General features: G+C 40.2%; 230 protein-coding genes, 2 tRNA genes, 3 rRNA genes, 13 pseudogenes and 1 other annotated feature (2 of these 249 only partly in view). Of the genes and pseudogenes, 116 read left to right on the top strand and 132 right to left on the bottom strand.

The genetic code is table 11. From position 1 onward, the window contains the following. From K1T76_RS07545 to K1T76_RS07530, 4 genes are all read left to right on the top strand, one after another. A protein-coding gene (locus K1T76_RS07545) for a phosphoglycerate kinase (RefSeq protein WP_230245058.1) crosses the window boundary here: on the top strand, window positions 1-604 show its 3' portion. 584 nt of this gene lie to the left of the window's left edge; 604 of the gene's 1,188 nt are visible here — the last part of the coding sequence; its start codon lies beyond the left edge, outside the window; it ends in the stop codon at window positions 602-604. A gap of 152 nt (window positions 605-756) precedes the next feature. After that, window positions 757-1,029 carry a hypothetical protein gene (locus K1T76_RS07540; protein ID WP_180158982.1) on the top strand — a complete coding sequence of 91 codons (273 nt, stop codon included), beginning with the start codon at window positions 757-759 and terminating at the stop codon, window positions 1,027-1,029. Between the two features lie 138 nt (window positions 1,030-1,167). Continuing rightward, window positions 1,168-2,205, top strand: a complete 1,038-nt coding sequence (gene fba / locus K1T76_RS07535; RefSeq protein WP_004973298.1) for a class II fructose-bisphosphate aldolase — start codon at window positions 1,168-1,170, stop codon at window positions 2,203-2,205. A 118-nt stretch (window positions 2,206-2,323) separates the two neighbouring features. Next, complete coding sequence (locus K1T76_RS07530; protein WP_230245057.1) at window positions 2,324-3,184, top strand: DMT family transporter; 861 nt, start codon at window positions 2,324-2,326, stop codon at window positions 3,182-3,184. 306 nt (window positions 3,185-3,490) lie between these two features. On the opposite strand, the gene nfsB is transcribed toward K1T76_RS07530, so the two are convergent. Continuing rightward, window positions 3,491-4,144 (bottom strand): oxygen-insensitive NAD(P)H nitroreductase, encoded by a 654-nt coding sequence (nfsB, locus tag K1T76_RS07525; RefSeq protein ID WP_230245056.1) that lies wholly within the window; start codon window positions 4,142-4,144, stop codon window positions 3,491-3,493. A gap of 111 nt (window positions 4,145-4,255) precedes the next feature. Here nfsB and K1T76_RS07520 point away from each other — a divergent pair, with 111 nt between their 5' ends. Further along, window positions 4,256-4,453 carry a hypothetical protein gene (locus K1T76_RS07520; protein ID WP_230245055.1) on the top strand — a complete coding sequence of 66 codons (198 nt, stop codon included), beginning with the start codon at window positions 4,256-4,258 and terminating at the stop codon, window positions 4,451-4,453. 73 nt (window positions 4,454-4,526) lie between these two features. On the opposite strand, the gene K1T76_RS07515 is transcribed toward K1T76_RS07520, so the two are convergent. Then, the gene (locus K1T76_RS07515; RefSeq protein ID WP_230245054.1) at window positions 4,527-5,249 is read right to left on the bottom strand and encodes a UDP-2,3-diacylglucosamine diphosphatase; all 723 of its coding nucleotides are present in this window, start codon (window positions 5,247-5,249) and stop codon (window positions 4,527-4,529) included. 117 nt (window positions 5,250-5,366) lie between these two features. Beyond that, window positions 5,367-5,876 carry a peptidylprolyl isomerase gene (locus K1T76_RS07510; protein WP_019837255.1) on the bottom strand — a complete coding sequence of 170 codons (510 nt, stop codon included), beginning with the start codon at window positions 5,874-5,876 and terminating at the stop codon, window positions 5,367-5,369. Window positions 5,877-6,082: 206 nt separating this feature from the next. Here K1T76_RS07510 and K1T76_RS07505 point away from each other — a divergent pair, with 206 nt between their 5' ends. Continuing rightward, window positions 6,083-7,807: a glutamine--tRNA ligase/YqeY domain fusion protein gene (locus K1T76_RS07505; RefSeq protein WP_230245053.1), complete on the top strand. Its 1,725-nt coding sequence runs from the start codon at window positions 6,083-6,085 to the stop codon at window positions 7,805-7,807. 119 nt (window positions 7,808-7,926) lie between these two features. Here the strand turns inward: K1T76_RS07505 and K1T76_RS07500 are convergent, their stop codons facing one another. Continuing rightward, window positions 7,927-8,460, bottom strand: a complete 534-nt coding sequence (locus K1T76_RS07500) for a lecithin retinol acyltransferase family protein (RefSeq protein WP_096900868.1) — start codon at window positions 8,458-8,460, stop codon at window positions 7,927-7,929. Between the two features lie 135 nt (window positions 8,461-8,595). On the opposite strand from K1T76_RS07500, the gene K1T76_RS07495 reads away from it, so the two are divergent. Continuing rightward, on the top strand, window positions 8,596-9,348 hold the full coding sequence (locus K1T76_RS07495; protein WP_230245052.1) for a phosphodiester glycosidase family protein: 753 nt from the start codon (window positions 8,596-8,598) through the stop codon (window positions 9,346-9,348). A 28-nt stretch (window positions 9,349-9,376) separates the two neighbouring features. On the opposite strand, the gene K1T76_RS07490 is transcribed toward K1T76_RS07495, so the two are convergent. The 6 genes from K1T76_RS07490 to K1T76_RS07465 all read right to left on the bottom strand — a co-directional run bounded on the left by K1T76_RS07490 (window position 9,377) and on the right by K1T76_RS07465 (window position 14,125). Continuing rightward, on the bottom strand, window positions 9,377-9,625 hold the full coding sequence (locus K1T76_RS07490; RefSeq protein WP_230245051.1) for a hypothetical protein: 249 nt from the start codon (window positions 9,623-9,625) through the stop codon (window positions 9,377-9,379). Window positions 9,626-9,846: 221 nt separating this feature from the next. Next, window positions 9,847-10,071 carry a hypothetical protein gene (locus K1T76_RS07485; protein WP_004973321.1) on the bottom strand — a complete coding sequence of 75 codons (225 nt, stop codon included), beginning with the start codon at window positions 10,069-10,071 and terminating at the stop codon, window positions 9,847-9,849. A gap of 241 nt (window positions 10,072-10,312) precedes the next feature. Continuing rightward, complete coding sequence (gene trmA, locus K1T76_RS07480; RefSeq protein ID WP_230245050.1) at window positions 10,313-11,395, bottom strand: tRNA (uridine(54)-C5)-methyltransferase TrmA; 1,083 nt, start codon at window positions 11,393-11,395, stop codon at window positions 10,313-10,315. A 162-nt stretch (window positions 11,396-11,557) separates the two neighbouring features. Next, window positions 11,558-12,259 (bottom strand): SIR2 family NAD-dependent protein deacylase, encoded by a 702-nt coding sequence (locus K1T76_RS07475; RefSeq protein WP_230245049.1) that lies wholly within the window; start codon window positions 12,257-12,259, stop codon window positions 11,558-11,560. Between the two features lie 262 nt (window positions 12,260-12,521). Then, window positions 12,522-13,430: an alpha/beta fold hydrolase gene (locus K1T76_RS07470; RefSeq protein ID WP_230245048.1), complete on the bottom strand. Its 909-nt coding sequence runs from the start codon at window positions 13,428-13,430 to the stop codon at window positions 12,522-12,524. Between the two features lie 143 nt (window positions 13,431-13,573). Then, window positions 13,574-14,125, bottom strand: a complete 552-nt coding sequence (locus K1T76_RS07465) for a PadR family transcriptional regulator (protein WP_230245047.1) — start codon at window positions 14,123-14,125, stop codon at window positions 13,574-13,576. Between the two features lie 132 nt (window positions 14,126-14,257). Here K1T76_RS07465 and K1T76_RS07460 point away from each other — a divergent pair, with 132 nt between their 5' ends. The 3 genes from K1T76_RS07460 to K1T76_RS07450 all read left to right on the top strand — a co-directional run bounded on the left by K1T76_RS07460 (window position 14,258) and on the right by K1T76_RS07450 (window position 18,098). Next, entirely contained in the window at window positions 14,258-16,282 is a 2,025-nt protein-coding gene (locus tag K1T76_RS07460; protein ID WP_230245046.1) for an NADPH-dependent 2,4-dienoyl-CoA reductase, read from the top strand. A 206-nt stretch (window positions 16,283-16,488) separates the two neighbouring features. Beyond that, window positions 16,489-16,902, top strand: coding sequence for a nuclear transport factor 2 family protein (locus K1T76_RS07455; protein WP_230245045.1), 414 nt, complete (start codon window positions 16,489-16,491; stop codon window positions 16,900-16,902). 89 nt (window positions 16,903-16,991) lie between these two features. Then, window positions 16,992-18,098, top strand: a complete 1,107-nt coding sequence (locus K1T76_RS07450) for a YheT family hydrolase (RefSeq protein WP_230245044.1) — start codon at window positions 16,992-16,994, stop codon at window positions 18,096-18,098. Between the two features lie 197 nt (window positions 18,099-18,295). Here the strand turns inward: K1T76_RS07450 and K1T76_RS07445 are convergent, their stop codons facing one another. After that, on the bottom strand, window positions 18,296-18,709 hold the full coding sequence (locus tag K1T76_RS07445; protein ID WP_230245043.1) for an internalin: 414 nt from the start codon (window positions 18,707-18,709) through the stop codon (window positions 18,296-18,298). Between the two features lie 226 nt (window positions 18,710-18,935). Between K1T76_RS07445 and K1T76_RS07440 the strand changes: the two genes are divergently transcribed. From K1T76_RS07440 to K1T76_RS07410, 7 genes are all read left to right on the top strand, one after another. Beyond that, a complete protein-coding gene (locus tag K1T76_RS07440) occupies window positions 18,936-20,576 on the top strand; it encodes a CTP synthase (RefSeq protein ID WP_230245042.1) in 1,641 nt (546 codons plus the stop codon). Window positions 20,577-20,607: 31 nt separating this feature from the next. Continuing rightward, window positions 20,608-21,465, top strand: coding sequence for a 3-deoxy-8-phosphooctulonate synthase (kdsA, locus tag K1T76_RS07435; RefSeq protein WP_230245041.1), 858 nt, complete (start codon window positions 20,608-20,610; stop codon window positions 21,463-21,465). Between the two features lie 74 nt (window positions 21,466-21,539). After that, the gene (gene eno, locus K1T76_RS07430; RefSeq protein ID WP_019837270.1) at window positions 21,540-22,829 is read left to right on the top strand and encodes a phosphopyruvate hydratase; all 1,290 of its coding nucleotides are present in this window, start codon (window positions 21,540-21,542) and stop codon (window positions 22,827-22,829) included. Window positions 22,830-22,842: 13 nt separating this feature from the next. Continuing rightward, window positions 22,843-23,250: a septum formation initiator family protein gene (locus K1T76_RS07425; RefSeq protein WP_019837271.1), complete on the top strand. Its 408-nt coding sequence runs from the start codon at window positions 22,843-22,845 to the stop codon at window positions 23,248-23,250. Further along, window positions 23,204-23,938, top strand: a complete 735-nt coding sequence (gene ispD / locus K1T76_RS07420) for a 2-C-methyl-D-erythritol 4-phosphate cytidylyltransferase (RefSeq protein ID WP_230245040.1) — start codon at window positions 23,204-23,206, stop codon at window positions 23,936-23,938. Before K1T76_RS07425 ends, ispD begins: the two co-directional genes overlap by 47 nt. Before the next feature lie 127 nt (window positions 23,939-24,065). Further along, the gene (gene rodA, locus K1T76_RS07415; protein ID WP_154320713.1) at window positions 24,066-25,202 is read left to right on the top strand and encodes a rod shape-determining protein RodA; all 1,137 of its coding nucleotides are present in this window, start codon (window positions 24,066-24,068) and stop codon (window positions 25,200-25,202) included. A gap of 187 nt (window positions 25,203-25,389) precedes the next feature. After that, window positions 25,390-26,298, top strand: a complete 909-nt coding sequence (locus K1T76_RS07410) for an AEC family transporter (protein WP_154320714.1) — start codon at window positions 25,390-25,392, stop codon at window positions 26,296-26,298. A gap of 28 nt (window positions 26,299-26,326) precedes the next feature. Here the strand turns inward: K1T76_RS07410 and K1T76_RS07405 are convergent, their stop codons facing one another. Beyond that, the gene (locus tag K1T76_RS07405) at window positions 26,327-26,977 is read right to left on the bottom strand and encodes an A1S_1983 family putative colistin resistance protein (protein ID WP_004973366.1); all 651 of its coding nucleotides are present in this window, start codon (window positions 26,975-26,977) and stop codon (window positions 26,327-26,329) included. Window positions 26,978-27,075: 98 nt separating this feature from the next. On the opposite strand from K1T76_RS07405, the gene ispF reads away from it, so the two are divergent. Beyond that, complete coding sequence (gene ispF, locus K1T76_RS07400; protein ID WP_004973369.1) at window positions 27,076-27,564, top strand: 2-C-methyl-D-erythritol 2,4-cyclodiphosphate synthase; 489 nt, start codon at window positions 27,076-27,078, stop codon at window positions 27,562-27,564. A 34-nt stretch (window positions 27,565-27,598) separates the two neighbouring features. Here ispF and K1T76_RS07395 read toward each other — a convergent pair. The 6 genes and pseudogenes from K1T76_RS07395 to K1T76_RS07370 form a co-directional block, all read right to left on the bottom strand. Continuing rightward, window positions 27,599-27,838, bottom strand: a pseudogene (locus tag K1T76_RS07395) (hypothetical protein); the annotation flags it as partial. Window positions 27,839-27,912: 74 nt separating this feature from the next. Beyond that, window positions 27,913-28,686: an IS21-like element ISAba8 family helper ATPase IstB gene (gene istB / locus K1T76_RS07390; protein WP_001053379.1), complete on the bottom strand. Its 774-nt coding sequence runs from the start codon at window positions 28,684-28,686 to the stop codon at window positions 27,913-27,915. Then, window positions 28,686-29,705, bottom strand: coding sequence for an IS21-like element ISAba8 family transposase (gene istA / locus K1T76_RS07385; protein ID WP_230245039.1), 1,020 nt, complete (start codon window positions 29,703-29,705; stop codon window positions 28,686-28,688). The genes istB and istA overlap by 1 nt, the downstream gene beginning before the upstream one ends. A gap of 89 nt (window positions 29,706-29,794) precedes the next feature. Then, a pseudogene (locus tag K1T76_RS07380) lies at window positions 29,795-30,079 on the bottom strand (hypothetical protein); the annotation flags it as partial. Between the two features lie 61 nt (window positions 30,080-30,140). Further along, entirely contained in the window at window positions 30,141-31,232 is a 1,092-nt protein-coding gene (locus K1T76_RS07375) for a 3-deoxy-7-phosphoheptulonate synthase (RefSeq protein ID WP_230245038.1), read from the bottom strand. 168 nt (window positions 31,233-31,400) lie between these two features. Next, window positions 31,401-32,288, bottom strand: coding sequence for a sulfite exporter TauE/SafE family protein (locus tag K1T76_RS07370; RefSeq protein WP_230245036.1), 888 nt, complete (start codon window positions 32,286-32,288; stop codon window positions 31,401-31,403). 225 nt (window positions 32,289-32,513) lie between these two features. On the opposite strand from K1T76_RS07370, the gene lpxB reads away from it, so the two are divergent. Both lpxB and K1T76_RS07360 read left to right on the top strand, forming a co-directional pair. Continuing rightward, window positions 32,514-33,689, top strand: a complete 1,176-nt coding sequence (lpxB, locus tag K1T76_RS07365; RefSeq protein ID WP_230245034.1) for a lipid-A-disaccharide synthase — start codon at window positions 32,514-32,516, stop codon at window positions 33,687-33,689. A 31-nt stretch (window positions 33,690-33,720) separates the two neighbouring features. Further along, window positions 33,721-33,960, top strand: a pseudogene (locus tag K1T76_RS07360) (integrase core domain-containing protein); the annotation flags it as partial. A gap of 179 nt (window positions 33,961-34,139) precedes the next feature. On the opposite strand, the gene K1T76_RS07355 reads toward K1T76_RS07360, so the two are convergent. Together K1T76_RS07355 and K1T76_RS07350 are read right to left on the bottom strand one after the other, a co-directional pair. Next, window positions 34,140-35,513: an ABC1 kinase family protein gene (locus K1T76_RS07355; RefSeq protein ID WP_230245032.1), complete on the bottom strand. Its 1,374-nt coding sequence runs from the start codon at window positions 35,511-35,513 to the stop codon at window positions 34,140-34,142. A 143-nt stretch (window positions 35,514-35,656) separates the two neighbouring features. Then, window positions 35,657-35,962 carry a hypothetical protein gene (locus tag K1T76_RS07350; protein WP_179994403.1) on the bottom strand — a complete coding sequence of 102 codons (306 nt, stop codon included), beginning with the start codon at window positions 35,960-35,962 and terminating at the stop codon, window positions 35,657-35,659. A 230-nt stretch (window positions 35,963-36,192) separates the two neighbouring features. On the opposite strand from K1T76_RS07350, the gene K1T76_RS07345 reads away from it, so the two are divergent. The 3 genes from K1T76_RS07345 to aroC all read left to right on the top strand — a co-directional run bounded on the left by K1T76_RS07345 (window position 36,193) and on the right by aroC (window position 38,797). Beyond that, on the top strand, window positions 36,193-36,573 hold the full coding sequence (locus K1T76_RS07345; protein WP_230245030.1) for a lysozyme inhibitor LprI family protein: 381 nt from the start codon (window positions 36,193-36,195) through the stop codon (window positions 36,571-36,573). A gap of 105 nt (window positions 36,574-36,678) precedes the next feature. Then, window positions 36,679-37,689 carry a 50S ribosomal protein L3 N(5)-glutamine methyltransferase gene (gene prmB / locus K1T76_RS07340; RefSeq protein WP_230245029.1) on the top strand — a complete coding sequence of 337 codons (1,011 nt, stop codon included), beginning with the start codon at window positions 36,679-36,681 and terminating at the stop codon, window positions 37,687-37,689. Between the two features lie 13 nt (window positions 37,690-37,702). Further along, window positions 37,703-38,797, top strand: a complete 1,095-nt coding sequence (aroC, locus tag K1T76_RS07335) for a chorismate synthase (RefSeq protein WP_230245027.1) — start codon at window positions 37,703-37,705, stop codon at window positions 38,795-38,797. 252 nt (window positions 38,798-39,049) lie between these two features. Here the strand turns inward: aroC and K1T76_RS07330 are convergent, their stop codons facing one another. The 8 genes from K1T76_RS07330 to K1T76_RS07290 form a co-directional block, all read right to left on the bottom strand. Then, window positions 39,050-39,349, bottom strand: coding sequence for a cyd operon YbgE family protein (locus K1T76_RS07330; protein WP_004973403.1), 300 nt, complete (start codon window positions 39,347-39,349; stop codon window positions 39,050-39,052). Between the two features lie 4 nt (window positions 39,350-39,353). Next, the gene (gene cydX / locus K1T76_RS07325; RefSeq protein ID WP_004860610.1) at window positions 39,354-39,455 is read right to left on the bottom strand and encodes a cytochrome bd-I oxidase subunit CydX; all 102 of its coding nucleotides are present in this window, start codon (window positions 39,453-39,455) and stop codon (window positions 39,354-39,356) included. 24 nt (window positions 39,456-39,479) lie between these two features. Beyond that, window positions 39,480-40,625 (bottom strand): cytochrome d ubiquinol oxidase subunit II, encoded by a 1,146-nt coding sequence (cydB, locus tag K1T76_RS07320; RefSeq protein ID WP_168417375.1) that lies wholly within the window; start codon window positions 40,623-40,625, stop codon window positions 39,480-39,482. 2 nt (window positions 40,626-40,627) lie between these two features. Continuing rightward, window positions 40,628-42,208 (bottom strand): cytochrome ubiquinol oxidase subunit I, encoded by a 1,581-nt coding sequence (locus K1T76_RS07315; protein ID WP_019837290.1) that lies wholly within the window; start codon window positions 42,206-42,208, stop codon window positions 40,628-40,630. After that, on the bottom strand, window positions 42,208-42,399 hold the full coding sequence (gene cydP, locus K1T76_RS07310; RefSeq protein WP_230245025.1) for a cytochrome oxidase putative small subunit CydP: 192 nt from the start codon (window positions 42,397-42,399) through the stop codon (window positions 42,208-42,210). Before cydP ends, K1T76_RS07315 begins: the two co-directional genes overlap by 1 nt. A 1,210-nt stretch (window positions 42,400-43,609) precedes the next feature. Then, a complete protein-coding gene (locus tag K1T76_RS07300) occupies window positions 43,610-44,218 on the bottom strand; it encodes an OB-fold-containig protein (protein ID WP_019837294.1) in 609 nt (202 codons plus the stop codon). 157 nt (window positions 44,219-44,375) lie between these two features. After that, a complete protein-coding gene (locus K1T76_RS07295) occupies window positions 44,376-44,702 on the bottom strand; it encodes a Rieske (2Fe-2S) protein (RefSeq protein ID WP_230245023.1) in 327 nt (108 codons plus the stop codon). Next, window positions 44,702-45,706, bottom strand: a complete 1,005-nt coding sequence (locus tag K1T76_RS07290; protein ID WP_230245016.1) for an adenosine kinase — start codon at window positions 45,704-45,706, stop codon at window positions 44,702-44,704. The genes K1T76_RS07295 and K1T76_RS07290 overlap by 1 nt, the downstream gene beginning before the upstream one ends. 139 nt (window positions 45,707-45,845) lie before the next feature. Here K1T76_RS07290 and K1T76_RS07285 point away from each other — a divergent pair, with 139 nt between their 5' ends. From K1T76_RS07285 to K1T76_RS07275, 3 genes are all read left to right on the top strand, one after another. Further along, complete coding sequence (locus tag K1T76_RS07285) at window positions 45,846-46,295, top strand: GNAT family N-acetyltransferase (RefSeq protein WP_004973417.1); 450 nt, start codon at window positions 45,846-45,848, stop codon at window positions 46,293-46,295. A 149-nt stretch (window positions 46,296-46,444) separates the two neighbouring features. Beyond that, window positions 46,445-49,384 carry an insulinase family protein gene (locus K1T76_RS07280; protein ID WP_230245008.1) on the top strand — a complete coding sequence of 980 codons (2,940 nt, stop codon included), beginning with the start codon at window positions 46,445-46,447 and terminating at the stop codon, window positions 49,382-49,384. Between the two features lie 34 nt (window positions 49,385-49,418). Next, entirely contained in the window at window positions 49,419-50,567 is a 1,149-nt protein-coding gene (locus K1T76_RS07275) for a phospholipase A (RefSeq protein ID WP_230245006.1), read from the top strand. Window positions 50,568-50,663: 96 nt separating this feature from the next. Here the strand turns inward: K1T76_RS07275 and K1T76_RS07270 are convergent, their stop codons facing one another. The 3 genes from K1T76_RS07270 to ilvA all read right to left on the bottom strand — a co-directional run bounded on the left by K1T76_RS07270 (window position 50,664) and on the right by ilvA (window position 54,325). Continuing rightward, the gene (locus K1T76_RS07270; protein ID WP_230245004.1) at window positions 50,664-52,004 is read right to left on the bottom strand and encodes a TrkH family potassium uptake protein; all 1,341 of its coding nucleotides are present in this window, start codon (window positions 52,002-52,004) and stop codon (window positions 50,664-50,666) included. Further along, window positions 52,001-52,657: a potassium channel family protein gene (locus tag K1T76_RS07265; protein WP_230245002.1), complete on the bottom strand. Its 657-nt coding sequence runs from the start codon at window positions 52,655-52,657 to the stop codon at window positions 52,001-52,003. Before K1T76_RS07265 ends, K1T76_RS07270 begins: the two co-directional genes overlap by 4 nt. Before the next feature lie 129 nt (window positions 52,658-52,786). Continuing rightward, complete coding sequence (ilvA, locus tag K1T76_RS07260) at window positions 52,787-54,325, bottom strand: threonine ammonia-lyase, biosynthetic (RefSeq protein WP_230245001.1); 1,539 nt, start codon at window positions 54,323-54,325, stop codon at window positions 52,787-52,789. 105 nt (window positions 54,326-54,430) lie between these two features. Between ilvA and rpiA the strand changes: the two genes are divergently transcribed. The 7 genes from rpiA to K1T76_RS07225 all read left to right on the top strand — a co-directional run bounded on the left by rpiA (window position 54,431) and on the right by K1T76_RS07225 (window position 61,164). After that, window positions 54,431-55,102, top strand: a complete 672-nt coding sequence (gene rpiA / locus K1T76_RS07255) for a ribose-5-phosphate isomerase RpiA (RefSeq protein ID WP_019837303.1) — start codon at window positions 54,431-54,433, stop codon at window positions 55,100-55,102. 111 nt (window positions 55,103-55,213) lie between these two features. Beyond that, window positions 55,214-55,897, top strand: coding sequence for a M48 family metallopeptidase (locus tag K1T76_RS07250; RefSeq protein ID WP_230244999.1), 684 nt, complete (start codon window positions 55,214-55,216; stop codon window positions 55,895-55,897). Window positions 55,898-56,092: 195 nt separating this feature from the next. Continuing rightward, window positions 56,093-57,148 carry an N-acetyl-gamma-glutamyl-phosphate reductase gene (gene argC / locus K1T76_RS07245; protein ID WP_230244997.1) on the top strand — a complete coding sequence of 352 codons (1,056 nt, stop codon included), beginning with the start codon at window positions 56,093-56,095 and terminating at the stop codon, window positions 57,146-57,148. A gap of 79 nt (window positions 57,149-57,227) precedes the next feature. Beyond that, a complete protein-coding gene (locus K1T76_RS07240; protein ID WP_230244995.1) occupies window positions 57,228-58,001 on the top strand; it encodes a DUF6776 family protein in 774 nt (257 codons plus the stop codon). Between the two features lie 19 nt (window positions 58,002-58,020). Beyond that, a complete protein-coding gene (gene clpS, locus K1T76_RS07235) occupies window positions 58,021-58,437 on the top strand; it encodes an ATP-dependent Clp protease adapter ClpS (protein ID WP_230244993.1) in 417 nt (138 codons plus the stop codon). Window positions 58,438-58,446: 9 nt separating this feature from the next. Further along, a complete protein-coding gene (clpA, locus tag K1T76_RS07230; RefSeq protein ID WP_230244991.1) occupies window positions 58,447-60,723 on the top strand; it encodes an ATP-dependent Clp protease ATP-binding subunit ClpA in 2,277 nt (758 codons plus the stop codon). Between the two features lie 87 nt (window positions 60,724-60,810). Next, window positions 60,811-61,164 (top strand): YnfA family protein, encoded by a 354-nt coding sequence (locus tag K1T76_RS07225; protein WP_230244989.1) that lies wholly within the window; start codon window positions 60,811-60,813, stop codon window positions 61,162-61,164. Between the two features lie 59 nt (window positions 61,165-61,223). Here the strand turns inward: K1T76_RS07225 and K1T76_RS07220 are convergent, their stop codons facing one another. The 3 genes from K1T76_RS07220 to K1T76_RS07210 form a co-directional block, all read right to left on the bottom strand. After that, complete coding sequence (locus K1T76_RS07220) at window positions 61,224-61,712, bottom strand: hypothetical protein (protein ID WP_230244987.1); 489 nt, start codon at window positions 61,710-61,712, stop codon at window positions 61,224-61,226. A gap of 148 nt (window positions 61,713-61,860) precedes the next feature. Continuing rightward, the gene (gene argF / locus K1T76_RS07215; RefSeq protein ID WP_004973455.1) at window positions 61,861-62,781 is read right to left on the bottom strand and encodes an ornithine carbamoyltransferase; all 921 of its coding nucleotides are present in this window, start codon (window positions 62,779-62,781) and stop codon (window positions 61,861-61,863) included. Window positions 62,782-62,891: 110 nt separating this feature from the next. Then, window positions 62,892-63,542 carry a TetR/AcrR family transcriptional regulator gene (locus tag K1T76_RS07210; RefSeq protein ID WP_096901590.1) on the bottom strand — a complete coding sequence of 217 codons (651 nt, stop codon included), beginning with the start codon at window positions 63,540-63,542 and terminating at the stop codon, window positions 62,892-62,894. A 338-nt stretch (window positions 63,543-63,880) separates the two neighbouring features. Between K1T76_RS07210 and prpB the strand changes: the two genes are divergently transcribed. Both prpB and prpC read left to right on the top strand, forming a co-directional pair. Next, window positions 63,881-64,765, top strand: coding sequence for a methylisocitrate lyase (gene prpB, locus K1T76_RS07205; protein WP_230244985.1), 885 nt, complete (start codon window positions 63,881-63,883; stop codon window positions 64,763-64,765). A gap of 4 nt (window positions 64,766-64,769) precedes the next feature. Further along, complete coding sequence (gene prpC, locus K1T76_RS07200; protein WP_230244982.1) at window positions 64,770-65,906, top strand: bifunctional 2-methylcitrate synthase/citrate synthase; 1,137 nt, start codon at window positions 64,770-64,772, stop codon at window positions 65,904-65,906. Between the two features lie 120 nt (window positions 65,907-66,026). Here the strand turns inward: prpC and K1T76_RS07195 are convergent, their stop codons facing one another. Beyond that, window positions 66,027-66,647 carry an aminotransferase gene (locus K1T76_RS07195; protein WP_230244980.1) on the bottom strand — a complete coding sequence of 207 codons (621 nt, stop codon included), beginning with the start codon at window positions 66,645-66,647 and terminating at the stop codon, window positions 66,027-66,029. Window positions 66,648-66,740: 93 nt separating this feature from the next. After that, complete coding sequence (locus tag K1T76_RS07190) at window positions 66,741-67,238, bottom strand: CinA family protein (RefSeq protein WP_230244979.1); 498 nt, start codon at window positions 67,236-67,238, stop codon at window positions 66,741-66,743. Window positions 67,239-67,446: 208 nt separating this feature from the next. On the opposite strand from K1T76_RS07190, the gene K1T76_RS07185 reads away from it, so the two are divergent. From K1T76_RS07185 to K1T76_RS07170, 4 genes and pseudogenes are all read left to right on the top strand, one after another. Next, window positions 67,447-67,677: a hypothetical protein gene (locus tag K1T76_RS07185; RefSeq protein WP_230244971.1), complete on the top strand. Its 231-nt coding sequence runs from the start codon at window positions 67,447-67,449 to the stop codon at window positions 67,675-67,677. Window positions 67,678-68,313: 636 nt separating this feature from the next. After that, window positions 68,314-68,409: pseudogene (locus tag K1T76_RS07180) on the top strand (IS5/IS1182 family transposase); the annotation flags it as partial. A gap of 178 nt (window positions 68,410-68,587) precedes the next feature. Next, window positions 68,588-68,788 (top strand): annotated as a pseudogene (locus K1T76_RS07175) (I78 family peptidase inhibitor); the annotation flags it as partial. Window positions 68,789-68,976: 188 nt separating this feature from the next. After that, window positions 68,977-70,131, top strand: a complete 1,155-nt coding sequence (locus tag K1T76_RS07170) for an MFS transporter (RefSeq protein ID WP_230244969.1) — start codon at window positions 68,977-68,979, stop codon at window positions 70,129-70,131. 112 nt (window positions 70,132-70,243) lie between these two features. Here the strand turns inward: K1T76_RS07170 and K1T76_RS07165 are convergent, their stop codons facing one another. From K1T76_RS07165 to K1T76_RS07155, 4 genes are all read right to left on the bottom strand, one after another. Beyond that, entirely contained in the window at window positions 70,244-71,734 is a 1,491-nt protein-coding gene (locus K1T76_RS07165; RefSeq protein ID WP_230244967.1) for an amidase, read from the bottom strand. Window positions 71,735-71,785: 51 nt separating this feature from the next. Continuing rightward, window positions 71,786-71,908, bottom strand: a complete 123-nt coding sequence (locus K1T76_RS14945; RefSeq protein ID WP_268259893.1) for a hypothetical protein — start codon at window positions 71,906-71,908, stop codon at window positions 71,786-71,788. A gap of 52 nt (window positions 71,909-71,960) precedes the next feature. After that, complete coding sequence (locus K1T76_RS14940) at window positions 71,961-72,596, bottom strand: GGDEF domain-containing protein (protein WP_268259892.1); 636 nt, start codon at window positions 72,594-72,596, stop codon at window positions 71,961-71,963. A gap of 153 nt (window positions 72,597-72,749) precedes the next feature. Further along, window positions 72,750-73,145 carry a hypothetical protein gene (locus K1T76_RS07155; protein ID WP_230244965.1) on the bottom strand — a complete coding sequence of 132 codons (396 nt, stop codon included), beginning with the start codon at window positions 73,143-73,145 and terminating at the stop codon, window positions 72,750-72,752. Between the two features lie 305 nt (window positions 73,146-73,450). Here K1T76_RS07155 and K1T76_RS07150 point away from each other — a divergent pair, with 305 nt between their 5' ends. Continuing rightward, window positions 73,451-73,933 carry a hypothetical protein gene (locus tag K1T76_RS07150; protein ID WP_070155647.1) on the top strand — a complete coding sequence of 161 codons (483 nt, stop codon included), beginning with the start codon at window positions 73,451-73,453 and terminating at the stop codon, window positions 73,931-73,933. Between the two features lie 484 nt (window positions 73,934-74,417). On the opposite strand, the gene K1T76_RS07145 is transcribed toward K1T76_RS07150, so the two are convergent. The 7 genes from K1T76_RS07145 to plsB form a co-directional block, all read right to left on the bottom strand. Continuing rightward, on the bottom strand, window positions 74,418-75,704 hold the full coding sequence (locus tag K1T76_RS07145; RefSeq protein ID WP_070155645.1) for a mechanosensitive ion channel family protein: 1,287 nt from the start codon (window positions 75,702-75,704) through the stop codon (window positions 74,418-74,420). A gap of 276 nt (window positions 75,705-75,980) precedes the next feature. Continuing rightward, window positions 75,981-76,514 carry a DUF2058 domain-containing protein gene (locus tag K1T76_RS07140; protein ID WP_230244963.1) on the bottom strand — a complete coding sequence of 178 codons (534 nt, stop codon included), beginning with the start codon at window positions 76,512-76,514 and terminating at the stop codon, window positions 75,981-75,983. Between the two features lie 15 nt (window positions 76,515-76,529). Then, window positions 76,530-77,204 (bottom strand): YoaK family protein, encoded by a 675-nt coding sequence (locus K1T76_RS07135; RefSeq protein WP_070155643.1) that lies wholly within the window; start codon window positions 77,202-77,204, stop codon window positions 76,530-76,532. A gap of 37 nt (window positions 77,205-77,241) precedes the next feature. Continuing rightward, window positions 77,242-78,438: a serine/threonine transporter SstT gene (sstT, locus tag K1T76_RS07130; protein ID WP_070155641.1), complete on the bottom strand. Its 1,197-nt coding sequence runs from the start codon at window positions 78,436-78,438 to the stop codon at window positions 77,242-77,244. A gap of 212 nt (window positions 78,439-78,650) precedes the next feature. Continuing rightward, window positions 78,651-80,375, bottom strand: coding sequence for a SulP family inorganic anion transporter (locus K1T76_RS07125; protein ID WP_230244961.1), 1,725 nt, complete (start codon window positions 80,373-80,375; stop codon window positions 78,651-78,653). A 114-nt stretch (window positions 80,376-80,489) separates the two neighbouring features. Then, window positions 80,490-80,801 (bottom strand): ArsR/SmtB family transcription factor, encoded by a 312-nt coding sequence (locus tag K1T76_RS07120; RefSeq protein WP_230244959.1) that lies wholly within the window; start codon window positions 80,799-80,801, stop codon window positions 80,490-80,492. A 188-nt stretch (window positions 80,802-80,989) separates the two neighbouring features. Continuing rightward, on the bottom strand, window positions 80,990-83,494 hold the full coding sequence (gene plsB, locus K1T76_RS07115; protein WP_230244957.1) for a glycerol-3-phosphate 1-O-acyltransferase PlsB: 2,505 nt from the start codon (window positions 83,492-83,494) through the stop codon (window positions 80,990-80,992). 241 nt (window positions 83,495-83,735) lie between these two features. On the opposite strand from plsB, the gene cysK reads away from it, so the two are divergent. Beyond that, window positions 83,736-84,734: a cysteine synthase A gene (gene cysK / locus K1T76_RS07110; protein ID WP_230244955.1), complete on the top strand. Its 999-nt coding sequence runs from the start codon at window positions 83,736-83,738 to the stop codon at window positions 84,732-84,734. A gap of 180 nt (window positions 84,735-84,914) precedes the next feature. Here the strand turns inward: cysK and K1T76_RS07105 are convergent, their stop codons facing one another. Beyond that, window positions 84,915-85,523 carry a TetR/AcrR family transcriptional regulator gene (locus tag K1T76_RS07105; protein WP_004973506.1) on the bottom strand — a complete coding sequence of 203 codons (609 nt, stop codon included), beginning with the start codon at window positions 85,521-85,523 and terminating at the stop codon, window positions 84,915-84,917. Window positions 85,524-85,961: 438 nt separating this feature from the next. Here K1T76_RS07105 and K1T76_RS07100 point away from each other — a divergent pair, with 438 nt between their 5' ends. After that, window positions 85,962-87,131: a thiolase family protein gene (locus K1T76_RS07100; RefSeq protein WP_096901606.1), complete on the top strand. Its 1,170-nt coding sequence runs from the start codon at window positions 85,962-85,964 to the stop codon at window positions 87,129-87,131. Between the two features lie 99 nt (window positions 87,132-87,230). Here the strand turns inward: K1T76_RS07100 and pcaD are convergent, their stop codons facing one another. The 12 genes from pcaD to K1T76_RS07040 all read right to left on the bottom strand — a co-directional run bounded on the left by pcaD (window position 87,231) and on the right by K1T76_RS07040 (window position 98,481). Further along, on the bottom strand, window positions 87,231-88,010 hold the full coding sequence (gene pcaD / locus K1T76_RS07095) for a 3-oxoadipate enol-lactonase (RefSeq protein ID WP_230244954.1): 780 nt from the start codon (window positions 88,008-88,010) through the stop codon (window positions 87,231-87,233). A gap of 71 nt (window positions 88,011-88,081) precedes the next feature. Next, window positions 88,082-89,287, bottom strand: coding sequence for a 3-oxoadipyl-CoA thiolase (gene pcaF, locus K1T76_RS07090; protein ID WP_230244952.1), 1,206 nt, complete (start codon window positions 89,285-89,287; stop codon window positions 88,082-88,084). Window positions 89,288-89,424: 137 nt separating this feature from the next. Next, window positions 89,425-90,078, bottom strand: a complete 654-nt coding sequence (locus K1T76_RS07085; RefSeq protein WP_230244950.1) for a 3-oxoacid CoA-transferase subunit B — start codon at window positions 90,076-90,078, stop codon at window positions 89,425-89,427. Between the two features lie 22 nt (window positions 90,079-90,100). After that, a complete protein-coding gene (locus tag K1T76_RS07080; protein ID WP_019837575.1) occupies window positions 90,101-90,787 on the bottom strand; it encodes a 3-oxoacid CoA-transferase subunit A in 687 nt (228 codons plus the stop codon). Window positions 90,788-90,814: 27 nt separating this feature from the next. Beyond that, complete coding sequence (benE, locus tag K1T76_RS07075; RefSeq protein WP_230244948.1) at window positions 90,815-92,035, bottom strand: benzoate/H(+) symporter BenE; 1,221 nt, start codon at window positions 92,033-92,035, stop codon at window positions 90,815-90,817. Window positions 92,036-92,094: 59 nt separating this feature from the next. After that, the gene (gene benD, locus K1T76_RS07070) at window positions 92,095-92,880 is read right to left on the bottom strand and encodes a benzoate diol dehydrogenase BenD (protein ID WP_230244946.1); all 786 of its coding nucleotides are present in this window, start codon (window positions 92,878-92,880) and stop codon (window positions 92,095-92,097) included. Between the two features lie 38 nt (window positions 92,881-92,918). Further along, window positions 92,919-93,935, bottom strand: a complete 1,017-nt coding sequence (benC, locus tag K1T76_RS07065; protein ID WP_230244944.1) for a benzoate 1,2-dioxygenase electron transfer component BenC — start codon at window positions 93,933-93,935, stop codon at window positions 92,919-92,921. Window positions 93,936-94,030: 95 nt separating this feature from the next. Then, on the bottom strand, window positions 94,031-94,522 hold the full coding sequence (gene benB, locus K1T76_RS07060; RefSeq protein ID WP_230244942.1) for a benzoate 1,2-dioxygenase small subunit: 492 nt from the start codon (window positions 94,520-94,522) through the stop codon (window positions 94,031-94,033). Next, window positions 94,519-95,907 (bottom strand): benzoate 1,2-dioxygenase large subunit, encoded by a 1,389-nt coding sequence (gene benA / locus K1T76_RS07055; protein WP_230244940.1) that lies wholly within the window; start codon window positions 95,905-95,907, stop codon window positions 94,519-94,521. Before benA ends, benB begins: the two co-directional genes overlap by 4 nt. 87 nt (window positions 95,908-95,994) lie before the next feature. Next, on the bottom strand, window positions 95,995-96,915 hold the full coding sequence (gene catA, locus K1T76_RS07050) for a catechol 1,2-dioxygenase (RefSeq protein ID WP_070155137.1): 921 nt from the start codon (window positions 96,913-96,915) through the stop codon (window positions 95,995-95,997). 152 nt (window positions 96,916-97,067) lie between these two features. Beyond that, a complete protein-coding gene (gene catC, locus K1T76_RS07045) occupies window positions 97,068-97,358 on the bottom strand; it encodes a muconolactone Delta-isomerase (RefSeq protein WP_230244938.1) in 291 nt (96 codons plus the stop codon). Between the two features lie 13 nt (window positions 97,359-97,371). Next, the gene (locus tag K1T76_RS07040) at window positions 97,372-98,481 is read right to left on the bottom strand and encodes a muconate/chloromuconate family cycloisomerase (protein ID WP_230244936.1); all 1,110 of its coding nucleotides are present in this window, start codon (window positions 98,479-98,481) and stop codon (window positions 97,372-97,374) included. 115 nt (window positions 98,482-98,596) lie between these two features. Between K1T76_RS07040 and K1T76_RS07035 the strand changes: the two genes are divergently transcribed. From K1T76_RS07035 to K1T76_RS07025, 3 genes are all read left to right on the top strand, one after another. Beyond that, window positions 98,597-99,511, top strand: coding sequence for a LysR family transcriptional regulator (locus K1T76_RS07035; RefSeq protein ID WP_230244918.1), 915 nt, complete (start codon window positions 98,597-98,599; stop codon window positions 99,509-99,511). Window positions 99,512-99,798: 287 nt separating this feature from the next. Beyond that, complete coding sequence (locus tag K1T76_RS07030; RefSeq protein WP_230244916.1) at window positions 99,799-101,172, top strand: MFS transporter; 1,374 nt, start codon at window positions 99,799-99,801, stop codon at window positions 101,170-101,172. Between the two features lie 107 nt (window positions 101,173-101,279). Then, the gene (locus K1T76_RS07025; protein ID WP_230244914.1) at window positions 101,280-102,608 is read left to right on the top strand and encodes a DcaP family trimeric outer membrane transporter; all 1,329 of its coding nucleotides are present in this window, start codon (window positions 101,280-101,282) and stop codon (window positions 102,606-102,608) included. 76 nt (window positions 102,609-102,684) lie between these two features. Here K1T76_RS07025 and K1T76_RS07020 read toward each other — a convergent pair whose 3' ends face one another. Beyond that, a complete protein-coding gene (locus tag K1T76_RS07020) occupies window positions 102,685-104,109 on the bottom strand; it encodes an aminotransferase-like domain-containing protein (protein WP_230244912.1) in 1,425 nt (474 codons plus the stop codon). A gap of 209 nt (window positions 104,110-104,318) precedes the next feature. On the opposite strand from K1T76_RS07020, the gene K1T76_RS07015 reads away from it, so the two are divergent. The 5 genes from K1T76_RS07015 (at window position 104,319) to K1T76_RS06995 (ending at window position 107,181) form a co-directional block, all read left to right on the top strand. Beyond that, window positions 104,319-104,468: a hypothetical protein gene (locus K1T76_RS07015; protein ID WP_019837564.1), complete on the top strand. Its 150-nt coding sequence runs from the start codon at window positions 104,319-104,321 to the stop codon at window positions 104,466-104,468. Window positions 104,469-104,651: 183 nt separating this feature from the next. Then, entirely contained in the window at window positions 104,652-105,539 is an 888-nt protein-coding gene (locus K1T76_RS07010) for a DMT family transporter (RefSeq protein ID WP_230244910.1), read from the top strand. A gap of 141 nt (window positions 105,540-105,680) precedes the next feature. Next, entirely contained in the window at window positions 105,681-106,058 is a 378-nt protein-coding gene (locus tag K1T76_RS07005; protein ID WP_019837562.1) for an immunity protein Imm33 domain-containing protein, read from the top strand. Then, window positions 106,048-106,506, top strand: a complete 459-nt coding sequence (locus K1T76_RS07000) for a hypothetical protein (protein WP_230244908.1) — start codon at window positions 106,048-106,050, stop codon at window positions 106,504-106,506. Before K1T76_RS07005 ends, K1T76_RS07000 begins: the two co-directional genes overlap by 11 nt. Before the next feature lie 186 nt (window positions 106,507-106,692). Continuing rightward, window positions 106,693-107,181, top strand: coding sequence for a winged helix-turn-helix transcriptional regulator (locus K1T76_RS06995; protein ID WP_019837560.1), 489 nt, complete (start codon window positions 106,693-106,695; stop codon window positions 107,179-107,181). Between the two features lie 30 nt (window positions 107,182-107,211). On the opposite strand, the gene K1T76_RS06990 is transcribed toward K1T76_RS06995, so the two are convergent. The 4 genes from K1T76_RS06990 to tusD form a co-directional block, all read right to left on the bottom strand. After that, window positions 107,212-107,523 (bottom strand): TusE/DsrC/DsvC family sulfur relay protein, encoded by a 312-nt coding sequence (locus tag K1T76_RS06990; protein ID WP_026438171.1) that lies wholly within the window; start codon window positions 107,521-107,523, stop codon window positions 107,212-107,214. A gap of 54 nt (window positions 107,524-107,577) precedes the next feature. After that, window positions 107,578-107,862 carry a DsrH/TusB family sulfur metabolism protein gene (locus K1T76_RS06985; RefSeq protein ID WP_230244899.1) on the bottom strand — a complete coding sequence of 95 codons (285 nt, stop codon included), beginning with the start codon at window positions 107,860-107,862 and terminating at the stop codon, window positions 107,578-107,580. Between the two features lie 65 nt (window positions 107,863-107,927). Beyond that, on the bottom strand, window positions 107,928-108,278 hold the full coding sequence (locus K1T76_RS06980) for a hypothetical protein (protein WP_230244897.1): 351 nt from the start codon (window positions 108,276-108,278) through the stop codon (window positions 107,928-107,930). Between the two features lie 43 nt (window positions 108,279-108,321). Continuing rightward, the gene (tusD, locus tag K1T76_RS06975; protein WP_230244895.1) at window positions 108,322-108,690 is read right to left on the bottom strand and encodes a sulfurtransferase complex subunit TusD; all 369 of its coding nucleotides are present in this window, start codon (window positions 108,688-108,690) and stop codon (window positions 108,322-108,324) included. 60 nt (window positions 108,691-108,750) lie between these two features. On the opposite strand from tusD, the gene K1T76_RS06970 reads away from it, so the two are divergent. The 4 genes from K1T76_RS06970 to K1T76_RS06955 all read left to right on the top strand — a co-directional run bounded on the left by K1T76_RS06970 (window position 108,751) and on the right by K1T76_RS06955 (window position 112,345). Further along, window positions 108,751-109,755, top strand: a complete 1,005-nt coding sequence (locus tag K1T76_RS06970) for an SDR family NAD(P)-dependent oxidoreductase (protein ID WP_230244893.1) — start codon at window positions 108,751-108,753, stop codon at window positions 109,753-109,755. 174 nt (window positions 109,756-109,929) lie between these two features. After that, on the top strand, window positions 109,930-111,324 hold the full coding sequence (gene fumC, locus K1T76_RS06965) for a class II fumarate hydratase (RefSeq protein WP_230244892.1): 1,395 nt from the start codon (window positions 109,930-109,932) through the stop codon (window positions 111,322-111,324). A gap of 179 nt (window positions 111,325-111,503) precedes the next feature. Then, a complete protein-coding gene (locus tag K1T76_RS06960) occupies window positions 111,504-111,650 on the top strand; it encodes a hypothetical protein (RefSeq protein WP_230244890.1) in 147 nt (48 codons plus the stop codon). 203 nt (window positions 111,651-111,853) lie between these two features. Further along, the gene (locus K1T76_RS06955) at window positions 111,854-112,345 is read left to right on the top strand and encodes a hypothetical protein (RefSeq protein ID WP_230244888.1); all 492 of its coding nucleotides are present in this window, start codon (window positions 111,854-111,856) and stop codon (window positions 112,343-112,345) included. Between the two features lie 105 nt (window positions 112,346-112,450). Here the strand turns inward: K1T76_RS06955 and K1T76_RS06950 are convergent, their stop codons facing one another. After that, on the bottom strand, window positions 112,451-113,368 hold the full coding sequence (locus K1T76_RS06950) for a LysR family transcriptional regulator (protein ID WP_178866655.1): 918 nt from the start codon (window positions 113,366-113,368) through the stop codon (window positions 112,451-112,453). A gap of 93 nt (window positions 113,369-113,461) precedes the next feature. On the opposite strand from K1T76_RS06950, the gene K1T76_RS06945 reads away from it, so the two are divergent. The 6 genes and pseudogenes from K1T76_RS06945 to K1T76_RS06920 all read left to right on the top strand — a co-directional run bounded on the left by K1T76_RS06945 (window position 113,462) and on the right by K1T76_RS06920 (window position 119,415). Next, window positions 113,462-114,703, top strand: coding sequence for an acyl-CoA dehydrogenase family protein (locus tag K1T76_RS06945; protein WP_230244886.1), 1,242 nt, complete (start codon window positions 113,462-113,464; stop codon window positions 114,701-114,703). Window positions 114,704-114,831: 128 nt separating this feature from the next. Then, entirely contained in the window at window positions 114,832-115,953 is a 1,122-nt protein-coding gene (locus K1T76_RS06940; protein WP_125280109.1) for a phosphotransferase family protein, read from the top strand. Next, entirely contained in the window at window positions 115,950-116,648 is a 699-nt protein-coding gene (locus K1T76_RS06935) for a histidine phosphatase family protein (protein ID WP_125280108.1), read from the top strand. The genes K1T76_RS06940 and K1T76_RS06935 overlap by 4 nt, the downstream gene beginning before the upstream one ends. A 10-nt stretch (window positions 116,649-116,658) precedes the next feature. After that, complete coding sequence (locus K1T76_RS06930) at window positions 116,659-117,402, top strand: SDR family oxidoreductase (protein ID WP_230244884.1); 744 nt, start codon at window positions 116,659-116,661, stop codon at window positions 117,400-117,402. 160 nt (window positions 117,403-117,562) lie between these two features. Continuing rightward, window positions 117,563-118,272, top strand: a pseudogene (locus K1T76_RS06925) (SGNH/GDSL hydrolase family protein). A 552-nt stretch (window positions 118,273-118,824) separates the two neighbouring features. Further along, entirely contained in the window at window positions 118,825-119,415 is a 591-nt protein-coding gene (locus K1T76_RS06920; protein WP_230244882.1) for a uracil-DNA glycosylase family protein, read from the top strand. Between the two features lie 64 nt (window positions 119,416-119,479). Here K1T76_RS06920 and K1T76_RS06915 read toward each other — a convergent pair whose 3' ends face one another. Beyond that, window positions 119,480-121,003 (bottom strand): phospholipase D family protein, encoded by a 1,524-nt coding sequence (locus tag K1T76_RS06915; RefSeq protein ID WP_230244880.1) that lies wholly within the window; start codon window positions 121,001-121,003, stop codon window positions 119,480-119,482. A 193-nt stretch (window positions 121,004-121,196) separates the two neighbouring features. Between K1T76_RS06915 and K1T76_RS15125 the strand changes: the two are divergent. Both K1T76_RS15125 and K1T76_RS15120 read left to right on the top strand, forming a co-directional pair. Continuing rightward, a pseudogene (locus K1T76_RS15125) lies at window positions 121,197-121,373 on the top strand (alcohol dehydrogenase catalytic domain-containing protein); the annotation flags it as partial. Then, window positions 121,371-121,584, top strand: a pseudogene (locus K1T76_RS15120) (S-(hydroxymethyl)glutathione dehydrogenase); the annotation flags it as partial. The pseudogenes K1T76_RS15125 and K1T76_RS15120, both read left to right, overlap by 3 nt. 115 nt (window positions 121,585-121,699) lie before the next feature. On the opposite strand, the gene K1T76_RS06905 reads toward K1T76_RS15120, so the two are convergent. After that, window positions 121,700-122,790 (bottom strand): IS4-like element ISAba1 family transposase gene (locus K1T76_RS06905; protein ID WP_085940413.1). Its coding sequence is split into 2 segments (ribosomal slippage): window positions 121,700-122,250 and window positions 122,250-122,790, totalling 1,092 coding nucleotides; the frame shifts between segments, so codons are not numbered across the junction. 510 nt (window positions 122,791-123,300) lie between these two features. On the opposite strand from K1T76_RS06905, the gene K1T76_RS06900 reads away from it, so the two are divergent. Continuing rightward, window positions 123,301-124,359: a 3-deoxy-7-phosphoheptulonate synthase gene (locus K1T76_RS06900; RefSeq protein WP_230244878.1), complete on the top strand. Its 1,059-nt coding sequence runs from the start codon at window positions 123,301-123,303 to the stop codon at window positions 124,357-124,359. Window positions 124,360-124,452: 93 nt separating this feature from the next. Here K1T76_RS06900 and K1T76_RS06895 read toward each other — a convergent pair whose 3' ends face one another. From K1T76_RS06895 to K1T76_RS06875, 5 genes are all read right to left on the bottom strand, one after another. Continuing rightward, window positions 124,453-125,649 carry an MFS transporter gene (locus tag K1T76_RS06895; protein WP_230244877.1) on the bottom strand — a complete coding sequence of 399 codons (1,197 nt, stop codon included), beginning with the start codon at window positions 125,647-125,649 and terminating at the stop codon, window positions 124,453-124,455. Between the two features lie 291 nt (window positions 125,650-125,940). Further along, window positions 125,941-126,315: a glycine cleavage system protein GcvH gene (gene gcvH, locus K1T76_RS06890; RefSeq protein ID WP_230244875.1), complete on the bottom strand. Its 375-nt coding sequence runs from the start codon at window positions 126,313-126,315 to the stop codon at window positions 125,941-125,943. A gap of 71 nt (window positions 126,316-126,386) precedes the next feature. Further along, window positions 126,387-127,415, bottom strand: a complete 1,029-nt coding sequence (locus K1T76_RS06885) for a helix-turn-helix transcriptional regulator (RefSeq protein WP_230244873.1) — start codon at window positions 127,413-127,415, stop codon at window positions 126,387-126,389. Between the two features lie 227 nt (window positions 127,416-127,642). Beyond that, window positions 127,643-129,502: an ABC transporter ATP-binding protein gene (locus K1T76_RS06880; RefSeq protein ID WP_230244871.1), complete on the bottom strand. Its 1,860-nt coding sequence runs from the start codon at window positions 129,500-129,502 to the stop codon at window positions 127,643-127,645. 241 nt (window positions 129,503-129,743) lie between these two features. Then, window positions 129,744-129,980: a VF530 family DNA-binding protein gene (locus K1T76_RS06875; protein WP_002058193.1), complete on the bottom strand. Its 237-nt coding sequence runs from the start codon at window positions 129,978-129,980 to the stop codon at window positions 129,744-129,746. Between the two features lie 119 nt (window positions 129,981-130,099). Here K1T76_RS06875 and K1T76_RS06870 point away from each other — a divergent pair. Beyond that, window positions 130,100-130,260, top strand: a pseudogene (locus K1T76_RS06870) (IS3 family transposase); the annotation flags it as partial. Window positions 130,261-130,365: 105 nt separating this feature from the next. On the opposite strand, the pseudogene K1T76_RS06865 reads toward K1T76_RS06870, so the two are convergent. Both K1T76_RS06865 and K1T76_RS06860 read right to left on the bottom strand, forming a co-directional pair. Further along, window positions 130,366-130,751: pseudogene (locus tag K1T76_RS06865) on the bottom strand (ISNCY family transposase); the annotation flags it as partial. A gap of 441 nt (window positions 130,752-131,192) precedes the next feature. After that, a complete protein-coding gene (locus K1T76_RS06860; RefSeq protein ID WP_317098220.1) occupies window positions 131,193-131,405 on the bottom strand; it encodes a hypothetical protein in 213 nt (70 codons plus the stop codon). 96 nt (window positions 131,406-131,501) lie between these two features. Here K1T76_RS06860 and K1T76_RS06855 point away from each other — a divergent pair, with 96 nt between their 5' ends. The 4 genes from K1T76_RS06855 to K1T76_RS14935 all read left to right on the top strand — a co-directional run bounded on the left by K1T76_RS06855 (window position 131,502) and on the right by K1T76_RS14935 (window position 133,463). Then, a complete protein-coding gene (locus K1T76_RS06855; RefSeq protein WP_230244869.1) occupies window positions 131,502-131,699 on the top strand; it encodes a hypothetical protein in 198 nt (65 codons plus the stop codon). 12 nt (window positions 131,700-131,711) lie between these two features. Further along, window positions 131,712-132,931, top strand: a protein-coding gene (locus K1T76_RS06850) for an IS3 family transposase (RefSeq protein WP_180106673.1) whose coding sequence is annotated in 2 segments (ribosomal slippage) — window positions 131,712-131,988 and window positions 131,988-132,931 — 1,221 coding nt in all. Because the reading frame shifts where the segments join, the coding sequence is not laid out codon by codon here. Further along, window positions 131,987-132,103: a sequence feature (AL1L pseudoknot), on the top strand. (Overlaps the previous gene by 117 nt.) 97 nt (window positions 132,932-133,028) lie before the next feature. Further along, window positions 133,029-133,244, top strand: a complete 216-nt coding sequence (locus tag K1T76_RS06845) for a hypothetical protein (RefSeq protein ID WP_179994542.1) — start codon at window positions 133,029-133,031, stop codon at window positions 133,242-133,244. A gap of 93 nt (window positions 133,245-133,337) precedes the next feature. After that, entirely contained in the window at window positions 133,338-133,463 is a 126-nt protein-coding gene (locus K1T76_RS14935; protein ID WP_257222353.1) for a hypothetical protein, read from the top strand. A 326-nt stretch (window positions 133,464-133,789) separates the two neighbouring features. Here K1T76_RS14935 and K1T76_RS06840 read toward each other — a convergent pair whose 3' ends face one another. After that, window positions 133,790-134,002: a hypothetical protein gene (locus tag K1T76_RS06840; RefSeq protein WP_317098220.1), complete on the bottom strand. Its 213-nt coding sequence runs from the start codon at window positions 134,000-134,002 to the stop codon at window positions 133,790-133,792. A 96-nt stretch (window positions 134,003-134,098) separates the two neighbouring features. On the opposite strand from K1T76_RS06840, the gene K1T76_RS06835 reads away from it, so the two are divergent. The 11 genes from K1T76_RS06835 (at window position 134,099) to K1T76_RS14930 (ending at window position 140,132) form a co-directional block, all read left to right on the top strand. After that, window positions 134,099-134,302 carry a hypothetical protein gene (locus K1T76_RS06835; RefSeq protein ID WP_230244865.1) on the top strand — a complete coding sequence of 68 codons (204 nt, stop codon included), beginning with the start codon at window positions 134,099-134,101 and terminating at the stop codon, window positions 134,300-134,302. A gap of 11 nt (window positions 134,303-134,313) precedes the next feature. After that, entirely contained in the window at window positions 134,314-134,529 is a 216-nt protein-coding gene (locus K1T76_RS06830) for a hypothetical protein (RefSeq protein WP_179994542.1), read from the top strand. A gap of 2 nt (window positions 134,530-134,531) precedes the next feature. Then, a complete protein-coding gene (locus tag K1T76_RS06825) occupies window positions 134,532-135,671 on the top strand; it encodes a replication initiation factor domain-containing protein (protein ID WP_230244863.1) in 1,140 nt (379 codons plus the stop codon). Window positions 135,672-135,675: 4 nt separating this feature from the next. Next, window positions 135,676-135,978 carry a hypothetical protein gene (locus tag K1T76_RS06820; protein WP_179994433.1) on the top strand — a complete coding sequence of 101 codons (303 nt, stop codon included), beginning with the start codon at window positions 135,676-135,678 and terminating at the stop codon, window positions 135,976-135,978. A gap of 116 nt (window positions 135,979-136,094) precedes the next feature. Then, window positions 136,095-136,283: a hypothetical protein gene (locus K1T76_RS06815; protein WP_179994434.1), complete on the top strand. Its 189-nt coding sequence runs from the start codon at window positions 136,095-136,097 to the stop codon at window positions 136,281-136,283. A gap of 18 nt (window positions 136,284-136,301) precedes the next feature. Continuing rightward, window positions 136,302-136,547 (top strand): major capsid protein, encoded by a 246-nt coding sequence (locus K1T76_RS06810; protein WP_230244861.1) that lies wholly within the window; start codon window positions 136,302-136,304, stop codon window positions 136,545-136,547. Between the two features lie 181 nt (window positions 136,548-136,728). Beyond that, window positions 136,729-138,195 (top strand): virulence factor TspB C-terminal domain-related protein, encoded by a 1,467-nt coding sequence (locus K1T76_RS06805; RefSeq protein WP_230244859.1) that lies wholly within the window; start codon window positions 136,729-136,731, stop codon window positions 138,193-138,195. Between the two features lie 3 nt (window positions 138,196-138,198). Then, window positions 138,199-138,483 carry a DUF2523 family protein gene (locus K1T76_RS06800; RefSeq protein ID WP_179994437.1) on the top strand — a complete coding sequence of 95 codons (285 nt, stop codon included), beginning with the start codon at window positions 138,199-138,201 and terminating at the stop codon, window positions 138,481-138,483. Continuing rightward, complete coding sequence (locus K1T76_RS06795; protein ID WP_230244857.1) at window positions 138,480-139,694, top strand: zonular occludens toxin domain-containing protein; 1,215 nt, start codon at window positions 138,480-138,482, stop codon at window positions 139,692-139,694. Before K1T76_RS06800 ends, K1T76_RS06795 begins: the two co-directional genes overlap by 4 nt. A gap of 72 nt (window positions 139,695-139,766) precedes the next feature. Further along, window positions 139,767-139,973, top strand: coding sequence for a hypothetical protein (locus K1T76_RS06790; RefSeq protein ID WP_230244855.1), 207 nt, complete (start codon window positions 139,767-139,769; stop codon window positions 139,971-139,973). A 33-nt stretch (window positions 139,974-140,006) separates the two neighbouring features. Beyond that, window positions 140,007-140,132, top strand: a complete 126-nt coding sequence (locus K1T76_RS14930) for a hypothetical protein (RefSeq protein WP_257222353.1) — start codon at window positions 140,007-140,009, stop codon at window positions 140,130-140,132. A 564-nt stretch (window positions 140,133-140,696) separates the two neighbouring features. On the opposite strand, the pseudogene K1T76_RS06785 reads toward K1T76_RS14930, so the two are convergent. The 8 genes and pseudogenes from K1T76_RS06785 to nirB all read right to left on the bottom strand — a co-directional run. Further along, window positions 140,697-140,822, bottom strand: a pseudogene (locus K1T76_RS06785) (cyclic pyranopterin monophosphate synthase MoaC); the annotation flags it as partial. A 70-nt stretch (window positions 140,823-140,892) separates the two neighbouring features. Then, complete coding sequence (locus K1T76_RS06780) at window positions 140,893-141,435, bottom strand: molybdenum cofactor biosynthesis protein MoaE (protein WP_114541241.1); 543 nt, start codon at window positions 141,433-141,435, stop codon at window positions 140,893-140,895. 1 nt (window position 141,436) lies between these two features. Next, a complete protein-coding gene (locus K1T76_RS06775) occupies window positions 141,437-141,703 on the bottom strand; it encodes a MoaD/ThiS family protein (RefSeq protein ID WP_070154234.1) in 267 nt (88 codons plus the stop codon). Between the two features lie 2 nt (window positions 141,704-141,705). Next, a complete protein-coding gene (gene moaA, locus K1T76_RS06770) occupies window positions 141,706-142,731 on the bottom strand; it encodes a GTP 3',8-cyclase MoaA (RefSeq protein WP_230244853.1) in 1,026 nt (341 codons plus the stop codon). A 231-nt stretch (window positions 142,732-142,962) separates the two neighbouring features. Beyond that, window positions 142,963-143,589, bottom strand: a complete 627-nt coding sequence (mobA, locus tag K1T76_RS06765; RefSeq protein ID WP_230244852.1) for a molybdenum cofactor guanylyltransferase — start codon at window positions 143,587-143,589, stop codon at window positions 142,963-142,965. Next, the gene (locus tag K1T76_RS06760; protein ID WP_230244850.1) at window positions 143,586-146,363 is read right to left on the bottom strand and encodes a nitrate reductase; all 2,778 of its coding nucleotides are present in this window, start codon (window positions 146,361-146,363) and stop codon (window positions 143,586-143,588) included. Before K1T76_RS06760 ends, mobA begins: the two co-directional genes overlap by 4 nt. A gap of 180 nt (window positions 146,364-146,543) precedes the next feature. After that, the gene (gene nirD, locus K1T76_RS06755; RefSeq protein WP_230244848.1) at window positions 146,544-148,154 is read right to left on the bottom strand and encodes a nitrite reductase small subunit NirD; all 1,611 of its coding nucleotides are present in this window, start codon (window positions 148,152-148,154) and stop codon (window positions 146,544-146,546) included. A 24-nt stretch (window positions 148,155-148,178) separates the two neighbouring features. Further along, window positions 148,179-150,725 carry a nitrite reductase large subunit NirB gene (gene nirB / locus K1T76_RS06750; RefSeq protein WP_230244846.1) on the bottom strand — a complete coding sequence of 849 codons (2,547 nt, stop codon included), beginning with the start codon at window positions 150,723-150,725 and terminating at the stop codon, window positions 148,179-148,181. A gap of 503 nt (window positions 150,726-151,228) precedes the next feature. On the opposite strand from nirB, the gene K1T76_RS06745 reads away from it, so the two are divergent. Both K1T76_RS06745 and K1T76_RS06740 read left to right on the top strand, forming a co-directional pair. After that, window positions 151,229-151,807 carry an ANTAR domain-containing response regulator gene (locus K1T76_RS06745; RefSeq protein WP_004280362.1) on the top strand — a complete coding sequence of 193 codons (579 nt, stop codon included), beginning with the start codon at window positions 151,229-151,231 and terminating at the stop codon, window positions 151,805-151,807. 10 nt (window positions 151,808-151,817) lie between these two features. Beyond that, the gene (locus K1T76_RS06740; RefSeq protein ID WP_070154218.1) at window positions 151,818-152,822 is read left to right on the top strand and encodes a CmpA/NrtA family ABC transporter substrate-binding protein; all 1,005 of its coding nucleotides are present in this window, start codon (window positions 151,818-151,820) and stop codon (window positions 152,820-152,822) included. A 43-nt stretch (window positions 152,823-152,865) separates the two neighbouring features. Here the strand turns inward: K1T76_RS06740 and K1T76_RS06735 are convergent, their stop codons facing one another. The 4 genes from K1T76_RS06735 to K1T76_RS06720 form a co-directional block, all read right to left on the bottom strand. Then, complete coding sequence (locus tag K1T76_RS06735; protein ID WP_020753573.1) at window positions 152,866-154,071, bottom strand: ISL3 family transposase; 1,206 nt, start codon at window positions 154,069-154,071, stop codon at window positions 152,866-152,868. After that, window positions 154,064-155,329 carry a CmlA/FloR family chloramphenicol efflux MFS transporter gene (gene cml / locus K1T76_RS06730; protein WP_020753574.1) on the bottom strand — a complete coding sequence of 422 codons (1,266 nt, stop codon included), beginning with the start codon at window positions 155,327-155,329 and terminating at the stop codon, window positions 154,064-154,066. Before cml ends, K1T76_RS06735 begins: the two co-directional genes overlap by 8 nt. 864 nt (window positions 155,330-156,193) lie before the next feature. Further along, complete coding sequence (locus tag K1T76_RS06725; RefSeq protein WP_230244844.1) at window positions 156,194-157,381, bottom strand: phosphotransferase enzyme family protein; 1,188 nt, start codon at window positions 157,379-157,381, stop codon at window positions 156,194-156,196. A 452-nt stretch (window positions 157,382-157,833) separates the two neighbouring features. Then, a complete protein-coding gene (locus K1T76_RS06720) occupies window positions 157,834-158,019 on the bottom strand; it encodes a hypothetical protein (protein ID WP_230244842.1) in 186 nt (61 codons plus the stop codon). Window positions 158,020-158,217: 198 nt separating this feature from the next. Here K1T76_RS06720 and K1T76_RS06715 point away from each other — a divergent pair, with 198 nt between their 5' ends. Beyond that, window positions 158,218-158,832, top strand: coding sequence for a LexA family protein (locus K1T76_RS06715; RefSeq protein WP_230244834.1), 615 nt, complete (start codon window positions 158,218-158,220; stop codon window positions 158,830-158,832). Window positions 158,833-158,872: 40 nt separating this feature from the next. Beyond that, window positions 158,873-160,168, top strand: coding sequence for a Y-family DNA polymerase (locus K1T76_RS06710; RefSeq protein ID WP_230244832.1), 1,296 nt, complete (start codon window positions 158,873-158,875; stop codon window positions 160,166-160,168). 148 nt (window positions 160,169-160,316) lie between these two features. Here K1T76_RS06710 and K1T76_RS06705 read toward each other — a convergent pair whose 3' ends face one another. After that, complete coding sequence (locus K1T76_RS06705) at window positions 160,317-162,524, bottom strand: OsmC domain/YcaO domain-containing protein (protein ID WP_230244830.1); 2,208 nt, start codon at window positions 162,522-162,524, stop codon at window positions 160,317-160,319. Window positions 162,525-162,815: 291 nt separating this feature from the next. Between K1T76_RS06705 and K1T76_RS06700 the strand changes: the two genes are divergently transcribed. The 4 genes from K1T76_RS06700 to accC all read left to right on the top strand — a co-directional run bounded on the left by K1T76_RS06700 (window position 162,816) and on the right by accC (window position 166,202). Then, complete coding sequence (locus tag K1T76_RS06700; protein ID WP_230244828.1) at window positions 162,816-162,956, top strand: hypothetical protein; 141 nt, start codon at window positions 162,816-162,818, stop codon at window positions 162,954-162,956. 966 nt (window positions 162,957-163,922) lie between these two features. After that, complete coding sequence (aroQ, locus tag K1T76_RS06695; protein WP_019836989.1) at window positions 163,923-164,378, top strand: type II 3-dehydroquinate dehydratase; 456 nt, start codon at window positions 163,923-163,925, stop codon at window positions 164,376-164,378. A gap of 16 nt (window positions 164,379-164,394) precedes the next feature. Next, on the top strand, window positions 164,395-164,817 hold the full coding sequence (gene accB / locus K1T76_RS06690) for an acetyl-CoA carboxylase biotin carboxyl carrier protein (protein WP_230244826.1): 423 nt from the start codon (window positions 164,395-164,397) through the stop codon (window positions 164,815-164,817). 17 nt (window positions 164,818-164,834) lie between these two features. Next, window positions 164,835-166,202, top strand: a complete 1,368-nt coding sequence (gene accC, locus K1T76_RS06685; protein ID WP_230244824.1) for an acetyl-CoA carboxylase biotin carboxylase subunit — start codon at window positions 164,835-164,837, stop codon at window positions 166,200-166,202. A gap of 206 nt (window positions 166,203-166,408) precedes the next feature. Here accC and K1T76_RS06680 read toward each other — a convergent pair whose 3' ends face one another. The 7 genes and pseudogenes from K1T76_RS06680 to K1T76_RS06650 form a co-directional block, all read right to left on the bottom strand. Next, the gene (locus tag K1T76_RS06680) at window positions 166,409-167,170 is read right to left on the bottom strand and encodes an alpha/beta fold hydrolase (RefSeq protein ID WP_230244816.1); all 762 of its coding nucleotides are present in this window, start codon (window positions 167,168-167,170) and stop codon (window positions 166,409-166,411) included. 163 nt (window positions 167,171-167,333) lie between these two features. Continuing rightward, window positions 167,334-168,200 carry an MBL fold metallo-hydrolase gene (locus tag K1T76_RS06675; RefSeq protein ID WP_230244814.1) on the bottom strand — a complete coding sequence of 289 codons (867 nt, stop codon included), beginning with the start codon at window positions 168,198-168,200 and terminating at the stop codon, window positions 167,334-167,336. A 1-nt stretch (window position 168,201) separates the two neighbouring features. After that, on the bottom strand, window positions 168,202-168,618 hold the full coding sequence (locus tag K1T76_RS06670) for a DUF6691 family protein (protein WP_230244812.1): 417 nt from the start codon (window positions 168,616-168,618) through the stop codon (window positions 168,202-168,204). Beyond that, window positions 168,619-169,035 carry a YeeE/YedE family protein gene (locus tag K1T76_RS06665; protein ID WP_230244810.1) on the bottom strand — a complete coding sequence of 139 codons (417 nt, stop codon included), beginning with the start codon at window positions 169,033-169,035 and terminating at the stop codon, window positions 168,619-168,621. Window positions 169,036-169,081: 46 nt separating this feature from the next. After that, a pseudogene (locus tag K1T76_RS06660) lies at window positions 169,082-170,171 on the bottom strand (IS4-like element ISAba1 family transposase). Between the two features lie 467 nt (window positions 170,172-170,638). Next, on the bottom strand, window positions 170,639-171,106 hold the full coding sequence (ybaK, locus tag K1T76_RS06655; protein ID WP_230244808.1) for a Cys-tRNA(Pro) deacylase: 468 nt from the start codon (window positions 171,104-171,106) through the stop codon (window positions 170,639-170,641). Window positions 171,107-171,223: 117 nt separating this feature from the next. Then, the gene (locus K1T76_RS06650) at window positions 171,224-172,816 is read right to left on the bottom strand and encodes a Na/Pi cotransporter family protein (protein ID WP_230244806.1); all 1,593 of its coding nucleotides are present in this window, start codon (window positions 172,814-172,816) and stop codon (window positions 171,224-171,226) included. A gap of 328 nt (window positions 172,817-173,144) precedes the next feature. On the opposite strand from K1T76_RS06650, the gene K1T76_RS06645 reads away from it, so the two are divergent. Further along, the gene (locus tag K1T76_RS06645) at window positions 173,145-173,696 is read left to right on the top strand and encodes a lytic transglycosylase domain-containing protein (RefSeq protein ID WP_230245636.1); all 552 of its coding nucleotides are present in this window, start codon (window positions 173,145-173,147) and stop codon (window positions 173,694-173,696) included. A gap of 151 nt (window positions 173,697-173,847) precedes the next feature. On the opposite strand, the gene rrf is transcribed toward K1T76_RS06645, so the two are convergent. From rrf to K1T76_RS06610, 7 genes are all read right to left on the bottom strand, one after another. Then, a 5S ribosomal RNA gene (rrf, locus tag K1T76_RS06640) occupies window positions 173,848-173,962 on the bottom strand. Between the two features lie 212 nt (window positions 173,963-174,174). Further along, window positions 174,175-177,068 (bottom strand): 23S ribosomal RNA (locus K1T76_RS06635). Between the two features lie 484 nt (window positions 177,069-177,552). Continuing rightward, window positions 177,553-177,628: transfer RNA gene (locus tag K1T76_RS06630), tRNA-Ala, on the bottom strand. Between the two features lie 70 nt (window positions 177,629-177,698). Next, window positions 177,699-177,775, bottom strand: a tRNA-Ile gene (locus K1T76_RS06625). Between the two features lie 59 nt (window positions 177,776-177,834). Beyond that, window positions 177,835-179,373 (bottom strand): 16S ribosomal RNA (locus K1T76_RS06620). Together the 16S, 23S and 5S rRNA genes with 2 tRNA genes alongside form the textbook arrangement of a ribosomal RNA operon. A gap of 448 nt (window positions 179,374-179,821) precedes the next feature. After that, window positions 179,822-180,487, bottom strand: a complete 666-nt coding sequence (locus K1T76_RS06615; RefSeq protein WP_230244804.1) for a DUF2057 domain-containing protein — start codon at window positions 180,485-180,487, stop codon at window positions 179,822-179,824. Between the two features lie 204 nt (window positions 180,488-180,691). Continuing rightward, window positions 180,692-181,285, bottom strand: coding sequence for a nitroreductase family protein (locus K1T76_RS06610; protein WP_019837901.1), 594 nt, complete (start codon window positions 181,283-181,285; stop codon window positions 180,692-180,694). Window positions 181,286-181,531: 246 nt separating this feature from the next. Between K1T76_RS06610 and K1T76_RS06605 the strand changes: the two genes are divergently transcribed. Beyond that, the gene (locus tag K1T76_RS06605; protein ID WP_230244802.1) at window positions 181,532-181,927 is read left to right on the top strand and encodes a transposase family protein; all 396 of its coding nucleotides are present in this window, start codon (window positions 181,532-181,534) and stop codon (window positions 181,925-181,927) included. Then, a complete protein-coding gene (locus K1T76_RS06600) occupies window positions 181,875-182,345 on the top strand; it encodes a transposase (RefSeq protein ID WP_230244800.1) in 471 nt (156 codons plus the stop codon). The genes K1T76_RS06605 and K1T76_RS06600 overlap by 53 nt, the downstream gene beginning before the upstream one ends. Before the next feature lie 130 nt (window positions 182,346-182,475). On the opposite strand, the pseudogene K1T76_RS06595 reads toward K1T76_RS06600, so the two are convergent. Together K1T76_RS06595 and ftsY are read right to left on the bottom strand one after the other, a co-directional pair. Then, window positions 182,476-183,133 (bottom strand): annotated as a pseudogene (locus K1T76_RS06595) (nitroreductase family protein). Window positions 183,134-183,318: 185 nt separating this feature from the next. Continuing rightward, on the bottom strand, window positions 183,319-184,425 hold the full coding sequence (ftsY, locus tag K1T76_RS06590; protein ID WP_230244798.1) for a signal recognition particle-docking protein FtsY: 1,107 nt from the start codon (window positions 184,423-184,425) through the stop codon (window positions 183,319-183,321). 171 nt (window positions 184,426-184,596) lie between these two features. On the opposite strand from ftsY, the gene K1T76_RS06585 reads away from it, so the two are divergent. Continuing rightward, entirely contained in the window at window positions 184,597-185,946 is a 1,350-nt protein-coding gene (locus tag K1T76_RS06585; protein WP_230244796.1) for a M16 family metallopeptidase, read from the top strand. 12 nt (window positions 185,947-185,958) lie between these two features. Further along, window positions 185,959-187,599, top strand: a complete 1,641-nt coding sequence (locus K1T76_RS06580) for a M16 family metallopeptidase (protein ID WP_442780673.1) — start codon at window positions 185,959-185,961, stop codon at window positions 187,597-187,599. On the opposite strand, the gene K1T76_RS06575 is transcribed toward K1T76_RS06580, so the two are convergent. Both K1T76_RS06575 and K1T76_RS06570 read right to left on the bottom strand, forming a co-directional pair. Beyond that, window positions 187,496-187,813 (bottom strand): hypothetical protein, encoded by a 318-nt coding sequence (locus tag K1T76_RS06575; RefSeq protein ID WP_180064704.1) that lies wholly within the window; start codon window positions 187,811-187,813, stop codon window positions 187,496-187,498. The genes K1T76_RS06580 and K1T76_RS06575 overlap by 104 nt on opposite strands. A 127-nt stretch (window positions 187,814-187,940) precedes the next feature. After that, complete coding sequence (locus K1T76_RS06570; RefSeq protein ID WP_230244795.1) at window positions 187,941-188,300, bottom strand: hypothetical protein; 360 nt, start codon at window positions 188,298-188,300, stop codon at window positions 187,941-187,943. Window positions 188,301-188,519: 219 nt separating this feature from the next. Here K1T76_RS06570 and K1T76_RS06565 point away from each other — a divergent pair, with 219 nt between their 5' ends. From K1T76_RS06565 to K1T76_RS06555, 3 genes are all read left to right on the top strand, one after another. Continuing rightward, window positions 188,520-188,753, top strand: coding sequence for a hypothetical protein (locus tag K1T76_RS06565; RefSeq protein WP_230244793.1), 234 nt, complete (start codon window positions 188,520-188,522; stop codon window positions 188,751-188,753). 150 nt (window positions 188,754-188,903) lie between these two features. Further along, a complete protein-coding gene (locus K1T76_RS06560; RefSeq protein WP_230244791.1) occupies window positions 188,904-189,278 on the top strand; it encodes a DUF2750 domain-containing protein in 375 nt (124 codons plus the stop codon). A gap of 117 nt (window positions 189,279-189,395) precedes the next feature. Next, the gene (locus tag K1T76_RS06555) at window positions 189,396-189,830 is read left to right on the top strand and encodes a CBS domain-containing protein (protein WP_230244789.1); all 435 of its coding nucleotides are present in this window, start codon (window positions 189,396-189,398) and stop codon (window positions 189,828-189,830) included. Between the two features lie 93 nt (window positions 189,831-189,923). On the opposite strand, the gene trpB is transcribed toward K1T76_RS06555, so the two are convergent. The 9 genes from trpB to K1T76_RS06510 form a co-directional block, all read right to left on the bottom strand. Continuing rightward, on the bottom strand, window positions 189,924-191,132 hold the full coding sequence (gene trpB, locus K1T76_RS06550) for a tryptophan synthase subunit beta (protein ID WP_230244787.1): 1,209 nt from the start codon (window positions 191,130-191,132) through the stop codon (window positions 189,924-189,926). Between the two features lie 109 nt (window positions 191,133-191,241). Beyond that, entirely contained in the window at window positions 191,242-192,429 is a 1,188-nt protein-coding gene (locus tag K1T76_RS06545; protein ID WP_230244785.1) for a vWA domain-containing protein, read from the bottom strand. A gap of 14 nt (window positions 192,430-192,443) precedes the next feature. Further along, window positions 192,444-193,295, bottom strand: a complete 852-nt coding sequence (locus tag K1T76_RS06540) for an AAA family ATPase (protein ID WP_230244783.1) — start codon at window positions 193,293-193,295, stop codon at window positions 192,444-192,446. 22 nt (window positions 193,296-193,317) lie between these two features. After that, window positions 193,318-193,701, bottom strand: a complete 384-nt coding sequence (locus K1T76_RS06535; protein ID WP_230244781.1) for a hypothetical protein — start codon at window positions 193,699-193,701, stop codon at window positions 193,318-193,320. Between the two features lie 21 nt (window positions 193,702-193,722). Then, on the bottom strand, window positions 193,723-194,031 hold the full coding sequence (locus tag K1T76_RS06530; protein WP_004976615.1) for a YcgL domain-containing protein: 309 nt from the start codon (window positions 194,029-194,031) through the stop codon (window positions 193,723-193,725). 169 nt (window positions 194,032-194,200) lie between these two features. Continuing rightward, the gene (locus tag K1T76_RS06525; RefSeq protein ID WP_230244779.1) at window positions 194,201-195,343 is read right to left on the bottom strand and encodes a ribonuclease D; all 1,143 of its coding nucleotides are present in this window, start codon (window positions 195,341-195,343) and stop codon (window positions 194,201-194,203) included. Window positions 195,344-195,600: 257 nt separating this feature from the next. Next, the gene (gene recR / locus K1T76_RS06520) at window positions 195,601-196,197 is read right to left on the bottom strand and encodes a recombination mediator RecR (RefSeq protein WP_230244777.1); all 597 of its coding nucleotides are present in this window, start codon (window positions 196,195-196,197) and stop codon (window positions 195,601-195,603) included. 10 nt (window positions 196,198-196,207) lie between these two features. Beyond that, window positions 196,208-196,537 carry a YbaB/EbfC family nucleoid-associated protein gene (locus tag K1T76_RS06515; protein WP_230244774.1) on the bottom strand — a complete coding sequence of 110 codons (330 nt, stop codon included), beginning with the start codon at window positions 196,535-196,537 and terminating at the stop codon, window positions 196,208-196,210. Window positions 196,538-196,569: 32 nt separating this feature from the next. Then, window positions 196,570-197,757, bottom strand: coding sequence for an O-succinylhomoserine sulfhydrylase (locus K1T76_RS06510; protein WP_230244772.1), 1,188 nt, complete (start codon window positions 197,755-197,757; stop codon window positions 196,570-196,572). Between the two features lie 151 nt (window positions 197,758-197,908). Here K1T76_RS06510 and K1T76_RS06505 point away from each other — a divergent pair, with 151 nt between their 5' ends. The 5 genes from K1T76_RS06505 (at window position 197,909) to K1T76_RS06485 (ending at window position 202,199) form a co-directional block, all read left to right on the top strand. Then, the gene (locus K1T76_RS06505; protein ID WP_230244770.1) at window positions 197,909-199,003 is read left to right on the top strand and encodes an alpha/beta fold hydrolase; all 1,095 of its coding nucleotides are present in this window, start codon (window positions 197,909-197,911) and stop codon (window positions 199,001-199,003) included. Between the two features lie 13 nt (window positions 199,004-199,016). Continuing rightward, window positions 199,017-199,889, top strand: a complete 873-nt coding sequence (locus K1T76_RS06500) for an NAD(P)-dependent oxidoreductase (protein ID WP_230244768.1) — start codon at window positions 199,017-199,019, stop codon at window positions 199,887-199,889. Between the two features lie 85 nt (window positions 199,890-199,974). Next, window positions 199,975-200,244 carry a YARHG domain-containing protein gene (locus tag K1T76_RS06495; protein WP_070154496.1) on the top strand — a complete coding sequence of 90 codons (270 nt, stop codon included), beginning with the start codon at window positions 199,975-199,977 and terminating at the stop codon, window positions 200,242-200,244. A 40-nt stretch (window positions 200,245-200,284) separates the two neighbouring features. Then, window positions 200,285-200,698 carry an HIT family protein gene (locus tag K1T76_RS06490; protein WP_230244766.1) on the top strand — a complete coding sequence of 138 codons (414 nt, stop codon included), beginning with the start codon at window positions 200,285-200,287 and terminating at the stop codon, window positions 200,696-200,698. Between the two features lie 349 nt (window positions 200,699-201,047). Next, entirely contained in the window at window positions 201,048-202,199 is a 1,152-nt protein-coding gene (locus tag K1T76_RS06485; RefSeq protein ID WP_230244764.1) for a porin, read from the top strand. A 136-nt stretch (window positions 202,200-202,335) separates the two neighbouring features. On the opposite strand, the gene K1T76_RS06480 is transcribed toward K1T76_RS06485, so the two are convergent. Both K1T76_RS06480 and K1T76_RS06475 read right to left on the bottom strand, forming a co-directional pair. Next, on the bottom strand, window positions 202,336-202,938 hold the full coding sequence (locus K1T76_RS06480) for a YidB family protein (protein ID WP_230244762.1): 603 nt from the start codon (window positions 202,936-202,938) through the stop codon (window positions 202,336-202,338). 139 nt (window positions 202,939-203,077) lie between these two features. After that, a complete protein-coding gene (locus K1T76_RS06475; RefSeq protein WP_230244760.1) occupies window positions 203,078-203,572 on the bottom strand; it encodes a DUF6231 family protein in 495 nt (164 codons plus the stop codon). Window positions 203,573-203,607: 35 nt separating this feature from the next. On the opposite strand from K1T76_RS06475, the gene K1T76_RS06470 reads away from it, so the two are divergent. Continuing rightward, window positions 203,608-204,480 carry a DUF2797 domain-containing protein gene (locus K1T76_RS06470; RefSeq protein ID WP_230244758.1) on the top strand — a complete coding sequence of 291 codons (873 nt, stop codon included), beginning with the start codon at window positions 203,608-203,610 and terminating at the stop codon, window positions 204,478-204,480. An 81-nt stretch (window positions 204,481-204,561) separates the two neighbouring features. Here the strand turns inward: K1T76_RS06470 and K1T76_RS06465 are convergent, their stop codons facing one another. The 3 genes from K1T76_RS06465 to K1T76_RS06455 all read right to left on the bottom strand — a co-directional run bounded on the left by K1T76_RS06465 (window position 204,562) and on the right by K1T76_RS06455 (window position 207,528). Further along, a complete protein-coding gene (locus K1T76_RS06465; protein WP_230244756.1) occupies window positions 204,562-206,433 on the bottom strand; it encodes a SurA N-terminal domain-containing protein in 1,872 nt (623 codons plus the stop codon). A gap of 131 nt (window positions 206,434-206,564) precedes the next feature. Next, window positions 206,565-206,837 (bottom strand): HU family DNA-binding protein, encoded by a 273-nt coding sequence (locus K1T76_RS06460; RefSeq protein WP_004976639.1) that lies wholly within the window; start codon window positions 206,835-206,837, stop codon window positions 206,565-206,567. Window positions 206,838-207,051: 214 nt separating this feature from the next. After that, window positions 207,052-207,528: a phasin family protein gene (locus K1T76_RS06455; RefSeq protein ID WP_230244754.1), complete on the bottom strand. Its 477-nt coding sequence runs from the start codon at window positions 207,526-207,528 to the stop codon at window positions 207,052-207,054. A 197-nt stretch (window positions 207,529-207,725) separates the two neighbouring features. On the opposite strand from K1T76_RS06455, the gene K1T76_RS06450 reads away from it, so the two are divergent. The 11 genes from K1T76_RS06450 (at window position 207,726) to tnpC (ending at window position 216,506) form a co-directional block, all read left to right on the top strand. Beyond that, the gene (locus K1T76_RS06450; protein ID WP_230244753.1) at window positions 207,726-208,373 is read left to right on the top strand and encodes a hypothetical protein; all 648 of its coding nucleotides are present in this window, start codon (window positions 207,726-207,728) and stop codon (window positions 208,371-208,373) included. A gap of 123 nt (window positions 208,374-208,496) precedes the next feature. Next, entirely contained in the window at window positions 208,497-208,970 is a 474-nt protein-coding gene (locus tag K1T76_RS06445) for an Rrf2 family transcriptional regulator (RefSeq protein ID WP_004976645.1), read from the top strand. 1 nt (window position 208,971) lies between these two features. Further along, entirely contained in the window at window positions 208,972-210,189 is a 1,218-nt protein-coding gene (locus K1T76_RS06440) for an IscS subfamily cysteine desulfurase (RefSeq protein ID WP_207973565.1), read from the top strand. A 104-nt stretch (window positions 210,190-210,293) separates the two neighbouring features. Beyond that, the gene (gene iscU / locus K1T76_RS06435) at window positions 210,294-210,680 is read left to right on the top strand and encodes a Fe-S cluster assembly scaffold IscU (protein WP_004976649.1); all 387 of its coding nucleotides are present in this window, start codon (window positions 210,294-210,296) and stop codon (window positions 210,678-210,680) included. Between the two features lie 36 nt (window positions 210,681-210,716). After that, entirely contained in the window at window positions 210,717-211,037 is a 321-nt protein-coding gene (gene iscA, locus K1T76_RS06430; protein ID WP_004976650.1) for an iron-sulfur cluster assembly protein IscA, read from the top strand. 99 nt (window positions 211,038-211,136) lie between these two features. Beyond that, window positions 211,137-211,652 carry a Fe-S protein assembly co-chaperone HscB gene (gene hscB / locus K1T76_RS06425; RefSeq protein WP_230244751.1) on the top strand — a complete coding sequence of 172 codons (516 nt, stop codon included), beginning with the start codon at window positions 211,137-211,139 and terminating at the stop codon, window positions 211,650-211,652. Window positions 211,653-211,697: 45 nt separating this feature from the next. Then, window positions 211,698-213,557, top strand: a complete 1,860-nt coding sequence (gene hscA, locus K1T76_RS06420; RefSeq protein ID WP_230244748.1) for a Fe-S protein assembly chaperone HscA — start codon at window positions 211,698-211,700, stop codon at window positions 213,555-213,557. A gap of 15 nt (window positions 213,558-213,572) precedes the next feature. Continuing rightward, window positions 213,573-213,911: an ISC system 2Fe-2S type ferredoxin gene (gene fdx / locus K1T76_RS06415; protein WP_004976656.1), complete on the top strand. Its 339-nt coding sequence runs from the start codon at window positions 213,573-213,575 to the stop codon at window positions 213,909-213,911. 179 nt (window positions 213,912-214,090) lie between these two features. Continuing rightward, window positions 214,091-214,474, top strand: a complete 384-nt coding sequence (locus K1T76_RS06410) for a transposase (RefSeq protein ID WP_130122116.1) — start codon at window positions 214,091-214,093, stop codon at window positions 214,472-214,474. Next, on the top strand, window positions 214,471-214,806 hold the full coding sequence (tnpB, locus tag K1T76_RS06405) for an IS66 family insertion sequence element accessory protein TnpB (protein WP_165382150.1): 336 nt from the start codon (window positions 214,471-214,473) through the stop codon (window positions 214,804-214,806). The genes K1T76_RS06410 and tnpB overlap by 4 nt, the downstream gene beginning before the upstream one ends. Window positions 214,807-214,880: 74 nt before the next feature. Then, window positions 214,881-216,506: an IS66 family transposase gene (gene tnpC, locus K1T76_RS06400; protein ID WP_230243835.1), complete on the top strand. Its 1,626-nt coding sequence runs from the start codon at window positions 214,881-214,883 to the stop codon at window positions 216,504-216,506. Window positions 216,507-216,570: 64 nt separating this feature from the next. Here tnpC and K1T76_RS06395 read toward each other — a convergent pair whose 3' ends face one another. The 7 genes from K1T76_RS06395 to K1T76_RS06365 all read right to left on the bottom strand — a co-directional run bounded on the left by K1T76_RS06395 (window position 216,571) and on the right by K1T76_RS06365 (window position 224,977). Further along, window positions 216,571-218,052, bottom strand: a complete 1,482-nt coding sequence (locus tag K1T76_RS06395) for an adenylate/guanylate cyclase domain-containing protein (protein WP_230244747.1) — start codon at window positions 218,050-218,052, stop codon at window positions 216,571-216,573. Between the two features lie 65 nt (window positions 218,053-218,117). Continuing rightward, window positions 218,118-218,552, bottom strand: a complete 435-nt coding sequence (locus K1T76_RS06390) for an HIT domain-containing protein (RefSeq protein WP_004976660.1) — start codon at window positions 218,550-218,552, stop codon at window positions 218,118-218,120. Window positions 218,553-218,757: 205 nt separating this feature from the next. Next, window positions 218,758-222,219, bottom strand: a complete 3,462-nt coding sequence (mfd, locus tag K1T76_RS06385; protein WP_230244745.1) for a transcription-repair coupling factor — start codon at window positions 222,217-222,219, stop codon at window positions 218,758-218,760. 148 nt (window positions 222,220-222,367) lie between these two features. Beyond that, window positions 222,368-222,727: a hypothetical protein gene (locus tag K1T76_RS06380; protein WP_230244743.1), complete on the bottom strand. Its 360-nt coding sequence runs from the start codon at window positions 222,725-222,727 to the stop codon at window positions 222,368-222,370. Between the two features lie 226 nt (window positions 222,728-222,953). Further along, on the bottom strand, window positions 222,954-223,733 hold the full coding sequence (locus tag K1T76_RS06375; protein WP_230244742.1) for a glutathione S-transferase N-terminal domain-containing protein: 780 nt from the start codon (window positions 223,731-223,733) through the stop codon (window positions 222,954-222,956). Between the two features lie 53 nt (window positions 223,734-223,786). Beyond that, window positions 223,787-224,299 (bottom strand): ribonuclease E activity regulator RraA, encoded by a 513-nt coding sequence (gene rraA / locus K1T76_RS06370; protein WP_019836481.1) that lies wholly within the window; start codon window positions 224,297-224,299, stop codon window positions 223,787-223,789. Between the two features lie 12 nt (window positions 224,300-224,311). Then, window positions 224,312-224,977 carry an NAD(P)H-binding protein gene (locus K1T76_RS06365; RefSeq protein ID WP_230244740.1) on the bottom strand — a complete coding sequence of 222 codons (666 nt, stop codon included), beginning with the start codon at window positions 224,975-224,977 and terminating at the stop codon, window positions 224,312-224,314. A 215-nt stretch (window positions 224,978-225,192) separates the two neighbouring features. Between K1T76_RS06365 and rpsT the strand changes: the two genes are divergently transcribed. Continuing rightward, entirely contained in the window at window positions 225,193-225,462 is a 270-nt protein-coding gene (gene rpsT / locus K1T76_RS06360; protein WP_019836483.1) for a 30S ribosomal protein S20, read from the top strand. A 220-nt stretch (window positions 225,463-225,682) separates the two neighbouring features. Here the strand turns inward: rpsT and K1T76_RS06355 are convergent, their stop codons facing one another. From K1T76_RS06355 to K1T76_RS06340, 4 genes are all read right to left on the bottom strand, one after another. Beyond that, window positions 225,683-226,417, bottom strand: a complete 735-nt coding sequence (locus K1T76_RS06355; RefSeq protein WP_230244738.1) for a histidine phosphatase family protein — start codon at window positions 226,415-226,417, stop codon at window positions 225,683-225,685. A gap of 58 nt (window positions 226,418-226,475) precedes the next feature. Then, on the bottom strand, window positions 226,476-227,333 hold the full coding sequence (locus tag K1T76_RS06350; protein WP_230244736.1) for a 3'(2'),5'-bisphosphate nucleotidase CysQ family protein: 858 nt from the start codon (window positions 227,331-227,333) through the stop codon (window positions 226,476-226,478). Between the two features lie 182 nt (window positions 227,334-227,515). Then, window positions 227,516-227,695, bottom strand: coding sequence for a hypothetical protein (locus tag K1T76_RS06345; RefSeq protein ID WP_019836486.1), 180 nt, complete (start codon window positions 227,693-227,695; stop codon window positions 227,516-227,518). Window positions 227,696-228,236: 541 nt separating this feature from the next. Beyond that, window positions 228,237-228,482: a hypothetical protein gene (locus tag K1T76_RS06340; protein ID WP_004976684.1), complete on the bottom strand. Its 246-nt coding sequence runs from the start codon at window positions 228,480-228,482 to the stop codon at window positions 228,237-228,239. A gap of 284 nt (window positions 228,483-228,766) precedes the next feature. Between K1T76_RS06340 and K1T76_RS06335 the strand changes: the two genes are divergently transcribed. From K1T76_RS06335 to recA, 3 genes are all read left to right on the top strand, one after another. Next, entirely contained in the window at window positions 228,767-229,441 is a 675-nt protein-coding gene (locus K1T76_RS06335) for an HAD-IA family hydrolase (protein WP_230244734.1), read from the top strand. Further along, complete coding sequence (locus K1T76_RS06330; protein ID WP_019836488.1) at window positions 229,434-229,874, top strand: RNA-binding S4 domain-containing protein; 441 nt, start codon at window positions 229,434-229,436, stop codon at window positions 229,872-229,874. The genes K1T76_RS06335 and K1T76_RS06330 overlap by 8 nt, the downstream gene beginning before the upstream one ends. Window positions 229,875-230,018: 144 nt before the next feature. Further along, a protein-coding gene (gene recA / locus K1T76_RS06325; RefSeq protein WP_230244732.1) for a recombinase RecA crosses the window boundary here: on the top strand, window positions 230,019-230,686 show its 5' portion. It continues 379 nt past the right edge of the window; the window shows 668 of its 1,047 coding nt (coding positions 1-668); the start codon lies at window positions 230,019-230,021; its stop codon lies off the right edge, out of view.

Below are 230,686 nucleotides of genomic sequence, written 5' to 3'. Positions count from 1 at the left end.
GACCAAGTTAGATGTATTGACTTCATTGTCTGATATTTGTGATCAACTCATTGTAGGCGGTGGTATTGCCAATACTTTCCTTGCTGCAGCAGGCTATAACGTAGGCAAATCATTATGTGAAAATGATTTGATTGAAACTGCTAAAGCAATTGCTGCAAAAGTTTTTGTACCATTACCAACTGATGTTGTGGTTGCAGATGCGGCTGAAATTAACTTTGAAGATTTCTTGGGTTCATTGGCGGCAGCGAAAGCAACTGTGAAAAAAGTTGAAGATGTTGCAGATAACGACATGATTTTAGATGTAGGTCCAGAAACTGCAAAAGCATTTGCAGAAATTCTAAAAACTTCAAAAACAATTCTTTGGAATGGCCCAGTGGGTGTATTTGAAGTTGATCAATTTGGTGAAGGCACCAAAGCACTTTCATTGGCAATTGCAGAATCTGCAGGTTTCTCTATTGCAGGTGGTGGTGACACTTTAGCTGCAATTGACAAATATGACGTTGCAAACAAAATCGGTTATATTTCTACAGGTGGTGGTGCATTCCTTGAATTTGTCGAAGGTAAAACCTTACCTGCAGTTGCAGTGCTATTAGAACGTGCTTAATTGCTAAAAAAACTTTCATTTAGAAATTCAAGAATATGTAAAAGGTTGGCTTCGGCCAGCCTTTTTTCATTTGCGTCACAATCTAGTCATAAAAATGTCATAAATGTGCAATAAACTAAACATAACGAATGACCTAACTGTAGGAAATGGCGATGATTCAAAAACTAACACTTGCTGCTTTAATTGCTGCATCTTTAGCCTTGACTGCTTGTGCCAAAAAAGAAAGCGCACCTGCGACTGAAACTGATGCATCTTCTGCAGTTGTAGATAACGCTCAAGTTTCACCAGAACAACAAGCTGCAATCGATGCAATTGACCAACCAATCATGGATGAAGGCAACACTGATATTCCTGAAGACGTTGCAAATGCACCTGCTGATGTTGCGACAGCAGACACAGAAGTTGCTGCTTCTGAAGCGCAATAAGTGCTGAAAAACGACAGATTGTAGTAATTTGTTTAAAAGTCCCTGCCTTTGCAGGGACTTTTTTTTTAAAAGGGTGATTTGTTGCTGAATTGAAACAAATCACAGGGTAGAATAGGCAACATTATTTGGGAGGAAATTATGGCTCTTATTTCATTGCGCCAGCTCTTGGATCATGCCGGTGAACATGCTTACGGCGTTCCAGCGTTTAACGTCAACAACTTAGAACAAATGCGCGCAATTATGTTAGCCGCAGATGCAACCAATTCACCTGTAATTGTTCAAGCTTCGGCAGGTGCGCGTAAATATGCAGGTGCGCCATTCTTGCGCCACCTGATTTTGGCTGCAATTGAAGAGTGGCCGCATATTCCAGTGGTTATGCACCAAGATCATGGTACAAGCCCTGACGTATGTCAGCGTTCTATTCAACTTGGCTTTTCATCAGTAATGATGGATGGTTCTTTAGGAGAAGACGGTAAAACACCAACTTCGTATGAATACAACGTCGAAGTGACTCGTCGTACTGTGCAAATGGCGCATGCGTGTGGTGTGTCAGTTGAAGGTGAGATTGGCTGTTTAGGTAGTCTTGAAACAGGTATGGCAGGTGAAGAAGATGGCGTGGGCGCAGAAGGCGTACTTGACCATTCTCAACTGTTAACTTCAGTCGAAGAAGCACGTAGCTTCGTTGCAGATACCAATGTTGATGCTTTAGCGATTGCTGTGGGTACTTCGCACGGTGCATACAAGTTTACTCGTCCACCTACAGGCGATATTCTTGCAATTGACCGCATTAAAGAAATTCATGCTGCATTGCCAAATACACACCTTGTAATGCACGGCTCTAGCTCAGTACCACAAGAATGGTTGGCTGTGATTAACCAATACGGCGGCGACATCAAAGAAACTTATGGTGTACCTGTTGAGCAATTGGTTGAAGCAATTAAGCATGGTGTGCGTAAAATCAACATCGACACAGATTTACGTTTAGCTTCTACAGGTGCAATGCGCCGTATGATGGCAGAACAGCCAAGCGAATTTGACCCACGTAAATTCTTCGCAAAAACTGTAGATGCAATGAAACAAATTTGTATCGATCGTTATGAAGCATTTGGTACTGCTGGGAATGCAGACAAAATTCGTCCAATTTCTTTAGAGAAAATGGTTGAACGTTACAAATAATTCTTAATTTTGATTAAGAACTAGAAAGCCCACAGTCCTTGTGGGCTTTTTACTGATGAATCCACAACTCCCAATCAAGAACAAAAATAATGATTGAAAAGCAATCTTCGAGCGTATCATGGAACTGATTGTAGCCGCAGCCTTTTGTAGTGTACTGGTCTCTATTTTATTAAAAGTCTGCAAGATGCAGGGTTTTAACCCTATGCAGATGATCACCTGGAACTATGTCAGTGCCAGTGTATTGTGTTTTTATTGGTTTAAACCCAATTTGGGCACGATCTCACTACAACACACGCCGTGGTGGCTTATTCTTAGTTTAGGTGTGTTGTTGCCCAGTGTCTTTTTAGCGTTAGCAAAATCGTTAGACAGCGCAGGTATTTTAAAAACTGAAATTGCACAGCGTTTGTCAGTGGTCTTGTCTTTGGCTGCTGCTTATTTTATTTTTCAGGAAAATTTTAGCCAACTAAAAATTGTGGGAATCTCACTTGGCATTGTCGCGGTCTTATTTATTTTATATTCGCATCGTGCTGCAGGGCAGTCTGCTAAAGCGCAACAAGGCATCTTATATTTGAGCTGTGTTTGGCTAGGTTATGCACTGATAGATGTTTTACTTAAATACACCACAGGTTTAGGACTGCAATTTGCGGTTGCGCTGAATTTGATGTTTGTATGTGCTTTTGTTTTAGCGATGGTATATATCTTAATCCGCGATAAAAGCATGGGCAGTATGCAAAATATTAGTGCAGGTTTAATTTTGGGTGCACTGAATTTTGCCAATATTGCCTTGTATGTTAAAGCTCACATGCTGCTTAAAGACAGTCCTGCAGTGGTATTTGCAGGGATGAATATTTTAGTGGTTCTATTTGGTGTGATCAGCGGTGTATTGTTCTTTAAAGAAAAACTGAAAAGAACGACCATAATTGGGCTTGGCTTGGCATTGCTTAGTGTGCTTTGCCTCGCTTATGCCATGACGGTTTAAGATAACTCAATACAAAGCGCAAAGGATGTCGCAATACATCTGCAGTTTCTGCAAGACCATGCAGTATTGTGATTCTATCACAAATCGGGCAGCGCACGTTCGGATAAGTTGGTTTAGCTTGATATAAATACAGCTTTTTACAACGTCGGCATTCTAGTTTTAATGGCATAGTAATTAAATTGAGCATCATACACCTCATTTTTATTTTTGATAGAGATTGAGTAAAGATTACAAATATAGATAAAGCAAAATTTAGACCAAAAAAATAGGGACAAATTTTGTCCCTAGTGTTATCGCATGTTTGTTTTACAGTTGCGTGAAAATCTCGCGTTTATCAAGGCGTGATTTTGGCAGTTTGGCATTAAAATCTTGTTCGCTACGATAGCCTAAACACAATAAAACCGAAGGAATTAGACCTTGCTCAGTGAGTTGCAGTTCTTGGGTTAAAATTGCTTCATCAAAACCGCCCATTGGCGTTGCATCAATTCCTTCAATGCCAGCAGCCAACAGCATTTGCCCAAGCGCAATAAAAGTTTGATTTTCAGCCCAGCGCTGAATATCGCCTTTTTCATTGCGGTAGTAGTCGACATAACCTGTGCGACTGTCTTTTAGACCTTGCTTGGCGGCTTCATCTTTAAAGCGTCCACTGGCAGCGTCCTGATTAAGTAGGTTTTTTAAATGCAATTCGCTGATGTCAGTTTTGGTGCAAAATAAAATAGTATGCGAAGCATCTAAAACTTTAGGTGCGTTATAGGCGTACTTTCCTACTAGAGCTTTAGCAATACGTTGTTTGGCTTCAGGGTGATCTGCAATAAAAAAATGCCACGGTTGAATATTTATGGAAGATGGTGCTAAACGCAGAATTTCTAATAAACGCTCAAATTGTGCGGTAGGAATAGTGCGACTCGCATCATAGGCTTTGGTCGTATAACGAGTTTGTGCAACGTTAAGCAAATCCATAAATCATCTCCATTTAAAGGCTATATTTGGGGCAAGTGTGCGCTAAAAGCTTAACATGCCTTGATATGCTAGCGAAATGAACCCTTATGCTATTTACGCGTTTAAGACGAGATGCCCGCCAGGCAAAGCAGCGGAAATTTTATCGCCCCAGCACGAAGTGATGCAAAAGTATTTGGATTTAGGCATAGTATTTGTCGCAGTTGGGTAAATACCAGTGTGTTGATGACTTCGTTACGCGAGTTTTTGACGAAATATAAAGCAGATGCCGAAGTGATTAACAAGGAAGGTGGTTATTCATCTGGTAGTTAAAGAGGTTTTAGTTTGCTGTGCCTGACAAAGTACCTTTAGCATCATAGCCATTTTTTATGCCTAGGTGTTGTACTTAATATTTCCAGCAACTTAGTTGCCAAGTTGCTAAAGCTTGATTCGGTTCAATCACTAAAATTTGCGCAGCATCCGTGCGCCAATCGCCTAATACAATTCTTGGCTTACCGTGTTCATTGTGAATATTTGGACGATGCGTATGCCCATGAATTAACACATCGGCGCCTTGCAAGGCTTGTGCAACTGCATTTGCATTCACGTCCATGACGTCATAACTTTTAACTTGATTGGCTTGTTGGCTTTTTTTTCGGAAACCTTCTGCAAGTTTTTGTCGAAAAGCCAATGGTGTTTTCTTTAAGATAGCTAAAATGATGGGGTTTCGAATGATTTTACGGAATTTCTGATAAGACACATCATCGGTGCACAGGGCATCGCCATGTTCTAAACGTACTCGTTGCGAGCCAATGTGCAGAGTGTACACATCGGGTAGGAGTTGCCCTGAAAACTGATCTAGAAATTTCTGACCTAAAGCAAAATCTCGATTGCCGACAATAAAGTAAATATGATTACCAGCAGCTTGGCTAAACTGCTTTAAATGTGCAACAACTTCATCGAGCCATGGTGCTGTGTAATCATCGCCAATCCATGCGTTAAACCAGTCGCCTAAAATATACAGTTGAGTGTGTTTATTTTGATAAGCGTCTAGCAAATCTAAAAACCCCCGTACAAGTCGAGGGTGATTTGTTGACAAGTGTAAATCTGCGATAAACAGATAGGTCACGGATTATTCCCTTGAATCTCCCTAAATCCCTCTTTTAAAAGAGGGATTTCTCCTCCCTGAATGAATTTTATAGCACTGCTTTAAAATGATGTGTGTAAGGGAGGTCGGGTGGGATTCTTATTCAGAAATGATTTTTGCAGATTCAATGACCACATTTTCTAGTGGAACATCTGCGTGATAACCACGGTTGCCAGTACGCACGCCTTTAATAGCGTCTACAACGTCCATACCTTCAACAACTTTACCAAACACGGCATAACCCCAACCTTGTGCAGTTTTACCAGTGTGGTTCAAGAAAGAGTTATTTTTTACGTTAATGAAGAACTGAGCCGAAGCTGAGTGAGGTGCTTGGGTACGCGCCATTGCAATCGTACCAACATCGTTGCTTAAGCCGTTGTCTGCTTCGTTTTCAATCGCATCACGTGTTGCTTTTTCTTTGAAGTTTTCATCCATGCCACCGCCTTGGATCATGAAACCATCAATAACACGGTGGAAAATTACGCCGTCATAAAAACCATCACGAACGTATTCTAAGAAGTTAGCAACTGTAATTGGTGCTTTTTCAGCGTTCAATTCTAAAACAATACGACCTTTATTGGTGTTTAATTCGACTTGAGGAAAACTCATTGTGTAATCTCCTAAACATGGACACGAATGCCATGGGTTTTTTGGTTGAGAGAAGCATAAGCAAACTGTAAACTACAAGGCAAGTAAAAACGTTATTTTCTTTGTTAAAAACAAGGAAAAGCGTTCTAATGGGTGATGTATGCTTCACTATTGAAGTTTCTGTAACCCAGTTTATCCAATTTTATTTTAGAAGTGATTGTATTGCTATGAAGCCAAATGATGTTGTTGCATCTCTGCCAAACACCCCGACACAAAGTTCAAATGCCTCTGTCGATGCTGTGCAGCAAGAACAACAGCCGGGCTTGGACTTTATACGTCAAGTCATTACCGAGGATATTGCGGCAGGCCGTATTAAGCAGGTGGTGACACGTTTTCCACCTGAGCCGAATGGTTATTTGCATATTGGTCACGTGAAAGCAATTTGCTTGAATTTTGGCATCGCACAAGAATATCAAGGGGTGTGTAATTTACGTTTTGATGACACCAACCCAGATGCAGAAGAACAAGAATATGTCGATGGTATTGCCAATGACGTGAAATGGCTGGGTTTTGAGTGGAATGGAGAACCGCGCTATGCTTCAAGCTATTTTGATCAATTATATGCATGGGCCGTACAGCTGATCGAACAAGGCGATGCTTATGTCGATTTGCAAACCCCTGAAGAGATTAAGCTCAATCGTGGTTCTTTTGTAGAGCCGGGCAAAAATTCGCCATATCGCAATACGCCAGTGGCAGAAAACTTGGCTTTATTTGAAAAAATGCGCAATGGCGAATTAGGCGAAGGTCAGGCAGTTTTACGCGCTAAAATTGATATGGCATCGCCAAACGTACACATGCGTGACCCGATTTTGTATCGCGTGCTACATTCATCGCATCACCAAACGGGCGATAAATGGAAAATGTACCCAATGTATGATTATGCGCATCCATTATCAGATGCCATTGAAGGCATTACTCATTCACTATGTACTTTAGAATTCCAAGACCATCGTCCATTCTATGACTGGGTGGTGGAAAAGGTGAAATCTGAGGCTGTGCCGCGTCAGTATGAATCTAGCCGTTTGAATATTGATTACACCATCACATCTAAGCGTAAATTGCGTAAATTGGTTGAAGGCGGTTTTGTGAATGGTTGGGATGACCCACGTATGCCAACCGTTGTGGGTATGCGTCGTCGTGGTTTTACCCCAGAAGGCCTACGTGATTTCTGTAAGCGTGTAGGTGTGTCTAAGTCAGACGGTATTGTAGATGTGGCAATGCTTGAATATTGCATCCGTCAATCATTGGAAAATACTGCAGCACGTGGTATGGCGGTGTTAAATCCACTTAAAGTGACTTTGACTAACTTGCCAGAAGCATTAGATTTGGTCCATGCACGTCATCCAAATGTAGATATGGGTGAACGTATCATTCCGCTGACTTCTGAAATTTACATTGACCGTAAAGACTTTGAAGAAGTGCCGCCTAAAGGCTTTAAGCGTTTAGTACCTGAAGGAGAAGTACGTTTACGTCATGCTTATGTAATCAAGTGTGATGAGGTGATTAAAGATGCTAACGGCGAAGTCATTGAGCTCAAATGTTCAATTGACCCTGAAACTTTGGGCAAAAACCCAGAAGGTCGTAAAGTAAAAGGCGTGATTCACTGGGTCTCTGCAAGTAAAGGCGTTGCGGCAGAAGTTCGCTTATATGATCCCTTATTTACCGAATCTGACCCTGAAGTGGGCGATGATTTCTTGGCGAATCTAAACCCTGAATCATTGACGGTGGTACAAGCCATTGTTGAACCTGCATTGGCAAAAGCACAACCTGAAGATCGTTTCCAATTTGAACGTGAAGGTTATTTTGTTGCAGATCAGTATGATCACAGTGCGGAAAAACCAGTGTTTAACCGTATTTTAGACTTAAAAGACAGCTTTAAGCCGGGTAAGTAAAATCTTATTTAGGTCTTAGCTTGCAATTTAAAAGCCCAACTTGATCAATTCAGGTTGGGCTTTTGATTTTTTCTTTAAAATATTTTGTGAGATATACAGTGTCGCTAAAATGGCAGCAATTAGCGGTTTTTATGTTGTTCCTGCTTCATCAGGATTTGCGGTAACTGCATTTTGGCTTTATCACGTAGTTTCTTCTTAATATAGAGTACCAAAGCAAAGCAAGTGGTAGTTAGGGTCAGCATCATACTATTCATATAACTCATCAATGAGCTGACATAACCAATGGTGGTCAAACGGTCCATCATCTTAAATACTTGCGGACTGCTTTCTACACCTGTAATTGCCCAAGTGCATAAATGTTCACAGTTATTCATAATCAGATGATAATTATTTTCGTGCATTCTAGAACGCATACGACGCACCACTTTGCGTCCTTTATACTTGGGCGCATGATATGACTGCACAATAATATTTTTGCCGTGACTAAACTTTTCAATACTGGTCATTTCAATCGGGTGTTTTTTGAAAAGATGTGCAAAACCTGAATAGTGAATCACCCGACCACGCCCAGCATAGATGCCATGATGGCTATAGCCGAAGTGTTTCACAATTAAATGTGCCCCTAAAGGAAATCGTGTTTTCTGCTTGAGCATCGTACGCTTGACCAATAAAGTAACATGAGTAGAGAAAAGAAATCAGGTTTTATAGTGTACTGGGTCTGACACAAATATGCGATAACCCATTCAGTTATATGCACAATTTGTAACATGACGGGTAGGGAGATGATAATGTTTCGTTCTCGGTGGAAGTGCTTATTGCTCAGTTATTTATTCTGCACGTCTACTGCACAGGCAGAAATTCGTGCATGGACGGTCAATAACAGTAAAATCAATGTAGATGTGGTGGAAGTGACACAATTGTCTCAATTAGGTTTATATCTGCAAGATCAGCAAGGGAAACCTTATCTGCAAATTTCTCAACTACAAAAAAATCTGCAGCCTTGTGAAAACGTGCAATTTGCCATGAATGCAGGCATGTTTCATCCAGATTATTCGCCTGTGGGTTTGTATGTGGAACGAGGAAGGCAACTTAAAAACCTAAACCGACAGCAACAAGGATGGGGTAATTTTTTAATTCAGCCCAATGGTGTACTGGCGTGGAATCATCAGCAGGTGTTTTTAGGCACAACCCAACATTTTGCCAATCAAGCGTTCAAAGCACAGTATGCGACACAGTCTGGCCCAATGTTGGTTATTAATCACCAGTTAAATTCACGTTTTTTGGCAGAAAGTACTTCTTATAAAATTAGAAACGGAGTTGGGTTAAAAGATCAAAGCCTTTACTTTGTGATTAGTAACACACCTGTGACTTTTCATCAATTTGCCACCTTTTTTAAAGATGAGCTTAAAACACCAAATGCCTTGTATTTAGATGGTTCAATTTCTACAGCATACATTCCGCAATTGCAACGTCATACTCTTACCCATCGCAATTTAGGACCAATTTTAGCTTATATAGATGATCAAGGCTGTAAACCCTAACATTAGAACAGTTTAGGGTTGGCTAAATTTATTGTCCGATAAAACCTAAAGCTGTGCCTTGCATCGTGCAGATTTTGACTGCTTCTTCGCTTTTCATTTGTTTGACTTCATTTTCAAATTGCTTTTTTTGCTGTTTGAGTTGTTCGTCTGAAATGCCCATGCTTTTAGCCAAAGTTTCCATTTTTTCCCAAGTATCGGCACATTCTTTTGGCATTGGGCTACACGCTGTGAAACTCAGGCTGAGTAGAGCAAGACAGCTAAGGCTGGTTTTTTTCATTCTCATTTTCTCGGTTTGAATAATTAAAATATGGCAGTGATATGATTGTTTTAAAAATATTAGCGCATGATTGTGAAGATATGATTGACTTCGTTTGAAAAGATTAGCGTTTTTGTGCAAGCTCAAACATGTCGCGATTTATAAAATTTATTGTTCTAATATAAATGCAGCTATTAAAAAAGGCACTTAGTTCAACTAAATGCCTTTTTTATCATATTCCATTACTGGAATGGTAGATGCTGGAGTTCATTTAACTCTTTGCGGCTATAACCTCGCGAAGCGAGAACCTTCTTAATCCCGATAATGACATCTTCATCTGTGGCTTTGGTTAAAGCTTCGAGAAGTTGTTCATTTGTCTTGCAAGAGCAATCATTTTCAACACAAGCAATTTGATTTTTATGCTCGTTTTGCTGTTCTGTAGAGAACAACTTTTGCCAAAAACTCATAGAGCCTTCATTCACAACCTAACATAGATCGAAATATAGCCAATATAAAAAATAAATCAAGTCGACCTAAGTGATAAAAGCAGCAATCGAGTTGCAGAAATTTCGATGATATTGCATTGTTTTAACGAAATTATGACAGTTAAAGGGCTTGTAATGCGATAACTGATTAATTTACATCATAATATTTACGAGCGATCAAAAGCAGAACTTGTAAATATTGAAGAATAATGCAACAAATTGTTTAAATCTTTTCCAGTAAAACACCTGACTCAACATGATGGGTGTACGGAAATTGATCAAACAGTGCAAATTGCGTCACTTTATGGCTTTGACACAAGGTTTTTAAATTGTCATGCAAGGTATCAGGGTTACACGAAATGTAAATAATACGCTCAAAACGCTGTAGGAGTTTTAAGGTGTCATCGTCAATTCCTGCACGTGGCGGATCGACAAAGACCGTATCAAAATCATAACTTGAAAGATCAATGTTCGCTTCTTGCAAACGGCGGAATTCACGTTCACCGTTATAGGCTTGAGTAAATTCTTCAGCCGATAAACGTGCGACTTGAATATTCTCAATCTGGTTTTGTTCAATATTCCATTGCGCTGCATATACCGAAGATTTAGCCAGTTCAGTGGCAAGTACGCGACGAAAACGGGTCGATAGCGGCAGGGTAAAGTTACCGTTGCCACAATAAAGTTCTAATAAATCTTGCTCAGAATGTTCGGCAACCGTACACGCCCATTCCAACATTTTTTGGCAAACTTGCGCATTTGGCTGGGTAAAGCTACTTTCAATTTGCTTATAGGTATAAGTGCGATCAAAAACTTGTAATTGTTCAACTACATACTCATCGGATAGCACAAACTTTTGCCCACGACTTCGTCCAATCAATTTAATGTTTAATGCTTTGCTCAATGCTTGGGCTGCAGACTCCCAATCAGACTCAAGTTTGCGATGATAAAGCAGTGAAACTAACATTTCGCCACTTAATGTTGCTAAAAAATGCACTTCAAATAAACGAGCCGATAATACGGGATCGGCTTTCAGGGCGGCTAACAGCTTTGGCATTAATAAGTTAATGCTACGGTCTGCAATCGGAAACTCATCTACACGAATAACTTTTTTCTGCTTATCTTCACTGCGTTCAAACATGGCATAAAACAGATCATCTTCAATATGCCAAATTCGGAACTCTGCCCGCATACGGTAGTTGTGTTCTGGTGAGGCAAATACTTGCAAGGCAGGCGGGTTATATTCGGCAAATTGGGCAAAAATACGGGCAACTTTTGCATCAAGTTGTTGCTGATAAGATGAGGTCATATGCAGTAAACATCACAAACACAGAGAAAGAGCGATGGTAACAAAGTTTTAAAGAGATACCTAAAACTATTATGAAAATGATGCAATCCTGCAAGATGTCAAAATAGCCTAAGCATGTTGATGACATCTTACAAGTGGAAAAATTTAGATACTGTAATTACTTTAAACTTGATGTAATTGATCGAACAATTGCTGCATGCCCTCAGTGGCAGTTTTGGAAATCCGTTGAAATTGAGCAGGAAGTTGGGCTTGCATGGCTTTTGGGTCAATATAATAAGCCTGACAATTTGCAGGAATTTCGTGTACTAATCCAGCAACAGGGTAAACCTCCAAACTTGTACCAATCACAATAAAAATATCGGCATCTTGAATCAAATCCAGTGCTTCTTCATAGGCAGGAACTGCTTCGCCAAACCAGACCACATGCGGACGTAAAGGATAGCCTTGTGGGCAAAGATCCTGTTGCAAGTTCAGCGAGTCACCTTCAATTGGAAAAAATTCTGTCGTGTATTGTGCATGAGGCCCTGAGCTTTTGGCTAAACGAATATTGCCGTGTAAATGCAAAACTTCTGAACTGCCTGCACGTTCATGCAAATCATCAATATTTTGGGTGATCACTTGTACATCAAAATCATCTTCAAGTTCAGCAATTAAGCAATGCGCTAAGTTAGGCTGCGCATTAAGAATGTTTTTTCGACGTTCATTATAAAAGCGCTGTACTAATTCAGGATTTCTTGCCCATGCTTCAGGACTTGCGACATCTTCTACACGATGCTTTTCCCATAAGCCATCACTATCTCTAAAGGTGTTGATTCCGCTTTCTGCGCTCATACCTGCACCCGAAAAAACCACTAATTTACGCATGTATTATCCTCTTGATGGATGGTCGGATTTGAGTATAAGTGTCGAAAAGTGAAAAACAAATCTGCAGCAATTTTTTCAGAGTTTTAAGTTTTTAAATATGTAAACCTTCAAGGCTTTTTGCTTGAACAGCAATTGACTGAAACTGAGTCTATGATTCGCGATAGCGCCTATTTAAACCATGCACGTTAGGTAACATATTTTCGTCTGGCTCAAAAACATTGCCTAGCAGTGTCGAAGACTTCCACCATTTTGTTTTAGCAATTTAGCTGTTTAATTTTAAAAACCGCCCAATTTCCTGACTAAACTTCAGGGGTTCGGTCAGTAACGGAGTATGCCCAGATTGGTGAAATATCACTTGTTTCGCATTTGGCATAGCTGCTACTACTTGACGTTGTCCTTCTGCCGCATACAGGGTCGATTGTGCACCTGTAAAAAAGACTGTCGGGCAACTGAGTTGGGTTAAAGTTTCACGATAATCTTCCTGATGGTGCAAATAATTGTCGATATACCAGCGAAAATAATCTAGGCGCTGCGTAGGTAAAATATAGCGTTGTAAAACAGGACGTTTAACGGCGAGTTTAAATAAAAACGGACTGATTTTATTGCTGGCTTGTAGCTCGATTAATTTCAGCCAAAGTTCGATTAAATTTTTACGCTGCAATATATCCATTTGATGAATATCAGTATATTGCGCGTGATCATGCAAAAACTCGGACAGATGAATCAATAACTTTTTAAATTGTTGGTGTTGATTGCCAAATAGGCCATAAGGCCAGTTTTCATCTACTCCAATTTTAGGGGATTGGTCAATTTGTAAATAACTGCTTAAATGGGCAGTCAGTTGCCCATACCGCATACCATGCATAGCAGTGGTTGCACCCATGGAATAGCCTATCAGTTTAAATTGCTGCAGGTTCTGCTGTTGAAGTAGACTGTTTAAATCTTGCCAATGGCTAGAAATGGCATCCAATTCTGGAACGGCACACAGGTTAGAACCTCCAAAGCCACGCCAATCTGGAATAATAAAACGATACTGTTTTTTATGTTGATATAGAAACGGCAACCATTGCCAACTGTGCATGCCTAAACCTGAAAGTACAACCACAGGCTCACCTTGACCAAATTCACGTACAAATAGGGCTTCGCCATCGAGCATGCGGTAAAAAGGCATCAGCATTTCCTTGCATGGTTGTGATTAAAGATGCGTTATTCTTTATAGCATAGCCTGATTCTTTATAGCATAGCTTGATCATATCTATATGGTGAGTAATCCTGATTTAGTTTTGATGGGGGCTTTTATTTAAAAATATACTTTTAAGATGAAGCTTCGGCATCAAATTTTTTTAGTTCAGGAATCACGTTTTCTAGCCATGCAATCCAGCCAATTTCCTGATCTATTCCCAACTGTAAAATCATTTTATGAATATACAGGGTGCGGTTATTCGCTGGTGCTTGGCTAAAGTCTTTGGCAAAAATCTGTTGATAGGTGTGCAACTTGGCTTTATGGAGCAACAAATGACGTTCCAGTTCTGGCAAGACACTGTTGCCGCCAAGTTGGGCTTCTGCACGTAAACGTACCATAAGTTCTTCGCGTAATTGCGCAGGAGGGCTTTGCTCAATCATCCAGCTTGCCAGTTCATGCCGTCCCAACGCTTCTACCTGATAGGTTTTGCTGCGACTGCTAGAATCTTCATCTTCTAAGGTTGAAATCCAACCTTTTTTTAGCATGCTATTTAGTTCACGGTAAATTTGTTGATGGGTCGCATTCCAGAAAAAACCCATAGAACGGTCAAAACGGCGTGCCAATTCAATACCATTACTGGGTTTTTCAATCAGACTGGTCAATAAAACGTGAGCGAGCGACATAAACAGAGCAACATTATTTTTCAGCTTTTATTATGCAACATGTTGCATAAAAATCAAATCTAGAATATAAAAGTATGCAACAAGTTGCATTAAGCATAAAACAGCCAGCATTTTTGCCAGCAGGGAGATTCTATGTCTGACTATCCACATTTACTTGCACCTCTAGATTTAGGCTTTACCACTTTAAAAAATCGGGTCTTAATGGGCTCAATGCACGTTGGACTAGAAGAAGCACCAGGTGGATACGAACGCATGGCGGCTTTTTATGCAGAGCGTGCCAAAGGTGGTGTGGGTCTGATTGTTACAGGTGGAATTTCACCGAATGATGCAGGCTTAACATTTGCAGGTGGTAATAAGCTTGATACTCTTCAAGAGGCAGAAAAACATAAAGTTGTGACTCAGGCTGTGCATGATGCAGGTGGCAAAATTGCCTTACAGATTTTACATACGGGGCGTTATTCTTATCAGCCTGATATTGTCGCGCCTTCAGCAATTCAGGCACCCATTAACCCAAGTAAACCACATGCACTGACTTCGGCAGAAGTGCAGCAAACCATTGCCGACTTTGTGAACTGTGCCAAATTAGCGCAATACGCAGGCTATGATGGTGTGGAAATTATGGGTTCAGAAGGTTATTTAATTAATGAATTTATTGCTGCGCGTACTAACCATCGTGATGATGAATGGGGCGGCAGTTATGAAAACCGTATTCGCTTCCCAATTGAAATTGTTAAACGTACCCGTGCAGAAGTCGGTGAAAACTTTATTATTATTTACCGCTTATCAATGCTCGATTTAGTCGAAGGCGGTTCAAGCTTTGAAGAAGTTGTGCAGTTGGCACAAGCGATTGAAAAAGCAGGGGCAACCATTATCAATACGGGGATAGGCTGGCATGAAGCGCGTATCCCGACCATTGCAACCAAAGTACCTCGCGCAGCTTTTACATGGGTGACAGAAAAATTAAAAGGTTTGGTCAAAGTACCTTTAATTACCTCAAACCGTATTAATACCCCTGAAATGGCAGAGCATGTTTTGGCTGCGGGGCATGCCGATATGGTGTCGATGGCACGTCCAATGTTGGCAGATGCATTCTTTGTACAAAAAGCAGAGCAAGGTCGTAGTGATGAAATCAATACGTGTATTGGTTGTAACCAAGCCTGTTTAGACCATATTTTCTCGATGAAAATTGCTTCATGTTTGGTTAATCCACGTGCTTGTCATGAAACAGAACTCATTTTTAAAGAAGCAGCACAGGCTAAAAATATTGCGGTAATTGGTGCAGGGCCTGCAGGTTTAAGCTTTGCAACCTATGCTGCAGAACGTGGGCATCAGGTGACGATTTTTGAAGCATCGAATCAAATTGGTGGGCAGTTTAATATCGCTAAAACCATTCCTGGTAAAGAAGAGTTTTACGAAACTTTACGCTATTTTAAGCGTCAAATTGAGTTGCAGCCGAATATTAAATTGGTGCTGAATCATACGGCTAGTTTTGAACAATTGCTCAATGCTGACTTTGATGATGTGGTTGTGGCAACAGGTGTAACCCCGCGTAAACTGGATATCGCAGGTATTAATCATCCTAAAGTGCTGAGTTATATTGAAGTTTTAAAAGAGCGTAAGCCTGTTGGACAACGTGTGGCGATTATTGGGGCAGGCGGTATTGGGTTTGATACTGCAGAATATTTAAGCCATGAAGGTGAAAGTGGCAGCCTAAATCCTGAAAAATTCTACGATGAATGGGGCATTGATACCAATTATGCGCATGTTGGTGGTTTAAAAGCTGCCAAAGTTGAAGAATCACCACGTGAAATTTATTTGTTACAACGTAAAGCATCGTCCGTGGGTGCAGGCTTGGGTAAAACAACAGGCTGGATTCATCGAACAGGTTTAAAAAACCGTGACGTTAAAATGATTGCAGGGGCAAGTTATGACCTGATTGATGATCAAGGCTTGCACATTACCGTCAATGGTCAAAGCACAGTGCTAGAGGTTGATCATGTAGTGATTTGTGCGGGGCAGGAATCTTACACAGCCATGTATGAGCAATTACAGGCAGCAGGTAAGAATGTACATTTGATTGGAGGGGCGAAAGAAGCAGGTGAGTTAGATGCCAAACGTGCAATCCGTCAGGGTGCTGAATTGGCTGCGAAAATTTAATGCAACTCCTTCTCCCTTTCCTTATGAGAAAAGGTTAGGGAGAGGGTTAATAATCGTCTCTGTCCTTTGAAAAATGGAGCTCGAGAGCATTCTTATACAAAATTTCTCTAATCTACCTTTCCTGCGCTTCGACTTAAAGCAGTGCCTTAGTCTCGCTCAGGCACTTTATATAGTAAGGAAATATCAAAATAAAAAAGGAACTTAACATGATCTTAGAAACAACAAAATCAGCCGTACAGCGTTGGCATACAATGCTGCAAAACCGCGATATGTCTATTCTGAGTGAATTACTGGCAGATGATGTGGTGTTTCGCTCACCTGTGGCGTATCAACCGTATACGGGCAAACAAGTGGTGTTTTTTATTTTAACCAATGTAATTCAGGTTTTTGAAAACTTTTCTTATCACCGTGAGTTTTATACGGAAGATGGTTGCAATGTTGTACTTGAATTTTCCGCCAATGTCGGAGATAAAAAACTTAAAGGAATTGATATGATTCAATTCAATACACAAGGACAAATTGTGGACTTTGAAGTGATGATTCGCCCGAAGAGTGGTTTAGAAGCATTAGCTGTACAAATGGGACAACGTATGACTGCCTTTATGCCAACTGAAAAATAAAATAAAGCGTGTGTATGGCGATGTTGTTGTTTTATTGAAATCGTTTTTAGGTCGCCGTGATATGAAGTAAATGGATTGCTGGGAGTAAAATGATGTCTACATTACAAAAAATAGCGCAAATTACACAAGCGGTTTTAGATCAGATCACAGGCGCAGATATACCGACACTATATTATCATCCGCATGGGGAAATCCGTCGGGTATTGGATTATTTACCCCAGCTCAAAGAAAAATACCGACCAACGCCGTGGTTGTCAAATACGCACGTGCATCTTTTGTATTTTGATTTAATTAAAAAGAAAACCATTCGTCAGCAGTATGATCAGGTTGATCAACTCACTATGCAAGATGGCGGTATCACCGCAGTTGCTTGGGTGGGGTACGACTTGCCTGCAGATACTCCCACGATTGTTTTAATGCACACCATTACAGGTTCTTTGGAGAGTATGCGTGAGTTGGTGCGTGATTTACATCAACAGACACAGTGGCGCATTGCCTTATGTTTACGTCGGGGACATGGTGATTTACCTATGCCTGTACCACAAATAAATATCTTCGGTTCGACACATGATTTGCGTGAGCAAATAGCGTTTATTCAGCAGCAATTCCCTCATTCTGAATTATATGGAGTCGGTTCTTCGGCAGGGTCAGGATTATTAGTGCGCTATTTGGGTGAAGAAGGTGAGCAAACCCCAATTAAAGCAGCATTTGCACTGTGCCCAGGATATAACACCGAATTAGGCTTTCAATACGTGCATCCTTTTTACAGTAAAGTGATGACCAAAAAATTATTCCAGTTTTTTATTCACCCCCATCAGGACATTTGGAAAAATCTTAAATCTTTATCACAAGTATTGAGTGCGACCAGTCTAGCCGAGTTTGAAAAGGCATATTTTGAAATGGCGGGTTTTGAAGACTATGACAGCTACACAAAAGCCATTAACCCTATTTATGTGTTTGAGCATGTCAAAATTCCACTTATGGTTTTAAATGCAGAAGATGATCCTGTGTGTCACATCAAAAACTTTGACCCTTATAAAGAAATCATCCGAAAAATGCCAAATATTATGGTGGTGACGACCCGTAAAGGCAGTCATTGTGGTTTTTATGAAGGTGTCGGTTTTACTAAATCTTGGGCTTCACGTTTGATTTCGAATTATTTTAAAGTACATTCGCAGTTGCAGCAGGCAAGTTAAAGTGAATCGCACAATTGCATATAGAAGTATGTATTTGCATTTAAAGTATATTCACGAATTATCCCGGTGACGACTCATTCAAGTTAATAAAAACCCAGTACGAAATGACTGGGTTTTTTTACGTTAATTCAAATCCAAGATGAGAACTGACTTGTTAAAACTGACTTTGACTAAAGCTAAGTTTTAAGTGAGAGCGCTTAGTTCTCAAGTGCTGGGGTTGCAGCAGCAATTGCAGCGGCAACAGCATCATCTTCAGATTGAGCACCTGCGTTATTGCTTGGACGTGCTTGAGTTGGTTTGTCTTCTGCAACAGGAGCTGCCGCTTTAGGTGCAGGTGCAGCAGCAGGTTGTGAAGGTGTTTCACGACGGATTTCAGTCGTGGTGTTCGCTGTTTCAGTACGTTCCACTTCTACCTGTGCAGGCGATTCTGGTTCAGCATCTTGAATGTTTTCAACAGGTTCTAGTGGTTCAAATTGAGTAGTTTCAGTAGTTTGTTCAGTTTGAACCTCTACTTGTTCTTGCTCATCTTGCTTTGGCTGTTCTTTTTTTACACATGCAGTCACTAACAACGCCGTTGCAATTGCACCACAAATTAAAAGTTTCTTATTCATAATTGCACAAAATTAAAGATCGGATAGACGGACGTATTATAGCAATAAAATGACAGATGAAAATCCTCTCAAGAAGTTCTAATTTTTTACAGGAAATGCTGATAAAATAGCCAATTGTTTATTGTTCTATGAATTGATGCGGAATGACTTTGCTTTATTGGTGCAGAGTAAAGTAAAATTGCGCAACATTGCAGGCCTGTTTAGGCTCGATTGTACGAGAAACCCAATGACCCATTTTATTTTCGTAACTGGTGGTGTAGTTTCATCACTAGGTAAAGGTATTTCAGCTGCTTCAGTTGCTGCACTTTTAGAAGCCCGTGGTTTAAAAGTAACCATGGTCAAAATGGATCCATACATTAATGTCGATCCAGGGACAATGAGTCCTTTCCAACATGGTGAAGTTTTTGTCACAGAGGATGGTGCCGAAACTGACTTAGATTTGGGTTATTACGAACGTTTCTTGCGTCGTGCGAAAATGACCAAGTTAAATAATTTTACCTCTGGTCGTGTGTATCAAGACGTTCTAAATAAAGAGCGCCGTGGTGATTACTTGGGCGGTACCGTTCAGGTGATTCCACACATTACCGACAATATTAAAGAACGTGTACTTCGCGCTGGCGAAGGCTACGATGTCGCAATCGTAGAAATTGGCGGTACAGTAGGTGACATTGAATCTCTCCCATTCATGGAATCTGTACGCCAATTGATGGTGGAATTAGGGCATAAGCGCACCATGCTCATGCATTTAACTTTATTGCCATATATCAAATCTGCAGCAGAGCTTAAAACCAAGCCAACTCAACACTCAGTCAAAGAATTATTATCTATCGGTATTCAGCCAGATATTCTCATTTGCCGTACTGAGCACGATGTTGATGCAGACACAACCCGTAAAATTGCGTTATTTACTAACGTAGAAGCACGTGCGGTTGTGGTATGTAAAGATGCAAAAACTATCTACCAAATTCCACGTACATTTTATGAACAAGACGTAGATGATTTAATCTGTGAGCGTTTTGGCTTCATTGATTTTCCAGAAGCAGATTTATCTGATTGGGATAACGTAGTCGATGCATTATTAAACCCAGAATACAGCGTTCGTGTGGCGATGGTGGGTAAATATGTTGAATTACCGGATGCCTATAAATCTGTAAACGAAGCATTGTTACATGCGGGCATTCAAAACCGCGTCAAAGTTGAAATTGACTATGTCAATGCAGAAGAGCTTGAAAGCCAAGACGTTAATAGCGTACTTAAAGAGGCTGATGCAATTTTAGTCCCAGGCGGCTTTGGTGAACGCGGTACTGAAGGCAAAATGCAAGCCATCAAATATGCACGTGAAAACGGTGTACCATTCTTGGGAATCTGTTTGGGTATGCAGTTGGCTGTGATTGAATATGCGCGCAATGTTGCAGGTATTACCGATGCAAGTTCAACAGAGTTTAACCGTTCGACTAAGTCGCCACTTATTGGTTTGATTACTGAGTGGTTAGATGAGCGAGGTGAAGTTCAACAGCGTTCTGTCGATTCTGACTTGGGTGGCACTATGCGTTTAGGTGCACAAAAATCTGAATTGGTTGAAGGTACTAAAACTCGTGAAGTGTATGGTTCTGCAGAAATTGTAGAGCGCCATCGCCATCGCTATGAAATGAATAACCGTTATATCCCTGTGCTTGAAGAAGCAGGTCTTAAAATTTCGGGTTATTCACCTATTCAGCACTTGGTTGAAACTGTTGAAATTCCGCAACATCCTTGGTTTATTGCGGTACAATTCCACCCAGAATTTACCAGCTCGCCACGTGATGGACATCCATTGTTTGCTGGCTTTATTGGTGCAGCAAAACAACAGCATCAAAAAACCAAATAAGATGGCTTTAGGGATAAACTAGGAAGTTGAAATGTCACAATTAAAACCACAAGAAATTGTACGTTTGGGTGATATACAAATGGCGAATCATTTGCCATTTGTATTGTTTGGCGGCATGAATGTACTTGAGTCTAAAGACCTTGCATTTGAAATTGCTGAAACTTATGTGGATATTTGCACACGATTAAATATTCCGTATGTATTCAAAGCCAGTTTTGACAAAGCCAACCGTTCTAGCCTGAACTCATTTCGTGGTCCGGGTTTAGAAAAAGGCATTGAATGGCTAGCTGACATTAAAAAGCATTTTAATGTGCCAATCATTACCGATGTGCATGAGCCGTATCAGGCTGCGCCTGTGGCAGAAGTGGCAGACATTATTCAGCTTCCTGCGTTTTTAAGTCGTCAAACCGATTTGGTTGAAGCGATGGCGAAAACTCAAGCCATTATCAACATCAAAAAAGCACAATTTCTTGCACCGCACGAAATGCGTCATATCCTGCATAAGTGTTTAGAAGCAGGGAATGACAAGTTGATTCTTTGTGAGCGTGGTTCAGCATTTGGTTACAACAACTTGGTTGTCGATATGCTGGGCTTTGACATCATGAAAGAAATGAATGTACCTGTGTTCTTTGATGTGACCCATGCTTTGCAAACTCCGGGTGGTCGTGCAGACTCAGCTGGTGGTCGTCGTGCACAAATTACCACATTGGCACGTGCTGGTATGGCAACTGGCTTGGCAGGTTTATTTTTAGAAGCACATCCTGAACCAGAGCAGGCAAAGTGTGATGGCCCATGTGCGTTGCGTTTATCACAACTTGAGCCGTTCTTGTCACAGCTTAAAGAGTTGGATACTTTGGTAAAAGGTTTCCAAAAGCTAGATACACACTAAATTAGACCCATTATTAAATTATAGAATCATTGATGCCTAAAGCATCACGTTATTAATCAACTGAGGAATTGTTCATGAGCCAAATCGTTGACATTCGTGCACGTGAAATTTTGGACTCTCGTGGTAACCCAACCATCGAAGCAGACGTAATCTTAGCATCTGGCGTAGTTGGCCGTGCATGTGCACCATCAGGTGCTTCAACTGGTTCTCGTGAAGCTCTAGAACTTCGTGATGGCGATAAAGCACGTTATTTAGGTAAAGGCGTTAAAACTGCGGTAAACAACGTAAATACTTTGATTCGTGATGCTTTACTTGGTAAGTCGGTGTTTGAACAAAAAGACATCGACAACACTATGATTGCACTTGATGGTACTGAAAACAAAGAAAAATTAGGTGCAAACGCAACTTTAGCCGTGTCTTTGGCTGCTGCGCGCGCTGCTGCTGACGAAAAGAAAATTCCTCTTTTCCAATACATCGCTGACCTTCGTAACAACAGCATTTTAACTATGCCTGTACCAATGATGAACATCTTAAATGGAGGTTCACATGCGGACAACAACGTTGATATTCAAGAATTTATGATTGAGCCAGTAGGCTTCACTTCATTCTCTGAAGCATTACGTGCTGGTGCAGAAATTTTCCACTCATTAAAATCTGTATTGAACCAAAAAGGTTTGAATACAGCAGTGGGTGATGAAGGTGGTTTTGCGCCAAACTTACGTTCTAACGAAGAAGCCATCACAGTTATTCTTGAAGCTATTGAGAAGACTGGATACAAAGCTGGTTCTGACATCATGTTGGCGCTTGACTGCGCATCTTCAGAATTCTACAAAAATGGTCAGTACGTTCTTGCAGGTGAAGGGAACAAGGCATTCACAAGCAACCAATTCTCTGACTATTTAGCAGGTCTTGTGAATCAATATCCAATTATCTCAATTGAAGATGGTTTAGATGAATCTGATTGGGAAGGTTGGTCTTACCTGACTTCGATTTTAGGTGATAAGATTCAATTGGTCGGTGATGATTTGTTCGTGACTAACCCGAAAATCTTACAACGTGGTATCAATGAAAAAGTAGGTAACTCAATCCTGATCAAGTACAACCAAATTGGTACTTTGACTGAAACGCTTGATGCTATTTATCTTGCTAAAGCAAATGGTTACACAACTGTTATTTCACACCGTTCAGGTGAAACTGAAGACTCTACAATTGCAGATCTTGCAGTAGGTACAGCAGCAGGTCAAATCAAGACTGGTTCACTTTGCCGTTCTGACCGTGTAGCAAAATATAACCAATTACTTCGTATTGAAGAATTGACTAATGCTGCATATCGCGGTAAAGCTGAGTTCAAAGGTTTGAACTAAGCGAAATCAGTAGATGTCTCTATTAAATGTATTTGACTCCAAGGCGAGTAAAGCATTGTTGGGCCTTGCGATCTTTTTGATCGCAGGGTTTCAATATTTACACTGGTTTGGTGAGGGTGGTTATCGTGACCATGCTGCACTGACAGAAAAAATCCAACAACAAATAGAATTAAATACAGAGCTGAAAGAGCGCAATCGCGTACTTGCAGCAGAAGTTTATGATTTAAAAAATGGGGTAGAAGCGATTGAAGAGCATGCCCGTTTAGATTTAGGCTTAATTAAGCCACATGAAACCTTTGTGCAAATGAGCACCATCAGTACACAATATAAACCAATTTATATTCAACCAAATTCCTCAGTAGATTTACGCAACAATGAATCACAACAACCTGCAGCATCAACAACCGCCGCGACACCCTAAACTTTGGGCGGTTATTCCCGCAGCAGGTTCTGGTCGTCGTTTTTCTAGAACTGACCTCAAACAATATCAGTATATTCAAGATCAAACAGTTTTAGAGCACAGCATCGCACGTTTAAATCATTTACCTTTGGCGGGTTATGTTTTAGCGATTGGTCAAGCAGATGATGTAGCAGAAAGCCTAAACTTGGCGCAAAAAGCAAAAGCACATTTTTGCGCAGGTGGTGCAGAGCGAGTGGATTCAGTCTTGAATGCACTGCATTATTTATCTGAAATCGCTCATGCAGATGACTGGGTTTTGGTGCACGATGCAGCGCGTCCTTGTGTGACAGTTGCATGCCTTGAACAGTTGTATCAGACTGCACTGGCAACAGATCAAAGTGCCATTTTGGCTATTCCTGTGCGTGATACTTTAAAAAAGGTAAGCCAAGGCACAAAAATTGAAACCACGGTAAGCCGTGACCAACTTTGGCAAGCGCAAACTCCGCAAATTGCTAAACTTGATGTGCTTAAAACAGCCATTGAATCTGCATTAAAACAGCAATTGACGATTACCGATGAGGCCAGTGCTTTAGAAGCAGCAGGGCAAATTGTAAATGTTGTGCACGGTCGTTCGGATAATATTAAAATCACCTATCCCGATGATTTAGAGCTGGCACGTTTAATTTTAGCCTCACAACAACATGGATGATAAAAATCTAGTGTAATTAACACCGCGTTAAACTTGAATCTTCAACGATTAAGCTTTAATGATTCACTCTGTGCCGCTTTGCTTCTATAATTGTCCATCCTGTCTATTTTAAATACCTTTGAGTCGCATGAATCCATCGCAGCAGTATCGTTTTTTACGTCACTCATTACGTGATGGTAGAAGCATTAAAAATGATTCCTCACGCTGGACTAAATTACATTTAGATCCATGGTTGCTGTGTTTTCTGATTTTAAATGCGATTCTGGGTTTAATGGTGGTATATAGTGCCACCGCGCAAGATATGGGGATGGTGCTGCGTCAAGCAACCAGTTTTGGCATTGGTTTTATCGCCATGATTATTTTGGCGCAAATTCCGCCTAAGGTATATCAAGCTGCCAGTCCATATTTTTATATCTTTGCAGTCATCATGCTGGCTTTGGTTTTGGTCATTGGTGAAACCCGTATGGGGGCAAAACGCTGGATCAGCTTGCCGGGTATTGGCAGTATGCAACCCAGTGAATTTATGAAATTTGCCATGCCATTGATGATGGCGTGGTATTTTTCGCGTCGTGCTTTCCCGCCTAAATTGATCCATATCATTGTCGCTTTAGTGATTATGATGATTCCTTTTGTCTTGGTGGCATTGCAACCCGATTTAAACATTGGTTTGATTATTCCTGGTGTCTTTGCGCTATTTTTAAGTGGCATGTCATGGCGATTAATCTTAGGAGCAATCACTGCATTGGCGCTCGCAGCACCATTGCTTTGGATGTTCTTTTTGCAGGAGTACCAAAAGAAAAGGGTACTCACCTTATTTGACCCAGAGTCGGATGCCTTGGGGGCAGGCTGGAATATTATTCAATCTAAAATTGCCATTGGTTCAGGCGGCTTTACAGGTAAAGGTTATTTAGAAGGAACGCAATCACATTTGGGTTATCTGCCTGAACATCATACTGACTTTATTATGTCGACCTATGCCGAAGAATTTGGTTTTATTGGCGTATTTTTACTGTTCAGTTTGTTTGCTGCCATTATTTTACGTTGTTTGATGATTGGGATGAATTGTTTCCATAATTTTGGACGTTTGTATGCAGGCACGGTTGGTCTGACTTTCTTTTTCTTTGTATTTCTAAACTCAGGGATGGTGAGTGGTATTTTACCTGTAACGGGTGACCCATTGCCGCTGATGAGTTATGGTGGAACGGCTGTTATTTCCATGTTGGCGAGTATGGGGATTGTGATGTCTATCCATACTCATCGTTAATACAGAATCCATCTGAAAGATGATGTAGGTGAGTTTTGCTATTATCATCTTTTTCTCTTTTTGTGGTTTTAAAAAGCCTAAGCAATTAGGATAAACACAAAACAATCCTTATAATATCCAGTAAATTTACTTTATTTATTAAGCAATAATTTAAAAAGAACAGCATAACAGTAACACAGAGCACCCCATGACCCATTTAATTTTTATTGCACTTTTCCCTTTGATTGCCTTAATTGCAATGGGTTATCTGCTTAAGCAATCACGTATGTTGGATGAGCCATTTTGGAAGGGTGCAGAAAAGTTAAATTACTATATTTTGTTTCCTAGCATGTTGTTTTTAAACCTCGCTACAGCAAACATTGAAGCGAAATCAATCGCACAGATTTTGTCGGTCGTAGGGATTATTGTGGCTTTAGTAAGTTGTCTGTTATATGCCTTGCGCGGCTATTTCAAAACACCCGCAGTCCGTTTTGGGGTGTATATGCAAAGCATGGTACGTTTCAATACGTATATCGGTTTGGCTTTGGTCGCAGCATTGTTTCAGGTGCAAGGCATGGCGCTGTTTGCGATTATTTTGGTGTTCTGCATTCCATTGGTGAATGTTTTATCTGTGCTGGCTTTAAGCGATACTAAGACTTTACAGGCAAAGCAAATCTTATGGTCATTAATGAAAAATCCATTAATTTTAGGGTGTATTGTTGGCGGTCTATTTAATTTATCAGGTTTGAGCTTGTGGGAAGGTGCAGCGCATTTTATTCGTCAAATAGCGTTATGCAGTTTGCCTTTGGGATTAATGTGTGTGGGCGCAGCATTACAATTTAATGGCTTGCAACGAGATGTATTCGCATTGGCATTGAATGTGTTCGGGCGTTTGTTATTTATGCCTGCTTTGGCTTGGCTAATTTGTCAGAGCTTAAATGTTCCAGTGTTGGAGTCGCAAATTTTAGTCTTGTTTTTTGCTTTACCTACTGCATCGGCAGCTTATGTACTTACACAAGTTTTAGGGGGAGATAGTCGTTTAATGGCTTCAATTATTAGCTTGCAAACCGTATTCGCCGCATTAACTTTGCCAATTGTGTTGTGGTTGCTCATTTAATCTGTCTAATACAATCTATTGTTCAGCATTAATCGTATAAACGATAGATGCCCGCAAAGCGTTCACAACCTTTTTGTTTGGTTTGAATTTTTAAGATTGCTTTAGAATAATTAAACTCATAACTGCAATCGTGCTCATTGTCGATGATTTTGTTTTTTTGATCAGGTGTTGTATAAGCTAAAAAGGCAATACTTTGGCTTTCAAGGCGGTTATTTGGATTGCGATAAGCAATACCTTCAATTTTAATGCTGTTTTTATTGAGTTGATGAATTTGTAAATGTACGGGTTGTGCAGCAAATTGACCATTTTCATATTTTAAATAATGTTGAGTCATGCTTTGATTCATTGAAGTGAAAAAATTCAGTTGATCAATTCTAAAATCAAATTGCTGAGTATAACAATTTAAGCTTTTGCATTGCTGTAAGCGTTGGATCCACAATTGCTGAGTATCTTCTAACAAGCGAATAGGCGCATCACTCATCAAATAAGCTGTTAAATGTTGATCACTTAATTTTTCACGCAATTCTGAGAAATTTTCTGTGCACACCTGCGCCAACTTTTTATTGGGTGTAGATCTACAATCAATCCCTTGTGCATAAGAGAAAGATGAATATAAACAGCCAAATAACAGCAGTGTACTTAAGTTTTTGATAAGATGAATCTCAGATTTCAACAGCATGATCGCTTATACTTTCACTATGTTGCGCTAGGTCTAATATAGCGAAATCGAAAGTATGAATACAAGATTTCAATGATTTATTTCTACAGGAGTTGAACATGGTTGCACAGATTCGTATTGGACAAGGATTAGATGTTCATGCCTTTGAAGCGGGAGATTTTGTGACGCTTGCAGGTGTTCAAATTCCTCATACACAAGGTTTAAAAGCACACTCAGATGGTGATGTAGTGCTGCATGCACTATGCGATGCATTATTAGGTGCTTTGGCGCTGGGGGATATTGGGCAGCATTTTCCAGATACCGATCCAAATTATAAAGGTGCAGATAGTCGGGTATTGCTTAAACAGGTTTATCAACTCATTTTAGACCGTGGCTATAAACTGAATAACGCCGATATTACTGTGGCGTGCGAACGTCCTAAACTTGCACCGCATACGCTAGAAATGCGCCAAAGTGTCGCTGATGTATTGGATGTAGAGGTCACACAAATCAGTATCAAAGCGACAACCACTGAAAAATTAGGTTTTACTGGGCGTCAGGAAGGTATTTTAGCAACAGCGATTGTATTGATTTCTCATACAAAATAATCGCGTTAGAATTTTATCTATACAATCTGCTGAATTAAGAAAGTTCAGCAGATTCTAAAGCTTGTTGTAAATCTTGCGTGGCTTTACGACCTTGTAATTGCAAAGAAACGGCGTGAATTAAGCCTGTCCAAGTTTCATTGGGTTTCCAGATATCATGTAAAAAGTCTTGAGCCGTTGCAATATCCACATCCATAAAATATTGACGATACAAATACATTAAACTACTGACGTGGTTGTTATTGCTGCAATGTACCCACACCATTTGGCTTTCTAATGTCAACGGCATTCTAAAATTGACCCCTTTTACCTTACAAATGGCAAAGTAAAATTGACCCCTTTGATCTCGTATTAAGTTTCAACCTGGGGTTGAATCCCAATTCTTTTTTTATCCTTCAAACGATAACTCTCACCCGATATTTGTACCACATGACAGTGATGTAATAGCCGATCTAACATCGCAGCGGTCAACGTGACATCATCCGCAAATGACTTAGACCATTGGCTAAAGGGTAAGTTACTCGTCAATATCGTACTGCCTTTTTCATAACGCTTGGCAATCACGTTAAAGAACAGATTCGCTTCTTCACGTCCAAACGGTAAATAACCAATTTCATCGATAATCAGTAACTTTGGTCCCAGTACCGCACGTTGCATATAGGTTTTCAATTTACCTTGCTGATAGGCTGTACTCAGTTGCAGCATTAAATCCGCTGCGGTAATGAACTTGATCTTAATGTTGTTCATGATGGCCTTATAGCCTAATGCCATAGATAAATGCGTTTTTCCTACTCCGCTAGCCCCCAGAAACACCACATTTTCTGCTCTAGCAATAAAGCTCAGATTGAACAGTTCAATCACCTGTGATTTAGGGGCCCCTAGGGCATAATTAAAATCATAGTCTTCCAGGGTTTTGACTTGAGGCAGGCCTGAGAGTTTCATCAGTACCTGCTGACTGCGCTGTTGCCTGGCAGCATATTCATGCGTCAAGATCGCTTCAACAAAGTCGGCATAACTTCCATCCTGACCTAATGTTTGTTGTGCATGATGTGACCATTGTGATGCGATGGCAGGCAGATTGAGCTTTTGGCAAAGCTGCTCTATGCGGTCGTATTGCAGATTCATCAGGAAACTCCCAGCAACTGGTCATATACAGATAAGGGATGCTGCAAACTCTCGTAGGGCATGACATGCTGTGCTGCTGCAACAGGTACAGTGCTGGAACCTGTATCTGATTGCGGTAATGGCGTAAATTTTTGCTGCTCCTGTTGCAGTCGAACAGCCGGTTTTTCTTGCGTGGTGGCATGAATCCGCTGATTGGCGGTTTCATGCAGCCACCGGCCAATGTGGGCATTGGCGACATCAACATCTAACAGTAAACCCGAAGTCTTCAGGCTTGCTTTCAATGGCACAATAAAGCTTGATTTGAGGTATCCATTAAAGCGTTCAACTTTGCCTTTGGTCTGTGCACGGTAGGGCTTACATACGCGAGGACGAAAGCTGTATTTCTTGGCGCAGTCGAGCAGTTTGGGATTCCATTTATGCTGCCCCTCCTGATAGGCATCCCGTTCAATCATGATCGTTTTAGCGTTATCAAACAGGATTTCTTGAGGTACTCCTGCAAAGAACTGAAATGCATTTTCTAGACCATCGATCCATGCATCGGTACGTTCATGATCATAAAATTTCACGAAAGTCGCTCTGGAATACCCTAATGTTGCGACAAAGGCTTTTAAAGTCGTGTTGTTGCGTCGAATCGTGGTGAAATCCACCTGCATTTGTTGGCCAGGTTGGGTTTCAAAACGAATGATCGGTTCCGGTTTGGCAACTGGTTTTAATGTTGCAAGATATTCCCTCAATATCCTGATCTTTCCTGGATATCCCAACCTTAAAATTTCCTGGTAGAGCACAACAGCAGGAATCCATTCAGGATGAGCTGCATTTACACGTTGGAGTAAATAGGGTTTATATGGGTCAAGGATACTTATTCTAGGCTGTATACGCTGATACTGAGGTGTGGTGTTTTGCCGTAAATATTTACGTACGGTATTTCTGGACACCCCCAGTTGACGAGTAATGGCTTTAATAGATTTACCTTGTTGATGAAGTATTTGGATTGTCACTGCTTGCTCCAAAGTTAACATGTTGAGCAGTCCAAAATGACCGCTATATTAACCAAGGGGGTCAGTTTTTAAATGCCATTAGGGGGTCATTTTTACACTGCCGCTAACACTAATAAATGATTGACCAAATCGAGCAATAATAAACATTGATCAGAGGATGGTGTTTCCCATGAAATTGGCAGTTGAATATAGTTTAGTCCAACATCCAGACAAATTTTGTCTTCATGGGGAAGGGCGTGTTCCGCATCACTTTCAGCCAAATTAATGACAGTGCCAATACCATATTCTTTAATTTGTTTTAATTCTTCAGCCGTAGGCTGACCTGAAGAAAACAAACGCTCATGAATGAACTGGAAATTTTTAATTTGGCTAAGTTGGGTTTCAATGTCATTCATGCGCGCAGAATTTCCTATGCTACAAATAGAAACGCCATCATGAAGATGGCGTTTTTAAATCTTAACGATTCACTAAAACGTCTTTTAATGCTTCATGCATTTCAAGCAAGGCTTTTTCAGTGGTATCCCAGTCGATACAACCGTCAGTCACAGACTTACCATACTCTAAATCGCATAAGTTTTCAGGAATATCTTGACGACCACCTTTCAAGTGACTTTCGACCATAATCCCAACAATAGACTTATTGCCATCTAAAATTTGCTCAGTGATATTTTTTAATACCAACGGCTGTAAGTATGGGTCTTTGTTTGAGTTAGCATGACTGGTGTCAATCATGATTTTGGTGCTGACTTTGGCTTTGCTTAATGCATTTTCAGCATTTGCAACAGAACCTGCATCGTAGTTAGGCTTGCCATTCCCACCACGTAAAACCACATGTGCATATGCGTTTCCGCTAGTACGAATCACAGAAACCTGACCTTGATCATTCAGACCTAAGAAACTGTGGCCGTGTTTTACAGATTGCATAGCATTGGTTGCAACCGTTAAGCCACCATCTGTACCATTTTTAAAGCCGACTGGAGAAGAAAGACCAGATGACATTTCACGATGAGTCTGGCTTTCAGTAGTACGTGCGCCAATTGCAGACCAAGAAATTAAATCTTGATAATACTGTGGAGAGTTTGGATCAAGTGCTTCAGTTGCACATGGCAACCCTTTTTCGTTTAACTCAAGTAAAAGCTTACGACCAATACGCAAACCTTTTTCAATGTTAAAAGAGTCATTCATGTCTGGGTCGTTAATTAAGCCTTTCCAGCCCACTGTAGTACGCGGTTTTTCAAAATAAACACGCATTACAATGTAAAGAGAATCTTTTACTTTTTCGCTTAATTCTTTTAAACGATCTGCATATTCATGTGCAGCAACAGGGTCATGAATAGAACATGGACCAATCACCACAAATAGACGCTTGTCTTTACCATCTAAAATATTGCGGATTGTTTCACGACCACGAAGAACGGTTTGATAAGCATTTTCAGTTAAAGGTAACTCAGTTTTTAATTCTGCAGGAGTCACGAGTGGCTGAATACTTTCAATATTCACGTCATCGATGTCTGATTGTGTAAGAGGATTAGACTGTAAAGTATTCATTGCCGTCACTGGTTTGATGATACAAAAGATTGTTTAATAGCCTGAATATAACATGAATTTCACTATATTTTGTTATAAAAAGATGAATACTTCTTTAAAAAATAAGTGATGAATCGGGTAGATAAATTAAACGGTCTGTTTTGGCAAAATTCTGTCAGATAAAGCTCATTATTGGCTGGCTTGTGCTTCAGTGACTGCTGTTGCAGTTTCTGGCGTGCTAATCGGTTTTGTTTTCACAGGATTAACCATAAAGTTAATCCCGAGAATAAATAAGGTAATTCCTAAAACCTTACGAATCACTTTTTCAGGTAAACGTGAACTAACTAAAGTCCCCACCACAATTGCAGGAATCGAACCTACTAACAACCAACCCAATAGGTGAAAATCGACATTGCCTGAACTCATATGACCTAAACCTGCAACCAAGGTGAGTAAGACAGCATGCACGACATCTGAGCCGATAATACGAATCATGGGTAAATTGGGAAACATGAGCACCAATGCCATGATGCCAAAAGCACCAGCACCCACTGAAGAAAGTGTGACAAATACACCCAGTACAATCCCCATAATCACAATCAGGGCGCGCTTATCTGCAGCTTGTAGTTTAACCTTTTCAAGGTCCTGGGTCATATCGGGCAATTCTTGTTTACGGTGTTTATTAAAAAACGATTCAATTTGACTGCGAAACATAATTGAGATGCCAGTTAAGGTCAACATAAAGCCCAATACTACGGTCAGTACCATTTTATAATGGGTAGATTGGCTTAAATAATTCTCTAAAACCCAGTGGGTCGCAAATGAAGCAGGAATACTGCCCACTGCAAGCCAAATCACAATGGGCCATACAATATTCATTTTTTTGGCATGAACCAATGAACCGCAGAATTTTGAAATGGCAGCATAGAGTAAGTCTGTCCCAATTGCGATATGCGGTTCAATTTTAAACAAGCTGATCAGGATGGGAGTCATCAGCGAGCCGCCACCCACGCCAGTCACACCCACGCAGAAGCCGACCAATACACCTGCCAAAATAAACTCAATAGGACCAACCATGAAGATATGCCGAAGTCAAAAAAACGTGAATATATTATGACTTTTGGCAATAAGCTGTTGTCATGATTAATGATTTACTTATTCTTAAAACAGATATAGTCAATATAGAAAATCTGCGCAAAATTACAGATTCATTCCACGGCTTACTTTCTGTTTCTTACAAAATAATGTGGCTATGCTAAAATGTGAAAATTCATATCCATTAAAATTTAGAGGATAAAACGCTTGCAAAATCGGAAACTTAAAATAGGTATCGTTGTGGGAGAAGTATCTGGTGATACTTTAGGGGCACAACTTATGCGACGTTTTCGTGAGCAAGGCATTGATGCAGAATTTGAAGGCATTGGTGGCCCGCAAATGATTGCGGAAGGTTTTAAAAGTTATTATCCGATGGATATTTTATCGGTAATGGGCATTGTTGAAGTACTGAAAGATTTGAAAAAACTCTTTGCAGTTCGGGATGGTTTGGTCGAAAAGTGGAGCCAACATCCTGTTGATGTCTTTGTTGGGGTTGATGCACCCGATTTTAATTTACGTCTTGCCAAAAGTTTAAAACAGAAAAACTTGCCAATTAAAACCGTGCAATATGTTAGTCCTTCGGTATGGGCTTGGCGACAAGGTCGAGTGCATGGCATTAAAGCCAGTATAGATTTGGTACTGTGTTTATTTCCGTTTGAAAAAGCTTTTTTTAAAAAATGGGATGTGCCTGCAGCCTTTGTTGGACATCCTTTGGCGAGTCAGTTGCCGTTGGAAAATCCAATTGCTGCAGCAAAACTCGAATTGGGTCTAGACCCACAGCAACAATATATTGCACTTTTGCCCGGTAGTCGACGTGGTGAAATTGAGCGTTTAGGGCCGTTAGTTTTAGATGCGGCTTATATTTTGACGCAAAAATATCCGCAGTTTACCTTTTTAATTCCTGCTATTAATGATGCACGCAAACAACAAATTGAAGCGTTACTACAGACTTATCCGAGCGCATTACAAGACAAAGTGCAATTGATGGAAAATCGTAGCACAGAATCTAAAATTGGACGTCAGGTGATGAACGCGTCCGATATTATTGCACTGGCTTCAGGCACGGCGACGCTAGAAGCAATGCTATTACATCGTCCTATGGTTACGTTTTATAAGCTGAATCGGATCACGTATTGGATTGCGAAACTGTTGGTGAAAATTCCTTATTATTCATTGCCAAATATTATTGCAGGTAAAAAGGTGATTCAGGAGTTAATTCAGGAGGATGCAACACCTGAGCGTTTGGCAGTAGAAATTGAAAAGTTAATTGATATCGAAACAGCACAAATTCAGATGATGCAGCATATCACCATGCATAAGCAATTATTGTCCGATAACAGTGAAGACCCTGCGCAAGCAATTTTGGCAATTTTAGATCGTTAAACAGTTTAGTCAGCGATTGATTTGCTGTTTTCAAATCAGTATGGATGGTAAAGGTCGATGGGTAGATAATGTGATAGTTGAACGATTATGGCGGAGCGTTAAATATGAAGAGGTGTATCTCAAAGCTTATAGCAGTGTCACAGATTCGAAAAAGCAATTGAGTGCATATTTTGAGTTTTATAATCTGAAACGACTTCATTCGAGTCTAGACAAAATGACACCCAATGAGTTTTACTATGATCAGCTACCCCAACAAAATAAGGTGGCTTAACTAGAGCGGAATATCACTTATAAATACGCTTTTAGTTGTTCAAACAAGTGGGGCCACCTCTTATTATTTTTATAAAGATGTGCGCTTTTGAAATAAATTGACCTAAATGACAATTGTATCGGGGCACAACAATCATTTAGGTCTATAAAACAGCTTTGATTGAAGAAAAAAGTTGGGACTTAAATAAACTTTTGAATCATTTTACGGACATTGGTTTTCGCATCAATCACGGTCATAAAGGTATAGGCACCAATAAATTTACGACTAATGAACATAAATTCTTTAGGCGGCACACTAAAGTAACGTGAAGCCATCGACTTAGATGCCTGTTGCATGACACGGCTATGTAACTGACTTTTTTTCCAGTCATAGCGTGATTGTTCATCCATTACGCCAGCAGGTAAGTCACGGTTATTGTCTAGGTGGCTAAAGGCTTCTGTGGCCAGTAAAAATACTTTAGCCATATCGGGTTTAATGCTTTCAGGAATACTGTCAAAAAACTCGTAACCTGTCATGGCATTCACCATCATTTGTGGGTCATGGTAATAACCCGCCTTAATTAGATTACGCGCCACGGTCAGCAGTTGTTGGTCAAATTGACGAATAGCACCAAAGTCGAGCAGTACAATTTTATCGTGAATATCTTCACCATTACCTAAGCGAACCAAGTAGTTGCCAAAATTCGGGTCAGTCTGCATTTCGCCCCATTCAAATACTTCACGCACAGCAATTTCCAAAGAGGCTTCACCCAATTGGTTACGACGTTCTTGAGGTAATGACAGCATAACAGGGCTGTTAATCGGTACACCACGTTCAAAAGTCATACACAGTACTTGATCGCTACAGTATTCATCTACAATTCGCGGCACAATGTAGCGCGGATCATCTTTTAAACGGGCAGCAAAACGACGTGTCGTTTCCGCTTCAATTTGATAGTTGACTTCACGATGCATCATTTCACGCACTTCATCAAACCACTGATCAAATTCACGGGTTTGCGGCACCATGCGGGTCAATTTAAGCATATTTCTAAATAGACTCATATCTGAGTCAATCGCATCTGCCACGCCTGGATATTGGATTTTTAATACCAACTCCAAACCATCTGACTTGCGAGTTGCACGGTGGACTTGTGCTAAAGAGGCTGTGCCTAATGGTTCATGATCAATGGTGAGATCATCAAGTTTGGCACCTAACTGCGCCTGTAATTGCTGTTTAATTGCAGGCCATGCCAATGCGACAGTCTGGTTATTCAGAGTGTTGAGTGCTTGCGTAATTTCTTCAGGTAAAAAATGTTCGCCGTACAGCGCCATCATTTGCCCAATCTTCACGATAGAGCCTTTGAGTTTGCCAATTTCAGCCACCAAATAATCGGCTTGTTCTTTCATGGCTTTTTTGCGTTTACGTTCTTTTTCTTCTTCGCTTGAAAACATAGAGGTGGCATTCGAGGCTGCCCATCGTGTTCCTGCCAGTAAAGATGCCTTTGCGATGGATAAGCGTCGATCCATAGAGGAAGTCTTGAGTTGTTTAAGCTTATCGTTCTGATCTGACATTAAAATCAATCCTTAAATCAGCAATACGCAGGAAAATTAGATTGTAACGGATATTAGCCCGTCTTAACGTATTAAAAAAGTTCAACTTGCTGAACGACGAGTTTCCTGGTGAAAAAAGTATGAAAAACGGCTTAAAAGGACTTTTACATCCGATATTGTACTTTGGTTTCGGCTTTTTTCATCAATTGTGCTTTGTTGTCTTGGATAAATTTGAGAATCATTAACTTTACAGAATCGTGTAAAAAACCGTGTGCATAACCTTTCACAATAATCACACTGGGCAAACTAAAAAATAGATATTTGGCATCATCTAATGACGCATTTTCAAAAATGCCGTTTTCAATCAAAATTTGCTGAAAAAAATGTTTTTCAATTAAGACTGCTTCTGAGTGGTTGTCGTTCCAATAGCTTTGGCGCATGGCCATCAAATTATTGTGTTTGTAGCTCATAAGGCTGAAAGCTTTATCTATAAAATGAGTAATTCAATTATTGGGATATTGTCACATTTTTCAATGATTGTTGTGCATTTATCATCGACTCAGATATAAAAAGCAGGCGATTCACTATATGCTTTTTAAGCTGAATCTTGTAGCATCAATGCAGCAATTTGGGTTTTGTAAAATTATAAAATATTGAAAATTTACCGCGCTTTAAAAACAAACTGCGCTCAGGGGAAAATATGAAAGTTTGGACATTTACACTATTGGGGATGCTGACTTTGGGCACAGCTCAGGTTTGGGCGAATGGTGTTTCACAAGGCTATACACAATGTATGAACAATAGTTATGGCGAAATTTCTCAATCGCAAAAATGTATTAAAACTGAGCAAAAAGCACAAAACAAACGACTCAAAAAACACTATAAAGCCTATGTAAAACGCAGTGCGGGTAATGCCAGTAATATTCAACAACAGCATCAACTGTGGGAAAACCATGTAAAACAACGCTGTTATTTATCGACTCAAAGTGATTTTGCCGCATTCCAACGTGCGCAATGTGTTTTGCTACAGACAGCAGAGCGCGCAGATTATTATCAAGGTCAGTTTGTGGGAATCAAATAAGTAAAACCATCGCAAATAAATTACTTGGAAGATGCTTAAACATTATAAAACCGAGCAAAACAAGGTATCATAAGGCGTTTTAAAATTTACCTTGGAGCGCCTTAAGTGGATCGACCGACAATTAGCCCTGAACATTTGCAGGAAGCAGCTGAAAACCTATCAACCATTCGTGATTTTATTCGCTTTGGGGTTACAGCACTACGTCAATACGATGCACATTTAGGTCAAGGTACAGAAGATTATTTTGCAGAAAGTTCTGCATTGGTGCTGCAAACTTTGTCTTTGGACTGGAATGCAGACTCTGAAATTTTAGATGCCAAATTATTACCAAGTGAAGTGGCTGAATTTTTAAGCTTGCTCGAACGTCGTATCAACGAAAAAGTACCAACTTCTTATTTATTAAACCTGGCCTATTTCTTCGGAAAACCATTTTATGTTGATGAGCGTGTTTTAATTCCTCGTTCACCTATTGCCGAGTTAATTGAAAATCGCTTTGCGCCATATTGCCTAGATGAAGAAGGTCAAATGCGCGAAGCAAATAACAATTTACCAGCGAATGCTACACCTAAAACGCCACAACGTATTTTAGATATGTGCACGGGTTCGGGGTGTATTGCGATTGCTATGGCTTATGCTTTTCCAGATGCAGAAGTTGATGCAACCGACATATCAAAAGATGCTTTGGAAGTCGCACAAATCAACTGTGAACATCACAATAAACAGTATCAAGTGGCATTACTTGAATCTGATTTATTCGCCAAAATCCCAGCCGAAAATCAATATGATTTAATCGTATCTAACCCACCGTATGTTGATGCGGAAGATATGGCTGATTTACCTGAAGAATTCCACCATGAGCCAGAATTGGCATTGGCAGCAGGGCAAGACGGTTTAGATTTAGTTCGTAAGATGTTAGCTCAGGCAGCAGATTACCTGACTGAAGATGGCTTAATAGTGATTGAAGTGGGTAATTCTGAATGGGCGATGAAGCAAAACTTTAACACGGTTGATTTGCACTGGTTAAAATTTCAAAAAGGTGGTTCAGGTATTTTTGCATTGACCGCATCACAATGCCGTCAATATCGCGATTTATTTATTCAATCTGTTCAAGCATAAGGAGTCGTTGGACGTGGCAGGTAATAGTATAGGGCAACTTTTCCGTGTAACGACTTGTGGTGAATCTCATGGCGTCGGTCTAATGGCAATTGTCGATGGTGTGCCACCTGGAATTGAACTGTCTGCAGAAGATTTACAAAAAGACTTAGACCGTCGTAAACCAGGCACGTCTAAGTTTGCGACACAGCGCAAAGAACCCGATGAAGTTGAAATTATTTCAGGTGTCTTTGAAGGTAAAACGACTGGAACTTCAATTGGTTTACTCATTCGCAATACTGATCAAAAATCGAAAGACTACGGCAATATTGCACAGACTTTCCGCCCAGGGCATGCAGATTATACCTATACGCAAAAGTATGGTTTCCGCGATTACCGTGGTGGTGGACGTTCTAGCGCACGTGAAACAGCAATGCGCGTGGCAGCAGGTGCAATTGCAAAAAAATATCTGTTTGAAAAATTTGGTATTGTGATTCGTGGCCACGTCACGCAAATTGGTACAGAAAAAGCTGAAAAGCTAGATTGGAACGAAGTACCAAACAATCCATTTTTCTGTGGTGATGTCGATGCTGTACCACGTTTTGAAGCATTGGTGACTTCATTACGTGAACAGGGCACAAGCTGTGGTGCAAAACTGGAAATTGTGGCTGAAAAAGTTCCTGTGGGATGGGGTGAGCCTGTGTTTGATCGTCTAGATGCAGATATTGCCCATGCCATGATGTCAATTAACGCAGTAAAAGGCGTGGAAATTGGCGATGGTTTTGCCGTAGCAGCGCAGTTTGGGCATGAAACCCGTGATGAACTGACCACTGATGGCTTTTTAGCTAACCATGCAGGCGGTATTTTAGGTGGTATTTCTAGTGGTCAAGATATTCGTGTTGCGATTGCTTTAAAACCAACAGCCAGTATTACTACACCTGGAAAAACCATTAATTTGAACCGCGAAGATACGGATGTACTGACCAAAGGACGCCATGATCCTTGCGTGGGTGTACGTGCAACGCCAATTGCAGAAGCCATGCTTGCGATTGTGTTAATGGATCACTTTATGCGTCATCGTGCACAGAATGCCGATGTGGTGGCACCGTTTGCACCGATTGAGCCGAAGTAAGACTATGCTTTAAGCAAGGTGCATAGTCATTGCCAAGTGCGAAAATATGTTGTGAAAAAAGCCAAACTGTAGTGTTTGGCTTTTTTTTGCCTGAGTTTTGAGCTTCGTTCGTCTTTTTAGATTGGGAGTTTCAAAATTTTATACGTTATTTTCTATGGTGAAGATGCAGATGAATGATCTGCGGCTCTTAAAATTAGGCCTATAAAAAAGAGCGCATATCGCGCTCTTTTTAAGGGACTTATTTACACTTCATTAAAGAAACCAAGTGTAATAACCCCAAATCATCAATGGCCAAGCCACAAATGGGCTAAATAACCATTTCCAAAACCAGAAGCGTGGAATAAAACCAACACCGTGTACAAAGCCACCTGAAATACCAATCATAATAAACATCATGGCGCGATGGCTATATTCACCGTTAGCATCTAGCATTGCTGCTGGATGAAGAAGCAGTACAGCTGCGAGTGGGAATGCCAATAAACATGAAATAACCATCGCAATCTTGTTCGGTTTTTGAACTGTTGTTTCAGCGTTCACTGCAGTGTCTGTCATCTCACTATTCCTCGTCAAGGTCTTGATGAGATTCAATATACAGGGCACTCAAGACACCTGCAAAGCATGCCATCAGAATACCGAGAATCCATGCAAAGTACCACATAATTTATTCTCCTTAGACACAGCCTTAGTAAAGGCTGTGTGAATTCTCTTTAATGTGCTTGTTGGTGATAACGCCCCACATTTTGTAGTAACACCAAGTGGTGTACAACAAAATAATTGGTACGAAGATACATGCTGCTACAGTCATAACAGTTAGCGTATTTTGACTAGATACCGCATCCCACATAGTCAAGCTTGCAACAGGGTTAAGGCTTGAAGGCATTAAGAATGGAAACAGTGCAAAACCAGCAGTTAAAATTGCACCGATTACCGCTAAAGATGAACCAGTAAAACTCAAACCTGCCTTGCCTTTACCAGCTGCAAGAATAATCAAGATACCGCCCAAGATGCCCATTACTGGCGCAATCATGGTGATTGGGTAAGTTGAGTAGTTATTCATCCAACCAGGGTTACCATTGGTAAGCACTTCTTTAGCCAATGGATTCGCAACGCCATTTGTGTCGTATGGAGTAACAAGGGTATAACCTTCGATACCACCGAAGTATAACCATGCACCTGCACCTAAGAAACACACAAGGAACACAATGCCCATGATTTGTGTTGCTTTAGCAGAGCGTGCACGTAAGTCACCATCTGTACGAAGCATTAACCAAGCACCACCATGCGCACAAAGCATAGACAAGCTCACTAAACCACATACCAGAGCGAATGGGTTTAATAACGCAAAGAAGCTACCTGTATATGTTGAACGTACAGTTTCATCTAGGGTAAATGGCACACCGAGGAACATGTTACCAAAAGCTACACCGAATACTAATGCAGGAACTGCACCACCTACAGCTAGACCCCAGTCCCAAGATGTACGCCACTTGGTGTTTTCAAGTTTTGAACGGTAGTCAAAACCGACTGGACGCAAGAACAGGGCAAATAGGACTAAGAGTAGTGCCCAGTACATGCCTGAGAATGCAGTTGCATATACCATAGGCCATGCTGCAAATAACGCACCACCAGCAGTAATGAACCAAACTTGGTTACCATCCCAGTGCGGTGCAATCGTGTTGATTGCAGCGCGGCGTTCTTCGTCATTTTTACCTACAAATGGCATGATTGCCATTGAGCCCATGTCGAAGCCATCGGTAAGGGCAAAGCCAATTAGTAGTACACCAACTAGCACCCACCAAATGATTTTGAGTAATTCATATTCGATCATGCTTAAGCCTCCTCATTGGCTTTTTTCGCAGCTTCAAGTTTCTCGAAGTGGTATTTACCAGTATGAAGCGAGCTTGGGCCTAGACGTGAGAATTTGATCATCAAGTACATTTCAATAATCAGCAATACGGTGTAGAACGCAGCCAATGCAATGATTGAGCCCCATACGTCACCTGTGCTGAGTGAAGATGCAGAAAGGTGTGTAGGAAGTACTTCACCAATTGTCCATGGTTGACGACCAACTTCTGCTACATACCAACCTGTTTGCGCAGCAATCCAAGGTAAAGGTAATGAGAATAATGCAAATTTTAATAACCAAGGTTTACTTTCTGCATTGCGTTTAGCCACTGCAAAAGTTGCAAGTGCGAATAACAACAGCATTAAGAAACCTGAAGCGACCATGGCACGGAATGCCCAGAACAAACTTGGTACGTGTGGAATAGTATCCGCAGCAGCCATTTTAATTTGTTCGTCGGTCGCATCTACAACGTTTGGTGTGTATTTTTTCAACAATAAACCGTAACCCAAGTCTTTTTGAGTTTGCTCGAACGCCGCTTTAAGTTCAGGAGATTGGTCGCCCGCACGTAATTGCTCAAGTTGTTGATAAGCAACCATACCGTTACGAATACGAACTTCGTGGTTTGCGATCAGGTCTTTAATACCAGTCACTTCTTCGGTAACAGAACGCGTTGCAATAATTCCCATAACATAAGGAATTTTAACTGCGTAATCTGTTGTTTGCGTTTCTTTGTTTGGGATACCAAATAAAGTAAACGCTGCAGGAGCAGGGTGAGTATCCCATTCTGCTTCAATTGCTGCGAGTTTAGTTTTTTGAACATCACCTAATTCATAACCTGATTCATCACCAAGTAGAATTACAGATAAAGTAGAAGCTAAACCGAAAATTGCTGCAATTGCGAATGAACGACGTGCAAATGGTAAGTCTTGCTTTTTCAGTAAGTAATAACTTGAAATCGCTAAAACGAAAATAGCACCCGTTACATAGCCAGCGGAAACAGTATGTACGAATTTAACTTGTGCAACAGGGTTAAAAATTAACGCCCCGAAGTCAACCAATTCCATACGCATGGTTTCGTAGTTAAAGGTAGAACCCACTGGGTTTTGCATCCAGCCATTGGCGACTAAAATCCAGAGTGCGGACATATTAGAGCCAAGCGCAACTAGCCACGTTACACATAAGTGCTGCACTTTGGAGAGTCGATCCCATCCAAAGAAGAATAAACCAATGAAGGTCGATTCTAAGAAGAAGGCCATTAAACCTTCAATTGCAAGTGGTGCACCAAAGATATCACCCACGTAGTGTGAGTAATACGCCCAGTTTGTACCAAACTGGAATTCCATGGTTAAACCAGTGGTTACCCCTAAAGCAAAGTTAATACCGAAGAGTTTTCCCCAGAATTTAGTCATGTCTTTATAAATTTCTTTACCAGAAATCACATAAGTGGTTTCCATAATGGCAAGAATAAAAGCCAGACCTAAAGTCAGTGGAACAAAAATAAAGTGATACATCGCGGTCATTGCGAATTGGAACCGCGAGAGATCGACCACGCTTTCAGAAATCATCAACGTGTCTCCTTGATTGAGGAAGGACTGCCAGCAATACGCTCAGCAACTTGTGAATCAAAATTTTGAGGGATCGTAGGGGCATCAAACCAAATGTTTTTGATAACCATTAGCAACACGACCTTAATAATTAAAATGGCCGTGAGCTCACGAACAACTTTTCTATTTAAATCTTTAGGTACTAAGCTCACTTTTTATAAGCCTATTTTTTAAACTGTGTTTTATATTATTAAACAAAAACATACAAAAAAAAATAGCCAGCACAATTAAAATAAAAATATATTGTTAACTTATTATAAATCAATAGTTTGTTTTTAGGTGATGAAGAAAATAAATGGAGGAAAGTAGTTTTTTTAAACTTGACAGAAACACTTGTAATTAATTATTTAAAATCTGACTAAAATACTTATATTTTAAAAAAGCAAATCAGACTAAATTGCTATGAATAAAAATCAATCTAAAAATAGCAATAAATTATAGATATTATCAGGTAATAATTATTCTCATTGATTTGTTAAATTTTAATGACGATTCCGCCTATTTTTATTTTCCTACAATGGATCTCTTGAGAAAGTTAACTTGGGAACATGAACCGTACTAGGTTTGTCGGAGACTTCATCATTTCCGTCCTTTTCTATAGCGTTATTTTCATAGCTGAAAATGTTTAATTCTGCCGTAGTTAGGTTCAATTGTGATCCCATGCGCACTGATTTATTACCTAATCTGTTGTGCTATTTGGCTAAGGGTAAATTCTTAAATTTCTTTATTGGAATGAGTAACTTAACTCTTAATTTGATAAGATTTTTATTGCCTAAATTTGCCATTATAAAAGTATAAATATTCAAATATTTACGAGAACTCATCAGATCTCGTTTTCTGTCACACTCGACCTCTATACTTGCAATTTTCTTTAGCCCTGGGTTGAAAATGACCTGTATTTTTAACGTATGTTTCTTCTTTTTACCGCTATAGAATTGACTTGGTTTTTTTGATGCTCAATCTGTGACTCAGTGACTTGAACGATCAAATCATTCGCCTCGCTAAACTTTGGATTACTTTTTGGCATTGCGAAAATTCATGATTGAATCAGAACATTTTCAACTTTTTGAAGAATACGTTCCATACAGCTTTCAGCTAGATTCTAATCAGCAGATAGCTCAATTTGGGATTTATGAAAGCGAAAAAAATCAAATATAATAAAAATTGTTTCTCTAAACGCAACGAATGCGGTCTTGCAAATTTTTTATAGGCAAGTTAAGCGTATTCTAACACCGATATCATTTTTAGGAATAATTGACGAGAAACTCCAACTGGTCGTTTAAATTCATCATCATTGAATCGAGTTAAGATTTTGATATTTCATGGGGCCAACATAATCAAATTTTGACTTTCAAAAGAGGTTTATGGATTGCTAAATAAGTTATTTGATGCTGAAATTTTTTTGGCAAGATAGTGAGATTGTTTTTTTCGAACAATAATTACTTGAGCTTGAAATTCAAGTTCACCAAATTCAGGTTCAACCTGCACATAATGCAATTGTCCAAACTCATCACGCACACGTGCTTGTGCAGAAAAACCAGGACGGGCATTGCCACTTGAAATTGTGGCCAAACGTCCGAGCAAATCGACTTGGCGCACGCTGTATTTAGGTTTGATAACTTGGTCTAAACAGTGAATCATGAAGACTGTAAAAAAGATAGCAATAATAAACGCTGGAAAAATAATGTAATATGCAGGAACAAAATGCTGTTTTTGTGAGTAAATGAAGAACTGTAAAAAATATCCTGAAACACTGAAATTCATCAGTAAAAAAACAAAAATCAGTACTTTGGAAAATTTAACATCTAAAAGCGGCGATTCTGTAATCCGTTGTGAAAATACATTTTCAAGCAACTGACTTGGACGAAAATTAAAATAGTAACCAATCGTTTCGGCAGTGCTGATTAGCATTAAAACAACCAGGCTGAGATGAAAGGGCATTAAGTTCAAATCAGATAAAAACTCATGCATGCGCTAAACTCGCCTGTTGAAATATTTATAGTTGATGTGACTAGATGCAGATCATAGATCTAACTCTACATAGAGAGAATAGATAAATGATCTGGTTTTGTACAGAGCTAAGATTTGGAACTTTGAGTTTTTTTAGCTTAGGGAAAGCCGCTAAATGTTAGTCGTTGATTAAGTAAATCCCACCATCTGAATGAACGCTGATCTCGATTTTCTCGAGTGACTGACCTAAACATGGACCAGAAATACATTCGCCCGTTTCGACCATGAACAATGCGCCATGTGTTGAGCATTCAATATATTCTTGGTCGCGGTCTAAGAACTGGTTTTCTAAAAACTCTAGTTCCACTTGTAGATGTGGGCACACATTTTTGTAAGCGTAAAACATGCCATCGCGTTGGGTGATGAAAATCGTATCACCATTTGGCGTTTCGTAGGAGCGTGCTTCACGGTCAGGAATGTCTTCCATCATACAAATTTTATTCATTATGCAAATTCCTTTTGAATGTTATGCAAAAGTTTAGCGTAATCCTCTACAGCAAGACGAGGGCCGAATTGAGCAACCACTTCACTTGAAACAAGAATGGCGAGTTGAGCTGCTATTTGGAAACCTAAACCTGCATTGAGTGCATACAAGAATGAACCTGCAAAGGCATCTCCGGCACCATTAGCATCAACAGCAGTGACTGGACGACCTGGTACATTATAAGAGTTGTGTCCATCAAAAATTAAGGCACCCTGTGCGCTCAATGTAATGACAATGTATTTGCTTTTTTGTTTCAACTGTTCTAAAGCACTTTCTGCCGTTTCTGTACCTGTGTACATCATGGCTTCTTCTTGATTACAGAAGATCAAATCTACACCATCGTCTAGTAACTCATCCAAACCTTCACGTGCATATTGCACCATGGCAGGATCAGATAAAGTCAGTGCAATTTTTACTTGATTGGCTTTGGCAATTTCACGCGCCTGTTTTACCGCAGCGCGTGCAGTGTCACTCGTAGATAAATAGCCTTCGATATAAAGCCATTTTGCTGTTTTAAGTGGCTCAAAATCAATTTGTGTGGCAGAAAGTTCTGCGGTAATGCCCAAGTAAGTGTGCATGGTACGCTCAGAGTCATCACTCACTAGTACCATACAAGTCCCTGTAACACCATGACTGACTGATTTGGTTGTGGTGTGAATACCTGCTTCATTTAAGCCTTTGAGGTATATATCACCCAAATCATCGTTACCCACACGGCAAGCATAGAAGGCTTGACCGCCTAAAGCACTAAATGCAACGGTGGTATTTGCAGCAGAACCACCTGAAGCTTGGCCTTTATGTCTTTGCGTTTTAATTAAGTTGTTGTATAAACTTGCTTGTGTTTCACCATCGGTTAATTGCATAGTACCTTTTTGCAAGTTATGTTGAATGAGGAAGTCATCCGAGACTTGAAATTCTTGGTCAATTAATGCATTACCAATTGCAAAAAGGTCTACAGTTGCCATGTCTTTAAATCACAGTCAAAATTAAAAACACTAAGTTTACACCAATGCTCAGGATTGCTGTAGTTTCATGAATAAAATTCAGCAGATTGAAGGTTATTGATGAAAAATAGGGGTTTAGCAGAGTTATCAGGAAGGTGAGATGAACATCGAAATTAAAGAAGCACAAGAGTTACCAACGCAAATTCAGACTTTGGCCAAACATGCTGCTCAAGAAGGGTTTGATTTTGTCCATCGTTTAATTGAAGAATGGGAAAGTGGCAAAAACCGCTTTAATCAGCCTGGTGAATTTTTATTGTTTGTTTACGATGGTGATCAACTGGTTGCATGCGGTGGTTTAAATCAGCAATGGAATGAGCAGGATATTGAAAGTCGTATTGGACGGGTACGTCGTTTTTATGTTTTGCCAAATTATCGTAAACATGGCGTGGGCAAACAGCTGCTACAACATTTAGAGAAAAAAGCACGTGCCAATTTCTCGGCGTTGTGTTTAAACACTGACACTAAATCGGCAGCACATTTTTATCAAAAACAGAATTATGTGTATGTCGAAAATCATCCAAATTATAGTTATTTTAAATACCTGATCTAGTTTTGCTTATGCTTCAAGCATCGCATCAGAGCATTTTGTTGCTACTTTGCAAATTTCAATCAATTTAGTCGGGTTTTCAACGTGAATTATTTAAAGAACTAAAGCTATAATGGCTTTAGTTTTTTATTTGCTTATTTTTAGGAGATCACATGACTGTAGATGTCACTGAAACCATTTCCCAGACTGTACATCCTGCGTTTCAGTTGGTACGTCAACACCATGTTGAAGCCTTAGACATTTTAGTGTCTGAATTTAAACATAAAGTTACAGGTGCGGTGCATTATCACTTAGCGACAGAACATGATGAAAATGTTTTTTTAGTCGCATTTCGCACTCAGCCGATGGATTTCAAAGGTGAGGCGCATATTTTAGAGCATACTGTGTTGTGTGGTTCTGAAAAATTCCCTGTACGTGACCCGTTCTTTTTAATGATTCGTCGTTCTTTGAATACTTTTATGAACGCATTTACTGCGGCGGATTGGACGGCCTATCCATTTGCGACACAAAACAAAAAAGATTTCCAAAACCTGCTTGCGGTGTATATGGATGCGGCTTTTGCAGCCAATTTAAATCCTCTCGATTTTGCTCAGGAAGGTATTCGTATTGAGCTGGAAAATGGCGAGCCTGTTTATAAAGGCGTGGTATTTAATGAAATGAAAGGTGCGATGAGTTCGCCATCCGATCAGCTTTATCACCAATTGGCTTATCATTTATTCCCTGAAACAACTTACCACTACAATTCAGGTGGCGACCCGAAAGATATTCCAGATTTAACCTATCAAGAATTGGTAGATTTTTATAAGTCACATTATCACCCAAGTAATGCGGTATTTATGACTTTTGGCAATACGCCTGCATACGATTTACAAGAACAGTTTGAACAGTTGGCTTTGGCGAAATTTGAACAGGGCGAAACGTTGTATTCGAAGCCTGAGCGTCGTTTAGCTGCGCCCGTTGCAGTGACTGAAAGTTATGCAGTCGATGCAGAAGAACTGAAAGATAAAACTTATCATGTTTTGGCGTGGTTATTGCCTGAAGCAAGCGATATTAAATTACGCTTAGGTATGCGTTTGGTTGAAGGTGTTTTACTTGAAAATTCTGCATCACCACTGCGTCATTATTTGGAAACTTGGGCGCATGCACAATCTACAGGACCATTGATGGGCGTGGATGATTCCAACTTTGAAATGACCTTCTTCTGTGGTGTGCAAGGTTCTAACCCTGAACATGCAGCAGAATTTCAGGCGGGCGTTTTAAAAGTTTTACAAGATGTGGCTGCACAGCCTGTGGATACTGCATTGGTTGATGCAATTTTGCATCAAATTGAATTGCATCAGCGTGAAATTAATGGCGATGGTATGCCATACGGTTTGAGCTTGATTTTAAATGGTTTAAGCAGTGCAATTCACCACAATGACCCCATTCAGGTGTGGGATGTAGATACTGCGATTGAGCAAGTCAAAGAAGAGCTTAAAGACCCAATGTGGTTATCGCAATTAATTCAGACACATTTAATTGATAACCCGCACCGTGTGCAAATGACTTTGGTGCCAGATGCAGAAAAATCGGCCAAAGATGCTGCACTTGAAAAAGCACGTCTGGCTGAGATAGGCGCACAACTCACAGATGAGCAAAAAGCAGAAATCATTGCGCAAACGGAAGCTTTAAAAGTCCGTCAAGATACACCAGATGATTTGAATTTATTGCCAAAAGTTGGTTTGGAAGATGTGCCTGCAGCCTTGCATATTGTGCAGGGTGAGTTGCGTGAAATTATCAGCAACCGCATTGATTACCCTTTAAATTTATATCATGCAGGAACCAATGGAATTTACTATCAGCAAGTATTGATTCAAATTCCTGATGAAATTGTTCAATCGCCATATTTTAATTTGCTGTCTATTTTGATGGGCGAAGTGGGTGCAGGGGAATACGACTATTTAGAATTGCAACAGTTACAAACCGCAGTCAGCGGTGGTTTGGGCATGGGTGCATCTTTACGCTCTAAAGTCGATGACAAAAATCAGATCAGTGCATGGCTCACCTTAACCACCAAATCATTGGTGAATAATCTTGAAGCTATCCGCTTGCTGAAACTGGCATTTGAGCAATTACGTTTTGATGAAAAAGATCGCATTATTGAGTTGTTACAACAACGTAAAACCCGTTGGCAGTCACGTTTATCGGGTTCTGGGCACAGTTACGCCATGCAAATTGCGGGACGTCATCACAGTGCTTTGGCGCTGCGTGATTACAACAATACAGGTTTGGGCGCATTAAATTGGTTGTCAGATTTGGTTGCTAAAATTGAAAATGATGCAACGGAATACAATAAACTGATTGCTGAATTGCAATTGATTCACCATAAATTGCTGCAAGCACCTAAGAAGTTTTTGTTGGTATGTGAAGAACATCAATCTGATCGTTTGGTCGAAGAAGTTCAAGAAGTTTGGGATAAACTCACTGTCGCAGAGAGTTCTGCAGCTTTAACCAAAGTTCCTGTATATCATTCAGAGCAAGATCAGGCATGGTTGATTCAAGCCAATGTGCAATTCTGTGCAGCTGCATATCCTGCGGTGGAAGTGTCGCATCCTGATGCTGCACCTTTGATGGTATTGGCTGCATATTTGCGTAATGGTTTCTTACACAGCGCAATCCGTGAAAAAGGCGGTGCTTACGGTGGCGGTGCAACCTACGATGGCAATGCATGTTCATTCCGTTTTTACAGTTACCGTGATCCACGCTTGGCAGAAACTTTCGCAGACTTTGAAGCGAGTATTGATTGGTTATTTAATACAGAGCAATTGCCGCATCAACTAGAAGAAGCGATTTTAGGTTTAATTGCTAGTATGGATAAACCAGGTTCGCCTGCAGGTGAAGCGATTACTGCATGTTATGCATTATTGCACGCGCGTACACCCGCATTCCGCACAGTATTGCGAGAGCGTTTATTGGCGGTGACTTTAGACGATTTAAAACGTGTTGCGGAGCAATATTTGCGTCAGCAGCAAGCATCTAAAGCCGTAGTCGCACCTGTGTCAAAACGTGAAGCATTGCTCGAACTTGGTTTTGAAATTAAACAAGTGAACTGATACGTGAAATAACAACGAAAACTTGGGGTGATTTATGAGCGCGTTCAAACTTTTTGAATACAGAGGACTGTCGCTGAGTGTTGCTGCACTCAGCACTGTGTTTGTGGCGAAAACCTATGCACAAGACCCAGCTAGCTTAGTTGCACCTGCAACACCTGAAGCCTGTGTGGCTTTAGAGGCAAATGCTGATCGTTTGGCGTGCTATGATGCATTGTTTAAAATTCCTGAAGCAGAAAAAACATCACTTGTGAGTGAACGCCAAGCCGCTCAGGCACTTGCTCCTGCACCTGAAACCCTGAAAGAAAAAATTGCAGTGGGTGTGAGTAATTTATTTTCATTTGATGTACCAAAGCTTGATCCGAATGTATCTTTACTGGATAAGCGCTGGGAGCTTTCATCCGATAGTAAATTAGGCACATGGAATTTACGTGCTTATCAACCGGTGTATTTGATGCCTACTTTTTGGACGTCCGATAAAAATGAACGTCCACAAAGTTTGAATGGGCAAAATACCGTTCCAGTAGGTAAAGAACAAAATCTGACCTCAATGGAAACCAAATTTCAGCTGTCTTTAAAAACCAAAGCAGTAGAAAATCTGTTGGGGGATAACGGTGATGTGTGGTTAGGTTATACCCAGTCATCACGTTGGCAGGTTTATAATGGTGATGAATCACGTCCATTTCGTGAAACCAATTATGAGCCTGAAGCCAGTTTGATGTTCCGTACTAACTATACACTTTTGGGGCTGTATGGTCGTTTATTAGGTGTGACGCTGAACCATCAATCCAATGGTCGTTCTGATCCGCTATCACGCAGTTGGAATCGGGTTATGTTTAATTTGGGTTTTGAAAAAGACAATTTTGCCTTGATGTTACGTCCGTGGTATCGCATTGAAGAAGACCGCAGTGATGACAATAACCCCGAAATTAAAAATTATATCGGGCGTGGCGATATGTTGGCATTTTATCGCTGGAAAGAGCATGACTTTTCTTTGATGCTTCGTCATAGTTTAAAAGGTGGTGATGACTCACACGGCGCAGCGCAGTTTGACTGGGTTTTCCCAATCAGTGGCAAATTACGCGGTCATTTTCAACTATTTGATGGTTATGGTGAAAGCCTGATTGATTATAACCACCGCGCCACCTATGTTGGTTTAGGTGTGTCTTTAATGAATTGGTTCTAGGCGTATTGAGTTTGATTTCTTACCCTTGCTAGCTGAATATAAAACGCCAATCTTGATGATTGGCGTTTGTTTTTGAAGTCGGATCGTATCTAGCTTTTATCCAACTTGAATATCTGCGGTTGGATGTTTAATTCGGCTTTTTTGTGGTGTGGCGATTAAATAAGCCAAAGTCAGCGGCCCTAAACGACCTGCAAACATCAACAACATTAAAATAATTAGACTAGCAGGTTGTAATTCACCCGTAACACCACGTGATAAACCCACTGTACATGCTGCAGATACAGCCTCAAACATCAGGTCTAAGAAATTTAGTTTCGGTTCAAGGGCAAGCAAGCTAAACAAACCGATGCAAATTAACATGCCTGTAATGCTGATCACCGCCAAAGCTTTAAAGGTGGTACGTTCAGATACGGCATGATTAAACACACGCACCTCATCTGAACGTCTTAAAAAACTGATCACGCTTAAAATGACAATAATAAATGTACCAACTTTAATACCGCCTGCGGTACTGAGCGAGCCACCACCAATAAACATCAGAAGCATGGTGAGCAAGGTTGAGCTATTTTGCATACTTGCGACATCTAGGCTATTAAAACCTGAAGAGCGAGGAACGGTAGCGTGAAACCACGCATTGAGGGCTTGATCGCCAATACTCATGGCTGCAAGGGTGTGTGGATTATTGGCTTCAATCGCCCAAATGAGCAGAAAAGCCACAAAGTTTAAACTGGCAATGGTCGACAAAATGAGTTTGCTGTTGGGTGAGAGTTTTTTCCAGCGTTTGGCGCGCTTAATATCCATGAGCACCACAAAACCAATACCGCCAATGATATACAGCATACTAATAGTTAAGGTAATCAGGTATTGATCTGCAAAGCTCATTAAGCTATTTGGAAATAATGAAAATCCACCATTGTTAAAGGCTGAAACACTATAGAAAGCCGCATAGAAAAACGCATCGCTTAATGGATAATCCTGCATCCATGCCAAGGTTAAAATAACTGTGCCTATCCCTTCAAAAAACAATGAGTAGAGCAATACGCCTTTAATGGTCATTGACACTTTAGATAGGTTGGTTTGCCCAATGGTGTCTTGCGCCATAATTTGTTGTTTTAAACCAATTTTGGATGAAAAGCTCAAAACCGCTAAAATTGCAAAGGTCATGAAACCCAAGCCACCACATTGTAATAACAACATAATGACCAATTGTCCAAATACGGTATAAGCATCGCCAATATTCACCACCGACAATCCAGTAATGGTCACTGCGGATGTAGCAGTGAATAAGGCATTGATCCAGCTCATCTCACCATGATGGGAAATGGGTAGTTTTAGTAAGATTGTGCCAATACAAATAAAGCTTAAAAAGCCAAGCGCCAACAGACTAGGTGGGCTTAAATTGACAGTTTTAATTGGTTGTTTCGCTGTTTTTTTCATTCTGACTTAAATTGTTTAGATAAGCGCTTTAATGGTTCAAGTTGTCCCTCAACCACCAAAATATCACCTGTTTGTAACATTAAATTGGATTCAAGCGTATAGAAAATAGTTTCGGCACGTTTAAACAGTAAAAGTTTCACTTCGGGTGCATGTGACATCAGACTATGAATGCGTATGCCATGCAAGTTGTCTGTAATTATTACTTTTACAATATAGTGGTTGTCGTTTAGGCTCATATAACGACTCACCATCGGATAACTCAGCGATTGCGCGATGCGAACGCCCATATCTTCTTCAGGGTGAATAATTTTACTTACGCCCAAATGGGTCAAAATCATGGTGTGTGCTTTGCTTTTGGCTTTAACGTAAATTTTAGAAATACCTAAATTCTTTAAATTTAAGACACACAAAATACTGGCTTCAATATCTTCACCAATGGCGACCACCACTGCATCACAATTTTGAATATTCAGTTCTTCCAAAACGTGTTCATCGGTTGCATCGGCAATCACTGCATGGGTAATTTGATCGGCAATGTTTTCTACAAACTTTTTATTGCTATCAATCCCAATGACATCATGGTTGAGTTTGACCAATTGTGTCGCCACAGTTGCACCAAAACTACCTAAACCAATGACAGCAAATTGCGCCATAGCATCATCCTGAAAAAATTATATTATTCTTGCAATATACTAAAATATTTTATGGATTTATACTGTAGCGAAATGACTAAAAACCGCTGGAATTAGCGGTCTTTAGTATTTGTTGGCGTGTATAATCTTTTATTTTAAGAAACGCTGATAACCCAAGTTGTTGGTAATTTCTTGGTATGGATAAGTGATCTTTTCCAAAGTTTCGATTAAACCATCTGGGTTCTGTTTAGCATCCGAAGCTTCTAAACCCACCAATACACGACCTTCCGCTGCACCGTGGTTACGGTAATGGAACAGGGTGATGTTATGGGTTGGCCCTAAACGCTCCAAAAAGGTGAGTAATGCGCCTGGACGCTCTGGAAATTCCACACGAAATAGACGTTCATTTTCAATATCGGCATGACCGCCGACCAAATAACGAATGTGTAGTTTTGCTACTTCATCATCTGACAAATCATCAACATCGTATTGAGTTTTAAGCAACTCATAAATGTCGTGGCGCTCTTTTTCACCTGATTTTAGGCTGATGCCGACAAAGACTTGCGCGGCAGTGGCATCACTGGCGCGGTAGTTGAACTCAGTGATATTACGACCTTGCAGCGCACGGCAGAAGTTAAGGAACGCCCCTTTTTCTTCTGGAATGGTCACGGCAAAAATTGCTTCTTTATGTTCACCGAGTTCAGTACGTTCCGCGATATAGCGTAAACGGTCAAAATTCATGTTTGCGCCACAAACAATTGACACCATGTTTTTATTTTGCAGTTGGTGTTGCTCGACATATTTTTTGATACCAGCCAAAGCCATGGCACCTGAAGGTTCAACAATGCTGCGGTTTTCATCAAAGGTGTCTTTAATTGCCGCACAAATTTCATCGGTATTCACCAAAACTACATCGCGCTCAACAATTGGGCCTGATTGATCTGATTTTTGTAGTTGTAAGACTTCAAACGGCTTCTCACCAATTTGTGCGACAGCAGTACCATCGGCAAATAAACCAACTTGCGGCAAAATGACTCGCTCATTGGCTTCAAAAGCCGCTTTTAAACAAGCCGATTCATCATATTCTACAGGAATGACTTTGACATGCGGTGCGACATCGCCCAAGTAAGCTGCAACACCTGCAATTAAACCGCCACCACCAACAGCAACGAAAACGTATTCGACATCGCGCCATTGACGCAAAATTTCGTTGGCAATCGTACCTTGACCTGCCATGACTAATTCATCGTCATACGGTGGAATAAACGTCATGCCTTCATCTTGGGCACGTTGAATGGCATATTTGTTGGCAACATCGAATGAGTCACCATGTAGTACCACTTCGCCACCTAAGCGTTTTACCGCTTGGACTTTAATATCTGGCGTGGTTTTAGGCATAACGATAATGGCGCGAATGCCCAGTTTTTGCCCAGACAATGCTACACCTTGCGCATGGTTGCCTGCAGAGGCAGTAATTACACCACGTTCAAGTTGGTCTTTGGGTAATTGGCTAATACGGTTATACGCACCACGCAATTTAAAAGAGAATACAGGTTGTAAGTCTTCACGTTTAAAGCGAATGTTATTGTTCAGTTTTTCACTAATTCGTGGCGCTGCGTCGAGTGGGGTTTCGATTGCAACATCGTAGACCGTTGCTTGTAAAATTTGTCGAACCAAACGAGACAGCATGTTAATCTTCCATCTAACAGTTTAAAATAGGCGGGTATTGTAACAAACCCCTAGACATTTGCGCTGTAAAATCGGCAACAAATGTCAAAATAGTTGAGTGAAGTCATGAGTCTGTATGCTACCCAAGATGAAAAGAAGCAAGCGGCTGCCAAAGCTGCATTAAAACATTTGCCTAAAGGCGGGATTTTGGGGGTAGGTACAGGTAGTACTGTAAATTTCCTGATTGATTTATTGCCTGAATTACAATTAGAAGCAGCTGTGGCAAGTTCTGAAGCGACTGCTGAGCGATTAAAGAAGCTTGGTATTGAAGTAGTCGATATGAACTCTGTAGGCAGTTTAGATGCTTATGTTGATGGTGCCGATGAAATTGACCGTCATATGCACATGATTAAAGGTGGCGGCGCAGCGTTGACTCGTGAAAAAATTGTGGCTTCGATTGCGCGTAAGTTTATTTGTATTGTCGATGATTCTAAGTGGGTAGAGCAGTTAGGCCGTGAGTTTCCTTTGCCAATTGAAGTGATTCCAATGGCTCGTTCAGCAGTGGCACGTAAAATTGTGGCTTTAGGTGGCGATCCTGCTTACCGCGAAGGTGTGGTAACTGATAATGGCAACGTGATTTTAGATGTTTATAATTTAAATATTTTAAATGCGCTGGAATTAGAAAAAACCTTGAATGATATTCCAGGTGTTGTGACCAACGGTATTTTTGCTATCAATAAAGCTGATATTGCAATAGTAGCGACCAATAATGGCATTGAAGAACGTATTGCAATTTAAACTCCACACCTTTTAGAGTTAATCTCCCCCAAACCCCTTTTTTTAAAAGCAGGACTTTCTCTTCCTTTTTTTTTAAAGGTGGGCGGGGTGGATTCTCAAACAAGAACAATAATGATGTTATCCGACCTTCCTGAAATTCAAATCACAGCACATGCAAAAGCAACACGTTTACGATTGCGTGTTGAGCCGCATCAAATTCGTTTAACTGTACCGAAATATTGTACTCAGCGTCAAATTCAGGATTTTTTGCAGCAATCCGAGCAGTGGATGATCGAAACTTGGTATAAACAGCAGGCACAGCAAGGACTTATGCAGCGGGATCTACCTAATCAGTTGTCACTTTTTAATTTAGGTGAGCCTTTAAATATCTACTATCAAACACAAAAGCAAAATTTTAGTTTAGATTTAAAAAAGCATTGTCTTTGGGTCAGTGACCGTCAACCTGCGGCATATTTAAAAGCATTTATTATTGCTTATGCCAAAGAGTATTTACCAATTTATTTAAAGCAAGTGAGCAGTGAAATAGGCTTGAAATATGGTGATTGCTCAATTCGTCAGCCCAAAACTCGATGGGGGAGCTGTTCTGCCAAACATGACATTATGCTTAATAGTGGTTTGGTTTTTTTTCCGCAGGAAATCACACGCTACGTGGCAGTACATGAGTTAGCGCATACCAAGCATTTTGATCATAGTCCTGCATTTTGGGCTGAAGTGCAGCGGCATGATATGCACTATTTGCAGCATCGCAAACAGTTAAAAACGACGCCTTTGCCTTGGTGGTGGTATGATGAATAAAATAGCCAACACGTACACTACTTGACTGTGCAATAATGAAGAGGTCTTGGGCGTATTGTTTATCATTAAATGTATTTTTCAATATAAAATCAACAGAATAAAGAAAAGCCCTAAAACCCAAGTAAAACAGTTTAGAAAACTAAAACTTCCTGTCATACTATAGCGTTAGCTTATACATGCTTTTGAATTGAGGTAATGCACGTGATTTCAGTTGGTATTGTCGGTGGTACAGGTTATACAGGCGTTGAATTATTGCGTCTTTTGCTACGACACCCAAATGTAAAAGTAAATGTATTGACTTCACGTACAGAAGCGGGTCGTCACGTAGACGATATGTTTCCAAGTCTGCGTGGACACACAGATCTGTGCTACTCAGATTTAAACATCGAAGAATTAAAAAAATGTGATATGGTGTTCTTTGCTACACCCCACGGTGTTGCAATGCAACATGCTGCAGAGCTTGTAGCAGCCAATACCAAGGTGGTCGATTTAGCAGCAGACTTTCGTTTGCAAGACTTATCACAGTTTGAAAAGTGGTATGGTATGCAACATGCTTGTCCTGAGATTTTGAAAGACTCAGTTTATGGTTTGTCTGAACTCAACCGTGAGCAAATTAAACAAGCACAGGTGATTGGTAACCCGGGTTGTTATCCGACTACTGTGCAACTTGGTTTAGCGCCATTATTTAAACAAGCTGAAGCTTTAGTGAAACCTGAAAGTATTATTATTGATGCAAAATCGGGTGTATCTGGTGCAGGGCGTAAAGCCAGTTTGGGCATGATTTACTCTGAAAATGCCGACAACTTTAAGGCTTATGGCGTTGCGGGGCATCGTCATCATCCAGAAATTGTAGAAGCACTGGAAAATATTTCTGGGCAAAAAAATGTGTTTAATCACATATTATTTGTACCACATTTAGTGCCGATGATTCGCGGTATGCTCAGCACCATTTATGTAGATTTAACTGATGCTGGTGATGCAGCAAATTTACAAAACCTGTATGAGCAGTTTTATGCCAATGAACAGTTTGTAGATGTTATGCCTGCCAATAGTTCACCAGAAACGCGCTCGGTACGTGGCGCTAACCAGTTGCGTATTGCACTGTATAAGCCACAACCGAAAAAATTAGTAGTTTTGGTTGCTCAAGATAATTTGGTGAAAGGTGCAGCAGGGCAAGCAGTACAAAATATGAACCTGATGTTTGGTTTTGCAGAACATGCAGGACTTGAGGTAATTGGTTTATTACCATAAGAACACGTATTTCAACTTCACACACATTTAGATTTCGATTTAAATGTGTGTTTTGAATGAATCAAAACAAGAGATGACGATGCATAACACCGATACAGAAACCACGTCTCAGTCCAATTCAAGCATGACACCCTCATCTACACCGCCAGAAAAAAAGCCATTTCTTGAAAGCAATGCGCCTTTGGCAATTGGCGCTGCCATTTTAATTTTAGGCAGTGGTTTTTTGGGCTATTCAGTCGGGCATCGTCAGGGCTTAACTGTGGTTGGTTACGATGCCGATGCAGAACAACTGGTTGAAGTGGTGCAAGAACAAAAAACGCGTCTTGAAAGTCTAAATAAGAGCTTAAACGTTGCGATTCAAGAACGTGATGTTGCGGTCAGTAATTCCAATGACTTGTATCAAGCTTTCACTCAAGCGACTGAAGATAAGCAACGTACTGAAGGCATGAGCGCGATTTATCGTGAAGTCTTGCGCCAACGTGGTGGCTTAAGCCTGACTGTGCAAAATCTTGGGGTAAAACCATTACCAGACAATGCTTATGAATATCAGATCGATTTGGTGCAAGTGAGTCCTAGCAAGCGACGTGCAAGCGGTACGGTAGAACTGCGTTTAATTCAAGGCACAGAAGTGCTGGTTGTTCCGATGGAAGACAGCAATTTTAATTTTGATAATTATGAGCGTTTAACAGGGCGCTGGAGCATGCCTAAAGGCTTTAATCCAGACTTTATTGAAGTCCGTTTAAATGGCGCAACTCCTGTGATTAAACGCTTCAGTTGGAGCAAAGGTAAAGCCGTGGAAGCCGATTCAGCATTTATTTCTGAAATTCCACAAGCAGAAGCCAGTGCTCAATAATGTGTGATATATAAATCTTATGCGAAGTCCAAAACGATCAATTTGTTTGAACGAAATAAAAAATACGTTTCACCAATCTGGCTATGTCGATTGGCATGTGAGTCCACGTTTAAATGTGGATGATGCGGGGCATGAAGACGACGGCGATATTGCGTTACAAACAGCACCGCCTCAATTAAAGCGTCCACCTTTGTATGCTGTCGTTTTAATGAACGATGACTACACCCCAATGGACTTTGTAATTGAAATTTTACAACAATACTTTGCAATGAATCTTGACCAAGCGACTCAAGTAATGCTAACTGTACATTATGAAGGAAAAGGTATCGCAGGGGTCTATCCGCGGGACATTGCGGAAACGAAAGCGAACCAAGTCAATAATTACGCTCGATCACAAGGTCATCCATTGCTTTGTCAGATTGAGCCTAAAGATTAAGGGGGTTGCATGCTCAGTCGTCAATTAGAAGTATCGTTACGTTTGGCTGTTAGCATGGCTCGTCAGAAGAGACATGAGTTCTTAACGGTTGAACATTTATTATTGGCTTTATTAGATAATGACTCTGCTGTAAATGCGTTGAAAGCATGTGGTGCAGATGTAGTTGTACTGCGTAAAGAACTAGAAGAATATGTAGAACAACATACCCCTAAACTTGCTGAAAATAATGATCAAGCCCCGCATCCAACAGAAAGTTTTGACCGAATTTTGCAACGTGGCATATTTCATGTGCAATCGAGCGGCGGTGACCGTACAGTTGAAGGTGCCGATATTTTAGTGGCGATGTATTCAGAACGTGATTCTTTTGCGGTCTATTTACTTAAACGCCATCAAATCAACCGTTTAACTTTGACTCAATATTTGTCACATGGTACGCGTAAAGATGAAGCGCAGGCTGAAGACGAGGTTGAAGAGTTAGATGGGGAAGGTTCACACTCTGCCAATGCAGGCCCGCTAGAGCTTTACACGCTAAATTTGAATACCGAGGCACAAAAGGGAAAAACCGATCCATTAATTGGTCGTGAAAAAGAAATTGAGCGTGCTGCACAAATTCTGTGCCGTCGTCGTAAGAATAACCCATTGTTAGTGGGCGATCCTGGGGTGGGTAAAACCTCTATTGCCGAAGGTTTGGCATGGTTGATTGTGAATGGTAAAGCACCAAAGCCACTTGAAAATGCTGAAGTATATAGTTTAGATATTGGTGCGTTGGTCGCGGGTACCAAATACCGTGGTGACTTTGAAAAGCGTTTAAAACAACTATTAAATGCCTTAAAAAAGAAACCTGATGCAATTTTATTTATCGATGAAATCCACATGATTATTGGTGCAGGCTCGAGCATGGGCAGCACTATGGATGCGTCAAACTTAATTAAACCTGCGTTGGCAAATGGTACTTTACGCTGTATTGGCTCGACTACATTCCAAGAATATCGTCAGGTATTTGAAAAAGACCATGCGCTGTCACGCCGTTTCCAAAAAATTGATGTCAATGAACCTTCAATCTCTGAAACAGTTGATATTTTACGTGGTTTAAAATCGAAATTTGAAGAATTTCACCATGTGAAATATGACGATAAAGCCTTGGTGTCTGCGGTAGAGCTATCGGCTAAATTTATTAATGACCGTTTCTTGCCAGACAAAGCTATTGATGTGATTGATGAAGCGGGTGCACAGCGCCGTTTAAGAGCGGAGCAGGATGATACCTTAATCACAGTTGAAAACATTGAAGATATCGTGTCGAAAATTGCACGTATTCCACCTAAAACTGTATCTAAAGATGACAAGAGCGTACTTGAACATTTAGAGCGTGATTTAAAACGCTTAGTGTTTGGGCAAGATGAAGCCATTGAAGCTTTGGCATCTGCAATTAAACTGTCACGCGCTGGCTTAAAAACACCAGACAAACCAGTCGGCAGCTTTGTTTTTGCAGGCCCTACAGGTGTGGGTAAAACCGAAGTCACTAAGCAGTTGGCAAAATTGTTAGGTGTTGAATTAGTACGCTTTGATATGTCTGAGTATATGGAGCGTCATGCAGTTTCACGTTTAATTGGCGCGCCTCCGGGTTATGTCGGTTTTGATCAGGGCGGCTTACTTACCGATGCGATTCATAAAAACCCGCATTGTGTGTTGTTGCTAGATGAGATTGAAAAAGCACATCCTGACGTATTTAACTTATTGCTGCAAATTATGGATCACGGCTCATTGACCGACAATAATGGTCGTAAATCAGACTTCCGTAATGTGATTTTGGTTCTAACCACCAATATTGGTGCGGAAAGTATTTCCCGCGTGAGTATTGGTTTCATGGATCAAGACAACAGTAATGATAATCAGGAAGCAATGAAAAAAGCCTTCTCGCCAGAATTCCGTAACCGTTTAGATGGTGTGATTCAATTTAAGGCTCTACCTACTACCGTGATTGAAAATGTAGTAGATAAGTTCTTGACTGAATTACAAGCTCAATTGGATGATAAAAAAGTCATTCTTGAGGTTGATCAAGATGCGCGTGAATGGATGGCTGAGCATGGCTATGACCGATTAATGGGCGCACGTCCAATGCAACGTCTGATTCAGGAACACTTGAAAAAGCCATTGGCAGAAATGATTTTATTCGGTGAATTGGCTGAACAGGGTGGTAATGTCGCTGTTTCTGTGAAGAAAGAGAATGGTAAAGCGGTTGGTTTGAAACTTGAAGTATTTGAAGATCAAACTGCTGAACCTGCTTAACTTTTATCTTGCATCATCATGAATGAAAATAACCCATGTTGAACATGGGTTATTTTTTGTGTATTCCTCTTTTAAGTAAAGTCAGTTATGGATATTCAGATCACAAAAATTGCCAGTACCATACTTTTGTTTTTTATAACAGCAGTGATGGAAATATTGGGTTGTTATTTTCCCTATTTAATTTTGAACCAGGGAAAATCGCAGTGGCTTTGGGTGCCAACAGTTTTGGCTTTAGCGGCCTTTGTATGGCTGCTGACTTTACATCCTGCGGCATCGGGGCGAATTTATGCTGCTTATGGTGGCATTTATATTTGCACTGCCTTGATTTGGTTAAAGTATGTAGATCAGGTCAATTTAACACGTTGGGATATGTTCGGTGGAATGGTAGTGGTTTTAGGTGCATTGATCATTATTTTACAACCTCAAGGTTTAATACGGTAGATCGTATTTGACCTAAATACTAAACCTAAAGACAGAGGTTCCTTTAGTTTAAAAGCAATTCAGTCCACTTTAAATTGACATTCATTATTCGCTAAGTGCACATTAAACTGGGTTTTTTCTGCACTGAGTTTTAAGTTCAATACATAGGGATTTACCCGTTGGAACTGATGCTCAAAAATAGATTCACAATTATGAATTAAGTTTTGTTTAATCATATTTTTGACATTGTTATAACCCGTACTTTCTACAAACTGCGTGAAGTCAGGTGAAATAATCATGCCACGAATATTGATTTGTTTGTCTGTCGCCGTACTTTGTTCAATCACTGTATTTTGATCGACCTGATAAGGCATAGTACGAGAATCTTCATCACTAATGACATCTAAAATTTCATTTAAAGCGACGATATTTTGAATTTTATAATCTGCACTTAGAATCTTTTGTTGGACTAAATATTGATCTAATTCACTGGCTTTGGCATAGAGTGAAGCACTCGCGATCAGTGTAGTAGTGCACAGCGTAATTGTGGCAAGTGTTTTATCAATCATATTGTTTATCTAGGCTCTTTTAGAAATTTTAGAAAAATAGACCATAACTCAAGATTATAGCGAGCCAAATAAAAAAACAGCACCTTTTGGTGCTGTTTGTAACAAAACTCATCAAAGTTTTGCGAATATTTAAGACGGGTTTTAAAGCTTAGTCTTTTTTAAGATTTTCATTCAATAAAAACTCAACCAATGCTTTTTGAGCATGTAAGCGATTTTCTGCTTCATCCCACACTACAGCATTTTTGTGATCGAGCATATTTTCAGAAATTTCTTCACCACGGTGCGCAGGTAAGCAATGCATAAATAAACAATCAGGATGTGCTAAATCCATCAGGCGTTCATTCACTTGATAGTCTGCAAACGCTTTTTCACGAATTTTTTGTTCTTCTTCCTGTCCCATGCTTGCCCAAACATCGGTCACAATCAGATCAGCATTCACTGCTGCATCCTCAGCAGAATCGACCAATTCTACGCAGTGTGCAAATTCAGACAGGAAGCGCTGTTCTGGCTCATAACCTTTCGGTGTCGCAATTTTTAAATTAAAGCCCCACATGTGTGCTGCTTCAATATATGAGTTACACATATTGTTGCCATCACCAATCCACGCCACAGTTTTACCTTCAATTGAACCACGGTGTTCAACATAGGTTTGCATGTCTGCAAGGAGTTGGCATGGGTGATGATCGTCAGTTAAGGCATTGATCACAGGAACTTTAGAGTAAGAAGCAAAGCGTTCTACAATGTCGTGACCAAAGGTACGAATCATCACAATGTCAAGCATACTTGAAATGACGCGTGCAGAATCTTCAATTGGCTCACCGCGACCTAATTGTGTGTCACGTGATGATAAGAAGATCGCGCTACCACCAAACTGACTCATGCCAGCTTCAAACGATACACGGGTTCGGGTGCTGGATTTTTCAAAAATCATACCCATGACTTTGCCAGGAAAAGGCTGGAAAACTTCATTGTTATGCTGTTTACGCTTAAGCTCAATGGCGCGTTGCAAAATTTGATTCAGTTCTAAAGTCGATAAATCGCGTAATGTTAGAAAGTGACGTAGAGCCATTCGTTACTCCACAATAATTGCTGAATGAGAAAAAACAACAATTAGTTGTTGGTTGGTTAAGTGAAAAAAGAATCGGCTAATATACTATAGGATGCAGAAATTGCAAAAAACTAAGCTTTTTGATGAGCGTCTAGAAAGCGATCTACACAATAACTTACATAATTGGTTGTTTCTTGTTCTGTTTCTTGTTTTGGAATACCCATGATGATACGCCATTCAAAATTTCTTAAAATACCGAAATACAGTTGTGCAGAATAAATAGGCTGTTCACAGCAAATTAAACCTTGCTGACTGGCATGTTCCAATACTTTGGCAATACAAAGTTGCACATGCAAAGGACCGCGCTCATGTATGTGTAAGGCAATATCAGGATTGCGCTGACTTTGCTCTAATACCAGACGCATAAAGGCTGCATTTTCTGGTTCCAAAATATGATGATAAAAATTCAATAAGGTTTGAATCAAATAACCACGTAAATTTGAATCAATTTGTTCAAAGGGAATGTGAATATCCTGAAAAAATTTATCACGGCGATAATCACAAATAGCTTTGAATAACCCTTCTTTATTGCCAAAGTATTTATAGATCGACGCTTTAGAACCGCCTGCGTGTTGCACAATATCATCTAAGGATACGGCATCGTAACCACGCTCTAAAAATAGCTCAGTTGCACTGACTAATAACGCTACACATCGCTCATGACCACGCTTGGTTGGTGGTATATCTTTACCTAAAGGAGCGAAATGGGCGAGTTCGTGCATATTGAGTAAAAAATCATCAATTAAATAGAAGGGAGATTGTCATTATAACAAATATATGTACAGCGTGCTGTGTCGAAGTGTACTTGCACATGGCATGATTTGAGCTGAAAAAGCCATATTTTTAGAAAATAGTTTAAATTTTGCTTATTTAGTGTACTAAAAAGCTGTGTTTATCAAAAATAAAGAATAACCAACATCACGAAAATTTATTGTGCAATAAATTTGAAAATTATTTGACTAAAGTTTTAGAGTATAGATTCTAAAAAGCCATGGCGTGATCTCGCATTCTCGATATACTCGAATCTCGAAAAAATATAGTAAGAAAAGTGGAAAGGAAGATGACACAACTAACATCTGCGGGCTTAAGATTCAGACAAGCCTTGGAAGTCGAAAAGCCATTACAAATTATCGGCACGGTAAATGCTTATGCTGCCATTATGGCAAAACAAGTGGGCTATAAAGCCATTTATTTATCTGGTGCAGGTGTTGCCAATTATTCTTACGGTTTACCTGACTTGGGCATGACCAGTTTAGATAACGTCTTGGAAGATGTGCGTCGTATTACTGAGCGTGTTGATACACCATTATTGGTTGATATTGATACAGGTTGGGGCGGTGCATTCAATATTGCCCGTAGTATTAAACAAATGATTGCTGCGGGTGCTGCTGCAGTTCATATTGAAGATCAGGTTGCACAAAAACGTTGTGGACATCGTCCAAATAAAGAAATTGTAACCCAGCAAGAAATGGTTGATCGTATTAAAGCGGCTGTTGATGCGAAAACCGATTCAAACTTTGTAGTCATGGCGCGTACTGATGCCTTGCAAAAAGAAGGTTTGCAGGCAGTTATTGACCGTGCTTGCGCATGTGTGGAAGCAGGTGCAGATGCAATTTTTGCAGAAGCGATGACTGACATTACCATGTATAAAACTGTGTGTGATGCTGTAGGTGTACCTGTACTTGCAAACATTACCGAGTTTGGTGATACCCCTTATTACACCACTGAAGAACTGGCCGAGCAGGGCATTCGCATGGTGTTGTATCCACTTTCACCAACTCGTGCCATGCAAAAAGCAGCCCTTGAGGTGATGCAATCCATCCGTAAAGATGGCACCCAAGTCAATGTCTTAGACAAAATGCAGCAACGTAAAGAACTATACGAGTTCCTTGATTATCATACTTTTGAAAACACATTAGACAAGCTGTTCAAACAGGAGAATTAAAAAAATGGCTGAAGGAAAAGTTCTCACAGGCGCAGGATTGCGTGGACAAGTGGCAGGTAAAACTTCACTTTCTACTGTAGGTAAAAGTGGCGCAGGCTTAACTTACCGTGGTTATGATGTGCAGGATTTGGCTGAAAACTGTCAGTTTGAAGAAGTTGCATACCTGATTTTCTTTGGTGAATTGCCGACTTCAGAGCAATTGGCTACCTATAAAGCAAAATTGAAATCTTTACGAGCATTGCCTCAAGCATTGAAAGAAGTACTAGAGCGTATTCCTGCAGATTCACACCCAATGGATGTGATGCGTACAGGTGTTTCAATGCTAGGCAACTTAGAAACCGAACAGTCATTTGAACAGCAACAAGATGTAGCAGACCGTATTTTGGCGACTTTGCCAGCTATTATTTGCTATTGGTATCGTTATAGTCACGATGGCGTGCGTATTGAAGAAAATACCGATGATGATTCAATTGGTGCACAATTCCTGCATTTATTGCGCAGTGAAAAACCAAATGAATTGCATGAACAAGTGATGAACGTGTCATTAATTTTGTATGCAGAGCATGAGTTCAACGCATCAACATTTACAGCACGTGTTTGTGCATCAACTTTGTCTGACATGCATTCATGTATTACAGGCGCGATTGGTTCATTACGTGGCCCATTACACGGTGGCGCGAATGAAGCTGCAATGGAAATGATTGAAAACTGGACATCGCCAGAAGAAGCTGAGCGTGAAATGCTAGGCAAGCTAGAACGTAAAGAAAAGATCATGGGCTTTGGTCACGCGATCTATAAAGACAATGATCCACGTAACGGCATCATCAAAATCTGGTCTGAGCGTTTAGCGCAAGAGGTAGGTGATACAGTTCTTTATCCTGTATCAGTGCGTTGTGAAGAAGTGATGTGGCGTGAGAAGAAATTATTCTGTAATGCCGACTTCTTCCATGCTTCTGCGTATCACTTCATGGGCATTGCGACCAAACTATTTACACCAATCTTTGTGATGAGCCGTGTAACAGGTTGGGCCGCACACGTAATGGAACAGCGTGCTGATAACCGTATTATCCGTCCAAGTGCAGAGTATACTGGTCCTGAATTACGCAAAGTTGTACCAATTTCAGAGCGTTCAGCGGCTTAATTGGCGCTCTAAAAAGTTGCATAGCTAGAATTTTGGTTTAGTGATGCTGCATTTAGACTAAAAATAAGGTTTCATTGTTGAGCAATGAAACCTTATTTTTTTGAGGGATCATTGCTGAGATTAGCGTGACAGTAGAACAGGGTCTTCAATGCTATAACCTGTTTCAAACGGGATACCTAAATATTTTACGGTCATCAACACTTTATTCTGCTGTGGAATTTGATAGCGCTGAGAAATACTTAACCCTGTTTTATAATCTACCGCCTGTCGAATCGGACTTTTTAAATTGCCATAGCGTATGCGGTAGGTGTAGTTGAATTGGGGAACTTTAATTTCAGGATCATACCATGATGCGACATAAGCTGTCTTTTTTGAAAGGATTTGAATTTTGGCAGAACTGGCTCGGATTGGCGTCAAAGGTTTCAACCGTTTTCTAATTTTAGCTATTTCACGATCAAACTTTTGACTGTTCTGATCATAATCAATACGTTTGGTTTTTGGATTGATATACAGTGATTTAACTTCAATCAGTTTCGCAGGCGACTGCTTTCGGTTGAGTTGATAGTAGTACAATTGCGGTAAACGTCCGCGACCATCTAAATAGTGCCGCAATAAATAGATTTTTTGATCTGCTTGATCTAAACCTAAAACTTCAATATTTTGTGGACCACCAACAGTTGCAAACGCAAAACTAGGTAGCCATAAACTGGTAGTAACGAAAAGAATAGTGTTGTAGCGCATGGCATAGATCATCCATTTAATACATAAAAATGAGTGTACGATTGAACCATGAATAAATTATGTGAGTTATGCAGTTTATTCTTTAGGTTTATTTCAAGATGTCGTTGGCGTATTAGAATCTTGCTGGATTAAATTAATCAGGTTTTGAGCAACCAAATTGGTTAGTTGTTTTAGACGCTGTAATGGATTACCTTCTAAAAAATATTGGTAATGATAAGTCTGCTGCAGATATTGAATAGCGATAAAAAATGTCCCGACAGGTTTTTTAGGTGTGGCACTGCCACCTGGTTTGAGTAAGCCTGTGCACGCTACAACAAAGTCAGCACGGCTAAATAACTTTTGCCCCTGAATTGCCATGGCTTGAGTGACTTCGGGTGATTCTGCAGTATAAGTATCAATCAGTTCTGCGCTGACTTTCAGGATTTCACGTTTAATATTTGGATCGTAACTGACTAGTCCACCAAGTAAAATATTCGCACCGCTATTTTTATAAATAGAAAATTGGCTACATAAGTAACCTGAGCTGGCACTTTCAATAAAAGCCACAGTCTGTTGGCGTTGTTCAAGTAAAGCACAGCATTGTTTGATCATGATAAATCTACAAAAGAATAGAGTAAGCTGCTCAACTATACTGAATTTTATTGAATTGTGCGAAAACATAAAAAGTGAAATGCTAAAATAAAATATTTATGATTTAACTGCTTATAAATACAGCAAAATTTACAATTATAGGTTTAATCTTGACATGAACGGTGATACAAATAAAAGTAAAGCAAAAAACTAATTAAAGGATGCTAGTATGAAAACAACGGTGAAATACATCGTTTTAAAAAGCATGGATTATCAACTTGGCACATCATTATTTGAAGATGAATTTGATGCTGATGCACAATATTTTGATCAAATTCCGAGCATTATTGAATATCAAAACTTGCGTTTTAAAGTGGTGAGTAAAGAACAAAAGCGTTTACAACTGATTGATGAAAATGAAGAACATCAAACCATCATTGTTAGAGTTCTAGTGATTTAAAGGCATATCAATCTAAATTAGACAGAGACTCAATATAACATCAGACTAGTGGAGCGTATTGATGTTAGTGCTTTCCCATTTTAGCAAAAGAAAAAGCAAAATGAAGAATATTAGATGATCATTTCTGAAGCCAGACTGGGTTTGTTAGAGTTGGATCAGAAATAATAAACTTGCCGTAAATTCTATCATTCGATGCTTTTGAATGACTGCGTTAAAGGTGAAAAATAGACTTAAAAAGTAATTTTTTGCCACTGTTTGTTGGTGATATGACTATAAAATAATCGAACGAAACATAGCTGTAGTTTCTTAGTTTTCCCACATTCCCATGTGGGATTTTTTTGTCTTAAACTTAGACTAGGGCAGTATTTACTAAGATAAGCCATTATTTTTTATGTATAAAAGTGAAACAAATTAAAGATCAAGATAAGATGAATTGTTTAAAAAACTCTCAAAATTCGATTTGGTTCTTCAGTATTTTAGATACTTAAAAAATTTACTGATCATTAAAAAATAACACCATTTATATAAAATGTTATAACTTATCATTAATTATAGTGGGGGATTTTTAAATCCGTCTAACGCTACTCGGCTTATCTATTTTTTATACGTTGAATGGCTTTGTTGCACAAAGCCATACTCCTTGCTGAGCGTTATCGCAATCGGCGTAAACGCATGGGTTTACGCCTTAATTTGATTGCTGCAATTTACAACATGGAATTGATTAAAAAATGATTTTTGCAAGAGTTCTAGTATTAAATCAGTTATGTTATTTTAAGTTGCGTTAAAGAAAATAAACATGAGTATCAATATGAAAAAGTTATATAGTATTCTTACTGTTTTAACCGTGGTAACTTTAGCTGGGTGTACCAATCAGCCTATAAATGAACAAACTCAGGTCCCACAGACCATGCAAAATTGTGTCCCAGAATCTGCTGCGCAATTAGTCGGTAAAACAGACTTGTCTGAAACACAAATTAAAGCATTGACCCGAGCTGAAATTGTGAGAATGGTTGCACCAGGGCAGCCTGTCACCATGGATTATCGTATGAATCGCGTCACTGTGGTGGTCGATCCGAAAACTAAAATTATTCTACAAGCGTCTTGCGGCTAAACAATTGTAACAAAACTGCTCAATATCACCCTGAAAATTTAATTTGATTTTCAGGGTTTTTCGTTTTAATAAGCCAATCACTCAAAACTAAAGTACTACAGTGTTAATATATCGGATTCTTAAAATTTTAGATCAGGTCAGATAATGCACTTGTTTATGTGTTTGAAAAATCAAGGAAATATACATTTATGCAAGCCTTGAATATATCGACACGCTTAGGTGGATTCTACTTTTTCTACTATGCAATTGTTGGGACATTTTTGCCTTTTTGGAGTCTGTATTTAGAAGATCAAGGCTTTAATTATCAAGAAATTGGTGTTTTATCTTCTATTGCTATTTTAACGCGCTTTTTTGCTCCCTTTATTTGGGGGTGGATTGCTGATAAATCAGGCAAACGGATGCTTTTGGTGCGTATCGCAACTTGGATGGAAGCTAGCATTTGGTTGCTGATTTTTATTATTCCGAATAGCTTTCAGTCTGTTGCATTACTCATGCTGATTTTTAGCTTTTTCCAAAACGCAATTTTGGCACAATTTGAAGGCGTGACTTTGTTTTGGTTGGGCGAGCAGCGTGCAGAACTTTATGGCAAAGTGCGTAAATGGGGTTCTATTGGCTTCATTGTCGGGGTTTTTGGTATTGGTGCTATTTTGGAAATTATACCAATTTCCATGTTACCGATGTTGCTCCTCAGCATTTCTTTACTGGCATTTCTATGGTCGTTCAGTATTCAAGAACCAAGCGCGGCACCCATTGCACAAAAACAACTTGAACCTTTATTGCCTATTTTAAAGCGCCCAGTGGTCTATTCATTTTTTATTATTGAATTGATTTTACTGTTTTCGCATGCACCATTTTATAGTTTCTATAGTAATTTTTTAAGTCAGGCAGGCTTTAGCACAAGCCAGATTGGCTTATTGTGGTCTGTCGGGGTGATTGCTGAAATTATAATGTTTGCCTACGCAAGTTTGTTTTTAAAGCGTTGGTCTTGGCGTTCACTGGTTACCGTATGTTTAATTTTAACAGGTTTACGTTGGGTGATTGTCGGTTTATTCCCCTCAGTATTTTTTGCTCAATTTTTTGCACAAAGCATTCATGCCTTTAGCTTTGGCTTATTTCATATCATTGCCATGCGGTTGATTTTTCAAAACTTTTCAGCAGGGCAACAAGGTCGCGGGCAAGCACTTTACAGTACCATGTGGGGTTTAGGTGTCGCAGTAGGGAGTATTTTGGCAGGCTATTATTGGGATATTGTTTCAGGTGAATGGATTTTTATTTTTGCAGGATTATCTACACTCATTGGTCTGTGTTTTATTTGGGGATTGCCAAAACAGTTAGAATCGTAGTCAATGTCGAACGATACCAAACCTTAGTTGGTTGATACCGTTCTTTTATTCAGAAATAGAAGCAAGCAATGTTGGATCAGTATAGTTTGCTTGCATCATGCATATTGTCAAATCAAATACGGATTTTAGCGTATTGATTCCACCACGGTTGAGCCGCTTCTAGTTGTGCAGCCAGTTGTAAAAGTAGATCTTCACGTGCAAAAGGCGCGACAAACTGTGAACCCAATGGTAAATTATCTTTATTCCAATATAACGGAACAGACATTGCAGGCAGCCCTGTAATATTGGCAAGTTGAGTAAATGGCACCCATTTTAGGTTTTCTCTAACCATGCGATCGACCAATTTACCTTGCGCTAACCAATGTGCTTTACCCGCATGTATTAGTGTTTTTAAAATTGGTTTTTGCCATGCAGGAGTTTTCACTTCGCCATTTTTCGGTGCAACTGAAGCGGTTGCAGGGATGAGGTATAAATCATAACGCTCAAAGAATTGATTCATTTGCGCGACGTATACCCCCCAATTATTCAAATTGCGAATGTAATCTACAGATGAGGTTTTTGCGCCAAAGGCAGCCAAAGCCAAAGAATCTAGCTCAAAATTATCGGAATGATTTGGTAGGCGAGTTTGAATTTCAGCAATTAAATAAGCAAATTGGCTAAACCATGTGGTAATGAAATCTTTGGCCAATTGCATGCCATCAATAGTAGGACGGTCTTCAACAACTTCATGCCCTAAAGACTCTAGAAGCTGTACAGTTTTTTGAATGCTGTTGATAGCATCTTGTGAAACAACTGTACCAATTGGAGATTGGGTCGAATACGCGATTCTTAATTTTTTTGGCGCTTGCTGAATTACATCTAAATAACTGCGTTCAGGAGCTTGAATTTTAAACAGTGAATGACCATCTGCACCATGTGTTGCGTCGAGCATTGCTGCGCTGTCACGTACACTTTTACTTAAAATATGTTGCATCGCTGCACCATGCATAGCTTCACTGAGTTGCGGCCCCCATGGTGTGCGTCCACGACTTGGCTTTAAACCAAACAAACCACAGTAAGATGCTGGAATACGAATTGAACCACCGCCATCACTTGCCCCTGCAATTGGGACAATACCTGCTGCAACTGCAGACGCAGAGCCACCTGAAGAACCACCGCTATTATGTTTCAAATTCCAAGGGTTTTTACATGCACCCCAAGCATCTGGCTCAGTAATGCCTTTAATTCCAAATTCAGGCGTGTTAGTACGTCCAAAGGTAACAATGCCGCTATTTTCCCAACGATTTACAATTTCTGCATTTTGTTCTGCAAGATGATGCGCACGTTTTAAACCCAGACAGCCATATGAAGTCGGATAGCCTGCATATTGTTGAAATAAGTCTTTGACTAAAAAGGGCACACCTGCAAATGGACCTGTTAATTCTGTTTGTGTGCGCTGACGTGCATGTTCATGCATGGGAATAATAATGGCATTTAATTGTGGATTCGTTTGTTCGGCACGTGATAATGCAATATCTAATAATTCAGAAGCTTGAACATCCTTTTTGGCAACCAACTCTGCCAAGCCTAAAGCATCATATTGGAGGTATTCTGCAAGTTTCATTTCAATCCTGAAAATCTTTATTGTCAAATTTATGTTGTATGCTATTTTTGTTTAAGAAGCAAGAATGACCCGATTACGACCTCGCATCTTTGCCTGATATAGTGCCTGATCTGCTTGAATAATTAATTCTTGTAAAGGGAGAGTGGTTGGCAATTGAATATGTAACATCCCCATGCTTACTGTAAATCTTATAGGTTCACAGTTTTCTAAATGTAATGATTGATGTTCAATACAACAAGCGAATACGTTCCGCAATACGTTGAGTTTCATTTAAGTTAATATTGTTTAGTAAAATAATGAATTCCTCACCGCCAATACGACAAAATAAATCATGATTACGTAAATTGCCTTTGACTATATGAGATAGATGTTGTAGAGCACAGTCACCCACATAATGTCCATATTGATCATTCAATTTTTTAAAATCGTCGATATCTAACATAATTAAAGACAGTAAATGATTGTCTTTATGCTTTAAAGCTTTTTCACTTAACTGGGTAAAACTGCGGCGGTTAAGTGTTTCAGTTAAACTGTCATGATTTGCCAGATACAATACTTCTCTATACAACTGATTTCGGTTTTGGCTAATCACACATAAAATTAACGTGGCAAGACCTAAAATAATTAAACCCACACGAATAGAAATAATGTTGATTAAATAACTCGAATTCACTTGATCTATAAACAAGCCTGTGACGCTATGATACAGAGTTAAACAGACCAAGCTATTAATCAGTGCCAAATTAAAAAGTTGATAGCTGGCAGCTGCCCAAATTAATGCAGCCAATGGATAAAACAATGCACCTGGTCCATAAAAAATATGGGTGCAGGCGATAGAGATCAGTAATGCAAAAAAGGGCAAGATATCCTGAATTTTGATTTCTTTAACATATTGATTATTTATAAGTTCTTTGAATTTAGACCAGCGTGGGGCAGCCAAAATTAAAGGTAAGACAATTACCGCATTTAAAATTTCACCAGACCACCAAGTAAAAAAATCAATCCAACGATTTTCTTATAACATAAAGGTGTGCGGCAAATTTGGCAGCAGAAGAATGGCAAATAAAGCCCCAAAGAAACAGCCTAAAGTTACAGCAATAATATGTGGATATAGCTCTGACACATTATTATTGCTCGCTGGAAGTTTAGTGCGGGCATAATTAAAGAAAAACAACCCACTAAAAACAGCTACAAAGTTGGAAAGCGTTAAACCTAGCGTCATCAGGAAAGTATTGCCTGTGACCAAATCGGCGCCCATATAGCCAAAAAACGCACCCAAAATTCCACCAAAACTTTTTAAAGATGGAAAGCGAATGAGTAGCCCCAACAAGAGGGCGTTACTTGGCCAAAAAAAAGAAAAGTAGCTAAGTGGGCGAGTAAAAATACCCAATAAACTAGCAAAAAATACCACAATGGCTAGCAGCCCAAAGGCAAATATTTGCTTTTGAGTCGAAGATATAGTTTGCGGTATGCTAAAGTTTTGCAAGTACTAAACTCACTTTTGCAATGGGTTGATAATTAAGAAAAAAACTTGAATGAGTGTGAGGTTCACAACAGAAAGGCGATCATATCAAATAACCACTACCTACAAAGTCGATTAAATGTAAACTGAGTCACACTTTCGTTAAATAAAATTGTTGTGTTATGTTTATGCTTGCAGATTTGGATTAAAAGTATGCTAAGTTGTCTAAACGGTTTATATCTTTAAATAAATGTATGAAAAAAATATATCTAACCACAGTTTTAAGCTTATGTTCTGTCTGTGCGATTGCGAATGAAAATACAACAATACATTCAGCCAAGTTAACGCCAGTAGCAGCAGAAACGACCAATAAATTTCGTGTGGTGACCCGTCCAGAAATTGTGGGGCTGTGGGGCATGCAAATACCAAATAATCGTAAATGTATTGAATATTACAACTTTAAAAGTAATAGCGATGTGGTGATTAAAAGCGGTCAAGAATGGTCTGCGGGCGTATATGATTATCAACCTTCACAAGACCCTGCAAATTCGTTACCTGCTTTAATTTTGCAAGTTAAATATGACAATAATGAAGTGGATTGTTCTGGATATCAGGAAGACCAAACAGGGGACATTTCACAATATTTTGTAAAATGGAAAAATGCGCATACCATTAATTTCTGTAATAATGAAAAAGCAGAACAATGTTTTGCGACGTTGTACCGTGTCCTGCCTTAAACTTTTCATTATTTGCTCTATTAGAGATCTTTTATAAACTCATATCCCTCATCCTCTAGCGAGTGTATTGATCATCATGAGCGTTAAAGCACAAAAGTAGTGAATTTCAATATTTCATTAGACTCATTATTGATGATCATTTTTGGAATCTAGAATCAATTAACAAGAGCGACACATTTTATTGAGTTGAAAAGTTAGGTGAATTCTTAGAATCATTAGACTTTTTCAACCGGCAATGACCTTATTACATAAATTAGGAGCAAGCTGTGATTTAAAGGTTTGAGGAATTTTTATACAATTGAATCATAGTGTTAGATATTTTTTTTCAACAAAGCTCTGTTACAAATAAGACTTTATTTTCTCTTATTAATATATACAAATGTATTTTAATTTAAATGAAAAATTTTATCGTCTTGCTGAAAATAAAACGGCTACCGAGCCATGCAAGCATTTAGCGACACATGGCTCAGCAATAAATCCGTAATTATGCCTCGTCAATTTCTACAGGATTTAGACTTTGGACAGAACTTGCTTTAAATGGTGCAGCAATTTGCTTTAAATCTGAACCCGATGGGGCTTGATACACTTTTAAGCCAAACTCAGGAATAATTGCCAGCAAATGATCAAAAATATCGGATTGAATACTTTCATATTCTTTCCATGCAGTGGTTTTGGTAAAAGCATAAATTTCTAGCGGTAAACCTTCACTGCTCGGCTGTAGTTGGCGAATAATCAATGACTGAGATTGATTAATACCTGGATGTTGTTTCAGATAAAACTCAACATAGGCGCGGAAAGTCCCTAAATTGGTTAAACGGCGCTGGTTGTATTGTGATTGGTTTGCTAACTGCTGATTAAACTGTTCAATTTCTTCATTTTTACTATGCAAATATTGATCCAATAACAAGAATTCTTTCAGTTTGCTTTGTTCTTGTTCAGTCATAAAGTGCACAGAACTTTGATCAATTAAAATGGCACGTTTAATACGTCGGGCACCTGCTTCCTGCATGCCACGCCAGTTTTTAAAGGTATCGGTAATGAGTTTATTGGTTGGAATGGTGGTTAGAGTTTTATCCCAGTTTTGTACGGTAACAGTATGTAATGACATATCAATGACATCACCATCGGCATTTAATGACGGCATTTCAATCCAGTCACCAATCCGTACCATATCGTAGGAAGAAATTTGTACTGAAGCCACCAAAGATAAAATGGTATTTTGGAAAACCAACATCAAGACAGCAGCCATTGCACCAAAACCCGCGAGTAAGGTAAACACATCTTTTTTTAGGAAAGTGCCTAAAATCATGAGGGCACACACCACATAAATAATGAGTTTAACTAACTGCAAATAGCCCTTAATTGGCTTGTTGCGTGATTTAGGATTGCGTTGATAGAACAGGTTAAAAATATTTAAAAATTCAGAAATTGCCAAAGCAATGGTCAGGAATATAAAGGCTTGCGCAGCCATTTGCACAAAGCTTTCTACTTTATCTGATAAGTGCGGCACGGTGGTAATGCCATTCATAATCACGACAGCAGGGACAATATTGGCAATACGACGGATCACGCTATGCTGTGAAATAATTTCGCTATTGGTAAAGGTCATTTTAGAAATGAGTTTACGAATACCACGCACCACAATTTGTTTGGCGATAAAGTTGGCTAAAATTGCCAGTAAAATCACAATACTGAGTGAGGTCAGCATTTCTAACCAAGGGTATTGGTTGAACCATTCCTGAATATTTTGAATTAAATTTAAGTCTTGCAAAAGATCCTCGCTTTAAGGTTACTGTTTTTCGTCTGCATGGCATTGTAAATCTTAGCCTGCAATCCACCTTAATTTTTAATTGATGTCTGAAATTGCTAGATAGTGTATCGACTAAAGTTTAAATTTTAAGGCTGAGTAACTTTTTTGCTACATTTTAATTGTTTGTTTTTACAGTAAGTTTTAACTGAATGTATAGCTCTATTCAAAAAGCCAGTACAGATACTGGCTTTTTGAATAAATACTTAGCGTCAATATTTGCATAAAAATTTGCGTGGCCTACCACATCAAATCATCTGGAATCACATAGGCTGCATATGGATCTTCTTCATCTGTTGTTGCTTCATTTTTCTCGGCATTATTGACAATAATAAAGCCTTCCATTTTGCTATTAATACGTTCAGCGAAAGCTTTCGGTAGGAAGGCATAGCTGTCATTTTCCTTGGCAATCACCAAACTACCTGCCACGAGCGCATTGTAAATTTGTTGATTGATATACACTTTTTTTATTTTGCCGTCTAAAAATTGATAAGCAACTTCACCATCGGTATCACGAATTTTATGCTGATGTATCATTTGCATAATTGCAGCTTTCAATTCTTTTTCCTGTAAAGCTGCTTTCTTTTCTTGCTCAATGGCTTGGTCTTTGGCCAGTTTTTCTTGCTGTGCCTGTGCAATTTTGGCTTTCACTTCAGCATCTTTACTTTCGCCTGTGCGCTGTTCGTGTACGGCTTGTTTAGACAGTTTTTTTGCCTTTTTATTATCGACTAAACCCGCTTTGAGCAATTGTGCCTGTAGTGCATTTTTAACCATGATAATTTCCAAAACTTAATGTTGAAGATGTCGATAGCGAAAATAAATAATCCAATACACCAAACTCAAGCTTAGGCTGAGTCCAGCAGGTACCAGAAAAGAATTCAGTTTAAATGTAGGATAAATGGCTGCAGCGAGCAATCCACCCACAAAGAAACCAAGTAAAATCAGTAAGTGCAAAACAATACGTTTTTTTTCGACTTGTAAGCCTCTGACTCGATAACCGAGAGCTAAGCCTAAATCGGTCAATACCCCAGATAAATGTGTGGTACGGATGATGGTACCTTTATAGTAGCTGACCATGGCATTTTGTATGCCCATGGCGACTGACGCCCAAAGCAGGGCATAACGTGGGAAATAAGGCAATAACACCCAGCAAATTAAAATAAATAATGCCACCAAACTCATGGGTAAACCATAACGCCGCCCTAAGCGAAAATTACTATTTCCTAAAATGACGCCGCTATAAAATGAACCGATGACATAGCACAAAATCACGACAAACAAGAAAATCATCGCTTCTGGTTTCCAGTTGATTAGCGCCATCGCCAAGATACTGACGTTTCCAGTCATGTGTGAAACGGACTGATGTAATACGGTCACCAATCCGAGTACGTTAATAATTCCAGCGTTGACTGCCAGAAAAAAAGCACCAAATTGCACCCAAAGTGGTAAAGTTTGAAAAGGCATAGTCGATGATAGTGTAAGTTTCCTAACGCATTGTATCTTAACTCAAACCGCGGCCAACCGCAGTAGTAAATAGTACATCGGTAGATGAGTTGAGCGCAGTTTCGGTTGAATCTTGCAACACGCTAATGACCATACCAACCGCAACCACTTGCATGGCGATATCTGAAGAAATACCAAATAAGCCACACGCTACAGGGATGAGCAGTAATGAGCCGCCAGCAACACCTGAAGCACCGCAGGCAGACACCGTTGCAACTACAGATAAAATCAGCATGGTGCTAAAATCGACAGAAATCCCGAGGGTGTTTACTGCAGCTAAGGTTAAAACGGTGATGGTGACCGATGCGCCTGCCATGTTAACTGTTGCGCCTAAAGGAATTGCAACACTCGCCGTTGATTCCTGTACACCTAAGCGCTTGGCTAAGTCTAAGTTGACAGGAATGTTGGCTGCAGAACTACGAGTAAAGAATGCGGTAATGCCACTTTCGCGTAAGCATTGAAAAACTAAAGGATAAGGATTGCTGCGGGTCACAAATGCCACCATGATTGGGTTGATGACCAGCGCAACAAAGAACATTGTCCCTAACAAAACTGCCAATAATTGAGCGTAACTAGCTAAGGTGCTCAAGCCTGCATCGGCAAATGTCACGGCAACTAAACCAAAAATTCCGAAAGGCGCAAAGTTAATCACTAAGCGAATGACGCGATTTACTGCATTGGCAGCATCATTGAGCAGTGCTTTGGTGGTATCTGTAGCATGACGAAAAGCAATCCCTAAAGTCACAGCCCAAGCCAAAATACCAATAAAGTTGGCTTCGGCAATAGCAACTACAGGGTTGGCGACAAAACTAAGTAAAAGGTTTTTTAAAATTTCAGCAAGACTGCCTGGCGGGGTTAATTCTGTTTGTGTTGCAACATCTAAAAACAATGTGCTTGGGAAAAGTGTACTTGCAATAACTGCACTGAGTGCAGCTAAGAACATACCAATCGCATACATCAGCATAATTGGTTTGATATAAGCATTGCTGCTTCCGATTTTAAAATTAGCAATCGACGCCATCACCAAAAGAAACACTAAAACTGGCGCAACAGACTTTAGAGCTTTAATAAATAAATCACCCAAAAGACTTAAATAAGGCGCAGATTCTGGGAATAAAATTGCAACAACCACGCCGAGTACAATTGCAATCATAATTCGGGAGACCAAGCTCAAACGCAAAAAAGCTGAAAACATACTAAAACAAGGTAAAGGAAAAGCGGCTATTCTATACTGAAATTCTCATGGGCTTAAAAATAATTTTGATTTAAAAGTTAAGTCTGTATTTTTAAAAGTGATATTTATCAAACTGTTTAAATTTCAGAAAGATAAAAGTACTGATTGATTAAAAAGGATGTATATTGATTATCCGTTTCTAAAGATTAAATTAAAGACCCATTTCTTGCTCTTTAAGTCAGTTCAGGCGCAAGTTCTTGCATGGCTAAATAATGTGACAAATAAACTTTTCCATTTAAATGCTGTAAAAGTTTTGAATGCTGTAATTTGTCCATTACAGGGCCTTTAATTTCTGAAAAATGTAGACAGATATTTAATTTTTCGAGTTCAAGATTTAAATCTTCCAGCATTTCGAGTGCGCTTAAATCAATACTGCTAATACTAGAACAATTCACCACAACATGCTTTAACTCAGGGTTTTGACTGACTTGATTAATAAAAAAGCCTTTTAAAGTATTGGCATTTAAAAAAGTTAGATTTTCGTCAATTCGCATAGAAAGCACATGTGGCGCGGTACGTACTTGATGTCGCTCAATATTACGAAAATGTTGTGTGCCTTCAAGTAAACCAATTACTGCTATATGTGGTCGGCTAATACGCCACAACATTAGAATAAAGGTAGACACTATACCCATAATTAAACCTGTCGAAATATCAATTAACACAACACTAAAGAACGTTACCCACATGGCTAGACCATCGGCTTTGGAATAACGCCAAGTTTCTATAAAAGATTGGAACTCGACCAGTTTCCAAATTGAAACAATAATGGTTGCAGCCAAAACAGCCAGTGGTAAGTCTTGGAAAAATCCCGTGAAGTATAAACTGACAATAACAATCAGGAAGGAGGTGAATATACCTGCCATTGGTGTTTTTGCGCCTGCATCGGCATTGACAACGGTACGTGACAAACTACCCGTGACGGGAAAAGAGGAACTGACACCTGCACCAAGATTGGCTAATCCGAGTGCAATGAGTTCCTGATTGCTATTTAAGTGACTGCGTTGCTGTAAGGCAGTGGCTTGCGCAATAGACAATGACTCTACAAAACTAATCATCGAAATCATGGCTGCGCCTGGCAGAAGTTGGAGAACGAGTTGTGTATTCCATTTAGGGAGTTGAATAGGCGGGAATCCTGAAGGAATTTCTCCCACTGTTTTAATGCCGACCTGTTGCAAATGCAGTGAATAAACCAAAGCAATTGAACCGATCACCAATACCAATGGCAAGGCTTTTAAGAGAAAACCACTACCTCGAACACGTTCACGAATAGCATTACTGTTGATGATTTTAGGCGCATAAATTAGAAATAAAATGGCAGCAACACCCAAGAACACGCTATAAAGATGGGTTTGTCCCACATATTGCCCAAAGCTGTGTAAGAATTCAGGTAAGTTATTGGCTTTAAGGGGGATGTCTAAAACAAATTTAAGCTGCCCAATCGCAATCATTAATGCAGAGGCAATAATGAAGCTTTTAATGACAGGATGGCTAATGAGTTGAATTAAAAAACCGAAACGAAAAACACCTAAAAGTAGTGAAATAATGCCGACCATCAGGGCAAGTAAACAGGCTGCTTGAATATAAGCGGCTGAACCAACTTCAAATAATGGATTGAGCGTCGCAAAGGTCATCATGGAAATAATCGCGACTGGGCCAATGGACAAGGTTGGGCTGCCACCAAACAAGGCGTACATGATCATGGGGATCACGCTTGCATATAAACCCATGACAGGAGGTAAACCTGCAAGCATGGCATAAGCCATCCCTTGAGGTACCAACATGGCTATGACGATAAACGCAGACAACAGGTCAGTTTTAAATGTTTCTGCGTTGTATTTTCGCAGCCATTGCCAAGCAGGTAGTACACGTACCAATAGTGAATTGAAATCTGACATACTAAAATCTAAATCATAAATTCAGATATATTATGAACAAAAAATGCTAAGAAGTCTTTGAGATAGGAGGGAAATTAAATTTTATGAATTTGGCTGATTTATAGGCATCATTATTCAGTCTTGTGGACAATAAAGTGCGTATAGGGTATTAAGAATCTGCACCATTTTGTCATCTTTAATTGAATAAAAAATTTGCTTGCCATCACGACGGGTATTCACTACATCACTTTTACGCAGCATCATTAATTGTTGCGATAACGTAGGCTGATGAATTTGGGTTAACTCTTCAATTTGAGAAACATTTAATTCTTGCTGAGATAAATGACAAAGAATCAAAAGGCGGTCAGTATTCGCCAAAGATTTTAAAATTCCAACAACGGTATCCGCAGATTCGCGCATTGATGTGATTTCAAGCCCATCGTTCATTGTTTATTCTCTTTATTTACAGCTAACCCAATATATTAGGCGGGAGTGGAAGATAAATGATATAACATAAATCATTGGTTATATATGAGAACAATTATGCTTTTTTAAATCATATCAGCCCATCATAAATATAGGGCTGATATTCTAATAAAAAAGTTGATCAAAATGTGGTTGAGTTACAATTAAACCTATTTTTTTATCTGTTCAAAATTTTTTAATTCTTTCTCACTAAATTCACTAGATGCAGTTAACAATTCCTGAATTTCTGGGTTGTACCAAGCAAAACATTCTGACATTTTGGTGCTAAACGTATCATCTAGGCTTATATGTGTTGCATTGTGTTGTAAGATACCTTGTTGATCTAAACTGCTTACAAAACTTTTTAAGGTTGCACTATCAAAATAATAACCAGACTTAAATTGTGCAGAATCTGCAGCGCGTTGTAATATGGTTTTGGCCATTTTTTCCAAAACTTTTAGATTTAAAGGAATGTGTTGGCTATAATGCAGCAAAAGTCCTTGAATCAATACGAAATTATTTAAACTTGGTTTTGCCAGTTCCGCTAAGGCATAGAATTCATGCTGGGTAATTAGGTTCGGCAGTAGTTGTTGATTTGTTTCTGTCATCCAGTTTTGTTGGATAAAATACGCCACAATTTTTTCTATTTCTTGAGCAAGGTCCTGCGGTGCCCATGCCAAGAAAAACTCTTGTTTCAAATATGGATAAATCGCCTGCATTTTTTGCATTAATTCTGCGCGGGATAATACTAAGTTTTGTTCATTAAACTGCTGCACAATTAATGCGACACACGCCGGTAAAATAAAGCAATGTAAAATATTATTGCTAAAATAGCTCAATAAGATTTTTTGGCTTTCAGCGACTCGAATTCGTTCTATATCATCTTCTTTAAAATGCTGCACTTGTTTAAGTTTTAGTGCATATTCAATAATTTCTTGTGGATTTAATTCCGTAATAATCATACGGGGGTCATAACATAATTGTTTGAGCAAATAGCGATATTGTTCAATTCGTCTGAGTAGCTCATCTTGTGTCAAGGCATGCTGATCGGCATTTAATAAAATCAGAGAGATGAGTGCAATTGGATTAATCACTACAGCTTTATTGATATTTTCCAAAATTGCATGCGCAGTATGATCTACCGTATGAATTACAGAGCTCGGTAGTTCGTCATTGATATTCAGTTTTACATCGTGTGCTTGGTTGGCTACTAAAACATCATCTAAAAATACAGGTTCACCAAAGTTGACATAGACCTGACCAAAGACTTTTTCAATTTTACGGGCAGAGTTTAAAATGCCCCATAAAGATTCGGCTTCTTTGGGTTTGCCGTTCAATTCATTTAAATAAGATGTACCTTCAATCAGTTTTTCATAACCAAAATACGTCGGAATAAATGCAATAGGTTTGGTTGCTCCGCGTAAATGACTTTGAATAGTCATCGACAACATGCCTTTTTTCGGTGGTAACAATAAACCTGTGCGTGAGCGTCCACCTTCAATAAAGTATTCAAGTGGGGTGTTGCGTGACAATAAGCTGTGTAAATATTCCTTAAATACTGAGGTGTATAATTCATTGCCGCTAAAAGTACGGCGAATAAAATACGCACCTGCACCACGCATTAATTGACCCACAATTGGTAAATTTAAATTAATACCTGCTGCAATATGCGGCACCATCAAGCCACGATTAAAAATCACATAAGACAGCAGTAAATAGTCGATGTGGCTACGATGACAAGGGGTATAGACAATTTCATAATCTTTAGCGAGTTCACGTACTGTGTCAAAGTGATGCACTTCAATGCCATCATAGAGCTGTGTCCAAAGCTTGGTCAGTGCCAATTCAGCAAAACGCAAAGTCGAATAAGAAAAGTCCGATACAATTTCAGTTAAATAGTTTTTAGCGCGCTTTTCTGCCTCAACCATACTCACTTTTTGTTCGATACTTTCTTTGCGAATAGCTTGTTGTACAGCTTCAGTTTTCATCAAAGTATGAATTAGATTACGGCGGTCAGATAAGTCTGGGCCTAAAATCGCTTCTTTGTATTGATTAAAATTGTGTTCCAGATGTTGCTCAATAAAGTGCGCAGGCGATAAGTGTGGTTGTTGTTGTGTTGCTTGTTCAATAAGCTGACGTAAGGAAATTGCTTTATGAAACTCGATGTAGTTATCACGTGAATAGAGCGAAATATTAATGGTTTGTTTAAGCTTGTTTGGCGTAGACCATGCATCGGCAAATAATGCTTTAAACCAAGAGTCTTCGTATTCGGGTGAACGTCCCCAAAGTACAGTTACGGGAACTAACAACACATCATGTTCAGGATGTTGCTTTAGGGTTTCAATTAAACGAATCAATTTGGCAGAGTAGTGATAAGCACTGTGCTGTGGGTTTTTCTCATGCAAGACCAAAATGGAATCATCTTCCTGGTGCTCGGCAATGATCAAAGGTGCATATACGGAAGGTAAACCCCGAGATTGCGTCTGCTGATCAATCAAGGCGATATTGCTGAGAGAGGCATCTTGCAGCACATAACAAAATTGTGTTTTTTCAGAGCTTTGAGCAATACGATATTCTAATTCTGCAGTCGTGCCTAATACTTGCGGCGTCACAATCTTATTTAAGATTTTTTTAGTGAAATTACGATAAAGCTGACTGTAACGTTTATTAGACATTGCATTCCCTACATTTTGTTATGTGTTGCTATTGTCAAAAAATAAATAGCGAATTTCAAACCCAAGTGCCGATAAAATCGACAGTTAAACTGAGGTTGTCATTGCTTTATTCTAATTCGCGTTTTGTTGAAAGCTAATCATATTTTGTATAAAACAATTTTAACGAAACATCGGCAACAAAATTATAAAAAGGTATGATAATTTAAAATTAGTTTATATAGATATAACATAGGAAATTATCATGACCACAGATGCAGCTTTTCCAACACCAGCAAACTTAGGGATTGCCGTATATAGTAATAACGCCGAAGCGATTGGTAACACGCCATTGGTACGCATTAACCGTTTAATTTCTGGCGGTGCAACGGTTTTAGCCAAGGTGGAAAGCCGTAACCCTGCATTTTCTGTGAAATGCCGTATTGGAGCAGCTTTAATAGCAGATGCAGAAAAACGTGGCGTGTTAAAAGCGGGCATGCATATTGTCGAACCGACCAGCGGTAATACAGGAATCGCTTTGGCATTTGTAGCTGCAGCAAAAGGTTATGAAATTACACTAACTATGCCTGCAAGCATGAGTATCGAGCGCCGTAAGGTTTTGAAAGCTTTGGGTGCAAATTTAGTGCTGACTGAGCCTGCAAAAGGCATGAAAGGCGCGGTGGATGAAGCAGAGCGTTTAGTAACTGAACATCCAGAAACTTATTTTTTGCCGCAGCAGTTTAATAACCCTGCCAATCCACAAATTCATGAAGAAACCACAGGTCCCGAAATTTGGGCAGCAACAGGTGGGAAGGTAGATATTCTTGTTGCAGGTGTAGGTACAGGCGGTACCATTTCTGGTATTTCACGTTATTTCAAAAAGGTAAAAGGTCAGGCATTGCATAGTGTTGCAGTTGAGCCTGCAGAATCTCCAATTATTGGTCAAACAAAGCGTGGCGAAGCCCTTACACCTGCACCACATAAAATTCAGGGGATTGGCGCCAATTTTATTCCAAAAAATCTAGATTTAGATTTGGTGGATGAAGTGATTAGCATTGAAAGTGCTGAAGCAATTGATTGGGCGCGTAAAACAGCAACCCAAGAAGGTATTTTAGTCGGTATTTCTAGTGGTGCAGCAATGGCTGCTGCTGCAAAATTGGCGGCACGTCCTGAAAATGCAGGTAAAAATATTGTGGTGATTTTACCTGACAGTGGTGAGCGTTATTTATCTTCAGTATTATTTGAAGATATTAGTGCAGAATGATGTGTCTTTAGACAGTCAAAAGAATTTGAAAAATCCCAAAGTTTGAACTTTGGGATTTTTTATTTAGAGAATAAATTTATGAGGTGAGTTAATACGTTCTGAAAAGCAAATTTCTTTCTACTTAGACGCTAATATTTAGCGGGATCAGCAATGAATCCAACGAAGCTAACTATGTAAAAATCAAACAATCGCAGATACTTTATCTGGCGTCATCAGTGCTTGATTAATATATAGCTTGATTAAGCGTTCACGTGACCCAATAGCTTTTTGATAATGGGTAGAATTGAGTAATAACGACGCACCATAAGTTACTGTCCAAATATAAGACAGATAATCACGGATCGACATCGCGCTGTTAAAGGACTCTAAATAGGCTTGGGTGATGTCTTTAATTTCTAAAATACGCTGCTCACGAATATCGTATAACTGTTCAAACAATTCATTTAGTTTACGTTCATTATTGGTTAAGCGTTCTTCAATCGAGTGCAGCAAAATCGTACGGTTGGAATTAAGCATGTTATACAGCATGTACTGCGAAACATAAGTTTGAAAGTTATGGTGATACTGTTTGGAAATATCCAATAAACGCTGTTCATTTAAAATAATTAACTCTAAATAGAGCTGATTTTTACTTTTGAAATATTTATAAATTGTGCCTTTGGCAATATCTAACTCTGCAGCCAACTCACTTAATGTAATATCATTATGATTTTCCAGTAATAAAACCTCAGCCATTGCCAAAATTTTCTCTTTACGACGTCGGAAATTTTCTTGGCGTAGAGTCGTCATCAATCAATATTCCAATTACAACCAATTAAGCATGTTGGAGTCTAGTGCAGTTTGAGCAACTTGAAAATAGCACCAAGGTCTTGAAAAGGTAAGTTTTAACGTATGTTCATCAGTGAACCAATGAATTTAAAAAATATCATGTGAAAAATAGCACAATCCATAAGCCAAATCGGTTGTCAATAAAACTGAACCAAACAGGTCATTTTAGTGAAATAAAATTGGATTTCTAAAACTTTTATTCTATTTTTCATAAGCAAGGCCTAAAAGTCTAAGATCAATCAAGCATAGCAATTCAGCACTTTGCGAGATTGCAATGCTCATCTTTAGATTTACATTTAACGTGAATTACTTGCTAACTCACAGGGATGTTATTTGTAATTTTAAAAAGCATGGCTTTTACGGTAATCACTTTAAAAAGACGGTAATAAGGGACTAAAAATGATTGTAATTGTAGATGCTGTACGTACCGCAATGGGCGGCTTTCAAGGTTCACTGGCAAGTTGTACAGCACCCGATTTAGGCGCGGTTGCAATTCAACACGCAGTTGCACGTGCAGGTTTAAGTGGGACTGACATTGATGAAGTAATTTTTGGTTGTGTATTGCCTGCAGGTTTGAAGCAAGGCCCTGCACGTCAGGCGATGCGTCAAGCGGGTTTACCCGATAGTACAGGTGCAACCACCATCAATAAAATTTGTGGCTCTGGCATGAAAGCTGTTATGCAGGCAGCCGATGCTATTCAGGCAGGTTCAGCGCAGATTGTGGTCGCTGGCGGTATGGAATCTATGTCGAATGCGCCGTATTTGCTAGATAAAGCACGTGCAGGTTTCCGTATGGGACACGGCAAAGTCACAGACCACATGTTTCAGGAAGGTTTAGAAGATGCTGAAACAGGCTTGTCGATGGGCGTGCTGGCGCAAGACATGGCAGACAAGAAAAACTATACCCGTGAGCAGCAGGATGAATACGCAATTCGCTCTTTAAACCGCGCGGTAGAAGCCATTCAAAACGGTTATTTTAAAAATGAAATCGTGCCTGTCACTGTTCATTCACGTAAAGGTGATGTGATTGTCGATCAGGATGAACAACCGTTAAATGCCAAAGTCGATAAAATTAGCAGTTTGCGTCCCGCATTTAAAAAAGATGGCACGATTACAGCCGCCAATGCCAGCTCTATTTCAGATGGCGCATCTGCTCTGGTGATTACATCAGATGTGGTTGCGGCAGAGCGTGGCTTAAAACCGCTTGCAAAAGTTGTGGCATACGCGACACATTCACAACATCCTTCTGAGTTTACTCTTGCTCCTGTAGGGGCGATTCAAAAAGTGCTAGATAAAGCAGGGTGGTCGGTTGCCGATGTAGATTTGTGGGAAATTAATGAAGCCTTTGCCATGGTAACCATGCTTGCGATAGATGCTTTTGATTTAGACCCTGCCAAAGTGAATATTCAGGGTGGTGCATGTGCTTTGGGGCATCCTCTAGGTTCTTCAGGTTCACGTATTATTGTGACGCTCATTCATGCATTGCAACGTATAGGCGCGAAAAAAGGCGTGGCATCTTTATGTATTGGCGGTGGTGAAGCCACAGCGATTGCGGTGGAGTTAGTTTAAGTCTAGCTCGTCTAACTGCAGATTCATCTATAAAAAATAGAGTTCTCGAAAGAACTCTATTTTTTTAACTTTTAACTTATTAACAATAACAATGAAGTTTTATGCTTGGATAAACTGCTTCACTGATTGGTTAAATTCATTTGGCAATTCTACGTTAGAAATGTGCGATGCATTGATTTCAAACAATTGGCTATTGGCAATACGTTCAACCATAAATTGAGCATCGGCAACTGTTGTTATAGGGTCTTGCTGACCTGCAACCACTAAAACAGGCACAGTGATGTCTTTAAGTTGTTCACGTACATCCGCTTTAGCCAAAGCTTCGCAACAGCTCGCATAACCTTCGGCGCTGCCAGCTGCCAAGTCGTTTTGAAGATTGTTGACCACTGTCGCGTTGCTTTGGATAAAGGGTTCAGTAAACCAGCGTGATGCTGCAGTCGAAGCAATCGGCTGTAAACCTTGTTCGCGTACCAATGCGGCACGGTCATTCCAAGCCTGTTCTTGACCAATTTTTGCTGCGGTATTACATACCACCACCTGATTAAAACGTTCAGGGCGATGAATCGCTAACCATTGACCTGTTAAACCGCCCATAGAAATACCACAGAATGCCGCTTTTTCAACATTTAAGTGATCGAGTAGATTTACAACATCTTGACCCAATTGATCAATGCTATATGGGCCTTGCGGCGCCGATGATGCACCGTGACCACGTGTGTCGTAGCAAATGACAAAAAAATCTTGCTGGAAAAAATCAATCTGTGCTTGCCACATTTTGAAATTTGTACCAAGCGAGTTTGAAAAAATCAGTGCAGGTTTTGCAGTATCACCAAAAGTTTGGTAATTGATTTGCGCATCATTTGAGGTAAAAGTTGGCATTTTTTTTAAATCCTTAATCTTATAAATCCCCCTAAATCCCCCCTTTATGAAAGGGGAACTTTTAATGAGGATTAAACACGTTCAATAATCAAAGCAATACCTTGACCAACACCAATACACATTGAACATAAACCATATTTACCGCCAGTTTGTTCAAGTTGGTTCAGTGCTGTAGTGACTAAACGCGCACCAGATGCACCAAGTGGGTGACCTATAGCAATTGCACCACCGTTTGGATTGACTTTCTCTGAACCATCTTCAATGCCTAAGTCACGAGTACATGCTAATGCTTGTGCAGCAAAGGCTTCGTTCAGTTCAATCACGTCCATTTGTTCAATGGTCAAACCTGTTTGTGCCAACAATTTTTTGATTGCAGGCGCAGGACCAAAGCCCATAATACGTGGTTCAACACCAACAACAGTTGAAGCAATGATTTTGGCACGTGGTTTTAAGCCGTGTTGTTCAATAGCTTCTTCAGAAGCAATCAAGAGGGCAGCCGCACCATCGTTAATACCTGATGCATTACCTGCAGTCACTGTACCATCTGCTTTTACCACTGGCTTCAATTTTGCCAAGGCTTCTGCTGTGGTTGAGGCCCGTGGATGTTCGTCTGCAGCAACAACGACAGGCTCACCTTTACGTTGAGGAATTTCTACTGCAATAATTTCTTTGTCAAAGAAACCGCGTGCTTGTGCAGCAGCAGTACGTTGCTGGCTGGTCAAAGCAAATAAGTCCTGATCGGCACGGTTTACGTTGAACTGCTCCGCCACATTTTCAGCGGTTTGCGGCATAGTTTCTACGCCGTACATTTCTTTGAGTTTCGGGTTAATGAAACGCCAGCCCATTGTGGTGTCTTCAATTTTTTGATTACGATCATAAGCAGATTCAGATTTACCCATCACAAATGGTGCGCGGCTCATTGACTCAACACCACCAGCAATAATCAGGTTTGCTTCACCTGCTTTAATTGCACGTGCAGCTATTGCAATTGCGTCTAGCGATGAACCACATAAACGATTCACAGTGGTTGCAGGCACTTGGTACGGTAAACCTGCTAAAAGTGCAGACATGCGACCGACATTACGGTTATCTTCACCGGCTTGGTTGGCACAGCCGTATATCACATCATCCAATTGTTCCCAGTTTACAGATGGGTTGCGTTGCATAAGTGCTTTGATGGGGAGAGCGCCCAAGTCATCAGCACGCACAGGGGCTAAACCACCTGCATAACGACCAAATGGGGTACGAATAGCATCGACGATATATGCGTTTTTCATATTTTATTTTCCAAATATCTTAATCCCTCCCAACCTTCCTTTAAAAAAGGGAGGAGATTCTCACCTAAAATACTTGATGGAAGTCCGCCTTTGAAAAAGGGGGATTTAGGGGGATTAAGAATTATATTTAAAGACGATTAAGCCTGAGTCGCATCAATCAGCTTTGCACCAGTCAATGACTGTAATTCTTCAAAGCTTAAGCCTTCAACTTTCTCAATAACTTTCATGCCTTCAGGAGTGACATCAATTACACACAAGTCAGTGTAAATGCGGTCTACACACTTTAAGCCTGTAGCGGGATAAGTCAGTTCAGCTACAATTTTAGCTTCGCCTTTTTTGGTGACGTGGTCGGTTGTAATAAAGACTTTTTTTGCACCAACGGCCAAGTCCATTGCACCACCAACCGCAGGAATCGCGTCAGGAGCGCCAGTATGCCAGTTTGCCAAGTCGCCATTTTCAGCCACTTGGAAAGCACCCAATACTGCGATGTCTAAGTGACCGCCACGCATCATGGCAAATGAGTCACCATGGTGGAAGAATGAACCGCCTGTAAGCATGGTTACGAATTCTTTACCGGCATTGATTAATTCAGGGTCTTCTTCTCCTCCAGAAGGTGGTGGGCCAAAAGCCAATAAACCATTTTCAGAATGTAAGAATACGTCTTTTTCTGAAGAAAGGTAGTTAGAAATTTTAGTTGGTAAGCCTATGCCAAGGTTAACATAAGCACCGTCTGGAATGTCTTGTGCCACACGTTCAGCGATTTGATCACGTGTTAATTTGGTATAGCGCATGATGTTCTCCTTCACGTGACAGTTATGCAGATTGTTCAGGTTGTTTTGCGCCAACGGCAACAACGTGCTGAACGAAAATACCCGGAGTGATGATGTGTTCAGGATCTAACGCGCCTAACTCAACCACTTCAGAAACCTGTGCAATCGTCACATCGGCAGCCATCGCCATGATTGGTCCAAAGTTACGTGCAGATTTACGGTACACCAAGTTACCCCAACGATCACCTTGCTGTGCTTTAATTAAAGCAAAGTCTGCGCGGATTGGATTTTCAAGTACGTAGTCTTTACCTTCATACTTTAGGGTGGGTTTGCCTTCAGCAAGCAAAGTACCAAAACCTGTAGGGGTATAGATTGGACCGAGACCCATACCTGCAGCCTGAATACGGCATGCCAAGTTACCTTGTGGCACAAGTTCAAGCTCGATTTTGCCTGCGCGGTAAAGTTCATCAAATACCCAAGAGTCAGACTGACGTGGGAATGAACAGATGATTTTACGTACTGCGCCAGCTTTTAATAGCTTTGCTAAACCGTAGTCACCATTACCTGCGTTGTTGTTTACAATAATTAAATCTTTGATGCCAAGTTCAATCAAACCATCAATGAGTTCCGCTGGCTGACCTGCGGTACCAAAACCACCAATCATGATGGTTGAACCATCTTTAATTTGCGAAAGGACTTCTGTTAAAGAAGTTTGACTTTTATCAATCATAATGTGTCCTAGACAATTGCATGTCCATTAACTTTTGGAACTTTGAGTTGAAGGTAGGGGGGCGGTTGAGCTGTTACGTTTGGTTAATACCCAATGTGCGATCAAACCAATACAGATACCCCAAAATACAGAACTTAGCCCTAAAAACTGCATACCAGAGGCGGTTGCTAAAAAGGTGATGAGGGCCGGATCACGCTGTGATTCTTTACTCATTGCCACTGAAATATTGGTAGCAATTGCACCCAAAAGCGCAAGTCCAGCCAAAGCTGCAATCAGTTCTTTAGGCAATAGGCTAAATAGCATGACGATGCTACCCGCAAATAACCCACCTAAAATATAGAAAATACCGTTGGCAACACCTGCAATGTATCGCTTTTCTTTCAGTTCGTGCGCATCTTTACCTAAGCACAATGCCGCGGTAATAGAGGCTAGTACAATGGTAATGCCTCCCACACATGCAACGGCAAGAGAAGCGATACTGGTCGCACTAATAATAGGTTTAGCAGGCATGTCATAACCGCTAATTTTAATAATTGCCATACCTGGTAAAAACTGCCCAGACAAGCTGACTAAAATTAACGGTAATGCCAGGTTTAAGGTTGAACTCCACGTCCATTCAGGAGCAATAAACTGTGGAATTGCTAAACTAAAATTGGTGGTGACTGGGTTAATTTGACCGAGCATTAAGCTCAGTATAATTCCTGCAGCAAGCACCCAAATCATGGCATAACGTGGACTAAAACGCTTTGCCAATAAAAATACCGCCAACATCCCAAATACAATGTATGGCAGAGTATTGGTTGCAGTAAATAGGCCTAAACCAAATTGAACCAAGATACCTGCCATCATGCCTGCTGCGACTTCTTGCGGAATCCACGACAGGAGTTTGTCAAAATATCCTGTGATTCCAATCAAGAAAATCACCACGGCAGAGGTGATGTAAGCAGCAACGGCTTCATTTAAAGAAATATCTGGAAACAGCGTTACCAGTAAGGCTGTACCCGGTGCAGACCAAGCGGTCACCACAGGTACTTTATACTTAATTGATAAAAAGATACCTGCGACTGCAGCACCAATAGAAATTCCCCAAATCCATGAAATCATCATATCTGGGGAAACTTGGGCTTGCTGTGCCGCTTGGAAAAAGATGATCAATGGCCCTGAATAGGAGATCAGCACTGCTAAGAATCCTGCAACAGTGGCTGAAATTGACCAGTCATTTTTTAAAGTTTGGAACAGGTAACTCATTGAATATTTGCCTCCTTGCGTCAAGCAATGATCCTGTTGAAGTTGGTCATGATCTTGGCTTAACCCTGATCACCACCACCTACAGGTACAACAGTGCCTGTGATGTACGATGATTCATCAGAAGCAAGGAATAGAATCGCATTCACTTGTTCCTGAATGGTGCCGTAGCGACCCAAGAATGTACGATCAATGGTTTGATCGACCACTTGCTGCATCCACGTTTTTTCATTTTGAGACAATGGATTGGCATTGCGAGGCACTTTACGTGGTAGTGCTTCTGTACCACCTGTTGCAATGGCATTCACACGAATACCATCTTTGGCATGTTCAAAGGCGAGGGAAGCGGTTAAGCCATTCACACCACCTTTTGAAGCCGAATACGGCACACGGTTAATACCACGTGTTGCAATAGAAGATACGTTTACAATCGTACCTTTTTGATTCTTAATCATTTCTGGCAACACGGCACGGCAGCACCATAGGGTTGGGAACAATGAACGATTCACTTCCTTGATAATTTCTTCTTCAGAAAATTCTTGGAAAGGTTTCATCCAGATTGCACCACCGACGTTGTTGATGAGTACATCTACACGGCCATAGGTATCGAGTGCTTTTGCAACGACAGATTCTGCACCTGCAAAAGTTTCAAGATTGGCTTTTACAGTAACAGCATCGCCACCAAGCTCTTCAATTTCAGCCAACACTTCTTCTACATAAGGAGAAAGGTCAGCCATGACTACTTGTGCGCCTTCGCTAGCCACTTGTAAAGCCACACCGCGACCAATGCCTTGAGCGGCACCAGTCACGATTACAACTTTGTTTTCAAATCTTTTTGAGCGATTCATTGTATTCTCCGACTATGTTTCTAGACTGTCTAACAAACTTAGTTGGCAGAGAATTTTTCAAATAGGAAGCTTGCAGGTTTAACACCTTCTGCATCTAACCAGCCACGTACCGCTTCTACCATTGGCACTGGACCACATAGGTAGATGTCTACATCACCACCGTTGAGCCATTCGTTTTCGATATGGCCAGTCACGTAACCTTTACGCTCGTGTGCAGATTCTGGATTTGCCACAACAGTGCGGTACTCGAACCAAGAGAATTTTTCTTGTAGTTCGTTTAATTTTTCAATTGCAACCAAGTCAAAGTCATTGGTCACACCAAAGACTAAACGTACAGGGTGCTCAGAACCTTTTTCTTCAAGCACTTGCAGCATAGACATAAATGGTGCAATACCCGTACCACCCGCTAACATCACCACAGGGCGTGCTACATTACGTAAGTAGAAGCTACCAAATGGACCCGTAAAGGTCATTTTGTCGCCAGCTTTAGCGTTTTGGCTTAAGAATTCGCTCATTTTGCCGTTTAGTACGTTACGTACCACAAAGCCAGTTAAGCGGTTGCCAGGCTTAGAGCTGAAAGAATACGAACGAGTTTCTGTTGTGCCTGGAATACCCACATTCACATATTGACCTGCAAGGAAGTGAATATCTGGTTGACCTTCATCTAACTGAATATCAAAGGTAATAGTCGAGTCAGATAAGTTTTCAACACGTGCCAATGTACCTTCAAATGCATGAATTTCAGTTTTACATACATCAGAAGTGGCTTGAATTTGGAATACTGCGTCTGAAGTTGGTTTACATTGGCATGCAAGAATATAGCCTTGTTCAGCTTCTTCTGGTGTCAATGCATCTTCAATATAAGTTTCTTCAGGCATGTCATACGAACCTGATTCACAAAACGCACGGCACGTTCCACATGCACCGTCACGGCAGTCCAAAGGAATATTGATCTTTTGACGGTAAGCTGCGTCTGACAGTGTTTCACCATCTGTAACAGAAATAAAACGTGTAACGCCATCTTCAAATTGAAGTGCAACATTGTGGTTTGACATGGCTGAATATCCTATATAAATCTTTGAAACTAGACCTTTCAGCCAAGATTCCATCTGGCTGAAAGGTTTTTACCTTGCTGTAAATGAATACAGTCTTAGAGGTGGTAGATATCGATTACTTGGTTGATGTAATCGTTTTTCAGCACCACGTACTTGCTTAAAATTTGCGGTTTGTCGCCAGAAAAATCAATTTCATAGCGCGACATACCAAAGTAGCTGTAGTTAGTTTTGTAACGGAAACTTAAAGTGTTCCAGTTAAAACGTACAGTGACTTTATCGCCATCACGTTCAACAATTTCAATATTGCTAATGTTGTGGCTGGTACGTGTATCAGGCATGGTCGCAGATGAGCGTTCAGTCTTGATACGGAATACACGGTCTTCTAAGCCTTGACGGTCTGGATAGTAAATCAAGGAAATTTCGGACTGTGGATCTTCGGTTAAAGTGTCATTGTCATCCCAAGCAGGCATCCAGAAAGAAGCAGTAGGGGCGTAGCACTGTAACCAGTCATCCCATTGCTCATCATCTAAAAAGCGGGCTTCCTGATACAGAAACTGTGCAATTTTTTCTAAAGTGATGTCGCTCATGCGGTTTCTCCTTCAGTGCTTGCAGCAATTTCTTTTTCAATCGCAATGCCTTTTTTGATCAGTTCTAACCAGTATTGGTGTTGAGCTAGGTACAGCCCTTCATCTTCAGTCTTAATGCCAGATAATTTCGGTTTCAGACCAATTTCATTCGCTGCATCATCCGGACCTTGGATCCAGTGTTTAGAACCACGGCACATGTCGTTCCATTCAAGTGCGATACCTGCGTAGCCTGCTTGACATGCACGGAATTCTTCAAGATCATCTGGTGTAGCCATACCTGATGCGTTAAAGAAGTCTTCGTATTGACGAATACGGCGTGTGCGCGCTTCTGGCTCTTCACCGACAGGACCGATACAGTAAATGGTCACTTCAGTCTTATCGACAGATAGTGGACGTAACACACGGATTTGTGAACCGAACTGATCCATGAAGTAAACGTTTGGATAGATACACAGGTTACGTGAACGCTCGATCATCCATTTTGCCATCGCTTCGCCGTATTTCTCGGTGTATTCGTCTTTCTTGGCAAAGTTAGGACGGTCTTCTGGGTTTGCCCATTGCGTCCAAAGGAGCATGTGACCATTTTCAAAGCCGTAAGAACCACCGCCTTGTTTGCCCCATGAACCTGCGCTCATTGCACGGATGTTATCGCCAGCTTCTTTTTCTTTACGTTGCTGAGTTGTTGCAGCGTAGTTCCAGTGTACGGCAGATACATGGTAACCATCTGCACCATTTTCAGCAGTTAACTTCCAGTTACCTTCATAAGTGTAAGTCGAAGAACCACGTAAAACTTCCAGACCGTGTTCTGACTGACCTACGATCATGTCAATAATCTTGGTTGCTTCGCCCAGGTACTCTTCCAGAGAAGGGACATCTGGGTTCAAGCTACCAAACAAGAAACCTTTGTAGCTTTCAAAGCGGGCAACTTTTTTCAAGTCGTGTGAACCGTCTTTGTTAAAGCAATCTGAATAACCTGCATCTGCTGGGTCTTTTACTTTTAACAACTTACCAGAGTTATTGAAAGTCCAACCATGGAATGGGCAAGTGTAAGTTGCTTTGTTACCGCGTTTGTAACGACATAACTGTGCACCACGGTGTGAACACGCATTGATCATGGCATTTAATTCGCCATTACGGTTACGTGCAATGATGATTGGCTGACGACCAATATAAGTGGTGTAGTAGTCATTGTTGTTTGGAATTTGGCTTTCGTGTGCCAAATAAACCCAGTTGCCTTCAAAAATGTATTTCATTTCTAGGTCAAACAAGGGTTGGTCTGTGAATACTGAGCGGTGTAGTTTAAATTCACCAGATTCAAAATTATCAACCAATAGCTCATCAATGCGGTCTAAGTGGCTGGTGTTAATTACAGGAATACGAGGCATGTCCTTTCTCCGGCTGTCCAATGAGGGGCAGTCAATCGGGAAGTGCCTGATTTATATTCAAGACACGTCCCGCTTTCCTTTTGGGAATTAAGCACTTGCGCGACGACGGTCGACTTCAGTGCTAGGCGCGTTTTCTTTTTCCTTCACAAGTTCAATATTGAACTGAATGTGTTTGAAAGGACCCTTTAGGCCACGGCGTGCAATTTCAGCTTCATCAGTTACATCAACAGCGGTTGCAACAAGGCCTTCTCGTGTAGCGAATGCAAAGTCATCCCACAGGTATTTGTCACCCTCAATGTTGAATTGAGTAGTCAGTTTGCGGTAACCCGGTGCAGATACGAAATAGTGCACATGAGATGGGCGGTTACCATGACGGCCTAATTTGTCCAATACGAACTGAGTAGTACCTTCTGGTGGGCAGCCATAACCCACTGGCATTGTAGTCAGTGCAACATATTTACCATCTTGGTCAGTGAAAATAGAGCGACGCAGGTTGAAGTCAGACTGTGACTTATCAAAGAATGAGTAGTTACCCAAGCTGTTGGCGTGCCAAACTTCAACTTTAGCACCTTCAATAATATTGCCTTCGGTATCAGTTACAGTACCTTCGATGATTAGAGTCGGGATTTTACCTTCTTCAGAACCATCATCCATACGTGCAAAGCCAACTGATTCAGGTGCGCCTGCTACATAAAGTGGACCTTCAATAGTCCGTGGTGTGCCACCGGTGATACCTGCTTTAGCATCAGCTTCATCTGCACGCAAGTCCAAGTAGTGCTCTAGCCCTAAGCCTGCAGCTAATAGACCTAACTCATTTGCTTGGCCCGCATCCGTAAAGTATTCCAAACCTTTCCAAAGCTCAGTTTGAGAAATATCAAGATCTTCAATCGCCTGGAACAGGTCACCTAACAAGCGCACAACAATCTGTTGTACTCGCTCATCTACAGGACCAGTCGCAGTATCGACGTTAATTTTCTTAACTAATACATCAATTTCTTGGCGGTTCATACTATTGCTCCTAAAAGTATGTTTTTCATATTTTAGTGGCGCATCTTTAGCTTTATTGGCTGGCTAAATTTGGCTGGCCACAATCCCTTGTTGCAGTACTTTCTGTTTGAGTTTTGGATGAGAAATCTTGCGATTCCTCATCCGGTAATCAATTAACTGTCATCCTCTCGAACTGAAGATGGATGACGGTTTAATGGCATCACTTCAATATTCATGTATGGGTAGAGCGGCAGACCTTGTAAAATGTTGTGAAGTTCTTCGTTGCTCTCAACATCAAAAATACTGATGTTTGAATACTGGCCAGTAATACGCCAAATATGACGCCATTTACCTTGACGCTGTAATTCCTGTGAATATGCTTTTTCAACGACTTTAATTTCGTTTGCAGTTCCTGCTGGCATATCCAATGGAATGTTTACATCCATACGTACATGGAAAAGCATAAGTTTCTCCTAATTACTGACGACGCAAGTTGTCAATTTTGTCTTCATCCAACTCAACGCCTAAACCCGCACCTGATGGAAGGTGTAACTCAAAGTCTTGGTACTGAAGTGGGGTTTTTAAAATTTCTTCGGTCAGCAGTAATGGACCAAATAATTCTGTGCCATAAGTTAAATTCTGGAAGGTCGAGAAGACATGCGCAGATGAAATCGTGCCTACAGGACCTTCAAGCATAGTGCCGCCATAAAGGTCAATACCTGCCAATTGTGCAACTGTGGCTACTTCACAGCCTTCAAGCAGACCAGCAGATTGAGCAACTTTGACTGCAAATACAGATGCAGCATGACGTTTTGCCAACTGATAAGCACTTTGTGGGCCTGTTAACGATTCATCTGCCATGATGGCAATATCAAATTTGCGCGTTAGACGCTCCATGGCATCAATGTTGTCAATTGCGCATGGTTGTTCAATTAAGTCGACACCGCCATCTTGTAAAAGCTGGATGCCTTTAATTGCGTCAAGCTCTGACCAAGCACGGTTTACGTCTACACGAATAGAAACGTCTTTACCTAAAGCTTGTTTAATAGCTAATACGTGTTCTACATCTTGCTCTACTGGGCGTGAACCTATTTTGAGCTTGAAGGTGTTGTGACGTTTTGCTGCAATCATTTTTTGTGCTTCAGCGATGTCTTTTTCTGTATCGCCAGATGCAAGTACCCATAAAACAGGAACCGAGTTGCGTAAGCGACCACCTAAAATTTCGCTTAAAGGTTGGTTTAAGCGCTGTGCTTGAATATCTAATAAAGCAGTTTGAATGGCACACTTCGCGAAACGGTTACCATTGATATTCTTTTTAATACCCTGTAGAGTTTGCGCAACATTTAAGCCAGCTAAAGTTTTTAGCAATGGTGCGAAATATGTTTCAATATTGGTTTTCACACTTTCTGGGCTTTCTTCACCATAGCCCAAGCCACCAATCGTGGTTGCTTCGCCCCAGCCAACAAAACCATCTTCAGTGGTGATTTTGACTAATACCAGAGTTTGGGTTTGCATGGTTGCAACCGCCATCTTGTGTGGACGGATGGTTGGTATTTCCAGCAGCAAAGTTTCTACTGACTTATACATGGTTTGCCCTTCATGTCATTGCTTTATTACATCTTGTGATATACCTTAAAAGAATAAATTGAATTGGTCTAAGATCAAATTTGCATTTTTTTATACTTTAAAGGTATTCTTAGCCATGGAACTCAGACATTTACGTTATTTTGTTGCTGTTGTAGAAGAGCAAAGTTTCACTAAGGCAGCAGAAAAACTCTTTATTGCTCAACCACCTTTGAGCAGACAGATTCAAAATTTAGAACAAGAGCTTGGAATCCAACTATTCGAGCGTGGAAGCAGGCCGCTTAAGACCACTGAGGCAGGGCAATTCTTTTATCAACATGCCGTTAAACTTTTGTCTAATGCGGAAGAAATTAAGTCGATGACAAAACGAGTCGGTATGACCGATCGTACCGTGACTATTGGCTTTGTTGGTTCTTTATTGTTCGGGTTATTATCAAGAATTGTGTATTTGTTTAAGCAGCAGCACCCGCATTTAAAAATAGAAATGGTGGAAATGAGCACCAATGACCAAATTCAAGCACTTAAAGAAGGCCGTATAGATGTTGGTTTTGGACGTTTAAGAATTTCTGATCCTGCAATTAAACGTATTTTATTACGTGAAGAACGCTTGATGGTTGCAGTCCATTCTAGCCACCCGTTCGCGACACAAAAAGAAGGTGCATATTTGGCAGATGTTGTTGATCAACATCTATTTTTATATCCAAACCACACTAAGCCAAATTTTTCTACTCAAATTCGTGGCGTGTTTTCTGAGCATGGTTTAGAACCTCGAAAAATTCGTGAAGTACGTGAATTACAATTGGCATTGGGTTTTGTTGCTGCAGGAGAGGGTGTGTGTATCGTGCCAGAAAGCGCTCAAAACATTCATTTGGCGCATTTGCATTTTATACCTCTATTAGATAACACGGCTGTAAGTCCTATATTTATGGCAATCCGTAATATGGATGAAAGTGAAGATATTCGATCTTTGTTTGACTGTATTTATCAAGTCTATGATTTGGAAGCTGTCACTTATGATCGCAATGTATTCTAGTAAAATGATATAAAACAAATACTTATAACTATATTTTTTATAAAAAGCACAGATATTTTAACAAAATACTGTTGTGTGAATTGCCTGAAAAAACTTGTTTAAGCATCACATCGCAGTATTTTTTTCGCCTTATTATTTTTATTAACACAAAAATCAATATATTACATTATTGTAGACTTTTTAGGTATGTATCCATGCCTATTCAGTTTTGGACAAATTTTAACTTTTTATTCATTGTGTGCATCTGAGTTGGAGTAACGGACTTCACAATTAGGAGGTGGAGCAAGATGCAAAGCAATAAAATTAATATCAATACCTTGATTGACGAGGCCAAGTTCACGCCATTTCATTGGGGTGTATTGTTTTGGTGTTTGATGATCATTATTTTTGACGGTTATGATTTGGTCATTTATGGGGTTGCATTGCCGCTGCTCATGCAAGAGTGGGCTTTAAGTGCAGTTCAAGCTGGCTTACTGGCCAGTACCGCATTATTTGGCATGATGTTTGGTGCCATGACCTTTGGTACGTTATCGGACAAGTTAGGTCGAAAAAAAACCATTATGATTTGTGTGGCTATTTTCAGTGGCTTTACATTCTTAGGTGCATTTGCAAGCAATCCAGTTGAATTTGGTATTTTACGTTTCCTTGCAGGGCTTGGTATTGGTGGTGTCATGCCAAACGTTGTGGCATTAATGACTGAATATGCACCAAAACGTATTCGTAGTACTTTGGTTGCGCTCATGTTTAGTGGTTATGCAATTGGCGGTATGACATCAGCATTATTGGGAGCATGGTTAGTGCCACAATTTGGCTGGAAAATCATGTTCTACATCGCGATTATTCCTTTAGTCGCTTTACCGCTCATTTGGAAATTCTTGCCTGAGTCACTCATGTATTTGACCAACAAGAAAGAAATAGAGCAAACCCGTACAATTGTGAAAAAAATTTCACCAAGCCATCAATTAAATGGTGACACTGAGTTTGTACTAAATGAGGTGACTAAAGGCGATGAAGCACCTGTAAAAGCATTGTTCCAACAAGGTCGTATGTTCAGTACTTTCATGTTCTGGATCGCATTCTTCATGTGCTTGTTGATGGTATATGCATTGGGTAGTTGGTTACCAAAATTAATGATCCAAGCGGGTTACTCACTTGGTGCAAGTATGATCTTCTTATTTGCCTTGAATATTGGCGGCATGATTGGCGCAATTGGAGGGGGGGCATTGGCTGACCGCTTCCATATCAAAAAAGTAGTGACCATTATGTTTATCTGTGGTGCAGCAGCATTAATTCTGCTTGGCTTTAACAGTCCACAAATTGTGTTGTATACCTTAATTGCAGTTGCAGGTGCAGCAACCATTGGTTCACAAATTCTGCTTTATACTTTTGTCGCACAATATTACCCATCTACTGTACGTTCTACAGGTATGGGCTGGGCGTCGGGTATTGGCCGTATCGGTGCAATCGTTGGACCAGTACTCACAGGTGCACTATTAACCATGAATTTACCGCACCAAATGAACTTCTTTGCTATTGCGATTCCAGGTGTAATTGCTGCCTTAGCAATCTTCATGGTGAATTTAAAAACGTCTGTAGAAGCTAAAGCTGCTGTGGAACCTGTTTTAAACAGCAATCCAGTCACTCAAAAAGCAACCCAATAATTTCTTTATCTTTTTTTAATCTAAAGTCATCAATGATATAGATCGCCATCTTAAGCGATGGTGATCTGTTGCTAGATTTTGATGGCACAATAATAAGTGAGTTTAGGATGAACACGAAAACATTAACCCAATCCACACATTTTCAACCTACAACGGTTCGACCAACAATGCAGCGCACGCTCATGATGAGCATGATTGCATTGAGCATGGGCGGTATGAGTGTTGCAGCACAAGCGCAAACTCAACAGCAAAAAGAAATTGAACAACTTAGACAAGAGGTTCAGGCTTTACGTGGTTTGATTGAGCAGCAAAAAGTACAAAATGCACAAACAGCAACGGCAATCGCCAATGTCCAACGTACTGCAGAAGCACCAGTTGCTAATCTTGTATTAAAAACTGCCAAAGGTGCCGAATTTAATTTATATGGTAACGTGCGTTTAGATGCTTCTTATCAGGTAGAAGGCGGCGCTAAAGATATGCCGTATAACCAAATTAACGGTGTACCACTTGAAGGAAATAATGAACAAAGTGATCGTTTAAGATCAACACTTTCAGCAACCCGTATAGGTTTAGATTTTAAAAGCCCAGTGGGTGATCAAGACGTAAAAGGTAAAATCGAAGTTGACTTCTTAGGTGGAGCAAACCTTGATAATTTACGTATTCGCCATGCTTATTTGAACTACGGAAATTGGTTGATTGGTCAAACTTGGTCAAACTTTGCGATTCCAGACTATATGCCTGAAACCATTGATGCTTTGGCGTATGTTGGTGGCGCGGTAAAACGTACACCTCAAGTACGTTATACAACAAAGTTTAGCCCACAAACCAATTTAGTGGTTGCAGCTGAAGACCCTAAAGACAGTTCAATCAACCAGCGTTTACCTGCATTAACTGCGCGTTTAAATCATCAGTTTGCAGATAATTTAAATGTCAGCCTACGTGCGATGGGACATGAAAAACGTGTCAATTCTGATGAAGAAATGGCTTGGGGCGTCGGTGTCGGTGCAAAATATGATGTTGTACCAGGCACGACTTTAAAAGCCGATTATTACCATGTAAAAGGGGATAGCAGCTTTGTGTCATTCACGAATAAAGGCGTGGTTGCTCAGACAAATGGTAGTCTTATTCAAAGCGAGTTTGACTCAATCATGGTTGGTATTACACAAAAGTTTGGTGACAACGTGCATGGTACTTTAGGTTATGGTTATATGAATTTTGACAAAGACCCTAACTATATTGCAGCTACACCAGACAAAACTACGATTAACAAAGATTTATGGCAAACTTGGGCAAACGTATTCTATAGCCCTCGTAAACCGTTAAGCTTTGGTCTTGAATATGTTTATGGTGAGCGTGAAGCATTCGGTGAAGCTGCGAATGGCAATAAAACAGGTGAAGATAATCGTTTAAATCTCGTGGCGATTTATAACTTCTAAAAATGCACTTTAAACTACAAAAGAGCTGAGTCAAAAACTCAGCTTTTTTTATTGTCGGGTGATCGGCTCTGTAATTCTAGGCATGAGTATATTGCGTGATGTGCTGTTGTATCACCTCAGACAAAACATCTAGTGCAGCAGCAATATTACTGTTCCAAGCAAAAGAGCAATTTAAACGAATAAAGTTTTGGCTGACTTGTTCAGAACGGAACAGTTGGCTTGGCGCAATGCCAATATTATTTTGAATCAATTGCTCATAAATTGTATAGCCATCTAAATATGCAGGCAGTTCAATCCATAAAAAATAACCACTAGAATAGTAGTGAATTTTGCAAGCTGGATTTAAGCGCTTTTTCAACTGCTGATAAAACACTTTCTTATGTTTTTCCAGTTCTTTGCGTAATTGGCGCAAATGTTTTTCGTAATGATGGTGTGAAAGAAAATCGACCAAAGTATTTTGGAGTAATGGGCTTGCCGAAACCGTGCTCATTAGCTGAAAATGCTCAATAGCATGAGAAAATTGTCCTGCATAAACCCAACCGACCCGCACAGCAGAACCCAAAGTTTTAGAAAAAGAAGCGCAATGCAGTACGCGTTGTTGTCGGTCAAAATACTTCATGGGTAGCGGTTTTTGCGTCCCGTAATACAATTCTTGATAGACATCATCTTCAATTAAATACACTTGATATTCTTCAAGCAAATTTGCAATCCGTTGCTTAATTTCATCTCTGACACTAAAGCCAATGGGGTTATGAATATTTAACATCAACCAGCAGACTTTAATCGGGTATTGTTTTAGTGCTTGTTCAAATGACTCTAAATCGAAACCTGAAACAGGGTGTTCTGGAATGGTAATCACCTGTAAACCAAGACGTTCAGCTGCTTGCCATGCACCATAGAAAATAGTTTCTTGTAATAAAATAAAATCTCCAGGTTTGGTCAACGCTTGTAATGACAAATTGAGCGCATCTAAAGCACCTGATGTGATGACAATATCATTTGCATGGGTGGGTATGCCTTGCAAACAGTAGCGATTTGCAATGATAGTTCTTAATTCATAATTGCCTGGTGGCATGTGGTCATGGCTCATATAACTGGCTTTTCGCTTGGCATGCTGCGCTAAAATTTGCATGAATTTGGGGTTAAACAGCAATTCTGCATTGGGGAAGGCAGAACCCAAAGGGCTGACATCTGCAGGCTGAATTGATTTTAAATAGCCAAAGACCAAAGAGTTCATTTGAATATGTGCATTTAAACTCAAGCTGCTTGGTACAGGTTGCTCCGTTTGATTGAGACGTTCTGCAACATAAAAACCTGACTTTTGTTTGGTATATACCAATCCCTGCGCTTCAAGTTCTTGATAAGCGTTCAGTACGGTCATTAAGCTATAACCACTGATTTGTGATTGTTCTCTTAACGAAGGCAACTTACTATGTGCTTTCCATGCGCCATTTTCAATAAGTTGCCGAATGTTTAACGCCAATTGTTCAGATTTATACATGGTACGACTCAATCATTTTTTTGCATCTGTTAATTATTTTGATCTATTTTTGGATTTAAAACATTAAATAAACGTTATTTTTATAACAGATGGGTGTGAATCTAAAATAATCTGTTATAGTTTTTAATGAATATTTTGTATCTATAGTAATGGATTAAAATTTTGCATAATCGCTATATTCCCCAAAATCTGGTTAGATTGGAGTTGATATGCAAGAAGATAACTCACGCAAACCTCAGAAATATGCCGATAGCAGTATTTCAGATAAAGCATTTAAGCACATGATTATTTGGTTTACCGTGTATGTGGCTTTATTTTGTATTGGCGTAGCTGTAGTGATAAATTTAGATAAGTTATAACAGTCTCTTGAATAACAGGATCTCTAAATCGGTTCAAGATATGAAAGCATTCATTTGAATTTTAATGAATGCTTTTTTGTTGATAAAACGATCATCAAGGTATATCTGAAAAGCAATAAAGATCGCAAAAATAACGGAATAGGCGTAAATTATAACTTTATCAGTAAAGCATTTGTGGTTGCAATGATTTCGAGTTGGGTGCTCTTTACCTTAATGGCTGCATTTATGCAGGCATGGCGCAATGCCTTTCAAAAACAACTCAGCACAAGTGTAGATGTTTATGGCGTGACTTTGGCACGTTTTATTTTTGCCTTGCCTTTTGCACTGGCGTATTTAAGCATTTTACAATGGCAGCAGCCTGTACAAGCAAAACTGCATTTTAGTTCGATGTTTTGGCTGTATATCATTATTGCAGCAGTGTGTCAGATTTTAGCCACAGCTTTAATGGTAAAACTGTTTCAACAGAAAAATTATGCGGTGGGTGTCGGACTTGCCAAAAGTGAAGCAGTTTTAGCCGCAATTGTAGGCGTGATTTTCCTACAAGAACATTTAAGCGCATTGGCTTGGTTCGGCGTTGCGATTGGTGGGATTGCGGTATTTCTGGTGAGTAAAGGCAATCAACGCAGTGATTTTTCATTCACAACTTTAGCCATTGGAATCGGTAGTGGACTCAGCTTCGCGGTGACTTCTTTATTGGTGCGTGAAGCCAGTCTAGAACTCGATTTCTTACCGTTTATTCATCGTGCTGCATGGGTTTTGGTGTGGGTTATTGGCTTACAATGTTTTATCTTATTGGCTTTTTTAGGTATATTTAAACGACATACCTTGTATGCCATGTGGCAGCGGGTGGGATTAACTTTTAAAGTGAGCGTCTGCAGTTTTTTAGCATCACTAGGTTGGTTTAGTGCCATGAGTATGCAAACTGTAGCGATTGTGAAAACACTCGGACAAATTGAAATATTATTCAGCTTACTAATTTCAGCCTATTTCTTTAAAGAAAAACTTGCTCGTACCGATCATTGGGGATTGGGATTGGTCGTGCTTGCGGCAATGTTGGTGATTTGGGCGTAGGGTTATATTTCAAAGCTATGTAATTTCAAATCTATGTTATATCCTTTGCATTTGATTTAAGGATCTCAGAAATATAAAAATAAAGATTCTCTATCCGTACAATCTCGTTAGAATACTCACAGCGTATCTTAGAGAATTGTCATGTCTAAACCACAGCAAAAACAAAAAAACTCAGCCTTAGCAGAATTGATAGAAGAACAAAAACTGCTCTGTGAAGAGTTTGGTTCAGCCTATATTGCAGTGAGTGGCGATGATGTTATCGCAGTTGCAGTCCAGACCTTAAATAAAGACCCAATTGTGGGATTGCGTAAAGCGCCAGAAGGGGAAGAAAAAGTTGCGTGGTATATTTATGGCGGTGAACTGGGTGAAGATGAAGTGAGCTTTGAAACCATGCCTGTACGCGAGTTGCAAGACATTTTACCCGATGTGCTTCCATACTTGGCTTTAGAGCAAGGCTACCGCTTTATGATTGATGCAGATGACTATGAAGATGTCTGGAAAGAAGGCGATGCGTCTTAAGTTTATGCGTATGCTAAGCATGGCAAAAATATTGGTGAGCATGTTACTTGGAATGCAAGGTCTGAGTGTCATGGCACAAGGTATTCAAGCACAGCAGTTGGCGTTTGAAGAATCCCCTACACCAATTACAATCCAACATGCAGTCAATGGATTGACTCAAACACAATATCAAGACTTATTAAATCAATACACGCAAATTGTGAATGACAGCAAAAAAGTATTGGATGATCCTGCTAGTCAAGCAACGGCAGAACAACAAAAACAGGCATTTTGTGCACGCTATCAAGCCTATAAAAATATTGCTGAAATTTCCGAGCACAATCCAAACTTGTATCCTGCACCTATGATGTTAATGGTGGCAAAGCGTTATTTAGAGCAGCAGCACAATAGTTTTGCAACTTCAGGGATGACCGAACAAGTTTTTTGTGCAGGTTCTACATCTAAATAGTAATCTGTCTATAAGTAAATAATAAATCTGAAGATGCCGACATTTAAAACTCAAAAATTGAGGATTACTTTTGTGCAGATTGTCAAGTCATGCATCATTTTTATTGATTTTCATGTAAAACTGACTTTGCAAAGCCTGTAGAATCTTTTAACTTGCAGGTAGTGGACTGCGGAATAGACGACATACATGAAATGGGATGAAATTGGTGAGCAGCCTTGTTCGATTGCACGAACTTTGTCGGTGATTGGTGACCGTTGGACGATGCTGATTATTCGTAATGCCTTTATGGGCATGCATCGTTTTGATGATTTTCAACAACATTTGGGCGTCACGCGGCATGTATTGTCGGATCGTTTAAAGCGTTTGGTGGAACATGAAATTTTAGTCAAAGTGCCTTATGTAGAACGCCAAGAACGTTTTGAATATAAACTGACTGAGAAAGGCTTGGAGCTTTATCCCTTAATGCTGTCTATGGCAAATTGGGCAGATAAATGGATGGATCAAGGTTTAGGTAAGCCTGTGGAATACATCCATAAAAATTGTGCTAAAACGTTTCAGCCTGTCGTGGTATGTTCAGAATGTGGCGAAGAACTGCATGCGAAACAGGTGAAGCCACAATTTACCTCAGTGTATTATCAGTACATCCAAGCACAGCAGAATTTAAAACAAGTCTAAATCAGTGTCGTATTCATCAGGAGCAATTTGTTATAAGCAGTTCGCTGGTTTAGGAATACCCGCTAAACGGCTTAAATGACGCGCCACTAAACCTGTATTAAATTTTTCCTGCAAAACAGCATTGTTAATTTCTGGGCTTACAGTTTTCATTAAAAATTTGATTAAAGGGCGGGTTGCAGGTGAGTGTCCAAATTGCTGATAAAATTGGCGTACAGCGTGCAAAATCTCAAAATGCCAAGCCGTGAGTTCGAGCGCTAAACTTTGCGCCAGTTCTTGTGCAACTTGTTCATTCCAAACAGTGTAATCCAGCAAATGTCCATCTTGATCTAATTCTAGTGTCATCTCTTGTTTCATTCACCCTTAAAAATGCTTTGAGTTTTGTATCATTACGGCGTGTTATTTTAAGCTAATACAGCGCTGATGTGCTAAACACAGCGTTGTAAAAGCTGCATAATCAATTGGATGTACGTTTTTTGCCAAATGACCATTCAATATTTCTGCATCATTTTCCAGTACATATATTTTGTCTAGCTGGGCACAAAGCGGATGGTGTTGATGCAATACCGCATCACCCATCAGTACAACGCTATCTTGCGGAGCGTACAGAGCGTTTAGCTCTGCTAAAATTGCTGCTGTGCTATCAAATCTCGCTTGGATTAAATATAAATTTGCGTCAGTCATGCTTTTCTCTTTAGATGTTTAGATGTGGTCAAATGATCAATCAAACTGTTAAACCACCAATCAATCTACCAATATAAAACCCGATCAAAACTTTGAATCAGCTCGCGATTCAGTTCCACCCATTCAATCTCATGTACCGTATTTTTGATAAACGGTGAGTGAGCATGTTTATGTTCAATCAAAATTGGGCTGAGGTCATAAAACTCAAAGCTATCGACCAAGTTGGATGCCACTTTAAAGGCATGTTTAAGTGAATCAAAAGCCAGTTCCGACTGTAATAGGCTTAATGCCGCATCTTGTAATAATACTTTGACTTCACAACCAAAAGTTGCCAGTACCATTGTTGCTGACAAGCTTTCATGTACTTGTAAGCTGTTTAAATTGGCCTGACGTAAAACCACGAGTACTGTTTTCACACAATTTACCTTTTAAATGCAACAGATTTACAAAATGAATCGCTTAAAATTGAATCAGGCGTTCTGTGGTTTGCACTGCATCGGCCAGTTCGCCCAAGCCAACCAATTCAAAGCCTGCAGCTAAATTGTGTTGGCTGAGTTGATGGCGTTTGGCATTGTCTGCATCGCTAATACCACGTGCCAGTGCTGCACTTACACATACCGGTAAACGAATAGACAATTTTTGCCATTCTGTTTTGAGATTGCGTTGATCATCGGGTACCCATTGCAACTCATTCGCTACAGCAACGCCATCTTGATAAAAAAACACACGAAAAGCCTCATTTTTCTGTTGTAAGGCTTGAGCAAGACCAAGTGCATGCCATGCATGAATAGAGGTTGGTGGGGAGGTTATTAGTAATAAGGTGCTCATCAAAATTCACTAATGCAATGTGCTAAGGCGCATTCAGACTTTATAAAAAAGGTAGTATAAATGATTTTAGTGACTGGTGGTTTAGGCTTTATAGGCTCACACATTGCATTAAGCCTCATGGCTCAAGGGCAAGAGGTCATTATTGTAGATAATTTATCCAATGCAAGTATGCAGACCTTAGAGCGACTTGAATATATTGCAGGGCGTTATGTGCCTTTTGCCAAATTGGATGTTAGAAATACGCCCGCGCTGAACAAAGTTTTTGAACAATATTCAATTACTGCAGTGGTGCATTGTGCAGGGTTTAAATCTTTAGAAGAATCAGTACTCAAACCGCTCGAATATTATAACGATAATGTCAGTTCTATTATGAGTTTATTGCGTTCTATGCAACGTACAGGCGTGCGTCGTTTGGTGCATCTTTCAAGTATAACGGTCTATGGAAAGTCTGGATTGAATTTAGAAGAAAGCCAGAGCTTTAATTACAGCTACGCCAATCCGTATGTAAAATCTCAACAGATGGTTGAAGAAATCATCCGCGATACTTTTAGAACTGATCATGAATGGAACATTGCTATTTTGCGCTTGAGTAATATAGCAGGCGCATTTGAACACGGTATTTTAGGCGAAGTCGTTGCACCATTACCTAAAAATATTGTTCCTTTGGCGATGCAAGTTGCAGTAAAACAGCGTGAAGCAATTGAATTACGTCAGCAAGCCAATACTGCAGATCAAACCGTAGAACGCAGCTTTGTGCATGTACTAGATGTCTGTGAGGCTGTCATCGCAAGCCTGCATTGGTTATTCGAACAAACACATAGCTGCGAAGCCTTTAATATTGCAGGAGATGTGGTGTCAATTCAGCAGTTACTTGCACGTATCGCTGAAGTCACCGATGCGGAAATTGCTACAGTTCCTGCAATTCATTATGAATATCCTGAGTTGGATCAATTAGGTGCAGTCGTAGATAAGGCACAACAGTATTTACACTGGCAGCCAAAACGTAATTTGGAAAAAATGCTAGAGGATGAATGGCGTTTTTATCAAAATACGCTCAAGCATTAAAACTAGCGCGATACAACTCGTTGAAACTCTATTCACGAAGACTTATAGCTGAAACAAATACAACGTAACGGAATTATTGATAATAATTATCATTTACTTGATTGTCTGGTTTTTATAAGATCAATACAAGAATACATGACATCATAACGAAATCACGAAGGAATAAGGCTGAACATGCAAACACGTATTGAACATGACACTATGGGTGAAGTTGAAGTTCCGAATAATGCACTTTGGGGCGCGCAAACTCAGCGCAGCTTACAAAATTTTAAAATAGGTAATGAGCGTTTACCACGCGCCATGATTCGCGCGATGGGCTTAGTTAAAAAAGCGGCGGCAATCACTAATGCAAACTTAAGGCAAATCCCTCAAGAACTGGCGCAGTACATTGTTGGTGCAGCAGATGAAGTCATTGCAGGGCAGTGGGATAGTCAATTTCCTTTGGTGGTGTGGCAAACCGGTTCGGGGACGCAAAGTAACATGAACTGTAATGAAGTGATTGCCAATATTGCCAATCAGAAACTAGGTCATCCGTTAGGTGCACAGAATCCTGTACATCCGAATGATCATGTCAACCGTGCCCAATCAACCAATGATTCTTTTCCAACTGCAATTCATGTGGCAGCGAGTTTGCAAATTAATGAACTGCTCATTCCTGCAGTAAAGAGTTTGCGCGATACGTTGCATGCGAAAAGTGAAGAATTTTCTGAAATTGTCAAAATTGGACGTACACATTTACAAGATGCGACACCATTAACTTTAGGGCAGGAATTTAGTGGCTATGTATCGCAGCTAGATCATGGTTTAAAACGTCTAGAACAGGCTTTAACAGGCTTGTATGAGTTGCCATTGGGCGGTACAGCAGTCGGTACAGGCTTAAATGCACACCCTGATTATGCGGTAGAAGTAGCTGAAAAATTGGCACAGCTTACAGGCTTAGCTTTTGTGACTGCACCCAATAAGTTTGAGGCTTTGGCTGGGCGTGATGCTGCGGTATTTGCTTCAGGTGCATTAAAAACTTTGGCGGTGAGTTTAAATAAAATTGCCAATGATATTCGTTGGTTAGCCAGCGGCCCACGTTGTGGTTTGGGTGAATTGCGAATTCCAGAAAATGAACCTGGTTCAAGTATTATGCCGGGCAAGGTTAATCCAACACAAAGCGAAGCAATGACCATGGTAGTTGCACAAGTGTTGGGTAATGACACCACAATTAATGTGGCAGGCGCATCGGGCAATTTTGAACTCAATGTATTTATGCCAGTGATCGCATATAACTTATTGCAATCTATTCAACTCTTGGGTGATGCTTGCAATAGCTTTAATGAACATTGCGCCGTGGGCATTCAAGCAAACCGTGAAAAAATAGATCACTTTTTGCATGATTCACTCATGTTAGTCACTGCTTTGAATCCTGTAATTGGTTATGAGAATGCAGCGAAGGTAGCTAAAAAGGCTTATAAGGAAAATAAAACCTTAAAGCAAGTTGCAGTAGAGCTGAATTTGGTCACAGCAGAGCAGTTTGATGAAGTGGTACGTCCAGAACAGATGATTGCACCAAACACCAAATAGTCAGTTTAAGCATAGTTAAAGGTCTGTGTTTGTCTGCTTATGATGCGAGATAAACACAGACTTTGTTTATAAAAATCAGCGAAACTGTTGCAGATTAGTAAGGAGTAACCCGAACATTATTGATGTTAAGTCAAATTCATTTTATTTATAAACAGATATCATGAAATAAGGAAATTAATATGAGCAATATCAATTCATCTAATCAAGAATCTAAGCCTCAAAAAGAGTCCAATGAGGATAAGGGTAAGCACGATCTTTATAAAAATACCGAGCCACAGAAAAAGCCAAATACAGAACCAGACCATCCGCTTAAGGAGCAAAAGTAAGTAGTTTGGTCTGAGATTTAAAACCAAATGGTAAGTTAGTCGCAATTTGGCGGCTCTCTTCTTTGTGGGACTTTAGCTGAAGTACAAGCAACAACACAGCATTGAATAAATTATGATTATTGATAAAATGCATCTCCCTTGTTGTTTAGGTGTTTGCTTATTACGCCGTAAATAACAATTTTTAGAATTTAAGGTTTTATTCAATGCTCTCAATTTATTTAACAGATGTTCAGCAACACGTGCAATTTAAAGATTACCCGGGTGAGCAGCCTGTTAAATTTATCTTGAATTTTAAAAAGATTTTTCCAAGTGTAATGGAGCTTTTACTACCTGTATTGCCTGAAAATGAAAATCTGGAAGAAATGACGTGGGAATCGACCACTGCAGATTTAGAATTATTTAAGTTGTTGCTCAGTGGGTGGGGCGTAATTGAATTACGTTTAAATGCGCTCAGTCAGTTCAAAGGCAAGACATTTGCAGATCAATTGGTGAAACAAGCCCAACAAAAACGTAAAGACTTCGCCAAAGCCCAACAACAATTACAAACTGTAGAGCTAGATTATTTATTTATGCATGAAACACATGCCTTAATTGATGCAGAATTGGTAGAAGTAGGTGAAAAGTTCTATTTGCCAATTTTGCGTGATTTATGGAAAGGTAAAGTATCTACAAAGGTATTGGAAGTGAAGTTTTAAGAACAAACCCATATTAAAAAGCTGCTTCGGCAGCTTTTATTTTTTTATAGAATCATACAAGACGATTAGCATCCACTTGCGAATTTAAGATTAACCCAAAATAGCCTAAGCAAAAATTTTAGAAATTTCCTCTCTTAAGAAATAATGCCTTGAATTTTCCTGTAAATCTTTATGCCAATACATCCCCATATTAATTACAGGCAAGTCTACAGGCACATCAAAAATATTCAATTTTTGGCTCATATTCAAATGCTTTAAAATCATTTTAGGAATAGTTAGTATGGCTTGAGGATGCTGCTGTAAAATCTGTAAGGCTGTAGAATAGTGCTGACAACGTAAAAAAACCTGCCGTGATAATTGCTTTTGATGCAAATAAATATCTTCTAGCAACATACCTGTACGCCGTGATGAAACCCCAATATGTGCAGAAGATAAATAAAGTGCAGTATTCATTTCTTGTTGTGAACTACAGACCACAAATTGGTCTTGAACTAAGGATTGAAACTGAATTTTATCGCCAAAGTTTTGTTCTAAATCAATTACAAAATCAATTTGTTGTGTTGCTAAATCTGCCAAAACCGTTTTGCGGTCTAATTTGTGGCTCAGAAATTGAATATCCAAGTTCAACTTTTGAAAATGCGCCACCAATTTAGGAAAAATAATCGGTTCAATTTCATCATGGATAGCAATTTTGAGCGATTGCAACATATTCGGCTCAAATTGCTGTTTCTGTATTGCAATACTTTGAATCGCCAACAAGGCATTTTTAATCGTCGGATAAATTTGCTCGGCAAAAGGCGTAGGCAGCATTTTATTGCCACTTCGCACCAGTAAATCATCTTGTAAATGTTGTCTTAAACGCTGCAAAGCATGACTGGCGGCAGATTGGCTAATACACAAAATTTGTGCAGCTTTGGAAATACTGCGCTGCTCATAAATTGCAACAAACATCGGGTATAAATTGATGTCTAAACGATGAAAAACGGCAAGATCAACTTTTGCATTGTTATGAACATGATTCATAGTGTTTTATTGAATTAAATCATTTTGTTCATATTAGTTTTCAAGTTAAGGTGTTGTAAAGCAATGAATACAATATTTTAAGGGATTTGAACCATGTTTGAGCTATCTGCACGCGCCAAAGACTATATAGAACGTACCAAAGCCTTTATTGCCCAAGAAATTGAGCCGATTGAAGCTGAATTCTGGGCAGAAGTTCACGAATTAAATCAGGGTGGTGACTGGACTAAATGGCAATGGCCAGCACAATTAGAACAATTAAAAGCCAAAGCCAAAGCTGCAGGTTTATGGAATATGTTTTTACCTTGTCCAGAATTAGGTCAGGGATTATCCGTTCAGGAATATGCACATATCGCTGAACTTTCTGGACGAAGCCTGATTGCACCTACCGTCTTTAACTGTAATGCGCCAGATAGCGGTAATATGGAAGTATTGTGGCGCTATGGTTCTGAAGAACAAAAACAGCAATGGTTGATGCCACTTCTGGAAGGGAAAATCCGTTCAGTGTTCTGTATGACTGAACCTGCTGTGGCTTCAAGTGATGCTACCAATATGCAGGCGACGGCGGTAGTTGAAGGTGATGAAATTGTTTTGAATGGTCGTAAATGGTGGTCTTCAGGTTTGGGTGATCCAAATGCCAAAATCATCATCTTTATGGCACATACACCGGATGAATCCAAAGACCGTCATCATCAGCATTCCATGGTTTTAGTTCCAGTCGATACTGCAGGCGTAAAAATCGAACGGATGCTTCCAGTCTTTGGTGACTATGATGCACCACATGGCCACGGCGAAGTCAGCTTTGATAATGTTCGTGTTCCAGTTTCGAATTTTATTGGGGGTGCAGGTCAAGGCTTTGAAATTGCCCAAGGGCGTTTAGGGCCAGGCCGTATTCACCATTGTATGCGTTGCATCGGTGCTGCTGAAAAATCATTAGAGTTGATGATTGACCGGGGTATGAGCCGTACCGCATTTGGTAAAGAGATTTTAAAACTGGGTGGTAACCTGGAACGTGTGGCAGAAGCTCGCGTTGCCATTGATCAGGCTCGATTATTAACCTTGTATGCTGCCTATAAAATGGATACTTTAGGGAATATGGCAGCACTGACTGAAATTTCTGCAATTAAAGTGGTCGCGCCAAGTGTGCTGGAAAAAGTCGTGGATATGGCGATGCAGATTCATGGCGGCGCAGGCGTGTCTAGAGATACACCGCTGACAGCCTTTTTTGCTCAAGCCCGAAGTTTACGTCTTGCTGATGGGCCAGACGAAGTACACAAAGGCATGATCGCCAAACTTGAGTTGGCAAAACGTGGTTATCGTAGCAGCCGAAAAAAATAAGTCAGTTGCGAATTTTTTATTGTGTCGCTCGATAGTGTATTGGCAATATTTTCTATATTGCCGATACATCACAAGTGAACACCGAAAATCTATGTTAGATTAAAAAAATGGGAAATTAGGGAAAAATAATGTCAGTTATTGATGTAGGCGGCACAGTACGCAAAGGTGAAGAACTCGATATTCAGGCAGTGACAGCATGGTTAAAACAACAAAATGTCGATGTCTTAGAACCTGTAGAAGTCACACAATATTCAGGCGGTGCATCTAACTGGACATATCGCCTCAAGTACAGCAATGCTGATTTAATTTTGCGTCGTCCACCTAAAGGTACTAAAGCTAAATCCGCACACGACATGGCGCGTGAATATCATGTACAAAAGAATTTAGCTCCGTTTTATCCTGTATTACCTGAAATGGTAGCACTATGTCAGGACGAATCTGTCATTGGCTGCGATTTTTACGTGATGCAACGTATTGAAGGTATTATTCCACGTGCAAAATTGCCACCTGAGCTTGATTTTAGCGAAGCGCAAGTGCATGAACTTTGTGTAAATGTCATTGATAAACTCATCGAGCTGCATCAAGTACCTTATGCAGGAACTGAGCTAGAAAAATTAGGGAAAGGTGATGGTTATTGCCGACGTCAGGTAGAAGGTTGGGATGCACGCTATGCCAAAGCGCATACCATTAACGTGCCATCTTTTAAATATGTGCGTAAATGGTTACTAGATCATATTCCTGCAGATTCTAAAACCTGCATTATTCATAATGACTGGCGTTTTGATAATGTGATTTTAGACCCCAAAAATCCAACTCAAGTGATTGGGGTTTTGGATTGGGAAATGGCAACACTGGGCGATCCACTCATGGATTTAGGCTCTGCTTTGGCATATTGGGTGGAAGATAGCGATAACCAAATTTTTAAAGCAACTCGTCGTCAACCAACTCATTTAAAAGGCATGTTCACACGTCAGCAAGTGGTGGATTACTATTTGCAAAAAACTGGATTAAGCACCGACAACTGGACTTTCTATGAAGTATTTGGAATTTTCCGTTTAGCCGTGATTGCTCAGCAAATTTATTATCGTTATTTCCACAAGCAAACCAATAATCCTGCATTTAAGGATTTTTGGATTGTCATTCATGCCTTGCATATTCGTGCCTTAAAACTAATTGGTTTGCAAAAACTGGAAGCAAATGAACTGGCGCAAAAATATATCACCAAATTTAAGGAATTGATGCCGAAATGACCACTATTTATTTAATTCGTCATGGGCAAGCATCTTTCGGGGCAGAAAGTTATGACCAACTTTCGCCCAATGGTGAGTTACAAGCCAAATTGCTCGGACGTTATTTTGATCGCATTTTAAAAGAAGCACCTTATGTAGTGGCTGGTTCAATGCAGCGTCATCAGCAAACTGCTCAACTCGCTTTGTCAGAATGTTTTCCTGAGGTCGAAATTCATACCGATAGTGCATGGAATGAGTTTAATCATCAACAGGTTTTTGCGCGGTATGAACCGCGTTTTAATCAACCTGAATTGATGAAAGAAGATGTCGCGAAAGAGGCCAATCCTCGTGCATATTTGGCAAAAATCTTTGAGGGTGCGATAGAACGCTGGACAGGCGGTGAATATCACCACGAATATGAAGAATCTTGGCCGCATTTTAAACAGCGTGTCGAAAATGCATTGCAGCATTTATGTGATGACTTAGCCCAAAAACAACCACGATATGCTGTGGTATTTACTTCTGGTGGTGTGATTTCTGTGGCTGCAGGTAACATTTTAGGCTTAACGCCCAATAAAACCTTTGCATTGAACTGGGCAATTACCAACTCAAGTATCACCACTTTGCGTTTGGTCGGTAGTGAACCACAACTGTTAAGCTTGAATGAACATCATTTTATCAAAGCTGAAAACTCAAATTTATTGACTTGGATTTAAGGATCAAACCATGACAAAAACAATTCTAATTACAGGTGCAAGTTCGGGTATTGGTGCGGGTATGGCATGTGAATTTGCTCAAATGGGTTATAACCTTGCGATTTGTGCCCGACGTATAGAGCGTTTAGAAACACTGAAACAAGAACTGGAAAGCCAGTTTGGTGTTCGTGTCATTGCAAAAACGCTGGATGTCACCAATTATGATCAAGTGTTTCTGGTATTTCGTGAATTTAAACAAGACTTTGGACAAATTGACCGCATTATTGTCAATGCAGGCGTAGGCGAAGGGCGCCGCATTGGTAAAGGCAATTTTGCCATCAACAAAGCTACGGTAGAAACAAACTTTATTTCAGCTTTGGCGCAGTGTGAAGCTGCAGTTGAAATTTTCCGTGAGCAAAATTCAGGGCATTTAGTGATGATTTCATCTATGAGTGCTATTCGTGGAATGCCAAAACATCTTACTGCTTACGGCGCAAGTAAAGCTGCTGTGGCGCATTTGGCAGAAGGGATTCGTGCAGAATTAATTGATACACCTATTCAAGTTACGACTATTTTTCCAGGTTATATTCGCACAGAAATCAACGAAGGTGCAAAAAAACTGCCTTTTGAAGTTGATGAAAAAACAGGTTCTCGCTTACTTGCAGCAGAAATTGAAAAAGCACCAATTAAAGCCTATGTACCTAAATGGCCATGGTTGCCACTAGGTTTAGCTATGAAAGTTTTACCATTAAAATTGGTCAATAAGCTCGGCTAAATCGCAGTAATCATCGTAATAAATAGCATCCTGAAATTTAAAGCTGTTGATGAATGAAAACTCTTTAAATGACACGATGCTATTTTTATATTTAAGTATCTACTTTTGTTTGGGTTTTAAAATTTGTATTTTCGGTTTTCTTATTTAAGAGTGAAGTGTCATGTGGCTTAGAGCAGCAACCCTTGCCTTAATTCCCGCTTTAGTAATTCAGGGAAGTCGCGTAAAAAAAATACGATTCGATTGCCAGAGGCTGAGGGCGAACGTGAGGGTATTACAGGGCAAGGGCAAACGCTGTCATTATTGATTTTAGGAGATTCTGCCGCTGCAGGTGTTGGGGTAGCACATCAAAATGATGCGCTATTGGGCGCTGTGGTTTCTGCCTTGCAACATCAGTATCAAGTACATTGGCGTTTAGAAGCACAGTCTGGAGATACGACCTCACAACTCATTCAAAAGATCAAAAAAATGGTAAATCAAAAATATGATGTCGTGGTTACTTCTGTTGGTGTCAATGATGTGACTCGCTTAATGCCAGCACGAACTTGGATCAAACAACAGCAACAATTTTATCAGCTTATTCAAGCGAAATTCCACCCTGAATTAATCATTGCTACTGGCGTTCCACCGATGCATTTATTTCCTGCATTACCCAATCCCTTGTCTTGGCTATTTGGACAATACGCTAAAAAAATGAACTTACAATTAGAAAAAATGATTGTACAACAAGAAGATATGCAATGGATTGAATATGATATTCAAAAATATCAATCCATGGATTTAGAAATGGCAAAAGATGGTTTTCATCCAAGTAAAGAAATTTACCAAATTTGGGGCAAAGAAATCGCGGAGAGGATTTTAGAACGGTTTTAGGTAGAATTATTATGACCTAAGATGTGAAAACCACTTTTTGCTCTCCATTCCTTTATATTTAGTAGGCTATTATTGCTAGACGCAGATTTAAATCACAAATGCTCGCGACATGACCTAACTAGCTATAGCTAGATAGGAGTAAGGACGTGAATCATGATATCGCTCATTATTTGGTGAGCTTGTACCCGATTTTGATATTGTACTAAAAGTAGTGCATGTGTTGGGTTTAAATTTGACCGTGACATATACCTCTACTTCTGCGAGCGTTTGACTCAACTTTAAGAAGTATAGTTAATGTCATATTTTACCTTGTAATAGTCTATGGCTCTGTCAAGCGCCTAACTTAACTAATAATCTGTATATTTTGGAATTAGCTTTTTTATAGATATTATTGAAAATTCCACTGTCATTTAAATCAACAATTTTCATGCAAAAAAAATAATATTGTGAAAACCTTGTGAATTTGATTTTAGCCAAATCACCTATGACCATTACACTTTTTAGCTAGAATAAGATGATGAACACAATTTGCAGCTAAGGGTTAATTTATTAATGACTGATTTTGAAATAGAAACCCATCCACTCGAACCCTTTTTACCCGCCAATGCCAAGCTGTTAATGCTGGGGAGTTTTCCACCCCCTAAAAGCCGTTGGAAAATGGATTTTTATTATCCGAATTATCAAAATGATATGTGGAAAATTTTTGGTTTATGCTTTTTTCAAGATAAAAACTACTTTTTAGATTTAGAAGCTAAAAATTTTCATCTGCATAAAATTATTGATTTTCTAAACACTACAGGTATTGCTATTTCAGATACGGCGCAGCAGGTGATTCGCTTAAAAGGCAATGCATCAGACAAATTTTTACAGATTGAGAAACCAATGGATATTGCAGCACTTTTAAGCGATATGCCTTTATGTCAAAGCATTATGACCACGGGCGATAAGGCGACAGATACACTTATGTTATCTATGCCTGAATCTGCCGAAAAACCTCAAATTGGGCAGGCGACACATTGTTATTTTGCCAAGCGTGATTTGCATTTATACCGAATGCCTTCATCTTCAAGAGCCTATCCTTTGGCTTTGGAGAAAAAGGCAGAAGCGTATTTTAAATTATTTAAAGAAATAGGCTTACTATAAGAAACTTTGAGGTCATTGCAGGGAAAGAAATTTGCTTCAATCAACTAATGCATACCCGATGTCATTACATCATCCATTCAACAGGGAATAATGACACTGTTTTCATTATAAACCGCTGAAATTGTGTGGTTTCAGGATCATAATGATAGGTTTGAATACTGCCATTTGCCTGATGATCTAACCAAATAATTTGATCGTTTTTATCTAATTTTAGTTCATACGCAATTTGTGGCAAATAACGGTCTAAAGATTGATAAACATCGTTTTGCAATTGTTCAGATTCTAACACCAAGCCAACCTCGGTATTTAAGTAGGCAGAACGAGGATCAAGGTTAAAAGAGCCTACAAAGACCATACCATCTATATCAAAGAATTTGGCATGCAAACTTGAGGAATTTTTGCCTTTTGCGGGAATTACATTACCCGTTGCAACTTCATACCAAGTACGTTTTTTTCTCTCTATATAAGGCTTAAATTCATATAAACGAATGCCTGATTTAAGTAAATCTTTTCGATACTGCTGATAAAAAGCATGTACCAAAGGTACATCATTGGCTGAAAATGAATTAGTTAATACGCGTATCTGTATTCCTTGTTTAGCCAGCTGTGTAAGTGTTTTAAGCCCATCATCCGTTGGAACAAAATAGGCAGAAACCAGTTCCAGATGTTGTTTTGGTTCACCCATTAACTTTAACATTTGCTTATAAATGAGTTGCTCGCCTTGTGCTGTACCTCGAATTTTATTTGGCGAATCTGCGACAAAATACGCTCGAACCCACTGTACAAGTCGGTGTTCTAATTTGATGTTGATTTCTTCTTGTGCATTATCCACGCGTTTACGAATTTTATCTTTATATTTGTTATTTAATTCATAGCGATGACGTAATTCACGCAATTTCAACGCGTTTCCTGTGCCTAATACTTGCTTTACCGAATAACTTAGTTCGTCATTCCAAAATTCTAAAAAAACGGCATTAGCTTGGGGAACAGCGCTGCCATAGAATAGGATATCCATATCTGTAAATTGAAAATTTTCACTGGCATCAAAATATTCACGGCTGATATTGCGCCCACCTGTCACGGCAATTGCACCATCGGCAATAATTAATTTGTTGTGCATACGGCGATTGATTTGTTTAAAACGAAACAAATAATCCATGACACGAAAATGCCGATATTTGTATGGATTGAAAATTTTTATTTCAAAATTAGGATGTTGGACAAGCTGTTTGAAAGTTTGATCAAGTTGTGTACCATTTTGATCGTCAATTAATAAGCGCACTTTTACACCACGATCGGCTGCTTTGAGCAGTTCAGCCAACATCAACTGACCGATTAAATCATCTTCCCAAATGTAATATTGTAAATCTAAATGATGCCGTGCATTTTGAATCAAATATAAACGCGAGGCGATGCTACCAAAGGCATCATTTAGCGAAAGATAAGCAGTTAAATTTTTAGCTAAGTGCGCTTCAATTTCCTGACCATTCAGCCAATGATCGACATAATGGGCAACAGGGCTATCTTTGCTCGCTTGATTCGTCGGTAAACTGCATCCTGTCAGTAAAATTGCGTAAAAAGCGAACATTCCAAGCCAGTAATAAGATCTTCGGATCTTCATAATTATTCTTAAGTCATTCTGTATTTATACATGGCGATTATCCTCATGTTAATGCTTGAAACTCTAAATAGAAAGAGGATTTTGTTATCTATCTATTAGGGATAATATGCTCATAAAATTATGAGTAGCCATCGCATTCGGTCTAGGTTAACCGTTTGAAATTGATGATGAACCATCGCAGGCTGGAGAAGTCTTGATCAAAATTACCCACATAAGGGTATGCTATACCGATGCATTTACCTTATCGGGTGAAGACTCTAAAAGGTCTTTTCCAGTAGTTCTTGGGCATAAAAATGTGGATATTATTGTTGAAGTTGGCGAAGATGTGAGCAGTGTATTAGTTACTGGTCGAACATGGAAAGGAACAGGATTTAGTGGTGAAAAAAGGGCGTTCGCGATTGCCAGACATGGTTGAAGAGGCTATGAAGGGTGATATTCAACTCGAACCATTTGTAACCCACACCATGGGATTATCTCAAATTAATGAAGCATATGATTTAATGCATGCAGGTAAATCTTTTTGTGGTGTGATTCACTTTAATCAGTGATAAGTAGCACGCTTAAATAAAGACACAACTAAACCCAAGTTTCACCTTGTTTTTTTTAATCTCCGATTTGCTAAAGACCGTAAATTAATTTTGCTTACTCTGTACACGACAAATTTCACAGAACCCTTATCCTATCAGGGTTCTGCCTTCTTAAAATTGCCAAAATTTCCTTAAACTCTTCTTTTTTCCCAAAACCAATTAAACGCTGAATCGCCATTTGAACATAGTCTAAACCATAGCGAAATAAACTCATTGAGAGTCGTCCATGCTTCTTTATTTTTATCGCTTTTTTTTGATCATGTTGCCATTCACCCGTTAAGTAACACCAACAGAAGCTTATAGCTAACACCGCAATCAATTTTTTCACTCGTCTAGGGTCTGTCAAGCGCGTATTTTCAAGATTAAACCCGCGTCCTTTGAGACAACTGAATAAGGTTTCAATTTCCCAGCGTAATGCATAATCCTGAATAGCATTGGCATTAAACTGAGGAGAAACGACGAGTAAAAGCTCTCCATTTTCTAACTGTAGTGCACTTATATATAGTTTCACCCGACCAACCAAAATCCGTCGTTTACGACATTCAATTTGACCAACTTTAAGATGGCGAAATAAATCACTAATTTTATGATTCTTTCCTAAATGATTGGTGACAATGAAGTTTTTTTAACACGAATGCAGAAGTTGATGTCTTGTTCAATTAACCATGTAAACCACTGCTCACCGATAAACTCTCTGTCTGCGAACACATTCACAATACGGTCTTTACCAAAAATGGCTATAAAGCGTTGAATCAAAGCAATACGCTCTTTCGTATCTGAATTTCCACGTTTATTAAGCAATGTCCAAAGGATAGGTATCGCTATTCCACGATAAACGATTGCGAGCATCAGGATATTAATATTTCGTTTTCCCCATTTCCAATTGGTTCTATCTAAAGTCAGTTGCACTTGGTCGAATGAAAACATATTGAAAATCAACTGAGAAATTTGACGATAATCAAAATACTGACCTGCAAAGAAGCGCTGCATACGTCGATAAAATGATTGTGGTAAGCACTTGATGGGCAAGGCTTTAGATGCAGAAGAAAGATTACATGTTTGCTTTAAAATAATCACAAGCATGATGAGCGCAAAGCACTTTAAATGTGACTTGTTCCATTTTAGATATTTGTTTAAGATAAGATATAACTCATTGAGATGTGTCATAGTATTCGTCGTTAGAAAACAATTATTATGACATTATTTCAATGAGTTATCTATTTTTGTCGTGTACAGAGTTTTGCTTAACTTTGATAAATACATTCAATAAAAATTATTTTACAAAAAGGATTGCCAAACGGAACAATACAGCGTATTTTAATTTTGACAGCTCATTTTTTGATGAAAACAAGATGTTAAAGCAACCTTTAATCGCAAACGCTTACTATTACTTTTGGCAGTTTCAATGATTGCCTGAGTCGCGTTCGGGCAAAAGGTTGCCCACCAGTTGATACCTGATCGGCAACCCTGATCAGGTTTTTTTATGTCTGGTGTTTTAAATTTTATAATTATCTCGGAGATTTAATCATGTACAACGTTAATTATTCATACTTTAGCAACTTTTATTGGTTTAAGTTTAGTCAATCTATGACCCAAGCCTTGCAATCCATTAGACCCACAACGCTGAAATAAATGATCGGACTGAAAAAAAGAGTAACAGTCCAAAGGAACAGACCAATGAATGCCTTAAATACTGCCTTACAACAACAAACCCAAAACACTGAAATTAGTTTAAGTTTACCGCATCAACTCAAAGCACAATTCCCACTTTCATCTGCGCTAAAACAACAAGTCGCACAGCATCGACAAATTATTCAGAACATTTTAGCGGGCACAGACCCTCGCTTATTGGTCATTGCAGGACCTTGTTCAATTCATGATCCGCAAGCAGCACTCGAATATGCAGAAAAATTAAAACAATTACAAAGCCAAGTTTCAGATCAAATTTTCTTGGTGATGCGTGCCTATATCGAAAAACCACGTACCACAATAGGCTGGAAAGGCTTTTTGTATGACCCAGACTTAGATGGCTCAGCAAATATGCAACTAGGCTTAGAAAAATCACGTGAACTGTATCTACAAATTATAGAAATGGGTTTACCGATTGCCTCTGAAATTTTAAGTCCAATGGCTACAGGATATTTTGATGATGTACTGGCTTGGGGTGCAATTGGCGCACGGACCAGTGAATCACAAATTCACCGTGAAATTTCTAGTGCCATGCCTTATAGCATTGGTTTTAAAAACGGAACTGATGGCTCCATTCAAATCGCCTTAGATGCAATTCAATCGGCGAGTCATCCACACCAATTCATGGGAATGAGTCAGTCAGGTTTGCCTGCCATTTTGTCTTCACAAGGTAATCCGCACGCGCATTTAATTTTACGTGGCGCAAATTCAGGACCAAATTATCATTTGGCAGAAATTGAGAAAATTCAGCAAAAAGCTAAAGGGCAGTTGCCTGCATTGATTATCGACTGTAGTCATGGCAATAGCCATAAAGATCCACAACAACAACCGCAAGTCTTGCGTACCATTGTGGCAGAACGTGAACAGACGCAAGTCCGTGGCATCATGTTAGAAAGTCATTTGGTCGATGGGAATCAAAAGATTTCTTGCGAGATGACCTATGGTCAATCTGTAACCGATGGCTGCTTGGGTTGGGATAAGACTGAGCAACTGCTCATTGAGGTCGCTGAAAGCTTAAATCGTCAGATTTTGGCTAAAACTGCATAAAAAGAAAACTCCAGAAACCCAAAAAACCTTAAATTTCAGGTTTTTTGGGTGGCTGTATTGAAAAATCTAATCTTCTTCAATCGGGTTTTAAATTTAAGCCTGAATGTCTGAATGGGGTTGTTTTGCTACAACAAATTTATAGAAAACTAAACTGATCAATGTCAAAACAGCACACAGTAAATACGCCACTGTATAACCATAACCTGCAATGATATAACCTAAAACTAAAGCACCCATGGCAATTCCAATGTCATAACAACAGAAATAAGTTGAAGTAGCAAGTGCAATGCGGTCTTTTGGTGACCGTTGAATGGAAATGGTTTGCAAACATGGCTGTGCTGAGCCAAAACCGATACCAATCAATACTGCTGCAAACATAAAGCCGATCACACTTTGTACTTGGCTCAAGACAATTAATCCTAAAGCAAATAGTGCAATTGCAGGATAAATCACCACGCTCGGCCCACGACGATCATAAATTTTGCCTGTAATAGGGCGCAAACTCATCATAGAAATTGCAAATACCACAAAGAACAAACTAGCATAAGACAGCATGTGGCGTGATTCTGCAAAAGTTGAAATAAACGACATAATGCTGGCATACGCAAAAGATACCATCATCGTCATCAGTGAAACTGGCAGAGCTTTTTTCTCTACAAAATCATATAGTCCTAATTTACGTTTTGGTGTCGATGCCACTTTTACTTTATTAGCTTGTGCCACAAGCGGAATCATCAAACAAAAAGCAAAACCCACCCAAACACTTAAAGACAATAAAGTTGAAATGGCTGAATAGGAAATGGTTTGAATCAAACCTAAGCCAATTAAAGGTCCCAATACAATCCCTAAATTTACCGACATCAAAAAATAGCCCATACCTTCACCTTTTCGACTGTCTGAAATGAAGTTATTGGCAATAGGAACGGTAACTGTGGTGACAATGCTGAACCAAATCCCATGTAAAAAACGCAGTACGAGTAAAAACACTAAACTATCTACAAAAATGTATGCCACGCTACACAGACAAAACATGATTTCAGATACGTATAAGGTTTTCTTTACACCAAATTTTTCAATAATCAGCCCGCAAAATGGACGAATCGCGATTGCAGATAACATAAACAAAGTCATGGCTAAACCTGCCTGGAACAGGTTACCGCCCAACTCATTCACAATATAAATAGGCAAAATTGTTGTTTGCGCAAAATAAAATATGAATAAGAACAAGTTATTCAATAAGCAGAAAATAAATGACTTATTCCATAAATGTTCAGTATTTATAGCAGGCATAACTTAAACCTATATATGGTGTGTGAAGCAGAGTGAAATGTGTACTTTGTTATACAGATGCTTTGTTATTGCAAGTTATCACACCCCAAGATCATGCAAAAATAATAAATCATTTACGTGAAAAGTGTAGTTTTTTTTAATAAAATTATGGGAAACATGAGGTTTTGTTTCTGTTTTTTTATTTTTATCAACTAAAGATAATTTAATTTATTTTACAAATTAGAATACAAAAAAATCAGCCGAAGCTGATTTCTTTGTATTTGAGCGACTCAAAGCTGCAAATTTTTAGGCTTATAAGCCAGATTCATATTCCGCACTCGATAAAAGTTGTTCTACATCTGCCATATTGTCTGGTTTGATTTTATAAATCCAGCCTTTGCCATACGGTTCATCATTTACAAAGTCAGGGTCATCATCTAAATTGCTATTTACTTCGACGACTTCACCTGAAACAGGTGCGTGAATATCTGAAGCTGTTTTAACAGACTCAACGACGCCAGCTTGTTCACCCGCAATGACTTTTTGACCAACTTCAGGCGTTTCTACATAGACTAAATCACCTAAAGCATCTTGTGCGTGGTCTGAAATACCCGTGACGACCAAATCACCTTCAATACGCACCCATTCATGTGTTCTTGCATATTTTAATTCCGCTGGGTGATTCATTAGATAACTCCTTAAATTGTATCGAACCTTTTTGCCATGTTTTATACATGCTTTTTGCCAAAAACAAAAGTTTATAAATACGGATCTTTACGCCAATTGCTCGGACTACGTCCACTCCAGCGTTTAAAAGCACGACTAAAATTAGCTACATCGCTATAACCCAATTCATCGGCAATTTGTTCAAGCGTGTAGTCCGTACGGGAAAGCAGGGAAGTCGCATGCCTATAACGGACTTCATCAACCAAGTTTGAAAATGAAGTCCCTTCTGCAGCCAGATGGCGTTTAAGTGTGCGGTCTGACATGTGTAAATGATCGGCAACATTTTCAATGCTTAAATAATGCTGTTCCGCGTGGGTTAAAATATCACGCACACGCATAGAAATGCGACGACGTTCACCTAGAGCTGAAAGTTCGGCTTCACATTGATTAATCGCAATTTGACTGGCAATAGGATCGGCATTAATCATTTTTAAGTCCAGATATTGCTTGTCAAAACTTAAACCTAAATAAGGCTGATCAAAACGAAATTGATGATAAGGGAATTTAGTAAAATATTGCTCAAAACCTGCAGGTTTAGGAAAGTCAAAATCGACTTCGCCCGTAAAGTGTTGGGTACCTGTCATGGCTTTACTCATGGTAATCATGCCAATGATTAAAGCAATGGCGATTTCTGTGCGTAAAGGTTCCATGTGAATGTCGCACTGCAATTGCAGATTGGCTTTTTCACCAAAAGTCGAGAAAAACAACTGTAAAAAGGGCATACGCAGTTGAATAAAACGATTGGCTAAAATCAGTGCATCACTAATTTCATGCGCAGTCATAATTGCATAGCCTATAAAGCCATGAATTGAAATACGCATTTGCGTACCAAGATGATAACCGAGCGTCGATTCACCTGTGAGTTTTAAAGCGTGTTTGACCAATTCATTGGCAAGAGGCGTTGGAATCCGAAATTCTGGGTCTGCCAACATTTCGCTATTGAGTTGAAATGGTGCAAATAAGGTATCTGCGTTATAGCCCCAACGGGATACAACATCTAAAACCAATAAGCCATAGACCCCTGGAACACCTTGTTCCTGACGTGCTGATATTGTTTTCATGCATGTTCCATTGCATTTGCTAATTTTATTTTAATTTACCTTAGCGACTGTCATCTATTTTTAGCTTAGCTTGCCAAACAACTGCATCACAATGTAGATGACATATTGCATCTTGGCATGAAAATTAAAGATATTCTATGAAAATTGTTAGACAAAACAGACTTTGACTACATGCGATAAATCTGCATCTCATCAAAGCCTGAGTAACAGCAAGATTACTGGATATCTTAATGTTTATCTGTTGATGGTTTTACAATTTTATCTTGTTCGACTAAAAAACCACCTGTTTGACGCTGCCAAAGTTGTGCATAAATTCCGTTCATCGCAACTAGTTCATCATGCGTACCTTGTTCTGCAATACGTCCTTGATCAAGCACAATTAAACGATCCATTTGTGCAATGGTGGATAATCGGTGTGCAATCGCGATTACAGTTTTACCTTGCATCAGTTCATCAAGGCTCGACTGAATTGCCGCTTCAACTTCAGAGTCAAGCGCGCTGGTGGCTTCATCTAAAATTAAAATAGGCGCATCTTTTAAGAAAACACGGGCAATGGCAATACGTTGACGTTGTCCGCCTGAAAGTTTAACACCCCGTTCTCCCACGTAAGCTTCATAGCCTTTTTTGCCACGTAAATCGCTCAATTGTGGAATAAATTCCTCTGCTTTAGCTTTGCGTACTGCTTCAAACATTTCTTCATCAGTGGCGTCAGGTCGCCCATATTTAATATTTTCAGCCACAGTACGATGTAATAGTGAAGTATCTTGAGTCACAAGTGCAATGTTTTTACGCAAACTGTCTTGGGTCACATCTTCAATATTTTGCCCATCAATCATAATTGAGCCGTGTTTAAGTTCATAAAAATGCAAGAGCAATTGAATTAAGGTCGATTTACCTGCACCTGAGCGTCCCACAATACCAATTTTTTCGCCCGCACTAATATGCAGATTAAACTGGTCAATTACGTTTTTACTGTTATAAGCAAAACTTACATCTTTAAACTGAATTTCGCCTTGAGTAACTTGTAATGGCTTCGCATCGGCTTTATCTTGTATCGCAATTGGACGTCCAAGAGTTTTCATACCATCTTGTATGGTGCCGACATTTTCAAACAGGGCAGAGGTCTGCCACATCATAAACTCGGCAATACTGTTCAATTTAAGAATCATGGCTGTGGTGGCAGCAATAATACCTAATTCAGCACGACCATTGAGCCAAAGCCAAATAGCAGTACCTAAAACACCTACATATAGCACCACACTCAGTAAATTAATGCTGATTTCATATTGAGCGCCCAAACGCATTTGTTTATAAACTGTCACCATAAATTCTTGCATTGATGCTTTGGCGTATTGGCTTTCACGACCTGCATGCGCAAATAATTTTACGGTTTGAATATTGGTATAAGCATCCGTCACACGTCCTGTCATCACCGCACGTGCATCGGCTTGTTGATTGGATACTTTGCTCAAACGTGGAACAAAATAAGCTGCGGCAAGAATAAATAAAGCTAACCATAGCAATAATGGCAAAATGAGTATTGGAGAAATTGCGCCCATCACCAGACTAATCGTAATAAAGTAAATGAATACATAGGCAAGCATATCGCCCAAAATGACCCAAAACTCCCGTACGGCTAAAGCGGTTTGCATGACTTTGGCAGACAGTCGTCCTGCAAAATCGTTATGAAAAAAATCTAGGCTTTGTTGCAGCATTAAATTATGAAAACGCCAACGCAAGCGCATTGGAAAACCGCTGTATAGTATCTGATGCTTCACAATCGACTGCGCACTGGCAAAAAAGATATTCGCCAATAAAATACAAAACATCAAAGTGAGGTTCTTTTGATGTTGCGCAAGGAAAGTATCTGGCTTACTTTGACTAAGCCATGTGACTAAATCGCCAATTTTTGCATATAACAAAGCTTCAAAGCTGGCAGCGCCTGCAGTACATGCAACCAATAACAATAAATATGGGCGCACACCTGAAGTTGCTTGCCAAACAAAGGCAAAAAAAGTGGTTGGCAAGGGTTCGGTCAAACCTTTATTTGGATAAGGATCTATAAGTTTCTCGAACCACTTGAGCATACGATATTACCTTGATGACTAAACTTAAATTTAACGACATACAAAATTAAAGGAATTAAAAACAAGTGCTTGGGATAAAACCAAGGGTGTTCACCTGAATTTTCATAACGAATAACACTCCAACTTGTAGAGCTAGTTTACGCCATAACACAGCAAATGTTGAAAGAAGAAATATAGATGGTTAATTTGCATACAAAACCATGTCAAAGATTCACTTTTATCTATAGGGTGTTGCCTAAGGCTAGGGTTTCTGTTTTGCTTTTTGACGTAACACGTACAAATATAAGCTTTCTACTTTTTCACGTGCCCAGGGTGTGGTACGCAAGAATCGCAATGATGATTTAACACTTGGATCTATGCAAAAACATCTAATTTCAATTTTACGACTTAAACCTTCAAAGCCACCGTAGTAATCCAATAATTCATCCAAAATGTCAGCAAGTTTTTTGCCGTGTAAAGGGTCATTGGAGGTGTTCATAATAGATCAATCGTATTTTGGGTGGCCATTATTATAACCCGGTACCAGGTTTGTCGGAGACAAAATTTTCTGAGATGAGAAGCATTGCTTTGCAAGACCTAGCGAAGCGTAGTGATCCGATGAAAAACCTAAATACACCCGCTGAAATCAGAGATAGAGCGGTTCAATTATTGATTGAATGTGAAAAGATTATCCATCGAATTGGGCTGCGATCACTGCGATTGTGCCTAAAATTAGTTGCACTCCTGAAACTCTACGAGTTTGGTATCAAAGATATTTATAACTGAATATTTAATTTATCATCACACCTAAAACCATAGAAAATTAGGTTTTACAGATATTTTCTTGTGCTAGTATTTTTAGAATTTAGCTATAGATCAACATAAAATTGCAGATATACCAGCTTGCCAGTGGCATCATTGATACTCACCAATAAACAGCAATTAGCAGCCCGTCCTTCAAACCAGTCAGATATGAGCTATTTATCTGCGTCAGCTCGAAGTAATCCTATTTATGGGCGGATTCAGGCGCTTGGAGTGAGGAGTCGATAAATCGGCTGCAATCATCCAAGAACCTAGTGTTTCTACTGAGATATCAAAACTATGAAAGGTGTGAGCTTTTCATGCACTAAATTTGAGCTTTATATTTCTGCTATAAGCGTCTCATCTGACGTTCTGAGATATGAAGTAGCTGAGGAGTCTAAGATTGGGTTATGCGTTGATCGCAGATTTCCTGCAAGACCGACAATCGTTTAAGTTCTTTATCCGACATAGACACCAATATATCAAAACGTCAGCTAAGCAAATTGCAGAAGTGTATATTCTAAAAGCGGACATTTTTACTTTGGAGAAACCGGACATTTCTATTTTGGAGTTACAAAAAATAATTGCGTATAATCCCTACATTATGTTACTTGCCACGTCCTTGATAACTTACTCGTTCAGTTATCAAGGATGTTAAAATAGGCAAGTAACACCAAGTGGCATTTAACATTAATGTTCATTATACGAAATCGAGGTAAACGCTATTTTTACAATCGCTTAGATGTAAATATTACGTTTCTGCAGAATTACACAAATAGATATACAACATGCCAGTACTGTGGACGTACTTTGATTTATGCTGATTTATATACACATTTAAGAAAGTTTCATAATTACGAGGGGAAACCCTTATATCTAGATTGAAAGAGGGCGAATGAATCGCCCTTTTTTATCTTGGAATTATTAATTTTCCTGATTCAGTGATTTCTACTAAATCTATCCCTTGTTCTAGAACAATATGAGCTAGTTCTGTGTCTTTGACTGGTTCAAGTTTTTTATTAATTAAAATTTTATTAAGTTCAACAGCCTTTTTACGTAATAGCTCCTTTTCTCTTTCATTCAATCTAAGCATTTGCGCCATTGGTTTGAGTTTCCGATACATATTGATTTACTCATTCTATATAAACTTGTATACATGCTTTACATGATACATGTAAATCTGTTATCTTTTGGTCAATTAGAAACATGTATACATGCTATGAATACAGAACAAGCCTTAGAGTTTGAAAAACTGCTCAAGAATCTCGAAAAGTCAAAGACTGTTCATACTGCTGATTTGCGTTCAAAAAAGGTTCGTCAATTCATGCGTGAAAATGTGCATTTTGAGGGTGACCTTTGGTATGAGCTGCTAGAGCGTCTGAACCGTACCGGGTTTGTCGGAGACCACTTTTCTTGAGAGAATGTCCCGATGAAAAAAGTAAAATACACCCCTGAAATCAGAGATAGAGCGGTTCAATTATTGATTGAATCCGAAAAAGATTATCCATCGAATTGGGCTGCGATCACAGCAATTGCGCCTAAGATTGGTTGTACTCCTGAAACACTTCGTGTTTGGTATCAAAAATATTTAGATAAACAAAATCCAGTTAAAGTACAGCAGCTTTCAGACCAAGAACGTATCAAACAACTCGAACGCGAAAATAAAGAACTGCAACGCGCCAATGAGATTCTACGTAAAGCAGCCGCTTTTTTCGCCCAGGCGGAGCTCGACCGCCCACACAAATAATGGTGGATTTTATCCATAACAATAAAGATCGATATGGTGTTGATGCGATTTGTAGGATTTTACCGATCGCAGCTTCAACCTATTACCGAACTTTAGATCTCGCTGACAATCCAGAACATCGAGCGAAACGAGATCTACATGATGAGCATCATGCTGAACAAATTCAACGAATTTGGAAAGAAAGTTCAGGTCGATATGGTGTGCGTAAGGTCTGGCAACAATTGAAACGTGAAGGTTATGTTATCGCACGTTGTACAGTTGCTCGATTGATGCAGAAGCTAGCTATACAAGGTGTTTGGCGTGGTAAGAATAAACAAACCACCCGTAGCCGAGATGATCAAAAAAGAGCAGATGATTTAGTGAAACGTAATTTTAATGCTGATCATCCTGACCAACTGTGGGTGAGTGACTTTACGTATATTCAAACTCATTCAGGCTGGGTCTATACCGCCTTTATTATTGATGTGTTCTCACGAGCAATTGTTGGATGGAAAGTATCTACACGGATGAATACAGATATGGTGCTCGATGCACTTGAGCAAGCATTGCACGATCGAGGCATGCCAAAGAATGTGATTCATCATTCCGATAGAGGTGTTCAATATCTTTCTATTCGCTATACCAATCGTTTAGAAGCTGCAAATTTACGAGCATCAGTCGGTACGACTGGTGATTCATACGATAATGCTTTGGCTGAAACGGTGAATGGCTTATACAAAACAGAGGTGATTGAATATTTAAAAGCAGATTGGCAAGGTTTAGCAGATGTACAACTTGCGACACTAAACTGGGTAGATTGGTTCAATAAAAAGCGTGTACACAGTGCACTGGGTTATGTATCGCCTTTTGAGTTTGAAGCAATGTACTATGATAAGATTAACCCGTTAGGTCAGGTGGCCTAACTTAAATAAAAAAGTCTCCGACAAACCCGGTACGGTTCAGTCGCCAAGCTGCTTATAAAGCTGCTATTGCAAACATTTTTAAGTAAGGGCTTCGGATATGGAAAAAGAGCAAGCTTTTGAGATCGTTTCAAAGATTATTTTTGACAGAGGGTGTCAATTAATCATTGGGGGCAATCCTGCTTATGAAACAGAGCGGGTTCTTTTCCATATCGAAATGTGCATGGTCGAGTGGGGCTATCGTTCTGCAAAGGTTGCAGAGTATTGCGAAATGATCAAACAAGAAAATGATCACTTGCGTTCGATGGGGATTTAATAATGTTCAATAAACAATCGAATACAGCGAGTTTACAGTGGGGATTGAATACCCCCACTAATAAGATGCCTGTAAAGATCACTGGAGCATTGAATGCAACAAGAATATATAGATCAGGCTTTGGCTGTTGCTGATTCTTTTTATAATTTGGGTTTTGCTCAAGGTTTGGCTTTTGGCATTTTTATAGCGTTCATGGTCTACATTAAAGTGTCCGATTGATTGCGTATAATCCCTACATTATGTTACTTGCCACGTCCTTGATAACTTACTCGTTCAGTTATCAAGGATGTTAAAATAGGCAAGTAACACCAAGTGGCATTTAACATTAATGTTCATTATACGAAATCGAGGTAAACGCTATTTTTACAATCGCTTAGATGTAAATATTACGTTTCTGCAGAATTACACAAATAGATATACAACATGCCAGTACTGTGGACGTACTTTGATTTATGCTGATTTATATACACATTTAAGAAAGTTTCATAATTACGAGGGGAAACCCTTATATCTAGATTGAAAGAGGGCGAATGAATCGCCCTTTTTTATCTTGGAATTATTAATTTTCCTGATTCAGTGATTTCTACTAAATCTATCCCTTGTTCTAGAACAATATGAGCTAGTTCTGTGTCTTTGACTGGTTCAAGTTTTTTATTAATTAAAATTTTATTAAGTTCAACAGCCTTTTTACGTAATAGCTCCTTTTCTCTTTCATTCAATCTAAGCATTTGCGCCATTGGTTTGAGTTTCCGATACATATTGATTTACTCATTCTATATAAACTTGTATACATGCTTTACATGATACATGTAAATCTGTTATCTTTTGGTCAATTAGAAACATGTATACATGCTATGAATACAGAACAAGCCTTAGAGTTTGAAAAACTGCTCAAGAATCTCGAAAAGTCAAAGACTGTTCATACTGCTGATTTGCGTTCAAAAAAGGTTCGTCAATTCATGCGTGAAAATGTGCATTTTGAGGGTGACCTTTGGTATGAGCTGCTAGAGCGTCGCCAAGCTGCTTATAAAGCTGCTATTGCAAACATTTTTAAGTAAGGGCTTCGGATATGGAAAAAGAGCAAGCTTTTGAGATCGTTTCAAAGATTATTTTTGACAGAGGGTGTCAATTAATCATTGGGGGCAATCCTGCTTATGAAACAGAGCGGGTTCTTTTCCATATCGAAATGTGCATGGTCGAGTGGGGCTATCGTTCTGCAAAGGTTGCAGAGTATTGCGAAATGATCAAACAAGAAAATGATCACTTGCGTTCGATGGGGATTTAATAATGTTCAATAAACAATCGAATACAGCGAGTTTACAGTGGGGATTGAATACCCCCACTAATAAGATGGGGGTAACGGTATCTGATCCTCGCATGGACTCAACGGATTGGGATTTGCAATTACCATTTGCACGTACAAACCCTGTGCCATACATGCACATGATTTCAACAACGTCAGGTGCTAAACCTGTTCAATGTCGTTTACCTGCTGACAATGAGATTGCCGTTGTCGATTGGGTCAACTTTACAATCGGTATTGAAACAATGGGGGATCGTTTTCTAAATACAGAAGATGATACAGACGAAAATCGTTGGTTAAGTGCAATTACTGCATTAGATACGCATCTTGAGCATATTTTTGGCTTTGCCACCACATCACAAAACCGTACAGGTCGTAACTTTTACAAACAATCGTATGTACTAGGTCAAGATATGGGCTTGGTCTGCATTGGCGGGCAACGTAACACAATATTAATCATGCTTTCGGGCAAAGGGTGCGCCTTTGCTGATTCAGGTTGGGAAAAACGTCTATATAACTTTTTAAATGTCATTGCAAAACGTCCAAAACTAACACGTATTGACTTAGCACATGATGATTTTGAAGGGAAAAATATCAATGTCGATTGGGGCGATCAGCAAGACAGCTTAGGCGGTTTCCAGTGTGGCAATCGTGCCCCGAATATTGAATATAAAGGCAACTGGAAGCGTCCTAATGGTCGAGGTCGTACTCTCAATATCGGCTCTCGTGAATCGGGAAAATATCTGCGCTTATATGAAAAGGGTAGAGCAGAGGGTGATCCAGATGATAATTGGCAACGTGCAGAAGTCGAGTTTAAAGCTGTAGATCGTATTTTGCCGTTTGATATGTTGCTTGCACCAAGTGAGTATTTTCTAGCGTCTTACCCATGCTTTCAACAAATTGCCCAAGATATACAGCCTGCACGTATTGAAACACTAAAGAAAAATGCAAGCATTTCCGCAAGAACTGCATTGAATACGATACGTCACCAGTACGGCAAATATATCAACTTATTCAAACAGGTTTTTACACCTGATGAACTTATCACTTTAATTTCACACCCTGACAGCTTCGCATTCCCGAAGCGGTTAGACCATGTCTCGCTTACTGCAATGAGGATGTAACGCCATGATGCAATTCAAAAACAAAGTAAAAATTTTAGGTGCTAAATCTGTCGATTTTAAAACCGAAGATGGACGCCATTACAACCACGTTGCACTGTATTGCGAAATTCCTTTGGATCAGTCGCAAGGTAATACCGTTGGCAATGCTTGTGAGATTTTTAACTGGCAGGACAGCACAAATTTAGTTTTGTTACGACAGCACAAATTTCCGCTTGAAGCAGATATTACTTTTGAAGCCGTAACAACGGGTAAATCTATGAAATACGTGGTTAAGCATGTCGAGCTGCCACCAGTAAACAAGGCATAAGGCATGTATCAGTTTCATGGTCACTATGAATGTTCTAAATGCTATTGCTGTTTTTTCTACATTGAAGCTTTAGAAAAGCATGAAAAAAGCTGTAATGGCTAAGGGATTTTTAAAACATGGCATACGTCTGTAAAGAACTACAAGTCATTGAGGGTGTGCAAACGTGTGCAATGTGGGTTGAGCAATCAAGCTTAATCCCCGAACTAACCTATACAGAAGCCAATTTAATAGGCGGTGCGTTCATGTCTGTAATGGTTGCTGTATGGGTTATCAATCAAGTCAAGTTTGCAATCAAGCGAACTTAAAAACTGGAGAGTCTGACAATGTCAAACCTTAAAAATGTTGAAGTGATGGAAAACACTCAAAAACGCCAAAGCTTTAAAAACCGTGCTTATGCGCTAGTTGCTGCCAGTGCTGTAGCTGCTCCTGCAATGGCTGCGGAAGATTGGTCAACACAAATTGTTACAACCATTACTGGAACAGTTGCGACTGTATCTGCAATCGGTCTAGCGGTTTTAACACTTTATGTAACCGCTAAAGTGTTTAAGTGGGTCAAAACTGCGATGTAACACAACTAAGGCGAGCCAAAGCGTTTTTGGTCGCCGAGGGCTCGCAGGCGTAAAAACGCAGGCGAGCTTTTTTTATATCAGGGGGTTCTATGACTGGTGAAGTGCTTGGTGCTTATTTAGTGTTGTTTATGTGGTTCGTTGTTGCGATCCGTTTGTTTAAGTAATTAAAGGAATAAGAAAAATGATTCATCGTCTAAATGTTTTTTTATTGTCTTTAATTATTGCCTTTGCGCCTGTCTATCTTATTTCAACCGCTTACGCTGCCACTCCAAAATGGGTTTTGGATTATATTAAGGCTGAAAAGCAAATAAACGAAAAGAAAAGACTTAAAGCGCAGCTAGTTAAGCAGATTAATGACTCAGGTACTAAAAAAACAATAACGGCTGTAGTTGAAACAGTACCAACGCCTAGCAAAGTCGGCTCTGCAATGATTAAGCGTATTCATTCGCCTGCGGGCGTTGTTGGCGTTGCTGCTGTAACTTCATTACTAAACGGCATCGGTTGGGTGATGGAAGAAGGTACATACGTTAAAAAAATATCTGTTGATCCTGACGAGTCTTTAAATCTAAACGAAATTTGGTTTCCTAATAGTTTAGGACAGCCAACGGTAGAAAATGCTGCTAAATATGGTGCTGCAACTGCTGAAGCTGCATGTCAAAAACTTGCTTCAACAATGTATGCTTCTACTTATAATAAATATATCTCTGTTCAAATTAACGGTACTTCTGCTGAATGTACTTTGCAACATGAAGCAAATCCCCGTTATGTACTTAAACCATCTGTAAAAATCGTTCCAAATCCTAATTATGATCCAAATAAACCACCTGAAACTAAAACTGTTCCTTTAACACCAATATTGCTCGGTGCTGCAATGATGGGCGAGGGTTACGAAGATCCTGATCCTAATTTTGATAACGATACAGTTAATACAGATCAATGGACAGGTGTAGAAGATGCGTATAGAGAAGACCCAAGTGGTATAGGAAATGAATTAAACGACTCATTAGAAGATAAGGCAGAACGTGCAAAGCCTACACCTGACAATGAGCCTGCGCCTATCGGATCGCCTGATTATGACAAAGAACCTGTAAACGATGATGATAACGACCGCAAATGGGATAACACGGGCAATGAGGGCAAAACTGAAAATACGGAAAAAACTGACCCTGAAACTGGCGACAAAACATCAGAGGGCAAATTCACATTACCTAAATTTTGCGATTGGGCGTTCACAGTTTGCGAATGGTACGAAGACTGGCAAGAATCAGACAAAAAACTTCATGATCATTTAGATGAAACAGCAAGTCACCAAAGCGATGAAAAATCCTTTTGGTCGTCTGTTCGTTCTTGGTTTGACTGGACTAAAGAAGAACCTGAACAACCGCCTGTAGAACCTTACGAAATACAAAACGAAGATGATTCACAGCTTTTAGATCAAATGCAGTCTGTGAGTTTTAATTCTGCAAGCTATTGCCCTGCCGATGTTCAAATACCTGTCAATTTTTCAGGATTGGGCAGCACATCATTAACACTTAGTTATGCCCCTTTGTGTCAAATAGCTACACAAATTAAACCTGTCGTAATCATGATGGGATGGATTTTATCTGCTTATATTGTCACTGGGCGTTATATGAAAGATGGGAGTTAAAACATGTCATTAGCTAGTTTACTTGTAAAAGTAGGGGATATATTTAGCAGCAAACTTGGAAAAACTGTGTTGTCTAGTTTGGGCATTGGCATAGTCACTACAACAATCTCGGTAACTTTATTAAATGCTTATATTAATCATGCAATTGCTTCCTATGGTGCTCTTGGTGATGTTGTTGGTCTGCTTGGTTTGGCAGGCTTCAATATTGCTCTAGGGCTTATTTTTAGTGCGCTTGGTATTCGTATGTACTTAAATAATAAATCTATCAGCTTGAGGAAATTACAATGATTTTTTTAATAGTAGGAAAACCAAGATCAGGCAAGTCACAATTTGCTGTTAAAAAAATCTTTGATCAAATTGAGCTAAATAAAAAATACTTAGCCAAGCTTGAAAATGGCGAAGAATTAGACACATCAAAAAACGAAGTTATCAGACAAGTTTATTCAGACATTGAGGGTCTAAACATTGAGGGCGTATTGCCTGCACCTGACGACTGGCGAGATGTTCCAGATGATTCTGTTATTTTTTATGATGAAGTCCATTACAGAAAAGAATATGAAGACTTAACAGGTAAGCCAAGTCAAAACCCGATGATCAAAGACTTAACGACTCATGGTCACAGAAACATTGACATATATCTAATAACACAAGCTGCAAGCCGTATTGAGCGTTCAATTCGTGGCTTGGTTGATTGTATTTATTATGCAAAGCGTCCGCAGCAAAAACCACCTTTTTGTACTATTTATGAATTTGACAAGTTCTATAACGAACCTGCTTATGCTGCTGAAAAAGGCAAAGAACACGACAAATACATATTTCACTTTAAAGACAAATACCAAAACGCCTATAAATCTGCATCAGCGCATACCAGTGTAAAGTTCAAATTACAGAAAAAGTTTTATGTAGCAATTGCTGCAATTGTTGTAATGGCTGCTCTTGCTGCTAAATTAATGTTCTCAGGCGGTTTTATTGACATTGCAAAGCAAGGCTTAAATGCAGGCAAAGAAGAAGAAGCAAAACCTATAACGGCTTTAGATACAAAAATTAAAAACTGTATGGATCAGTTTGGATGGACAGAAGAACAATGCAAAATGTCTTATGATCCTAAAACAGAACAAGAGAGAAATAAGCAACTCGAGCAAAGCACTGGCAACAATATGCAAACTGTGGTTATGCAATACAATGCAAATAAGCCTTTCGATACAGTTTACGAGCCTAATTTACAGCCTACTGATTTTCCACGTTTTTCAGGATGTATGAAGCAAAATGGAAAATATGTAGCTTATACGCAACAAGGCACAATTTTAAAAGACGTTTCTCAAGCTGACTGTCAACGTGTTGTAGAACATGGAGATCGACCATTCGACTATTTCAAGCAACCGCAACAGGTGCAAAACAATGCTTCAATACCTAATCAAACAAATAATACGCAACTTAGTCAACCTGATATTCAGGAAGCTGCAAAGATGGAACAAGCGCAGATAGAGGGCTCAATTTAACTCGATTTTTTAACTTAACTAGCGAAGTCTGTTAAGCTTAAAAAATGAGTAAACAACCGAAGGGCGTTAGCTTTGAAAACAACAATAGAGTATTTAGATGAGCTTTCCGAGAAAGTTATAAGTAATCTTGATAATGATTTATGTGGTGCGTATTACATAGCTTTTGGTGAATTAATTACTGCTTTTGTTGAATGTGGTGTTTTTAAGTCCGAGCAAGATTTGAATACAGCTTTGAATATGAAAGACAGATTATCTGAAATTCTTTTAAAACAGGCGTAAATAAGATGCCTGTAAAGATCACTGGAGCATTGAATGCAACAAGAATATATAGATCAGGCTTTGGCTGTTGCTGATTCTTTTTATAATTTGGGTTTTGCTCAAGGTTTGGCTTTTGGCATTTTTATAGCGTTCATGGTCTACATTAAAGTGTCCGATTGATTGCGTATAATATATATTATGTTAAATTGAGTACATGATACTTTAAGTTCATAGACCTCCTTGCTTAACTTAAAATCAATCACTTATATAAAATAACATTTCACATTCAGTTCACTTATGTTTATATTCTATTTACTTCATAAAGTTCTTGGTACTTAGAATGTTTGTCGTAAAAACAATTAAACTTTCAAAAAAGTATTCTAATCAAAATCACATAGTTCTATTGTTTGATACTTCAGCTACAGTACCTTGTCTCTATCCTTTACTCTATTCTACGACTGTCCTGAGATTTCAAAGTTTTGCCACACAACAATCAGATATGCTGGCACTAAAGTTTTGGTATGAGTTTTGGCATCAGAAATATTCAACTTTGTTCTGTGAGTCATTTTTGTCTTCCAAATATGAACCTGAGATTTTTTTGAATGAAATTGATAACTTTATTGTTTTCTTGGAAAATAATAAAAAGTTAGAAATAAATTTGATTCGGCTTAGATCAAATGTAGATGCTAACTATATGACGATTACACAGCGTTTGAGATCATTGTTTAAGTATTTCGTGTATCTTTTAAGGGCATCACCTTTTTCAGTATTGCCATTACGTAGCAGCTCAATGCAATGTGGCGGTGCATGCAGGATTCCAGTGGCAATTGCTGTACGGTAACTTTCTGCTTTCATCCCTACATTTTTCATGATTCATCCCAGGCTAATTTTTAAAATCTGTTTTAAAGTGATTCATCTTATGCATCCTCATTGAACGCATTTAATTAGATGGTGATTGGCAAGCGTGTTCTGCTACATGGTGATGGTGACAATGCGCTTCTTCTGCATGATGAGAGTGATTAGTTTCAGGTCCATGATCTTTTCGAATACAACAGCCTTCCACATACTGGCTACTACCATCCAGATAAAACTCTTCTTTCCAGACCGGAACTTCATGCTTCACCCGTTCCACAGCTTCCTCACAGGCAGCGAAGGCCTCACGACGATGGGCCGCATAAGCCATAGCAATAATGGCTGTTTCCCCAACCTCCAGCTCACCAATACGGTGCACTACCCGCACATAAGACACCTGGTATTTGATCTGGATCTGCTGTTCAATTTCACGAATCATTTTTTCAGCCACAGGCGCATAGGCGGTATATTTCAGGGCACGCACAGCTTTCCCCTGATGATGGTTACGTACTGTTCCGACAAAGATGCCGATTCCACCACATTCCGGAAAATACTGAATACCATCAAAATCCTCCATCCTGAAAGCAGTCTGCTGGATTCGGGCAAATTGTTTTAATGGTTTGAGTTGCATCTCAGCCTCCTGCTACCGGCGATAACAGCACCAGCGTACTGTCCCGATTTAAAACATTCTGTCTGGAAATAATGTCTTCACCGATTGCACAGGCGCAGCGTTCCAGCATGGTCTGTATATCAGGATAGATTGATAGCAACTGGTTCAGGACTTCAGAAACCTGAATTTCAGACTCGCATTGCAAACTCAAATCTGCAGGAATTTGTCGTTCAATCGCACCGAAGGCTTCTATTTTGATATGAATTAATTTTTGCTGAGTGAGTGACATATTTACCCTCCAATGCTGTGCATGCTGATTTTTCGGATCGGCTTTTGTATTGGTGATTGCTGGATCGCATGGAAGCCGGCTTCTTTATGCCAGATATAAGCGTGAAGCTTGTGCTGGAATGTCTGTGTGGCGAAATGATCCAGCGCCAGTTGTTCGATATCTGCCTTAAGGTTCAGGCCTTGTCTGGCAAATAAACAGTTATAAAATTCGCCTTGGGCATTGAGGCGTAGGCGATCACAATCACCGCAAAATGAATGGGTAATGGTAGAAATAATCCCCAAAGGCTGCCCATTGATCAGATAGCCACGGGCTGGATTGGCGCCTTGTCCTTGAGATACCTGGACATCAAATTCGGTTTTCAGTTGATCCAATATGTCCTGCTCACTGATGACATCAGACGGATTCCATTTCTGATCGCCATCGAGGGGCATAAACTCAATAAAACGCAGTTCTACAGCCTGATACTGTGCCCATTTCACCAAAGGAATAATCTGATTGTCATTGATGCCTTTGATGAGCACACTATTTATCTTGACGGACAACCCTGCCTGCTGTGCGGCAGAAATACCTTGAAGTACAGGCTGTAACTGTTTTTGGGTCAGTTGCTGAAACTGCTTTGGATCAAGACTGTCTAGACTGATATTCAGATCGTCCAGTCCTGCCTGTTTAAGCGCTTGAGCATAATCTTTTAAATAATGGCCATTACTGGTCATGGAAATACGTTTCAGGCCAATTGCTTTCAATGTCTGTAAGCAGGCAATAAAATGAACGATGCCTTGGCGCATCAACGGTTCTCCACCGGTCACCCGGATCTGCTCAATCCCGTGTCGCACCATAAACTCGCAAAAAGCATACAGGGCTTCAAAACTGAGCAAATCTTTTTTATTCATCCATTGCGGATGTTCAGGCATACAATAGCTGCATTTGAAATTACAGCGGTCAGTCACCGAGATCCGCAACTTACGTTTCTGGCGTCCAAACTGATCCTGAAAGATACTGTGAGGTGCTAAAGCTGTCATGCTGTTCATTGCTGCGGTCCATGATGAGATCTGCACGGTTATTTAACAGTCTTGAGTTACTGCCCTATTTCTTCACAATGAATGAGCAATAAGTGTTCCAACTTTGCACAAATTTATTTTTAAATAATATTAATGGATAATATTTGTTCTTTTTTAGTCCGAAATTTTGTTCGAAAAATAAAAAAAAGCAATATTTTGGTGAGCCAGAATATGATAATTCGGCTTTTAGCATTTTAAACGCTAGAGAAAGTTAAGCTGTTGATGCTGCTGTAGCTCATCAAATGAATTAATGCTGTGGAAAAACAGGGCACGATTTTTAAAACTTGCCCGCTGCATGTGCATGTCAGCAAAACAGAGTTTTAAACTGTGCTGATCATTTTCAAGGTGTTGGATAAGCGTGGGGAAGCTGCTGCGTTTCATCAGGCAGAATGGAAACAATGCCTTTTCATTGATTTCAACTACCGCCACTTCACACAAGGGATGTCGTTGCAAGGCCTGATGTAAACGTGAAATGACCTTTTTGGGAATATAGGTCACGTCACAAGGTACGAACAGCACATAATCAGATTGTACATGTGACCAGGCACTCTTCATGCCCATCAATGGTCCATGAAAGCCGGGTTCATCGTCCTGATAAAAATCAATCGAAGGAATCATCCGTTTATAAATAGAGTGATCCCGATGGCTATTGACCCAGACTTTGCTTGCCCGGGACTTCAGTTGCTGATGGATTTTAATCAGCTGGATTTCATCATCAAATTTGTGCAGCAATTTATTGATGCCATTCATGCGCCGCGCTAAACCTCCGGCCAGAATCACCACGTCGGTTTCCGGATAAGACACCGTTTTAACTGCTTTTCTTTTCATTCTATGTACTCCGTCTGGCAGGCTTTAATCAGGCCTCTAATTTCTGGCAAACATGAACCGCAATTTCCTCCGGCTTTTAGACATGCAGTCACCTGTTTTTCATGCGTGATATTTTTATCTTTAATGGTTTGAATAATTCGGTTCTTGCCGACCTTAAAACAGCTACAGACCAATGCCCCTTCACTATTTCCCATCGACATGGCCTGACCTGCCAGCAATGCTTTACGATGCAATGCACTCAGACGTTCACGTCTAAACAGGCCAGCCACCCAGTCACGATCTGGCAATAGTGCCGCCGGTGCGATATAAAAACTGGCAATTAACTGGCCATCCTGAAGCACCACACTATGACTGATATGCGCCGTTTGATCTTCGAGATTCAGCCATTCAAAGCTTTCATCATCAAAGGCTAACAGGCTCTTGATCTGCCCGGTGATGTCAGAAAAACGGCGACGGTCTGCCAATTCATAACGGATGGCCTGAGTGGTTTGAATTTTGCTCCACCACACCGTATTTTCAATCATGGTCTGAATCTGCTGTTCAAAGCCTTCCCGTACATACAACACGCCCTGCCACTGGGTATAAAACGGCTGGATCATCACCGGAGTATGCTTAAATTCTGGCTCGCCAGAAATCGGGTCAACCACCGGATTCACCACTTTTCCAATCCGCGCATCGGACGCAAACTGGTCGTTCCAGTGAATCGGTGCAAAAATCTGGCCACGTCGCATATTTTGTGAAAATTGCACACGGAGTACACAACTTCCCCAAGCGGATTTCACCTCGACCAGCTCGGCATCTTTCAGGCCATACTTCAGCGCATCTTGCGGATGCAGCTCACAATAAGGTTCGGCACGATGCTGGGACAAACTGGCAGATAATCCGGTACGGCTCATGGTGTGCCATTGATCGCGAATGCGTCCGGTATTCAGGATCAGAGGATATTCAGCAGAAATAGCATGTATGGGATTGGCGGCAACTGTCGGCACTAATCTGGCCTTGCCATCTGCATGGCTAAACTGGCCTTGGCTAAATAGTTGACCAACCTGATGAACTTCTTGCTTATCCCAGACCGGCCACTGGATCGGTGCCAGATTCTGATATTCCGCAAAACCGAGATGAGTTAAACCTTGCAGGTTGAAATAGCGAAAATTGGGTGTATTTTCACGTTGCGAAAGCGAACTATTCTGATAGGCAGATAAACGGGCATGTTCCAGAAAAATGTCATGGCTATTGTTAAAGTCAAAACCGCGAAAACCTAAAGCTTTAGCCACCCGAGAAATGGCCCACCAGTCTGCTTTAGCTTCACCCGGAGCCGGCAAAAAAGCCTTTTGCCGGGAAATACGGCGCTCCGAATTGGTGACTGTGCCATCTTTTTCGCCCCAACCCAGTGCCGGTAACAGTACATCGGCATATTGCATGGTATCGGTGCCAAGACAAATATCGGAAACCACCACAAATTCACACTTCTCCAGAGCGCGTTTAACCTGATCTGCATCGGGCAAACTCACGATCGGATTGGTGGCCATAATCCAGATGGCCTTGATTTTCCCGCTTTCCACCGCTTTAAATAAATCTACCGCTTTTAATCCGGGCTGCCGTGCGATGACCGGGCTTTGCCAGAAATCCTGCACCAGTTGCTGATGCTGCGGATTATCCAAATCCAGATGACTGGCCAGCATATTGGCCAGCCCCCCGACTTCCCGTCCACCCATGGCATTCGGCTGTCCGGTCATGGAAAAAGGTGCTGAACCGGGTTGGCCTATTTTTCCTGTCAATAAATGACAGTTGATAATGCTATTGGCCTTGTCTACGCCTTGAGAGGATTGGTTTACGCCCATGGAAAACAGGCTCATGATTTTTTCGGTCTGGGCAAATTTCTGAAAAAATAAGATTAATTTTTCAATAGCAATACCGGTACGTTTTGCCACGCTTTCAAGTGATGACTCTGTCAAGCTGCTGGCAAGCGCCTGCTCCAGACCTTTCGTATGTCGCGTAACAAAATCAAGATCGGCATGACCATTTTGCTGAAGATACTGCAACAAACCATTAAACAGCGCGACATCCTGACCCGGTAAAATCGGCAAGTGTAAGTCTGCCGCTTCACAGGTTGCAGTAAAGCGCGGGTCAATCACCACCACAAATAAATCCCGCTCTTCTTTAGCTTTCATAATGCGCTGATAAAGCACCGGATGGCACCAGGCGGTATTGGAACCCACCAAGACCACCATTTCTGTCTGCTCAAAATCTGTGTAGCTGGCCGGTACCAAGTCTTCGCCGAAAGCCCGTTTATGTGCCGCCACAGCAGAAGACATACACAGTCTTGAATTGGTATCAATATTGGCAGTACCCAGATAGCCTTTTACAAACTTGTTCACCACATAATAGTCTTCAGTCAAAAGCTGGCCGGAGACATAAAAGGCGATGCTGTCACGTCCATACTGATCAATACATTGCTGAAATTTATTGGCAATACTTGAAATGGCATGATCCCAAGTGCTTATTTGCCGCTGCTCTTTTCGACCTGTTATCGGATGTAGAAGCCGGGTTTTTAAGCCAAGTGTATCGGCAAGATGACTGCCTTTAATACACAACTTGCCCAAGTTCGCAGGATGCTGAACATCGCCTTCAATCTGAACCTTTTCACCCATCGAGGTTTGGCTTACGTGCGCGATGACACCACAGCCTACTCCACAATAAGGACAGGTCGTCTGAGTGGTTTTTATTTGGGATTCAGTAGAGCTATGTAGTTCCATAACCGGAATACTATTCATTGCTGCTGCGCTCCTTAATCATCCAAATTCACTTGTTTCACCAAAACGCTGATATCTAGCTTTTACAGGTTTGATTTAAATTTTTTCTATGTCTCAAAAGCTTTAATCCTCACCAACCCTCCTTTAATAAAGGAGAGAGGTTCCCCTCTTGTTTAAAGAGGGGTTGGGAGATTGATCCGATTACCCTGCCTTTTTTAATGCAAAATCCCGACCAAAAAGCAGTTTGCTGCGGATATTACTAATCGGTGTCTGATCTGCAATCAGTTCTGCATACCAAGCTCCATCTTCGGTATCGCCAAATAGCACCGCACCAATGACCTTGTCCTGCTGGATAATGATCCGTTTATAGATTTGACGTTTTTCATCATTCAGCACGATATCTTCAAAATCATCCTGAGGTTCAAAATTTCCGGCCGAGAAGACATCACATCCACTGACCTTGAGTTGGGTCGGAACAGTCGGTGCCTTAAAGGTCAGTCGGCCATGTTCAGCCAGATGCGTCGCACAGATAAAGGCTTGTCCCCATAAGGGTTCAACCAATCCAAAAGTCTGACCACGATGCTCAATACATTCACCCACTGCATAAATACTCGGGTCATAGGTTTGCATGGTGTCATTCACCAGTACTCCACGATTGCAGCGCAAGCCAGCCTGTTCAGCCAGAGTTTTATTTGGTCGAATCCCGACGGCAAAAACTACCAAATCAGCATCCAGCACTGTCCCGTCTTTTAAACGCAGTTGAGTCACGTGGCCGTCTATACCGAGCAGCTCTTCGGTGTTGGCTTCAGTGATGATTCGGATGCCTTTATCTTCAATTGATTTTTTCAGCATTTGACTGGCTTTCATATCCAGTTGACGATCCATAATACGGTCCATCAGATGCAGCACAGTTACATTCATCCCCTGCTGCTTCAGTCCATAAGCTGCTTCTAGACCCAGCAACCCACCTCCAATCACGACGGCATTTTGCTTGGTTTTGCAGTAATCCAGCATGTGGTTAACATCCTGAATATCCCGGAAGCTAATCACGCCTTCAAGTTCAGCACCTGAAATTGGTGGTATAAAGGGTTTGGAACCAGTAGCGAGGATCAGACGATCATAAGCAACGATTTCACCATTTTCGGTATGAACCTGCTTACGTGAACGGTCGATAGAGCTGGCAGCATCTCCAGCGATGAATCGAATGCCTTTTTCGGCATACCAGTCGGCTGAATGCAGCATAATTTCTGCAAAGCTTTTCTCACCAGACAATACCGGTGACAACATGATCCGGTTGTAATTGCCCCATGGCTCTTCCCCAATCACGGTAATGTCATAACGATCTGGCGCCATATCCAGCAAGTCTTCCAGACAGCGCATGCCCGCCAGCCCATTTCCGACCAGTACCAGTTTTAAACGCTCTGTGTTCTGACCATTACTGGAAATATAGGTCTTTTGTGGAGTCGGACTCACCAGAACTTTGCCATTTTCAATTCGGGTTGGAAATACCAGTAATTTCTGCTCTTGTTCTTCCAGACAACGGCCGGTCACCAGACTGAAATGCTGCTTATAAATTGGGGATGCGACTACACGCTCACCTTGCAGATCACCCAGAATGCCACGTGCCATGACATTGGCCAGACTAAATGGATCTTGATTGCTGAGTGCATACACCCGCTGCTCCCGACCCACGCGAAAAATTGCAATCTGCTGATCTTCAATCAGGGCTGCCACACCGGTATTCGGGGTAATCTCATCCAGATTGCAGACTTCGTACCAGTTCAGTTCGTTCATGTCTTTTAAAATTGTCATTTTCATTCTCCCTGACTGTGGTATTTAGGCTTCAACCACTGGAATACGGTTTAAATCACGTTCAGCTTCTGTCTTTGGACGAATCTGGCCACGTACAGGCGTAAACTGAATATGCGGGTCATTCTGCTCGGCTGCTTTGGCATTAATAAAAGTCTTAAAGCGTTTGCGTACTTCAGGATCTTCAATCGCGGTGCGCCATTCATCCTGATAAGTGCCAATCACATGCTGCATACGGTTTTCCAGTTCAGCAGCAATGCCTAGTGAATCATGCACAATGACATCTTTCAGATAGTCCAGACCGCCTTCCATATTGTCACGCCATACGCTGGTGCGCTGCAGACGGTCCGCCGTCTGGATATAGAACATAAAGAAGCGGTCGATATATTTGATTAGGGTGGAAGTATCCAGATCCGAAGCGAGTAGTTCAGCATGGCGCGGTTTCATGCCGCCATTGCCGCATACATATAGATTCCAGCCTTTTTCGGTGGCAATGACACCGACATCCTTGCTCTGTGCTTCTGCACATTCACGGGTACAGCCGGATACTGCCATTTTGGTTTTATGCGGTGAGCGTAATCCCTTGTAACGGTTTTCCAGGAAAATCGCCAAGCCAACCGAATCATCGACGCCATAACGGCACCATGTGCTACCCACACAAGATTTCACGGTACGTAAGGATTTACCGTAAGCATGCCCCGATTCAAAACCGGCATTGATCAGTTTTTCCCAGATTTCAGGCAATTGATGCACTTGTGCACCAAACATATCGACACGCTGACCACCGGTCAGTTTGGTATACAAGCCATATTCTTTGGCAATCTGACCAATCGCAATCAGGCCATCTGGTGTAACTTCACCTCCTGCCATACGCGGTACAATGGAGTAAGAACCATCTTTCTGGATATTCCCCAGGTAGTAATCGTTACTGTCCTGCAAGCCGGCATGACTTGGTTTCAGGACAAAGTCGTTCCAGCAAGACGCCAGAATATTCGCCACCGTTGGCTTACAGATATCACAGCCCATGCCATGACCATGCTGCTGAATCAGGTCAGAGAAAGTCTTGATTTCATGCACGCGTACCAGGTGATACAGTTCCTGACGTGAATAGGCAAAGTGTTCACACAGGTGATTGTTCACCGTGACACCCTGACGCTGTAATTCAGATTTGAGAACCTGCGTTACCAGTGGTGCACAGCCACCACATGCCGTTGCAGCCTGCGTGCATTTTTTCAGCGCACCCAATGAAGTTGCACCACCTTCAATCGCAGAACAGATATCTGCTTTAGACACGTTATTGCATGAACAGATGGTTGCGCTGTCAGGCAACATATCGACACCACTACCGCCGGATTTAGAAGTGGCCTGATCAAAGCCCGGCATAATCAGACTTTCTGGTTGTTCTGGTAAAGCCAGACCATTCAGCATCATTTGTAAAAGATCGCTATATTCTTTGGCACAGCCTACCAGCACCGCACCCAGCAGTTTGGTCTTATCTGCTGACACCACAATTTTCTTATAAATCTGTGCAGCTTCATCGGCATAGAAATAGCTTAACGCACCCGGTGTCATGGCATGTGCATCACCAATTGAGGCCACATCCACACCCATCAGTTTCAGCTTGGTACTCATGTCTGCACCGGCGAAGGCATGACTGTCTTGACCGAGGACATGTTTTGCTGCAATACGCGCCATGTCATAGCCCGGTGCCACCAGACCATAAATTTTATTGTCCCAGAGTGCACATTCACCAATGGCATAAATGTCCGGATGTGAAGTTTGGCAATAATCATTGATGATGATACCGCCACGTTCACCCAACAGCAGACCGCTCTGGCGCGCCAGTTCATCACGCGGACGAATACCGGCCGAGAACAGGATGATGTCAGTTTCAAGTACCGACCCATCTCCGAACTTCATTACATGCTGGGCGCTGTCACCATCTTCAATGCTTGATGTGGCCTTTTGAGTATGCACCTTGACACCCAGGTCTTCAATTTTAGAGCGCAGTACCCGGCCGCCCAGATCATCAATCTGAACCGCCATCAGACGCGGAGCAAATTCTACGACATGGGTTTCCAGATTCAGATCTCGCAGTGCTTTTGCTGCTTCCAGACCCAATAAACCGCCGCCAATCACCACGCCGGTTTTTGCATTCAGGCTAGCTGCACGAATGGCATCAAGATCTTCAATGGTACGATAAACAAAGCAATTCTGACGGTCATTGCCCAGGATTGGTGGCACAAAGGCATAAGAACCGGTAGCGAGAATCAACTTGTCAAAACTCAGCACATCACCCTGGCTGGTGGTGACGGTTTTATGGAGCTGATCAATTTCAACCGCTTTAGTATTAAGTCGCAAATCAATGCCATAAGCATCGGCAAAATCACTACGACACAGACTCAGATCCTTGACCGACTTGCCGCTGAAATATTCGGTCAAATGTACCCGGTCATAAGCTAAATGTGGCTCTTCTGCCAAAATGGTCAGCTCAATGTCATCACCGGCCTGTTCCAGTACAGATTCGATGAATTTATGCCCCACCATGCCATGCCCAATCATGAGAATTTTCATATCTGCACTCCAACTATTGTTTTTTTAAAGATGATAAAAAGCCGCATATCACGTCTAGGCATTGATATGTCTGCTGATTGAATGTGTTGTAAATACCGCAACCCAGCGCTTTGTAATGCTGGAGGAAGGGTTGAAACGCTTGTGCGTTTTGTATTGCTGAACAACTGACCATGTCATTTATCCTGTGCTGAACGAAATACCAATCACACTCCTTGAAAGTGCAATTACGATCAGAACGGACATCGTTGGCCGTTGTTAGTATTGAAAGTCATCTTTGACGATTTAATAAATGCAGAAATCGTGCCAACTTTTTTAATAGAAAAATGCCTTGTTTCAGGCAGATGATCTACCTAAACGCTTCATTTTGATCAGCCATCAGCTGAAATCCCTAAAGCTATGCACTAAATTGAACAGAAAAATAGAATTTTATGCACCAATTTAATGGCATGTTTTTTGCTTTACTCCTGCTTGAATATTCCTTAGGCCTTACTTGAAAATATTCCATGTCCAAATTACGAATTGCTCTTATTGATGATGATCTGGAGCGCGCCCAATTCATCCAGGAATCCTTACTTTCACATGATTTTCAGGTGGTGGCCTGTTTAATCCTGAATGACCTGAATATGGTACATGTTAAGGGTATTCATGCAGATGTGATCCTGCTGAATATGGATCATCCGCATCGGGATATTATTGAAAGCTGTGTCAGCCAATATGAACTTCCGACCGTGCTGTTTACCCAGAACTCCAATAAAGACACCATCAAAAGTGCGATTGATGCCGGAATCACGGCTTATATTGTCGATGGTATTGATCCCACCAAACTAGAAAGCATTCTGGAAATTTCAATTGAACAATTCCGCAAACATAAAAAGCTGCTGAATGATTTAAAAGAAACCCAGGACAAACTGATTGACCGTAAAGATATCGATAAAGCCAAAGCGTTGCTCATCCAGCTGCATGCATTAACGGAAGAGCAAGCTTTTGCTTTATTGCGTAAAAATGCCATGAGTCACCGGATTACCATTGGTGAAATGGCCAGACGCTTACTGGATGCACAGAAGCTGTTATTGGGCCAATAAGGAAAAGCATATGTCCACATTAGAAAAAACTGAACTCAATATTGGCTATATTCCTTTACTTGATTGTGTTGCCATTCTCTGGGCCGAAAAACAGGGGTATTTTGCTGAGCAAGGATTAACCATCAATTTAATCCGTGAAGCCTCCTGGTCTAGTTTGCGTGACCGTCTGGCCTATGGCTTTCTGGATGCTGCACATTGCTTGTCTGCCATGCTGCCCGCTGCTGCCCTGGGTACAGACCAGTTACAGGTGGCTTTGCAAACCCCTCTAGTACTGAGCGTGAATCAGGCTTTTATTAGCCTGCGCCAGGATTTGTGCTATGAACTCGGCATCCAGCCTGGGGATGATGAACAGAATACCTCAAAGAAACTGGTACAGGCTTTACAACAGAATCATTCCATCAATCTGGCCTATGTTTATAAATATTCGATTCACCATTACTGTTTAAAAGAATGGCTGGCGCTGACTGATCCACAACTGGCCAAGAATATCCAGCTGATGACCTCTCCACCGCCTTCCATGGTAAAAGGAATCGCAGAACAGGTATTTGATGGCTTTTGCGTGGGAGAACCTTGGAATATTCAGGCCAAACTTGAAGGCTATAGTTTTATCGTCGCGGCAAGCCAGAATGTCATTCCAAAAGTTGCCGATAAAGTCTTGGCCATGACCCAGGAATGGGCAGAACAGCATCCATTTACTGTAGAGGCAGTGGTCAAGGCAGTACAAAAAGCGCAGGATGATTTAAAGCAGCGCAGTGATTTATCAGAAGTATGGGACATGCTGGTAGACTATCAGATTATTCAGTTTGAATGTTCCGCCCAGCGGCATGTCTATGACTTTTACAAGATCAAGAATATCATCCGGAATTTTGTTGGGGAAAGTGCCGAACCGAAAGTCGATGATTTTATCTGGCTCCTGCAGCAGATGGATAAATGGGAAAATATTGAAATGACCGCAGCCAAAAAAAAACAGATTGCGCAATCCTGTATTTATCAGCAAGAAGTGACCGTTGTTTAAAATATTATCTATTCTCATAAAAAAAGACCCAGAAAAATTTAGTTCATCGCACTTTGCCGGGAAATGCAGCACGGATCTTGAGGAAGAAGTAGTCCGTGTCGCGGTATCCATAGGCCATCCGCTTAATGACTTTGATCCGGTTGTTCATGCCCTCCAGCACGCTGGTGTTCAGCCGGTGGAGGGCACTGGAAACGATACCCTCCATATATGGCTCCAGCTTCTTGGCAAATCGTACCAAAGCATCAATTCCGCTACCGAGGGCCATGCCGGCCCATTCCCGCCAGGCGCTTCTGGCCGTCGTCTCGCTTTCCGCAAACCATAGCGTCTTAAGTTGGTCCTTGAGCACGTACACCGTAGTCAAGAACGCATTGGCGGCCAGGAGTTCGTCCAGCTTGACCGCCTGCTCGGGCTCAAGGTTGTCAGCATTGCGTAACAGTATCCAACGGCTGCTTTTGATCACCTTGCGGGCGACCTTGTCATCTCGCAGTTGATTGGCCTGATCAACTCGCACTCTATCCATCACTTCGCGGCCATACTTAGCCACCACATGGAACAGGTCGTAGACCACCACCGCGTTGGGGCACTGGGCCTTCACTTCAAGATCGAAGGCTGAGTTCATGTCCATGGCCACTGCCTCGATCTGGTTCCGGGCATCGCCTAACCACTCGAAGAACGGCCGGATCGCCTCACGCGAGCGGCCCTCGCCAATCCACACCACTTGCTGGGTGTCGGCACAGGCGACCACCGTGGCGTAGCGATGACCCTTGTGCAAGGCGAATTCGTCCATCATCAGGCGGCGCAATCGACTTCGATCTGGCTCGTGCAAATCACGTTTGAGCCGCTCCATGTCAATAGTCTTGACTGTATGCCAATGCAAGCCCAAAAGATTGGCAACATGACTGACGGGCAGCATCTGTACTAATTTCTCAATCCAGTTGCGCAATGATTGCGTAATACGGGAGCGCGGTGGTAGCCAATCGATCCGCTCTCTGGTTGGACCGCATTGTGGACAACGCAGCCGCCGCACAGGTACATCCAACTCGACGCGATACTGCATAATTGGTGACTCGCGAACTCGGCGCCAATTGATGTCATGTACCAGGAAACAAGGGCAATCGCATCGGCTACAAATTGGCGTATGCTCCTCGTCGTGTGTAAGACGGATCAGCAAAGTCTGTTCATCTAGAAGCCCATGAGACGCTGGCGAAAAGCCCTTCCAGAACAGGCTCCAAACATCAGCGCTAGTCATGATCATGGACCGATTGCGCGCTATCGGTGCCTTGTAGCGCCAAGGCATCATGTTCTTCTTGGCTGAGATGGCGTCTGTTGGGATTGATGCAGGACAGACAAAGCACTGCTGTTGCGAGGATGAGGCAATAAGCGATGATCGGCCAGGTGGTACCAGTCGATAAAAGCGTAATAATGAGTGTCCCGATAATCCCTAACAGTAGTCCACCCAAACAGAAGTAGACTGCTGTAGCGGTCCCAGCGATATGATCGAAACCTCGAAGAGCGGCATTGGGTGCCACCGATACCGCAGTGGCGATACCAACACCCACGAGCCACATCGGGGCGATGAAGCCAAGCACCGAGACCGGTGCCAATGTCTCGCCAACAGCGAGCAACAGCGCTCCCGCCATCAGACACCCCATTCCCACTCGTAAGGTCTTCAGGCTTCCCCACCGGGGAATCAGTCGTCCCATGATTCGCGCTGTAGCCATCATAGCGATGGCCACTGTAGCAAATAGCAAGCTGAAGCTAAGTTGCGATAACCCTTGCCTCCCCATCATTAGCCAGGGGGCGGTCGAGAAAAAGACGAAAAAGCTGCCCATCCCCGCGCTGTAACAGAGCGTGTACAGCCAGAAGTTCAGGTGTTTCACAGGAGTCAATAGCTGCGACCACTGTAGGTCTGCCGTCCGGTGCCGCCGAGTCTCTGGCCAGAGTCGCCAGGCTGCGATAACAGCGCCTATCATTGCCATCCCTAGCAAGCCGAAGATTGCGCGCCATCCGAGCCACGCGTCGACCAGCGCTCCTAGCAGTGGGCCTATCGCAGGAACCATCGCAAGCATAGAGCCGAGCAAGCCATAGATGACGTTGCTTTCCTCACGGCCCGAATAGATGTCGCGTACCGTCGCGAAAGTGGAAACGAGACATGCCGAAGCGCCGCAGGCCTGAAGAACGCGGAAGCTCAGAAAAAGTTCTGGCGATGAAACTACGGTGAGGCCGAATGAAGCCGCAATATAGGCAATCCCGCCACCAAGTAAAACGGGGCGGCGACCCAGCCGATCCGACAGTGGGCCGAAGAGAAGCTGTCCGGCTCCAAGCAAAACCAGGTATGCCGTCAACGTCAGCTGGATCGTCCCTGCACCGGACCCAAGTGCATCCGCCATGAAAGGCACCACGGGCAGGTACATATCCATGCCCAGTGACGCCAGCAAATCGAATGGTGATAACAGCAATAGCGTGGCGGGAAGAGAATACCGCCAAGAAAAATCTTTTGAGCGCACGAAGCCATCTCCTTAAGTTAAGAATTTGGCGGCGCTCTTGCAGAGCAACTAGGTTCTTGAGAACGCCGCAACAACCGAAAACGAAGGTTGCTGCGGCTTACTTGTCTGCTTTCTTGGTAGCGCTCATGTGCGGGTTATCTCATGGATGAGTCCATATCGTAACAATCTTCACGCTAAAGTGCAAAGAACCAAAAATTTTGGGTCTTTTAGATTTAACGTTTTATTTAGCTGAATGCCTGTTGTAAATCCAGTTGAACTGTACCGGGTTTGTCGGAGAGTCAATATTCTGAGAGACTATCCGACAAACCCAGTACGGTTCAGTTAGCATTAACACGTAGGTTGTCAGTGAATTGATGTTGTGTAATAGCCCCCAATTAAAACGGACACTTCTCAATTAAGACCTAGTCAATTGTGCTTGAACTGTGTAATCGCTTGAGATGAAGAATGACATTCATCCTGCTTTTCAGCAGTTATAGTGATGATTGGCAGTTGAAATATTTCTAAATGTACTCCTGTTCCAGCAGCAGAGCTATGTTGTACATTCAAACCATAAATTAAATTGATCGACAATCGCATCTGCAGTAATAACAGAAATAGAGGCAGGCGCTTTTTGTAAACAATCTGTACGCAAACCCTCAGTCTTTACTGTAAAACTAAAATACGGCGTGGTTTCATTGGCTGTGATGACAATCGTATCAAATTATTGAATACCATTTTCTGCATCAACCCAAGGTTCTCAACACAGCGCTGACAGAATGAAGATTTTTAAAGGCGCAGTGAATATATTCTGTTTGAATTTACAATTGTACATACAAAATCTTGCATTAAAAAAGTGGTGATGCTTGAGGCATTTAGTTGTACAGATTATGACAATTCGCGTTGAAGGAACCGAGTAAAAGTCTGGATAAATTGCTGTCCTTGCTCTGTAAAAAACCAATTTAAATGTCCAACAATCCAATCATAATAAGCAGCATCGGCATGTTTCAGGTTTTGGGTAATCCCGACAAAATATTCAAGTTCTGAAAATGCGAAATCCAAATGCACAATTTTTAGCAGTTCTGGCAAAATACTAAAGTCTTGTTGTGGGTGTATTTCTGCACAATACACTTGTAAAAACGCGCTTAAACCCGCTTCATCAACATTAATTTGTGACGTATGTTCTAAAGCCAGCCAATCTATAAAGTTACGCTCAATCGTTATCGCAAGGTCGTACAGCGCTGAATTTCGATCCGATAAGCCAAAATCAATCACCGCTGTAATATTGGCATCGGCACTTTGCGTAGACCAAAACAAATTGGAAGCATGCAAATCATTATGTGTCCAAATTTTAGTCGCCTGCTGCAATACATGCTTAATTTTAAGATGCGTCTGAAATATGCGCTCTAAAAAAACGGCATCTAAGTTTTTATCGGCAAAATAACGACTCAATTCAGGGCTATTATCAATACGTTGCTGAATAGCCGTTACAATACTTTCACTTTCTAAAAGCTGCTGATTCGAGACCAAATAACGAGTCGATCTGCCGTGTAACTCAGGAAAATCCTGCATGGCGATATGTAGTTTCGCAAGCAAACTCCCCACTTTGGCGGCATGTTCCGTATAGAAAAAAGGCGTCCACGATTGCTGATCGATATATAAATCAAAGCCAGCTGCTTTTTCATAAACCTCATAAGTCCAATCGCCCACTTCTAAAGCGGTTTGTCCGCAATTAGAGGTCATTAATGTCGCAACAGGAATATTTTTACTGGCTAAATGTTGTAAAACAGCATGCTCTTGTAAAATATCTTGGGCGCGACGAAATGAACGATGGCTACGCTTAATAAAATATGAGTAAAAATTTGTTTGGCATGTACTGGCTAAAGCCTGCATGACTTCAACCAACACTGCCGAAGAAAATGGGCGTGGACTACACCACAGAATCTGAACACTCCCTTGCAAACATGGATAATACGATTGCAGGTGGTGTAATTCTGGAACTGTAATATGAACCCAATCTTTATTTTCCCAGTCACTGCCCATGCCATGACCTAAATTAGGTGTGATTGTGGTCATTTGCAATATTCCTTAACCTAATCAGCATTGTGTAATCGTATATTCCCCGTCATCCACGTCCAACAATCATTTTTAGATGGATGCAGAGCTATTTAATTAACGGTCTTAGCTTGTCGCAAATGCAAATTCACTTCATCTACAATCTGATCTAAATCCTAAACCAGTGTAATAAGCAGCCTCACTCACAAAAGACACCATATTTTGTGAGTGAGGCAAATTATAATCTGCATACCATGATAATGAGTTCACTTCTATCAAGCCTGCAAATTTTCTCCTGTATAGGCATCATAAAAAATATTATCGGTCAGATAAAAATCTTTTATCATGTAGGAGTAAGTCATACTATTTTTTTCTGTTTCGTAATTAAAAAAAAGCGTCGTGGTCAGATGAAATTCAACCAGAAAATGACGTTTTAAACGATGATTTTGATATTCTGCTTTGACTTTAATCGGTCAATTGATTTGCGCAAAGTCAATTTCATGTTCAGTATTTTGCTTAAAACATTCAGCCAAAGACCAGCCCTGATGTTTAATGAAATCCTGCATCAAAAACTCAGGTTCAAGTTGTGCATTGATGCATCCCAACAGCAAAGATTCAACTTTTTCATTCGATAAATAAATATCTTCAACAACATGCACGCCAATCTTTAAATATGCTGCTGCAATAGAAAAATCCTAACCTAAAGGATTGTGTTTGTATAGCTATGCAATCGTAGAGTGTTATCTATATCTAGCAATCAACCATGCAGGCAGATTGAATCTTATTCACATTTTCAGCTATGCTATCAACACATCAAATTTCACTTCAAACACGCCTCGTTGCGTAGGAGTAATCTCATGTCTAAGAAGTTACCTATTTACTTCTCTGATGCTGCTTGGGCGTCATTACAAAAAATCATGGGTATGGATGGTAAGCCTAGCCCAACCTTGAATGCCATTCTAGAACAGATAGAGTTGCTAAAAGAATATGACTTTCAGCCTGTTTGCAAACGTACCGTTTTACCGCTACCGGTTGCTGTCGAATCCATTCCTGCAGGTTTTCCTTCACCTGCTCAAGACTCTATTGATAAAAATATTGATTTGAATGAATATCTCATTTCCAATGAAAATGCGACCTTTTTAAATGTGGTACGCACCACCTCTATGGTAAATGCAGGGCTTGAATACGGCGATATTGTATTGGTAGATCGCAGCAAAGAAGCCAAACACCGCAGCATTGTAGTGGCCCTAATTGACCAAAAAGACTTAACCATTAAACGCTTGATGATTACCGCCAAAATGTCCAAAAGTGAGTTGGTGGAACATTTTGGTGAAGACTACGACCCTGCTACTTTGCCTGATGCTTGGCTCAAAGCTGAAAGCCCTGACTATGACAGTATTTATTTGAAAGATGGGCAAACATTTGAGGTCTTTGCCGTGGTGACTTGGAACTTAAAAAACCTGATGGCTTAAACCCGCACACCATAATAAAAGCCAAATAAGCAGAATATTCATGAAACCTTTAAAGCAAATTTTTGCGCTGATTGACATCAATAATTGTTATGTGAGCTGTGAACGGCTGTTTCAACCACATCTGAATCATCGTCCAGTGGTGGTCTTGTCCAATAACGATGGTTGTGTGGTGTCACGTTCCGAAGAAGCCAAACAACTCGGTATAAAAATGGCTGTGCCTTTTTATCAAATTCAAGAGCAGATCAAACAACACAATATTGCCGTCTTTTCGAGTAACTATGCTCTCTATGCAGAAATGTCCAGACGTTTTAATAATACGATTCAACAGTTTGTTAGTGCCAAAGACATTGAAATTTATTCAATTGATGAAACCTTTATTGAACTGAGTTCGTATTCTCAAACCGATTTAAATGAATTGGCACAAGAAATTAAAGCAACTTTATGGAAATGGCTGGCTCTACCTGTCTGTGTGGGTATCGGTCACAGTAAAACTGAAGCAAAACTGGCCAATCATATTGCCAAGAAAAATAGCTATTTCAACGGCGTGTGCAATTTAATAGATATGGATTTATGTAGCAAAGAAGCCTTATTTCAACTCATTGATGTTGATGAAGTCTGGGGCGTGGGCCGAAAACTTGCAAAAAAACTGCATGCTTTAAAGATTCATTCTGTATTTGATTTAGCGATCAGTGATCCTGAACACATGGAACGTAAATTTTCAATTTTAATGAAAAAAACCATATTGGAACTAACAGGTACGCCGTGTATTGAACTGGAACAAACCACAGCCAGTAAACAGCAAATCATCAGCTCACGTTCTTTTGGACAACGAGTCACCGACATTCATGCACTTTCGGAAGCACTGAGCGATTATTTACAATCTGCTGTGCAAAGGCTTAGAGCAGAAAAAAGCTTATGTTCCTGTATGATTATTTTTGCGCAATCCAGTCGTTTTGATCAGCGCCAAGCTTTTTACAATCAATCGGTGACTATTGCCTTTAATGAACCAACAGATTCTGCATTAATCATGAACAAAGCCATCATGAAGCATATCTCTACCCTATTTCAAGAAGGCATTGTCTTTAAAAAATGTGGTGTGATTTTAACAGGACTTGAGCCAAAGCAAGGCTATATTCCCGACCTACTTGCAGATACGCACGTCATTGAAAAACAGGAACAATTACAGCAGGTATTAGATACCGTGAAAAATAAATATGGTATGCAAAAACTTGCTATTGGCGCATGTAAATTACAAGACCGCACGTGGGCAATGCAGCGCAGCCATTTAAGCCCTAATTATTTTAGCTGGGAAGGCTTATTGGCACTTGGCGATTAGTGCTTCTTTAGTTGTGATCTGATTCGTCTTTGATTGCGCTTCTATATACTTCAGTTACATCAAGAAAGGATATTTATAAAACCGTTCATCCAAACAACCATCTTCTTGTGATGATTATTTGGATGAACATGATCTGATTTAAGCAATATCAACCTTCATTTAGTCCGACAAACTTAGCACGTGCTTTATGCAGTTTTTTGTAGCTGTCGATTAAACGTAAGTGACGATCTAAACCCTCAAGCTGCATATTGGTTTCGGTGAGACCATAGAAACGTACAGTACCATCAACAGAACCCATGACCGCATCCATGCGTTCGTTGCCAAACATACGGCGGAAATTGACAGCATAATCGGCAATATCCATTTCATCATCTAAAATAACTTCAAGCACAACATTCATACATTGATAGAATAAGCCACGTTCTACGGTATTGGTGTTGTATTGTAAGAATGCTTCGACTAAATCTTTCGCTTCTTCAAACTGTTCTAATGCCAAATAAATCAACAGTTTTAATTCAAGGATAGTGAGTTGTCCCCAAACGGTATTGTCATCAAACTCAATGCCAATCAAAGTTTTGATTTCGGTATAGTCGTCTAGCTCACATTCTTCCAAACGCTCAACCAAAGCTTCAAGTTGCGCATCATCCAAACGGTGCAGATTTAAAATGTCTTCACGGTACAGCAAAGCTTTATTGGTATTATCCCAAATCAGGTCTTCCACCAAATACACTTCTGAATAATCAGGGACTAAAATTCGGCAAGCAGTCGCACCTAAATGTTCATAAATCGCCATATAGGATTCTTTGCCCATTTCTTCCAGAATCGCAAATAAAGCCTCGGCTTCTTCTACATTGCTATATTGACCATTGTTGGTGAAATCCCACTCTACAAACTCAAAATCTGCCTGCGCACTAAAGAAACGCCAAGACACTACACCACTAGAATCAATGAAATGTTCAACGTAGTTATTTGGCTCTGTAACTGCATTGCTGCTAAACGTTGGTTGTGGCAAGTCATTCAGACCTTCAAAACTGCGCCCTTGCAATAACTCGGTCAAGCTACGCTCTAAAGCCACTTTAAAATTAGGATGTGCACCAAACGAAGCAAATACACCGCCTGTACGTGGGTTCATTAAGGTCACACACATGACAGGGAATTGACCGCCTAAAGATGCGTCTTTCACCAATACGGGGAAGCCTTGCTCTTCTAAAGCCTGAATACCTGCCACAATACTTGGATATTTCGCCAAAACTTCTTGCGGCACATCAGGTAGGCAGATTTCTTCCTGAATAATTTCGCGCTTGACTGCACGTTCAAAAATTTCAGATAAACACTGCACTTGAGCTTCTGCAAGCGTGTTGCCTGCACTCATCCCATTACTTAAATATAAATTTTCAATTAAATTTGATGGAAAATATACCGTTTCACCATCGGATTGACGTACAAATGGCAATGAACAAATACCACGCTCAGTATTGCCTGAGTTAGTGTCATATAGATGTGTGCCAAGCAATTCATCTTCAGGGTCATAAATTTCTAGGCAATATTCATCTAAAATTTCTTTAGGCAATTCACCATTTGGGCCAGGCTTAAACCATTTTTCATTTGGATAATGCACAAACTCGGCATTGGCAATTTCTTCGCCCCAAAACTGATCGTTATAGAAGAAGTTACAGTTCAAACGCTCAATGAATTCACCTAAAGCAGATGCCAACGCACTTTCTTTGGTCGCACCTTTACCATTGGTAAAACACATTGGCGATTGCGCATCACGAATATGCAATGACCAGACATTTGGTACGATATTACGCCATGAGGCAATCTCAATTTTCATGCCCAAATCTGCCAAAATACCCGACATATTGGCAATGGTTTCTTCAAGCGGTAAATCTTTACCCTCAATAAAAGTCGCATGAGATGAAGTCAAGTTTGGCATCAGCAAAGCTTGCGCATCGGCATCAATACTTTCGACTTGCTCAATCACAAACTCAGGGCCAGTCTGTACCACTTTTTTAACAGTACAACGATCAATGGAACGTAAAATACCCTGACGGTCTTTTTCAGAAATATCTGCAGGTAATTCCACCTGAATTTTAAAAATTTGTTTATAACGGTTTTCAGGATCGACAATATTGTTTTGTGATAAACGAATGTTATCAGTCGGAATATCACGTGACTGGCAATAAACCTTCACGAAATATGCAGCACACAATGCTGATGACGCCAGGAAATAATCAAATGGGCCTGGTGCAGAGCCATCACCTTTATAACGGATGGGCTGATCGGCAATGACAGTAAAATCGTCAAATTTAGCTTCAAGACGCAAGTTGTCTAAATAATTGACTTTAATTTCCATGTAGGCACCTATTGTCTGTGCCTACTCAGACACAAAAAATTAGAATATTGATTTATAAGCCGAATCAAGGAGGAGAATTAGACTTAAAAAAGGTTTGAAGTTAGCGCAGCGGTAATAACAGCGACTCCAGAATATGCGACAACATTATAAAGTGATTTAGATGAATTGATAATGCTATAAATACAGTTTTACTGAGTTTGAGCAAAGTTACCCAATTAATATACAAAAATACAATATACCATTATATAAAGTATTGCCTTCAGGTTCTAATCGGCTTGATGGTGAAACAACATGAAATATACCGCAGTCTTTGCGGCGCATGAACTGCACACGCCGTTGATGGCGATTAAAACGCATGTGCAACTGAGTCAATTGATATTGAATCAAAACACATCTACCCAAGATACAGCCGAGAAACAACAGACTGACTAAGCTTTTCTGAGCTTTAACAGCAAATAAAGCAAGATTCAGAACAAGATCACTTAACTTTTGCCAATACCGAACATATTGCTCTACTTTACGATAACGCCATTTTTAAGGTGATTTTTGAAATAAAAGGTCAATGCGTTCTAAAATTTTATCTATGATGTAGATGCTGCGGGCTATTGAGTAGAAGAACATTGGCTAGAAAAAAATTGCTGAAACTTTCATCACCGTTTTTTTGTTCGATACCACGTCATATTTTTAAATGAGGTAGATATCCGTGCAGATCGTGCATGTGCATGGTCTTGTGATCAATCTACAACTTAATTAAAGCGTTTATAAAACCAACTGCGCCACACTCAAAATCTAATACACAGCGCAAGTACCCATGACAGCCTAAAATATAGATAAATACATCAATCAAAATATTCAACTTAAACTTATGTTTTATTTAAATAAAGTCAGATTTTTAAAATATCTTGTTGTTGCTATAAGCTTTCTATCGAATCCATTTCCGCTTGAACGATGATTATAAAACATATCAACTGATCTACTGCGGTTTATGTGGTCATCAACTTTGCATGAACTAAAAAAAATGGAGAAAGTATTTTTTATAAATGACAATGAAATATCATGCTATAAAGAAATGTGAAATTGATGTTGATTATTTGCTGGCTTTGGCATTCCGAATCAAACCTCTTTAAGTTAGTCGCTTGCTCAGTCGTTACAGAAAACAAATGAATAGATTTGGTCAGTTGTTTTAGAATATAAATATTAGCAAAAAAAACTAAAAATGTAATTTTTTAACATTGCGAATTCCCTGCAAAGTTTTCATTATAGAGCCTCATTTTGGCACACGCTTTCTACGTCAAATTAAACAAATTACAAAAAAAATGTGGAATTTTATGCCATAATTAGCAAACTTTGCAGACATCTTGCAAAGTATTATTGCAATTATTTATTGGAGCAAGCGGAATGAGTTCGACCATTTTGGTTATTCATGGACCGAATCTAAATTTGCTAGGAAAGCGTGAACCCGAAGTTTATGGTTACCTCACTCTTGAGGATATAAATCAACAGCTCATTTCACAAGCGCAAAAAGCATCAATTTCTATAGATACTTTCCAAAGTAATTGGGAAGGCGCAATTGTAGACCGAATTCATCAAGCCGCGTTAGATGGCACACAATATATCATTATTAACCCTGCTGCATTGACACATACCTCTGTTGCGGTACGTGACGCTTTGTTAGGGATCGCTATTCCATTTATTGAAGTCCATTTGTCGAATGTGCATGCACGCGAGGCGTTTAGACATCATTCATATTTATCAGACAAAGCCGTTGGTGTAATTTGCGGTTTAGGCGCAAAAGGCTATGCCGCAGCACTCGACTTTGTTCTTGAAAAAATTCAATCTACTACACAATGTTAAACTAGGGATACTGTCCATGGATATTCGTAAAATCAAGAAACTCATCGATTTGATGATTGAATCTGACTTACAAGCGATTGAAGTTAAAGAAGGCGATCAGTCGATTGCATTAACTCGTCGAAATCCAGTAGTGGCGGCAGCAGTTCCTGCAATGCCTGCACCTTCTGCAGAAGTACCATCTGCACCTAAATCTTCACCACGTGGTGCAGTTGAAACTTCTCCAATGGTTGGCGTGTTCTATGCAGCACCAAGCCCAGGTGAAGCACCATTCATTAAAGTGGGTCAAACTGTTTCTGCTGGTGAAACGCTTGGTATTATCGAAGCAATGAAAATCATGAACCCAATTGAAGCAACTCAAAGTGGGGTGATTGAAGAAATTCTAGTTAAAAATGGCGAAGTGATTCAATTTGGTCAACCACTCTTTCGCTACCGCGCTTAACACCTCGGGGATTCACAATGTTGCAAAAAGTTTTAATTGCAAACCGTGGTGAGATTGCCCTGCGCATCACCCGAGCTTGCAAAACTTTAGGGATCAAAACCGTGGGTATCTATTCAGATGCCGATAAAGACCTGATGCACTTACGCTTTTGTGATGAAGCTGTATGTATTGGTCCGGGTGCGAGCAGCGAAAGTTACCTAAATATTCCTGCAATTATTACTGCAGCAGAAATTACAGGTGCAGATGCCATTCACCCTGGTTATGGTTTCCTTGCTGAAAATGCCGAATTTGCTGAAATTGTAGAAAGTTCGGGTTTCATTTTCATTGGTCCACGCCCTGAGCATATTCGCTTAATGGGTAACAAAGTTTCTGCAATTACTGCAATGCGTAAAGCTGGCGTACCGACTGTACCTGGTTCAGCACATGCCGTTACACCACACAATGCTTTAGCTGAAGCCAAAGAAATTGGTTTCCCGCTCATTGTAAAAGCTGCGGCTGGTGGTGGTGGTCGTGGTATGCGTATTGTAGAACGCGTAGACACCTTGCTTGAATCTGTTCAGGCGGCTCAACGTGATGCAGAAATGTGGTTTGGTGATGACACGGTCTACATGGAACGTTTCTTACAAAAGCCACGCCACGTAGAAGTACAAGTATTGGCTGATGGTAACGGTCACGCGATTCACCTTTATGACCGCGACTGTTCTTTACAACGCCGTCACCAAAAAGTACTTGAAGAAGCGCCAGCGCCTAACTTACCAGAGCAAGCACGTGCCGATATTTTAGAAGCGTGTGTTAATGCATGTAAGTTAATGCAATACCGTGGTGCAGGCACTTTTGAATTCTTATTTGAAGATGATGAATACTTCTTCATTGAAATGAATACACGTGTTCAGGTTGAGCACCCTGTAACTGAAATGGTGACAGGTATTGATATCATTGAACAACAATTGCGTATTGCTGCAGGTCTAGGTTTAAACATTGAGCAAGATCAGGTTGAAATTCGTGGTCACGCAATCGAATGTCGTATTAACGCAGAAGACCCAATCACTTTCTTACCTTCACCGGGTAAAATTGAACACTTCTATGCCCCAGGTGGTGCAGGTGTTCGTGTAGATTCACACATCTACCAAGGTTATAGCATTCCGCCGTATTACGACTCAATGATTGCTAAACTGATTGTACATGGTAAAGATCGTGAAACCAGTATTGCGCGCATGCGTCAAGCCTTGGATGAAACCATCTTAACAGGAATTAAAACCAATATTCCTTTGCACAAGGACTTGATTCTGCAAGATAAAAACTTCTGCAAACAAGCGATGGATATTCACTACCTTGAAAAGCATTTGCTGAAGCAACTTGCTGGCAATGAAGAAGAAAAAGCATAAGCAATTTAAGTTTGCTCATGTTTAAAATGAAGAGCTGATGATTCAACATCAGCTCTTTTTTATTGCTCAAGATAAAAGCTAAACCATTAATCTATGCAAATTAGTCCGAATAAAAACCAATACTCCAAATGTAGTATTGGCTTAAAAATTGAATTAAAAATAGGGATCATTTTAGATCATTGAGTACTACAAACTGCGCGACAAGATTAATCTAGAAACTCCGTCATTAATGCCAATACTTCTGCGGTTTTTTCAGCATGTAACCAATGCCCTGCATGCGCGACAGTTTCAACTTTCGCATGCGGGAACTGTGCTTGAATGGCAGCATAATGCTCAGGCTTCTCAATATAAGGCGAATTACCACCACGAATAAATAAAGTATCAACATCACTATGCACCGTCTGCCATGACAAAATTTCTGCATAATGTTCATGTAACGCATTTAAGTTAAATAGCCATTGCCCTTTGCTAAATGACTTAATTAAAAATTGCACGACCATTTCTTCATGAAGATGCTCACGCATAATTTCCATCGCCGCTTGGCGGCCTTCAACTTGTGCATCTTGCACAGCAAACAAAGCGGTAAAAATTTGATCGTGACGATTTTCAGGATAAGCAAAAGGACAAATGTCCAATAAAACCAATTGTTGTAAACGCTCTGCTGCTAGAGGTGCTAAAGTCATTGCAACCTTGCCCCCCATTGAATGCCCAACTACAGAAAAATGTTCAATATTCAAACTATTCAGCGTTTCTAAAACATCGTGTGCCATTACTGCATAATTCATGTCATCACGGTGTGCAGACTTACCATGATTGCGTACATCTAATTGAATTACGGTACGCTGTTCTTGAAATGCACGTGCGAGCATGCCTAAATTACTCAAACTACCAAATAAACCATGAATAAAAACCAAAGGTGGCAACGTAGATTCAGGCTGATTTTGCGTGATTTGATAATTTAACAACATAAAATAAACTCTAAACTTGAATACAAATGATTAATCTATTTAATGAGTTTTGAGTTTATAAATCAAATTTTATATGTGCTTTTCATAGATAAACTTATAATATTGCTTAGGCTATTTGTATAAGTCAAAGCAATAGTATATAAGATGAAATTATCTTAAAATTTTATTTCAAATAATTCAAAGGCAACTTCAAATAACGAATGCCGTTGGCCTCAGGTTGTGGAAACTTACCTGCATCCATATTGATTTGAATAGATGGTAAAATCAATTTAGGCATCGTTAAAGTGGCATCACGCTGGGTTCGCATTTCAATAAATTCAGCTTTGCTTACCCCTGTATGAATGTGAATATTCTGCTCTTTTTGAGTTTTGAGCAGTGTTTGATGTTCAAATTGTTCACGTGATTCTGGTAAATAGTCATGGCATAAAAACACACGCGTTTCTTCAGGCAACTCATATAATGTTTGCACAGAATCAAACAATTGCCCTGCACTGCCTTTCGGGAAATCACAACGTGCCGTACCATAATCAGGCATAAACAAGGTATCACCTACAAATACAACATCACCGATCACATAGCTTAAACAAGCAGGCGTATGTCCTGGTGTAGGGATGTTATAGGCTTGTAATTCACCAATTGTAAAAGCTTCATGATCTGCAAACAGATAATCAAACGATTGATGTGAATTGAAATATTTAATATCCAAGTTATAGATGGCACTAAATGTTTCTTGCACAATCGAGATTTTATGGCTCATGGCAATTTTACCACCCAACTGCTCTTTTAAATATTGAGAAGCTGTCAGGTGGTCGGCATGCACATGCGTTTCTAAAATCCATTCAACCGTTAATTTATTATTATGGATGTAAGCAATGATTTCATCCGCATGAGTAGTTGTAGTTGTCGCAGATGCAGGATCATAATCCAACACGCTGTCAATGATGGCACATTGGCGTGTCACAGGATCACTCACCACATAACTGAATGTATTGGTATTTTCATCAAAAAAATGCTGAATGTCTGCGTGCATCTTATGCTCCTGCAACCTTACGATGAATGAGAATCCCCACCAACATCGCAACAATAAAATAGATTGCTTGATAATAACCTAAACCAATCAAGGTCAGACTTGGCGCAGGACAAATTCCTGCAATCCCCCAACCGATACCAAAAATAAAACTACCAGTGATCAATTTAGAATCAATTTGAGTTTGTTTAGGCAAATCAATTGGTTCATTTAAAATGGTTTTTGGTTCAGCTTTACGTATAACTCGTTGAAATGGAATAAATGCAACCGCAATTGCACCCACCATTACAAACGCCAGACTTGCATCCCATGTACCGAAAAGATCGAGAAAGTTTAGAACTTTTTCAGGATTCGACATACCAGAAAGAATCAATCCAACTGAAAAAATACCACCAAAAATAAAGGCTAAGAAATTTTTCATTTAAAATGCACCTGTGATGTGTCGGATAACATAAACGGTAATAAAGCCAGCTAACATAAAGGTACCTGTTGCTGCAATTGAGCGCTTAGATAAACGACTCATGCCACATATACCATGACCACTTGTACAACCCGAGCCTAAACGAGTACCGAAACCCACCAATAATCCTGCCACAATCATCATCAATGGGCTTGCATTCAATTCAACTTTAGGTTGAGCCACAATGCCGTAGAAAAAAGGCACAATGAAAATACCTAACACAAACCACAATGCAGGCGTTTTGAATAGCGTGTGCGGATTTAATACTTGTGCCAATAAACCACTAATGCCTGCGATACGACCATGAACATATAAGTAACCCACGACGGCAAGACCAAGTAATCCACCACCGATTAATGCCAGCAGATAATCATGCATATTTAACACCCAAACAATATATTTTTTTCTCTGTACACGACAAATTTCACAGAACCCTTATCCTATCAGGGTTCTGCCTTCTTAAAATTGCCAAAATTTCCTTAAACTCTTCTTTTTTCCCAAAACCAATTAAACGCTGAATCGCCATTTGAACATAGTCTAAACCATAGCGAAATAAACTCATTGAGAGTCGTCCATGCTTCTTTATTTTTATCACTTTTTTTGATCATGTTGCCATTCACCCGTTAAGTAACACCAACAGAAGCTTATAGCTAACACCGCAATCAATTTTTTCACTCGTCTAGGGTCTGTCAAGCGCGTATTTTCAAGATTAAACCCGCGTCCTTTGAGACAACTGAATAAGGTTTCAATTTCCCAGCGTAATGCATAATCCTGAATAGCATTGGCATTAAACTGAGGAGAAACGACGAGTAAAAGCTCTCCATTTTCTAACTGTAGTGCACTTATATATAGTTTCACCCGACCAACCAAAATCCGTCGTTTACGACATTCAATTTGACCAACTTTAAGATGGCGAAATAAATCACTAATTTTATGATTCTTTCCTAAATGATTGGTGACAATGAAGTTTTTTTAACACGAATGCAGAAGTTGATGTCTTGTTCAATTAACCATGTAAACCACTGCTCACCGATAAACTCTCTGTCTGCGAACACATTCACAATACGGTCTTTACCAAAAATGGCTATAAAGCGTTGAATCAAAGCAATACGCTCTTTCGTATCTGAATTTCCACGTTTATTAAGCAATGTCCAAAGGATAGGTATCGCTATTCCACGATAAACGATTGCGAGCATCAGGATATTAATATTTCGTTTTCCCCATTTCCAATTGGTTCTATCTAAAGTCAGTTGCACTTGGTCGAATGAAAACATATTGAAAATCAACTGAGAAATTTGACGATAATCAAAATACTGACCTGCAAAGAAGCGCTGCATACGTCGATAAAATGATTGTGGTAAGCACTTGATGGGCAAGGCTTTAGATGCAGAAGAAAGATTACATGTTTGCTTTAAAATAATCACAAGCATGATGAGCGCAAAGCACTTTAAATGTGACTTGTTCCATTTTAGATATTTGTTTAAGATAAGATATAACTCATTGAGATGTGTCATAGTATTCGTCGTTAGAAAACAATTATTATGACATTATTTCAATGAGTTATCTATTTTTGTCGTGTACAGAGTATTTTTTTATAATATATTATTATAAATATTATTCAAATATATCTATTGTTATTTTTTTAATTTTCTCATCTGATATATTGTATTTTAAATTTGCGTGAGTTAGGGCAAATCAATATACAGCAACAACAAAAGTTAATTTTATTAGATTCATTTATAAGCAAGCACAGTAAGTTCTTTTTTGTGTCAACGAATTACACGCTTAGCGGCTTCTAACACGATGCGCTTGTTTGCTGGATTCATCATCTACAATCGCAATGAGTAGAGCTGGATACGCTGGACAGGCTTATTTATTGCTTAGAGATCAGATTAAATTTTTTAGTTGTTAACTGCCAGGTGCGGAACAAAATAAGTATCTTTATGCTTTCTTTGGCTCCCCACAATATAATTTCAATTTATTATACATCTACGATATCGACAAAACTGGCATTTAAAACTTTTGCCAAATCGCTTGGCGCTAAACCAATATCCAATCCACGCTTCCCTCCACTCACATACATAGTTGTAAGCTGTTGAGCGGATCTATCAATCACCGTTTTCAGTTGTTTCTTCTGCCCGATTGGACTTATGCCTCCCACCAAATAACCTGTCAAACGTTCAGCATCTTTAGGATCAGCCATGTGTACTTTTTTACACAGAAAAGCAGCCGCAACTTTTTTTAGATTTAATTGGTGATGGACAGGTAATATCGCGACAAAGAAATGTTTATCATCACGGACCAATAATGTTTTAAATACTTCTTTGACATCTAAGCCTAACTTTTCCGCAGCGTCCAAACCAAAACTTTTAGCATTATGATCATGTTCATATTCATGTATAGAAAATTGAATTTTCTTGGCTTTTAAAAGTTTAGCTGCTGGTGTCATGAAAAAAATAGTAAAAAAACGATGCCAAAATTATACACTTGATTAAGATTAAAAGTGAATTTGCTTAGGCTATTGCTTTGATTTTAAAGCAACCTTCAAAACAAAATCCTAAAATAATTAACTTGGTTTACGTGAATTCTCGACCAAGACGTTGGCTAAGCGCTGTGCATGCGCAATCACGCGATCCAACCAACGCTGCGCTGCTAACAATTCTAAACCTGTCGCAGCATTGAGTTGATTCACAGAAGTATACTGCAACACTTTTTCACGGTTTTCGGCACGTTGATCTTCTGTCCATTTTTTTAAATTAGACAATTCAGTATGTAGACTTAGTACGTGTTTATACACATCAAAATCATCCACTTCTTTTAAATGTTCATCGAGAATTTGCACAAAATCTAAACCAACTTGGTAAATTGCGGGTTGGGTGCGTATCTCCTTAGCCAACGTAATATTTTCCAAATCACTTCGTAAAACACGTAAATACACCATCAAACGAAGCATCGCCATTAAACGCTGTTGATCGGCCTCATTTTCTGAAATTGACATTTCTTCCAAATAACGTTGGACTTGAATGAGTACTTCATCGAGCTGCAATAAACGTACTTTTGATGGCAATCTTCCCTCTTGGATAGCCAGTTTCAACATCACCAAAACGTCATACAAACTATGGTAAATCACCTTTGATGCAGCATGAATAGCCAAGGCGGGCACAGATAAACTCGCTTGATCGAGATAACATAAAACCGATTGAGTTTGATCTGGGATGATTTTCATAATCAGTTTTTCAAACTGACGCATAAATGGCAAAATAATCAAAGTACCACAAATACTGAATGCTGTATGGAATGCAGCGACAATCACCACATTGTCCCAGGTTGCCATAAGACGTTGATTCTGAGTCAATTCAAGAAATAGCGGTTTTAAAATAATAAAAGCAAAAATGGCTGAAATGATATTAAAAAACACATGCACTGCTGAAGTACGTTTGGCATTCGCAGTTGAACCAATTGCAGCAATAATTGCTGTTGCTACCGTACCAACATTCTGTCCAATCACTAAACCTAAGGCTTGTTGCAAATCAATCGCACCACTTGCCAATGCTGCTAAGGTCGCGGTAATTGCGGCACTTGAAGATTGCAACAGAATAGTCATGATAATACCGACCAAAACCAAACTGAGTTGCGCAATCACAGATCGACTTGAAAATACTGATAAATCGACACGTTCTGCAAAACCTGACATGGCAACTTGCAACATATCAATACCCAGAAAAATCAGGCTAAAACCTGCCAGTGTCATCCCAAATAATGCAACTCGCCCCTGACTAAATAATTTGAGCATTGCACCCAAACCCAGCAAAGGTAATGCAAAACTGGTAATGGAAAATTTAACACCTAAAAATGCCACCATCCAACCCGTACTGGTTGTGCCAATATTCGCACCAATAATGACTCCAATTGCTTGGGCAAAAGTAAGAATCCCTGCACTTACAAAACCGATCGTGGCTAAAGTCGTTGCTGTAGAAGACTGTACAATTAAGGTTAAACCAATGCCTGAAAGCACAGCTTTGATGGGTGAGCCTGTAAATTTAGACAACCAGACACGCAGCGTTTCGCCTGCCATTTCTTTTAGACTGTCTGTCATCATGGTCATACCAATCAAAAATAGACCAATACCACCACATAATTGTATTAAGACGTCTAGCACACTTTCTCCCTATGCAATCCGCAATTTCAAGGTACTCAAAAGCAGATATTGTACGTACTCTTAATTAATCTTAGAATTGCAGTTTATTTCTTCTTTTCCAAAAGTTTATATAAATAAAAAACTTGTCATCAATTTGACACATTATTAAAATCCAAGGTTATATCCGACACCATTGGTTTATCCAATCGCCCTATAAAAACAAAATTATATCGCTGAATTATGCCACCAGTATACAATTCAAATCTTCAGATAACTTGACTGAGTCAAGCGCTCGCATCAAAATCAGCATATATGCACATACGCTAGAATGAATAGACATAGTTTTAATATGATTTTTAATGCCTTTAGAAAATATCCATCTATTAAAATATTCAGTATTGGTTGTACTGTTTTAACGCTAGCAGCTTGCTCTCCACTAGGAGGTGGTTCTCTTGCAAAACGCTCAGCTAAACTTTCTACAGGGATTCAAAAGGCCTACGCTGTGCATCCTGATACAGCAAATCGTGTAGCACCAATCATTGTACAAAGTGCCGAACAACATAATGTTGACCCTCTGCTTGTTGCTGCAGTTATTAGGCAAGAATCTAACTATCATGGCTATGCTGTTTCACCTTCAGGCGCAGTTGGGTTTACACAAATTATTCCACGTTATTGGCAGCAGACTTGTCCTGGCGATTTATTCCACGAACATACCAATATCAACTGTGGTACGTATATTTTAAATCATTATAAAAATCAGTCTGGTAAATGGCCTAAAGCTTTAGCCTATTACAATGTAGGGCCTACAGGCTACAATAATAATAGAAAAATGAAAAAACAAGGTAAACGCTATGCGAAACAAGTCAAACAGCACCAAAAAAAATTAAAAGATGCACTTTAATGTTGACTTGTCAGCTTAATAAAGTAGCCAATTCGAGTTGAGTTAAAACCATCCACAGATGGTTTTATTTTGCCTTCTTTTTATATAATTTTTAATTTAATACAGAGATAAAAAAACACCCTCAACGTTAGTTGAGGGTGTTTGAATAATGAGCTGGCGATGACTTACTCTCACATGGGTAACCCCACACTACCATCAGCGCGAAGAGGTTTCACTTCTGAGTTCGGGAAGGGATCAGGTGGTTCACTCTTGCTATTGTCGCCAGCACAACTGTTATGGACTTGTTCGGGTCTTAGTTACATTGCTTTTGCTTGATGCTTTTGCATGTAATGCCTTACTTGGTTCCAAATGAGTTATTAACAGGTTGGCTATTGGGTCTGAAGTTTATTGTTTAGCGTTTACTAAATCAAGTTTTTGTTTGATCGTTAGATCAATATGAAATCAATTGATGCTTTATATACAACTGTTTGGGTGTTGTATAGTCAAGCCTCACGAGCAATTAGTATTGGTCAGCTTCACATATCGCTATGCTTCCACATCCAACCTATCAACGTCGTAGTCTTCAACGGCTCTTTAGGAGGCATAAAGCCTCGGGGAAATCTTATCTTGAGGTAGGCTTCCCGCTTAGATGCTTTCAGCGGTTATCCCTTCCGAACATAGCTACCCGGCGATGCGACTGGCGTCACAACCGGTACACCAGAGGTTCGTCCACTCTGGTCCTCTCGTACTAGGAGCAGATCCTCTCAAATTTCCAGCGCCCACGGTAGATAGGGACCGAACTGTCTCACGACGTTCTAAACCCAGCTCGCGTACCTCTTTAAATGGCGAACAGCCATACCCTTGGGACCTGCTTCAGCCCCAGGATGAGATGAGCCGACATCGAGGTGCCAAACACCGCCGTCGATATGAACTCTTGGGCGGTATCAGCCTGTTATCCCCAGAGTACCTTTTATCCGTTGAGCGATGGCCCTTCCATACAGAACCACCGGATCACTAAGACCTACTTTCGTACCTGCTCGACTTGTGGGTCTCGCAGTTAAGCGCGCTTTTGCCTTTATACTCTACGCGTGATTTCCGACCACGCTGAGCGCACCTTCGTACTCCTCCGTTACTCTTTAGGAGGAGACCGCCCCAGTCAAACTACCCACCAGACATGGTCCTCGTCCCGGATAACGGGACAGAGTTAGAACCTCAACATTACCAGGGTGGTATTTCAAGGACGGCTCCACTCGGACTAGCGTCCAAGTTTCAAAGCCTCCCACCTATCCTACACAAGTAAGGTCAAAGTTCAATGTCAAGCTGCAGTAAAGGTTCACGGGGTCTTTCCGTCTAGCCGCGGGTACACCGCATCTTCACGGCGAATTCGATTTCACTGAGCCTCTGCTGGAGACAGCGCCGCCATCATTATGCCATTCGTGCAGGTCGGAACTTACCCGACAAGGAATTTCGCTACCTTAGGACCGTTATAGTTACGGCCGCCGTTTACTGGGGCTTCGATCAAGAGCTTCGCTTACGCTAACCCCATCAATTAACCTTCCAGCACCGGGCAGGCATCACACCCTATACGTCCACTTTCGTGTTTGCAGAGTGCTATGTTTTTAATAAACAGTTGCAGCGGCCTGGTTTCTGAGGCTGTCAACCGCTCAGGGAGCAAGTCCCATCACCGTCAACAGCGTACCTTCTCCCGAAGTTACGGTACCATTTTGCCTAGTTCCTTCAGCAGAGTTCTCTCAAGCGCTTTGGTCTACTCGACCTGACCACCTGTGTCGGTTTCGGGTACGATTCCAGTGTAACTGAAGCTTAGAGACTTTTCCTGGAAGCAGGGTATCAGCCACTTCACTGTACAAGTACAGCTTGCTATCAGATCTCAGCATAGAGCACCCCGGATTTGCCTAAGATGCATGCCTACTTCCTTTCACCTGGACTACCAACGCCAGGCTGACTTAACCTTCTCCGTCCTCTCATCGCATTACACTGAAGTATTGGAATATTAACCAATTTCCCATCGACTACGCCTCTCGGCCTCGCCTTAGGGGTCGACTCACCCAGCCCCGATTAACGTTGGACTGGAACCCTTGGTCTTTCAGCGAACGGGTTTTTCACCCGTTTTGTCGTTACTCACGTCAGCATTCGCACTTCTGATACCTCCAGCATACTTCTCAATACACCTTCTTCGGCTTACAGAACGCTCCCCTACCACGCATAATAAATTATGCATCCGCAGCTTCGGCACATAGTTTTAGCCCCGTTACATCTTCCGCGCAGGCCGACTCGACTAGTGAGCTATTACGCTTTCTTTAAAGGGTGGCTGCTTCTAAGCCAACCTCCTAGCTGTCTATGCCTTCCCACATCGTTTCCCACTTAACTATGATTTTGGGGCCTTAGCTGGCGGTCTGGATTGTTTTCCTCTTGACTACGGACGTTAGCACCCGCAGTCTGTCTCCCGGATAGTACTCATTGGTATTCGGAGTTTGCATCGGTTTGGTAAGTCGGGATGACCCCCTAGCCGAAACAGTGCTCTACCCCCAATGGTATTCGTCCGAGGCGCTACCTAAATAGCTTTCGGGGAGAACCAGCTATCACCGAGTTTGATTAGCCTTTCACCCCTATCCACAAGTCATCCCCTGGCTTTTCAACGACAGTGGGTTCGGTCCTCCAGTTAGTGTTACCCAACCTTCAACCTGCTCATGGATAGATCACCCGGTTTCGGGTCTATACCCAGCAACTATACGCCCTATTAAGACTCGATTTCTCTACGGCTCCCCTATTCGGTTAACCTCGCTACTGAATATAAGTCGCTGACCCATTATACAAAAGGTACGCAGTCACCGAACAAGTCGGCTCCCACTGCTTGTATGCATGCGGTTTCAGGATCTATTTCACTCCCCTCACAGGGGTTCTTTTCGCCTTTCCCTCACGGTACTGGTTCACTATCGGTCAGTCAGGAGTATTTAGCCTTGGAGGATGGTCCCCCCATATTCAGACAAGGTTTCACGTGCCTCGCCCTACTCGTCATCATTATGTGTGCCCTTTCGTGTACAGGACTATCACCCACTATGGTTGCACTTCCCAGAGCATTCCACTAAAACACACATAACTTAATGGGCTTTTCCCCTTTCGCTCGCCGCTACTGAGGGAATCTCAATTGATTTCTTTTCCTAAGGGTACTGAGATGTTTCACTTCCCCTCGTTCGCCTTGCAACACTATGTATTCATGTTGCAATACCTACCTTAAGGTAGGTGGGTTCCCCCATTCAGACATCTCCGGATCAAAGGATATTTGCCGCCTCCCCGGAGCTTTTCGCAGGCTATCACGTCTTTCTTCGCCTCTGACTGCCAAGGCATCCACCACATGCACTTAATTACTTGACTATACAACCCCAAACAGTCGTTAATCCCTACAAGTAGGATTAAGACAATTAAATAAATAATCTATGATCTATTTAATCTACAGTTCAAAGTCTCGTGCACTTAAGCACCGTACAGCTTCAATCTAAATTCATATACCAAAACGCTTGATTCAGTTAATTTGCTAGTGCTCATTTCAATTCGTAATTAAACCGTAACACCGAAGCATTACTGTCAATCTTGAATTAAATGAGTTGAACAATTTATTTCAGACTCAATTTTGCCAATCTGTTAATGATTTCCTACCGCCTCGTCAGCGAGTAGTTCACTGTGATAAATCACAGAATTTAATAAATCATTAAATCTTTACGATTTAACCTATTTACTAAATTCTGTAATCTTTAGCTTAAAGCTCCAGTATATGTGTGCCTGCGCACAGCATAGCTGTTTGCTTAAATTTCAAGGAAAAGCCTTAAAGCAGTGCTTTAAGTTTTCTGATCTTGAAATTTGGTGGAGACTAGGAGAGTCGAACTCCTGACCTCCTGCGTGCAAAGCAGGCGCTCTACCAACTAAGCTAAGTCCCCAGCTTATCATCTGTGATTCGATGTATCTTCAATTCCTGTAACTTGATTGATTCAATCTAGGTCAAAGTCATGGTGGGTCTGACAAGACTTGAACTTGTGACCCCACGCTTATCAAGCGTGTGCTCTAACCAACTGAGCTACAGACCCTCAGATACATCAATGAAGAACAACTTGTTGTGGATTCTTACCAATCGTCAATCTTTCGTTAAGGAGGTGATCCAGCCGCAGGTTCCCCTACGGCTACCTTGTTACGACTTCACCCCAGTCATCGGCCACACCGTGGTAAGCGTCCTCCTTGCGGTTAGACTACCTACTTCTGGTGCAACAAACTCCCATGGTGTGACGGGCGGTGTGTACAAGGCCCGGGAACGTATTCACCGCGGCATTCTGATCCGCGATTACTAGCGATTCCGACTTCACGCAGTCGAGTTGCAGACTGCGATCCGGACTACGATCGGCTTTTTGAGATTAGCATCACATCGCTGTGTAGCAACCCTTTGTACCGACCATTGTAGCACGTGTGTAGCCCTGGCCGTAAGGGCCATGATGACTTGACGTCGTCCCCGCCTTCCTCCAGTTTGTCACTGGCAGTATCCTTAAAGTTCCCATCCGAAATGCTGGCAAGTAAGGAAAAGGGTTGCGCTCGTTGCGGGACTTAACCCAACATCTCACGACACGAGCTGACGACAGCCATGCAGCACCTGTATGTAGATTCCCGAAGGCACCAATCCATCTCTGGAAAGTCTCTACTATGTCAAGGCCAGGTAAGGTTCTTCGCGTTGCATCGAATTAAACCACATGCTCCACCGCTTGTGCGGGCCCCCGTCAATTCATTTGAGTTTTAGTCTTGCGACCGTACTCCCCAGGCGGTCTACTTATCGCGTTAGCTGCGCCACTAAAGGATCAAATCCCCCAACGGCTAGTAGACATCGTTTACGGCATGGACTACCAGGGTATCTAATCCTGTTTGCTCCCCATGCTTTCGCACCTCAGTGTCAGTATTAGGCCAGATGGCTGCCTTCGCCATCGGTATTCCTCCAGATCTCTACGCATTTCACCGCTACACCTGGAATTCTACCATCCTCTCCCATACTCTAGCTAACCAGTATCGAATGCAATTCCCAAGTTAAGCTCGGGGATTTCACATTTGACTTAATTAACCACCTACGCGCGCTTTACGCCCAGTAAATCCGATTAACGCTCGCACCCTCTGTATTACCGCGGCTGCTGGCACAGAGTTAGCCGGTGCTTATTCTGCGAGTAACGTCCACTTATCCCAGGTATTAACCAGGTAAGCCTCCTCCTCGCTTAAAGTGCTTTACAACCAAAAGGCCTTCTTCACACACGCGGCATGGCTGGATCAGGGTTCCCCCCATTGTCCAATATTCCCCACTGCTGCCTCCCGTAGGAGTCTGGGCCGTGTCTCAGTCCCAGTGTGGCGGATCATCCTCTCAGACCCGCTACAGATCGTCGCCTTGGTAGGCCTTTACCCCACCAACTAGCTAATCCGACTTAGGCTCATCTATTAGCGCAAGGTCACAAGTGATCCCCTGCTTTCTCCCGTAGGACGTATGCGGTATTAGCATCCCTTTCGGAATGTTGTCCCCCACTAATAGGCAGATTCCTAAGCTTTACTCACCCGTCCGCCGCTAGCTCAGTTACCGAAGCAACCTCGCCCGCTCGACTTGCATGTGTTAAGCCTGCCGCCAGCGTTCAATCTGAGCCATGATCAAACTCTTCAGTTAAAATCATTTTGAAGTTTTAATCTAAACTTCCAAATCTGGCTCATCAATTTTCTGACTTAAATTTCGCTCAAATAAACTTCGAGTAATTTAAACCAATCAATCAATGAAATAATTTCGATCAATCAATCAGTAAAAATCCACACAAGTTGTTCTTCATAATCTCTTAATGATCTTCTGTTATTTCGTCAATAACAGCACCAATTCAATCAACACTGTGTTGGTGTGTTGCGTATTCTATACAGTTTTTGAATAGACGCAATATGTTTTTAGGTTTTTTTTCAAAAAAAGTATCATCCGCCCAAGTTTTAAGCGTATTTGATATTTTTATCACACTTTTCTTATGATTTGTCTTTTTTTCGCACGTTGCTAAATTGGTTTTTTTTAAATAAATCCTTTTAAAGCGATAACAAAAAACAACCAGCTCAATTGAGCTGGTTGCAAATTTATATTAATTGGCTTGTTCTGCAAGCCATGACATGAATTTTTGTCGCTCTATTTTACTGGCTTGTTGCCACAATTGAATCAATTGTTGCTCTTTGTCCTGTGTTTGTTTTTGTGTAGGCAATGTGGCTGGGGTAGTTTTTTCAGATGGCAACACTGCTGCCGCGGTATAAACTGCCGCTGGCTGATTCACAGCCGTAGTGTTTTGAGTTGCATCTACTGTTTTGTTGCGTAAGCTACTACTTAACCAACCAGTTGAACTTGCTTTGGCACCTGTTTGTTGTACTAACAATTGATTCTTTTGATTATACAAGCCAACGCTAGGTTGATCTTTAAACTCTTTTGCAGCATCGAAATCTTTAGGTGGATTTACCAAAGCAAGTCGATAGTTTTCACCAACTTGAAGAATTGGAGTTTTGAGCGTAATAACACCCGATTTTAAAATATCGTGCGCACCATTATGATGTTCAAAATATTGTTGATACCGCAAGTTAATGACATTTTCACCCGCATTAACTTTCACTTGCTGTGCAGAACTGAATAAACCTGAACGAATTTCTTGATCATTTACAGCGAGTAACTTAATTTCTTCAGGTACTGTAATGGTTACTGCTGAAAATGCTGAACTACAGGCTATCAATGCAATACTTGCTACGCCTAATTTAAATGCCATATTTTACTCTGTATCATTTATTAAAGTTTGATTGCACTATGCAATGTATAAATGACAGTTTTATGACAACTAATGGTTTCAGGCATTTTCACATGAATAAGGAAGTTGCTAAGACACATCATTAACACTCCCCCCTCAAAACAAAAAAAAGTAGGATGAATCATCACCCTACTTTTTAGTCTGTGCAGTATGTATTGCTAGAGCTTAGTTAAAGCTTTTGAAACGTTCTGCATCATCCATAAATGTTTTTTCACCCGCAGGTGCTTCAATTGAACCAAACACCAATTGAGCACGCAGTTTCCAATTTGCTGGAATGTCATAAGTTTGAGCAACTTCTTCATCTACGATTGGGTTGTAGTGCTGTAATGATGCACCTACATTGATCTCTGACAACGCTGTCCACACTGCGAATTGCGCAATCCCTGTTGAATGCTCTGACCATACTGGGAAGTTGTCTGCATATAGGGGAAATTGTTCTTGTAGACCTTTTACAACATCCTGATCTTCGAAAAATAATGCTGTCCCAAAACCTGCACTAAAGCTGTTAATTTTTGCTTCTGTGTTTTCAAATGCGTCTGCAGGAACTATTTTACGTAAAGTTTCTAAAACGATATTCCAGAATTGCGTATGCGAAGCACCGTATAAAGTCACAACACGTGATGTTTGCGAGTTAAATGAAGATGGGCTTAAGCGAACCGCTTGTTTAATGGTGTTTTCAATAGTTGCCTGATCTACAGGAACGTTTTTACCAAGTGCGTAGATTGAACGACGTTTTTCTAATTGATTCAAAAAAGACATTTTTGATTCCTCTGCAGTATTTTGTAAAAATTGGTTTATTGCAGCGATATTAAGCTTTTTATTCAGCATAAACATTACATAAAATACGACAGTGTGTTTTATGTATAGAACGATTATAGTTTTATAAAGTGACAAATGAATGTGACTGCATCTATATAATAGATCTCTTTCATAAATCAAAAAACGACCTATCTATTGCTGATTATTTGTACCGAAGAATCTTAAACATTCAGGCATAATCTTTGAATGAAATACATCGATTCAAAGAAGCTTTCTGAAACACAGTTTAAGCGATATACCGGCATCTCATGGTCAACCTTTAATTTAATGGTTGAGCAATTGAAAATGCATATTCCTGCCAAAGGTAGACGACCTAAATTAAGCCTAGAAGATCAGATTCTCTTATGTTTAAGCTATTGGCGTGAATACCGAACATTATTCCATGTCGCAACAAGTTATGGCGTGTCAGAGCCCACTGCTTCAAGAATCGTACACCATGTAGAGGACTGCCTCATCAAGTCCAATTTATTTAATTTACCAAAGCATTTGCCTGAAGGTGAAGGTATTGACTGGAATGTTGTGATCGTAGATGCCACAGAAATTCCAATACAAAGGCCTAAAAAAACAGAAGAAAAGCTATAGTGGTAAGAAGAAGGCACATACTTTTAAAGTTCAAGCCATTGTTCATTATAAAACTCAGCAAATTCTGAGTTTATGCACAAGTCGTGGTGCTGTACATGATTTCGAACTTTTCAAACGCAATTTGAATCAGATTCCTGCAGGTGCCTTTATTCTTGCAGATAAGGGTTATCAAGGGATTTACACAGTGTATCGAAATAGCCTATTGCCATTAAAAGCAAAAAAACGTTGCAAACTAGATCCTGAGCTAAAGCTTTATAATCGAGAAATTAACGAAAGAAGAATTGGCATTGAGCATGTATTTGGCAGTTTGAAAACCTTCAAAATCCTTGCTGAGCGATATCGCAATCGAGGAAAAAGATTGGGATTGAGGTTCAATCTAATTGCTGGGATCTATAATTTGGAACTGAGTAAAAAATGATTTATGAAAGAGGTCTAATCTATATACCTATTCTACAGATACAGCCTTTTGCAACATAATATACTGCGGTTCGCTCTTTGCGGCGCATAATAAGAAGCTGATTTGACCAATCCCAATCAAATGCTGTCATTTAGGCATAAAGTTTATATTGATTTTGATAGTTTGCATGACACCTCTCGGTTGCTTCTTCTTCAATTGATCCAAAAACAAGTTGTGAGCGTAATAGCCATGTATTTGGAATATCAAAATGCTCTGCCACAGCGTGGTCTATGCTTTGATTAAAATGTTGTAAAGATGCACCCACACCTGAATCTGCCAGTGCTGTCCACACCACAAATTGTGCCATGCCTGAAGTTTGCTCCGACCAAATTGGAAATTCTGCAGCATGAAATAGAATTTTCTTTTGCAATTGACGAATAACTTGTTGATCTTCATAGAACAATACCGAGCCAAAAGCTGCTGCACATTGTTCAATTTTCATTTTAATACCTGCTAAAACCTGCTTGGGTACAAATTGGCGTTGCAAGTCCTGCACTGAATTCCAAAACTTTTTATGTGATTCAGAAAACAAGCCTACTTTGTGAATGATGTGCCGATAGGCAGCTACGCACAGCTTCCTGAATCAGCTCAGTCATATACGTTTGGCTAAAATGGATGCGTTTACCCAAAGCATGAATACAACGGCGCTTTTTCAATTGATCGATGAAAGTCAGTTCATTACCGTCATGGTTCGGCTTTTTCTTAAGCTTAAAGTCTTTCGTGATATCTGCTGTAAGCACATGACTAATTTTGACTTCCCCAAAAAATCAATCTATTTTTTTTCTTATTCTATCTAGACGGATGTGCTTTTATTCACATTCGTATTTTTAGCTGCTGCTTTATACAACACTCAAACCCGCTAAAAACAAAAAACTCCGCATTTTGCGGAGTTTGTATGAAACTTACAGCATTTTATATTTTTAAGCTTTAAAACTTATTTCTCAGTTTCAAACAGTGCCGCAACAAATGACTTTGCGGAGAATGGACGTAAATCATCAATTTTTTCGCCCACACCAATAAAGCGAATTGGCACATGGGTACGGCTTGCAATGTTAAATAACACGCCACCTTTTGCAGTACCGTCCAGTTTGGTGATGGTGATACCTGTTAAGCCAACAGCCTCATCAAACATTTCAACTTGATTAATGGCATTTTGACCTGTGCCTGCATCTACCACCAACATTACTTCATGCGGTGCAGTCGCATCAATTTTTTGCATTACACGCTTAACTTTAGTCAATTCTTGCATCAGGTTGCTTTTGTTATGCAAACGCCCTGCTGTATCTGCAATTAGCACATCAATGCCTTTGGCACGTGCACTTTCAAACGCATCGAAAATAACAGAAGCACTGTCTGCACCGTGACCTTGTGCAACAACAGCAACATCGTTACGCTCACCCCAGATTTGCAATTGTTCTGTCGCTGCGGCACGGAAAGTATCCCCTGCGGCTAACATGACTTTTTTACCTTCACCCTGTAAGCGTTTTGCTAACTTACCAATGGTTGTAGTTTTACCTACACCATTCACACCCACAACTAAAATCACATAAGGGGTTTTATTGGCATCAATATGTAAAGGTTTTACCCGTGGTGCGAGCAAAGCCACCAATTCTTCTTGCAAAGCCTTGTATAAAGAATGGGAATAAATTAAGTCACCACGCGCAGTACGCTCGGTCAAATTGGCAATAATGGTTTTGGTTGCATCTACACCAATATCTGCGACTAACAGTTGTTCTTCGACTTCTTCTAATAATTCATCATCAATTTCTTTACCGCCAATCAGAATATTCACCATGCCATCGGCAAAGTTTTTACGGGTTTTGGTTAACCCTTCTTTCATGCGACTAAAGAAACCACCTTTCGCAGGTGCTTCCGTGTCTGATGATGTTTCTGCAGCAGGTTCAGACGTTTCTGCTTGTTGTAGAGGTGTTGTTTCAACAATCGGAACATTTACCGCTGGCAAATTCGGTAATGTGACATCATCATCTCCGATATCAGCATCAATCAAAAATTTATTTTGCCCATTAGATTGCTGTTGCATGCCGAATCCTTGAAAAGCATTGCGTTAAAAAATCGGATTCTAACATAAACCAATTGCTTTTACCTCGTATTCCAATCACATAGCTGCATACAAAAAATACCTAAAGCAATGCTTGCCTTTCCGCTTTAATTTTTGAAAGATAAGCCGATAACGATTGATCTCCACTTGCTTATGTTCCAATTTTCGATGAAGTCTGTTTGTGCGTTGGTTTTAGGTTTAACAGCTTCAATTTGCCATGCAGAAGTTTTAACTGCGAATAACACTTTTGAAACCACACTCAACAATGGTTTAAAAGTCATTATTCGTGAAGACCATCGTTCTCCTATGGTGATGACACAAATTTGGTACAAAGTAGGCAGTAGCGATGAGTCGGGAAATACACTGGGTATTTCACACGTACTTGAACACATGATGTTTAAAGGTACAGCCAAAGTACCGAATGATGAATTTACCCGTTTAAGTCGTATTTATGGTGGCAATGTCAATGCAGCGACCTTTATCAATTACACCAATTATTATCAGCTCTATCCAAAAACTTATTTCCCACTGGCTTTAGAGTTGGAAGCCGACAGAATGAGTAATTTGTTGCTTCGCCAACAAGATTTTGAGCCTGAAATTAAGGTGGTGATGGAAGAACGGCGGCAACGTACCGATGATAATCCGCGAGCTTTGGCTTTTGAACGATTTAAATGGATTGCCTACCCAACCAGCCATTATCGCCAACCCATTATTGGTCACATGAAAAACTTGCAAAGCATTCAGCTGCAAGATGTACAGGCGTGGTACAAAAAATGGTATCGCCCCAATAATGCTATTTTAGTGATTGTGGGTGATGTAGATCATCAAGCCGCATTGTTGCAAGTCCAAAAGTATTTTGGAGATATTCCGAAAGCACCTACGCCACCGCGTAATGATGTGTTGGAGTTTGAACAATTAGGTTATCGGCACATGGAATTGTCTGCGGCTATACAAGTTCCTAATTTATATATGGCTTGGAATGTCGACTCACTAGCAACAGCCAAAAATCCTCAAGATGCCTTTGCGCTCACCATCATCAAACAACTATTAGACAGTGGGATTACTTCACGTTTAGAAAAGCGCTTGGTCAGAAATAATAAGATACTTAGCTCCGTCAGTGTCAGTTATGATCCGTATCAACGTGGAGACAGTTTGTTTAGTATTTCGGCATTGCCTGCAGCAGGTGTAGCGTTAAGTGAAGCACAAGCCGCCATTCAAAACGAAGTGGATACGCTAAAACAGGATTTGGTCAATGCAAGTGAGATTGAGCGCGTGGTGACTCAATTTGTTGCCAATTGGATTTATAGTCAGGATGATTTGGCTGGACAAGCCCGAACTATTGGCAATTTAGAAGTCAATGGATTTAGTCACCGTTTAATCGATTTTTTACCACAACACTTCCAAGCAATTACTGCCCAAGATCTTCAACGTGTTGCGCAAAATCACTTTAACAAAGAGAGACTTAGCACCTTGTATTTATTGCCTCAAAGCACTACACCTTAAACTGTGATTTTCATGAAAAAGCATTTATTTTACACGCTTATTTTAAGCACGAGTTTTGGTCTATGTTCTGCTAGCTTTGGGATGGAAACTGCCACCACAGCAGCGCATGATTTTGCTGAAACAGACGTAAGCACGCCTTTGCAATCTCTGAACTTGCTGCACAGTTTAAATGCTGTAAATGAATTGGTCGATGTTCGCGCTCCACAGGTGCATGAATTAAAAAATCATCGAAACGTACGCACTTTATTTGTCGAAAATCCTGCTTTGCCAATGGTTGATATTCAACTGACTTTTAATGCAGGTTCTGCCCGCGATGCAGAAATTGAAAAAGGTTTATTTGGCGTTGCCAATATGGCAGCGCAACTGATGGATGAAGGTACTAAAAGTTATAAGGCTGAAGAAATTGCCGCAGCCTTTGAAACCACAGGCGCACGTTTTAGTGCCACGGCGTACCGCGATATGTTTGTGGTACGGCTAAGAACACTCTCTGATCCGCAGAAAATGCAAACTGCCGTCAAAATGATGTTGGAAATACTAAAAAACTCGACTTTTGAGCGCTCCAATATCCAGCGGATGCAAAGCAATACACAAATCGGACAAAAACAACTGCAAGAAAATCCAAGCCGTTTAATGAATATTCGCTTATATCGCGCAATTTACGGACAACATGCCTATGCAGAACCCATTACAGGCACCAATGGCAGTATCAAACGGATTCAACCAACGCACTTACAACAATTTAGAGATCAGTTTCTGGTCGCGCAAAATATGAATATTGCCATTACAGGCAAATTAACCTTAAAAGAAGCAGAAAAACTTGCCAACACTATAAGCACACATATTGTCCAAGGTACTGCAGCAACAGCTTTGCCACGGCCTACACCTGCAACACGGTTCAACATCCAGCATATTCCTTATCGCTCACAACAAGCGCATGTGAGTATTGCGCAACTTGCGACCACACGCGATGATCCTGATTATTTGGCTTTGGAAATTGCCAATAAAATGCTAGGTGGCAGCAGTTTCAATTCTATTTTGATGAAAGAATTACGAGTAAAACGTGGCTACACTTACGGTGTTAGCAGTTCGTTTCGGTTTACCCAAGCAGCGGGTTTATTTAGCTTAGGCTATTCTACGCGCCAAGATCAGTTACTCGATAGTATTCAGGTCGCTCACCAAAGCTTAATTCAATTTGTGCAACAGCCCATCAATTTGGAGCAATTAAAAGAAACCAAAGCAGGTTTAATTCGTGCTTTTCCTAATCAATACAGCAGTAATGCCAGTATTAATGCCCAGCTTGGACACATCGGTTTTTATCGCCTTCCTGCAAATTATTTAAGTGATTATGCAGAACGCGTGGAGAAAATTACCGCAGAAGATGTACAACGTGCTGTTCGCAAACATTTACACCCAGATAGTTTAACTTTGGTGATTGTGAGCGAACATTTAGATAAAGCGGCATTGGAAAAAATGCTACAGGACAATTTACTTGCGCCAATATCTTTAACACCGACACCGCGCAATATGAAAACGACGCCAATAGATAAAATTACTCTTGCACCAAGGCAGGAAGTTGTTGAGCCCGATCTTGCTCCATCTGATGTGCCTGCATCAATTTTAAATAATGCACATAACGAATTGGACGTTGATTGATTAAACGCACTGCCATGTCTTGGGTATTGGCATACATAGATTGTTGCGACAAACGCTCAACATTTTGAAATTGTTGCACCCCAACTGGGCGATAAAGCGCAACACTTGCTAAAGTTAAAATAATAAAAATGATACTCAGCACAACAATATTATAAATTTGCTCGAGTTTCAGTTGAGAAATAAATTGAATCGTTTTTTGAATTGCGTTGTGCATGACCTACCTCTAATCGCCTTAGTGTAGGATGCCCTTGTGAGTTGTACAAGTTAAACAGCTCAATTTTTACTGTATCGTCACGGTAAAAATTGAGCCTTTTTCTACAAATTCTACAAAGCATTCAGCTTTAGCCAATGGTGCCACGAATTACGGCAAAGTATAAAATCAATGCAATGACTGCAAGCACCAAGAAAATAGCAAATATACTGACACCACCCTCTGCTTCGGCAGGATGCAGTTCGTCTTCATCTGCGATACGGAGTAATTCACCATCATAATTACGGTAAAATTCTATACGATCGCTTCGGTCTAAAGTCTTAGCAAAATCAGCCACACGTTTACGTTGCGCCAAGCAGTATTCACCTAAATGAACGTCTCGACGGAAAATTGCCTCATCTAGTTTTTTACGGTGATGATGTGCCAACTCAATAATTTGAGAAGTCAATGGAGGTACATCAAAAGCACATCCGTCTACGGATCTTGTCATGTTATTCTCCTTTTTTATCATGCTTAGAGCTTTAGTTTAATCAAAATTAAACTTGTTCAATGTTTAATCATGTAAACTTGAAATATGCTAATCAACCCCGATAATTATTTGACAATTCAATCAAATTGTAATATTAGTTTAACAATATAGTGTTAAATTGATATGAAGTCTAAAAGGTAGGCTTAAATAAGTAATCATAATTACAATAAGGAGTTTTATATGATTCAAACAATCTCTCACCATGACTTAGAGCATGTTTATGCAAATGCAGTGAACACGATTCATTCACAAATGGACTTCCAAGATGCGGTAAAACAACTCGAAGAAGCTGCACGCGCAGGACATGGTAAAGCGGCAATGTTCTTAGCAGAATTGTATTATCAAGGTTTCCGTGTAGAACGTGATTCATTGAAAGCGCAATACTGGCAAAACATGGCCACCATGCAAGCATAATAAAACGTCACTTAGGTGGCGTTTTTTTAACTCTTAATTTAGATACTCCAACCATAAATACATATTTATTTACGATTTTAAGCAAAGCTTAAACGGTATATTCATCAATTCTTTTTAAAATATAGCCAAATTTTACAACATTGCTTGATTATGAATCAGATTAACCAACTCCACCCTTTACCAAAGGATTTCCTACTTAAAGTTACACTATTAAAATCAATGATGTACTGCGGTGTACTTTGGGGTTTATTCCATCAAGGTTGGGCAATGAGTTCAGATCACGATGATTATATTTTCCCTTTTTGGTTAAATGCGGTACAGGCGCATAAATATGCAGCTAAGCACTGGCCACAATACATTCCTCGTAAAATTTCCGCGCAGGATTTCGAGACTTCTTTATTACCAACGCTCACTCGTTTAAATGTCACTCCAACCTTATATGGTTCGTCAAGTCAAAAAATTAAACTGACCACTTCACAAATGAAACATTTCTTTTTTAGTGAACCTGCGTTAAATATTGCTTAAATAGTAATGGAATAGCATTGATATAAAATTAACAATCGTGACGCTAAAGTATTTGCAATTTTTATATTTCACGTTACTTTAAAAGTCAAACAATAAACAACAATCAGGATACAGAATATGACCAAGGTAATTCACGTTTTACAAGATAAAGTACATCACGAAATTTACACAATTCGCCCAGAAGCAACGGTTTTAGAAGCTATTAGTTTAATGGCTGACAAAGGCATTGGTGCGTTGGTGGTTACCGATCAAAATAATCATGTGGTTGGTATTCTGTCTGAGCGTGATTACACCCGTAAAGTTGTTTTAATGGAACGAACATCTAAAAGTACAACAGTAAGTGAAATTATGACTGCTAAAGTACTGACCGTGACCAAAAACACCAGTGTTAAAGAATGTTTGAACTTAATTACAGACCATCATTTACGACACTTGCCTGTACTTGAAGATGAACAATTGGTTGGTTTGGTGTCGATTGGTGACTTGGTGAAGGCGACTATGGATGATCAACAGAAATTGATCGAGCAATTACAACAATATATCGCAAGCTAAATGACTGTTTTATTAACCTGCAAAATCTAATTGAAGTTAAATAAAAACCGCCTAAACTTACACGATTAGGCGGTTTTATCATATTCAGTAAAATTAGTTCAAACCTAATTTTTCTGCTACATAGTCAGCATCTTTATCACCACGACCTGAAAGATTGACCACAATTTTCAAGTCTCTTGCCATTTTTGGTGCTTCACGCAAGGCCCAAGCCACCGCATGTGAGCTTTCCAAAGCAGGTACAATCCCCTCTACGCGTGACAAGGTCATAAAGGCATCTAAACACTCTTGGTCTGTTGCTGTTGAATATTCCACGCGACCAATATCTTTTAAAAAGCTATGTTGTGGCCCCACACCCGGATAATCCAAACCCGAAGCAATTGAATGAACTGGCAATGGCTCACCCTGTTCATCTTCAAGCACATAACACGCCATGCCGTGTAACTGACCAGGTTTACCCAAAGTTAAGGTTGCAGAGTGTTGATCTGTATCTAAACCATGTCCTGCAGGTTCTATACCCACAAGCTTAACTTCAGGATCATTTAAGAAGGCAGTAAATGCACCCACTGCGTTTGAACCACCACCCACACATGCCACGATATAATCTGGATTTACCCCAAAGCGTTGTTGGCTTTGCATTTTAATTTCATCGCCAATAATTGCTTGGAAATCACGTACCATTTTAGGAAATGGATGTGGGCCAACCACTGAACCAATTGCATAAATATAGTTTTTCGGATCTTTTAAGTATTCTTCAAAAGCACTGTCTACGGCATCTTTTAAAGTCGCTGTACCACGTGTGACGGATATCAGGTTGGCACCTAAAATTTTCATTTTCACGACGTTTGGATGTTCTTTTTCAATATCAACCTGTCCCATGTGAATTTCACACGGAATGCCCACAAGCGCACATGCCGTTGCCAACGCGACACCATGCTGTCCCGCACCTGTTTCCGCAATCACTTTGGTTTTACCCATATATTTGGCGAGCAATGCTTCACCTAAACAGTGATTGATTTTATGTGCACCCGTATGATTTAAATCTTCACGCTTCAAATAAATTTGTGCACCACCCAACTGCTCAGATAAACGTTTTGCATGAAACAAAGGACTCGGACGTCCTACATAATTGGCAAATAAATCTTTTAATTCATTTTGAAATTCTGCTGTATGACGAATTTCTTCATAAGCAAGGTTAATTTCATCCATGGCTGCTTTTAAATGCGGTGGAATAAACTGCCCGCCATATTGTCCGAAAAAACCTTCTTCATTCGGTAATGCGATGCCATTGATTTGATGTTCCATCTCGATCCCCTCAAATTGAAATTCACGTTGCTTATCGTATTAGTATTTCATCAATATGCACGCAAAATTTTGACTGATATAGATAATAGTTAATGAAAAAAAATGGCGCTTATCGCGCCAAATATTTCGTCATATCTTCAATGCCTTTTAAAGTCATTGGGTACATATGATTTTCAAAAATTTGTCGAATTAATCCAATGGTATGTGTGTAATGCCAATAGCCTTCTTGTTCAGGATTCAGCCATGCGGTTTTTTCAAAATGCTGACGCAGACGTTGTAGCCAAACTTGCCCCGCTTCATCATTCATATATTCCACCGAACCACCAATCGAATTCAGCTCATAAGGTGCCATACTCGCATCACCCACCACAATTACCCGATAGTCGCGTCCATAGGTATTGAATAAATCCCATGTATTCATGCGGGTACTGCTACGGCGTAAATTGTCTTTCCAAACATAGTCGTATAAACAGTTGTGGAAATAAAAAAATTCGAGGGTTTTAAACTCAGTTTTGGCCGCACTAAACAGTTTTTCACATTGGGCGATGTGTGCATCCATCGAGCCACCCACATCAAACAACATCAACACTTTGACGCGATTACGGCGTTCTGGTACCAATTGCACATCTAAAATGCCCTGTTTGGCAGTTTCTCGGATAGTGCCATCAATATCCAATTCTTCAGCTGCACCTTGACGGGCAAATTTACGCAAACGACGCAGTGCCAATTGCATTTGTCGTGTACCTAAAATCTGTTCATCGTCTAAATTTCGATACTGACGCTGCTCCCAGACTTTAACAGCTGAACGCTTACGTCCAGGCCCACCAATGCGTACACCTTCAGGATGATCACCAAAAGCACCAAACGGTGATGTACCGCCCGTACCAATCATACGGTTGCCACCCTGATGCTTTTTATGCTGCTCGCGTAAACGCTCTTCCAGCATTTTCATCAATTCTTCTAAAGAACCTGCTTTTTTCAGCTCTTCGCGTTGTTCTGGCGTGAGATGTTTTTCTAATAGTTCTAAGTCGAACCAGTCTTTGGGCAATTGATGGACTTGCTGCAGTAAATCATCTAAATCAAAAGTGGAAATGCCATCAAAATAATCTTTCATGGCACGGTCAAACTTGTCAAAAAAACGCTCATCTTTGACCATGACGGTTTTAACAAGTTGATAGAATTCATCTTGATCTGCAAAAACCAGACCCGATGCCACCGCCTGATTTAAGTCAATCAATTCACGTGTGGTGACAGGTACACCGTAACGTCGCAAGGTATAAAACAAGCGCACGAACATGGCGTTGTCCTCCCTTAACGACGCGACATAAAGGCTAAACGCTCAAGCAATTGCACATCTTGTTCATTTTTGATTAATGCGCCATATAAAGGCGGAATGGCTTTGCTTTTATCACTATGACGCAAAATATCTTCAGGCATGTCATCTGCCATCAATAGGCTTAACCAATCAATGAGTTCAGAGGTAGACGGTGGTTTTTTTAAGCCGGGAACTTGGCGCAATTTAAAGAAAACTTGTAAAGCTTCTGAAACCAAGCTGCTTGAAATATTCGGGAAATGCACATCGATAATATCGCGCATGGTCGCTTCATCTGGGAAATCAATATAATGGAAGAAACAGCGACGTAAAAAAGCGTCTGGCAGTTCTTTTTCATTATTTGATGTGATGATCACGATTGGACGTTGTGTTGCCGTAATGGTTTCGCCTGTTTCATAAACATAAAACGACATTTTATCGAGTTCATGTAGCAGGTCATTTGGGAATTCAATATCTGCCTTGTCAATTTCATCAATCAACAACACACAGCGTTCTTCGCTGGTAAATGCTTCCCACAATTTCCCGGGTTTAATATAGTTTTTAACGTCATACACACGGTCATCGCCCAGTTGGCTGTCACGCAAACGCGACACTGCATCATATTCATATAAACCTTGCTGCGCTTTGGTGGTCGATTTAATGTGCCATGTAATCAACTTTAAACCCAAACTTTTAGCAACTTGCTCTGCCAATAAGGTTTTACCTGTACCTGGCTCACCTTTCACCAAAAGCGGTTTTTGCAAAGCACGTGCGGCTTTCACCGCAAGTTTTAAACTATCAGTCGCAATGTACTGATCTGTACCCGAAAATTGTTGCGCATCAACAGACATGATTTTACCTTAATTGTTTTAGTTACAGTGGTGAGGTATTTTTCTTGGCTTTATAAGTCGTTTGTTTAAGACAGTATCTTGACCAGAAATAACCGATCAATAAGCCAAGACCGATCACAAATAAAATGGCAGATAAATTAGACCAAACCAATGGGGTTTCTTTGGTTAAAACACCAAAAAGAAGTCCAAAGATGGCTGGGGCAAGTGCTGCATTGCTGCCTTCTGATACTGTTGGGGTAAGTAAAATTGCAAACAGCACAATCCAAGTGATACCACCTAACGGATTGGGCAAGCGTTTGGCAATTTGGTACCAGCACCATAAAATAATGGCACTCCCCAACAAATAAACAGAAACAGCAATTGCAGTTTCAGGAATTGAATCCAATCCAGTCATCACACTATTCATTTCTCAACTCCTGAATAAAGCTTAAGCACCACGTAAACCTTCTGGTTCCACAGCGTTTGGATTAATTAAGCCTTCTGGTGGCACTTGAATAAAGAAGCCACGTGTTTGAATAGAATCCATGACATGCAAAACATTCACACGTGCCAACTTACGGCTTTCAGACAGTTGCAAATCCATTACAAATGTCGCACGACCAAATGCAACTCGCATTGGCTCAGGTAAAACCTCTAGCGGGTTAAACGCTTCTGCTTGATCTTCAGTTTGCTCAGGACGGGCGATGTATAAATACATCTCATCTTTTTTGCTCGATTTATAAATTGAACAGTGCATAAACAACAAAACTCTAAAAACTCAGGCAAAGGATACAACAAAAAAAACCGAGATACATTAACCATTATTAACGCATTGGTCTATGTTTACACTCAAAAAAAGAATGGCGTGAAAATTCATCCATTTTCAGGTGAAAAACGGCTTTATTTAAAATGTGGATCGGTTTGATTTATTCAGCAACTTTCATCTGACCAGACAAATAACGCTCGTCGGCATGTAAAACTTCAATTAAAGGCTTGGTGAGTAATTCATAACGCCAACCTAACAAATAGTTAGGCAAATCTTGCTCATCGTTATGAAATACCACATGCTGATAAAGCGCATTGAGCCATTTTTTACGCAGCAAAACTTCTTTTGGAATTTGAGTTTCCTGTACGGCGCGTTGAATCACCTGTTCTACATTTTCGCCCACTTCTTTTGAAGAATGACGAATTGGTCGCGCCATACGTAATGGCCATTGTGATTGATCAGGCAAATATTTAATTAAATCTAAAATAGTTTTGCCATGTTCACGCACAATATGCGCACGTAAATCTTTAATAGTACTGAGCTGGAACTGATTTTTAGGATTTTTCTCGACCAAGTCCAGCATAGTAGAATTACGCAAAATAAAACTACGTGGTTGGTTTAAGGCTTTTACCATTTGCTCACGCCAAACGGCCAATTGTTGCAATTGCATGAGTTGACGGCGTGAATGACGATAGTTGCCCACATCCTGATACAACAACTCTAAAGGTGTTTCTTCACCAATTTCCTGAGTTAAATTGCGGCAATCTTCTTGTGCAAAATCCAGTAAATAATTTTGTTTTAAGTCGGTTTGTACCTTATCTGCCAATTGCATTAAATACAGCACGTCATTGGCAGCATAATTTAACTGCTCATCGGACAAAGGACGTGCAAGCCAGTCTGAACGGGTTTGCCCTTTATCAATATCGACATTGAGCATGGTTTTTAAAGCATTTTGATAGCTGACTTGTAAACCATGCCCTAAAAATGACATCCCTACTTGGGTATCAAACACGTTATTCAAGTTTTTTTTCTGCGCATAATGATAAATTAAATCAATATCTTCGCCGCAGGCATGAAAAATATTTTGCTGCGCTTGAAACAATTTTTCCCAAAATGCACTTAAATTTAAAGAAGTCCCATCTAACAAATAAACCTGATCATTAATATTAATCTGGAATACGCCTAATTTTGGCCATAAAGTATCAACCTTAATAAACTCGGTGTCTAAACCGTAAATGCTGTTTTGGCTCATTAATGCCAAGACATTTTCAAAGTCTTTTTGTTGATGAATAAATTGGAACATAGTGAGCAGGTAAAACAGGATTCGCTAGGGCTTCATTTTAAACATTAAATAGTAATTAGCTATAAAAATATGTCCAGTATTTTGATTGCTTATCTTATTTGTGATGTCGATAACATGAAAAATTTAATTTTTATCGTTTTTTTATCTTAATTTGATTTTTTTGCCTTTGAATGCAGGTCTTACTTTCTATGAATGATTGATCAGATGGCCATCAACATAATACTCACATAAATCATAGGAAATAAGCACCTAAATGCTTATTTCATTCGCATCCGATTATGCACCGCCTGACTTAAAGTATGACTATCGACATATTCAAGTTCGCCCCCTTGAGGCACACCTTGCGCAATACGAGTCATCTGTACAGGCAAATGTGTAGTCGCTTCGACCAAATAGTGTGCTGTCGCCTGACCTTCTACAGTCGCATTGGTCGCCAAAATGACTTCAGTAATGTTGCCATCGCTTAAACGCTGAACCAAATACGGAATACCAATTTCGTCAGGCCCAATGCCATCTAAAGGTGATAAGTGCCCACCTAAAACATGGTATTTACCACGGAAACTTCCACTTTGTTCAATCGCCATGACATCGGCTGGAGATTCCACCACGCAAAGCAAGTGTGCATCACGGTCATGTGAGGCGCAAATATTGCAGACTTCATCTTCGGTTAATGAATGACAAATTGAACATTCGTGAATATAACTCGTGGCTTCGTTCAAAGCATGAGCCAAACCGACTGCACCTTCTCTATTTTTCATGATCAGGTGCAATGCCATGCGTTGAGCCGATTTTGGCCCAACACTTGGCAAAATGCGTAGCGCTTGTACCAGTTGATCAAAACGATCACTAAACATACGCCGTTCCTTAGAATAAACCTGCCAAGCCCGGTGGCAAGCCCATACCTGAGTTCGCAGACTTCATTTTTTCTTCAGAAATCACTTCGGCTTGACGAGCGGCATCATTCATTGCAGCGGCAATCAAATCTTCAATCATGTCTGCATCGTCTTGCAATAATTCAGGATTAATTTCAATGCGTTTTACCACATTACGGCAAGTCATGGTCACTTTCACTAAACCACCACCCGCTTCTGCATGCACTTCAGTTTGCGCAAGTTCTTCTTTGGCTTTTTTAATGTTGTTTTCCACTTCTTTTTGCATACGCTGCGCTTGCTGCATCAACATATTAATGTTCATAAAAAATCTCCGAACAATTGATCTATTTAGTTTTAAATGAGGTCTAAACCGCGCTCGATGTCGCGAATAATATCATCAATAACTTCCAAGCCAACAGAAACACGAATTAAACCTTCACTAATACCTGCTGCTTGTTTGGCTTCTGCGGTCATTCTGCCATGAGATGTTGTGGCAGGATGGGTAATGGTTGACTTTACATCCCCCAAGTTACTGGTGATAGACAGGAAGCGCGTGTTGTCAATCACGGTCCACGCGCCTTGACGCTCACCTTTCACCACAAACGATACAACACCACCAAAGCCAGACTGTTGTTTTTTCGCCAACTCATGCCCTGCGTGATGCGGCAAGCCTGCATAATACACTTTTTCAACTTTTGGATGTGCATCTAGCCACTCGGCAAGTTTTTGTGCGCTAGCGCAATGTGCTTTCATCCGCAGGCTTAAAGTTTCTAAACCTTTTAAGAAAATCCATGCGTTAAATGGACTTAATGAGTTACCCAAAGTACGAATCACACCGTTGATTTCTTCAACCAGTTTATCTTTGCCCACCACAGCGCCGCCTAAAGCACGTCCCTGCCCATCAATATATTTGGTCGATGAGTAGATAATTAGGTCAGCACCAAATTTAATTGGTTGTTGTAAAACTGGGGTACAGAAGGTGTTATCAACTGCAAATAAAGCATTATTTGCATGTGCAATATCGGCAATGGCTTGTAAATCGCCTACTTGTGCCAATGGATTCGATGGCGTTTCAATAAATAAAAGACGTGTGTTTGGACGAATGGCTTGTTTCCAGCTGTCTAAATCTTCTAAATCAACAAAAGTGACATCGACACCAAACTTCATCACGTATTTTTCAAATAGTGAAATGATCGAGCCAAATACAGCACGTGAACAGACTACATGATCACCCGCTTTAAGATAAGCCAAAGTGATCGCATGAACGGCCGCCATACCCGAACTTGTCGCAACCGCACGTTCTGCACCATCTAATACTGCCAAGCGTTTTTCAAAAGCCTGTACAGTTGGATTGGTATAACGTGAATAGGTATTGCCTTCAATTTCACCTGAGAATTTTGCAGCTGCATCGGCAGCATTTTCACAAACAAATGATGAAGTCAGGAAAATTGGCTCACTGTGTTCGCCTTCAATTGTACGGTTGTGTCCGGTACGAATTGCCAAAGTATCTAATTGATATTCAATGTCGTCGTGTTGACTCATCTTTACTGCTCAGCCCTAAACTTAGTCCTAAGACCTGTTTGTTAAATAATTGCCAACATTTTGAGCGCCAAGCGCATTTAAGGTCAAGGTAAAATGTATAAATATCGCTTAGACTTCATTCAAATCGGCGCCACGTGTGATGGAACACCTCATGAATCAGCTACAAAGAAAATTTAATCCGCACCGAAAAAAGCTTAAAAACCTCAGCACTCGCTTATTTAAAAGCCGTGATTTGATCTTATCTCAGACCACGCCATACGACATCGTGGCACGTTATAAGTATGCGCAGATTCGCTATTACGCTTCGCCAGATAAGCAATATAAAGAGCCGCTGGTTTTTGTTGCGCCTTTAGCAATTACCATGTCGATTTATGACTTATATCCTTATCGCTCTTTAGTGAAACATTTTCAGCATAGCGGTTTTGATGTGTATTTGGTTGATTGGGGACAATTGACCTATCAACATTGTCATTTAAATTTTATGGCTTTTATTCAGGATGCAATCCCTAATTGTATTCAACTCATTTTACAACACGCCAAAGTCGAACAAATTTCACTTCATGGTTGGAGTATGGCGGGGGTATTTGCCATGTTGTACGTGGCAGATCAGCAACCCGCACATATTAAAAACTTGATGGTTTTGGGTAGTCCTGTAGATAGTCATGCTTCGGGGCGAGTTGGTAAACTCTTTCAATCGACCAATCAGCTGATTTCTAAATACCCTAAATTACAACACGCCTTTTATTCAGGAAAAATTCCCAAGCATTTTATTCATACACCAGGTTTAATCAATGCGATTGGTTTTAAGATTTTAGACCCTAGAGCATGGCTTGAAAGCAATAAACAGATGCTCTCGAATCTGCACGACTTACAAACCTTGCATGAAAATGCCACTTTAGCCAATTTTTTAAATAATATGATTGATTATCCTGGTGGGATTAATCAAGACATGATGTTAAATGTGTGGCTGCAAAATCCGCTCAAACAAGGCGCTATTCAACTGAATCAACATACCATTAAGCTTGAAAATATTAATTGTTCACTTTTGGTTGGTGCAGGTGATAGCGATCAAATTGTCACGGCCGAAGCTGCTCAACCTTTATGTGAATTGACAAGTAGTAGCGATGTCACGTTTACTCTCATTCCAGGTGGACATTTAGGTTTAATGTCCAGTCAAAAAAGTGCCAATGAATTCTGGCCTAAACTGACCACATGGTTAGAACAACGATCTAGCAAAATCGCATAAAGAGAGCAAGAACATGATTCAATCAGTTGCATTTATTGGCTTAGGCGCAATGGGCTACCGCATGGCAGCGCATTTACCCAAACATTTTGATACGGTCTATGTCTGGAATCGTAACTTTGCCAAAGCCGAGCAACATGCTGCTGAATATGGCACACAAGCGGTTGAATTGGCTCAAGCGGCTCAAGCAGACATTATTTTTTCTTGCTTACCCACCAGTGCCGTAGTTGAAAAACTTATTGCACAAGTTCAGCTGAAAGCAGGTGCAGTCTGGGTCGATTGCACCAGTGGCGTACCCGAAAGTGCAAGAAAAATGGTACAACAACTTGAATCGCAACAGGTCGACTTTTTAGATGCGCCTGTGAGTGGGCAAACCATTGGGGCAGAAAATGCAACATTAACAGTCATGATTGGTGGTAAAGCAACTGCTTTCGAAAAAGCGCTACCTGCAATTCAGGCTTTTGGTAAAGTGATTCAACATGTAGGTGAACCTGGTGCAGGCTTTGCAGTAAAAGCAGTCAACAATATGTTAATGGCTGTGAGTTTATGTGCTGCAGCTGAAGGTTTTACCGCCTTAAAAGCACATGGCGTAAACTTAAATCAGGCCTTGCAATGTATTAATGCTTCGAGCGGCAAAAGTGCAGTAACGGAAATGATTTTGCCCCAGCGAGTACTGAACCGTGCTTTTCCAAATACTTTTGCTCTACCTTTATTAGCTAAAGATACAGGCATTGCATTAGATTTAGTACGTGAAGCAGCTTTGCCTGCACCTGTACTGGCTTTAACCCAAAGTCTAATTCAAGCAGCAAATTTAAACTCCGAAAAAGACAGTGACTTTTCCACTGTCGTGAAAATGTATGAATTATGGAGTAAGATTACCCTAGAGTAAGAACTCGCCATTGAATATACAGCTATAATCCCAATAATGTGTATTAAGTGGCTAGTCACATCATCATTAAATAGAGGAAACTCTTATGAACAAGTTTAGCATTGCCGTATTTGCAAGCCTTGCAACTTTAATTGGGGCAAGTTCAACTGCTTTTGCATCTGAACAAGAATGTCAAAAACTTAAAAATGACCATGATGTGATTTACGCATCAAAAGGCTTCTGTTTTAAAGATCCTGAAGCTAAAGCCCGTTTTGGTAATGACAACTGCTATACAACAAAGCCAAAGTTCTCTGAAAAAGAACAACAACGTCTTGACACAATCAAAGCACGTCAAAAAGAACTGAACTGTAAATAATCGTTCTGAAAATAGCATAGGCTGAATTTAAGGAATCATAATGGCTTACGATGATCAAAATATTTTTGCAAGAATTCTACGTGGTGAACTTCCTGCAATTAAAGTATATGAAGATGACCAAGTGCTTGCGTTTATGGACATCATGCCGCAAGCTGATGGTCACACTCTAGTGATTCCTAAGACGCCTGCAGTAACATTATTGGATTTACCTGCAGATGCAGCGGCTTATACTATTCAAATTGTGCAAAAAATTGCGAAAGCTATGCAGCAAGCTTTGGATGTAGATGGTATCGTGTTGATGCAATTGTCTGGTGCAAGTGCAGGTCAAACTGTCCCCCACGTGCATTTTCATTTAATTCCAACCTCAGTTCATCAACTTGGGAAACATGCTGCACAAATGGGCGACCAAGAAAAAATTAAAGCCCAAGCAAAAAAAATTAAAGCAGCGCTTTAAAAATTTCAAAAATGTCATACAAAATGAATGGAGCAGCTGCTCCATTTTTTCATCTCAAGCTTTAGCCCTGCATTTTTTCAAGCAGTTTATGACAATAGCATGTAAGTCTGCTTGCAATTAAGTTATTCATTTCATATATTTTTTTAAAATTTAAAACTCAGTCATTTAAAAAATGCGAATAAAAGTAAGTTTTTGATCTAATTTGTTCTTTTTAATAATTTAGAAATATTTCCTTAATATTACTGTCGCATTTGTAAGGAATACTTAGCACCAATAGAGAACAGCGGTAGATCAACCCTACTTCTGAACAATGTTTAGGACTAAAAAATAGTCTGTATTGGAGCTACACATGAAAAAAACGCTTTGCGCATTAGCAGTTGGGGCAACCTTCTTAACACCAGCATTAACTATGGCTGCTGATGTTAAAGTTTATGGTCGTGCACACGTATCTTTAGACTATCTTGATGATGGTGCAGACTACAACGAAGTTGGACTATCTTCAAACGCTTCTCGTTTAGGCTTCAAAGCTGAACAAAAATTAGAAAATGGCATGACTGTTTTTGGTCAAATCGAGCAAGAAATTAACTTTGCTAGCGGTTCTGCAAATGATGATTTAGAGTTTGCTACTCGTGATACTTTTGTAGGTTTAAAAGGTGACTTCGGTCAAGCGCGTGTAGGTCGTTTTGACAGCCCATTTAAAGCTGCACGTGGTCCAGTCAACTTCTTTGGTGACCAAGTTGGTGACATCCGTAACGTAACTCGTGCTGGTAACTTACGTTTTGATGAGCGTAATGCTAACTCAATTGAATATAAATCACCTAAATTTGGTGGCGGTTTTAATGTTCTAGCTGCACTTTCTTTACATGAAGGTAATAGTGCTGGTTATCCTTCTAAAGTAAGTAAAACCTCAACAAAAACAATCACTGTTGAAGATGTAAACGGTAATAAACAAGTTATTACAGTACCAGGCACTACAACAACAATTGCTGAAAAAGGTGACTCTAAAAAAGATAAAGCTTACGACTTAGCTTTAACTTATAAAGAAGGCAAAGTCGATTTTGCTGCTGCTTATGAGCACTACGAAGAAGATGCTGGTCGTGGTGAACGTGATGGTTTCCGTATTGCCGCTGCATACAAAATCACACCTGAGTTTAATTTAGGTGCGCTATATCAATATCTAACACATGATGATGATAAAGCAAACCCAGATGCACAAGTCTTTGGTGTGGCAGCTGACTATAAAGTTGCGCCGAAGACTTATGTACGTGGTCAAGTCTTCCAACGTGACGTTGACACCGATGATGCAAACTCTACACTTTTAGCAGTTGGTGTTGAACATCGTTTAGATAAGGCTGTACGTGTATATGCAAACCTTGCAACTATGCTAAATGATAAGAATTCGAACCTAGTACCATGGAAAGAAGCTCGTTCAAATAGCGTAAGTGGCGTAGATGATGAAAATGCTACTGCTCTTTCTTTAGGTTTCCGTTACGACTTCTAAGTCTAACCACACTTAAAACATAAAAAACACGCTTCGGCGTGTTTTTTTGTATGCTTAAAAAACCAAATAAAAAAAGCCAGCAAATGTGCTGGCTTTGTTTATTCAAGTCAGTTTTACCAAGCTGAATTTTTCAATATTAACGTTTTAAAAACCCAGACACTAAATTCATCACTTGCTGAATATCGTCATTGGCTTCTTGCTTATTGGTTTGCTCACCTTGTGGTGTCAATGAATCAATAATTTGCGGCAATACTGCAGAAATCGCATTATAAATATCTTGCTTTGGCGCCTGAGTCTGCTGCGCAACCTGCTCTACATCGGCATCATCAAATAAACTTTGTACTTGTTCAGCACCTACATGTGCATTTTCACCTGGCCCTGTAGACACCCAATCATCCACCTGACTGGTTAAGCCCTGTCCTTTCAGTTTATCCAAAGCACCTTGCAACCCACCCTGTTTTTGAATCCATGCCAACACCAAAGGCAAAACTGCAATCAATAAACTTTGTGTACCTGAAGCACCCGCAGCAGAACGCTGTTGTTGCCCACTCAACTGACCTAGTACAGAACCCAAAATACCACCCAAGCCGCCTTGTGCAGATTGTTGGTTATTGCCACCAAGTTGCCCCAAAACCGAGCCTAAAATACCGTCCAATCCTCCTTGAGATTGATTAGATTGCTGTTTCGCGCCCAATGCCTGCTTTGCTAAAATTTCAACAATATTACTTAAATTGGTCATTTTATTTTCCTCATAATGCCCTTATGAAAGCATACGAAGTTTTGACTGAATTTCGCGCTTGAAATTGTTAAATTTTGCAATATCCTAAATTTATGTTAAGCATTTAACATTATAGTGTTTTTTTAGTTTAATCCTGCACTTACCAACGGAATTTATCCCAATTTTCAGGATTTGCCCAAAACTTAGCGTTAAACCAATCAGGCACGTGCTTATAAGTCAAAATATTAAATTGCCATAAGCATAAATGATGTTCCTCAAAGCGATGTTCAATCAATTGCGTAAAACCAAGCGCTCTAAGCAATTGCTCATCTTCACGCGTAGCAACCACCACAATACGCTTTGCCAATAAGTCACGTAGCTTCACCAAAATTTGCGAGGTGTGTTGCGGCGTCTGCGAAGCAAAATCTGAAGCATCCAAAAATACAACTGCCAAATCAAAACGTTGGGTAAAAGGCAGATTTAAAAATGCCAATGCGCTAAAATACTGCCATTTGATAGTTGGCTGCTCATCAACCGCTTGATTGTTATGCTTCGGGCTTGCTTCAATATTTTGCCCTATACACAATGCAGTCGAAATTGGCTGTTGTTGAGACAAATCATCAATCAATGCTTGAATTAAACGCATTTCAGCCATCACTGCATTCCTTTATTTTTTGAGAGAGTATTCTTATGGAACTACAAGGCATTTGCCATAAAATGCACGCAGGTCTTAAGGACCATAGTGTAACTGATGAACAGGTACACAAGGCAAATGTTGAATATAAATTTATTCTAGACCGTTCAGAAATTGATCTGCCTTTTCAGCTTGGGCAAGAACTTGAACTGGAATGGACTAGCAATATTTATTGTATTTCTTGTGGCGTTAAAACGCCAAAATCCTATTCGCAAGGACATTGCTTTAAGTGTTTTAAAACTAAAGCATCTTGTGATATGTGCATTATGAAGCCTGAAACTTGTCACTATCATTTAGGTACCTGTCGTGAAGATAGTTTTGCTCAAGAAGTTTGCTTTCAACCGCACATCGTATATTTAGCCAATTCAAGTGCCTTAAAAGTGGGAATCACCCGTTTAGGTCAAATGCCAACACGTTGGTTAGATCAGGGTGCAACCCAAGCCTTGCCAATTATGAAAGTTGGTTCACGCCGTTTATCTGGGCAACTCGAAATCATGTTTGGTTCACAAGTGGCAGATAAAACGGACTGGCGTAAACTGCTTAAAGGTGAAGCAGCACCTTTGAACTTAATTGAAGTGCGCGAACAGCTCATTGAAGAGTTTGCACCTAAAATTCAAACTATTCGTGATGAATTTAGTCAAAACTTAGAATTCAATGAAACCGTTGAATTGTTAGATCAAGAGCCACCACGTGAGTTTGTCTATCCTGTAGTGCAATATCCTGAAAAGATCAAATCGCATAATTTGGATAAAACCCCAATTATTCGCGGTAAGTTACAAGGTATTAAAGGACAATATCTCATATTAGATACTGGCGTGATTAACATTCGCAAATACACAGGTTATGAATTAAAAATCCGCGCTGAATGAGCCACAAATATTCTTAGTCAACGCTTTCACAAGCACAAAAAAACCAGCAAATTTGCTGGTTTTTTTGTAGATGTTCAGCACTTATTTGATTTTCGCTTTCGATTTCAAATATTGCGTATAGTCATCCAACTCCTGCTGAGCACGCAATTGTTGATATAACTTTGCTAACTCTTTTAGTTGCTCCGCAGTTAATGCATTTGATGTGGTATCGTTTACATTTGAAACAGCAACCACAACCAGTTCATTCGGTAAAGATGCTGTAGTCACTGACCACATGCCTTGCTTAGGTGCAAGTACACTAAAAGCAGCACGTTCAATTTCGCGCTTTAACAAACCATCTGCACGGGTGAATGTGCCTGCATTTTCAAAACGGATTTGGTTTTTGGCCAAAACGGTCGCTGCAGGCTGAGTTTTAAAGGCATCCAATGTGGCTTGAATATCTTTTTTGGCTGCATCAAAGGCTTTTTTCTCAATCAATTTAGCTTTTACGCGTGGTGTTGCCTCTTCCAAAGTTTGCACACCTGCAGCATGGTAATTACGCACTTTAACCCATACCACATCACCATTCGCTAAAGTAATATTACTAGATGCGTTACGGTCGCCATTTTTCACATCATCATTAAACAATTTAACTTTGACAGTTGGCTGACTTAAAACAGGATGCTGTGACGCTAAAGTTAAACCAGTGATCGATTCGACTTTGGCTGTTTTCACTTCTTCCGCTACCACATCTAAAGCATCACTACTCACCACCAATTCATTTAAGCTGTTGATGGTATCGGTATACGCATTTTCAGTTTTGGTTTTTTGCAATTCCGCCGTTAAACGTGGTTTTTGAGTTTCAAACGCAGGCACCTGAACCGTAGCACCTTCTGTTTGAATTACGTGATAACCATATTGAGTTTTGATAGGCTGTGATACTTCTCCAGATTTTAAGCTACCCACGGCTTTATCAAAAGCATCACCAAATACACCTATTTCATAACCTGCAACCACACCACCTTTGGCTTTAGACTCAGGATCGTCCGAATACTTTTGCGCAGCTGCAGCAAATCTTGTACCTTGCTTAATTTCAGCAACCGCTTGCTCTGCAAGTTTTTTTGCTGCGGCATCATCACGTGCATCCGTGGTGATTAAAATATGTTTCACTGTAGGTACAGCAGCACCTTTTTGAGTTTCGACAAACTTTTGATACGCCTGTTGTAACTCTGCTTCAGTGACAGTCGCATTTGCAGGTGCAATATTCGCTGGAGTCACCACAATAAAATCGACATCAACACTGGCTACCTGTTTAAAGTCATTCGCATGCTGTTCGTAATAGGCTGCAATTTCTTGCGCATTTGTAGTGATATTTTTCTTGTAGTTATCTAACTTGATGCTAGATAAATGCAAAGTACGTTGCTGGGTTTGTAAGTTGGCAATTTGCTGAATATCAGATGGGCTAACTAAAGCATAATCGGTAAAGCTAGCACTGAGCATTTTTAACGCATGGTCTTGACGTAAACTTGCCACAAGCGCCTGATTGGTCATGCCTACAGATTGCAGATAGTTGGCATACAAGCTTTCAGAAAACTTGCCATCTTGTTGGAAATTCGGTTGTTGTGCAATCATTTGTTCAATTTGTGCATCGCTCAAAGAAATCCCTAATTTCTCTGCTTGTTGTAATAACAAGGTACGTGCAACCAAAGTATCTTTAGCTTTGTTTTGAATATAATTTAGATTCAATAGTGTTTCATCACCATTGGTATAAGCCAAGTATTGTTCTTTCAACGAATTGGTCAAATTATCTAGTTCTTGTTTTGAAATTTGCTGACCATTGACCGTTTGTACAGTGTCTTCAGACTGACCTCCACTAAAATATCCTTCAATACCTACAAGTGCTAAAGGGGTCAAGAATAAAACGAGCAAAACTTTGCCCAACCAACCCTTAATAACTTTACGAAAAGATTCCATAAGTATTCCAATATTTTATTTGCGGAAGATTTTAACTGAAAACCCTCAGCGAATGAATGCGTTGACGCCTTTTATTGACATTATTAATAAAAAACGCGCCAATTGGCGCGCTTTCTTGGCATTTTAAAAGATTATGCTACTGAATCTTTTAAACCTTTACCCGCTTTAAAGCTTGGTACTTTGCTTGCTTTAATTTCAAGTGTAGCACCTGTTTGTGGGTTACGACCTGTGCGAGCAGCACGCTCTTTCACATTAAATGTACCAAAACCAACGAGGGTTACAGTATCACCCGCTTTAAGCGCTTCAGTAATAGAAGCAATTGTTGCGTCTAAGGCCTTACCTGCATCAGTCTTAGACAACCCCCCTTTCTCTGCAATTGCATCGATTAATTCTGATTTATTCATGAAGATTACGTCCTCTTAATATCGTTTATTTAAGGTCCAGAGATTTAATTTAAATTACCGTAACGCCTTTATAGCAATGCTTTGAGGGTAAAAGCAATACTCCCTGTACGCTTTTATGCAAAATAAATGGTAAAAAACGATGGAGCATAAGATACTATTGACAATTAGTCTAAAACCCGCCTCTCATCCACATCTGCATGTTTCTAAATCTAGGCTAGACACGTTTACTTTTTGCAACATCTTCTTTTAATTGTTTATTTTCTTCAATCAAGGCATCAACTTTGGCATGTAATTGTAATACTAAATGCTCTAAATGTTGAAGATCTTTTGCTGTTACTAAGCCAATTCTATTTAAAGAATGATTTACACTATGGTCAATAAGACGCTCGACCTTATCTTTGGTGTCTATCACCGATTCCTTGGCTTTTTCTGAAACCTTTTCAACAGTTTGATCGGCTATTTCTGTAGTTTTGGATTCTAATTCCTCACCCACTTTGACCAGAGAGTCAAACAACTTATTGCCTTCTTCTTCTGCGCGTGAAAATGCACCTAAACCTGCCAGCCAAATTTGCTTGGTATATTTACGAAAATCGAGTGATGATTTACGTCCTGAGCGTAATTTATCTTTATTTTTCAATGTAGTTTCCGGTTCAACCAAATGCTCTTCCACGCTATCTGTCGTTTTTTCCATGAACCTCTCTCCTGCTTATTTTATGCGCACATAAATGAAATAAACCTACAAAATGCCTTCATAATAGCAAATTAAATACTTGATCGTTTTGCTAAACTGTTCTACAAAGCAAGATTATTCGCTGTGCTTCTTAAAAGATGTATTCACTACGAAGTGCAAACCAAGGAATTCAACTTTAAATTTAGGGACTTGATTTTATGAGTGATTCGCAACAAAGACAAAATAATCCACATTTGTTGCTGACCATGCTCATGATTGTGCTGGAAACAATTTTTAGCTTTATTCTGAAACATGATCGTGTGGTCGCTTTGCAGGCTAAAAAGTTTGTCGACCAGAAAATCACCATTAAAATTAATAGCTATATTCCTTATTTCGACATTTACGTCGAATTCAATCCAAACGGCATCTTATTTGACAGCAAAGCACCTGAACAAGCTGTCGATTTGGATGTGCGCACCACACTCATGGATTTATTCAAAATCTTTATTTTAGGTAATCGTCGCAGTATTAAACACATGCGTATAGATGGCGACATTACTCTTAAAGATGAGTTTCGTGATCTAATTTTGCATTTTAGTGCACCCAAAGTTTTGGCTGACTGGAAACAATGGCTAAAAGAAGCACCTCAAGAACAAGAAGTGATCGGTTCTAAAAAGCGCATTGCTCCACTTTTAGACAAAATTGATGAGCAACGCTCTAAGATCAACACCTTACAAGTTGAGCTTAAACAGCATAAAAACCGTATTCGTCGCATTGAACGCCGTCAAAAGCGCATTAACATCGCCTTTGGAGTAATAACAGTATTATTAATTACGTTATTAGTGTATAATTTATGGATCGTTTAAACGCATTAAAATATCAATAAAAACAGCGCAAATCCTCGCGCACGATATCATAATAAAATACTTGACTAATTTACTCGGGATTCTTACAATACCCATATCTAGTCTAATCATGTGTATCGAATCATGCGCTTAACAACTCGCGGTCGCTACGCAGTGACTGCTCTACTTGATTTAGCTTTGCAGCCAACTGAACAAACGATCACGCTTGCTGAAATTGCAGCCCGTCAAACTATTTCTGTTGCTTATCTTGAGCAGTTATTCGCAAAACTTAAGCGCCACGGCTTAGTGTCTAGTGTTCGCGGTGCTAACGGTGGTTACCATTTAGCACGTAGTGCAAATGAAATCACTGTGCTAGAAATCATTGAAGCCGTAAACGAAACTGTTGATGCAACCCGTTGCGACCATAAAGGCAACTGTCAAAATGGTGCAATGTGTTTGACTCACGACTTATGGCAGGAACTCTCCCATCATATTGCCGACTATCTCGCTAAAATCTCACTTGCTGATTTAGTTGCGCGTGACAACGTACAAACTGTTGCCATTCGCCAGAACACAGCACCGTTTGATTCAGCTCTGTTATCGGTTACAGGTATTTGACATGAAACGTCCAATTTATCTTGACTACGCAGCAACCACTCCTGTAGATCCTCAAGTTGCAGAACGCATGATGGAGTGCCTGACTTTTGATGGGACTTTCGGTAATGCCGCTTCTCGTTCGCACGCTTATGGCTGGCAAGCAGAAGAAAAAGTTGAATATGCACGTGAACAAGTTGCGAACTTGATCAAAGCAGACCCACGTGAAATCGTGTGGACTTCTGGTGCAACAGAATCAGATAACCTTGCACTAAAAGGCGTAGCGCAATTCTATGCGTCTAAAGGCAAACACATTATTACCTCTAAAATTGAACACAAAGCCATTTTAGATACCTGCCGTGAGCTTGAATCTGAAGGTTTTGAAATCACCTACTTAGAGCCACAACCACAAACAGGTTTAATTACCCCTGAAATGGTTGAAGCAGCAATTCGTCCAGACACCATTTTAGTATCATTGATGATGGTGAATAACGAAATTGGTACGATTACCGATGTCGCTGCAATTGGCGAAATTACCCGTGCTAAAAAAGTCTTCTTCCACGTCGATGCTGCGCAAGCTGCAGGTAAAGTAGAAATTGATTTATCTACCTTAAAAGTAGATTTAATGAGCTTCTCTGCTCACAAAATCTATGGCCCTAAAGGGATTGGTGCGCTATTTGTACGCCGTAGCCCACGTGTACGCTTAAAAGCACAAATGCACGGTGGTGGTCATGAGCGTGGCATGCGTTCGGGCACGCTTGCAACACACCAAATTGTAGGCATGGGCGAAGCATTTGAACTTGCAGGCAAAAACTTGGCTTCTGAACAAGCCCGTTTACGTGTATTGCGTGACAAACTTTGGAATGGCTTGAACACGATGGAACAAGTATTCCTAAATGGTCACCCAACGCTAAACGTTGCCAACTACTTAAACGTCAGCTTCAACTTTGTTGAAGGTGAATCTTTAATGATGTCTCTTAAAGATGCTGCAGTATCTTCAGGTTCTGCTTGTACTTCAGCAACCTTAGAACCATCTTATGTATTACGTGCATTAGGTCTTTCAGACGAACTTGCACACAGCTCAATTCGTTTCAGTTTTGGTAAATACACCACTGAAGAAGATATTGATCATGTCCTAACTGTGACTAAAGCAGCAGTCGAAAAGTTACGTGAACTTTCACCGCTTTGGGATATGTATAAAGAAGGGATTGACCTTTCTAAAGTAGAATGGACTGAACACTAATTCATCCCAAATCTAATGGCTTTGACAGGAAGCCATTAGATTGATAAAGGTAATTTCACCCCCATATTTATATTAAGGCTGACCCCGAGGTTTGGAGAAGCGACATGGCTTATAGCGATAAAGTAATTGATCATTACGAAAACCCTCGTAATGTTGGCGTTTTAGACAAAAATGCTGAAAACGTTGGTACAGGTATGGTGGGCGCACCTGCATGTGGCGATGTAATGCGTCTGCAAATTCAAGTCAATGACGAAGGCGTGATTGAAGAAGCACGTTTCAAAACTTATGGTTGTGGTTCTGCCATTGCTTCAAGTTCTTTGGTTACTGAGTGGCTTAAAGGTAAAACTTTAGATGAAGCACAAGCGATCAAGAACATTGATATTGCTACCGAACTTGCCCTTCCACCAGTGAAAGTACACTGCTCTGTATTGGCAGAAGATGCAATTAAAGCTGCTGTAGAAGACTATCGCAGCAAAAAGACCAAAGCTTAATTTGCTAAGTTTTGTGGAAAAACAAACGGAGTTTTCATGATCAATTTAACTGAAAATGCTGCAACTCATATCAGCAATTACTTAAAGAATCGCGGTAAGGGTCAAGGTATTCGCGTTGGTGTGAAAACTTCAGGCTGTTCTGGTTTGGCTTATGTACTCGAATTTGTAGATGAAGTCGATACGCACGACCAAATGTTTGAACAGTTTGGTGTTAAAGTTTTCGTTGATCCGAAAAGCCTAGTTTACCTAGATGGCATGGAAATGGACTATGTCAAAAATGGTTTAAACGAAGGTTTCGAGTTTAACAACCCCAATAAAAAAGGTGAATGTGGCTGCGGTGAATCGTTCACGGTATAACGCCACCTCCCTCTTTTTAGCTTAAAACAGTGTACAATACACTGTTTTAATTGCATTTATGCAGCCAATTTTGCACACTAATCGCGGATTCCATCTCCCATGAATCATTTTGAGTTGTTTAATCTTCCTGTTGCACTCGATATTGATTTCGCTACTTTAAAAGCTGAATTTTTAAAGCTACAGCAGCAATATCACCCCGACAAAGCCGAAGACAAAGATCAAGCCTTGATTAAATCTAGTAAAATTAATCAGGCGTTTAAACAACTCTCTGCGGTAGATAGTCGTGCTGCATATTTGCTCTCATTGAAAAAGCAAGATTATCATCTCGATCAATCCATCCATGATTTTGAATTTTTACAAGACGCCTTGGAAATTCGTGAGCAATTGGATGATGCTAGTTGTGCCGAAGACTTAAAGTCTTTAAAAATTGAAGTACAACAATGGGTTGATGGTTTAGTCCGTGAATTTAAAATTGACTATGCCGAAGAAGATTGGGCAGAAGCGCGTGACACTGTGCGTAAATTACGCTTTTTCATGAAAGTTATGGCTGACCTAGACAAAGCTGAAGATCGTTTTCTTGATGATGACAGTTTTGATTTAGACGATGATTTTTAATTTTAGTTTGTATTTTAATATTTAACGGGCAAAGGATTTTACATAATGGCGCTCTTGCAAATTGCAGAACCAGGTCAATCAAGTGCACCGCATGAACATCGCATTGCGATTGGCATTGACTTAGGCACCACTCATTCATTGGTTGCCACAGTTCTTTCTGGTAAAGCTAAAGTCTTGCATGATGAGCAAGGTCGCGTGCTACTGCCTTCTATCGTCCATTATGCAGCGCAAAATACACATTATGGCAATGCTGCTGTGCCATTTATCACTACAGATCCTAAAAACACCATTGTTTCAGTCAAGCGTTTTATGGGTCGTTCTAAAGCTGACATCAAATTTCAACATCCATATACGTTAGTGGGTGAAAACAATCAAATGCCTGCGTTTGAAACAGCTCAAGGACGTAAAACGCCTGTTGAAATTTCTGCAGAATTGCTTAAACAACTCAAAGACCGTGCAGAAGCCAGCTTACAAAACCCTGTAAATGGTGCCGTGATTACTGTACCTGCATATTTTGATGAAGCGCAACGTCAAGCTACACGTGATGCTGCCGAACTTGCAGGTTTAAACGTATTGCGCTTATTGAACGAACCAACTGCAGCTGCTGTAGCTTACGGTTTAGATCAAGACACCAACTTAGCACAAGACCGTAACTATGTGATTTACGACTTGGGCGGTGGTACTTTTGACGTTTCTATTTTACGTTTCTCTCAGGGTGTTTTTGAAGTTTTAGCTACAGGCGGTCACACTGCTTTAGGTGGTGACGACTTAGATCGTCTGATTGTAAAATGGGCAAAAAAACAGCTGAATATTGAAAGCTTGGATGATGCAGAATATGCTCACTTTATTGTGTCTGCACGTAAAGCCAAAGAAGCGCTCAGCAATGCAGAAAGTGTTGAATTAAAGCTTTTAGAACATACGCTGCAATTAGACCGCGCAAGCTTTGAAAGTATTATTCAGGTTGCTTTAGATAAAACCATTAGTGTGTGCAAACGCGTATTGCGCGATGCCAAACTTGACCTAGACGACATTCAAAATGTGGTTTTAGTCGGTGGTTCAACACGTTCTTATGCTGTACAAAAAGCTGTACGTGAAGTGTTTAATCAAGAACCATTATGCACGATTAACCCAGATGAAGTAGTTGCAATTGGTGCATCAATTACCGCCAATCAACTGATTGGTAACAGTAAAGATGGTTCATTACTCTTAGATGTTACCCCACTGTCTTTGGGTTTAGAAACCATGGGCGGTTTGGTGGAACGTTTAATTTCACGCAATACTGCAATTCCTGTGGCACGTCGCCAAGAATTTACCACATATCAAGATGGTCAAACTGCCATGCTCATTCATGTGGTACAAGGTGAGCGTGATCTGGTAGAACATTGCCGTAGCTTAGGTCGTTTTGTGCTGCATGGTATTCCACCAATGACTGCGGGTCAGGCACGCATCGAAGTTACCTTTCAAGTCGATGCAGATGGCTTACTTAGTGTTTCAGCCAAAGAAACCACCTCTGGTGTAACTGCGAATATCGATATCAAGCCATCTTATGGTTTATCTGAAGCAGATACCGAACGTTTGCTGCTAGATGGTTTCAAATATGCAGAAGAAGACAAGCTATTGCGTCATTTGCATGAGACCAAAGTTGAAGCACAACGTGAACTTGAAGCTTTACAACAAGCCTTAAAGGTGGATGCACAACTTTTAAGCTCAGAACAGTTGCAAGCTTTAAATACTGCCAAAGCGCAGTTAGAAGCCGAGTTGACTGGGCAAGACATTAAAGCCATTGAACATGCTGTTGAACAGCTTAAAATACACAGTGATGCTTTTGCTGCGCTTCGTATGAATCAACATATTGATGCAGCACTTAAAGGCACTAAACTCGATGACTGGTCAAACTCAAACTAATTTAAGGTAAAGATTATGCCACGTATTAAAGTACTTCCACATGCGCAATTCTGCCCAGAAGGTGCTGAGTTTGAAGTCGAACAAAATGCCAACTTATGCGAAAGCTTACTTGAAAATGGCATTAAAATTGAACATGCTTGTGATATGTCTTGTGCATGCACGACCTGTCACGTTGTGGTGCGTAAAGGCTTTGACAGCCTAGAAGAAATGGATGACGTGGAAGCCGACTTATTAGACCGTGCTTGGGGCTTAGAGCCTGATTCACGCTTATCTTGTCAGGTGAAAGTAGTCAATGAAGACTTGGAAGTTGAAATTCCAAAGTACACCATTAACCATGCTTCAGAAAATCATTAATCAGAAAAATGATGCTTAATCTAAAAAACTGCGTTACGGCGCAGTTTTTTTTGCACAACTTCATCTTTAAAAAGCTTAGGGATTTAAAAGTTAGTAAGCATCCGGCTAACACAGCCTTACCAAGCGATCCTATAAGCCTTAATTTAGTTCCCACCTAAAAACAAGTGGGGACTTAATCCATGAACATGGATATATATTCAGCAACACCTCCTGTTGCTAAAAAACGCAGAACATACAGCAAAGAATTCAAACTCAGTATTGTCAATGCCTGTAAAAATCCTAATACCTCGATCGCTTCGGTCGCACTGCAACATAGTATTAATGCCAACCTTGTCAGTCGTTGGATCAGGATCTTCAGGCATCATGAGGGTGCCGTGCAGGATCCTACTCATGTGAATCCAGCATTTATTGCTTTGCCTTACACTGCTGCAATCAGCCAACCTATTGATGAGAGGATCACGTTGTGTATCACCGTGCCTCATACGAATAATGATATTCAGCTAAAATGGCAGACATCAGAAATACCTGTCTTGGCAGAATTACTCAAGGCACTTGCAACATGATCCGCATTGATGAAATCTGGTTGTCTACTCAGCCCATGGACATGCGTGCAGGTATGGATACGACCATGGCTCAGGTGGTGAGAGCCTTTGGCTACATCAAACCGCATTGCGCCTACCTGTTCTGTAATAAACGTGGCCATCGTATGAAAGTGCTGGTACATGATGGACTGGGCATCTGGCTGTGTGCCAGGCGGCTGGAACAGGGAAAATTCCACTGGGCTCAAGTTCACCAAGGTGAAACCGTGGTCCTCAACCCGGAACAGTTACAGGCATTAATCCAGGGTTTGCCCTGGCAGCGCATTGGACGACAGCAAGTGGTAACAATGCTCTAAACCAAGCTCGGCTATTCTGCTATTCTCCAAACGTTCTATTTCATTCTCTTCATGACCTCAGGCATACTGCGGTCATGAATACGCTGCCTGACTTAAGCCAACTGACCCATGAACAACTGCTGGAATTTACCCGGCAGTTGGCGATGCAGCATCAGTCTCTAGCACAATCAAACCAGCAATTAGATGCCAGAGTTCAACATCTTGAAGTCACCAATCAGCAATTAGATTCTAAAGTTCAACATCTTTCTATTCTCAATCAAAAATACGAGCATGAACTGGCGCTGTTTAAAAAGCACAAATTCGCCCAAAAGAATGAACACTTAACGGCAAAACAAATCCATCTGTGGGATGAAGCGGTTGAAGAAGATATTGCCGCGGTTGATCTAGAACTGGAACGGCTAAATGCAGATAAAACCAATGCAGCGACACACAAAGCCAAAACCAATAAACCTAAACGTCGACCACTGCCAGATCATCTACACACCATCCGTATTGAGCATGAACCTGCATCAACCCAATGTGCTTGTGGATGCCAACTCCGGCGTATCGGCGAAGATGTCAGTGAAAAACTGCATTTCAGACCGGCACAGTTCTATAAGGAACAGCATGTGCGTGGTAAATGGGTCTGTGATCAGTGTGACACCCTGACTCAGCAAGCGATGCCCGCCTATGTGATTGATAAAGGCATTGCTTCACCTGAACTGCTCAGCCATGTTTTGGTATCGAAATATGCCGATCATTTGCCGCTGTACCGTCAACGTCTGATCTATCAGCGGGCGGGAATCGAACTTTCTAGATCAACTTTATCTGACTGGATAGGTCGCTGCGGTGTAGAACTGGAACCTCTGGCCAATGCCTTAAAAGAGGTGGTACTACAACAGCAGGTGCTGCATGCAGATGAAACACCGGTCACCATCATGCGGATGGGTGAGAATGATAAAAAACCGAAGAAAGGTTATGTCTGGGCCTATGCCACTACACAGTACAATCCAGTTCAGGCGGTGATCTATGACTTTCAGGATAGTCGTTCAGGCCAGCATGCTGCAGAGTTCTTGAAAGGCTGGCAGGGTTATCTAGTCTGTGATGATTACAGTGGTTATAAAGCACGCTTTAAATCAGGCCAGGTCATAGAGGTGGGCTGCATGGCCCATGCACGTCGTAAATTCCATGAACTGCATGTAACTGGGAAAAGTCAGGTCGCTGAACAGGCATTAGTGCTGATTCAGAAACTGTATGCCATAGAAGCAGAGCTCAGGAAAAAGACCGATGGTACAGCGGAAGACCGCCGCGAATACCGACAACAGCATAGTCAACCAGTGATGCAACAACTATATGAATGGCTCAACCAACATCATCTGACAGTGCCATCGAGTTCTCCCACCGCCAAGGCCATCAATTACACTCTGAAGCGTTGGCCAGCTTTAAGCCGCTATTTGGATGATGGCAATCTACCGATTTGCAATAATTGGGTAGAGAATCAAATGCGACCTTGGGCGTTGGGACGTAAGAACTGGCTGTTTGCTGGCTCGCTGCGCAGTGGTCAGCGAGCGGCAAACATCATGACGTTAATCCAGTCAGCAAAGCTGAATGGCTTGGATCCGTATGCCTATTTAAGTGATGTGCTGAAAAGGTTACCGACACACAAAGTGACCCAAATTGAAGAATTGCTACCACACCGCTGGAAACCTAAATCGAATTAAAAAATAGGTATGGGATTCAGCGGACGCTTACAAAAGTTAAAAGAGATCAGTGTGATAAGAAATTTTAGTGTTTTTCACGAATATGAGTTTTGGCAATTTCTTCAACAGGTGGATGTTCAATCACTTCATCTTCGAGATTGAGTTTTACAATCCCCTGTGAGTTGGTCAGTTTTTGCTGGGTTTGAATTCTTTTAATCATTTTTTCTAATACGTGAATCAGTTCAGGGTATTCAAAATTCTGTACTTCATCCAAATTTAGCAACAAATGGAAGCCTTTATATTCGTAGTCAAACCAACGCTGATAATCTGACTTGCTGGCCGCATATTTTTCCATCACTTGCCAAGTTTTTACAGGGCCTTGAATCCCCTTTAAAAAGATCGGTGCTTTTGGCGCACACAAATAATCATTTTTAATCAGTTTATAAGTATCATCTGAAAGTAAAATTTCATCGACTTCTGCAGCACTTTGTAAACGTGCGGCTAAGTTAGCATCACGTCCAACAATAGTATATGCCATACGATGTGCTGCACCGTAGTTCCCAACGTGGCAATATCCTGTACTGATACCCATACGAATATGTAAAGGTGGATAACCCATTTTGACCCAACGCTCGCGTAACAATTTCATTTGGTGACGCATTGCGATTGCCATGTCTACACAAGTTTTAGCATCTTGCTCAACGCCTTGCGAATTTGGATCGCCAAAGAAAATCAGAATCGCATCACCCATGAATTTATCTACCGTCGCTTCATATTGTTTGGCAATTTCGGTCATGTGGCTTAAATAATCATTGAGTAAGAATGCTAAATCATCTGGAATCAGTGTTTCAGAAAGCTCAGTAAAGCCTTGAATATCTGAAAAGAAAATTGTCAATTTTTTTCGTTTATATTCGATTTTCGCTTCCGACTCACCCTTCATAATGGATTGCCATAACTGTAAAGGTGCATAGCGACTCAGTTGATTGGCAAATTCTATATATCGATTCATTTGCTTATAGTAATGATCTTTTTTTGCCATAGTATAGCGAATACGACGCGCTTGATACGCACTGCCCATTCCAAAATAAAAAATCATACATAAAAAAGCTAAAATCGTAAGCTCACTACTGCTTTGTTGAAAATATTCGTTAAAACCAAAAATAAAAATATTACAAAAATAAAAAACTGTGACTGCCAATAAGGAAGCGAATGCCACCCAATAAGAAGAAACTTTAATATAAATCGCGGTATATAACAGGGCCAATAAAGCGGCAAAAGTAAGTACCAAATTCAGTTGTACCGCAGACAGGCATGCCGCAACCACTACAGTATCAATAATAAACAGGATATTACGCTTAACTTGACGACTATATTTATATTGCAGCCAACGGGAAAATTTAGGAATAATCAGTAATAAAAAAGTGAGAAAAAATGGAAGATAAATTTGATAATTGGTATCGGCGTTGGTGTAGTGATAAACTACCATCAACAAGGATAAACTTGCATACCCGACTAAACGATGCAGAAATTCGAATTGTTGAGGATCTCTTTTCATCCAATTGTACATGAATAACGCGGCCTAATTCGATTTTGGATTAAAAAGCCACGCATGCTGCGTGGCAATTAATTCAATTAATCCATTCGCCAGTCAAATGGCATATCGCCTTGGCCACGCAGAGCAAGCATTAAGGTTTGACGCATGTGAGCCAAAACTTCATTGCTATACGGTACAGCTGGGGTACCCCAAACAGGTTTAGGCCAAGCTACATCATTTTGATAACGCACGACGTGATGAAAATGCAATTGTGGAACCATATTACCTAAAGCCGCCACATTCATTTTATCGGCACGAAATACACGTGATAATTGGCTAGATAGCCAGCTGGATTCACGTAAAAATTGTTCTTGGTCTGCCTGACTTAATTCGTATAGTTCTGTAACCCCTGGCACACGTGGAATTAGAATTAACCAAGGGAATTGCATATCATTCATTAAACGACATGTTGACAGAGGAAAGTCGCCTACAAAAAAAGTATCTTGAGCAAGTTGTGGGTGCAAACTAAACATATCTTTATAAATGACGCAAATTGTAATGATGAGTAATACTATCACATCCCCAGTACACTGAGTATCATTCCCATCATGTTTCCATGTAAATAAAGTGCAATTTTAACCAAATTCATCATAAATAATTTTCATCATATAATCAGAGGTTTCTTAGAAATTTTTCATAATTTACTCATGTGATATTTCGGTCAATTTGTATTTAAACTCAGCTGTGCAACGTTTTTAGCAAGCTGTTTAATAGATCGGCGATAAATTGAATCCGCTTTTCAGCATCTTGCAACATCACCATCACTTTTAAACGCTGCCCACCATCCATACGGAAATAGGTCGGATGTTTTTGCATCATTTGAATGATGCTCATGGCTTGCACAGGCGTATCGGGTGAAAATTCGATATGACCACCATTTGTGCCAATATCAATTTTAGTGATTCCCAACTGCTCTGCTTTTAAACGCAGTTGATGCACAGCAAACAATTGTTTCACAGCTTGTGGCGGAATACCAAAACGGTCAATCAATTCCATACGGATATGATCAAGCTTTTCTTGAGTATCAGTATTACTAATGCGTTTGTAGAACAATAAGCGCTGATGCACATCGCCCAAATAATCATCTGGAATCAAAGCAGGCATATGTAGGTTGATTTCTGCAGTTAAAGACAATGGCGCATCGAAGTTAGGGGTTTTACCCTTTTGAATGGCTTTGGTGGCTTTTTCTAGCATTTCCATATACAAGCTATAACCAATGGCTTGCATTGACCCACTTTGTTGCTCACCAAGTAATTCTCCCGCACCACGAATTTCCAAGTCTTCGGTTGCTAACATAAAACCAGCCCCTAAAGTTGAGGCACGCTGAATGGCATCCAAGCGTTTTTCAGCATCACCTTTTAAGCCTTTAATAGATGGTACAAGCAAATACGCATAAGCTTGGTGATGTGAGCGCCCGACACGACCACGTAGTTGGTGCAACTGCGCCAATCCGAGTTTATCTGCACGTTCAATTAAAATGGTATTGGCATTTGGGACGTCAATTCCTGTTTCAATAATGGTCGAGCAAACCAAGACATTGTATTCTTTATGATAAAACTGCTGCATGACTTGCTCTAATTCGCGTTCTCGCATTTGCCCATGTGCGACTGCAACGCGCGCTTCTGGCACCAATTCACGAATGGTTTCAGCGCTGCGCTCAATGGTTTCCACTTCATTGTGAAGGAAATACACCTGACCACCACGTAACAATTCACGTAGAATGGCTTCTTTCACAGTATCGCCAGTATGTTCCTGCACAAAAGTTTTCACCGCTAAACGGCGTGCAGGCGGTGTGGCAATAATGGATAAATCGCGCATACCACTAAATGCCATATTTAAGGTACGTGGAATTGGCGTTGCGGTTAAAGTCAGCATATCAACATCGGCACGCAACGCTTTAATACGTTCTTTGTCACGTACACCAAAACGATGTTCTTCATCGACAATCATCAAGCCTAATTGCTTGAACTGAATATTTTCTTGTAGAATTTTGTGCGTCCCAATCACAATATCGACTTTGCCGTCTGCTAAATCTTCAATGGTTTTCTGATGAGATTTGTTTGAACCAAAACGCGACAAGACTTCAATACGCACAGGCCAATCGGCAAAACGGTCTTTAAAGGATTCATAATGCTGTTGTGCCAACAATGTGGTTGGAACCAATACAGCAACTTGTTTATTGTTCTGTACCGCGACAAATGCAGCCCGCATGGCAACTTCAGTTTTACCAAAACCGACATCACCACAGACCAAACGATCCATTGGTTTTGCCAATTGCATATCATGTAAGGTCGCTTCAATTGCATTGGCTTGATCTAAGGTTTCTTCATAAGCAAAGCCACTGGCAAATTGCATATAAAGACTATGATCCAATTCGAAAGCGAAACCTGGTTTAGATTGACGGCGTGCTTGAATATGCAGTAATTCTGCTGCGACATCATGAATTTGTTCCAAAGCTTTGCGTTTGGCTTTATTCCACGCATCTGTGCCTAATTTATGCAAAGGCGCAAGGTCTGGGTCACCTCCGCTATAACGACTAATTAAATGCAAATTGGTAACAGGCACATACACTTTTGCAGCATCGGTATAATCGAGTTGTAAAAACTCATGTTCTTGCTCATCAATGCTTAAAGTAATTAAACCTGCATAACGACCAACACCATAATCAATATGTACCACAGGTGCGCCTATGCTTAACTCGGTCAAACTACGAATTAAAAACTCTTCTGAAACTTCCTGCTGACGTTTACGACGGCGCTGCACCACGCGATGTTCATACAGCTGATTTTCTGAGATTACACTCAATTGGTCTTGAATGACCAAGCCGCGGTCTAAAGGTGCATGGGTAATCGCAATAGCTTGTAAAGACTGCTGAAAGGCCTCAAAACTCTCAACTTGTGGAATTTCACCTAAAGCTGCACGTAATGCATCTTTTAATGTTTCACGGCGGCCTGCACTTTCTGCCACCAATAAAACAGGATGATTGGCGGCATCAATATATTGCTTAACGGCATGAAAGGGTTGCTCTTGTTTTGGATCAACCGCTAAACGTGGTGGTGCAAGCGTGCTTAAGTTCACCACACCTGCTTTTTGCTCAAAAGCTTCGGGGGATGCAATCACACGTCCAAATTGATTCAGTTGTTCTAATAATTGATTCGGTTGTAGAAATAATTGTTCAGGCGGTAAAATTGGTTGGTCGATGTTATGACGTCTGTCCTCATAACGATACAGCACATCTTTCCAAAATTGAGTTAAACCGTCATCGATCGCCTTATCTGTAATGACAATGCAATGCTTTGGTAAGTATGAAAATAGTGTATTTTGGCCTTCAAGCTGAGCCTGAGTGAAAAATAAGGGAGAATAAAACTCTAAACCAGGCGATGCAATGCCTTCTAGCACATCCTGATATACAGGGTTTTTCTTCGGATTTGCTGTTGGGAAACTTTCTGCATAGCGGTCACGGAAAATCGCACGACCTTCTTTTAAAGGAAATTCTTTGGCAGGTAAAACCGTAAAATTCTGCAAGCTTTCAGTGGTTCGCTGCGTTTCTGGATCAAAAAACTTTAAGGTTTCAACTTCATCATCAAATAAATCAATACGGATGGGTGCTTCTTGTCCCGAAGCATAAATATCCATAATACTGCCACGCACAGCGAACTCGCCATGATCATAGACAGTATCGACCAGATGATAGCCTGCTTGTACTAAACGCTGTTTTTGTTGTTCCAAAGCAAACTTTTGCCCAACACGAATATCAAAATGCTCACCCAACACCCATGAGGTTGGTGCAACACGTTGCGCTAAAGTGGTCGCCGACACCAATAACACGCCTTGCTGTGGCATATTGGATAAAATCGCCAGACGCTCCGACACAATGTCTTGATGTGGTGATAAGCGGTCATAAGGCAAAATTTCCCAATCGGGGAAAATGGTCGGTTTTACCCCGTAAAATTCTAATTCACTTTCCAACTGCGCCAAATGTTGTTGATTGCGCGCAACAATCACAAATAAATGCGGGTTCTGCTGACCAATTTCTTTAAATAATAATGCTGCGGCAGAACCATGTAGATTACCAATCCAGCGTTTTTCGCCAGCTTTCAGTTGAGCTAAATTGAGTTGGGAAATTTCGTGTTGGAACATGTATATAGCTTTAGGGTCTTAACAACATGGGACTTATACTAGCACGATGAATTGACGGTTTTGCGTAATTTTTTCATCCTGAATTGCATCGTTTTAATTGCAACATTTTATAAAACAGCGTGCTTTAAAGTTTGATACACGCTCCGCTTTACTTTTGATCTCGTAAAAACTGTCGATAATAATCATTCAATTTTTTTACAATCGCTTTAAATTCCTGTAGGTTTTCTTCGGTATTGCCAAGCAATGTATTAAAACGCTGTTGCGCAATTTCAAGATCAATTTTTTCATTGATAATCATGGCAGTAGAATAAAATTGCGCTAAATCATCAAACTTTTGCATACGTCGGTTGGATAAATAATTTAAACGCGCTGCTAAAACATTGTTAAGCACAATACCATCGACAATATAGCCTTGTTCTGCATCCCATTGAATTTTATGTGCTTCTAAATAGGCAATTTCTTCGAGATTGGCTTTATTTTTAAACAACCCTGTAAGTTTGCTGAACATTTTGAACCTATAAATTGGCGAAATCAAAGTGAATGCTGCAGAGTTTAAATGCTTCACTAAAATAGATGCAACTGATCAGGGTGATTTATGCTCCCCTGATGTTATAAGTCAGTGTTTCAACCCCACTTTGCTTAGGCTATTTATAATGATGCATATTTTGCATCCTGCCAAATGCAAAAAAGCATCTTGAAGATGCTTTTATAACAATCAAAAAATGACTTAAAGCTTATTTGCCATAAGTTTGCTGTAAATACTTCACAATCTTGGCCGATTCAAAAAGCTGAGTCTGGGTATTTGGATCGATTAAAAATGGGACTTGAATATTATCACCCATAACTTTTAATACCTGCTCACGCTTACCACCTGCCAGTGGCACATATTTACCCGGTTTTAAACGCAATTTTGCCAAGCCTTGATCTTGCCAACGCTCTTTGGCTACATTATGAAATTTGAATGGCAACTCCAGTTCAGTCAATACACCACGTACTACACGTGTATAAGGACTTCCCTCAAAACCCCACAGTTCAATCAGTTGTTCAGGTGCAGCGCGCTCTACAATTTGCTGATTAATCCACACACCACGTGCACCATTCAATAATGTGCCCGCAAGCGCCACATAAGGAATTTTAGGAAAATGCGCATATTTTTTTGGCGTTTTTCCACTTTTACCATAATGTTTGAATAAATGATGAATGATCTGCTGTGATTCATAGAGGTGATCACCTGTATTTTCATCAATTAAAAATGGAAACTGAGTTTTACCGCCGAGTAGTTTCACTAAAGGACGATATTTTGTGCCGCCTTTGGGACATGGATAAACTTCATAATCCAAATTTAACAAGGTCATGACTTCACGTACACGACGGCAAAATGGTGAACCTTCAAACTCATATAACTTTAAGGCTTTTTCGGGTTGCTTGGGAAACGCAGTCCCATTCACGCCACGCCCACCCTCGGTAAGCATAGATGCGATTGCCTGAATGACTTTAATTTGATGATGCACCATTTTGTTTTCCTTTTGATGTGCTTAGCAATTTGATGACTGCGCCATCAAACCGCTTATAAATCGACCAGCTTTTCCTTTGCTACAATAATACCGTTGTTGTCGGCATAGACATAATCGCCAGAATTAAAAGTGACTTGTCCGAAATGCAAACTCACATCTACTTCACCCACGCCTTTGCGGTTACTTTTTTGTGGAATTGAAGCCAAAGCATGTACGCCTAAATCAAGTGCTGCAATTGCATCGACATCGCGCACACAACCGTAAATAATCACGCCATTCCAGTGATTTTTCACTGCAGATTCAGCAATCAAGTCTCCCATCAAGGCACAGCGCATAGATGCCCCACCATCTACTACCAAAACCTTGCCCGTACCATCGGTTGCCAATAACTCTTTTACACGCGAGTTATCTTCAAAGCACTTTACAGTCACAATTTGACCACCAAAAGTTTTACGTGCACCGTAACTTTTGAAAAATTTACCATCCAAAGATGGAATCACCACTTGAAGGTCATGTTTTGGATGGTCATCTAATAAGTCACAAGTTACGAATGGTACTGTAGACACGTTGTTCCCCTTTTACTTGGTTTTTTGTATTTGTAAATTATCATAAATTTGAAATTTATGAATTTGCGATTGCGCCGCCTCGACCATAGTATGAGCCACTTGTGTAGCGCTTACTGGCTTATATCTAAAATGATCGGGAATAAATCGTGATATTTTAAGATACAGCTTTTGCCCTAAATCTTCTAAACGCCGCTGTTCTTTGCGCTCACCCAATAATAAAGATGGACGTAAAATTGATACTTTATCTAAGTCCAAGCTTTCAATATATTGTTCTAGCTCGCCTTTGACACGATTATAAAATACGGCTGATTTAGCTTGTGCACCCAAAGCACTGACCAATATGTAATGCGTACCCTTCGCCTGCAATAGTTCGGCAAAATGTGCATTGATAGTATAATCCACAGCATAAAATGCCTGCTTTGAGCCTGCCTTTTTTAAGGTTGTGCCTAAACAACTGAATGCATGACTATAACCGCTCACATCTTCATCATTGAGCAATAAAAAGTCTTCAAGGAGTAACGTCTGGACTTTTTCTAAGCGATTTAATTCCGAGCAAGGTTTACGCAAAACAACGGTGATTTTTTTACATTCAGATAGCTGATTCAGCCGTTTAACCAATTGCTGTCCAACTAAACCATTTGCACCAATTACAATTGCATTTTGAATAGAATTTGTCATTTTTTAAACAATCTCTGAGGCTTAAAGCTAATCTAACTGTTTCTTTCCTATTTTTCTGCAGCTAAAATGTTGTCAAAGCATGTCAAGACTTGACTTAACTGTCTAGTTTCATCAAAATATGGCACTTGTTTACGGGCTGGTGATAATTCTTCTGATGTTGGTTTTCGGAAGTAATTGCAGCCCGCCCAGACCAATCTATTTCAAGGAGTGCACGAGTGGCAAACTCTGCTCAAGCTAGAAAACGTGCTCGTCAAAACGTTAAAGCACGTAAACACAACGCAAGCTTACGTTCTATGGTTCGTACTTATTTAAAACGCACAATCGCTGCTATTGCTGCAGGCGATTATGCGGTTGCATCTGAAGCTTACAAAAAAGCTGTTCCAGTGATTGACCGTATGGCTGATAAAGGCATCATCCATAAGAACAAAGCAGCTCGTCATAAGAGCCGTTTGAACGCTCAAGTTAAAGCTTTAGCTTCTAACTAAGTGTTAAACAAAAGAAGCCCGTTAGGGCTTTTTTTGTGTCTGCTATCTCACTTGCGCTTCCAACTGTTACTTAAAATTAGGCATTTCAACTTACTTAAAGCTTTTTAGCCATGAATACGAGCATTTTTACCGCAGGTTGAATACAATCGCTTTATTGCGAAATATTCCGTGTCGATAATAACTTCTCGGCTTGATGCACTTGATGCGTTCAATGTTCTACTTAAACTTTCTGACGAAATTGTGAAATATCTAAAGTGTGAATCTGACCGCGCCAAATCCATTTTAACTTAGACTCTAAAAACTCGTCGCCTTCAAACCAAACAAATAAACCTTCCATCATGCCTGGCCAATCGGCTTGTGTGACTTCCTTGCGTCCAGAAATTACCGCAATAATTGCGGCCAGAATCGTATCGTGACTTACAGCCAAACTGAGTCCGTAGGGGTTGGTCGGATGAGTGTTATAAATCAGCTCAAGAACATCTACCACCCCATGAATCGGATGTTTCATGCCAGGCAAGGCCTTGTTTACAAAACTATTGATAAAGCCTAAAGCGCCCTGCTCCTGAAAATATGGACCTGCCTGCTTGATATCAAGTACAAAGCTTCCAGGCTCAACCAACAATCCTTGTTCTATAATTTCAATGTGATGGGTATTAGGTTCAAGGGTAATACCATCCGCTCCACGAATCATTAATGCAGCTGTATCGACACAACGCTGAATAGGACTTGAAATACAGTGTTGAATCACTCGATCTGTATTTCCAACCAAGTAGCCTCCCCATGCTTCGGCTAAATCACGGCCTTGATCTGTCAACTGCAAATTATAGCCAGCCAAACCCTGACCCTCGACAATTTCACGAATAGAATGACGGGTAAATAAAGTCACAGGCGTCTGTGCATCTGGCAATAAATCAATTGCTTTAAGCATACTTGCAGGGAGTAATTCTAATGCCATGATCTAGCCAAAATTTTTAACTTGGTTACTTGACACTATACCATGTTCAGCACTTTGCTCAATGTGACTTTGCCATAAGTTCAAGTGCTTGTAAGGCAATCTTTTTCATCTGTGTATTTTTATAGGCGATAAAACCACCATTTAGCAATGTATCGCGCTGATTGTATAAAAATGGCCGCCCCTTAAAATCGACCAATCCACCACCAATTCGTTCCAGCAAGCATTGTCCTGCACTAGTGTCCCATTCCGAGGTTGGATGAAAACGTGGGTAGACATCGACACGATCTTCCAAAATCATGCAGAATTTATACGCACTCCCTGCTTTTATTTCTTCAAAATCGGTTAACTGTGCCAAGCTTGTTAAATAGTCTGCATAGTGTGACTTTTTTTGACTGCTGTGGCTTAAACCAATTTTTAGAATTGAAGATGTTACCTTTGGTGCTGGCTGATAGAGATACCATTGCTGAGTTAAAATATCATATTTGAATGGCATACCCTGTTCTGGGCAAAAATAAATCGTGTGCTCGCCCGGTACAGCAAGCACCGCAAAAGTTGTTAGCGCACCACAAATTAAACTTAAATTAATGGTAAATTCTGGACGTTGATGTAAAAACTCTTTGGTGCCATCTAAAGGATCTAGCAACCAAAACTTCTGCCATTGGTGGCGCTGATCTTGTTCACCTTCTTCTGACAATACAGGCAAATTTGAAATTTCTGCCAAAGCCTGCATTAAATAATAATTGACCCGATAATCAGCTTGCGTAACAGGAGAATCATCAATTTTCTTTTCGACATCAAAAGCAGCACCTGAACAGTAATCTTGAAATTCCTGATTTAAAATTTCACATGCCTGCTGCATGATTGACAACAACTGTAAAATTAAAGTATGCGTTGGCGCCGTTGTTTTTATAAACATAACAATCCTTTTTAGACCGTATCTAAAGGTCTAATTTTTCATTACTTTCATAAAAATATTGTAATAAAAATTACGGCTGATACGTAGCAAAAAAATCAGTCTCTTAATATGCTAAATCAAGACTTTAAGTTTCAAAGGAATTCATTTTTTACATGAATTTTATTTATTCAGCGCTAAGTTAATTAATTCTTAAATGGATCAGATAAGCTTTTTTTGAACATGGAAAAAGTGAGTGCAGCACTGACCATTAATAAAATTCCCACAATAACCAAATAAGTTTCGCCACCAACAAAACCAAAAATAATTGCAGCAATACCCAATAAACCCAAAATAGTGGTAATGGCAATTCCTAAAATGGACATCACAATTCCTTATAAATTTTCTTAATGATGAAAAATTGACATTATTCTCAGGGATCGCTCTGTGACATTCATGCATCTTTTGATAGTCAAAGCGTAACATTTGATCTTACTTTACAGCATTTATATACAGAACTTATACTCAAATAGACTAATCACATCCTATTTCATTTCACTGAGCTTGCTGAATATATTAAGTGCAAATTATGACAACTTGATGCATTTGATTAAAACAACTGAAATAACTATGCTTACTCTGTAATAGACTTCTTTCATAATTTTTTAATCCCTCATTCAGCAGCCTTATCCACTTGCGGATTAATCATCATGGTGAACCATACATGGCGCAAGAGAAAGGGCTTTCATTCCAAGTTTTACAAATGATTGGTGATCAAATTTTTTCTAAAAGAATTACAATTCATTCCAAAAAATTCATAGCATTGATTCATAAAAAAACCCGATCTGCATCAATCTGGTTAAATTTAAAGGTATACAAGTTTGTACACTTAATAAAAACCGACTTAGATTTTAAATCAAAAATCGATCAATCCTTTTCTAGAAAAGTTAACTCCCCCTCATCTGAGGTAATTTTAATTTTTACTTTACGATAACTGCGTTTATCTGGATTTAATGCCGATTCTGAAACATGATGGGCGAATTTCTCATCTCCCATTAAATGCGCAAATAATTTATAGCCAATCCGCATTTTCTTAATTTTCTTCTTCTTTTTCTCAAACTCATCGAGTTGTTTATCTAAGTGTTTTAAATCTAAATACTGTTGTTCGGCCATTACTAGCTCCCTAATTTAAAAAATTTACCATTCAATTTCTATGCTTGTACAGACAAACAAATACAGAAATATGTCAAAAAAAATGTTTTTGTGAACGCTACAGTAACTTTCTACAACTGCCGCATCTCAGTTGTTTATATGAAAAACCTACACAGTACTTATCTATTTAGCCTAACATGATTTGGCTAAAAATAAGACAGTATTTTGAGTTATGCCTCAAGCATGTTTAAATGAGTCTGTTTTTTCTGCCTTTTGGCAATTGCTTTATGGTTTAAGGTGTCTAAATGCGCAAAAATATCATCATGTTTGACATGGACGGAACGCTGTTAGATCTCGCTTATGATGATTTTATTTGGAATGAACAACTGCCCATTCAATATGCAGAATTACACGCCTGCTCTTTAGAACGCAGCAAAGAAATTTTATACGATTTTTATCAAGCGCATAGCCACACCTTAGAATGGTATTCCTCACGTTTTTGGACGGCCAAAGTGGGGGTGGATATGCTTACTCTGCAACTTGAATATAAAGACCAAGTCATGTTGCGTCCACAAGCTATCGAGTTACTGGAATATTTAAAAAATAATGGCTATCGTATTTGGCTCACCACCAATGCAGATTGTGCAGGTTTAGACTTTAAATTAGCACATACGGGTTTAGCAAAATATTTTGAAGTGATTGTTAGTTCTGAAAGTATTGGTTATGCCAAAGAGCGTGTTGAATTTTGGCAAACATTGCAACAACAACATGCATTTAATCCTGAAGATTGCTATTTTATTGATGACACCGAAAAGGTGCTTAATGGTGCTAAAGCCTTTGGGATTGGACATTTATATAGTATTGCTCAGCCATCCTCAGCAAAACCTTCGCGTCAGACTTGTAATTACCCTATGTTGCACCAATTAACAGATTTAATTCCTGTCTTAGAACAATTTGAGGACACTCAAAAATATGCCTAAAACTTCGTCCCATGAAGCCATCGAAACGATCCGAATTGATAAATGGCTATGGGCTGCACGTTTTTTCAAGACCCGTTCTATTGCAAAAGCTGCCATTGAAGGCGGCAAAGTACATCACAATGGCGAGCGCGTTAAGGTTTCCAAAGAAATTCGTGTGGGAACTGAACTGACCATTCAACAGGGTTTTGATAAAAAAACTGTATTGGTCAAGGCATTATCGGGTGTACGTGGTCCGGCACCCATTGCTCAGCAACTTTATGAAGAAACTGAAGTGAGTATTGCACGCAGGGAATTGATTGCGACCCAAAGAAAGTTGCATAATCTAGCACGACCTGATCATCGACCAAGTAAAAAAGACCGTCGTGACATCAGCAAATTCAAACAAGAAAATGATCAGCAATTTGACCAATTTTGGTCATATAATGATGATTAAATAGAGCGTCATAGTTTGTCGCAAAAGCTATGACATAAATAGAACTACAGGAAAATTTCTGTCACTATATCCCATGTGGAAAAGATTGAAGTAAATGCATCCACTTGAGTATATTATTTCGTGACATCGTATTGAGGTTGTAAGATGGATGAGAATAAAAGCAAGGCGTTAAATGCGGCGCTTAGCCAAATTGAAAAACAATTTGGTAAGAACACTGTCATGCGTCTAGGCGACAACACTGTGCAAGCGGTAGAAGCCGTATCTACAGGTTCATTGACCCTAGATATTGCATTGGGTATTGGTGGCTTACCTAAAGGTCGTATAATTGAAATTTACGGCCCTGAATCATCAGGTAAAACCACAATGACCCTGCAAGCCATTGCAGAATGTCAGAAAGCTGGTGGAACCTGTGCCTTTATTGATGCCGAACACGCGCTTGATCCTCAATATGCACGTAAACTTGGTGTAGATATTGACAATCTTTTGGTGTCGCAACCAGACAACGGTGAACAAGCCCTTGAAATTGCCGACATGTTGGTACGCTCTGGTGCAATTGACATGATTGTGGTCGACTCCGTGGCTGCCTTAACCCCTCGTGCCGAAATTGAAGGCGAAATGGGTGACTCACACATGGGGTTGCAAGCACGCTTAATGAGTCAAGCATTACGTAAAATCACGGGTAATGCCAAGCGCTCAAACTGTATGGTGATCTTCATTAACCAAATTCGTATGAAAATTGGGGTAATGTTTGGTAGCCCAGAAACTACAACAGGTGGTAACGCGTTGAAGTTCTATGCTTCTGTTCGTTTAGA

The organism is Acinetobacter sp. PW68 (genome assembly GCF_020982655.1).
GTDB classification, from domain to species: Bacteria; Pseudomonadota; Gammaproteobacteria; order Pseudomonadales; family Moraxellaceae; genus Acinetobacter; species Acinetobacter towneri_A.
Note: the sequence above shows the minus strand (reverse complement) of the source record. Positions and strands in the feature narration are given on the sequence as shown.

Coding starts and splice junctions, on each gene's coding strand:
- K1T76_RS06705 (WP_230244830.1), bottom strand. CDS start 162,524: ATGGAAATTAAAGTCAATTATTTAGACAACTTGCGTCTTGAAGCTAAA.
- K1T76_RS06605 (WP_230244802.1), top strand. CDS start 181,532: ATGAAATACATCGATTCAAAGAAGCTTTCTGAAACACAGTTTAAGCGA.
- cydB (WP_168417375.1), bottom strand. CDS start 40,625: ATGATCGAATATGAATTACTCAAAATCATTTGGTGGGTGCTAGTTGGT.
- K1T76_RS06970 (WP_230244893.1), top strand. CDS start 108,751: ATGATTTTAGTGACTGGTGGTTTAGGCTTTATAGGCTCACACATTGCA.
- K1T76_RS06735 (WP_020753573.1), bottom strand. CDS start 154,071: ATGACTAGCGCTGATGTTTGGAGCCTGTTCTGGAAGGGCTTTTCGCCA.
- fdx (WP_004976656.1), top strand. CDS start 213,573: ATGCCACGTATTAAAGTACTTCCACATGCGCAATTCTGCCCAGAAGGT.
- K1T76_RS07290 (WP_230245016.1), bottom strand. CDS start 45,706: ATGGCAACTGTAGACCTTTTTGCAATTGGTAATGCATTAATTGACCAA.
- K1T76_RS06450 (WP_230244753.1), top strand. CDS start 207,726: ATGAGTGATTCGCAACAAAGACAAAATAATCCACATTTGTTGCTGACC.
- fba (WP_004973298.1), top strand. CDS start 1,168: ATGGCTCTTATTTCATTGCGCCAGCTCTTGGATCATGCCGGTGAACAT.
- K1T76_RS06745 (WP_004280362.1), top strand. CDS start 151,229: ATGTCCAAATTACGAATTGCTCTTATTGATGATGATCTGGAGCGCGCC.
- K1T76_RS07000 (WP_230244908.1), top strand. CDS start 106,048: ATGCGTCTTAAGTTTATGCGTATGCTAAGCATGGCAAAAATATTGGTG.
- K1T76_RS06995 (WP_019837560.1), top strand. CDS start 106,693: ATGAAATGGGATGAAATTGGTGAGCAGCCTTGTTCGATTGCACGAACT.
- K1T76_RS06480 (WP_230244762.1), bottom strand. CDS start 202,938: ATGACCAATTTAAGTAATATTGTTGAAATTTTAGCAAAGCAGGCATTG.
- K1T76_RS06345 (WP_019836486.1), bottom strand. CDS start 227,695: ATGTCCATTTTAGGAATTGCCATTACCACTATTTTGGGTTTATTGGGT.
- K1T76_RS06780 (WP_114541241.1), bottom strand. CDS start 141,435: ATGCAACTCAAACCATTAAAACAATTTGCCCGAATCCAGCAGACTGCT.
- K1T76_RS06500 (WP_230244768.1), top strand. CDS start 199,017: ATGATTCAATCAGTTGCATTTATTGGCTTAGGCGCAATGGGCTACCGC.
- K1T76_RS06825 (WP_230244863.1), top strand. CDS start 134,532: ATGTTCAATAAACAATCGAATACAGCGAGTTTACAGTGGGGATTGAAT.
- K1T76_RS06955 (WP_230244888.1), top strand. CDS start 111,854: ATGCTCTCAATTTATTTAACAGATGTTCAGCAACACGTGCAATTTAAA.
- K1T76_RS06800 (WP_179994437.1), top strand. CDS start 138,199: ATGTCATTAGCTAGTTTACTTGTAAAAGTAGGGGATATATTTAGCAGC.
- mfd (WP_230244745.1), bottom strand. CDS start 222,219: ATGTTCCAACACGAAATTTCCCAACTCAATTTAGCTCAACTGAAAGCT.
- K1T76_RS06380 (WP_230244743.1), bottom strand. CDS start 222,727: ATGTTCAGCAAACTTACAGGGTTGTTTAAAAATAAAGCCAATCTCGAA.
- hscA (WP_230244748.1), top strand. CDS start 211,698: ATGGCGCTCTTGCAAATTGCAGAACCAGGTCAATCAAGTGCACCGCAT.
- K1T76_RS06985 (WP_230244899.1), bottom strand. CDS start 107,862: ATGACTGACGCAAATTTATATTTAATCCAAGCGAGATTTGATAGCACA.
- prpB (WP_230244985.1), top strand. CDS start 63,881: ATGACACAACTAACATCTGCGGGCTTAAGATTCAGACAAGCCTTGGAA.
- K1T76_RS06505 (WP_230244770.1), top strand. CDS start 197,909: ATGAATCAGCTACAAAGAAAATTTAATCCGCACCGAAAAAAGCTTAAA.
- K1T76_RS06615 (WP_230244804.1), bottom strand. CDS start 180,487: ATGGCATTTAAATTAGGCGTAGCAAGTATTGCATTGATAGCCTGTAGT.
- K1T76_RS06875 (WP_002058193.1), bottom strand. CDS start 129,980: ATGAACACCTCCAATGACCCTTTACACGGCAAAAAACTTGCTGACATT.
- K1T76_RS06525 (WP_230244779.1), bottom strand. CDS start 195,343: ATGTTCCAATTTATTCATCAACAAAAAGACTTTGAAAATGTCTTGGCA.
- ilvA (WP_230245001.1), bottom strand. CDS start 54,325: ATGCTGTCTCGTTTGGTTCGACAAATTTTACAAGCAACGGTCTACGAT.
- K1T76_RS07035 (WP_230244918.1), top strand. CDS start 98,597: ATGGAACTCAGACATTTACGTTATTTTGTTGCTGTTGTAGAAGAGCAA.
- accB (WP_230244826.1), top strand. CDS start 164,395: ATGGATATTCGTAAAATCAAGAAACTCATCGATTTGATGATTGAATCT.
- K1T76_RS07510 (WP_019837255.1), bottom strand. CDS start 5,876: ATGAGTTTTCCTCAAGTCGAATTAAACACCAATAAAGGTCGTATTGTT.
- K1T76_RS07125 (WP_230244961.1), bottom strand. CDS start 80,375: ATGTCAGATTTCAATTCACTATTGGTACGTGTACTACCTGCTTGGCAA.
- K1T76_RS06725 (WP_230244844.1), bottom strand. CDS start 157,381: ATGACCACAATCACACCTAATTTAGGTCATGGCATGGGCAGTGACTGG.
- K1T76_RS07220 (WP_230244987.1), bottom strand. CDS start 61,712: ATGATTGATAAAACACTTGCCACAATTACGCTGTGCACTACTACACTG.
- K1T76_RS06465 (WP_230244756.1), bottom strand. CDS start 206,433: ATGGAATCTTTTCGTAAAGTTATTAAGGGTTGGTTGGGCAAAGTTTTG.
- K1T76_RS07355 (WP_230245032.1), bottom strand. CDS start 35,513: ATGTCAGATCAGAACGATAAGCTTAAACAACTCAAGACTTCCTCTATG.
- K1T76_RS07010 (WP_230244910.1), top strand. CDS start 104,652: ATGATTTCGAGTTGGGTGCTCTTTACCTTAATGGCTGCATTTATGCAG.
- argF (WP_004973455.1), bottom strand. CDS start 62,781: ATGGCTCTACGTCACTTTCTAACATTACGCGATTTATCGACTTTAGAA.
- K1T76_RS07165 (WP_230244967.1), bottom strand. CDS start 71,734: ATGAAACTTGCAGAATACCTCCAATATGATGCTTTAGGCTTGGCAGAG.
- K1T76_RS07315 (WP_019837290.1), bottom strand. CDS start 42,208: ATGATTTCTGAAAGCGTGGTCGATCTCTCGCGGTTCCAATTCGCAATG.
- K1T76_RS07185 (WP_230244971.1), top strand. CDS start 67,447: ATGAAAACAACGGTGAAATACATCGTTTTAAAAAGCATGGATTATCAA.
- tnpC (WP_230243835.1), top strand. CDS start 214,881: ATGAATACGCTGCCTGACTTAAGCCAACTGACCCATGAACAACTGCTG.
- K1T76_RS06940 (WP_125280109.1), top strand. CDS start 114,832: ATGTCAGTTATTGATGTAGGCGGCACAGTACGCAAAGGTGAAGAACTC.
- nirB (WP_230244846.1), bottom strand. CDS start 150,725: ATGAAAATTCTCATGATTGGGCATGGCATGGTGGGGCATAAATTCATC.
- ftsY (WP_230244798.1), bottom strand. CDS start 184,425: ATGCAACAGCAATCTAATGGGCAAAATAAATTTTTGATTGATGCTGAT.
- istA (WP_230245039.1), bottom strand. CDS start 29,705: ATGTTAACTTTGGAGCAAGCAGTGACAATCCAAATACTTCATCAACAA.
- K1T76_RS06510 (WP_230244772.1), bottom strand. CDS start 197,757: ATGAGTCAACACGACGACATTGAATATCAATTAGATACTTTGGCAATT.
- K1T76_RS06495 (WP_070154496.1), top strand. CDS start 199,975: ATGAACAAGTTTAGCATTGCCGTATTTGCAAGCCTTGCAACTTTAATT.
- K1T76_RS06935 (WP_125280108.1), top strand. CDS start 115,950: ATGACCACTATTTATTTAATTCGTCATGGGCAAGCATCTTTCGGGGCA.
- K1T76_RS07040 (WP_230244936.1), bottom strand. CDS start 98,481: ATGTATAAGTCAGTAGAAACTTTGCTGCTGGAAATACCAACCATCCGT.
- K1T76_RS06950 (WP_178866655.1), bottom strand. CDS start 113,368: ATGAATCATGTTCATAACAATGCAAAAGTTGATCTTGCCGTTTTTCAT.
- K1T76_RS06795 (WP_230244857.1), top strand. CDS start 138,480: ATGATTTTTTTAATAGTAGGAAAACCAAGATCAGGCAAGTCACAATTT.
- K1T76_RS06355 (WP_230244738.1), bottom strand. CDS start 226,417: ATGGCATTAGAATTACTCCCTGCAAGTATGCTTAAAGCAATTGATTTA.
- K1T76_RS06560 (WP_230244791.1), top strand. CDS start 188,904: ATGAATCAGATTAACCAACTCCACCCTTTACCAAAGGATTTCCTACTT.
- K1T76_RS07170 (WP_230244969.1), top strand. CDS start 68,977: ATGCAAGCCTTGAATATATCGACACGCTTAGGTGGATTCTACTTTTTC.
- K1T76_RS06840 (WP_317098220.1), bottom strand. CDS start 134,002: ATGTATCGGAAACTCAAACCAATGGCGCAAATGCTTAGATTGAATGAA.
- K1T76_RS07440 (WP_230245042.1), top strand. CDS start 18,936: ATGACCCATTTTATTTTCGTAACTGGTGGTGTAGTTTCATCACTAGGT.
- K1T76_RS06580 (WP_442780673.1), top strand. CDS start 185,959: ATGAAAAAGCATTTATTTTACACGCTTATTTTAAGCACGAGTTTTGGT.
- sstT (WP_070155641.1), bottom strand. CDS start 78,438: ATGTTTTCAGCTTTTTTGCGTTTGAGCTTGGTCTCCCGAATTATGATT.
- K1T76_RS06365 (WP_230244740.1), bottom strand. CDS start 224,977: ATGACAAATTCTATTCAAAATGCAATTGTAATTGGTGCAAATGGTTTA.
- K1T76_RS07270 (WP_230245004.1), bottom strand. CDS start 52,004: ATGAAAAAAACAGCGAAACAACCAATTAAAACTGTCAATTTAAGCCCA.
- catA (WP_070155137.1), bottom strand. CDS start 96,915: ATGAACCGCCAAGAAATTGATGTATTAGTTAAGAAAATTAACGTCGAT.
- K1T76_RS06460 (WP_004976639.1), bottom strand. CDS start 206,837: ATGAATAAATCAGAATTAATCGATGCAATTGCAGAGAAAGGGGGGTTG.
- K1T76_RS06845 (WP_179994542.1), top strand. CDS start 133,029: ATGGAAAAAGAGCAAGCTTTTGAGATCGTTTCAAAGATTATTTTTGAC.
- iscU (WP_004976649.1), top strand. CDS start 210,294: ATGGCTTATAGCGATAAAGTAATTGATCATTACGAAAACCCTCGTAAT.
- K1T76_RS06645 (WP_230245636.1), top strand. CDS start 173,145: ATGATTTTTAATGCCTTTAGAAAATATCCATCTATTAAAATATTCAGT.
- argC (WP_230244997.1), top strand. CDS start 56,093: ATGCACGTGATTTCAGTTGGTATTGTCGGTGGTACAGGTTATACAGGC.
- K1T76_RS06335 (WP_230244734.1), top strand. CDS start 228,767: ATGCGCAAAAATATCATCATGTTTGACATGGACGGAACGCTGTTAGAT.
- K1T76_RS06570 (WP_230244795.1), bottom strand. CDS start 188,300: ATGACAAGATCCGTAGACGGATGTGCTTTTGATGTACCTCCATTGACT.
- K1T76_RS06530 (WP_004976615.1), bottom strand. CDS start 194,031: ATGCACTGTTCAATTTATAAATCGAGCAAAAAAGATGAGATGTATTTA.
- accC (WP_230244824.1), top strand. CDS start 164,835: ATGTTGCAAAAAGTTTTAATTGCAAACCGTGGTGAGATTGCCCTGCGC.
- K1T76_RS06855 (WP_230244869.1), top strand. CDS start 131,502: ATGAATACAGAACAAGCCTTAGAGTTTGAAAAACTGCTCAAGAATCTC.
- K1T76_RS07465 (WP_230245047.1), bottom strand. CDS start 14,125: ATGTCGCTCGCTCACGTTTTATTGACCAGTCTGATTGAAAAACCCAGT.
- K1T76_RS06445 (WP_004976645.1), top strand. CDS start 208,497: ATGCGCTTAACAACTCGCGGTCGCTACGCAGTGACTGCTCTACTTGAT.
- catC (WP_230244938.1), bottom strand. CDS start 97,358: ATGCTTTTCCATGTACGTATGGATGTAAACATTCCATTGGATATGCCA.
- K1T76_RS06330 (WP_019836488.1), top strand. CDS start 229,434: ATGCCTAAAACTTCGTCCCATGAAGCCATCGAAACGATCCGAATTGAT.
- K1T76_RS07375 (WP_230245038.1), bottom strand. CDS start 31,232: ATGAATACTTTACAGTCTAATCCTCTTACACAATCAGACATCGATGAC.
- benD (WP_230244946.1), bottom strand. CDS start 92,880: ATGAATCGCTCAAAAAGATTTGAAAACAAAGTTGTAATCGTGACTGGT.
- K1T76_RS06885 (WP_230244873.1), bottom strand. CDS start 127,415: ATGAAAACAATATCAGCACGTCAGGAACAAGGTGTTCCAGGGGTCTAT.
- benE (WP_230244948.1), bottom strand. CDS start 92,035: ATGAGTTACCTGTTCCAAACTTTAAAAAATGACTGGTCAATTTCAGCC.
- K1T76_RS06600 (WP_230244800.1), top strand. CDS start 181,875: ATGCCACAGAAATTCCAATACAAAGGCCTAAAAAAACAGAAGAAAAGC.
- K1T76_RS07450 (WP_230245044.1), top strand. CDS start 16,992: ATGATGTCTACATTACAAAAAATAGCGCAAATTACACAAGCGGTTTTA.
- K1T76_RS07330 (WP_004973403.1), bottom strand. CDS start 39,349: ATGACAGACACTGCAGTGAACGCTGAAACAACAGTTCAAAAACCGAAC.
- K1T76_RS07295 (WP_230245023.1), bottom strand. CDS start 44,702: ATGAATAAAATTTGTATGATGGAAGACATTCCTGACCGTGAAGCACGC.
- clpA (WP_230244991.1), top strand. CDS start 58,447: ATGCTCAGTCGTCAATTAGAAGTATCGTTACGTTTGGCTGTTAGCATG.
- trmA (WP_230245050.1), bottom strand. CDS start 11,395: ATGACCTCATCTTATCAGCAACAACTTGATGCAAAAGTTGCCCGTATT.
- K1T76_RS06585 (WP_230244796.1), top strand. CDS start 184,597: ATGTTCCAATTTTCGATGAAGTCTGTTTGTGCGTTGGTTTTAGGTTTA.
- K1T76_RS07015 (WP_019837564.1), top strand. CDS start 104,319: ATGCAAGAAGATAACTCACGCAAACCTCAGAAATATGCCGATAGCAGT.
- K1T76_RS06470 (WP_230244758.1), top strand. CDS start 203,608: ATGGAACTACAAGGCATTTGCCATAAAATGCACGCAGGTCTTAAGGAC.
- ispD (WP_230245040.1), top strand. CDS start 23,204: ATGAATCACAACAACCTGCAGCATCAACAACCGCCGCGACACCCTAAA.
- K1T76_RS06945 (WP_230244886.1), top strand. CDS start 113,462: ATGTTTGAGCTATCTGCACGCGCCAAAGACTATATAGAACGTACCAAA.
- K1T76_RS06895 (WP_230244877.1), bottom strand. CDS start 125,649: ATGCCTGCTATAAATACTGAACATTTATGGAATAAGTCATTTATTTTC.
- K1T76_RS06675 (WP_230244814.1), bottom strand. CDS start 168,200: ATGCACGCAGACATTCAGCATTTTTTTGATGAAAATACCAATACATTC.
- K1T76_RS07475 (WP_230245049.1), bottom strand. CDS start 12,259: ATGCGTAAATTAGTGGTTTTTTCGGGTGCAGGTATGAGCGCAGAAAGC.
- K1T76_RS06920 (WP_230244882.1), top strand. CDS start 118,825: ATGACTGATTTTGAAATAGAAACCCATCCACTCGAACCCTTTTTACCC.
- K1T76_RS06340 (WP_004976684.1), bottom strand. CDS start 228,482: ATGGCCGAACAACAGTATTTAGATTTAAAACACTTAGATAAACAACTC.
- cysK (WP_230244955.1), top strand. CDS start 83,736: ATGACCACAGATGCAGCTTTTCCAACACCAGCAAACTTAGGGATTGCC.
- K1T76_RS07120 (WP_230244959.1), bottom strand. CDS start 80,801: ATGAACGATGGGCTTGAAATCACATCAATGCGCGAATCTGCGGATACC.
- plsB (WP_230244957.1), bottom strand. CDS start 83,494: ATGTCTAATAAACGTTACAGTCAGCTTTATCGTAATTTCACTAAAAAA.
- K1T76_RS06475 (WP_230244760.1), bottom strand. CDS start 203,572: ATGGCTGAAATGCGTTTAATTCAAGCATTGATTGATGATTTGTCTCAA.
- K1T76_RS06775 (WP_070154234.1), bottom strand. CDS start 141,703: ATGTCACTCACTCAGCAAAAATTAATTCATATCAAAATAGAAGCCTTC.
- K1T76_RS06990 (WP_026438171.1), bottom strand. CDS start 107,523: ATGACACTAGAATTAGATCAAGATGGACATTTGCTGGATTACACTGTT.
- K1T76_RS07500 (WP_096900868.1), bottom strand. CDS start 8,460: ATGCTCAAGCAGAAAACACGATTTCCTTTAGGGGCACATTTAATTGTG.
- nirD (WP_230244848.1), bottom strand. CDS start 148,154: ATGACAATTTTAAAAGACATGAACGAACTGAACTGGTACGAAGTCTGC.
- K1T76_RS06760 (WP_230244850.1), bottom strand. CDS start 146,363: ATGAATAGTATTCCGGTTATGGAACTACATAGCTCTACTGAATCCCAA.
- K1T76_RS06915 (WP_230244880.1), bottom strand. CDS start 121,003: ATGTTCGCTTTTTACGCAATTTTACTGACAGGATGCAGTTTACCGACG.
- K1T76_RS07350 (WP_179994403.1), bottom strand. CDS start 35,962: ATGAGCTACAAACACAATAATTTGATGGCCATGCGCCAAAGCTATTGG.
- K1T76_RS06880 (WP_230244871.1), bottom strand. CDS start 129,502: ATGCTCAAGTGGTTCGAGAAACTTATAGATCCTTATCCAAATAAAGGT.
- K1T76_RS07195 (WP_230244980.1), bottom strand. CDS start 66,647: ATGCGCTACAACACTATTCTTTTCGTTACTACCAGTTTATGGCTACCT.
- K1T76_RS07140 (WP_230244963.1), bottom strand. CDS start 76,514: ATGGTTAAAAATGCACTACAGGCACAATTGCTCAAAGCGGGTTTAGTC.
- K1T76_RS14945 (WP_268259893.1), bottom strand. CDS start 71,908: ATGGGGATGTTACATATTCAATTGCCAACCACTCTCCCTTTACAAGAA.
- K1T76_RS06960 (WP_230244890.1), top strand. CDS start 111,504: ATGAGCAATATCAATTCATCTAATCAAGAATCTAAGCCTCAAAAAGAG.
- rpiA (WP_019837303.1), top strand. CDS start 54,431: ATGAGTCTGTATGCTACCCAAGATGAAAAGAAGCAAGCGGCTGCCAAA.
- cydX (WP_004860610.1), bottom strand. CDS start 39,455: ATGTGGTACTTTGCATGGATTCTCGGTATTCTGATGGCATGCTTTGCA.
- K1T76_RS07300 (WP_019837294.1), bottom strand. CDS start 44,218: ATGCATGAGTTTTTATCTGATTTGAACTTAATGCCCTTTCATCTCAGC.
- K1T76_RS07085 (WP_230244950.1), bottom strand. CDS start 90,078: ATGCGCTATACCAAATTAACACGTGATCAAATCGCTGAACGTGTGGCA.
- K1T76_RS06350 (WP_230244736.1), bottom strand. CDS start 227,333: ATGTTTATAAAAACAACGGCGCCAACGCATACTTTAATTTTACAGTTG.
- K1T76_RS06860 (WP_317098220.1), bottom strand. CDS start 131,405: ATGTATCGGAAACTCAAACCAATGGCGCAAATGCTTAGATTGAATGAA.
- K1T76_RS07005 (WP_019837562.1), top strand. CDS start 105,681: ATGTCTAAACCACAGCAAAAACAAAAAAACTCAGCCTTAGCAGAATTG.
- K1T76_RS07345 (WP_230245030.1), top strand. CDS start 36,193: ATGAAAGTTTGGACATTTACACTATTGGGGATGCTGACTTTGGGCACA.
- K1T76_RS06810 (WP_230244861.1), top strand. CDS start 136,302: ATGTCAAACCTTAAAAATGTTGAAGTGATGGAAAACACTCAAAAACGC.
- K1T76_RS07105 (WP_004973506.1), bottom strand. CDS start 85,523: ATGACGACTCTACGCCAAGAAAATTTCCGACGTCGTAAAGAGAAAATT.
- K1T76_RS06515 (WP_230244774.1), bottom strand. CDS start 196,537: ATGAACATTAATATGTTGATGCAGCAAGCGCAGCGTATGCAAAAAGAA.
- K1T76_RS07470 (WP_230245048.1), bottom strand. CDS start 13,430: ATGCCTTTTTACCGCATGCTCGATGGCGAAGCCCTATTTGTACGTGAA.
- K1T76_RS06540 (WP_230244783.1), bottom strand. CDS start 193,295: ATGTCTGTTGATGCGCAACAATTTTCGGGTACAGATCAGTACATTGCG.
- K1T76_RS07455 (WP_230245045.1), top strand. CDS start 16,489: ATGATCTTAGAAACAACAAAATCAGCCGTACAGCGTTGGCATACAATG.
- K1T76_RS06835 (WP_230244865.1), top strand. CDS start 134,099: ATGAATACAGAACAAGCCTTAGAGTTTGAAAAACTGCTCAAGAATCTC.
- K1T76_RS07210 (WP_096901590.1), bottom strand. CDS start 63,542: ATGCACGAACTCGCCCATTTCGCTCCTTTAGGTAAAGATATACCACCA.
- K1T76_RS07020 (WP_230244912.1), bottom strand. CDS start 104,109: ATGTATAAATCTGAACAATTGGCGTTAAACATTCGGCAACTTATTGAA.
- ybaK (WP_230244808.1), bottom strand. CDS start 171,106: ATGACACCAGCAGCTAAACTTTTAAAAGCCAAGAAAATTCAATTTTCT.
- K1T76_RS06375 (WP_230244742.1), bottom strand. CDS start 223,733: ATGGTGCATCATCAAATTAAAGTCATTCAGGCAATCGCATCTATGCTT.
- prpC (WP_230244982.1), top strand. CDS start 64,770: ATGGCTGAAGGAAAAGTTCTCACAGGCGCAGGATTGCGTGGACAAGTG.
- K1T76_RS07460 (WP_230245046.1), top strand. CDS start 14,258: ATGTCTGACTATCCACATTTACTTGCACCTCTAGATTTAGGCTTTACC.
- K1T76_RS06820 (WP_179994433.1), top strand. CDS start 135,676: ATGATGCAATTCAAAAACAAAGTAAAAATTTTAGGTGCTAAATCTGTC.
- pcaD (WP_230244954.1), bottom strand. CDS start 88,010: ATGCCAACTTTTACCTCAAATGATGCGCAAATCAATTACCAAACTTTT.
- K1T76_RS07250 (WP_230244999.1), top strand. CDS start 55,214: ATGATGTTATCCGACCTTCCTGAAATTCAAATCACAGCACATGCAAAA.
- K1T76_RS07495 (WP_230245052.1), top strand. CDS start 8,596: ATGTTTCGTTCTCGGTGGAAGTGCTTATTGCTCAGTTATTTATTCTGC.
- K1T76_RS07485 (WP_004973321.1), bottom strand. CDS start 10,071: ATGAGTTTTTGGCAAAAGTTGTTCTCTACAGAACAGCAAAACGAGCAT.
- trpB (WP_230244787.1), bottom strand. CDS start 191,132: ATGGAACATCAAATCAATGGCATCGCATTACCGAATGAAGAAGGTTTT.
- aroQ (WP_019836989.1), top strand. CDS start 163,923: ATGAGTTCGACCATTTTGGTTATTCATGGACCGAATCTAAATTTGCTA.
- rodA (WP_154320713.1), top strand. CDS start 24,066: ATGAATCCATCGCAGCAGTATCGTTTTTTACGTCACTCATTACGTGAT.
- fumC (WP_230244892.1), top strand. CDS start 109,930: ATGCAAACACGTATTGAACATGACACTATGGGTGAAGTTGAAGTTCCG.
- K1T76_RS07410 (WP_154320714.1), top strand. CDS start 25,390: ATGACCCATTTAATTTTTATTGCACTTTTCCCTTTGATTGCCTTAATT.
- K1T76_RS07425 (WP_019837271.1), top strand. CDS start 22,843: ATGTCTCTATTAAATGTATTTGACTCCAAGGCGAGTAAAGCATTGTTG.
- K1T76_RS07150 (WP_070155647.1), top strand. CDS start 73,451: ATGAAAAAAATATATCTAACCACAGTTTTAAGCTTATGTTCTGTCTGT.
- K1T76_RS06535 (WP_230244781.1), bottom strand. CDS start 193,701: ATGAATAGTGTGATGACTGGATTGGATTCAATTCCTGAAACTGCAATT.
- K1T76_RS06665 (WP_230244810.1), bottom strand. CDS start 169,035: ATGCATGATTATCTGCTGGCATTAATCGGTGGTGGATTACTTGGTCTT.
- K1T76_RS06680 (WP_230244816.1), bottom strand. CDS start 167,170: ATGTTGTTAAATTATCAAATCACGCAAAATCAGCCTGAATCTACGTTG.
- K1T76_RS06545 (WP_230244785.1), bottom strand. CDS start 192,429: ATGTTCGTGCGCTTGTTTTATACCTTGCGACGTTACGGTGTACCTGTC.
- K1T76_RS14935 (WP_257222353.1), top strand. CDS start 133,338: ATGCAACAAGAATATATAGATCAGGCTTTGGCTGTTGCTGATTCTTTT.
- K1T76_RS06575 (WP_180064704.1), bottom strand. CDS start 187,813: ATGCACAACGCAATTCAAAAAACGATTCAATTTATTTCTCAACTGAAA.
- K1T76_RS07275 (WP_230245006.1), top strand. CDS start 49,419: ATGAGCGCGTTCAAACTTTTTGAATACAGAGGACTGTCGCTGAGTGTT.
- K1T76_RS06740 (WP_070154218.1), top strand. CDS start 151,818: ATGTCCACATTAGAAAAAACTGAACTCAATATTGGCTATATTCCTTTA.
- K1T76_RS06900 (WP_230244878.1), top strand. CDS start 123,301: ATGAATGCCTTAAATACTGCCTTACAACAACAAACCCAAAACACTGAA.
- mobA (WP_230244852.1), bottom strand. CDS start 143,589: ATGAAAAGAAAAGCAGTTAAAACGGTGTCTTATCCGGAAACCGACGTG.
- K1T76_RS14930 (WP_257222353.1), top strand. CDS start 140,007: ATGCAACAAGAATATATAGATCAGGCTTTGGCTGTTGCTGATTCTTTT.
- K1T76_RS06485 (WP_230244764.1), top strand. CDS start 201,048: ATGAAAAAAACGCTTTGCGCATTAGCAGTTGGGGCAACCTTCTTAACA.
- gcvH (WP_230244875.1), bottom strand. CDS start 126,315: ATGAATCACCCAGCGGAATTAAAATATGCAAGAACACATGAATGGGTG.
- K1T76_RS07370 (WP_230245036.1), bottom strand. CDS start 32,288: ATGGTTGGTCCTATTGAGTTTATTTTGGCAGGTGTATTGGTCGGCTTC.
- clpS (WP_230244993.1), top strand. CDS start 58,021: ATGCGAAGTCCAAAACGATCAATTTGTTTGAACGAAATAAAAAATACG.
- K1T76_RS07505 (WP_230245053.1), top strand. CDS start 6,083: ATGAAGCCAAATGATGTTGTTGCATCTCTGCCAAACACCCCGACACAA.
- K1T76_RS07540 (WP_180158982.1), top strand. CDS start 757: ATGATTCAAAAACTAACACTTGCTGCTTTAATTGCTGCATCTTTAGCC.
- pcaF (WP_230244952.1), bottom strand. CDS start 89,287: ATGAAAAACGCATATATCGTCGATGCTATTCGTACCCCATTTGGTCGT.
- K1T76_RS07030 (WP_230244916.1), top strand. CDS start 99,799: ATGCAAAGCAATAAAATTAATATCAATACCTTGATTGACGAGGCCAAG.
- K1T76_RS06455 (WP_230244754.1), bottom strand. CDS start 207,528: ATGGAAAAAACGACAGATAGCGTGGAAGAGCATTTGGTTGAACCGGAA.
- K1T76_RS06715 (WP_230244834.1), top strand. CDS start 158,218: ATGTCTAAGAAGTTACCTATTTACTTCTCTGATGCTGCTTGGGCGTCA.
- K1T76_RS06555 (WP_230244789.1), top strand. CDS start 189,396: ATGACCAAGGTAATTCACGTTTTACAAGATAAAGTACATCACGAAATT.
- K1T76_RS06440 (WP_207973565.1), top strand. CDS start 208,972: ATGAAACGTCCAATTTATCTTGACTACGCAGCAACCACTCCTGTAGAT.
- K1T76_RS07490 (WP_230245051.1), bottom strand. CDS start 9,625: ATGAAAAAAACCAGCCTTAGCTGTCTTGCTCTACTCAGCCTGAGTTTC.
- K1T76_RS06565 (WP_230244793.1), top strand. CDS start 188,520: ATGATTCAAACAATCTCTCACCATGACTTAGAGCATGTTTATGCAAAT.
- K1T76_RS06710 (WP_230244832.1), top strand. CDS start 158,873: ATGAAACCTTTAAAGCAAATTTTTGCGCTGATTGACATCAATAATTGT.
- K1T76_RS06390 (WP_004976660.1), bottom strand. CDS start 218,552: ATGTTTAGTTTGCACCCACAACTTGCTCAAGATACTTTTTTTGTAGGC.
- K1T76_RS07445 (WP_230245043.1), bottom strand. CDS start 18,709: ATGAATAAGAAACTTTTAATTTGTGGTGCAATTGCAACGGCGTTGTTA.
- K1T76_RS07240 (WP_230244995.1), top strand. CDS start 57,228: ATGCATAACACCGATACAGAAACCACGTCTCAGTCCAATTCAAGCATG.
- moaA (WP_230244853.1), bottom strand. CDS start 142,731: ATGAACAGCATGACAGCTTTAGCACCTCACAGTATCTTTCAGGATCAG.
- K1T76_RS07080 (WP_019837575.1), bottom strand. CDS start 90,787: ATGATTGATAAAAGTCAAACTTCTTTAACAGAAGTCCTTTCGCAAATT.
- K1T76_RS07530 (WP_230245057.1), top strand. CDS start 2,324: ATGGAACTGATTGTAGCCGCAGCCTTTTGTAGTGTACTGGTCTCTATT.
- tusD (WP_230244895.1), bottom strand. CDS start 108,690: ATGAGCACCTTATTACTAATAACCTCCCCACCAACCTCTATTCATGCA.
- istB (WP_001053379.1), bottom strand. CDS start 28,686: ATGAATCTGCAATACGACCGCATAGAGCAGCTTTGCCAAAAGCTCAAT.
- K1T76_RS06670 (WP_230244812.1), bottom strand. CDS start 168,618: ATGAAAAATTTCTTAGCCTTTATTTTTGGTGGTATTTTTTCAGTTGGA.
- K1T76_RS06830 (WP_179994542.1), top strand. CDS start 134,314: ATGGAAAAAGAGCAAGCTTTTGAGATCGTTTCAAAGATTATTTTTGAC.
- K1T76_RS06395 (WP_230244747.1), bottom strand. CDS start 218,052: ATGTACAATTGGATGAAAAGAGATCCTCAACAATTCGAATTTCTGCAT.
- hscB (WP_230244751.1), top strand. CDS start 211,137: ATGAATCATTTTGAGTTGTTTAATCTTCCTGTTGCACTCGATATTGAT.
- K1T76_RS07225 (WP_230244989.1), top strand. CDS start 60,811: ATGGATATTCAGATCACAAAAATTGCCAGTACCATACTTTTGTTTTTT.
- K1T76_RS07190 (WP_230244979.1), bottom strand. CDS start 67,238: ATGATCAAACAATGCTGTGCTTTACTTGAACAACGCCAACAGACTGTG.
- K1T76_RS07135 (WP_070155643.1), bottom strand. CDS start 77,204: ATGCCTTTTCAAACTTTACCACTTTGGGTGCAATTTGGTGCTTTTTTT.
- K1T76_RS07520 (WP_230245055.1), top strand. CDS start 4,256: ATGCCCGCCAGGCAAAGCAGCGGAAATTTTATCGCCCCAGCACGAAGT.
- benB (WP_230244942.1), bottom strand. CDS start 94,522: ATGAGCGACATCACTTTAGAAAAAATTGCACAGTTTCTGTATCAGGAA.
- K1T76_RS06805 (WP_230244859.1), top strand. CDS start 136,729: ATGATTCATCGTCTAAATGTTTTTTTATTGTCTTTAATTATTGCCTTT.
- K1T76_RS07285 (WP_004973417.1), top strand. CDS start 45,846: ATGAACATCGAAATTAAAGAAGCACAAGAGTTACCAACGCAAATTCAG.
- K1T76_RS07280 (WP_230245008.1), top strand. CDS start 46,445: ATGACTGTAGATGTCACTGAAACCATTTCCCAGACTGTACATCCTGCG.
- ispF (WP_004973369.1), top strand. CDS start 27,076: ATGGTTGCACAGATTCGTATTGGACAAGGATTAGATGTTCATGCCTTT.
- K1T76_RS06490 (WP_230244766.1), top strand. CDS start 200,285: ATGGCTTACGATGATCAAAATATTTTTGCAAGAATTCTACGTGGTGAA.
- iscA (WP_004976650.1), top strand. CDS start 210,717: ATGATCAATTTAACTGAAAATGCTGCAACTCATATCAGCAATTACTTA.
- K1T76_RS06930 (WP_230244884.1), top strand. CDS start 116,659: ATGACAAAAACAATTCTAATTACAGGTGCAAGTTCGGGTATTGGTGCG.
- benA (WP_230244940.1), bottom strand. CDS start 95,907: ATGCCTCGTATTCCTGTAATTAACACCAGCCACTTAGACCGCATTGAT.
- benC (WP_230244944.1), bottom strand. CDS start 93,935: ATGTCAAACCACAATGTTGCACTTCAATTTGAAGATGGCGTTACACGT.
- K1T76_RS07265 (WP_230245002.1), bottom strand. CDS start 52,657: ATGGCGCAATTTGCTGTCATTGGTTTAGGTAGTTTTGGTGCAACTGTG.
- tnpB (WP_165382150.1), top strand. CDS start 214,471: ATGATCCGCATTGATGAAATCTGGTTGTCTACTCAGCCCATGGACATG.
- K1T76_RS07405 (WP_004973366.1), bottom strand. CDS start 26,977: ATGCTGTTGAAATCTGAGATTCATCTTATCAAAAACTTAAGTACACTG.
- eno (WP_019837270.1), top strand. CDS start 21,540: ATGAGCCAAATCGTTGACATTCGTGCACGTGAAATTTTGGACTCTCGT.
- K1T76_RS06815 (WP_179994434.1), top strand. CDS start 136,095: ATGGCATACGTCTGTAAAGAACTACAAGTCATTGAGGGTGTGCAAACG.
- K1T76_RS06700 (WP_230244828.1), top strand. CDS start 162,816: ATGAAATATACCGCAGTCTTTGCGGCGCATGAACTGCACACGCCGTTG.
- recR (WP_230244777.1), bottom strand. CDS start 196,197: ATGTTTAGTGATCGTTTTGATCAACTGGTACAAGCGCTACGCATTTTG.
- kdsA (WP_230245041.1), top strand. CDS start 20,608: ATGTCACAATTAAAACCACAAGAAATTGTACGTTTGGGTGATATACAA.
- K1T76_RS06610 (WP_019837901.1), bottom strand. CDS start 181,285: ATGTCTTTTTTGAATCAATTAGAAAAACGTCGTTCAATCTACGCACTT.
- nfsB (WP_230245056.1), bottom strand. CDS start 4,144: ATGGATTTGCTTAACGTTGCACAAACTCGTTATACGACCAAAGCCTAT.
- K1T76_RS06410 (WP_130122116.1), top strand. CDS start 214,091: ATGAACATGGATATATATTCAGCAACACCTCCTGTTGCTAAAAAACGC.
- K1T76_RS07025 (WP_230244914.1), top strand. CDS start 101,280: ATGAACACGAAAACATTAACCCAATCCACACATTTTCAACCTACAACG.
- K1T76_RS07100 (WP_096901606.1), top strand. CDS start 85,962: ATGATTGTAATTGTAGATGCTGTACGTACCGCAATGGGCGGCTTTCAA.